We start from the raw sequence: 223,485 nt of genomic DNA, 5'->3' as shown, positions 1-223,485 counted from the left end.
CGGGGGGGGGGGCCCCGCCCCCCGGCCCCGCGCCCCCCCCCGCCCCCCCCCGCCCCCCGGCCGGCCGGCCGCCCGGCGCGCGGCCGGGCCCCCGGGCCCCCCCCCCTTCTCTGCGTGCGTCTGGATCAGTTCTCTTCGGGAACAAGATCCGCGTAGTAGGGGAGGCCGCCGTCGAGCACCGGAATGGCCGTCTTCACGCCGGTGGAGTCACCGGACTGGAAGTGGATCTCGACCGTGGAGCCCGGCTTCGAGTCGAGGCCGACGATGCGCAACGGCTCGGCGTCGGCGCCCAGGCTGATGCTGTCGCCCGCGGGAACCGTGATGGTGAACGCGTCGTTGTCGGCGAAGGCGATGGTGATGGTCGCGCGGTCGTCGGTCGGGTTCACGAAGGCGCCGATGAGGTTGCCCACCGTGCCGTCCTCGTTCGCGACGATGAACACGTTGCGCGCGTCGATCGGGCCCTCGGCGTCGGAGACGTTCACGCCGTCCGAGGCGGAGTACTCGATCTTCGTCGCCTGCGGCGAGATGAACGTGCATCCGGTCGCGCCGAGAAGAACGACGGCGCTGAGGGCAGCAGACGCAACAAGGCGCGATTTCACGGGTCCTCCTGGGGTACGACGGGATATCCGCAACCATTCTACGGGTACGCGGACCGCGCCTCGGGACGAGGGGGCGCAAACCTTAGCGCATAACCCCTGTGGTATCCTTGAGGTTGCCGAAAGGATACGTTTTTATGCTTTTTGAGGTTGGCGAGACCGTCGTCTATCCGCACCATGGCGCTGCGACCATCATCGAGGTCAAGGAGCGCATCATCAAGGGTGAGGCGAAGAAGTACCTGAAGCTCAATGTGACGCAGGGCGACCTGATCATCGAGGTTCCTGCCGAGAACGTCGACCTGGTCGGTGTCCGCGACGTGATCGGCAAGGAGGGCCTCGACCACGTGTTCGAGGTTCTGCGTGCTCCGTTCACCGAGGAGCCCACCAACTGGTCGCGCCGCTACAAGGCGAACCTCGAGAAGCTCGCCTCCGGCGATGTGATCAAGGTGAGCGAGGTCGTGCGCGACCTGTGGCGCCGTGACCAGGACCGCGGTCTGTCCGCCGGAGAGAAGCGGATGCTGGCGAAGGCTCGCCAGATCCTCATCTCCGAGCTGGCGCTCGCGGAGAAGACCGACGAGGACAAGGCGGGCGCGATGCTCGACGAGGTCCTCGCGTCCTGACCCGAGTTTCCCGAAGGGGGCGGATGCTTCGGCATCCGCCCCCTTCGTCGTTCCCGGCAGGCGGTAGCGTGAAGACGTGACTCTGCTTCCCGTGCCGCACGTCGCGGTCATCGTCGTCGCCGCCGGATCCGGTACCCGCCTGGCGGCGGGCGCGCCGAAAGCCCTCGTCGGCATCGACGGACGTTCGATCCTGCGCCACGCCCTCGACGGCGTGTTCGCCGCCGCCCCCGCGCAGGTGATCGTCGTCGCGCCCGCGGGCTTCGAAGGCGACGCCGAGACCGAGGTGCGCGAGGCCGCCGGGGATCGCGTCGACCTCGCACGGGTCGTCGTGGGAGGGGACACGCGCCAGGAGTCCGTCGCGGCGGGGCTCGCGGCGCTCTGGGGCGATGTGCGCACCGTGCTGGTGCACGACGCCGCCCGTGCGCTGACCCCGCCCGCACAGATCGACGCCGTCGCCGCCGCTGTCGCCGAGGGCACCGGCATCATCCCCGCGCTCCCGGTGATCGATACGCTCAAGCGGGTCGACGGCGACAGCATCGTCGCCCCGGTCGATCGTTCCGAGCTCGCCGCGGCGCAGACCCCCCAGGGCTTCCCGCGCGCCGCGCTCGAGGCGGCGTACGACGCCGCCGCCGCTGCGGGGATCGAGTACACCGACGACGCCGCGCTGTTCGCCGCCGCCGGATACACCGTCCGACACATCCCCGGCGATGCCCGCGCCTTCAAGATCACGACGCCGGACGACCTCGACCGAGCGCGCCGGCTGCTCGCCGAGGCGCCCGCGCTGCCCCTGCACGTGCCGGCATCCGCTCCGAACCTGCCGCGCGTCGGCCTCGGCACCGACGTCCACGCCTTCGGCGGAGAGGGCGACCTGTGGTTGGCCGGACTGCGGTGGCCCGGCGAGCCGGCGCTCTCGGGGCACTCCGACGGCGACGCGGTCGCGCACGCCATCGTCGACGCCCTGCTCGGTGCTGCCGGCCTGGGTGACATCGGTGAGCACTTCGGCACCGCGCATCCCGAGTACGCGGGCGCGCACGCCGCGGTCTTCCTGGCGCGCACCCGCGAACTGCTCGGCGAGGCGGGGTTCGTGATCGGCAACGTCTCGGCGCAGTTCCAGGGCAACCGTCCGCGGTTCAGCGCGCGCCGTGCCGAGGCCGAGCGGGCGCTCTCGGATGCTCTCGGCGGTGCCCCCGTCTCGGTGACCGCGACGACCACCGATGCGCTCGGCTTCCCGGGGCGCGGGGAGGGCATCGCCGTGACCGCGGTCGCGCTGGTCTTCCCGGCCTCGGCGCACTGAAGCACCGACCGCGGCCTGCGCGTCACTCTCGGGGCGCGCGGGGGCGGGCCGAGTAGGCTTGAGCGGTGACTCTCCGCCTCTACGACACCCGTGCGCAGGACCTGCGCGACTTCGTGCCGCTCGACCCCGGAAACGTCACGATGTACGTGTGCGGTCCGACCGTGCAGTCCGGTCCGCACATCGGGCACGTCCGCGCGGCCCTCAGCTTCGATCTGCTGCGCCGGTGGCTCGAGAAGCGGCACGGACGCGTCACCTTCGTGCGCAACGTGACCGACATCGACGACAAGGTGCTCGCGAACGCCACCGACGCGGAGCCCTGGTGGGCCCTCGCGTATCGGATCGAGCAGGAGTTCGCCGCAGCCTACGCCGGCATCGGCATCCTGCCCCCGACGTACGAACCGCGCGCGACGGCATCCGTCCCGCAGATGCAGGAGCTCATCGCGCTGCTCATCGATCGCGGCCACGCGTACCCCGCCGCCGACGGCTCGGGCGACGTGTACTTCGACGTGCGCTCGTGGGCCGAGTACGGTGCGCTGACGCACCAGTCGATCGACGCGATGGAGGCGGCGGAGGACGCCGACCCCCGCGGAAAGCGCAATCCCCAGGACTTCGCCCTCTGGAAGGGCTCGAAGAGCGATGAGCCCGCGGATGCCCGGTGGGTGTCCCCGTGGGGTGAAGGCCGGCCCGGCTGGCACATCGAATGCTCCGCGATGGCGAAGCGCTATCTCGGACCGGAGTTCGACATCCACGGCGGGGGTCTCGACCTCCGCTTCCCGCACCACGAGAACGAGTTGGCGCAGTCGACGGCCGCGGGCGATGCGTTCGCGCGGTACTGGGTGCACAACGGCCTGGTCACCGTGAACGGGCAGAAGATGTCGAAGTCGCTCGGAAACTTCACGCTGGCCGCCGATGTGCTCGCCGCCCGCGATCCGCTCGTCGTGCGCTACGCGCTCGCGGCGGCGCACTACCGCTCCAGCCTCGACCTGTCGGAGTCGTCGTGGACGGAGGCCGAGGCCGCGCTCGGACGCATCCGCGCCTTCCTCGAACGAGGCGAGCGGCTCGCGAAGCCGGGCTGGGGCCAGGCGAAGGAGGGACTCCCGCAGGAGTTCGTCGAGGCCATGGACGACGACCTCTCGGTACCCCGGGCGCTCGCCGCGATCCATACGAGCATCCGCTCCGGAAATGCGCTCCTCGACGCGGGCAAGTACGATGAGGCGAGGCAGGACGTGATGGACGTCATTCAGATGACGCTCGTCCTGGGGATCAATCCGCACTCTTCGCAGTGGAACGGCACCGGCGGGGGAGCCGAGGCCGCCGCACTGGACGCACTCGTCCAGACGATGATCACCCAGCGCGCACAGGCGCGTGCCGACAAGGACTGGGCGGCAGCCGATCGCATCCGTGACGCGATCGCAGCCGCAGGAATCACGCTGGAGGATACTCCGGCCGGAACTCATTGGAGTATCGATGGCTAAGCCACAGCGCCCCGGCGCGAACAAGGGCAACAAGAAGGGCCCCACCAAGGGCACCGGCGGTCTCGGGCGCAAGGCGCTCGAAGGACGCGGACCCACGCCGAAGGCCGAGGACCGCGCCTGGCACCCCGCCGGCAAGCGCAAGGCCGCGGCCGAGCGCTACGCCGCGTCCGGCGGCAAGGGCAAGCCGGGCCAGCGCCAGACCGCCGGCGGCAACCCGAACCGTTCGGCGCGCTCCAAGGACAACACGACGGAGACCGAGGTCGTCACCGGCCGCAACTCGGTGCTCGAGGCGCTGCGCGCGAAGATCCCGGCGACGGCGTTCTACATCGCGCAGCGGGTCGAGATGGACGACCGCGTGAAGGAGATGCTCTCGATCGCGACGCACCGCGGCATCCCGGTGCTCGAGGTCACGCGCCAGGAGCTCGACCGCATGGCCGGATTCGACGGCGTGCATCAGGGCGTCGCCATCAAGGTGCCGCCCTACGAGTACGCGCACCCGCAGGATCTGCTCGAGAAGGCGATCGACAAGGGCCAGGTCCCGCTGTTCGTCGCTCTCGACGGCATCACCGACTCCCGCAACCTCGGCGCGATCATCCGCTCGGCGGCCGCGTTCGGCAGCCACGGCGTGATCCTGCCGCAGCGCCGTTCGGCCGGGGTGAACTCCGCCGCCTGGAAGACGAGCGCCGGGGCCGCCGCGCGTCTGCCCGTCGCGCTCGCGACGAACCTGACCACCCAGCTCAAGGAGTTCAAGAAGCAGGGTGTGTTCATCCTCGGCCTCGCCGGTGACGGCGACGTCGATCTGCCCGCACTCCAGCTCGCCGATCGCGCGGTCGTCATCGTCGCCGGCGCCGAGGGCAAGGGCCTCTCGCGCCTCGTCCGCGAGACCTGCGATCAGATCGTCTCGATCCCGATCTCCACGGCCACCGAGTCGCTGAACGTCGGCATCGCCACCTCCGTCGCCCTGTACCAGGTCGCGACGATCCGCTCCACGAAGTAGTCGCCGCAGCATCCGAAGGGAAGAGCCCGCATGAGTCGCATCGTCGTCCTCGGAGGGACCGGCTACGCCGGTCGTCACATCGCCGCAGAGGCGGTGAGCCGCGGTCACGAGGTCGTCGCGGTGTCGCGCTCGGTGCCGACGGATGCCGTGGAGGGCGTCGCGTACATCCAGGGCTCCGTGCTGGACCTCGCCCCTCTCGCCGGCGCCTTCGCGGGGGCGGATGCGGTGGTCTCCGCGCTCTCCCCGCGCGGCGACATGGAGGACCGCGTGCTCGACGCGCTCGAGGGCGTGGCCCGACAGCTCAGCGGCACCGGCACGCGCCTGGGCGTGGTCGGAGGAGCGGGCGGCAGCCTGGTCGCCCCGGGCGGCCCGCGACTGTTCGACCAGGACTTCCCCGAGGAGTACAAGCACGAGGCGCAGGTGGGAATCGACTCGCTCGCGTTCCTCGAGAGCACGGATGCCTCGCTCGACTGGTTCTTCGTGCACCCCGCGGAGGTCTTCGGGCCCTGGGCCGAGGGCGAGCGCACCGGCCATTACCGTGACGGCGGGGACGTGCTCGTGCGCGACGCCGACGGCAAGTCCTACATCTCGGGCGCGGATTTCGCCGTCGCGGTCGTCGACGAGATCGAGCAGGGCAACCACCACCGCGAGCGGTTCACCGTCGGCTACTGACCGCGAACGGGCATCGCGCCCCGCGGATCAGACGAGATCGCGCCAGTCGATGTCGCCGTCCTCGTCTTCGTCGGTGGTGCGCGTGGCGCCGGTGATGACGGGAAGGCTCGTCGTCTCGGTGGGAGGCCCCATGATGGTGGCCTCGTCGCGACGGTGGCGGAGCACCTCGTTGATGTAACTCGTCAGCACCTCGGCGAGCGGTACCGGGCGTCCCTGCGCTTGCGACAGGTACCACCGGTGCTCGAGCACCTGGTGGAACACCTCCGCGGGCTCGAGCTTGGCGCGCAGGTCGTAGGGGATCGCGCGCACGACGGGCTCGAAGACGCGCGTCAGCCACTCGTGCGCGTACATCTCCTCATCGGACCACTGCTTGGTGGAACGCGCGCGGAACTCGTCGAGGTCGTTGAGCAGGCGACGTGCCTGATTCTCCTCGACGTCGAGGCCGGTGAGGCGGATGAGTCGCCGCTGATGGTGGCCGGCATCGACGACCTTCGGCTGGATCTCGACGACCGCGCCGTCGGCCGTGGTCGTCATCGACATCTCGTCGATGTCGAAACCGAGGGCGTTCAGCCGCTCGACGCGCTCGGTGATGCGCCAGGTCTCGGATGCCGAGAAGGAGTCCTGTGCGGTCAGCTCGGCCCAGAGCGACCGGTACGACGAGACGATGCCGTCGGCGATCGCGACCGCGTCCACACCGTTCTCGAGGCGCCCGCCGGCGGCCAGGTCCATGATCTCGCCGGCGATGTTCGTGCGGGCGAGATCGAGATCGTAGGCGCGCTGCCCGTCGGTCAGCCCCTCCTCGTGCAGTTCGCCGGTCTCGGCGTCGACGAGGTACGCCGCGAACGCGCCCGCATCGCGGCGGAACAGCGTGTTCGACAGCGAAACGTCGCCCCAGTAGAAGCCGACGTTGTGCAGGCGCACCAGCAGGAGGGCGAGGGCGTCGACGAGTCGAGTGGCGGTGTCGGGGCGCAGCACGCGGGTGAACAGCGCACGGTACGGCATCGAGAAGCGCAGGTGCGAGGTCACCAGGGCGGCCGGGAGCGCTTCGCCGTCGGCATCCGTTCGCCCGGCGATGACGGCGACCCGGTCGACGCAGGGTACGTCGAGGCGGGCGAGGTTGCCGAGCATCTCGTACTCGCGGCGCGCCATCTCCTCGGTGGTCTCCTTCACCGCGACGACCCGTCCCGACAGATCGGCGAAGCGCACGAGGTGCCGCGACAGACCCTTCGGGAGCGAGACGATGTGCTCGGAGGGCCAGCGGGCGAGCGTCGTCGACCAGGGGAGGCCGAGGAGGCCGGGGTCGACGGTGCTGGCGGTGATGCGCAGCGAATCCTGCATGGCGCTCCTGGGAAGTCGGGGTGGACGCAGACGCGGCGCGGGCGACCGAAGTCGACCCGCGCCGCGAGTGGTGTGTGCGATCAGGCCGAGACGACCGGAGCCGTGTTCAGGCGGCTTCCCGACTCGAGGTCGAACGCGTGGACGTGACCCGGGTTGGCGGCCAGGGTGACCGTCTCGCCGGCGTTCGGGTGGCTGCGACCGTCGACGCGCGCGACGAGGTCGGTGCGCTTGCCGTTGATGTCGGTGTGGCCGTAGAGGTAACCGTCGGCGCCGAGCTCCTCGACGAGGTCGACGACGACCGAGAGGCCCTTGCCGTCGGCCGGTCCGACCGTGATGTCCTCGGGACGCACGCCGACCGTGACCTGCGTGCCGTTCGCGCCGGCGACCGCGTCACGCTCGAGCGGGACGACCTCGGTGCCGAAGCGCACGCCGCCCTCGGCGAGGTCCGCCGTGAACAGGTTCATGGCGGGGGAGCCGATGAAGCCGGCGACGAACACGTTGTTCGGCTTCTCGTACAGGTCGCGCGGCGTGCCGACCTGCTGCAGGAGGCCGTCCTTGAGCACCGCGATGCGGTCACCCATGGTGAGGGCCTCGGTCTGGTCGTGGGTGACGTAGACCGTGGTGACGCCGAGGCGGCGCTGCAGCGACGCGATCTGCGTACGCGTCTGGACGCGCAGCTTGGCGTCGAGGTTCGACAGCGGCTCGTCCATGAGGAAGACCTGGGGCTGACGCACGATCGCGCGACCCATGGCGACACGCTGACGCTGACCACCCGAGAGGGCCTTCGGCTTGCGGGTCAGGTACTCCTCGAGGTCGAGCAGCTTGGCGGCCTCGAGCACGCGGGTGGCGCGCTCTTCCTTGCCGACGCCGGCGATCTTGAGCGCGAAGCCCATGTTCTCGGCGACCGTCATGTGCGGGTACAGCGCGTAGTTCTGGAAGACCATCGCGATGTCGCGGTCCTTCGGCGGGACGTCGGTGACGTCGCGGTCGCCGATGAGGATGCGGCCCGCGTTGACCTCTTCGAGGCCGGCGAGCATGCGGAGCGACGTGGACTTACCGCAACCCGAGGGTCCGACGAGGACGAGGAACTCGCCGTCGGCGACCTGGAGGTCGAGCTTGTCGACGGCCGGACGGGTGCCGCCCGGGTAGAGGCGGGTGGCCTCGTCGAAAGTCACAGATGCCATTGTGTTTCTCCTTCACCGGCAGGTACGTGCCGGACGATCCGTAGTGATGGATGCGGCGGTTCGACCCGCCGTGACCCCTCATTGGGTCGCCCTCAGTATGACATGGACCGCGGCATCTGGGTATTTCTCAGGTGCGATGGTTAACATCGAATCCGGCCGTGCAACGCGGCGATCGTCGCCTATCCGATATCCGATGATCGGGGCCACCCTGCCCCCGTGAGACTTTCAAGAGGAACGATGTCGAGCGACGAAACGCCGAACGTCCCCACCCCTCGCAACTCCCGCGAGGCTGTGCGGGAGAAGGCACAGCGAGTGCATGCAGCGCAGTCCCGTGCGCGCATCATGCGACGGATCATCATCGGGACGCTCGCGGTGGTCGCCGTCGGCGCGATCGGTACCGCCGTGACTCTCGCGGTGTCGGCTCAGGTCTCGAAGCCCCAGCTCTCGCCGACCGGCATGCACGGTGACGGCGTCGTCGTCTCCGAGCTCTCCGCATCTGCGGCATCCGATGCCGGTACGGCTACGCCCACCCCCGACTCCTCCGAGGCCGAGGCCCCCGCCGAGCCGACGGCCGAGCCCACGACGGCCCAGAAGGTCGACATCCACATCTACGTGGACTACCTGTCGGATGACGCCGGCGAGTTCGAGCGCGCCAACGCCCGCCAGCTCACCAACTGGATCAGCGAGGGTGCGGTCACCGTGACCTACCACCCGGTCGCCCTGCTCACCGCGAGCTCCAACGGCACCAAGTACTCGCTGCGCGCCGCCGCTGCGGCCGCCTGCGTCGCGACGCACTCGCCCGACCAGTTCTACGCCTTCAACCACGATCTGCTCGACGACCAGCCCGAGGTGAACACCGACGGGCTGTCCGACAGCGAACTCGCGGATCTCGCGGGGGCCGTCGGCGTCGACAACACCAAGACGGTGCGCAGCTGCATCCAGGACGGCGACTACCTGACCTGGGCCAAGGAGGCGACGACCCGTGCACTCGAGGGTCCGCTGCCCGGTTCCGACGACCTCGTGCTCGCGTCGACCCCGATGATCGTCGCCAACGGCGAGGCATACGTCGGCGCGCTCGACGACCCGGCCGAGTTCTCGCAGTTCGTGCTCACGGTCGCCAGCGACGCGTACTACCAGGCCACCGCGACGCCCACGCCGACACCGACCGAGACTCCGGGCGAGTAAGCCGGAAGCCCGAGAGGTCGGGAGACCTCCGCCACCATCGCTAAGCTGGTGGCACCCGCCGACTTGGCGCAATTGGTAGCGCACCGTACTTGTAATACGGGGGTTACGGGTTCGAGTCCCGTAGTCGGCTCCGAAAAGGCCAGGTCAGGCCTAATAAAATCGCCCCGAATCCATCACGGATTCGGGGCGATTCGTTGTTTAGTCGTGGTTTTCAGGTGAACAGCTTCGCCAGAACAAGTCCGGCCGCGGGGCCGCGGTGCACCTCGTCGGCGTAGTGCATCCGCGTCGTGCGCTCGTCCTCGTGGCCGAGCTGCTCCTTCGCCGCCTCGATGCCGAGCTCGTCGCGGACCACCGTCGCGACCGTCTTCCGGAAGCTCTTCGGCGTGGTGCCCTTCCACGGCGTCTCCCGCAGGGCGTCGCGCCAGGTCGTCCGATAGTTGTTCGGATGCCGGAACGTGCCGACGCTCGAGGCGAAGACGAACGCGGAGTAAGACGCCACGCGGCGACGGAGCAGCATGTCGACGACATGGTCGGGCAGCTCGAGCTCGCGATACCCGGCATCCGACTTCGTGAACTCCTGCACGAAGAACTTCCCGTCGCGGTCCTGCGCGATCGTCCGGCGGATCGTGGCGAGCTTCGCGTCGAGGTCGAGCTGATCCCACTGCAGGGCGAGCAGCTCGCCGGTGCGCATGCCGGTACCGATGATCATGTCGGTCGTGTCGAGCAGCTCGCTCGCGCGCGGACGACGCCGACGCCGGTCATCCGCCGGCCGCGGCTCCGTGCCCGCGTCCCACTCCTCGAACCGCGAACGCATCGCGCGCACGACCTCGACGTTCGGGGCGGCCCGCTTCACTGTCCGCTTCGCCTTCTCGGGCGCCGGGACATCGGTCATCGGGTTCGGGCGCACCGCACCGTGCCGGGCGGCGAGCGTGAACATGCCGCGCAGCACGACGTGCGCGGTCGTCGCAGTGCCCGCGCCCGACGAGCGGGTGAGTGACGTGACGAACCGATCGAGGCGCGGCACGCTCACCTCCGCAAGCCGGACCGAGCCAAGCCCCGGCGCGATGTGCTTCTCGATCGCGTTCATGTAGATCCGGATCGACCCCTCGGCGAGGCGAGTCTTCGTGTCCAGCCAAGCCGTCGCCAGGTCGCTGACGAGAGAGTCCGGAGTGAGCAGTTCGCTGGCCGGAGCGAGGCGCTTCTTCAGCGCTTTCACAAGGTTGCGCTCGGCGTCCGCGCCGGTGCGGCCGTTGCGCTGCATCAGCCGCGTCACGCCGTCGGAGTCACGGTAGTAGGCGACCGCAGTCGGCTTCCCCTTCACTGTGGTTCGGCGGATGCGACCCCACGTCTCGAGTTCGAGGGGCGGCCTAGGCATAGCGGCTGATCCGTCCCTGCCGGATCAGCCGCATGTAGACGCGCATGATCTTCTCGGTGACGTTGAGTTCGAGCGCGACGACGGCTGGGTCATCGGTGATGCCCGACAGCTCTTCGATGCGCCGGGGGCGGATAAGGCGGCGTGCCGCAATCCGGTCCGCGCGCTCCTCCTGCAGGTCGTCCGTGCCGACATCGTGATGCTCAAAGTGCACGATCTCGTGAGCAATGGCGCAGCGCTCCGTCGCGGCGTGCAGGTTCGTCCGCACGAAGACGGCTTCGTGCTCGGGGGAGTAGCAGGCGACCATCTCAGGGTCGGGCAGATCGTCGCGGAAAACGATGGGTAGGTCGAGGATCTCCGCGTGCACCCAGGGGTCGTAGTCGTATGCGCAGGGCCCGTCGCCCCAGCCATTGATGCCGAACATGAACGCGGTGCTGCTCATCGGCTCGGCGATGAAGTCGTCGTACTCGATCGCGTCCAGTGCACTACTCACGTGTCATCCCCCTCTTACGCCTCGCCCCGGTCCGGGTCGATCGGCGTGTTGTCCTTTGTTGCGGCGATCTTCGTGCTATCGAGATCGGCTTTCTCTAGATCATGGCGTCGGCCACCGACACGGGCGCGACGACCGCTGCCAATCGGGACGGGCGTGCTCACTGCGTCGAGGTTGGGGTGCGCGCGCACAGCGTCCGACAGGACCGGGATCACCTGCCCGACGGCGGAGAGTCGGTGGTCGGGATGGATCGCCTGCAGAAGTGGAGCGATCATCGCGACGTAAGAATCGACCTCGGCGCGCGCATCTCCGTCGAGGTCGATCCCGAGCGCGACGAACAGGCTGATCAGCTTGTCGGCCTGGCCAGCGACTGCGCCCGTCTCGATGTTCCGAATCGTGCGCGAAGTGACCCCGGAGCGATCTTCGAGCTCGCCCTGAGTGAGGCCCTTCTCGGCGCGCAGTTTCGCGACCATGCCCCCGTAGGACAAGCGTTCTTGCTGCGTGGCTCGTTCGATCGAAACTCGATTGAGCGGAAGGTCTTTCCGGTTGATGTCCGTACCCATAGGCATGATGCTAGTGAAGTTTCCTATTCATGTCGAGTATTCGGAAGTTTCTTCTTAACTCATTCCGATTTGAGCTTGCGTTGATGGGAAAGAGTTCGTAAGGTCTTTCCCATGAGCGGATCAACAACAGGCCCAGCACTCCGGGCACTTCGTGAGCAGTCCGGCCTCACTGCTCGCCAGGTGGCGGCCCGAGCCGGGGTCTCCGAGTCCTACCTTTCGCGCGTCGAGAATGGTCGCGTCATCGCGGAAGCCGCCTGGATCGGCAATGTTGCCGCCGCAATCGCCGCCGCAATCCTCGAGGCAGCTGCGGCGCCGCAGCGCGTGGCGGTGGCCTCATGAGCACTTGTGACCTCGCACCGGCGATCGTCCACACGGGGGACCGCCGCGGACCCGTCCTCACCACGCGCGATGCGGCGAAGTACAGCGGACTCGCCTACCAGACCTTCCGCAACCTGCTCGCGGCCAATGAGGGCCCCAAGAGGTTCAAGCAGGGCGCACTCAACGTCTTCTATCCGGTCGACCTCGACGCGTGGCTCGCGACGCGCATCACCGATCCCGAGGCGGCCGCATCATGAACTCCGAGACGTGGGAACTCGGTCGGTCCGCTGGGGAGTCGGACCAGGCGGGTCGGGGCACCGTGGGGACGGACGCCCCGGCCGCGCCGAAGATGCTCGGTTTCGATGTGAGTTCGTTCGACGGTTCGCGCGACGGTCGCTCGTGCGCAGTCGAGTATCACGCGGACATCGTGCCGCTCCACCGCTTCGACCTTCCGAACGCGCCGGTGACGGCATGGAAGGTGCGCATCCTCGGCGGCGGCGTCAATGCTCTCGGCGAGGGCGGCTGGGTCGAGTGGTACGGAGAACGCCACGAGAATCGCGCGGACGCGATGGCCGAGCTCGCCACCCTGACGGGAGCGGCAGCATGAGCGCGCTCGAGGTCTTCAACTTCGACGGCGCGGACGTGCGCACGATCGTCATCAACGGCGACCCGTGGTTCGTGGCGGCGGACGTCGCCCGCATCCTCGGCTACCGAGACGCCGCCAACTTCACCCGCCGCCTCGAGGACGACGAGAAGGGTACTCATCTGGTGAGTACCCCCGGCGGTGCACAGAATGTCACCATCGTGAGCGAGTCCGGTCTCTACGTCGCCGTGATCGGCAGCCAGCTCGACAGCGCCCGCGACTTCAAGCGCTGGGTCACGCGTGACGTGATCCCCGCGATCCGCCGCACCGGCACGTACGCGCCCGCTCCCGCACTCAGCGAAGACGAGATCGTGCATCGTGCGCTCGCGATCACCGCGCGCCGCGTGGAGGTCCTCGAGACCCGCGTCGCCGAGCTCGAGCCCGTCGCCGCACACGCCGAGACCTTCCGTCAGGCCGACGGCCTCCGCACGATCGGCGACCTCGCGAACGACTTCAAGGCGCACTGCGCCGAGCGCTTCCCCGGCGTGAAGGTCCGCCACCAGGACGTCTTCGACCACGCGGGCCGCCTCGGCATCATCATCCGCACCGCATCCGTCCGCCACAACCAGCCGACCGCGCAGGCGATCGAGGCCGGATGGGCGCGCGGGCACCGCACGACCTACGGCACGAACACCCGAGGCCAGCAGACCGCCGTCTCGACCCGCCTCACCCCGCGCGGAGAAGCCCGCCTCTGGGATGGCCTCGCCGCCTGGCTCGGCGCGCACGGCACCCTCGCCATCCCCAACTGACCCCAGACACGAAAGCGGGGCGCCCGTTGCACCGGACGCCCCACCGAAAACGAAAGGCAAGCACATGCCTCAGACACAGGATACCCACGACGCCCCCGAGGCGGTGGAGATTCCCGAGCCCCGTCCCGCGACCGCACACATCAGCGTCGTCACCGACTCCACGCGCGTCGTCCCCGAGCGCCGGAGCATCTGGCCTCTCGCCCCGTGGCGGTGGGTGCTGCTGCTCACCGGCCTCGCCCTCGCCATCACCTGCGGCATCCCCGCAGCCGACCCCGTCTGGAACGGCGCGGATCTCGCCGTCCTCATCAGCCTGGCGATCTTCGTCGCCGCATTCACCCCCGGGAGGGATTGACCATGACCGTGAAGCTGTCCGCAGCACTGCCGAAGGAGTTCGACGCGAACGGGATGGAGCGGTTGCACCGATCGCTCGTCCAGCATCCCGAGCGCCGCCATCTGATCGTGATGGTCGTCGACACCGCGAAGAAGCAGATCGACTACACCGCCGGGGGAGAGGTCACCCCGATCGCGGGAGTGCTGTTCATCGAGCCGATCCAGGACGCCGAGGACCGTGATGAAGTGCTCGAGATCATGGCGCGCACTCGCGCCGAGCGCACCGGCGACGGCACCCTCGATTTCGACTTCGGGGTCGGTGACCCGTTCGCCGACACCGTGCGGCGCATGCACGAAGAGGGCATCACGATCCAGGTGAACGGCGAGGACCAGGCATGAGCATCGCAGAACTCCCGATCACCGCGAAGCTGATCGTTCCTGAGGACGCACCCCGCACGGTGTGGATGCTCGAGCGCGGCGAAGGCGTCACCGCCTCCGAAGTGTGGGCGATCGCCACGGGCGGCATCAAGACGTGGCGCCGCATCCTCGAACAGAAGATGAACGGCACGTCCTTCGGCGGTACGAAGGCGACCCGGGCGGGATCCGCACGCGAGGAAGCGCTGGTCGCTGAGGCGATCGACGAGCTCGACTACGTCATCGCGAACGCGGGCCTGTGGGCGGCGGCCGAGAACGACCGCCACCGCGCTACCCCCGACGCCCTCGGACTTCTCGCCGGCGGCCTGTGCGTCGCCGAGGTGAAGTCCCACGAGCACGGCTACAAAGGTGACCCCTTCCCGAAGGACCACCGCGCGCAGCTCGTCTGGCAGCGTTACGTCCTCGGCGCGGAGTTCGGCCTCTACGGCGCGGAGGTCCGTGACGAGGACGACATGCCGCCCGTCGGCGGCGCGGACTGGCAGTTCGTCGACGACCCCGACGACGAGCTGCTGGCGTTCCTGATCTACCGTGCCGACAAGTTCCTCGCCTGGCGCGACGCTGGATGCCCCGACACCGACGACCTGCCGGAGGAAGTCGCGGCCGCGCAGGCGGCCTGGGCGCCGCTGAAGCGTGAGCTCGACGCCGCGGTCGCCGCAGAGAAGGCGGCGAACGACGCCGTGAAGAAGGCGATCGCGACGCTTCCGCACGCCGAGCGGTTCGGTGCGATCGGCATGACCGAGGACGGCGGATTCCAGAGCATCGTCACCGAGTCCACCTCGATTGACGAAGTCAGGTGGCGCGCAGCCGACCCCGTCGCCCACGCGCACGCCGAGATGCTCCGCGTCGAGCTCGCACTGCTCGAGGCATCCGCGAAGCAGCAGTACCCGAAGACCACACGCCGCACGTCGCTGCGCTTCCAGGAGGCCGAGAATGTCTGACCCCATCACGATCCCCGAAGTGAAGACGATCGCCGAGGTCGAACGCATCGTCAACGGCTCCGGTCTATGGGACGGCACCGGCGAGGTCGAGTTCTCCGACGACGGCATCACCTGGACCGCAGCCTGGACCCCGGATGCCGACGGCGCTCACCCGCAGTTCGCCCGCGTCTCCGTGTATCGCAAGGAGGTGCGGATCCCGACGACCGTCACGATCCGCTGGGACGAGCAGTTCCCGGAAGCATCCGGCGAGTGGGCGGGGAAATGGCTCCGCTCGCCGATGCGACACTTCGGTCGCACGGTGCGCATGGTCGGCTACCGGCAGACCTTCCGCGAGCTCCTCGGGAACGTCCGCATCGAAGACGAAGCCGACGACCGCGTCACCGAGAGCACGGCGATCGCCGATTCCACGAGCGTCGCCGAGCAGCCCGCCGAACCGATCGACTGGGCGGCAGCGATCGCCGGAGCAACCACGCTCGACGAGATCAATGACGTCGACGCGGCTGCCCGCGCTGCCCGCGTGTTCAAGCCGAACGCGGAGGGCACAGCGCTCCACAAGGCGCTCACCGACCGCCGCCGCGAAATCACCGCCGCAGCATGGTCTCCGGTCACTCCCGGGGAGTCGGCGGACCTGGACATCGCCGACGGCGCGCGGGTGACGGCGGAGCGCATCGGGAAGGCCGAGCCGCGCGACTACCTGCCCCCGGCCGGAAACCGCGCCGACCGCCGTGCGGCCGCACGCAAGAGGGGACGCCGCCGGTGAACATCAACCCGAACACGGGCGAGGTCGTCGAGGAAGACGAGGCGGCCGCCGAGATCGAACTCGTGCCGCTCAACCTCGCGGACCTCTCCGAAGACGAGATCCTGCGGATGCTGCCGACGCCGGTGCAGTGCGCTGGCGCCCTGCAGTACGCCCGCCAGGTCACCGCCCGCGCACCGAAGGCGCTCAACAAGCTCCGCAACGCGCTCACGAAGCGCGAGCAAGAGCTGACGATCGCCCTCGCGATGGGTGCCCGTGACCTCCTCACCGAGTACCCGCGGATGCCGATGACGGAGCGCCGCGACCTCGCCCGCGCGACCGACGACCGCGTGCGCGCAGCGCAGGAAGCCCGCGACGACGCCTGGTTGCTGCTCGAGTACGCCCGCGACTACGACCGCGCCATCGGCCGCGACATCGACATCCTGCGTTCCCTGAACGCCAACTTCCGAGGCGAGCACCGATGAGCGCCGCGCAGCCGGTCGTCATCAGCGGCGTCACCGATTCCGGGATGCGATACGCGCACCTCTGGCACCCCGAGTTCAAGGTCGTCGGCGCTCCCGGGCCTTACCACATGGCGGGAATGACCACCGAGCGAGCCCTGATGTTCTCGATCGACTCGGCCTGCCCGACCCCGTGGATCGACATCGCCCTGCGCATGTTCGACACGTTCCGCCGCGGCGAGCTGCCGACCCCGACGCACACCGTCGAGTGGAAGTTCGGCCGCCCCACCTTCTCGCCCGTCACCGCGCCCGAACAGGACGACGAGGCGGCTCTGTTCGATATGGAAGGAACCGACCGATGAACGTCGGATATAAGCACCCCGAGGTGCCGTGGAACGGCCTCACTGTCACCGACCTGTTCTGCGGCGCGGGCGGCTCGTCGAGCGGCCTCGTCGCCGCCGGATACAAGGTCGTCATCGCGGCGAACCACTGGGCGCTCGCGATCGAGTCGCACCAGGTCAACCACCCCGACACCGACCACTCGCAGGCAGACATCAGCCAGGTCGACCCGCGGTACTTCCCGAAGACGCACGTGCTCTGGGGATCGCCGGAGTGCACGAACCACTCGATCGCAAAGGGGATCAAGCGGCAGCGCCAGCAGGACCTCGCGCTGTTCGAGCTCGACGGCACCGCGCCGCTGCCCGACGAGGCCGCGAACCGGTCCCGCGCGACGATGTGGGATATCCCGCGCTTCGCCGAGCACCACCGGTACATGGCGATCATCCTCGAGAACGTCGTCGACGCGTACCGGTGGGATCAATTCCCGGCCTGGCAGCTCGCGATGGAGAAGCTCGGCTACCGGATGCAGTTCGCGTGGCTGAACAGCATGCACGCGCAGATCGGCGGGCTCCCGGCCCCGCAGTCCCGCGACCGCATGTACATCGTGATGTGGCGCGAGGACCTCGCGAAGAAGAAGAAGGGTCTCACCGGCCCGAACGTCGCGAAGTGGACCAGCCCGATGGCGCTGTGCCTCGAGCACGGCGAGATCCAGGCCGTGCAGGCGTTCAAGAAGACCGAGCAGTGGGGCCGATACCGCGCCCAGTACCTCTACCGGTGCCCGAAGTGCTGGCAGGTCGTCGAGCCCGGATGGCTCCCCGCCGCGTCGATCATCGACTGGTCGCTGCCCGCCCCGCGCATCGGCGACCGCGCGAAGCCACTCGCGGCGAAGACGGTCGAGCGGATCCGCCGCGGCATCGAACGGCATTGGGCGCCGATCGTCGCGAAGGCCGCCGGGAACACGTACGACGGCGTGACAACGGGATCGAACTACCTTCGCGTGTCCGAGCTCGACGCCCCGATGCCCGTGCAGACCGGCAGCGCCGAGCACGGCCTCGCAATCCCGCCCGCGTTCCTCGCGCAGTTCCGACAGCGCGACCGGACGCAGGACCTCGAGGCCGCGCTGCCGACCGTCGTCGCTGACGGCGCGAACCACGCGCTGATCGTCAACAACCTCAGCGGCGCCGACGACTCGCGCTCCCGCCCGATCTCCGACCCGCTGCCGTCCGTCGTCGCCGGCGGACTCCACGCCTCGCTGCTCATCCCCGTCGAGGGTCGTGAAGGGAAGAGCGCGGCATCCGCCGCCGACCCGCTGCGCACCCAGTCGACCCGCAACGAGACCGGGCTGCTCGTGCCGCTGCGGAACCACGGCGTCGCGAAGCCCGCGACGCATCCGATCGACACGGTCAGCGCCGAGGGCAACCACCACGCACTCGTCCTGACGAACACGCACGCGAACCGCGCGCGCTCCGTCACCGAGCCCCTGCCGACGGCCACCACCGCGACCACTCAGGCGCTCGTCATGCGGAACAACCTCGGCGGCGCGGAGATGTCCACGCCGGTCACCGAGCCGATCCGCACGCTCACGACCGGCGGGCACCAGTCGCTCATCGAGCCGAGCGCACCGATCAGCCTCGACGTCGAAGACGCTGGATTCCGGATGCTCGAACCGCACGAGATCCAGGCGGGCATGGGCTTCGCCGCCGACTACCTGCTGCTCGGATCGAAGCGCGACAAGGTCAAGCAGGCCGGTAACGCGGTCACGCCCCCGGCAGCGCGCGACCTCGGGCACGCCGTCGCCGAGTTCCTCCTGGCGGTGGCATGATGACGCTTCACTACGAGGACGGCGGCCTCCGCCTGTTCCACGGCGACAACCGCGACGTACTTCCCACGCTCGCCGACGCGTCGTTCGACTCGATCGTCACCGACCCGCCCTACGAGCTCGGCTTCAAGGGGAAGGGCTGGGACTCCACCGGCATCGCGTACGAGGTGGATCTGTGGCGCGAGGCATACCGCGTGCTAAAGCCCGGCGGCTACCTGCTCGCCTTCGGAGGCACCCGCACCTGGCACCGCATCGCGGTTGCGATCGAGGACGCCGGGTTCGAGGTCCGTGACTCGATCGCTTGGCTCTACGGATCCGGGTTTCCGAAGTCGCTCGACGTCGGCAAGGCGATCGACAAGCGCCCCGGCGTCGGACGGCACGAAGAGTTCAAGCTCGAACTGATCGCCGCCCGAGAGGCGGCAGGTTTGAGCCGTCGCGATGTCGCGGAGCACGTCGTCGGCACCGACTCGGGCGCGGTGTGGAACTGGGAGCATCACCAGTTCCCGTCAGCGAAGTGGTGGCCCGCCCTCCGCGATCTGCTCGGGATGGATGGCGACAAGTGGAACGACGTCATCGCTGAGGCCGAACGCGAGAAGGTCGGCGTTCGCACAACCGGCATCGGAACAGGCCGCGGTGCAGTTCGCGTGATGGGCGACGGGAATCGCGACATCACTACCGCATCTACGCCCGAAGCTCGTTCCTGGGACGGCTGGGGCACGGCACTGAAACCCGCATTCGAGCCGATCGTCGTCGCCCGCAAGCCGCTCGCCGGCACCGTCGCGGCGAACGTGCTCGCTTACGGCACCGGAGCGATCAACATCGACGCGTGCCGGGTCGGCATCGCCGGAGGCGCCGGGGAGTTCCTCGGCGCAGATGGAGACACAGGAGCGGTCACCGCCTTCGGCGATGGTCTGAACGGCGCCAAGCGGCGGGGGGAATCGACGCACGGGCGGTTCCCGTCGAACGTGCTGCTCGACGAGTCGCAGGCGGCGGTGCTCGATCGGCAGGCGCCGGACACTGGCGGCGCGGGCAAGGCATCCGGCCCGACGCTGCGTGAGCCGACTGACGCCGGGGTCGCCTACGGTGCGCGTCGCGGTCTCGTCGGCGAGCCTGCGTTCTACGGCGATCGGGGTGGGGCGTCGCGGTTCTTCCCGACGTTCCGGTACGAGGCGAAGGCGCCGGGCTCCGAGCGCCCCACGGTCGACGGCGTCGCGCACGCCACGGTGAAGCCGCTCGACCTGATGCGCTGGCTCGTCCGACTCGTGACGCGGCGCGGCGGTCACGTGCTCGACCTGTTCGCGGGCTCCGGCACGACCGGCGAGGCCGCGCTGCTCGAGGGTATGGACTGCACGCTCATCGAGTACGAGGCCGTGCACCTGCCGCTGATCCTCGCCCGGGTACGGAAGCCGCTGCAGCCGTCGATGTTCGGCGACTGGGAAGGCGGTGCGGCGTGAAGCACCTGCCCCCGGGGGCGAGCCCGGCCACCCAGCCCCGAGAGCAGCGCACGACGTGCCGCCGCGCCTGCTGCTGGACCCCGCTCGGCCACTCGACCGTCCGGGACCACCTGCCGACCACCCACCCGCATGCGTGCCACTGCCACCGAGAGGAGAAGCGATGATCGCCCCGAAGGCGCCGAAGCCGTCGGCCGCCGATGAGAAGGCCGCCTACGACCTGGCTACGCTCCGCGATCGCGAACAATGCGTGCGCTGCACCGCCTTCGGCATCCAGCGCGATCACCGTCAGAACCGCCAGGCGGGGAACACGGTCATCACGAACCTGCAGTGCCTGTGCCCGACCTGTCACACGTGGAAGACGGAGCATCCGGAGGCGGCGATCGCCGAGGGCTTCGCCGTCCCGCGCTGGGCCCGCCCGGAGTGGTGGCCGGCGTACCGGTTCGGCATCGGCTGGGTGCTGTACCTCACCGAGCCCGACACCTTCGGTCGCTGGTGGACCGAGATCACGGAGTCGACGGCGACTCTCCTCATGACGAGCGGACAGGTGGGAACGCGATGAACGTGCAGCGGGAAATCGACGAGGCGAACCGTCGCGTGCAGGCGCGCATCGACCGGGCGGCGGATGCCGCGATCCGGCGCATCGAACGCCGCACCCCGGGCGAGCGGCGCGAGATGCTCGAGGACTGGGAGCGGGAGCACCCGCGGGTCGCCGCCGCGATCACCGCGATGGCAGAGTCAGTGCGCTCGATGGTCAGCAACCTCGTCAGTGGGGGTGGGCGATGAAGCGCTGGATCGTCATCGAGTGGAACCAGGCATCCGGTCAGCCGCGCATCATCGCCGACGGAGAGATGTTCTGGACCGAGGGCGAGGCCGAGAGCATCGCGCGCGACGAGCGCGAACTCACCGCCGCGGTCGGCCGTCGGGAGCGCTTCACCGTCCACGAGATCGACCTGGAGGACGCATGAGTATGCCGACCTACGCCATGACCTATGTCGTCTGGCATCCGGAGTCGATGACGTTGAAGATCGGCCGCGCCTGGGCGTGGTCGCGGGTGCAGCGGTGGCTCGACCGGGGCTGGTACCCGATCGTGTGCCAGCGCGGCACGGATGCGTCGTGGGAGCGCGAGGCGCTGCGCGTGCTGCGCCGGATCTTCCCGGCCGCGTTCGACTCCTGGGCGGACGCCGAGCACGTGCTCGGCCCCGGCGGGAAGGGCTACACCGAGTGCTTCACCGTCGAGCCCGAAGACCTGAATTCTGCCCTGGCCGCGTGCATCCGGGGCTTCGCGAGAGGAACCGATGTCCACCAAGCAACGCATGATCAGCCCCGCCGACCTCGAGACGCTGGCCGACGTGCCGGACGTCGCGAAGCCGTCGGCGATGTGGCTGTGGCTGAACCTCGACCCGCACGGCCGGGGACGGTTCGACACGAGGTCGATCTCGTCGGCGATGTATCCGACGCTCGACCTGACACCGGACGAGGTGTTCGAGCACCTGGTGCTGCTGACCGAGGCCGGGTTCCTGACGACGTTCCTCGCACCGGATCCCGAGACGCGGGAGACGGTCGAGTGGCTGCTGCTGCTGCACCCGCTGAAGATCGACCTGCGCGGAACGACGATCCGCACACCGGAGCCGCCAAGTGCTCTCCATGGACGCTCCGTGGCTATGGGTGGGGGCGGGCGCGGGCGAGCGCGGGGGAGCGCGCGGGAGCGGGCGCGGGCCGGGGTGCGGGCGGAGGACGCAGCGCGAGCCGCCGCCTGGGATGCCGTGCAGGAGGACCGGGAGACGCCGCCAGAGCGCCCCGAACGTCCGGCCGTGCTGGATGCCCCGCCGATGTTCTGCGACGAGCACATGCCCCGGGGAGCGGGAACGAAGAAGTGCGGCCCCTGCAGGGACAGGCGTCTCCTCCGCGACGAGTGGATGCAGCGCCGGGTCTACGAGGACAAGCTCACGACCTACTACGAGCACGAGCAGCAAGACGAAACCGAGGAGGAGTGGGATGACACACCTTTCTGAGCCCGACTGGAAACTCAGCGACGAGTGGTTCGCCGATTTCATCGCGGACCTCGAGGCGTCGCCTGTACGTCGTCGCCGCCTCCGCCGGGAGCGCATCTTCGCCCTGCCGGTGAAGGACGCTCTCGCGCAGGCATTCCAAGAGAAGACCGAACAGCTCCGGCGGTACCTCGCCGGTGAACGCGAGAAGTGGCTCGCAGAACAGGGGAAGACAGCATGAACCCGTGGGACATCCTCGCGTGGGTGGGCGCCATCTCGGCATCCGTCATCGTCGCGGCACTGGCGATCGCGATCGTCGTCAGCGCGGTGCGTTCGGCGTTCCGCAGACCGAAGGCCGGCGCGAAGTCGACGACCGTGATGGGTGGTGACCGCTGATGGCCGGCGAGACCGTGATCACCGTCGTCGGCAACCTGACCGCGGATCCGGAGCTGCGCTTCACGCAGAACGGCCTCCCGGTGGTGAACTTCACCATCGCGAGCACGCCGCGGACGCTGAAGGACGGCGAGTGGAAGGACGGCGACGCGCTGTTCCTCCGGGCCTCGTGCTGGCGGGAGTTCGCCGAGCACGTCGCGGGAACGCTGACGAAGGGCATGCGCGTGATCGCGCAGGGTCGTCTCCGTCAGCGCTCGTACCAGGACCGCGAGGGGAACCAGCGCACGGCGATCGAGCTCGAGGTCGATGAGATCGGCCCGAGCCTCCGTTACGCGACGGCGCAGGTCACCCGCGCCGCCGCGCGCACCGATGGACAGCGACCGGCGGCATCCGCCCCGGCGCAGCAAGAACAGCAGTGGGCGACCTCGGAGCCGCCCGCGGATGGGGAATGGACCTATGGCGACGACACACCGTTCTGACCTGGTCGAGCAGCTCGAGAAGGCGTTCACCGACGAGGCATACGACGGCGGCAACGGCGCGCTGAGCGAGGAGCAGTTCTCGAAGCTCGTGCGCAGGCTGGCTGACACCGCGGTCGCTGTCTTCGGCGGCGTGCAGACGTCTGCGGACGTCACCGAGGAAGGACCGACCCGTGGCTGAGCGATTCAAGGCGATCGTCAGACGCCGTGACGCATCCGACGACGAAGGAATCGAACCCGACGAAGTCTGGCCCGCCGAACTCCGGTGGATCGCGGAGTGGGACCGCTTCGATGCCGAGACGGAGCAGTTCATCAGCGGGTGCACGTCGGCGTTCGAAACGCATGCGGAAGCCCTCGCCGAAGCTGTCGCGGAAGCGGACGTCGTCCGTGAGCGCAATGCGCAAGAAGCAACCGCGGCGGAGCGGACGAGCAACGAGGAGGAGAGCAGTGATTCTCGAACAGGCTGAGCTCAAGACGCGGGTGTGGGATGCGCTGACGGAGAGCCTCGTCCAGGCGGCGGTTCAGTCTCCGGAGGACGAGATAGTCACGCACGTCGTGCCGCACGATGCGGATGGCGACCTGTTCGTCGTCGACGGCGTGATCGACGTGAGCGTGCTCGTCGGCGCGATCGTCGACGAGATCTGGCCGGACATGAAGGGAGAACGAGATGTCTGACCGCTACTGCATCCGAGGGTGCGTCCGCCGAGGCGAGCACTACGCCGCCTGCCAGTTCAGCGGACCCGACTACGAGGGCGCGTTCCCGTGCACGGGCTGCGCACCGCGCGAGGCCCGCGACGGCGTCCTGATCTGCGCTGGCTGCTACGGCCGGGCCCGCCGTCTGATCCGCGACGTCGACGACATGATGGGGCGCCTGGACTCGCTCGCTGACCCGATGAAGGCGACGCCGACGGATAAGCAGCCCGGCGGTGGGGGATCGGTCGAGGCGCCAGCCCCGATCGACGCTGACCTGCTCGACGCGATCCGCGACGTGTCGCACACGCTCGTCGCGTGGGGACGCTTCACCGGCCGCCGGACGATCGACGAGGCGTTCGACGACATCGCCAACGACCTTGAGGACATGACCCGCTTCGGTGAAGGGTGGCTCGATCGCTCGCTCGTCATCGACGGCATCCGCGGATTCTGGACCGTCGCCGACGCGATGGCGAAGTGGGGACCCGAACGGCGGGTGAAGGGTGAGCCGGAGTGGCAGCACGACGTTACGGCGGAGGAGATCGAAGCGATCCCCGAGTGGGGTGATCAGCTGCTCAACCGGGATGAGGCCGAGCGCGAGGCCGGATCGGCGAACACCTTGCGCCGGTGGGTGCGTAGCGAGCTCATCGCCCCGGTGGGGACGATCTACGTTGCCGGCCGGCGCACGACCCTGTTCCGCCGGTCCGAGATCGTGCGGGTGAAGTACGACCAGTCGATGAAGCAGCGCGCGGGGCGCCCGCGTGCGACGACAGGGGAGGACGGCGAATGATGGGTGAGCATGACCGATACGATCGCGTCATGCGAACGAATCTGATTGCCGGTGACTGCTGCGGAGAGGTGAGCTGAGGCCGTGCTCGATTGGCTGTACGGTCCCCGGTTCCCCGTGGGGGCGTCCCCGTTCGGGACGATGCTCCGGAATCTCACCCTGGACATCGACGATCTGATCGACGCGGCGCAGGAGATCCCCCAGATCGTGCAGGACTCAGGTGTCCTGACGCAAATGATCTACGCCCACGGCACCGAAGTACCGATCCCGCTCGACATCGAGACGATCACCACGTACGAGCTGAGAGGCCGCCAGCTGAACGAAGACCAGGTGCGCGCCCTCGGCGTCCCCGATCGCAATCAGCTCACCTTGCAGGTACAGATGCGCCGCTGGGGCGAGGACCTGCCCGAGATGGGTAAGAGCGTCGTGAACGACATCTCGGTCGGGATCCAGTGCTCGAGCGCGACCATCTCGGCGGTGGGAGCCGTCTCAGGATCGACGATGCCGATCATGACCAGCCTCGCCGACTTCCTGTACAAGCACGGCAAGCAGCGCCCCGACTGGCCGTCGGTGAAGTGGCTTCGTCGGCTGATCCCGATACCCCTCGCGATCGCAGCATGGATCTGGCTCTCAACTGCGGTCCCGCTTCCACTGCCAGCGCACGCGCTCATCCTCGTGCTGCTGGTAGCAGCGACGTGGGGTGCGATCGTGGCGGCGTGGGACGGCATCAAGGAGGCACCGCAAAGGGTCACAGGCCGCTCGTTCATGTTCCGGGGCGAGTCCCGCAAAGAGACTTACCAGCGCCGTGCGGACGCGCGGAAGGACGTGAAGGTGTTCCTCTGGACCGCACCGATCTCTGTGGCCGTCGGTATCGTGGGCACAGTCGTGACGATCTGGGCAAACTCGCAATGAAAACCCCGGAAGTATGGGCGCAGTTTCTGTTAAGCTGTGCTTGCACCTGAACTGTGACCGAAGCCCTGCCGATACCGGCGGGGCTTCCGTCGTTCCCGGGTGCGTCCGGTTCGGTGGGCGGCGGGGTCTGGAAAGGCCCGGGCGTGCGGCATCCCCAGTGCCCGCAGAGACGCCCCTGGCACGAGTAAGCCGCCGCTCACCCGACCGCTACCTGCGCTTTCCACCGCCGGGTGCTCCGCCGCCGACTGTGCGTATCCCACCAGTCGCGTAGATGCGCCGGTCGAACCTCGCCGGTTCCCGATCGTCCTGGCGACGCCGGCGTGCATCCGAGACATCGAAGGCCGCCTGCAGCTCGGTGTCCACAGCGGACCGATCCGAGACGCCCCCCGCATCGTGCTGTCGCGTTCGACGCTCCCCCCGGCGGCTCTGCTCCCGGGGAGGGGCCTCCTCGCACCTGTCGCCCGCCGCGGTGGTGTGGATGGACATGAGGCCACCTGGGCGCAGCGCGTGAGACTCCCCGCATACGAGGCAGTCGCGGAACTTCAGCACCATGCCCGCACTCTACTCGCGGCGACCGGAGGACACGATGGCCTGGGAGAACAGCCGCCCGTCGCATGTCCCTGCTCGTGTCCGTGACGCGTGCCTCGCGCGTGACGGCCACCGATGCACCGCGATCCTGAGGGACACGCGCACACGCTGCACTGAGACGACACAGCTCGAAGCCGCTCACATCCGCCGCTGGTCACCGGGTGAGCGCACGACCGTCGATGATGTCCGTACCCTGTGCCATTGGCACCACAACCGGGAGACGCAGTCTGAGGCCGCCGAAGCGCGCGCCTCACGTCCCCGACCGCCGTCGGCTTTCCGAGCCCGTGAGCAGCATCCTGGACGCTCCTGAGGGGGGTGGGGGAGCCCCCGCCCCCCGTCCCCGCTCCGCGGGGAGGAGCTGTGATTTTCCCCGTGTACGAATCTGGGGATTTTCCACCTCCACGGGGCGCAGGCGCTCGCGAGGCGTCCGATCGGCGCTCGCATGGCGCGCGGTGAGGTCGCTGGGGGTCGAGGCCGGAGAGGGCCGCGTGCGGTGAGAAGCGTTACAGGGTCAGCGGTCGAGCGGGAGCAGCTCGCCGGGCTGGAAGACGTTCCCGGTGACGGTCATGTAGCGCCCCATCGAGTACGTCTCGACGGAGAGGTCGCCGACCATGCGCCGCGTGCCGGGAATGGCGTCGCGGAGTCCGAAGATGTGCAGGCCGTCGCCTGAGGGCGACACTTCGATGTAGCTGCCCGGGTAGCGCGCGACAAAGTCCGCCGCTTCGTCGGTCGGGGATCCGTCGATCATGCAGTGGTCGAGGTCGATGCAGCCGATGCCTTCTCCGAGAACGAAGCCCACGCCGACGCCGGCCGTTGATGCGGTCGCGCGTTCATGGGTCGTCCACGTCGCGGGGTTCGTGCTCGAGGCGGCGCGACCGTCGGCCTGCAGGGGGCGCTTGTCCGCCGCCCAGCGGACCCAGCGCTCGCGCTCGGTGAGTCCGACAGGGATGGTGCGGCGCTTCGCTGCCCGGTGACCGGCGACGCGGCATCGTGTCGAGCAGTAGCGCGCCTGAGCGTTCCTCGCAACGATCGACCGCCCACAGTTCTCGCACGTCCTCATCCACCCATTGTAACGGTTTTAGCCGCAGAATCACGCGGAATCGTGCCGGGGGTTGGGGTTGTGCTGATAGCGGGGAGAACCGAAACGGATCGCACCCGATTACCCGAAACGGGAGTGGTGATCCGCATGACCGAGATGAGTGTCGCCTAGTGCCCGGGAAGGGTCGGCCGCCGAAGAATCCCGCTCAGCGTGCCCGCCGGAACAAAGACGTCGTCGAGCTGCGGGTCGTGGAGATCCAGCCGACGCAGCAACCGAAGCTCCCCACCCTCTACTTCGATGTCCTCGGGAAGGACAAGGACGGCGAGGCGGCGGTCGTCAAGAAGCGCTTCACGTGGCCGAAGACGACACAGGACTGGTGGGCGATGCTCGCCCGTCACCCGCTCGCCGCGGAGTTCACCGAGCTCGACTGGGCGTACCTCGCCGAGACCGCGATGCTGCACGCGCAGTTCTGGAAAGGCGACACCAAGCTCGCCAGCGAGCTGCGGCTGCGGGAGGCGAAGTACGGCTTCACCCCCGAGGACCGTGCGCGCCTGCGCATGTCTTTCGCGCTCGCGACCGGCGCAGAGGCGGACACGGCAACGAAGGTCGACCGGGCAGTCTCGGCGCGAGAGCGGATGCGCGGCATCACCCGGAAGGACACCGCCTGATGCCCTGGGTTCCGCAGCACGAAGACGATTTCCCGACTCTCGGATGGACGGTCGCCGACCAGATGGCGACGTACCTCGGCCGACCGGACGCCGGCGACGACGACATCTTCGACCCGTTCATCCTCACCGTCGAGCAGCAGGAGTTCCTCAACGAGCTCTACCGCCTCGACCCGCGCACGGGGCGGCGCCTGATCCACCGCGGAAGCCTGATCCGGCCGCGAGGTTGGGGAAAGTCGCCATTCGTCGGCGGCATCATGATCTCCGAGGCGATCTTCGATGTCGTGCCCGACGGGTGGGATGCCGACGGTCAGCCGGTCGCGAAACCCTGGTCGAAGGTGCGCACCCCCTACGTCGCGATCGCCGCCGTCACCGAGGAGCAGACGAAGAACACCTGGGAGCCGCTGCTCGAGATGTTGCGGCAGGGGAGCGCGGTCGACGAGTTCAACCTCGACCCGATGGACTCCTTCGTCGCCCTCGAGCGCGGCCGCATCGTGCCGATCACCTCCTCGCCGAACTCGATCAAGGGCTTCAAGGCCGTCGCCGCATCCCTCGACCAAACCGAGACGTGGGTGAAGGGCAACGGCGGTGTGAAGCTCGCGCAGACCCTTCGCAACAACGCCACCAAGCTCGGCGGCGTGACGATCGAGACGCCGAACGCCTACACGCTCGGCGAACGGTCGGTCGCCGAGGCGTCGTTCGAGTTCTGGGCCGACATCCGGTCGGGGAAGTACACCAACCTCGAAGACGTCCGCTCGATCTACTTCGACCACCGCCCGGCGCCGCCCGACACCCGCATCGACGACATGGACTCGCTCGTCCACGGACTGCGGATCGCATACGGCGACTCCTCGGGCCACCCCGACGGGTGCCTGCTGCACGATCCGCCGTGCGAGCCCGGATGGTTCGACGTGCACCGCGGCGCCCTGGACTTCTTCGACACCGCGAACGACCCGGCCGTGATGCGCGCGGACTTCCTCAACCAGATCGACGCCGCGCGTGACGCGTACGTGTCCGACCCTGAGATCCGCGCCTGCATCGACACGACGAAGGTCGTCGGACCGCGCGAGCCCGTCACGCTCGGCTTCGATGGCTCCGAGGGGCGCAAGGACAAGCACATCGCCGACACGACGGTGCTCATCGGCTACTCGGTGACGCAGCGCCACTTCTTCCGCATCGGGGTCTGGGAACAGCCCGACGGCCCGCGCGGCGAAGGGTGGCGGCCGCCGAAAGTGGAGATCGAGCAGGCCGTCGCGAAGGCCTTCCGCGACTACAACGTCGTCGGCTACTACGCGGACCCGTCCGCCGGATGGGCCGGTGAAGTGAAGCAGTGGGAAGCCGCGCACCACAAGCGCCTGAAGGCGAAGATGAGCGTCCAAGAGCCCATCCGGTGGAGGCAGAAGGACGTCACGCGCACCTGCGAGACGTTCGACCAGCTGTACTCCGCGATCCGGCAGGTCGAAGTCACCTTCGACGGCGACCCGACGCTGATCCAGCACTTCCTCAACGCACGCCGTGACCCGCGCCGCGCGGGCTACGTGCTGAAGAAGGCCGACGACAACCAGGACTACGGCAAGATCGACGCCACCTACGGGTGCATGTTCGCCTTCGCTGCAGGAACCGACGCCCTCGGCAAGGGGGTGACGGCGAACACGACACGGCGAATGCCGCGACAGCTCAGGTGAGGGAGGTTCGTGCATGGCTTCCACGCCCGAAGAATGGCTGCCGATCCTCGCGCAGCGAATGGATGCCAGGATGTCCGCGATCGCGAAGCTGCGTAAGTACGCCAGCGGCGACGCGATCATGCCCGAGATGGGGGCGAACACGAAGGCGTCCTGGAAGGCATTCCAGAAGAAGGCCCGCACAAACTACGCGGGCCTCGGCTGCCAGTCACTCGCCGGCCGCATCGTGCCGACCGGCGTCAGCGTCGGCAACTCGCGCACGAGCGCCGCCGTCGACGCGCTGCGCCGCGTGTGGCGCGACAACCGCCTCAGCATCGTGTTCGCCGACGTCATCCGCCTCATGCTGTCGGTGCGCGTCGGATACCTGATCACCGGCATCCGCGACGGCGAACCCGTCATCACGTCCGAGCCGCCCGAGCGCGTCATCACCGCGCCCGACCCGGTCCAGCCGTGGCGGGCACGCGCGGCGCTGAAGGCATGGCGGGATGACGATGCGAAGAAGGACTACGCCTACGTGTGGGTGCCCGGCATCCGCCAGCGCTTCTCGCGCGACGTGAAGACCGAGACCGGCACCATCCGCGGCACGATCGCCGAGGGCTGGGAGCCCGACGGCGAGCCGGAGATCTACGACGGCCCCGTGCCCGTGTATGCCGTCGAGAACGAGGACGGCGTCGCGGAGTTCGAGCCGCACATCGACGTCATCGACCGCATCAACCTCGGCAAGCTGCAGCGCCTCGTCGTGACCGCCTACCAGGCGTTCAAAGCCCGTGCGCTGAAGAACCTGCCCGAGAAGGACGAAGAGGGTAACGACATCGACTGGGGCAAGCGCCTCGACTTCGCACCCGGCGCGCTCATCGACCTCCCCGAGGGCATCGACGTCTGGGAGTCCGAAGCCGTCGACATCCGTCCCCTGCTCGAGGGGGAGAAGCAGGACGCGCGCGACTTCGCCGCCGTCATGCGCACCCCGATCGACGTGTTCATCCCTGAGGGGCAGAACCAGTCCGCCGCGGGCGCCGCGAACGCGCACAAGGGCGAGATCCAGAAGGCGAAGGACCGCATTAACCGAGCCCGCGCTCCGATGGAGGCGGCGCTGCTGTCGGCCCTGCGCATCCTCGGCCTCGATGAAGGCGAGACGATCCAGGTGACCTTCGAGTCGCCGGAACACATCTCCCTCACCGAGAAGGCCGCCGCCGCGCAGGCCGCGAAGGGCGCGGGCAAGTCTCAGCGCTGGATCGATCAGCACATCTGGGGCATGTCCCCGGATGAGATCGACCGCGAAGAAGCCGACCGCGCCGCCGAGCAGCTGCAGATGATGGCGCTGACAGGAGCGATCAGTGGCGACGACGCTGACGCCTGACCGGCTCACGGACGCCTATATGGCGCAGGTGACGTCGGTGCGTGACCGCGTCCTCGCCTACGCCTCCGCGATGTGGATCGGCGCGCCGCAGTTGCGCGATGAGGACATCGACCGCCTCGTGTCCCGCATCGTCCCGGCGGTGCGCGGAGGGCAGGTCCAGGTCGCGACGATCACCAACGCCTACATCGAGCGCCTCGCCGCTCTCGACGGCGTCCCCGTGGCGCGCGTGGCGATCGACGCGAGCGCGGTGATCGACTACCGCGGCGTGCCGGCGGAGGAGGTCTACCGGCGCCCGGCCGTCGCGACCTATGCGGCGCTCGGCGGCGGAAAGCCCTTCGACGCGGCACGCAAGGAGGGCCTGAACCGGCTCCGCTCGATCGTCTCGACCGACATTCAGCAGACACGGAACAGGCAGGCACGCGCGGCGTACAGCGAGTCGGGCTTCGACTACACGCTCCGCGTGCTCTCCGGTGCGGAGAACTGCGCTCTGTGCGTGATCGCCTCTACGCAGCGATACCTCGCGAAGGACCTGCAGCCGATGCATCCCGGGTGCGACTGCGGGCAACGTGGCGTCCGCGCAGCGCAGGACCCCGGCCAGATCATCGACTCCGATCTGCTCGAGCTCACGCACGCGGCCGTCGAGGCGAAGGTCGGCGCGACCGACCGAAGCGCACGCCTGCTCACCGGCGAGAACCCGATCAGCGACTTCCTGGATCTGATCGTCACTCGCGATCACGGCGAGCTGGGCCCGACCCTCGCCTGGCGCACCGACCACTTCACAGGTCCCAGCGACCTGAACTGACTTCCCGCACTCCCGCGGGAGCGGGCACCCGAAACGGGCGCCCTTCTCATGACCCGAAACGGGGAAAGAAACCATGCCGAAGACACCCGAAGAGATCGCCGCCGAGGAAGCCGAAAAGGCCGCCAACGCGAAGACGATCGAGCAGCAGCTCGCCGACGCTCAGGCGGAGGCTGAGAAGTGGAAGGCCCTCTCGCGCAAGAACGAGGAGCGGGCGAACTCCAACGCGGACAAGGCGAAACGCTTTGACGAGTTGGAAGACGCGAACCGCACCGAGCTCGAGCGGGAGAAGGCCCGCGCGGATGCCGCGGAGAAGATCATCGCTGACCAGAAGGCCAAGGATGACGCCGCGAGCCTCCGTGACGAGATCGCGAAGGCGAAGGGCTTCGAGGAACGAAAAGTTCCCGCATCTGCCCTGCGCGGCTCCACTCGCGAGGAGCTCGAGGCTCACGCCGACGAGATCCTCGCTCTGCTGCCCGAGCCGAAGCCCGCACCGTCCGCCGACGGCCAGGGAAACAACGGGAACGACATCGGCGACGGCGAGATGTCTGCTGACGACATCGTCGCAGCGGCTACCGCCCGGTAGTCCCCGGACCATCGCAATCCGCGATGGTCCTCGCACACCAGCACTAAGGAGCCATCGTGGCAGAGAACATTTTCGTGAAGGGGCAGAAGCTCGCGGCCACCGCGCTCGCTCTGCTCCGCAAGCAGGTGAAGGCCCCGGGCCTGTTCACCTTCAAGTTCGGCATCGCCGACTTCAAGGGCGCCGAGGGCGACGTCGTCAACATCAAGCGCCCCGCCGTGCTCGTCGCCCGCGAGAAGCCGTGGCGCGGCGACGACGCGATCGTCGTCGACCGCATCGCGAACTCGAAGATCCAGGTGGCCCTCAACCGGCACATCTACAACGCCGTCGCCCTGTCGCCGGAGGAAGAGACCCTCGACGAGGTCGACTACGTCCGCGACGTGCAGGCACCGCAGGTGCAGGCCGTCCTCGACTTCTTCGAGAACATCGTCGTCGGGGCGCTGCGCGTCGCGTCGTTCGTCTTCGGTGTGACCTTCAACGTCGACTCGGCGAACCCCGTCGAGAAGGACGCCCGCAAGGTCGCCGTGCGCGCGCGGAAGCTCGCGCAGAAGGCCCACTGGCCGCTCACCGGTCGCTACTGGCTGGTCGGCGCCGACGTGTCGGAGGCGATCGCCACCCACGACAAGCTGCTCGAGGTCGACGCGGCGGGTCTGCCCGAAGCGCTCCGCGAGGGCGTCGTCGGCAAGCTCGGCGGATGGACAATCGTCGAGCTCGACGCGCTCGGAGACGACGAGTCGTACTTCGTGCACGAGACGGCGATCGCGATCGCGAACGTTGCTCCCGCGGTGCCGAACGGCGTCGCGAAGGGTGGCGGCGTCGCGGCCGGGAACGGCCTGGCCGTCACGCAGCTGTGGGACTACGACAGCGACCACCTCAAGGACCGTTCGATCGTGCACGCGTTCGCCGGTGCGACCGCTGTGCTCGACCCCGAGCAGGCTCAGGACGGATCCATCGTCCGCGACGAGAACGACGAGGTCGTGCTGAAGTTCCAGCGCGCGATCAAGGTCACCTTCGGCGCCGGCGGCTCGGAGAAGCCGACCTACACGCTGACGATCACCGGCGCACCGACCGGCGGCACGTTCACGATCACGATCGATGGCGAGACCACCGACCCGATCGCGTACAACGCCTCCAACGCCGACATCGCCAAGGAGCTCAACGAGCTCGACGGCGTCTCCGGCGCCACCGTCACCGGCGGCACCTTCCCCGGCAACGCGAAGACGATCACGCTCGCCGAGCGTGCAACCGTCGCCGCGACCGGATCGTTCACCGGCGGCACCTCGCCCGCCATCACCGCGGCGTGAGCCCAGGAGGAGGTCAGACTATGGCTGAGACATTCACCCCACTCGCATCCAGCGCGGATGTGGTGAAGGCCCTCGGCCGTGATCTGACCTCCTCCGAACAGATGAAGGTCAGCGCTGCCCTCGCAAAGGCATCCGAGCTGTTCCGCAACGAGGCCCGCCGCACTTTCACCCCGGGCCGGAAGACGACTCGACTGAAGGTGAACCGCGGCGAGGTGCACCTCCCCGAGTCGCCCGTCGTCACCGTCCACTCGGTGACAGACGACCACGGGCACCGCTTCCGCTTCACCCACTTCGGCGTCATGCTCACCATCAGCGCGTGCGCCGCTCCTTTCGTCCGCGTCGACTACGAGTTCGGCGACGATAAGGTCCCCGAACTCGTCGTCACCACCGTCGCCGAGATGGTCGCCGCGACCTTCGGACTCGACAAGCGCGCACGCGCCGGTATGACCCAGTTCCAGGACACGACGGGCCCGTTCAGCGACGGCGGCACGTTCGCCGCCTGGGCGGTCGGCGGCAAGATCGCGATGTCGCCCGCCGACGTCACCACCGCCCAGAGCTTCCGCCCGGTCAAGCTCGGCGGCACCGTCACCCAGGGCGGGTGAGCACGATGCGCGAGATCACCGAGTACGTGCAGTACGAGGCCCCCGACGACACCGCAACCGACGCTCACGGCAACCCCCGTACCGACTGGGCTGAGCCCGTCGACGTCGGCATCTTCGAGTTCGACCCCGGATCCACGTCGGAACCCCGCGAGGGGCAGAACCGCGTGATCGTCGAGCCCACCCTCTACCTGCCCCCGGACGTCGTTCTCGCACCCGCGGGACGCGTGACCGCGCGCGGCAGGCTCTACCAGGTCGAAGGCGAAACCCGCGAGTGGCGTCGCCGTGGCGAACCCGTCGGGAACGTCGCCACGCTGCGCCGCGTCGATGGCTAGGAGGACACCATGGCAACCGTCGTTCGTCTCAACCTGCGCGGCCTGAACCAGCTCATGACCTCGACTGCCGTGCAAGCAGAGCTCGACGCCCGCGGGCGCCGCATGGCCGAGGCCGCGGGCGAGGAGTTCGAGTACGTCTCCCGCCCGCACCACCGCACCGCCCGAGGATACGTCCAGCCGCGCAGCGCCAAGGGCGCCCGTCAGGAAGCGCGCGAGAAACGACTGCTGAGGTCGATCGATGCCGGACGTTGAGCTCCCCGACGCCGAGACGCTCGCGGTCAAGTTCCTGAAGCCCCGACAGCCCGAATCGCCGGTGGCGACGAAAGTGCCGAATCCGCGACCCTCACGATTCACGCGAGCGTGGCGCACCGGGGGAGCAGCGAGCAGCCGCGTGCTCGACCAGCCGATCATCACCGTCACCTGCACGGCTGCCGACAGCGTCACCGCGTCAGACGACGCGAAGCGGGCGCGTCACGCGTTCCTGAACGACTACACCGCCATGCCGCTCGTGCGCGGCGTCGAAGAGGTCACCGGGCTCTACTACGACCCCGACCCCGACACCAACGAGGACCGGTACACGTTCGCGGTGCGCCTTCGCATCCGCGCCGGGCGCCGCTGACCCACACAAGCGACCCGCGACCGACCGGTCGGGGTTCCGACGCCGGTCATGTCCGGCTCAATCCAAGGAGACACACTCATGACCGTGAACGCGAACAACGCGCGGATCTTCGGATCCGACAGCGACGCGATCTACCTCGCTCCCATCGGCACTCCGCTGCCGGAGAGCATCGACGACGAGCTCGACGCGGCGTTCGAGGACGTCGGCTGGCTCAACGGTGATGGCATCACCGAGTCTCTCACCGGCTCCGTCGAGAAATCGCGCGGCTACCAGGGCAACGGCGTCGTGCGCACCCGCATCAGCGAGCCCGGCACGACCGTCGCGTTCGTCGCGCTCGAGACGAAGGCGCAGACCAACGGCCTGCGCTACGTCGAGAAGTCGTCGGCCACGACCGCCGGCGTGCGCAAGACCACGCGCGGCTCCGGCCAGCGCGTGACCAAGCGCGCGTGCGTCATCGACAAGTTCGACAGCGACGACGTCACGGTCAAGGAGCGCGACGTCATCGAGGTCCTCGAGATCAGCCCGAACGGGGACCGTGTCGCGACCAACGCCGACATCGCGATGTACCCGTTCCTCGGCGAGATCATCGGCGACTACGACCACTACGAGACCGACACCGAAGCCGACGGCGACGCCGGCACGCAGGGCTTCGCCGCGATGTCCGCCCCCGACGAGTCGTGGACGGTCGCGCAGCTGAAGGACTACGCCAGCGAGAACGAGATCGACCTCGCGGGCGCGTCCCTGAAGGCCGAAATCCTCGCCGCCGTCTCCGACGCCGCTCCGGCGGATACCGCCGAGACCGCACCGGTGGCGGACGCCGCCAACGACTCGGCCGAGACCAGCGCCGCGGACAGCTCCGCAGCGTGACACACCGGTGGGCGGCGTTCGTGACCCCGACGCCGCCCACCCACCATCCACCCCGGGGTCAGATAGGGGTCAACCACCATGGCAACACCGAAGAAGCCGCAGGACCACCAGCAGAAGAAGCAGAAGCCCGTCGACGTCGAGATCGAGATCGCCGACCCGACGGCCGACGAGCCCGAGCGGATCCGCAAGGTCCCCGGCAAGCAGGTCACCGTCGATGGCATCGAGGTCCGCGTGCCCGACGAGGCACTCGACGACTTCGAGGTCCTCGACGACATCCGCGGCGTCCAGGACACCAACGACGTCTCCCGCATGCCGTCGCTGCTGCGTCGTCTCGTAGGCGACGACTACCGCCGCATCCTCGACGAGCTGCGCGACGAATCGACCGGCCGCGTCGGCGCGGCGAAGGCGTCCGAGTTCGTCTTCGCGGTCTTCGAGGCCCTCAACCCTTCCTCCTGAAGCTCGCGGGCACCCTCGCCCACCACGAGGGTGCCCTGCGGGCATCGCTCCAATCTGAGTACGGGCTCCGTCTCATCCCCGGCGCCAAGGGGCGCACCGAGCCCGCGCGCACCGTGACCGAGATCGCCGACTACGTCGAGCACCTCCCCAGCGGGTGCGCGCTCGGCCGCGAGCTCGGCGGCGAGGCTGCCCTCCCGGTCGCCGCGCAACTGCTGCGCGAAGTCGAATACACGATGCGCAACGTCGCCTGGCAGCAGGGCGGAAGCAGCGGGACGCCGCCGAAGCGCCTCGAGCTGCCGAAACCCGCCGACGAGGCGCGCGCTGAGGCCGCCGAGATGGACGCGAAGTACCTCGCTCACCAGAAGCGCGCCGCTCGCCGCTCCTGAACGCCCTCGACGAGGCGCAGCCCCACACACAGGCTGCGCCTCGTCACCGATCCGTCACGCCGTCGAGCGTCGCACCTGAGGGGGGTCACCGTGGCAACTGCCGTCGAGATCGCGAACGCCTACCTGGCGCTCACCGTAAAGGCACCCGGGGCGAAGCGCGACATCGAGAAGGCGCTCGGTGACACCTCAAGCGCGGGCGACAAGGTCGGCCGCTCTCTCGGCGATCGGCTCGTCAGTAGCGCCTCGAAGGTCGTCAAAGTGGGTGCCGCCACGCTCGGAGCGACCATCTCCGCGGCCGCCGGCACGGCGATCTTCAAGGGCTTCCAGCGTCTCAACGCGATCGACACCGCACGCGCGAAGCTCACCGGTCTCGGCAACGACGCGAACACCGTCGAGCAGATCATGCAGAACGCGCTCACCTCCGTGCGCGGCACCGCCTTCGGCCTCGGCGACGCGGCCACGGTCGCCGCCCAAGCCGTCGCTGCCGGTATCAAGCCCGGCCGCGATCTCGAGGGCGTCCTCAAGACCGTCGCGAACACCGCCGCGGCCGCCGGGACCGACCTCGGCGAGATGGGCTCTATCTTCTCGAAGGCCATGTCCCAGGCAAACGGCATCCAGAACGACGTGCTGAGCCAGCTTGCAGACAAGGGCATCCCGATCTACGCGGCCCTCGGCAAGCAGATGGGCGTCACCGCGGGCGAGGTCTTCAAGCTCGCCTCAGACGGCAAGATCAACTTCGACCAGTTCGCGGCCGCCGCCACGGCCGCCGCGGGCACCGTGGCCTCCGAAATGGGGGGCACGGTCGGCGGGTCCTTCTCCAACTTCATCGCCTCGCTCGGCCGCATCGGTGCAGGGCTGCTCGGGGGAGTGTTCCCCCAGATCGCCCCGATGCTGCAGACCATCACCACGGCACTCGGCCCGCTCGAGGACGCGGCCGGTGCCGTCGGCGCGAAGGTCGGCCAGGTGCTCGCACCCGCCTTCGAGTGGTTCATGCGCCTCATCCAGGGGAAGGTCGACTTCAGCCCGTTCGTCGAGCTGTGGACGACGCTCTCTCCGATCGCGGTCATGGTCCGCGCGCTCGAGCCGATCCTCCCGGTCGTCTCGCAGGCGTTCCGCGACATCGGCACCGCCATCGGTGGCGCGCTCGTCCCGGTCCTGCCGGCGCTCGTCTCGCTCATGGATGCCGTCGTACCGCTACTGACGACCGCCCTCGTCGCGGCGCTGCCGCTCGTCGTGTTCCTCATCCAGTCCCTCGCGGGCGCAGTGTCGTTCCTGGCCCCGATCCTGATCGGCCTGGTGACGGGCGTCGTGGACTTTGTCTCCGCGAACGCTGACTGGATCTCGGGCCTCGTGGTGGTCGGCGGAGTGATCGCGGGTGTGGTCGGCGCGGTGTCGCTCTTCCGAGCCGCGCAGGTCGGCCTCATCGCCGTGACGTACGGCGCGCAGGGCGCCATGCTCGTCGCGGGCGGATCCGCCAAGGTCTACGCCGTCGCGATGGGCGTCGTCACGGGAGCTCAGAAGGTCGCGACCGTCGCGACGAAGCTGTTCAACGCGGCTCTTCGCGCGAACCCGATCGGCATTATCATCACCGGGATCACCGCGCTCGTCGCAGGCCTGGTGTGGTTCTTCACGCAGACCGAGGTCGGCAAGGCGATCTGGACCGAGTTTTCGCGCTTCCTGGGCGAGGCATGGGCGAACATCTCCGGGTTCTTCACGACGGCGTGGGAGAACGTCATCCAGCCTGTCTTCCAGGCGATCGGTGACATCGCGACCTGGCTCTACGAGACGATCCTCAAGCCCGTCTTCGACGGAATCGCGGGGATCGTGGGCTTCGTCGCGGGTGCGTTCAAGCTCGGCTTCGACCTGATCGTGAACTACTTCCGCCTCGTGGGCGCGATCGGTATGTGGCTGTGGACGAACGCACTGCAGCCCGCCTTCTCCGCGATCGGTGCCGCGGCTACCTGGCTCTGGCAGAACGCGATCAAGCCCGCGATCGACGGGATCGGAGCCGTCTTCAACTGGCTCTGGCTCACCGTCATCAAGCCGGTCTTCGACGGCATCGCCGCGGTGTTCACCTGGATCTGGCAGAACATCATCAGCGTCTACATCGGCTGGATCGTCGGCGCTGTGCAGGGTCTCGGCGCGATATTCGAGTGGCTCTACAAGAACATCGTGAAGCCGGTGTGGGACGGGATCTCCGCCGCGATCCGGGCCGCGTGGGACTGGATCAACGCCTACGTGTTCACGCCCTTCAAGATCGGGATCGACCTGATCGGGAAGGCGTTCGAAAACACCGCGATCGCGATCGGCAAGGCCTGGGAGGGCATCAAGAAGGCCGCCGCGATCCCGATCAACTTCGTGCTGGACACGGTCTGGAACAACGGCTTGCGCTCCTTCTGGAACGACATGGTCGGGAACCTCGGCCTGGCCGACATGAAGCTCCCGAAGGCCGGGCTCGTGAAGTTCGCCTCCGGTGGCGTCATGCCCGGCTACACGCCGGGCCGCGACGTTCACCAGTTCTGGTCACCGACCGGCGGCGGGCTCGCGCTCTCCGGCGGCGAGGCGATCATGCGCCCGGAGTTCACCCGCCTCGTCGGGGGAGCGGCCGGCGTCGATGCACTCAACGCGGCCGCCCGGAACGGGAAGCTGCCATTCGGCGATGGAGAAGGCAACTTCTTCGGCGACGCGTGGGACATGATCACGAAGGCGGCATCGGTCGCGTGGGAGTTCCTGTCGAACCCCGCCCAGGCGATCAAGACGCACGTGATCGACGGCATCCTCCGGCCCCTCATGGGCGACCAGAACATCTTCGGAGCAACGGTCGGCCGCCTCGCCGAGAACACCCTCATGGGCTTCGTCGACCTGTTCAAGGCCGCGGCACCGAGCGGGGTCGGCACGAAGGGCATGGGCTGGGAGGCGATGTGGAACATCGTCCGCAGCTCGGTCCCGAACGCCGTGATGACGTCGAACTTCCGCAAGGGAGCGAAAACCGTCAACGGCGGCCAGTCCTATCACGCGCTCGGTAGGGCGATCGACATCGTGCCGGCGTCCATGAAGACGTTCGACGCGATCGCTCGCCTGTTCCCGAACGCATCCGAGCTGATCTACACCCCAGCGGGGAACCGCCAGCTGCAGAACGGCAAGCCCTTCGCGGGCTGGTCCGAAGCGGTGAAGCGGCAGCACTACAACCACGTGCACCTCGCAATGGCGAACGGCGGCGTCGTCCCGAAGCTCTACGACCAGGGCGGATGGATCCCGCACGGCGGCATGGGTATCAACCTCTCCGGGAAGCCGGAAGCGGTGCTCACCAACGACGAGTCCCTCGCCCTCCGGCGCGGGCTCGGCGGACTGCAAGACGGCGACCAGGTCGTGCTCGTCGTCGAGGGCACGCCGCTCACGGGAACCGTGAAGCGCGTGCTCGCAGGGTCGATGCCGTCGGCCATGTCGGTGCAGTCCGAATTCGCTCGCTGATCCCCGCTCGTCGGGCGTCCACCCCCCTCGGTGGGCGCCCGACGCACCACCCGTGAGGAGTCACCATGGCAAACGCCGGCGAAGCATTCGGAGCACTCAGCGGTCGCCCCCGGTTCCGGCTCCGCGCGGCCATCGCCGTCGCTCAGATCGACGAGGCGCTCAACCGCGCACGGTGGGACTGGAACCTTCGCGTCGAGAACCTCGACGGATCGAACATCACCTGGGATGGCGCGATCGGCAACGCGTCCATGCAGGTCAACGGCTCCTACGTCTTCGACGGCCGGACGCCCGCGGGAACGTTCGATTTTCGCGACGGTGCAGCCTTCCACGTCATCGCCTCGGGCACGACCGGATGGTTCGAGTACAACACCGACGGCAACAAGACGATCGGTTTCGCCGGTGGAGTCGCCAACGCCGGCCTGTTCGGCGCGGCGAACGCGTCAGGCGCTGTCGCGGCCGACCGCATCAACCACCCCGCGCACACCGGGCTCACCGCGACACGCAACTCCGACAACCAGATCTCTCTGATCTGGACGCGGAACGGTGTCTACTCCGGCGCCGTCGTGCATCGGCGGATGAACGATGGCGCATGGCAGCAGGTCGGTACCCCAGGCGGCAACGCGAACGCCTTCACTGACACCACCACCGTCGCGAACCGGAAGTACGAGTACCGCGTCATCGGCCGAGCCGGGAACGCGCTCTCGGTCGGATGGTCGAACATCGCCGCCGTCTACACGACTCCTGTCGCCCCGACCGGCGCTAGTGCATCGCGCCAGGGCTCTGGCATCGTCGTGAACGTCTCCGGGAAGCCGCCGTACGCGACGTCGTACGACGTCCGCGACGGCGCGACCCAGGTCGCAACGGCGGTCGCGCTCCCGTGGACGCACGCGAACCCGAACGCCTCGGTGCCGCACACCTACCAGGTGCGCGCTCGCGTCGGCGGTCTCATCGGCCCGTGGTCGGCGTCGTCGAACACGGTGCAGCTGCTCACTCCGCCGAACGCCCCCGCAGGCCTCGCGCCGAACGGGGCCGTCGTCCCGGACGACCAGGACGTCACCTTCCGGTGGACGCACAACCCGGTCGACTCGAGCGACCAGAGCGCGTACGAGCTCCGCTACCGCGTGAACGGCGGCGCGTGGACGACGCTCTCCGGCACGACCGCCTCCGAGCGGGCCGTGCCCCTCGGCGTCGGTGCGATCGAGTGGCAGGTGCGCACGAAGGGCACGCACCCGGACTTCGGGGCTTGGTCGTCCGTCGCGGCGTTCAGCGTCGTCTCCCGGCCCGGCGTCGCGATCGTCCAGCCGGATACCTCCTGGGATGCCTCGACACTGCCCGTGCAGTGGACGTACTTCCAGCCCCAGGATCGCCCGCAGTCAGCGTGGCAGGTGCAGCTCCTCAACGCCGACGACGCGATCGTGGAGACACGGTCGGGCTCGGGTGCTGTGACGAGCGTCACGCTCACGCGTCGGCTGACCGAGGGGCACTGGACGGTCAACGTCCAGGCCGCGACCGGCGACGTCTGGTCCGATTGGGCGTCGTCGAGCTTCGATGTCGTCTTCGACCCGCCTGCCACGCCCTCGATCGCCGCCGAGTGGGATGAGGAACAGGGCGGCGTGAGCCTCACGGTCGCGGTCGGTGACGACGAGAACGCGCCCGCAACGGTGGAGATCCTCGTCGAGCGCTCCGTCGACGGCGGCGACACCTGGGAGCAGGTCGCCGTCGTCACGGACGATGCGAACCTCGTGGACTGGGAGAGCCTGACCTTCGGGATCACGGCCTACCGCGCCACGGCGTTCACGTCCGAAGGTGCCGCCTCGATCGCAGAGGCCGAAGCGGAAGCCCGATCCGGCGCGCTGTGGCTCTCCGGTGGTGCAGGCTTCGGGATCACGGCTCGCCTCCCGTTCGACCCCGCGGTCACGATCACCGCTGAGCGCGAGCGGACGCTGAAGCAGTACGCGGGTCGCTCCCTGCCGGTGGCCTACACCGGCGAGGCACGATCGCGCGTCGTCGCCGTCTCCGGTCGCACCACCGACCGCGACCCGGACACCGCCGACGTCGACACGCTCACCCGTGTCGCACAGGCCGAGCACGACGACTTCCTGTTCCGCGACCCGGACGGGCGTCGCATCTACGGCTCGATCGGCGGCATCCCGATGCCCCGACAATCATCGACCCTCCACCCCGACGGGTGGGAGGCCTGGTGGGGGTACTCCTTCACCCTCACGGAGACGGAGCGACGATGATCCGCTGGGCGTTCGAGCTGCTCGACTCGCAAGACCGACCCCTCGGCGCCCTCGACGGGGTCACCGGGGGGTCGGCGGAGATCGTCGCACAGAACGTCCTCGGCGGATCCGGATCACTCGAGCTCGACGAACGCGGTGCCGCTATCGACTGGATGCAGCACCGCGTTCGCGCCACCTGCATCGACGGCGCGACCTCGTGGCCCGTCGGCGTGTACCTGTTCGCCAGCCCCGGAGAGCAGCACGGTGCCTTCACCCTGTCGTACAACGTGGGTCTGCTCACGAAGATGAACGTTCCCAGCGAGGACACCGTCGAAGCGCGCTACTCGCTCGCTGTCGGCACCCCGATCATCCCCACCGTGGTCGCGCTCCTCACCTCTACCGGCGAGACGCGCATCGCGGTGACGGAGTCCGCCAGCACCCTCACCGCCAGCCTCACCTGGGAGGCCGGCACGTCGAAGCTCACGATCATCAACGACCTGCTGCAGGCCGCCGGGTACTGGTCGCTGTGGTGCGACGGCTCGGGAATGTTCCGCGTCGAGCCGTACGCCGACCCCGCGTCGCGGCCTGTGAGCTTCGACTTCGAGCACGGCGAGCGGTCGCTGCACATGCCCGACTGGGATCGGGAGCAGGATCACAGCTCCGTACCGAACCGTGTGATCGCGGTCGGGCAGGGCGACGACAAGACCGCGCCGCTCGTCGGCATCGCGACGAACGAAGACCCGAACTCGCCCTACAGCTTCCAGGCTCGGGGCCGATGGATCACCCTCACCATCGAGGGCGTCGAAGCGGAGTCGCAGTCCATCATCGACCAGTTCGCGACCCGGAAGCTCCGGGACGCGATGTCGCCCGTCTCGCGTCTCACGGTCACCCACGCGCTCATGCCCCTCGACCCGAACGCGCTCGTCGCGTTCACGCCCGAGGACGGTCAGCGGCGTCTCGCGACCGTGCAGCGCATGTCGATGCAGTTCGCGTTCGACTCCGACATCTCGGCGGAGTGGAGGCAAGTCCTGTGAGCGAAATCCTGAGTGACCTGCTGCGCCCGGTGCTCGACCAGATCAGCAAGCTCTGGGGGAGCGTCGACAAGATGCCCGTCGTCCGATGGGGCACGGTCACCGCGGCCAACCCGCTGCGGGTGCTGCTCGACGGGAACACGGACCCGCTTCCATTCGCCCCGCAGAGCCTCGTGCGCACCCTGCAGGTCGGAAACCGTGTGCTGTGCATTGAGCAGCACCGCCGCGTCATCGTTGTCGATCTCGCCGGCAACCCGGTCGAGTGGATGACTCCGACGCTCACGGGCGGCTTCACTCTCGCATCGGCGCCGTTGCAGCTTCGCGTCACTCCCACCCGCGTTGAGTTCGCCGGGGGCATCCTGCGCACCACGACACCGAGCGCATACACCACGGCGTTCACTCTGCCCGCGAACGTCCCTCGACCTCGAGGACAGTACCGCGCCCCGGGCCGAGACGACTTCGGCATGTGGGTCGCGATGCTCAGCACCGGCGACGTCCAGATGAAAGCCACCGGAGCCGCAACCTCCGGCGCCGGATACACATTCGACGGCATGTCCTACGCCTACTGAGGAGGCACCCAATGACCTACCAGACGATCGCTCTCATCCAGCGCGACCCCAGCATCCGCGACCGCGTCTCCGCGTGTGTCTCGAAAGAGGGCGTGAGTCCCAGCCCCGAGCAGTGGGTCGCCGACCACGCGTGGCAGCTCGCTGCCCGGGACGGCTGGGCTGACGAGTGGGAGGCCGCGAGGGCGGCCAACACCTCGGCCGACAACTACGAGCCCGGCGGCGACGAGCGCGCCATCACCGACGCGATGATCCTCGCCGCCGTGCAGGAGATCGTCGCGGGCGATGCCGATCGCGCTGCGGACGCACCGACAGGGGGCTGACATGGGCGGCGCGATCACGAAAGTCGACATCGGTCATGGCCGCGGCTGGCTCGAGGAGCAGGCGGCGAAGAGCCAGGCGCGCATCGACCGCGCGCTCGGGCATCCGCAGCAGATCACCGAGGCCGGAAGGTCGTGGGAGCAGCAGAACGCGCATTGGCTCACCTTCCAGAAGTACGGGAAGCCGATCGCGCTGCACCCGGACACCCCGAGCGTGCACCAGAAGGGACGCGCGAAGGACACCGACGAGCGTGACGTCGCTCTGATGAACGATCACGGATGGTTCCAGACCGTCTATCGCGTCGTGAACGGGAAGCGCACGCTCGTCGAGCCGTGGCACTTCGAGTACGACCCTGCGCGCGACAACCACCGACACGAGGTGGTCGAGCTCGTCAACGACAACGGAACGTGGCGCATTGCGCCGGATAAGGAGTGGGACGAAATGGCTACTCAGAAGGAGATGGAGGCGGCGTTCCGGAAGGTCGTGGCCGAGGAGGTCGTGAAGGTCGTGGCGGCGGAAGTGGCAAAGGCGGTGAAGCAGAACGCACGATCTGGCGCGTACAAGATCGTCGGAGTGCAGGGCCCGCCATCCAATCCGGGACCGCACATGAAGCTCACCGGCCCGGAGGGGGAGACTCAGCTCGCGCCCAGCGAGATGCACCTGGTGCGCCGCCATGTCCAGGCCACCCCGTACGTCTCTGACACCCCCTGGGATCCGAAGAGCAAGTTCGTCACGGGTGAGGAGCTGTTCACCCCCGACGAGTGGGCGATCGTGTCCAAGGTGCTCGCGCGGATGAAGCCCGCGAAGGTGAGCTGATGGAGCGCCACCCCGTGCCGCAGGAGAAGCGGCGCGTACTCGAGGCCGTCATCCGGATCATCGACATCGTCGCCTACTTCATCATCTTCGTCGGCGGATGCTACGCCCTCTTCTGGACGCCTGACAGCGTCGCGCGCGAACTCTCCGGAGCGGAGTGGCTGGTGCCGATGTGGGCGGCGTTCCTCCTCATCGGCGGCGGCCTCGGCATGGTGGGCCGGATCTCGCGCATCTGGGTGCTCGAGCCGCCGGCCGATGTCGCGGCGATCGTCGGCGCAGCGATCTATTTCGTGGTGCTCGGAGGGACGCTGTTCCAATCGGTGACCGCGGGCGTCGCCACGGCGCTGGTCTTCTACGCGATGATCCAGATGTTCCGCCGTTACATCGAGCTGCAGATCTTCGGCACCGATCCGAACGTTCACGGCTTCACCGACCGCATCGCTGAGATGCTCCGGAGGCGAACGGGCAACGTCGCTCCACGAGAGGAGTAGGCGTGCAGGACGTGAATCTCGTGACCGTGCTGGTCGCCTGCATCGGCACCGGCGGGCTTGGCCTGTTCTTCCGCGAGATCGCCGACATCGTCTCGAAGGTGCGCCGCGGCGTATCCACTCGCGAGTCGAAGCGGAAGAACGACATCATCGCCCAACGCGACTCCGCGATCGCTCGCGCCGATGCGTTGCAACAGCGCGCCGACGATGAGCGGCGCCTTCGCATCGCCTGGCAGGAGTACGCGGGCATCCTCGTCTACCGGCTTCGCATCTCGGGTGTCGCGCCGGACGCGCTTCCCGATGACCTCGAAGACACCCTCAACACCAAGAAGACCTAGGAGGTCCTCATGAGCAAGATCTGGTTCCCGCTGCAGCGCGTCATCCGCACCGCGGCGGCCGTCCTCGTCGCTGGCTCCGCGATTCTCGCAACGATCGTCGTCATCGCTCCGCAGGTCGTCGAGGCCGTCGCCGACGTTCTGCCCGGCCCGGTCGTCGCATGGCTGCTCGGCGCGATCGCGACGCTCGCAGCCATCAGCGCGGCGATCTCCCGCGTGATGGCGATCCCGGCCGTGGACGCCTGGCTCCGCAAGATCGGCGCTGGCTCCACGCCCGCACAGTTCTACGTCGCGCAGATCAACGGCAACGCGACCCCGCTGACGCGCCGGCAGTACCGCGCCATGCTCGACGGGGCAGACACCGGCACCGACGACACGGCGAAGCTCCGCACGGCGATCTCTGATCACAACGATCGCATCGGACTCTGACGCAGAAGACCCCCACCTAGCCTCCGGGCCGGGTGGGGGTCTTTCGTCGTTCACAGCGCCCTACGATGGGGCCATGAGTGATTCCAGCGACACCTACATCGCCTACTACGTATCGAATCGCGGGCGCACCTTCCACGACGTCGGCCACGAAGAAATCGATCTATACGCCGGGGAGGCTCTGGATGAGCTCAACTGGAATGGTCAGCGCTGGATCAGGATCTCCACGCTCCGAGGGGGCGCCGCGACGTACCTCGCGGAGCAGGCTCTCGCCTGAGGTTCAGACCCGTCTGACCGATAGCATCTGCCACCCCTCGGGCACCTTCGCCGTGAGCGCATCCATGTCCTCTGCTTCGATCTCGCGGACCCCATCGCGACGCTCGAAACGAGCGGTCGTCTCGATGCCCTGCGCGCCCTTCAGCATGCGCGCCGGCGCCGAGACGAGGTCGAATCCAGTTGGGGCGTGCTCGGCGAGCTGCGCGTGCACGTCTTCGAGCGAGTCGCCCACGAGTTCGACGGTGTGCGATTCGACGGGGCGGATGAGAGCGACGAGCATCAGTCCAGCCTAGGCACTCTGGGTGCGTCCAAGAGCGTCGGGTCGGTGGTCACGTAGAGCGGCAGGTCGACGGCCTTCCCGTGGCCGAGGATCTCGGGCGTGCTCGGATCGGGGAGCGAGCGGCGGAACTGGCCGAGCGCGATCCACTGCTCGAGGCCGGGGAGCGTGCGCAGCGCCGCGCACAGCGTCGCCGTGTGTTCGTCCTCGAAGAATCCGAGCCACGTGCCGACCGCCTCAGCGAGCACGTCGCCACGGTCGCCCGCGGTGGCGCGCAGCTCGTCGAGCACAGGCCGGGGGTCGGAGGTGTATCGGTTGCGGGAGCAGATCGCGTCGAGCGTGACGCTGAGCTTCACGGTGGGGGAGAGTCCTGCAGAGGGCATGACCGGATGTCCTTTCTCCGGCCGAGGATGCGAGTCTACGACGCGGCGCCGACGTCGTGCAGACTGGGCGCATGAGTGAGGATCTGGATCGTGCGCTCGGGCGCCTGAGCGCCGCGGCTACCGAACGTGACGCCGCACAGGGGCGCGTGGCCGCGGCGGCGCGTGCGGTCGCGGAGGCGATCACTGGTCGGTCGGCGGAGGGGGCTGCTGATCGAGAGCTCGCACGAGCCCTGTACTGGGACTATCCCGATGTCCCGGTGCCCGTGATCGGCGCGCTGCTCGGCGTCGCGACGAACCGCGTCGCCGGGGTCGTTGGTGGACGGGTGGTGGAGCGGCCGTGCGTGAACGGGTGCGGGCGGATGGCGGCGTGGACGATGCGCTCCCGGAATGAGAGCAGGAGCGCGTCGACGGAGTGCGCGACCTGCGCGGAGGAGCGTGGCAATCGGGGGCTTCCGCGTGGATGGGCGATGCGCCCGGTGGGGACCTGAGGCCCGGTCGGCATGTAACATGATGTTGCACTCTGGTGTCACATCGTGTTACACTTCTTGTGTCGGGCAAGGTGCCCGGCAGGAGGGAGGAACCGGTGGAAATCATCGGCATCCTCACCGCTCTGATCAACATGATCACGGCGGTAATCCTCTGGCAGACAGCGAAACGGAACCGACGCCGCGACTGACAGAGGAAGGCCCCGAGATAACGCAAGTATCTCGGGGCCGACTCCCTCCACCATACCGAAGGGAACACGCGATGGAACTGCTCATCGGCACCATCAGCATCGCCGCGCTCGCGCTCAGCGTCGCCGCGCTCATCGTCGCAATCCGAGGCGCACGCCGTGGCCGCTGACCCCGCCGAGCGCATCCGCGAGGCCGTGACGCAGCTCGAGACGTGGCGCGCTGAGCGTGATGCCGCGATCCGTGCGGCGGCCGAAGCCGAGCCGCCGATGACGCCGACGGAGATCGCGCGCGCATCCGGGCTCTCACGGATGCAGGTCTACCGCTTACTCAACGAACAGCAGCCGCCGACCGATTGACGGCGCTCGCGAACTCGACGGCGTCGCGGTACTCCTTCGCCTTCGCCTCGATGATGATCACGCCGTCGGGCACCTCGATCGTCACGTAGCACTTCGACGTGTTCTTCCGGGCGACGGCACCGACGACGAACCCGATCGGTCCGGCGATGAGCGCGCCAGCACCCATGCGGGTGAGCGTCGAACGCTGAGACGGAGCGCCCTGCGTAGCCTCGGCCTCCGCACCCTGCACGCTCACGGACTTGCCGCCACCCTTCAGCACGCCATCGCGCAGCTTGTAGCCGCCGAAGTCAGCGCTGGGGAGGCGGGCCGGAGCCTCCGCGACCGGGGCGGATGGCACCTCGATGTGCTGCTGCTCAGCGCCCGTTGCTGAGCGAAGGGCTTCGAGGAACTCGCTCGACGATCCTGAAGGGTCCAAAGCGAATGCGAGGGCGGACCTGGAGGGGTCGGGGGTGGCCGACCAGCCAGATGCAGACACGCGCAGGTACTCGGTCTTGCCGGGGATGACGTCGAATGCGGTGATCTTGGACAGCGGGATCTCCGAGCGCTTCGACGAGCGAGCGATGCGCGCGCGGAAGCTGTAGTCGAAGACCAAGTGCGTATCCGTGAGGGTTGCCGTGCCGTCGGTGCTTCGATGCTCGATAGCGGTGCTCATGACGCCGACTATACCGACGGGTGTCGGTGGTCGACGGCAGGATCGGAACCGTGACGCCTGAACGACTCCTCGCATTCGAAGCCGCCCACCCGACCCACTCGACGGCGAAGGAAGAGCTGATCCGCTCCGAGCTCGGCATCACTCCCGTGCGTTACGTCGTGCTGCTCGCGCGCGCGGCGGCATCCGCCGAGGGGGTGAGGGCTCATCCGATGACCGCGCGCCGCGTCCGCGACGTCGCGATGTCGCGCGCACGTACGCGCGCGTTGCGCGGTCGCGGGAGCGCGTCGATTGGGGGCTCGAGATCCATCGTTTAGTCGTGGTTTTGCGGGCGTACATGGGTGTACCGATGCGTACCCTTGGCGCGGAATGACGCGGACGGTGCACTAAAGTACATCTACGTACCGACTACCTTTCAAACGGGGGTTACGGGTTCGAGTCCCGTAGTCGGCTCTCAGATCTGAACATTTCTCCGTCCCCTTCACGAGACCACGACTGATGACGCAGCCGCAGTACCGGACCCGTGCCTCGCGACGGCAGAGCATCCGCGCCGACATCCAGGGCCTGCGTGCCGTGGCTGTTCTCCTCGTGCTGCTTTTCCATCTCTGGCCGAACCGGGTCACCGGGGGATACGTCGGTGTCGATGTCTTCTTCGTGATCAGCGGGTTCCTCATCACGGGGCATCTGGTGCGGGACTTCCAGAAGAACGGTCGGATCAGTCTCAGCCGGTTCTGGTCTCGCCGCGCCATCCGTCTTCTCCCGGCGAGCCTGGTCGTCATCGCCGCCTCGCTCATCGCCGTGCTCGTTCTGGTGCCGGCGAGTCAGATCGTGCAGTTCGTCACCGAGGGAGCGGCGAGCGCGGCGTACGTCGTCAACTGGGTGCTCGCGGCCTTCAGCGTCGACTACCTCGCAGCCGACAACCTTCCGTCGCCCTTCCAGCACTTCTGGACGCTCTCGGTCGAGGAGCAGTTCTACATCCTCGTGCCGCTGCTGCTGGTCATCGCCGCGGCGATCACGCGCAGCCACTCACTGCGTACCTTCCGGATCGTGCTCGGGAGCGCAGCGCTCCTGTCGCTCGGCTACGGGATCTGGCTCACCGCGACCACCCCGGCCGTCGCGTACTTCTCGACCTTCACGCGGGCGTGGGAGTTCCTCGCGGGAGCTCTCCTCGCGCTCGTGCCGATCGCCCTTTCGCGAGGGGCATCGGCCGTGGTCGGCATCCTCGGGGTGGCGGGCATCATCGCCTCGGCATTCCTGCTCGACTCAGCGGATGCATTCCCCGGCTGGATCGCCCTGCTCCCCGTGCTCTCGACGGTCGCCGTGATCGCTGCCGGTCCGACCTCATGGGTCGACCGCGCATCCCGGTTCCGCCCGGTGCTGTGGCTGGGGAACATCTCGTACTCGCTGTACCTCTGGCATTGGCCGCTCATCGTGCTCGTCCCGTATGCGACCGGTCGGCCGCTCAGCACGGTCGACAAGATCCTCATCGGCACCGCATCGATCGCGCTCGCGTGGCTGTCGTACAGCTTCGTCGAGTCGCCGGTGCGGTTCAGCCCTCGGCTCGACCGCGCACGCCGGCCCGGATTCGTGTTCGTCGCGATGGCCGCGTCGATCGCCCTCATCGGGGGAGTGAGCTTCGGAGCCGGTGCATACACGAACGTGAAGATCGAGGCCGCGAACGAGGCCGCACAGAAGATGCTCGCCGACGGCGCGAACAGTGAGTGCTTCGGCGCCGGTGCCGTCGACCCGACCCGCGACTGCCCACCGGATCCGCTCGGGGACGCACTCATCCCCGACCCCGCGGCCCCGGGCACCGACACCAATCGCGTCGAGTGCTGGACGGGAGTCGACAGCGCCGCCGTGAACGTGTGCAGCCTGGGGCCGGAGTCCGGGTACACCCGCACGCTGTTCGCCGTCGGCGACTCGCACAACAGCACGCTGATCGACACGTACGAGACCATCGCCGAGGAGATGAACTGGCGGATCGATCTCACCGGTCACAACGGGTGCTATTGGACCGCACGGGAGCAGGACGATCCCAACCTCGGTCACCGTGAGAACTGCACGGCGTGGAAGGCGAACATCACCGACTGGCTCGATGAGCGTCCGGCGTACGACGGTATCTTCACCATGCACGCCTCGTCGCGGTGGCAGGCCATCCCGGTCGACGGTGAGACTCAGAACGAGGCGACGGCGAACGGCATGAGCGAGGTGTGGGCGACGCAGGCCGCCCGCGGAACCAAGATCCTCGCGATCCGCGACAATCCCGTGCAGCGCGACGACGTCAAGGCCTGCATCGACATGAACCGCGACGATCCGAACTCCTGCGCTTTGCCGCGTGATCAGGCGCTCGCCTGGTACGACGGGTCCGAGGATGCCGTCGCGGCCACGCCCGGTGCCACCCTCATCGACTTCACGTCCATTCTCTGCAACGAATCCGTCTGCCCGGTGGTCATCGGTAATGCCGTCGTGTACAGCGATCGGGACCACATGACCGGGGAGTTCGCGCAGACCCTGGCGCCGTACATCGCGGATGCCGCGAAGAAGGCGCTCGGGGACTGAGCCGGGCCCTGGTCACTCGTGCGGGTGTTCTCCGCGCAGCAGTTCCGCACGCTGATCGGCAACGCCGCTCGGGATCGTCTCGCCGTAGGTCGTGACGTCGGGGCCCGCGGAGGTCTTCTCGATGCCGCAGACGGCCGCGCCCTCGTTGCCGTCTCGATCCGTGGGCACGACCACGAACCAGGTCGTCTGCTCGGCCAGCCACTCGACGGTGCCCCGGTCGCTCGCGTACGTCGCGCCGCCCGCGTAGGCATCGACCTTCTCGACGCACATCGTCACGAGCTCGCCGTCGGTGGGATCGGACGCGACCGGCGGCGACGAGGGGGCGGGCGCCGTGGACGGGCTCGACGAGGGAGCGGGCGTGGCCGTGGACGTGGGCGCAGTGGTCGCCGTTCGCGTCGGAGCCGGCGTCGCCGAGGATGCGGGGATCGGAGTTCCCGTGCAGCCCGCGAGCAGCGCGACGAGAGCGATCAGGGGGACGACGGCAGAACGGCGCATTCCTGAATGCTATTTCACGGTGATCACGGACTGCGCGTTGGTCGCCGTGTCGCACATCGTGATCCGCCAGACGTCGGAACCAGCGTCATCGACCCGGGCCATCTCGATGATGAGGGGGCTGGGCCACTCCTCGCCCGAGCGGTCGGCTGCCGTGAAGGCACTCGTTCCCGCCGTCTGCTCCGCTTTCGTGAGGGCGACATCGCGGCTGGCGAAGACCTCGAGGGTCCGCACGTCCGCGAGCGTCTCCCGCCCCGCCGCGGGATCGTCGACTCGCTCGCCGAAAGCATCCGTCCGACCGCTCGCACTGCGGATGCGCCACGCCCACCGCTCGTCGAAGTACTCCAGCCGCAGGCCGACGATGGAGCCGCCCACGGCCTCGGACTCGCTCGGCAGCGCCTCGAGGAAGTCGGTCGGCCAGATGAACTCGGCGGGCATGCACGTGCCGGGGTAGTTCTCGCCCACCGCAGCGGGCGGGTCGGGGACGGATCCCGCGCACCCGCCGAGCATCCCGGTGAGGGCGACGGCGACGATGGCGACGGATGGTCGGCGGAGGATATGCATGCGGTGAGAGTATCCCGAATCGGAAATACCCCACGGGATCCATCGGTTGCGACGAGTATGACTCGTATCGGAAACAGCGACCTTGATGTCTTCCCGCTCTCTCTCGGCGGCAACGTGTTCGGCTGGACGGCCGATCGCGACACGTCCTTCGACGTGCTCGACGCGTTCGTGGCGGGCGGGGGCGACTTCATCGACACCGCCGACGGTTACAGCGCGTGGGTGCCCGGGAACTCCGGCGGCGAGAGCGAGACGATCATCGGCGAGTGGCTGGCGTCGCGCAAGCCGCAGGGCGTCACGGTCGCGACGAAGGTGAGCACGCACCCGGAGTTCCGGGGACTCGCGGCAGCGAACATCCGCAACGCTGCCGAGGCATCGCTCGCGCGTCTCGGCGTCGACGCGATCGACCTCTACTACGCCCACTTCGACGACGAGAGCGTGCCCCTCGAGGAGACGGTCGGCGCTTTCGGTCAGCTCGTGACCGACGGCCTCGTGCGCAACGTGGCCGTGTCGAACTACTCCGCCGATCGAATCCGCGAGTGGATCGAGATCGCGCAGCGCACGGGTGCCGGGCTGCCCGTCGCCGTTCAGCCGCACTACAACCTCGTGCATCGCAACGACGTCGAGAACGAGATCATCCCGGTGGCCGAGGAGTTCGGCCTCGGACTCGTGCCCTACTACTCGCTGGCGAGCGGCTTCCTCACGGGCAAGTACCGCTCCACCGAGACCGCGGGGCAGTCCTCGCCCCGCGCCGAGGGCGCCGCCAAGTACGCGACTCCCGCGGGCCTGAAGATCATCGACGCCCTCGAGGAGATCGGCTCCGCGCACGGAGCCTCGATCGCCGCGACGTCGCTGGCGTGGCTACGCGCGCAGCCGACGGTGGCAGCCCCCATCGCGAGCGCCCGCACGGTCGAGCAGGTTCCCGACCTCCTCGCCGGCGCTCGCCTGGAGCTGAGCGCCGACGAGGTGCAGACGCTCGACCGCGTCTCGGAGTGGACTCCCGCTCAGGCCTGAGCGGCCACCGGCGTCCTCACCAGAGGAAGGTGACGCCGACCGCGGCCGCCACACCGATGGCCGCGGTCGGCCACCAGAACCACCGTCGACGCGCGGGGAGGAACGGCAGCGAGCGACCGCGCAGCGCGAGCAGTCCGACCGCTGCCAAGGTCGGCGCGAGAGCGACGCCCCACACCCAACCGCCGACCGCGAACCACGGGCCGCTGTGCCAGAGCAGCAGGAGCCCGGCGAGCGCCCACACGAGGTCGCTGAGCGAGGGGAGCAGTGCCTTCGCGCGGAGGGCCCGGAGCAGCGCGACGACACCGAGCGCCAGTGCGATGCCGAAGACCGACCATCCCAGGATCAGATACGGCTCGGCGGGGCCGGGGATCGGCGCACCCGAGAGATACGACATCGCGACGTAGTCGACGGTCGCGACGGTGTTCGACAGGGCGATGAAGGCCGTGCCGGCGTCGCGATCCATCGTGAGGATCGTGCGGAAGCCCGCTGTGCCGCCGTTGTGCCAGGTCTGAGTGCCGGCGCCGTCGAAGGACGCAGAGGTGATCCAGCCCCAGCCGATCTCGCCCTCCGCTCCCAGGGGAGCGGTCGGCTCGAGTGCGGCTGCGCCCGGCGCCGAGCCGTCGAGGTTGGCCTGTGCCCAGATCGCCAGGTCGGATGCCGTGGTGAACGTCGACGACCCCGCGGGCAGATATCCCTCCCCCCACCAGCGTGGTGCGGGTGTGCCGTTGAGGAGGAAGCCCGGAACCGCATCGACCGGCACCTCTGCGGCCGTCGCCGCGACCGTGGTGTGCTCCATCCCGAGCGGGCCGGTGAGGCGCTCGTCGAGCAATGTCGCATAGTCGTCGGCGCCGGCCGCCTCGACGAGTGCGGTGCCGAGGAGCGAGACGGCGAAGTTCGAGTAGACGGCGCCCTGGTCGGGGTCGACGGGGGCGATGGCCGCGTCGGCGATGAGCTGCGCCGTGGTCGACGACGCGTAGGCGTTGTCGTTGAGGATCAGGCTCGTCACCGCGCCGTCGGCGGCCGTCGTGCCCAGGCCGGGGAGTCCGGAGGAGTGCTGCGACAGCGACGCGAGGGTGACGTCGCCGGCATCCGTTCCCTCGAGGGCCGTGAGGTGCTCCGCGAGGCGATCATCGGGGGCCACCTCTCCGCGTTCGATCGCGTCGGCGAACAGCGCTCCGGTGAAGGTCTTCGTGATCGAACCGAGCTCGAACACGGTGTCGGGCCCGGGCGCCTCCGGGTGTGCGGGATCGGCGTCACCGAGACCGGCGAAGACGACGCCGTCCGGATCGATCAACGCGACCGACAGCGAGCGGAATCCGTCGAGGCCTCCCGGCAGAGTGCGGATGTTCTCCGCCAGGGTCTCGTCACCGCTCCAGGCCGAGCTCACGGTCTGCTGCTGCGGCCCGACGGCCGCGCCGAGGGCGATCGCGGCGACCGCGCCGCCCGCCAGGAGGCCGAGCACGGGACCGGGGGAGCGTCGCGCGGGCGACGTCGCTGTCGGGGTGGGGCCTGTGAGTGCGGGGGTGGGGGAGGTCACGGTGCGGCTGCTCCTCAGCTCGAGGCGATCATGGTCAGGACGAGGAGCGGCACGATGCGCGCCCCCGGCACTTCGTAGAACCCGCGGCGCGGGGAGGACAGCCACCCCGCGCTCACGAGCTGGCGGAGGTGGTGGTAGAGCTGGCCGGACGACGCGAACTGCTCCAGTTCGAGCAGCTCGGCGGTGGTCTGGGTGCCGGTGAGGATGACGCGCACGAGCTCGAGACGCACCGGGTGCCCCAGTGCTTCGAGGGGTCGAGCGAGTTCGCCCCAGTCCTTGCCGAGGAGCTCTTCCGCGTAGAGGCCGTACTGCCAGCGGATGGGCCCGGCCGGTACCTCGACGGCACCCGCCATCATCACCGCGCCGGGAGCCCGGCGTCCGAGTTCATTGACGAACCAGAGCGGATCGGCGGCGGGGTCCGATGTCGCAGCCCCCGGTTCCGGTGTCACGGTCGAGGCGTCGGCCGACGGCTCCTCGACCTGCGCACGCACACGCTCGAGTTCGCGTTCGAGGGCGTCGACCCGGCTTTCGATCGCGTGCAGCGCGTCACGTTCCATGGCTACAACCGTAGCAATAGTTCGTAATTACGGAGAAATCGAACTTTTATGATCCGCTGAACAGCACGATCACGTACACCGCGAAGACCGCGAGGTGCGCGGCGCCGTGCATGGCCGTCACCCGCTTCGCCGCGAACGTGGTCACCGAGAGCAGCAGCGTCACACCCAGCATCAGGAGGTTCGCCGGAGACTCGGCCAGCACCACGATCTGGCCGGTGAGCATGCCGATGACCAGTACGGCGGGGATCGTGAGCCCGACCGTCGACACCAGCGCCCCGTGGCAGAGGTTCACCACCCGCTGCGCCTCGCCCCCGAGAGCTGCCCGCACTGCGGTGAGGGACTCCGGCAGGAACACGATCGCGGCGATCAGCACGCCGGCCAGGGCGGCCGGGGCTCCGAGGCGACCGAGGCCGTCGTCGAGGAGCGCCGCCATGTCGTGCGAGAGCAGCACGATCGGGGTGACCGTCACCACGAGCAGGGCGAGGCGCACCAGGACCTCGGTGCGGTGCGCGGCGAGAGTCTCGCGGATGCCCGTGCGCGGCGCAGCGTCCGCGGCATCCGTCCGTCGCCGCAGGCGTTCGTCGACCTCGGTGAAATCGCCCGCCTGCGCCCCCATCTGCCGGAAGAGGAAGAATGCGTAGATCCCGAGGGTCAGGATCACGATCGGGATCTCCTGGCCGAGGGTGTACGAGCCGTCGCGGCCGATGAGAGCCGGGAGGGCGAACGCGAGCGCGACGAGCACCACGAGCATCGCCAGGTAGGCCGAGGTTCCCGTGCGGTTGTGCGCCATGCCGCGGTGGCGGAGACCGCCGAGCAGCAGTGCGAGACCGATCACGAGGTTCAGGATGATCATCGCGACGGCCATCACCGAATCCCGGGCGATGGTGGCGTGGTCGCCCGGTCCGAGCATGACGGCCGAGATGAGGATCACCTCGATCAGCACGATGGACAGGGTGAGTACGAGCGATCCGTAGGGGTCGCCCAAACGGTGGGCGAGGGCTTCGGCCTGCTTCACCACGCCGAACGCGCACACCAGGATCACACCGATGATCACCCCGAGGGCGACGATCAGCAGGGGGACGGCCACAGGGGCCGCGAGCAGGGGGTGCGCCAGCAGCACCAAGACGTAGGCGCCCCAGCCCAGGGCGATTCGGGCGATATCGGGTCGTCCGACGAACTGCTTCACAGCGGTGGGGATCATCATCCGGTTCCTTCGCGGGGCCGTCCCCGGGTGATGACGCGATCCGGGTCGTCCCGGCCGCAGCGTGCACCGTGCACACCCAGTATTCTACCGGCTGTGTCCGACGTATTCCTGGGCAGTACTCGTCAAGGAGAAGGGGAGCGCATCGCGCTCCGGAGAGGAGAAGCGGATGCTGGCGGTCGTCGTGCACATCGCGGTCGCCGCGATCGCGGGGTGGCTGGCCGTCGAGGCCGCGCACTACGCCCGGAAGCATCCGAATCGTGATCGTCGCGATCCGCGCCGCCTCCGACTGATGAAGATCCTGCCGATCGGCGGGTGGACCCTCCTCCTGCTCAGCATCCCCATGATCCTGCTCTCGGATGCTTCGCACGACGATGATCGCACCGCCATGTCGATCGCCTCGTTCGCGATCCTGGGCGGCGGCATCCTGTTCCTCGTCATGTACCGCAACTGGTACGTCGCGTTCGGCGACGAGGAGGTGACCTTCCGCACGCTCGCGGGTGTCACGCGCAGCTTCCGCTACTCCGACATCACCGACTACTCGGTACGGCGCTCGGATCAGGGGCCGATGCTCACGGTGCGCACCGCGCGCGGAGTGCGGCTGAGCCTCAACATCCGGATGTACGACGCCTCGCCGTTGCTCGCACAGCTGCAGTTCCACCAGGCGACGGGGCGTTGGGCGATCCGCGGAGAGCTACGCCGCTGACTGGTCCTCGTCGTCCTCGTCGTCGCTGCGCAGATGCGCGATGTGGGCCGCGTGCCGCTGCAGATGGTTCGGCGAGCGGCGCACGAACAGCCAGGCGACGACGAGCAGCGCGAACCAGATCGGCGTCACGAGCAGAGCCGTGAGGGTATCGGGCTGGGTGGTCAGCGCCCACAGGATGAAGACGAAGAACGCCAGCACGACGTAGACCATGAACACTCCGCCCGGCATCCGGAAGGCCGAGGCCGCGGCCTTCTCCGGGCGCCGGCGGCGGTAGACCACATAGCTGAGCAGGAAGATCGTCCACACGAACATGAAGCACACGGCGGAGACCGTCGTCACCATGTCGAAGGCGGTGCCGATGTCCTCGCCCGCGTAGAGCAGCACGACGCCCGAGAGCAGGAGGATGCAGGAGAGGAACAGCGCGTTCTGGGGCACGCGGCGCTTCGACAGGCGACCGAACAGCTTCGGCGCGTCACCGTCGTGCGCGAGCCCGAAGACCATGCGCGAGGTGGAATAGATGCCCGAGTTGGCGCTCGACATCGCCGAGGTCAGCACCACCAGGTTCACGACGGTCGCGGCGATGCCGAGGCCGGCCAGGGCGAACATCGCGATGAAGGGGCTCTCCCCGGCGACGTACTCGGTCCAGGGGGTCACCGCCATAAGCACGATCAGCGCGCCGACGTAGAAGAGCAGGATGCGGATCGGGATGGCGTTGATCGCCTTCGGGAGGTTCCGCTTCGGGTCCTTCGTCTCGGCGGCGGCGGTGCCGACCAGCTCGATCCCGACGAACGCGAAGACCGCGATCTGGAAACCGGCCACGAACCCCATGAACCCGTGCGGGAACATGCCGCCGTGGCTCCAGAGGTTCGCGAACGACGCGGTACCGGCGTCGTGCTCGAAGCCGGTGAAGATCATCACGAGACCGGTGACGATGAGAGCGACGATCGCCACGATCTTGATCAGCGCGAACCAGAACTCCATCTCACCGAACGCGGCGACCGTGGGGAGGTTGAGCGCGAGCAGGATGACGACCACGGCGACACCCGGGATCCACAGCGGGATGCCGGGGATGAGGGTGTTCGTGTACCCGGCGATCGCGATGACATCGGCGACGCCCGTCACCACCCAGCAGAACCAGTACGTCCAGCCCGTGAAGAACCCGGCCCACGGCCCCAACAGGTCGCTGGCGAAGTCGCTGAACGACTTGTACTTGAGGTTCGACAGCAGCAGCTCGCCCATCGCGCGCATCACGAAGAAGAGCATGAACCCGATGATCATGTAGACGAAGATCACCGAGGGACCGGCCACCGAGATCGTCTTGCCGCTGCCCATGAAGAGCCCGGTCCCGATCGCACCGCCGATCGCCAGGAGCTGGATGTGGCGGTTGCTCAGCGCTCGCCGGAGGTGCTGTTCTTCGTCGGTACTCTGCACGGTCACCCGATGCAGAGTAGCCGACGAGAACGGGTCACTCCGAAGCGACACCCCTGCGGCGCAGCGCCAGCGCACCGAGCGCGAGGAGCGCGAGTGCGACGAGCGCGACCGGCCCCGCGGGGAAGTCCGACCCCGTCGTGGCGAGGGCGTCACCGGCATCCGATCCTGCGCCGGATCCCGCTCCGGCACCGCTGTCGCCGCCGCCGTCCGTGCCGTCGCCGCCGCCGGCGGCGACCGGGGCGAGCACCGTGACCGCGAGTTCGGCGGCGCCCGAGGCCGCCGTGGCGGTCAGGGTGTGCGCACCCGGAGCGACGGATGCCGGGGGAACGACGACCGCGCGTGCCGTGCCGTCGGCTCCCGCGGTGAGGGCCGCGAGGCGCACCGGGTCGGAGTTCAGCACGAGCTCGATCTGCTCGCCCTCCGCGAAGCCCGAGACGGTGATCTCGGAGGGCGAGCCGATTCGAAGGGTGCCGCCCGTGACCGCGATCCGCTTCTCGGTGAACGCCGCGCCGAACGACAGTTCGACGGTCTGCGAGGGGAAGAGCTTGAACTCGACGGGGGAGAGGTCCTGCGCCTCGGTGCCGTCGCCGTAGATGTCGACCGTTCCCGAATCGAGCAGCAGGCGCACGGAGGTTCCGTCGGCGAGGTCGCGCACGCCCGCGATGCCCTCGTAGGAGCCGGGCCAGTTCGCGAGTCCGAGGGTGCCGGATGCCGCGACCGGGGCGTCGTCCAGCGAGCCGGACCACCCGAAGAGGGCGAAGCGGCCGGTGTCGTCGGCGCTGCCGGCGACGATCAGGTAGTCACCGGACTCGGCGCGGGCCATGTCGCGGATCGCTCGCCCGCCGAGGTCGAGGAGGAGCGGGTCGCCGACGACGGCATCCGCCCCGGCGACGACGTCGGCGATGTCGGCGACGGGCACGATGAGAGCATCCGCGTCATCGCCGACCTCGGGCGAGCGGAAGCCGAGCCACAGCGTCGTGCCGTCCGGCGCGATCGCCGCTCCCTCGATGTTGAGCGAGTCGGGACCCTCGGCCGAGACCCCCGGCTGGGTGGCCGCGAGGAACCCGAAGCGGTCGGCGCCCAGGCCGTGCTGGTCCTCGTGGTCCCAGGCGACGAGCGCGTCGCGCAGCACGTTGCGGTAGCCGACGAAGGTGAGCGTCGCGTCCGCGCCGGATCCGGCGATCCGCGTCTGGAGCACGATGTCGCGGTCGAGGCGCACATTGCCGCTGCGGGTGTTGCCGGTCGATCCGATCCAGAAGACCTGGTCTCCGGCCCGGGCGACCGCCTCGAAGTCGTGGGCTTCACCTGCGCGTTCGAACTCGATGCGATCGCTGAAGTCGAACGCCGCGACGGCTTCTCCGCCCTCTTCCGAGAAGAGGCGGATCGCGTTCGAGTCGTCGTCGGCGGCGAAGAAGAATCCGTCGCCGGCGTCGATCGCGGCGGAGGCATCCGACATGCCGAAGTGCCCGCGAGCGCCGTCATCGGCGAAGGCCGGGGCGACGCGGTACGGGAGCTGCGAGATCGCGGTGCGTCCGTCGTCGGTGCGCAGATGCACGGTGAGCACGGCGGTGCCGGTGGCCGCGGGTGTCGCCGCGAGCCGGAAAGATCCGTCGTCGGCGACGTCGAGGCGGATCGCCTCGTCGGGTACGACCGCGGGGTTGCTGCTGGTCACGGTCGCCGTGACGGCCTCACCGGCGGCATCGGCGATCACGCCGGTGGCCGCGGGGTTGGTGTCCTGCCCGAGCACGGCGGCGAGGGCGCTGCCGGCGCCGCCGGGAACGCGCACGTCCCACGACAGGGTCGGCTTCGCGAGGATGGGGCCGACCGCATCCGTGCCCGGCTCGAACCCGGGCGCGAAGGCGACACCGCGGAACGCGGTCTGGGGCGCCGCCGTCGCGAGCACATCGGTCTGCGCGGTGAACGCGGAGTCGTCACCGGAATCGACGATCCGCACGATCTCGTTGCCCTGGTTGAGCCCGCGCACGGCGTACAGCACCGAATCGTCGCCGGCCGGGCGTGCCTCGAGGCCCCAGAAGTCACCCGGCAGGGTGTCGACCCAGGTCCAGGTGGCGCCGGTGCGGCGGTACTTCGCGATGCCCTCGTTCGCCCCCTCGGTGTAACCGACGTACAGGTGTTCGCCGGCGAAGGCGAAGTCGTGCGCGACGGATGCCCCGGCCGGGGCCGCGGCCACGAGCGTGAGCGGTGCTCCCGCGGCGGTGGGGATGCCGGTGCCGACCGTGTTCAGCCCCGAGAACCCGCTGCGGTCGCTCGTGAGGTAGAGCTGGCCGCCGTGGATGTCGACCACGCGGCCGTTGTTGAGGTTGCTGTTGCCGGAGACGACGGCGGTGGGGGTGGTCCCACCGGCTTCGACCGTGAGGACGCTGCCGGCGGGAGCCGTGGAGTCGCCGCCGTGCCCGCCCGCCCAGTAGCGTGTGCCGTCGACCGTGGCGGTGCCCCGGATGTGACGCAGCGAGAACCCTCCGGCGAGCGTCGTGGCGGTGTCGACGTCGCCCTCCGATCCGATCCGGGCGATCACGCGCAGCGTGTCGGGGGCGGCCGTGTCGTTGAGCGAGCCCGATCCCGGGGCCGCGTCGTATCCGCCGAGCGTCACGTAGCGGTGATCGGCGGACTGCTGCAGTGCCCCCTGCTGGTCGCGGTTCGCCCCGAGGGTGAACGCGTGCTGATCGCCGGCATCCGTCGTCGGCAGCGCGATCGTGTCGCCGAGCTCGCCCTGTCCGTCGAGGAGCTGGATCGCGACCGGAACCGCGTCGTTGCCGGTGGTCGCGCCGTCGCCGACCACCGAGACGGCGAGCTGGTCGGCGGGGGCATCGGCGGCGACGGCCGCCTGCGGGGCGACGATCGCCGCGCTCGCCGCGACGAGCGCGGCGAGGCCGAAGGAGAGGGAGCGGGGGATGGGCACGGCGAGTACCTCCGGTCGGGGGTCGGGTCGCTCCGACACAAACGGAAGCGGACGAACGGATGCCGACGCAGGGGTGAACGGCAGGCGAACAGCGCACCGGGAACATGACGGATGTCATCCGCACCGCGTGACATCGACGTCCGGCGCGGGCCGTGCTCGCGGCGCTTCACTGGGAGCATGAGCCAGTCCCTCGTCGCCCCCGCCGATCGCCCTCCCGCAGACTCCGCGCCCGCCGTCGATCTCACCGGCATCGTCCGCCGCTTCGGGCACGGCGCGAATCGGATCGTCGCGGTCGATCACGTCGACCTCCGCATCGAGCGCGGCGAGGTGGTCGCTCTGCTCGGCCCGAACGGCGCGGGCAAGACCACCACGATCGACGTGCTCCTCGGACTCTCCGAACCCGACGAGGGCACGGCGCGCGTGCTCGGCACGCATCCGCACCGCGCGGTCACGGCGGGGCGCCTCGCGGCGGTGCTGCAGACCGGCGGACTGCTCTCCGACCTGACCGTGCGCGAGACGATCTCGGTGGTCGCCGGGCTGCACGGCGCCTCCGGTCGCATCGCCGAGGTCATCGATCGCGCCGACCTCACCGCGATCGCGCGTCGCCGCGTCGGCAAATGCTCGGGTGGCGAGAAGCAGCGCGTGAAGTTCGCGCTCGCGCTGCTGCCGGACCCGGACGTGCTGGTGCTCGACGAGCCGACCGCGGGGATGGACGTCACCGCCCGTCGCCGCTTCTGGGAGGCGATGCGGGCGGATGCCGACGCCGGCCGCACGATCGTGTTCGCCACCCACTACCTCGAAGAGGCCGAGCAGTTCGCGCGGCGCACGATCGTCATGAATCACGGCCGTGTGGTCGCCGATGGCGCCACCGCCCGCCTGCGGGCGTCACTGGGCGGCCGCATCGTCTCGGCGACGATCCCCGGCGGGATCGCTGCGCTTGCCGCGGAACTCCGCGCCGACGCCTCCGTCGCCGAGGTGTCGACCGACGCCGATCGGCTCACGGTGCGCACCGAGGCATCCGATCTGCTCGCCGGACGGCTGCTGTCGCTCGGTGCCTGCGATCTCGAGATCACCGCTCCCACCCTCGAATCCGCCTTCACCTCGCTCACGGAGGACCCGTCATGACCACGCTCGTCGCCCCCGCGCTGTACCGCACCGAACTCGTGCGGCAGATCCGCAATCCGTACACGCTCGCCTTCACCCTGGCGATGCCGGTGGCCATGTATCTGCTCTTCGGTGCGAGCATGTCGTACGCCTCGCAGAGCGTGGGCCAGGCGAACGTCTCGTTCTACGTGATGGTGTCGATGGGGGCGTACGGCACGGCCACCGCGATGAGCTCGCTGTGCTCGCTCGCCGCCTCCGAGGTCGGACAGGGGTGGGGGCGTCAGCTCGCGCTCACCCCGCTCTCGACCGCGGGATACGCGGTGACCAAGGTGCTCGCCGCGGTGTCGTTCTCGGCGCTCGCCGTGCTCTTCGTGTATGCAGCCGGTCTCGCGACGGGTGCCGAGGCATCCGACACCTGGCGCTGGTTCGCCGCCGCCGGAATCACCCTGGGGCTCGGGCTGATCTACGGCCTGTTCGGACTCGGGGTCGGCCTCGCCTTCAACTCCGACTCGGCGGCCGCTCTCGCCTCGATCTCCATCACGTTCTTCGGCTTCTTCGGCAACGTCTTCATCCCGCTCGACGGCGTGATGCTCGACATCGCGAAGTGGACCCCGATGTACGGCTACGTCGCGCTCGTGCGCTGGCCGGCCACCGACGGCACCCTCGTGGCGGGCGGGGCCGACCCGCTCTGGGCCGTGCTGCTGAACGTCGTCGTCTGGGCCGTGCTGTTCGCCGCGCTCGTGCGTCTCGGCGTGATGCGCTCGCGCAGCCGTCGTTAGGCTGGGCCGATGACCACCGAGGCTGCCGCGACCCCGGCGCACACCGGTCCCTGGGAGCGCTGGGGATGGTTGATGGCCGTCGTCTGGATGGTCTTCCTCGTCTACCCGGTGCTGGCGCTGCTCGCCTCGGATGCCGCGACCGGATGGGTCGTGCTCGGATGGGCGGGACTCGTGGCATTCGCCACCGTGTACGTGATCGGATTCGTCATCGGGATGCGCTCGTCGTGGGGACGACCGCGCCCGATCGTTCGCACGCTGTTCTGGGTGCAGATCGCGTGCGCGCTCGCGACGATCCCGGCGATCGAGTCGCAGGCGCTGAGCTTCCTCCCGTACCTCATGTCGTACGCCAGCTACGGACTGCGGGGTGCCTGGCACTGGGTGACGACCCTGGCGGGCATCGCGATCGCGGCGGGGACGATCGTCGCGACGGGGAGGTTCGGCGACCACTTCCAGATCCTCGTCATCGTGCTGCTCATCGCGGTGGTGAACACCGTGAACACGTGGCTGATCGGGCGCTCGGTCGACGCCGACAAGGTGCGGATGGACCTCGCCACCAGCGAGGAGCGCACCTCGATCGCCCGCGACGTGCACGACCTGCTCGGGCACACTCTCACGGCCGTGAAGCTCAAGGCCGAGCTCGCCGAACGCCTCGTCGACCACGACCCCGCGCGCGCCAAGGCCGAACTCGCGCAGATCGTGCACCTCACGGGCGAGGCGATCGCCGGTGTGCGCAGCACCGTCACCGGCATCCGCAGCGTCGCCCTGGCGGAGCAGATCGATGCGAGCACGGTCGCGCTCGAATCGGCGGGGTTGCACGTCGACGTCGAGGGTGACGCGGCGGCGCTGTCGCCCGCGCAGGCCCTGCCCGCCGGGTGGATCGTGCGGGAGTCGACCACGAACATCCTGCGCCACGCGAAGGCACGGCGGGTGCGCATCACGATGGCCCCCGGCGTGGTGGCGATCGAGGATGACGGCCGCGGCGCACGGGGGCCCGCGGGCAACGGTCTGCGGGGGATGGCCGAACGCGCCGCGGCGGCGGGCGCGGTGCTCGCCGTGGAGGATGCCCCGCTGGGCGGGACGAGAGTGAGTGTGACCTGGTGAGCGATCCGATCCGGCTGCTGCTCGTCGACGATCAGGCTCTCGTGCGGGGAGCGATGGGTGCCCTGCTCGAACTCGAGGACGATCTGACGGTCGTCGCCGAAGCCGCCGACGGTGCCGAAGCGGCGGAGCGAGCGGCGCAGGCGCGGCCCGACGTGTGCCTGATGGACATCCAGATGCCCGGTGTCGACGGGGTGGCCGCGACGCGCGCCGTGCGCGAGGTCAGCCCGTCGACGCGTGTGTTGATCGTGACGACCTTCGCGCGTCCCGGGTATCTGCGCCGGGCTCTGGACGCGGGGGCGAGCGGCTTCATCGCCAAGGACACTCCGGCCGCGCAACTCGCGCACGCGGTCCGGCGGGTGCATCAGGGACTCCGCGTCGTGGATCCCGCGCTCGCCGAGGCCTCGCTGTTCGAGGGCGCCAACCCGCTGAGCGAGCGCGAGCAGCAAGTCTTGCGGCTGTCGGCGGACGGGCGCGCGATCGCACAGATCGCCGCCGAGGTGTTCCTGTCGGCCGGGACGGTGCGCAACCATCTGTCGTCGGCCATCGGCAAGACGGCGACCGAGAACCGAGCGCAGGCGGCCCGCATCGCCCGCGACAAGGGGTGGATCTAGGACCCGGCTGGATCTAGGACCCGGCTGGATCTAGGACCCGGCTGGATCTGGAACCGGCGGGATCTCGGGGGCGGGTCTCGCGAACAGCTCCGGATCCACGGGCCGCTGCGCTCGGGGCAGTTTCTCGACGACCAGCAGGTACGACTCGGTGACCAGCTCGGTCACGAGTCCCGGTTCGAGCGACGGGCCCGGGCGCAGCGAGATCCAGTGCTTCTTGTTCATGTGATACCCCGGCAGGATGTCGGCGAACGTCTCGCGCAGGGCGACCGCGTCGTCGGGATGCGACTTGACGGTCACCCGACCCGTGCCGTCGAGGGGCAGGAGCAGGAAGACGCGTCCGCGCACCTTGTAGACGTCCCACTCGGGGCCGAACGGGTTGGTCAGCTCGGCGCCGGGGAGTTCTTCGGCGCGTTCGGCCGCCGTGGTGGTGAGGGCATCGACATCCATCGTCAGAACAGCCGATCCGTTCCCTTGTCGTCGGATCGCGCGGCGACGGCGACGCGATCGTCGAGGGACGCCGCCGCCAGCAGCGCCTCGTCGATGAGTTCGCGATCGCCCTGCGCGGTGAGCCACTCGTGGGCGAACGCGGTCGGGATGAGGACCGGCATGCGGTCGTGCACGTCGGCGAGATGAGCGGGCGCGGGACGCATCACGATCGAGTAGCAGGTGAACCATTCGCCATCGGCGGTTCGGCCGCGCTGCGTGACGGCCGCCATGCCGAACAGGGTGCCCTCGCCCATGCCGAACTCGTGCCACACGCGCTCGGGCTTCTTCATCTCGAACCAGCCGGTCGCCGGCACCAGCGCGCGGGTCTTGAGCGAGCCGGGGCGCTCCTGCAGGCGCTCGGAGCGGGTGTTGATCGAGGGGAATTTCGCGGGTTCGCCGTTCACCAGGAACCCCCACCACGCGGGCTCGAGCGTGGCCTGGCCGTCGGCGTCGACGACCACGGGATTGAGGTTGCGGAGGTTCTTGCCGGTCGGGCGCAGGGTCTCACCCGCGTTCTGCTGCGCCCACTGGCGCAGGCCGTCGAGCACGTCGGCGTCGGCCTCGGCCAGCAGCTCGGCGTCGGTGAATCGGGGATCCAGTCCATAGCTCGCGCACATGCCCACAGGCTAGCCCGGGCCACCGACATCCGTCAGGGGGCGGGAGGGGGATCCGGTACCGTGAAACGAGTGACTCCGACCCGTTCGCTCCCCGCGCCGCTCGCGATCGGCGGCGCCGTGGCGATCGGCGTCATGACCGCGATCCAGGCGCGCATCAACGGCGTCCTCGGCATCCGTCTGGGCGATGGGATCGTCGCCGGTCTCGTCTCCTTCGCCGTCGGTACGGCCGTCCTCGCCGTCATCGTCGCCTCCCTCCCGTCCGGCCGCGCCGGTATGGTCCGGCTCGTTCGCGGAGTACGAGGCAGGACCATCCCGCCGTGGATGCTCCTCGGCGGCGCCTGCGGCGCGCTCACCGTCTCGACGCAGGGGCTCACCGCCGCCGTGCTCGGGGTCTCGCTGTTCACCGTGGGAGTGGTCGCGGGGCAGACCCTGCACGGACTCGTGCTCGACCGGATCGGTTTCGGACCGGCGGGCGTGGTGGCCGTGACGATGGGTCGTGTCGCCGGTGCCGCGCTCGCGCTGGTGGCCGTCGGCGTCTCGCTGGGTGGAGACGTGCTGCGCACCGCCCCGCTGTGGATGCTCGTGCTCCCGTTCGCCGCCGGCGTGGGCATCGCGTGGCAGCAGGCCGTGAACGGACGCCTGGCGCAGCGAGTGTCGTCGCCCATGGTGGCGACCATGACGAGTTTCATCGCCGGCACGGTCGTGCTCGCCGTCGCCGCCGCGATCAGCGTCGTCTCGCAGGGTGCCCCGCACGGACTGCCCGCCGAACCGTGGCTGTACACGGGCGGTTTCCTCGGCGTCGTCTACATCTTCCTCGGGGCGTTCCTCGTCGCGCACACCGGCGTGCTGCTGCTCGGACTGGGATCGGTGCTGGGGCAGCTCGTCGCCGCGGTCGCGATCGACCTGATCTGGCCCACCGAGGCGGGGCCCGCGACCTGGCAGATCGTCACGATGGTGGTGATCGCCGCGGCATCCGTGCTCGTGGCGGTCGTGCGCCGACGGCGCTGACTACTTCTTCTTCTTCTTCTCGGACTTCTCGTCCTTCGTCGCCCCGTCCGACGGCATCCGCGTGAGCAGCGCGTCGGCGTCGACGGGCGTGCGCCGCCCCGGGGACTTCGCCGGCTTGCCGCCGACGTAGAGCCACCCCAGCAGCACCTCGTTCTTCGCCAGTCCGTGCGCCCGCGCGACCGCCTTCGACCGGGTGTATCCGCCGGTGCGCCAGAACACGCCCCACCCGGCCTCGTCGAGCAGCAGGCTCAGCGTGTGCGCGACACCGGAGGCGACCGCCTCCTGCTCCCACACCGGCACCTTGTGGTTCGTGCGATAGCTGCCGACCACCGCGATCAGCAGCGACGCGCGCAGCGGCTTGGTCGACGGCTTCTTCTCGCCCTCGGCCTTCGCGATCGCGGCGCCCAGGGCGAGCCGGTCGTCACCGCGCAGCTCGATCAGTCGCCACGGCCGCAGCGACGAATGGTCGGCCACGCGCCCGGCGGCGGCGATCAGCGGAAGGAGCTCCTCGCGGGAGGGCGCCTCCTCGGTGACCTTCGACCAGGACTGCCGCGAGCGGACGGCGTCGAGCGCGCTCACGCCTCGGGGGCCTCGGGAGTGAAGTTCATCGCCAGCGAGTTCATGCAGTAGCGGTCGCCGGTCGGGGTGCCGAAGCCGTCGGGGAAGACATGGCCGAGGTGCGATCCGCACGTCGCGCACCGCACTTCCGTGCGGACCATGCCGAGCGAGGTGTCCTCGATGAGCTCGACGGCCTCGGGGCGGATCGACTCGTAGAAGCTCGGCCAGCCGCAGCCGGAGTCGAACTTCGTGCCGCTCTGGAAGAGCTCGGCGCCGCATGCGCCGCAGGTGTAGAGGCCGGCGCGTCCCTCGTCGAGCAGCTCGCCGGTCCAGGCGCGCTCGGTCGCCGCCTGGCGCAGCACGGCGTACTGGTCGTCGCCGAGCTCCTTGCGCCACTCGTCTTCGGTCTTTTCCACGCTGTACGACATGAGTCCTCCTGGGGTCCTCTCCATTCTCCCCTGTCGCGGGGCGCCGGGCTGCGTACATCCACAATGGAGGGATGACGGATGCTGTTCGCGAGCGCTACGCGCGCTTCGCCGAGAAGGAGGCGCCCGGTCGCAGCGCCCTGTACGCGGAGTGGGCGGCGGGCGTCGCCGGCGACGGCCCGGTGCAGGACGTGCTCGCGCGCATCCCCGAGAACCGGCGTCAGCCGCCGCTGGTCTTCGCGGTGACCCGGCTTCTCGGAGCAGCGCTCGAGGGATATCCGGTGTGGCGGGACTTCGTGCTCCGGAACGCGGATGCCGTCGTCGCCGAGTGCTCCGCGCGCTCGCTGCAGACCAACGAGCCGCTCCGGCTCGCGGCGCTCCTCCCGGTGCTGTCGGAGATCGACGGACCGATCGCGCTGCTGGAGATCGGGGCATCCGCGGGCCTCTGCCTCTACCCGGATCGTTACTCGTACCGCTTCACCGGCTCCGATGGCGAGGTGCGGGTGGCGCTCGATCCACTCGACGGGGTCTCCCCGGTCGTGCTCGCCAGTCGGGTCGACGGGGAGCTTCCGGAGCTGCGGCTGCCCGAGATCGTGTGGCGCGCCGGGATCGATCTCGCACCGCTCGATGCCCGCGATGCCGACGATCGTCGGTGGCTGCAGGGGCTCGTGTGGCCGGGGGAGACCGGCCGCGAGCAGCGGATCGCGGCGGCGCTCGACATCGCGGCATCCGATCCGCCGATGCTCGTCGCCGGCGACGCGCTCGAACGCCTCGATGCTCTCGTCGCCCGGGCGCCGGTCGGGGCGACGCTCGTGATCACCACCCCCGGCGTGCTCGTGCACATCCCGCGCGCCGCCCGGTCGGCCCTGGTCGCCCGCATCCGTGAGCTCCCGGCACGGTGGGTCACGATCGACCCGCCCGGGCTGCTGGACGTCTGGGAGCCGCCGATCGACGTGGAGGAGTGGCCCGGGTTCGCGGTCGCACTCGACGGGCGGGTGCGTGCGGCGGCCGACCCGCTCGGCGCGTGGTGGGAGTGGCGTGCGGCCGAGCGGCCGCACCCGTCCTAACCTGGGCACATGATCGGTGACCTCACGGAGCGCGACCGCGCGATCCTCGCGCTGGAGACGGTCTGGCCCCGGCACAGCGGGGCCAAGGAGGAGGCGATCCGGGCGCAGCTGGGCATGAGTGCCGCGCGCTACTACCAGCTCCTCGGCCGGCTGATCGAGTCGGATGCCGCCCTCGAGTTCGATCCGATGCTGATCCGTCGGCTGCGGCGTCTGCGCGACGCGCGCGTCGTGCGCCGTTCGGCCCGGACGCCCGGTTTCGTGGGCTGACCGCGCTCTCGGATAGCATCGTGGGGTGTCCAAGCCCACCCGTGATCGTTTCGACGACGTCCCCCGCTCATCCGGCCGCGTCGGGGCGCACCGCGCCGAAGCGCCGGGGATGAACGGATGGGTGGTGCTGCTGTGGTCGTTCGTCGCGGCGCTCGTGCTCATCATCGTGGGCATCTTCGGCTCGCTGGTCGTGATGGGGCGGATCGACCTCTTCCCCGAAGCGGTACCGACCGCCGAGCCGACCCCGGTCGAGACGGGTGTGGTCGACACGACGTTCGAGGTGACGATCCTCAACGCGACGCCCGATGAGGGTCTCGACGAGCAGATGCGCGACACCCTGCTCAACGCCGGGTTCGCCACCGTGTACGCGAGCGACAGCGGCAGCCAGGACTTCGAGACCACCACGGTGTACTACGTCGACGAGGCCGATCGTCCGGCCGCACTCGGCGTCGCCGACCTCATCGGGGGAGCGGCGGTCGAGCAGAGCGACTTCTACGCCGACCTCAACGACGGCGAGGCGAAGCAGCTCACGATCGTCGTCGGCCTCGATCGCTCCGCCACGGCGCCCGAGACTTCGGCCGAGACGCCCGCTCCCTGAGACGCGTCGGGCACCCTCCGTCCGCGGCTTGCACTCGCAGGGGTCGAGTGCCAGAATGGCGTTAGCACTCTCACACTCTGAGTGCTAAACCCAACGTCTACGTCCAGGAGGGACGAAAAAACTCATGGCAAAGATCATTGCTTTCGATGAGGAGGCCCGCCGCGGCCTCGAGCGCGGCCTCAACATCCTCGCCGACGCGGTCAAGGTGACCCTCGGCCCGCGCGGTCGCAACGTCGTGCTCGAGAAGAAGTGGGGCGCCCCCACGATCACGAACGACGGTGTGTCCATCGCCAAGGAGATCGAGCTGGACGACCCGTACGAGAAGATCGGCGCGGAGCTCGTCAAGGAGGTCGCCAAGAAGACCGACGACGTCGCCGGTGACGGAACCACCACCGCCACGGTCCTCGCACAGGCCCTGGTCCGCGAGGGACTGCGCAACGTCGCAGCCGGCGCCGACCCGATCTCGCTCAAGCGCGGCATCGAGAAGGCCGTCGCCGCGATCACCGAGGAGCTGCTTTCCAGCGCCAAGGAGATCGAGTCGAAGGAGCAGATCGCCGCCACGGCATCCATCTCCGCCGCAGACCCCGCGATCGGCGAGCTCATCGCCGAGGCGATCGACAAGGTCGGCAAGGAGGGTGTGGTCACCGTCGAGGAGTCGCAGACCTTCGGCACCGAGCTCGAGCTCACCGAGGGCATGCGCTTCGACAAGGGCTACCTGAACCCGTACTTCGTCACGGACCCCGACCGTCAGGAAGCCGTCTTCGAGGACCCCTACATCCTGATCGCGAACCAGAAGGTCTCCAACATCAAGGACCTCCTGCCGATCGTCGACAAGGTGATCCAGGACGGCAAGGAGCTCGTCATCATCGCCGAGGACGTCGAGGGCGAGGCTCTCGCGACTCTCGTGCTCAACAAGCTCAAGGGCATCTTCAAGTCGGTCGCCGTCAAGGCTCCCGGCTTCGGCGACCGTCGCAAGGCGCAGCTGCAGGACATCGCGATCCTCACCGGTGGTCAGGTCATCACCGAAGAGGTCGGCCTGAAGCTCGAGAACGCCACGCTCGACCTGCTGGGTCGTGCCCGCAAGGTCATCGTCACCAAGGACGAGACCACGATCGTCGAGGGCGCCGGCGAGGCCGAGCAGATCGAGGGTCGCGTGACCCAGATCCGTCGCGAGATCGAGAACACCGACAGCGACTACGACCGCGAGAAGCTGCAGGAGCGCCTGGCGAAGCTCGCCGGTGGCGTCGCCGTCATCAAGGCGGGCGCGGCCACCGAGGTCGAGCTCAAGGAGCGCAAGCACCGCATCGAGGACGCCGTCCGCAACGCGAAGGCAGCCGTCGAAGAGGGCATCGTCCCCGGTGGTGGCGTCGCGCTGATCCAGTCGGGCACGAAGGCGCTCAACGGTCTGTCGCTCACGGGTGACGAGGCGACCGGTGCGAACATCGTCCGCGTGGCGATCGAGGCTCCGCTCAAGCAGATCGCACTCAACGCCGGCCTCGAGCCGGGCGTCGTGGCGAACAAGGTCTCCGAGCTCCCCGCGGGCCAGGGCCTCAACGCCGCCACGGGCGAGTACGTCGACATGTTCGGCGCCGGCATCATCGACCCGGCGAAGGTGACGCGCTCCGCGCTGCAGAACGCCGCGTCGATCGCCGCGCTGTTCCTCACCACCGAGGCCGTCGTGGCCGACAAGCCCGAGAAGGCGTCCGCTCCGGTCGGCGACCCGTCGGGTGGCATGGACTTCTGATCCATCGCGCATGACAGAACGCCCCCGGCTTCGGCCGGGGGCGTTCTGCGTTCCTGCGGACGGCGGGGAGGAACCACCGTCCGCAGGAGGTCGGTGTCGGCCGGTGAGCATCGGCCGACGGGCATCAGCGGAACAGGCTCGCGGAGTACTGGTCGGCGTCGCTGTACTGCATCGCGGCCGAACCGAGTGAGGTGCCGATCGAGTCGAGCACCTGCTCGACCTGCAGGGCCGCCGTGCGCCACTGCTCCGCACATCCCTGGAACGCTGTCGAGGCGCTGCCGACCCATGACGACTGCAGCTGCGTGAGCTGCGCCATGAGGGTGGTCGATTCGGACTGCAGGCGCTCCATGGTGGCGCGGGCCGCGCTGTTCGCTGCCTGGACTGCTTCGGTGTCGACGGTGAAGACGGACATCTGGATTCTCCTTCGTGATGGGAGTTCCGAGATTAGGTGGAGCATCCGCCCGTCCGTCCCCGCGATGCGCGCGCTCGACGGCGTCCCGGAAGAGCCTGCGCGATCGCCCGTCCGTGCAGGACGAGTGCCGGGCGCGACGCGGCGTGTGCCGGGCGGGGCGTGTGCCGGGCGCGGCCGTGTCAGAGGTCGAGCGGCTCGAGCGGCTGCGTGTCCTCGAGCAGGTGCGCGGGCGTCGCGCGCGACGGTGCCAGGGGCAGGGTCACCGTGAAGGTGGCGCCGCCACCGGGGGTCTCCGAGACGGCGACGCTGCCGTGCAGCGCCTTCATGATCGACGCGACGATCGCGAGGCCGAGGCCCGACCCGCCGGTCTCCCGTGCGCGAGACGTGTCGGCGCGCCAGAAGCGCTCGAAGATCTGCTCGCGGATCTGCGGCGGGATGCCCTCTCCGTGGTCGACGATCGCGATGCTCGCCGTGCCCTGCACGCGGTTCGCGTCGACGACGATCTCGATCGGACCGTCCTCGGGAGAGAACCGGCGCGCGTTGCCGAGCAGGTTGGTGACGACCTGGCGCACCTTGTTCTCCTCGCCGAGCACGATCGGGGGAGTCCGGACCGGGGTGTCGGGGGTCTCCGAGAAGTCGATCGCGGGGATCTGCTCGGTCGGCGTGGGCGTCGAACGCGGACGCCGCCGCAGACGCGAGAGGGCCGCGCGCGAGAGCCCGCGGGGCGGCGGCGGGGGCGCGGGAACCGAGGCGATGCGCACGCTCGTGGTGTCGCTCGTCTCGGCGGTGCGGTCGATGACCGTCACGGTGCGTCCCGGAGCGGCCGCGCGCAGGTCGAGGGCGGCGTCGCGGGCCACGGGGCGCAGGTCGAGAGCGGCGATCTCCGGCTCGCGCTCCTCGTCGAGACGGGCGAGGGCGAGAAGGTCCTCGACGAGCACACCCATCCTGATCGCCTCCTTCTCGATGCGCTCCATGGCACGGGCGGTGTCCTCGTCGCCCTGGATCGCGCCCATCCGGTACAGCTCGGCGTAGCCGCGCACGCTCACCAGCGGCGTGCGCAGCTCGTGGCTCGCATCGCCGATGAACCGGCGCATGTGCCGCACCGTGCGCTCGCGCTGCGCGAGCGAGCGGTCGACGCGGTCGAGCATCGTGTTGATCGCGGTGTTGAGACGACCGACCTCGGTCGTCGGCTCCAGATCGGTGAGTCTCTGGCTGAAGTCACCCGCGGCGATCGACATGGCCGTCGCCTCGACCTGTCCCAGCCGGCGGAAGGTGAGGGTGACGAGCCCGCGGGTGGCGAGGGCGGCGATCAGGATCGTGATCAGGGCGATCGTGATGTAGATGCCGAAGTACTGCGAGATGATCCGGTCGGCCTCATCGAGCGGCATCGCGACGAGCTGGATGCGCAGGGCACCGCCGTCGGCGGGGATGATGGCGACGGCGCTGCGGTAGACGCTGCCGTCCTTGCCGAGGAGGTCGGTCACCTCGTCCTCGTTCGCCGCGGCCTTCTGCGGCGAGTACGACGAGGGGAAGAGCGGGGCGGACTCCAGCGGCATCGCTCCGGACGACGCGAGCAGATCCCCGTCCGCGTTGTAGATCGCGACGGCGAAGTCGCGCGGGGTGTCGCGGGGCGTCAGCGTCTCGCCGTCGTCGGCGAGCACGAAGTACCGATCGGCGAGGTTGCTCGACACCAGGGCGGGCAACTGCGCGTCGATGTTCAGCACGAGCGCGTTGCGCAGCACCGGGACGGTGCCGACGCCGGCGACGAGCAGCCCGAGCGCGAGGATCGCGACCGTGACGCCCGTGACCTTGGCGCGCAGACTGATCCGACGCCACCATGCGGTGACCGCATCGGGCTTGTGCGCCATGCGGTCCTCCCGGTGCGGCGTGGTTCTGATCGAGCGGGCTCGGGTCAGGCGGACTTGCCGACCTTGAGCATGTAGCCGAAGCCGCGCTTGGTCTGGATGAGGGATTCCTCGGTGTGCGGATCGATCTTGCGGCGCAGGTACGAGATGTAGCTCTCGACGATGCCGGCGTCGCCGTTGAAGTCGTACTCCCACACGTGGTCGAGGATCTGGGCCTTCGACAGCACGCGGTTCGGGTTGAGCATGAGGTAGCGCAGCAGCTTGAACTCGGTCGGGCTCAGCTCGATCGGCTCCTTGCCCACGTGCACGTCGTGCGTGTCCTGATCCATCGCGAGCTCACCGGCGCGGATGATCGACTCCTCGTCGGCCTGCATGGTCCGGCGCAGGATCGCCTGGGCGCGCGCGACGATCTCGTCGAGGCTGAACGGCTTCGTGACGTAGTCGTCGCCGCCGGCGTTCAGCCCCTCGATCTTGTCGTCGGTGCCGTCCTTCGCCGTGAGGAAGAGGATCGGCGCGGTGAATCCGGCGCCGCGCAGTCGCTTGGTGACGCTGAACCCGTTCATGTCGGGCAGCATCACGTCGAGGATGATGAGGTCCGGCTCCTCCTCGAGCACGGCCGAGATGGTGGCGGCGCCGTTGGCGACCGTCTTCACCTGGAACCCCGCGAAGCTGAGGCCCGTGGAGAGCAGGTCACGGATGTTCGGCTCGTCGTCGACGACAAGGATGCGCGCAGCAGTCATGACCCCATTATGGTGACTCCGCCGATGCTCTGGCTGATTATCTGCCGGTGCGCCTCGTCGATCAGCGGTCAGCGAACGATGAGGCGAGGTCGTGCGCGTCGAGGATCGTGTAGCTGTAGCCCTGCTCGGCGAGGAAGCGCTGGCGGTTCTGCGCGTAGTCCTGGTCGATCGTGTCGCGGGCGATCAGGGTGTAGAAGCTGGCGGTGTGACCCGACTGCTTCGGACGCAGCAGACGGCCGAGGCGCTGTGCCTCCTCCTGGCGCGATCCGAACGATCCCGACACCTGGATGGCGACGGATGCCTCGGGCAGATCGATCGAGAAGTTCGCGACCTTCGACACGACGAGCAGCTCGATCTCGCCCTCGCGGAACTGGCGGTACAGCTCCTCGCGCTCGTCGACCGGTGTCGCTCCGGTGATCTGCGGCGCATCGAGTGCCTGCGACAGCGTCTCGAGCTGGTCGAGGTACTGACCGATCACGAGGATCCGCTCGCCCGGATGCTTCGCGATCAGCTCGCGCACGGCGTCGATCTTCGCCGGCGCCGAGGCGGCGAGACGATAGCGCTCGTCGTCGGTGGCCGCCGCGTACTCGAGCCGGTCGTCCGGTGGCAGGTCGACGCGCACCTCGTAGCAGGCGGCGGGGGAGATGAAGCCCTGCGCCTCGATCTGCTTCCACGGTGCATCGAAGCGCTTGGGGCCGATCAGGCTGAAGACATCGCCCTCGCGACCGTCCTCGCGCACGAGCGTGGCGGTCAGGCCGATACGGCGGCGGGCCTGCAGGTCGGCCGTGAGCTTGAACACCGGCGCGGGGAGGAGGTGCACCTCGTCGTAGACGATCAGACCCCAGTCGAGCGCGTCGAGGAGCGCCAGGTGCGCGTACTCGCCCTTCCGCTTGGCCGTGAGGATCTGGTACGTCGCGATCGTGACCGGCTTGACCTCCTTGGACTGGCCGGAGTACTCGCCGATCTCCTCGGGGGTGAGGCTCGTGCGCTTGAGCAGTTCGTCGCGCCACTGCCGCGCCGACACCGTGTTCGTGACGAGGATGAGCGTGGTCGTCTTGGTGGCCGCCATGGCGCCGGCGCCGACGATCGTCTTCCCCGCCCCGCAGGGGAGCACCACGACCCCGGAGCCGTCCTTCGCGAAGGCGTCGACGGCATCCTGCTGGTACGGGCGGATCTTCCACGAGCTCTCGGCGAGGTCGATCTCGTGCGGTGTGCCCGGCGTGTACCCGGCCAGGTCTTCGGCGGGCCAGCCGATCTTGAGGAGCTCCTGCTTGATCTGGCCGCGGGCCCAGGCGTCGACGACGAAGGTCTCGGGGGTCGGGTGACCGATCAGCAGCGGCTGGATGCGCTTGTTGTGCGCGACCTGCGACAGCACCGCGGGGTCGGTGGAGCGCAGGATCAGCACGCCCTCCTCGTCGCGCTCGATCACCAGACGGCCGTAACGGTTCACCGTCTCCTTCAGATCGACGGCCACGGAGGGCGGCACGGGGAAGCGCGACCAGCGGTCGAGGGTCTCGAGCATGTCGTCGGCGGTGTGCCCGGCGGCGCGTGCGTTCCACAGTCCCAGGCGCGTGATGCGGTACGTGTGGATGTGCTCGGGGGCGCGCTCGAGCTCGGCGAAGATCGCCAGTTCGTGGCGCGCGCTCTCGGCATCCGCGTGGGCGACCTCGAGCAGCACGGTGCGATCGCTCTGGACGATCAGGGGGCCATCAGACATAGCAGACAATCCTACCCGCGCCCGGCTGTGCGGGCGCCTACGGGGCGACGATCGTCGCGCTGCGGATGCTCGACACGGGCAGGGTGCGCTCGACGTCGGCCGCTCGGTCGCGACCGCGCAGACGTCCGCCGCCGAGCCCGGTCGCTTCGAGGAGGAGGTCTCGGGTCGATCCGTCGGGCATGCCGACGGTGACGCGCACCACGGCACGCGCGCGGACGGCGGCCTCGAGTTCGCGGTCGAGCCAGGCGGCATCCGCGTCGGGGCCCTGTCGGGAGCGCAGGCGGGCGATCAACGGCGCGTAATCGACGGCGGCGGTCGCCGGCGCGGACGCCGTTCGCGGCGGATGCCGGTCGCCGATGAGAGGCGCGCCGTCGGCGCCGATGAGCGTGGCCGGGTACCGCGCATCGGTGAGCGCCCAGTACACCGTGTCGCGACCGACCTTGGTGGTGAGAGAGGCGACGTCAGCGGTCAGGCCGAGCGGGCGCAGGCTCTGGTCGACGGCCATCGCGTCGATGAGGTGCCGGTCGTCGCTCTCGATGCGCGTGCGTCCGGTCTCGTCGTCGGTCGAGACGCGCACCAGCCCGTGACGATGGGCGGTCTGGGCGATGAGGTAGGCGAGCGGCTGCGGGATGCCGGTCAGCGAGATACCGCCGAGGAAGTCGAGGATGCCCTGTTCGCTCTCACCGACGACGAAGGCGTGCGCGATCGACTCCGCGGTGAAGCGGTAGGAGGATGCCTGCGCCGCGGATTCGCGAGCGGCGATCGTGCGCAGCCGCACGTCGAGCGCGGGGGCGAGGGGGCCGGGGGCGATCGCCGTGAGGTCGTTCTGGAGGAAGATGCGATCGACCTCGGCGGGCAGCAGGACGCCGAGCGCCGAGGTGTCGGCGGGGGCTCCCTCGCGCAGCGGCGTCGCCCACGCGGGCTCGCTGCCGTCTCCGGCGACGAGTCCGAGCATCCGGGCCGTCTCCCGCAGCGCGCGGCTGCGGTCGGGCCAGGCGGGATCCCACGGATGCGCGTCGACCCAGGCGTCGGTGGCGATCCATCCGCCGCTCGGGGTGCGCACGCCGCGGGGGAGCGCGTCGCGGAACGACGACGCGAGTCTCGTCCAGCGATCGGATGCCGAGGAGCGCAACCAGCCGTCGCCGTCCGCGGTCACGCGCAGTCGACGCTCGACCGCGGTGGCGAGCCCCGCATCGACGGCGATCGACACGAGGGCGTCCACCAGGTCGACCGCGATCCCCGCCTCGGCGAGCTGGCGCTTCTCCGCGGCGCTCACGGTGCCACCCGCGAGGAGCGAGAACGGGGCATCCCGGGTGATCATCAGCAGGTCGGCGAGGACGGCGACCGTGGTGAAGGCGCGCTCGGCGGCGTGCGCCGACGCCGCAGGGTCGGAAGGGTGCGGCGCCGATGCGTCGAGCGGTGCGGGGGCGGGGCGACCCTCGAGCGCCGTCGCGAGCTCCGGCCAGGTCGAGCCGTCGGCGGTCAGGAGCGCGAGGGCGTCGAGGGCCTCGCGCTGATCGCCGGCGTCGCCCGTACCGTCCGCACGCAGCAGGGCCGCCGCCTCATCCGAGGTCAGCCGGGGCAGCGCCTTGGCCAGTGACGACGGATCGAGCAGGGCCTCGGCGGCGTCGAAGAAATCATGCCACCCGGGGTCGGCGCGCACACCGCGCGCGGCGAAGAGCCGCGTGAGGTCGTCGTCGCCCGCCGCAGCCAGGCGATCGGCCAGCGGTCGTGCGTGCGCGCTCATGACGAGGCCGCCCTCAGGGTCGCGATGCGCGACCCTTCCGGATGAAGCTCATGGTCAGCAGCGTGATGATCATCGCGAAGGCGAGGGGGAGCCCCCAATAGGGAATGAACGCGATGACGGGCCAGGCGCCGTGGCCGAACGCCTTCTGATCCATGCCGAGCGCGGTTCCGATGATGATCGCGAAGAAGCAGATGACGGATGCCGCGGCGATGCCGAGCGCCGTGAAGGCCAGGATGCGATCCACTCGGCGGATCGGAACATCCGGCTGGGAGTTCTGCGTGCTCATCAGTCTCACCCTACCCGCACCGGGGCCTTCGAGATCTCGCGGCCGGTGACCGGTAGGCTGGAGGGGGTCGCGCACGTGCGCGGCTGTCTTGTTCTGCACCGATTCAGCGAGGTTTCTCCCATGCCCACCGGCAAGGTCAGGTTCTACGACGAAGACAAGGGCTTCGGCTTCATCGCATCCGATGACGGCCAGGACGTCTTCCTGCATGCGTCGGCGATGCCCGCCGGCACCGCCGTCAAGGCGGGCGCCCGCGTCGAGTTCGGCGTCGCCGACGGCAAGCGCGGTCTGCAGGCGCTCTCGGTCCGCGTGCTCGAAGCGCCGGTGAGCCTCGCGAAGGCCAAGCGGAAGCCGGCCGACGACATGGCGATCATCGTCGAGGACCTCGTGAAGCTGCTCGACGGCATCGGCGGCGATCTGCGTCGCGGACGCTACCCGTCCTCCTCCCACGGCCGCAAGATCGCGGCCGTCCTGCGCAAGGTCGCTGATGACCTCGAAGCCTGACGCCGACGAGCGTCTCATCGGAGCCCACGATCTCGCGCTCGCCGCACTGCGCGAGATCACTCCCGCGAACACCATCGGTCCCGCTGCCGGTTTCCTCCCCGAGGAGGACGGCTCGGTCTCGCTGCGCTTCGAGAACCGCCTCGCCGGCTATCCCGGCTGGTACTGGATCGTGACGGTCGCACGGGTCGACGACGAGGACCCGACGGTGCTCGAGGTCGAGCTGCTGCCCGGTGACGGTGCGCTTCTCGCACCCGAGTGGGTGCCGTGGGCCGAGCGTCTCGCCGACTACCGTGCGCACCAGGTCGAACTGGCCGAGCAGGCCGCAGCCGCCGGTGACGATTCCGGCGCGGCGGTCGACGGTGCCGCCGACGACGAGAGCGACGACGCGGACGACGATCTCGACGACGACGACGATCTCGACGACGACGAGCCGGACATCCTCCACGCCGGGGATCTCGACGGTGTCGACATCGACGAGCTCGACGAGGAGTCTGAAGATGACGAGTCGGAGGACGTCGAGTCGGAAGATGACGACTCGGAAGAAGACGATTCCGACGAGGAGTCGGATGACGATTCCGACGACGACGATTCGGACGAGGACTCCGACGACGAGGAGTGATCCTCCCCGGCATCCGGGGAGGGGCGCGGGCTCAGGGCCCGCGCCCGCACCTCAGGAAGCGGTGTTCGCGAGCACGAAGTCGATCGCGCGGGTGAGCTGGCGCACGTCGTCGGGCTCGATGGACACGAAGGTCGCGACGCGCAGCTGATTGCGCCCGAGCTTGCGGTACGGCTCCGTGTCGACGATCCCGTTGGCGCGGAGCGTCTTCGCGATCGCCGCCGCGTCGATGCTGTCGTCGAAGTCGATCGTGACGACGACGGGGGAGCGGTGCGCCGCTTCCGCGACGAAGGGTGTCGCGACCGAGGAGGCCTCCGCCCAGTCGTAGAGCACGCCGGAGGACTCGGCGGTGCGGGCGGCGGCCCAGCTCAGGCCCCCGTTGTCGAGGATCCACCGCAGCTGGCTGTCGAGCAGGTGCAGGGTCGTCAGCGCCGGGGTGTTGAGCGTCTGGTTCAGACGCGAGTTGTCGAGCGCGTTCTTCAGGCTCAGGAACTCCGGGATGTACCGATCGGATGCCGCGATCCGCTCGATCCGCTCGATCGCCGCCGGCGAGGCGACGGCGAACCACAGCCCGCCGTCGGACCCGAGGTTCTTCTGCGGCGCGAAGTAGTAGAGGTCGGCCTGCGTGGCGTCGAAGTCGATGCCGCCCGCGGCGCTGGTCGCGTCGATGACGGTCAGTGCCCCCTCGGAGGCGACGCGCTCGACGGGAACGGCCACGCCGGTGGAGGTCTCGTTGTGCGGCCAGGCGTAGACGTCGACGCCGTCGACGATCTGCGCGGTCGTCGCCGATCCGGGCTCGGCCTTGCGCACGTCGGGGGCGTCGAGCCAGGGGGCTCCCGCAGCCGCGGCGAACTTGCCACCGAACTCGCCGAAGACGAGGTTCTGGCTGCGGCGCTCGATGAGGCCGAAGGCCGCCGCGTCCCAGAACGCCGTGGACCCGCCGTTGCCGACCAGGATCTCGTATCCCTCCGGCGCACGGAACAGGGCGGAGAGCTGCTCGCGCACGCTGCCCACGAGGTTCTTCACGGGTGCCTGGCGGTGCGAGGTGCCGAGGATCGACGCTCCCGCGGTCACCAGAGCCTCGAGCTGCGCGGGGCGCACCTTCGAGGGTCCGCAGCCGAAACGGCCGTCGACGGGCAGGAGGTCACGCGGAATCTCGATCGCCATGCGTAGATTCTACGGGGGCGCGCAGGGCGTGTTTCACCGTGCGCGAGCCCGATGTCCGTGCGGGAATGTAGGCTTGCCTAAGAACCTCGGAGGGCCAGAACATGACGGATCTGATCGACACCACGGAGATGTACCTCCGCACCATCCTCGAACTCGAGGAGGAGAACATCGTTCCGCTGCGTGCGCGCATCTCCGAGCGCCTCGGCCACTCGGGTCCCACGGTCTCGCAGACCGTCGGCCGGATGGAGCGCGACGGCCTGGTGATCGTCTCCGAGGATCGCACGCTCGAGCTCACCGATGCCGGCCGCCGCAAGGCCGTCGACGTGATGCGCAAGCATCGCCTCGCCGAGCGCCTCCTCTCCGACGTGATCGGACTCGACTGGGCGTTCGTGCACGAAGAGGCCTGCCGCTGGGAGCACGTCATGAGCGAGCAGGTCGAGCGTCGCCTCGTCGAGCTCCTCGGGCACCCGACCGAGTCGCCCTACGGCAACCCGATCCCCGGTCTCGACCAGCTCGGCGACCTTCCGGCGCGCACCTTCGACGAGGGCGTCATCGGCCTCGTGCAGAAGCTGAATGCGGCGGGTGAGCCGATCGACGGCACCGTCCGTCGCCTCGCCGAGCCCGCGCAGGTCGACCCCGAACTGCTCGAGCAGCTGCGCGATGCGGGCGTCATGCCCGGTGCGCGCGGCGACTTCCGCTTCAACGAGGGATACGTCCTGATCCAGATGGAGGGCAAGGATGACGGGCTCGAGCTTCCCGTCGAGCTGGCCTCGCACATCTTCCTCGTCGGGGAGCCTGCCTGAAGATGGCTCCCTGAACTGGCTCTCCGAGGATTGCCAGGTTCACAGGGTGACATGATCGTTATCTTCCGGTAACCTCGGTCGAGTCGTCCGCGAAGCCCGCAGACGATGAATCGCGTCGGTTGCCTCCCAGGCTCGTCGTCGACGCGGTGAGAAACGCACAACGTACCCGAGATACACACGTGCCACGAGAGCAGAGTGCCGACGAGTCAGCGCTACCCGAGCGCGCAGGCGCTGGAGGATGTTTTGGTCGCAGACAACGAATTGCCCGTGAAGAAATCTGAAGACCGCGCCGTCGCCCGCCGTACCGGTGGGAAGAACGGCACCCGCTCCATCGCGAAGCCGATCCGGTCGGTCGCCATCTTCGGGGCAGTCGGTGCTCTGGTCGCCGCCGTCGCTCTGCCCGCCTACGCCGCCACCAAGCCGGCAGAGGCCGCCACCACCGTCCAGCAGCTCGCCGCCGTCGACGCGCAGTCGCTCGTCGTGGCCTCCGAGGCCACTGCAGCTCCCCTCGATCGCGGAACCTTCACGGCGACCACGCCGGAGGAGATCGAGAAGAAGAAGGCCGAAGAAGCTGCCGCCGCACGGGCCGCTGAGGCGGCGAAGGCCGCCGCTGCCAGCACCAGCACCAGCTTCAACACCGCGGGCTACGCGCTCGTCGCACCCGGGTCGGGCGAGGTCCGTTACCCGCTTCCCCTCGGCTCCTGGAATGTCAGCCGCACGGTCGGCGGCGGTCACAACGGTGCCGACATGCTCGCCCCCGCGGGCACCCCGATCTACGCGGCCGCTGCCGGCGTCGTGCGCGCCTCGGCCGAGAGCATCGGCGGATACGGCGTCTGCGTCATGCTCGACAGCGTCATCGGTGGCCAGCGCGTGCAGACCACGTACGGCCACATGATCTACGGCTCGCGTCAGGTGCAGCAGGGGCAGACCGTCGAAGCCGGCCAGCTCATCGGTTACGTCGGCAGCACCGGTCGCTCGACCGCCAACCACCTCCACTTCGAGGTCTGGGTCAACGGCGGACTCGTCGAGCCCATCGGTTGGCTCGGCGCCAACGCCGGCTGACCTTTCTTGAGCCGCTCGGCTGGGCGAGCGCTGGGCGAACACGCCCGAACGTTCACCGGCTGTTTCGCCCTGCACCGTCCGGAATGGGTTAGCCTGAACCCGTCGTCGAACTGACGGGAGAAGCCGATGGACACGCAACCGAGTATCCGCACCATGGATGCCCTCGGTCGTCACGTCCTCCGGCATCGCCCGCAGGGACGCCGCGGTTCTTCCGCGCGCAGAAGGCGCTGTCTCTAGACAGCGCCTTTTTTCGTCTCTGCGATCATTCCTCCGCCGGCACGACGTCGTGTGAGTCGAGAGTGCCGGGAAGCCGTCCCGGCGGATCGAGAGGATGACGAATGCGCACACTTGTCCTGAACGCGGGCTACGAGCCCCTGGCGATCGTGTCGTTCAAGCGGGCCCTCGTGCTCGTGATGAACGACAAGGCCTCCGTGATCGAACGCATCGAGGGGGACCCCGTCTGGGGGAGCCGCGGTGCCTACGACCGCCCGGCGGTGATCATCCTCTCGCGTTACGTGCGCGTGCCGAACAGCAGACGCGTGCCGGTCACCCGTCGCGGCGTGCTGCGCCGCGACAATCACCGGTGCGGTTACTGCGGCAAGGCGGCGTCGACCATCGACCACGTGATGCCGCGTTCGCGAGGCGGAGCCGACTCGTGGGAGAACCTCGTCGCCTGCTGCCTGCGCTGCAACAACGTCAAGAGCAATCGCACACCGCAGGAGATGCGCTGGGAACTGCGGTTCGTTCCTCGGCCTCCGCACGGCACGGCGTGGACCGTGCGCGGCACCGAGCGCAGCGACCCGCGGTGGGAGCCGTACCTGGCGCTGGCGGCCTGACCGCGAGCGACAGGCGCGACTCGGAACGGATCAGAGGAAGTAGTCGAGCGCGAGTTTCGCGAGGATGCCGATCGAGCCGAGCACGATCCCGATGATCGCCATCGTCGTATGGGCACCGCTCGTGGGAAGCCCCTGGCGATGCGCGGTCGACTGCGTGCGGAGGGTGAACACGCCCATCCCGATGCCGATGAATCCGGCGATCCAGGGCAGGACGATGATCGAGACCGCTCCGGCGACGACCGAGATGATGCTGCTGGTCTGCGGTGACGTCTGCTTCCGCCCGGCGGACACGGGGGCCTGACCGGGGTAGCCGTAGGGCGCGACCTGCTGCGGGGGCTGGACGGGCTGCGGCGGCGTCGCGTACTGCGGCGCGGGCGGCGGCTGGTACCCGAGCGGGCTCGCGGTGGGTGCCGGGGGAACGGGCGGCACCGACGTGGCCGGCGGGACCGGCGGGATGCCCGCGCCCGGTGCGGGCGGCGGAACGTACGGGTTCTGCGTCGGATCGGTCATCGTCGTGTCCCCACTCGTCGTCGGATGCTCATCGGTGCCCTCGACAGGATTCGAACCTGCGACCTGCCCTTTAGGAGAGGGCTGCTCTATCCTGCTGAGCTACGGGGGCCTGGAATCCAGTCTAGCGACCGGATACGGCAGGCCCCCGAGGTGCAGTCGAGGCTCGGCAGAGACTCAGTCCGGGCCCCGGCGCCAGAGCTTCGACGGCCACCAGATCCTCTTGCCGATGTCGTAAGCGAGCGCAGGCACGAGCAGCGACCGCACGATGAACGTGTCGAGCAGCACCCCGAACGCCACGATGAACGCGAGCTGCACGAGGAAGAGGATCGGGATCACCGAGAGCGCGGCGAACGTCGCGGCCAGCACGAGGCCCGCCGAGGTGATGACGCCGCCCGTGATCGACAGTCCGCGCAGCACACCCTCGCGCGTGCCGTGCGCCAGGGATTCCTCGCGCACGCGCGTCATCAGGAAGATGTTGTAGTCGATGCCGAGGGCGACGAGGAAGACGAAACCGTAGAGCGGCACGGCGGGGTCCGCCCCGGGGAAGTCGAAGATGCCGTTGAAGACCAGCGCCGAGACGCCCATCGCGGTGCCGAACGACAGCACCGTGGTGAGGATCAGGAGCACCGGCGCGAGGATCGAGCGCAGCAGCAGCATCAGGATCAGCATGATGACGACGAGGATCACGGGGATGATCAGATTGCGATCGTGGATCGACGCGTCGTTCGTGTCGATGGCCGTCGCCGTCACGCCGCCGACCAGGGCGTCGACGCCCGCGAGCTCGGTGCGCAGGGAGCGGACGGTCTCGGCCGCGGCATCCGAATCGGCGGCGTCGGTGAGCGTCGCCTGCAGCAGCACCTCACCGTCGACGACCGTCGGATCGGGTGCGGCGGTTCCGGGAGGGCCGACCGCGACGATGCCATCGGTCGTCACGCTCGCGGTTCCGCTGGGGGAATCGGATGCCGTGACCGCGACGCTGTCGACGCCGTCGTTCGCGAGCAGCACATCTGCGGCATCCTGCAGGGAGTCCTCGGCGACGATCACGTAGGCCGGGCTGCCCGAACCGCCCGGGAAGTGCTCACCGAGCGCCGCCTGGCCGTCGCGCGCCTCGGACGCGCCGAGCACGAGATCGGACTGCGGCACGCCCACCGCGTTGAGCTGAGTGATGCCCGCGGCGCCGGCGAGCAGCACCAGCGTCGTGACGATCCAGATCACACGCGGTCGACGGGTGATGACTCCCGCGAGGCGCGCCCAGAGGCCCGTGGTGCGCATGCCGTGCTCTTCGGCGACGACCTCCGGCTCGAACCGTGGCCGCCGGGGCCAGAACACCGCGCGACCGAAGAGCAGCAGCAGTGCGGGCAGCAGGCTGAGCGCCGCGAGCATCGCGAAGACGATACCGATCGCCGCGACCGGACCGAGGGTGCTGTTCGACTTGAGATCGCTCAGCAACAGGCACAGCAGACCCGCGATCACCGTGCCGCCGGAGGCGACGATCGGCTCGAACGACCCCTTCCACGCGGCCATGACCGCCGTGCCCTTGTCTTCCGCGATGCGCAGTTCCTCGCGGAAGCGCGCGACGAACAGCAGCGCGTAGTCGGTCGCGGCGCCGATGACGAGGATGAAGAGGATGCCCTGGGTCTGCCCGCTCAGCAGCAGGACCTCGAACTTCGCGAGCCACCACACCACCAGCAGAGCGACGCAGAGCGCGAAGAGGCTGGTGGAGAGCACCACGAGCGGCAGCAGGAACGAGCGGTAGACGAGCACGAGGATCACCAGAACGGCGAGGAGCGCGACGCCCAGGAGAAGCCCGTCGATGCCCGCGAACCCGGCGGCGAGATCGGCGGTGAATCCGGCGGGGCCCGTGATGTACACGCTGACGCCGTCCGGGGCGGAGGCGCGCAGCTCGTCGCCGAGCTCGGCCGTGACGTCCTTCAGCTCGGCGTCTCCACTGATCGGGATGAACGCCTGCACCGCGTATCCGTCGTCGGAGACGAGCGCGGGCGAGACATCGTCGGCGATGCCCTCGAGCGAGGGGGTGTCGGCGACGGCGTCCGTGATCGCGGAGATCTCGGCATGCGTCAGCGTCGTCTCGGAGGTGAAGACGGCGATCGCGGGGATCTCATCGCTGTCACGGAAATCGCCCAGCAGCTCCTGCACCTGGGTGGCGTCCGCCGACTCGGGGAGGTAGGTGGTCTGGTCGTTGGAGGAGACCTCGTCGACCTTGCCGAAGAGCGGGCCGCCGAGCGACGCGCCCAGGAGCCAGACCAGGATGAGCGCGACCGGCAGGAACACGCGCACCCAGGAGTGGCGGCGTGAGCGTTCGCGGATGGTCGGCGTCGTGGCGCGGTCGGATAGGGGCATGGTGAGGGCCTTTCGGGTGGTGCGGGGTCAGGAGACCCAGGCGAGGATGAGGATCATCGTCGCGAGGAAGCCGGCGAAGTAGTTCAGGAAGATGAAGCGGCGCCAGGCTCGGTTGGTCGCGCCGGAGTCCTCATCGCTCACGCGCCACCATGGCGCGGCGTTGATCAGGTATGGGAGGGCGAGCAGCGCACCGAGCGGTCCCGGCCAGGCCGTCAGCAGCATCAGGATGCCGGCGAGCGCCCACAGGCCCAGCGAGAGGCGCACGGTCGCGGCTGCGCCGATCACGGTCGCCACCGAGCCGATGCCGGCTTCGCGGTCGGGACCGACGTCCTGCACCGCGCCGAACGCGTGCGCCGCCATGCCCCAGAGGAAGAAGGCCACGAGCACGAGCACGGTGTCGCGCGTGACGCCCGAGCCCGCCAGGGCCAGTCCGACGATCGCCGGGGTCACGAAGTGCAGGCTCGAGGTCACCGAATCGAGGAACGCGCGCTCCTTGAAGCGCAGACGAGGCGCGGAGTACGCGATCACCGCGAACACGCTGACCGCGAGCCACGCGGTCGACGCGGCGTTGCCCACCACGACGAGGTAGACCAGGAACGGGATGTTCGACACCGCCGCAGCCCACAGTGTCGGGCGGTGCATCCGCGGGGCGAGGAGCGCACCCTCGATGCCCCCCTTGCGCGGGTTCGCGAGATCCGAGGCGTAGTCGAACACGTCGTTGATCCCGTACATGGCGAGGTTGTAGGGGATCAGGAAGTACACGAAGCCGATCACGACGGTGAGGTCGAGTTCGCGCGTCGTGAGCAGATAACCGGCGGCGAACGGGAACGCGGTGTTGATCCAGCTGATGGGGCGCGACGAGAGCAAAATCTGCCCGAGGTCGCGGGCGAGGGACGGGCGGGCGGCGGGTGCAGTCATGCGCGGGTCCCCTCAGAGGAAGGAGCGTCTTCCGGGGCGGTACGCCGCGAGCGGAGCGCAGCCCACAGCGCCGGCAGCAGCAGAGCGCCGGCGAGCGGATACGCGAAGTCCTCGATCGGGGCGAGGCCGATGTGCACGCCGAGCAGTTGCGGCCCGGCGTAGTGGAAGAGTTCGCTCGCGATCATGATCGTGTCGAACACCGCCGTCAGCGTGAGCATCACCAGGACGGTCAGGGCGACGGCACCGGCATGCGGACCTCGACCGCGAGCGAGGAGCGTCAGGCCGATGGCGATCACCACGGCGGCGCCGAGGAACCACGCGGCGAGCTGCAGGTAGGTCATCGCGCCCCCTCGCTCGGCACCGGGCGAGCGCGGCCGCGGGTGAGCAGGCGCACCGCCCCCGTGTAGACGACCATCGTGCAGATCACCAGGAACGTGAGGAAGACCGGCTCCTCGAGCGGCATCTCGGGAGCGAGCACGATGCCCGTCGCGATCGCGCCCTCGCCCCGGTAGAAGATGCCGGTGACGATGCCGAAGACGTCCCAGATCAGGAAGAACGCCAGACCCGCGATCGTGACGACGGTCGCCGCGATCGCATCCCGCCAGAAGAACAGTCGGAAGCGCCGGTCGAGCAGCAGCATGCAGCCCGTCGAGACCAGCAGGGCGGCCAGGTACACGAAGCCCATCAGCGCCCCGTCGATCCGCGGGGAGTGCGCGCGGGCTCCGGAAGGGGGCCGGCGGAGTGATCGCCGCGGATGCGCTTGAGCACGATCTCCGCGCTGATCAGGCACATCGGCACACCGACGCCCGGCGCTGTCGTCGCCCCCGCGTAGTAGAGGCCGCGCACCCGCTTCGAGGCGTTCTGCGCGCGGAACATCGCGCTCTGCGACAGGATGTGCGCCGGCCCCAGCATCCCCCCGCTCCACGAGTGGTAGTCGTCGCGGAAGTCGGCCGGTCCCTTGGTCTCGCGCACCACGATCCGCTCTCGCAGGTCGGGGATGCCCGCCCAGGTCGAGACGAGGTCGATCGCGGCGTCGGCCGCGCGCTCGATCGTCGCCGATCCGGTGCCGTCGGAGCCGCCGTGGCCGAGGTCGGGGTCGGCGGGGACCGGCACGAGGATGAAGAGATTCTCGTGACCGGCCGGGGCCACGGCGTCGTCGGTCGCGCTGGGGCGGCAGACGTACGTCGAGGCGGGGGAGGGGATGCGCTGCTCGGAGCCGAAGATGGCGTCGAAGTTCGCGTCCCAGTCGTCGGTGAAGAACAGGGAGTGGTGCGGCAGTTCGGGGAGCGCACCGCGCACGCCGAGCATGACGAGCACCGCGCCGGGGCCGCTCGTGCGTCGGCTCCACCAGGATTCGGGATAGCTGCGCTGCTCGGCGGGCAGGAGCGCGGTCTCGGTGTGGTGCAGATCGGCGCCGGAGACCACGATATCGGCGTCTTCGATGTGGCGTTCGCCGGCGGCATCCGTCCATTCCACGCCGGTCGCGCGCGTCGCCCGACCGCGGCCGGTGGTGCGGATGCCGGTGACCTCCGCCTCGGTCACGATGCGCGCGCCCGCGTCGCGGGCCAGCGCCTCGATGCGCAGGGCGACGCCCCAGAAACCGCCCTGGGGGTAGCTGACGCCCTCGTCGAGGTCCAGCGCACTCATGAGGTGGTACATCGCGGGGGCGCTGCGCGGATCGGTGCCGAGGAAGACCGCCGGATAGCCGAGGATCTGCCGGAGCAGCGGATCGCGGAACCGTCGGCCCGCGAAGGACTGCAGGCGCGTGCCCAGGAGGGAGAACAGCCGCGGTGCAGCGCGCAGCACTTCTCCGGTCGTCAGCGTCGTCAGCCGGGTGAACGGGTTGTAGAGGAAGTACTTCTCGGCCATCGAGGTCGCGTGGTGGGCCGAGTCGAGGTAGTCGGACAGCGCGCTCGCCGCACCCGGCTCGCGCGACTCGAACAGCCGGGAGACGGCGTCGCGCCCCGCCGGCACCGTCACCTCCGAGGTCGCCGCATCGCCCTGCGGCTGACGGAACACGCGATAGCCGGGGTCGAGCGGCACGAGGTCGAGCTGTTCGGCTGCCGACGTGCCCATCATCGCGAACCAGTGGTCGAAGACCTCCGGCATCAGGTACCAGGAGGGGCCGGTGTCGAAGCGGAAGCCGTCGCGTTCGATGCTGCCCGCGCGCCCGCCGACCTGTGCGTTCTTCTCGAGGACGAGCACCTCGTGGCCGTCGCGTGCGAGCAGGCCCGCCGTCGCGAGGCCCGCGACGCCGGCACCGATCACCACCACCCGGCTCATCGGGGCTCCACCGCGGTGACGAGCACGGAGCGTGCGGCGAGCACTGCCTTGAGCGGGTCGGGCACGCGCACGCGCCGCCGGTAGAGGTCGTCGACGGGGGTCTTCGCGACGCGTCGGGTGAGCGCGGCGAAGAGGGCGAGCGCGCTGCGCACGGCGGCGCGCGCATCCTTCGGGAGGAGCGGGATCGAGGCGCGGGCGTCGTCGAGCTGGGTCTCGACGGTCGCGACCCAGGTGTCGCGGTCGGCGTCGGTGAGGCGCTCGGCCGTGCCGAGATAGCTACGGCGCAGCCGGTCGGTGTCGTCGGCGAGGTCGCGCAGGAAGTTCACGTTCTGGAACGCGGCGCCGAGCTGGCGTGCGCCGTGCTCGAGCGTCTCGAGCTGCGCGGGCGTGCGCTCGGCGTCTCGCAGGAACACGCGCAGGCACATCAGGCCCACCACCTCTGCGGATCCGAACACGTACCGAGCGTGGGCATCGGCGTCGTACGCCGCCGCCGCATCCGCCGTCGGGATGTCGGCGCGCATCGAGTCGAAGAACGGCTGCGTGAGGTCCTCCCCGATGCCGCACGCGCGCGCCGTCTGCGCGAAGGCGTGCAGGATGAGATCGCTGCTGTACCCCGTGCGCAGAGAGCGGTGGGTCTCGGCGATGTACGACGTCAGGGCGTCGGCCTGCGCTCCGGCGTCGAGCCCCGCCTCGGCGGCCACGCCGTCGACGATCTCGTCGGCGATCCGCACCATCGCGTAGATGTTACGGATGTGCTGGCGGTGGCGGGGGCCGAGCAGCTTGGTCGCCATGCCGAACGACGTGGAATAGGCGCGGATCACGCCGGCGGTGGCGATCTCTGCGGTCCTGCTGAACCGGCGCAGGGAATCGTCGCCGCCGGTCGCGGGCGACGCGGTCACGATGCGCGCCCCTCGATGCGCGCGATCAGGGTGCGGATGCTGTCGATGACGTCGCCCGAGACGATGTGCGCGGACTCGATGTCGACCGCGACCGCGGATGCCGCGGCGAGCTCATCGGCGACGAGGCCCTGCACGAATCGCTCGGCCCCGCAGTCGCGCAAGTGCTCGCGGATGTGCACGGCCTCGTGCTCGTCGAGCATCGTGGAGCCGAAGTGCTGCCGGATGTGGGGCCAGGCGGTCGTCATCCGCGCATAGGCGATGATGGCCGTCTCCTTGCCCTCGCGCAGGTCGGAGAACGCATCCTTGCCGTGCACCTCGTGATCGCCGAACACGCAGAGCAGGTCGTCCTGGAGCTGGAAGGCGAGTCCGAGATGACGGCCGATCGCCGCCAGGTCGTCTTCGAGCTCGGCCGAGGCGCCGGCGAGGATCGCCGCCGCCCGCAGAGGGAGCGAGAACGAGTAGGTCGCGGTCTTGTAGGTGCTCATCTCCAGGATCGTGCGGAGGTCCGGTTCGATGATCCCGTCGCCCAGCCCGACGTCGATGTGCTCCCCGGCGACGGTCTCGACGATGGTGTGCTCGATGAGGTCGAGCAGGCGCAGACGTGCCGCGGTCGAGACGCGGGCACGCGCGAAGCCGAGAACCGAGGTCGCCAGCAGCAGGTCGCCCATGAGGATGGCGCTCGAGCGCGCCCAGTGCAGCTCGGAATCCTCGCGTGCCCGGCCCGTGGACGCCGCGAGGGTGCCGATGAGGTTCGGCTGCCGCCGACGCACGAGGTCGCCGTCGATCACGTCGTCGTGCAGGAGGAAGGCGTAGTGGAGCAGCTCGACCTCTGCGGCGATCTCGATGGCTGCTGTCTGGTCGACCTCCGAACCGGATGCCGACAGCGCTCGGTGCGCGTCGAGGAGCAGACGAGGACGGATCATCTTGCCGCCCATCGCGTGCGCCGCGGCGGCGCGCCAGAGCGCGGCGAACGGTTCTCCGTAGTTCTCGGCGGCGGAGCTGCGCTCGGCGAAGCGTTGCCGGAGGGCCTCCTCGACGCGGGTGCCGAGTTCGTCCTGAGTCGCGACGGAAGCCATGATCAGAGTGCTCCGCTCTCTCGGAGCAGCGGAAGCTGCTCGACCAGCCAGGGGCTGAAGGCGAAGGGGGTGCCGGCGACGGCGGCGGCGACGTCGGCGGCATCCGCCCACGCCCATTCCGCGACCTCGTCCGGTCGGGGGGAGAGGTCGCCGTCGAGTCGGGCGACGTAGACGGGGCACACCTCGTTCTCGACGATGCCGCTCGCGTCGACGGCGCGGTAGCGGTAATCGGGGAGCGCGGGCCGCAGATCGACGACGCGCGCACCGAGTTCTTCGTGTGCTCGGCGGTGCACGGCATCCGCGATGGCCTCACCGGGGCGGGGGTGCCCGCAGAAGCTGTTCGTCCACACGCCGGGCCAGGTCTTCTTGGCGAGCGAACGGCGGGTGAGCAGAACCTGTCCGCGCTCGTTCAGCAGGTGGCAGGAGAAGGCCAGGTGAAGAGGGGTGTCGGTGGTGTGGACGTCGCTCTTCGGCAGGGAACCGATCGCGGTTCCGTTCTCGTCGAGAAGGGTCACGTCGTCCATGGCGTCCTCTGCAGGTCATTTCACTAGCTTGGCGAGTAATTAACTTAGCATGAAATAGATCGTTGTGTAACATGATCGCATGGACACTGCACCCGGCACTACCCCGAAGACGGGGGCGCCGGTCGACGGTTCGCGAGCGGATGCCGCGGCCGACGGGCTCAGCCACGCCGCGATCTACGACGTCGAGGCGAGCGACCCGCGCAGTGCACTCGTCGATCGCTCGGGGGTCGCGCCGGAGGACCTGCAGCAGATCGCGCTCGTGATGGGAGCGCTCGGCGAGTTGCGCGAGGCCGAGCAGAAGCTGTCCCGCGCCTCGCGTCGCTACATGCAGCTCAACGAGACCGACATGCGTGCCCTGCATTACCTCATCGTGTGCGCCAACCGGCACGCGATCGCGACCCCGGGCGGCATTGCGCAACACCTGGCGATCTCGACCGCGTCGACCACCAAGCTGCTCGACCGCCTCGAGAAGGGCGGTCACATCGTGCGCTCGCCGCACCCGACCGACCGCCGGGCGCTCGCGATCACGATCACCGAGGAGACCCGCCACGCGGCGATGCAGACCGTGGGGCGTCAGCAGGCGAAGCGGTTCTACGCCGCGGCCAGGCTCACGCGCGAGGAGCGCGCGGTCGTCATTCGCTTCCTCGAGGACATGACGCAGGAGATCGCCCTGCCCGATGAGGCCTGGGTCACCGAGCACGACGAATGAAGGCTCCCCCGGAGGAGAGCCTTCATTCGTGGTATTCGTGCGCGATCAGTGCGCTTTGTTGTATGCCTCGATGACGGGCGCGGGAATTCGTCCGCGCTCCGAGAGCGAGTATCCGTTGTCATTTGCCCAGGCGCGGATGGCCGCGACCTCGGGGTTGCGCGCAGGCCGCTTGCGGGCGGAACCCGAAGAGCTGCGCGGGGAGCTCGCGGAACCCGCACGACGCCCGGCGGAGATGTAGGGCTCGAGGGCTGCGCGGAGTTCCGCGGCGTGCTCCGAGTTCAGATCGATCTCCCACGCGGTGCCGTTGAGGGAGAAATGAACGGTCTCTCCCTCGCCGATCTCCAGAACGCTGCCGTCGATATCGTCGACCAGTTGATGCACAATTCGTCTCGCCATGGAGTGAACATTACTCGCCGAATCTAATTGCGGCAATCAATTGGACGGCGATTCCTTTTGCATACAGGGGTGAATGCAAATGGAATTCCGGTGTGATTTAGGCGATCACGGCAGGAGCCCCGCCCGCCGGGCTCGAGCGACAGCGGAATGCCGGGTCGATGCGTCGAGCTTCGACATGGCGGTGCCGAGGTATGCCTTGACCGTTCCCTCGCGGAGGCCGAGCTGTGATGCGATCTCGGCATTCGTCGCCCCGAGCGCGGCGCACGAGAGGACATCGGTCTCGCGCGGCGAGAGGCGGACCACGGGCGACGGGCCGGTCGCGGTCGTCGTCTGCTCACCCGAGAGGGCGAGCAGACGCCCCTCGACGCGAGCGAGCCGGGCGCGCAGCTCGTCGTCGTCGATCGATGCGGCGATGCTGCGCAGATCGGCGAATGTCTCACGCAACTGCTCCTGCTGACCGGCCGGCAGGGGGGTGGATGCCGGGGCGCCGGCGCGAAGTCGGCGTTCGACCTCCTCGCGGATGCGCAACTCGTCGGCGACCGACTGCGCGACCTGCATGGCCGGGGCGGTGGTGATCCCGCCGATCTGCTCGTCGTCCCAGGCGCCTGCGTAGAGCACGCCGCGGGATCGTCCCGCGACGACGATCGGAACCGCCAGGAGTGTGCGCAGCCCTTCGCCGAGCACGAAGACGTCGTAGTCGTGAGTGATCTGCTGCGAGGACCCGTAGTCGCTGGTCATGCGCGGACGGAGCTCCATCATCGCTCGCCCTCCGAGTCCTCGCTCGGGTCGAACACGCAGGCCGTCGAGACTGCGGGTGCGGTTGCCGACGATCGTCGTCACGTGCACGACACCGTCATCGAGGAGGCCGCCGAAGGCGACCGGGAACCGGGTGCGGCGGGCGAGTTCCCGCACGGCGCGTGCGATGAGCTCGGTGTCGGATTCGGCTCCGGTCGGAGTGCTCACGGCCACCTGCCTTCCGCGCGACGGCGCCGTTCCCGTCACGCGGTGAGATTACCACCGGCGCCCCTCCGGCGCGGATCCCGACGGCCTACTCGGCAGGACCCGCGCCGATCCTGTGGCGCTGGACGCTCCGCCCGCCCGATTCGAGGTCGAGGAGGAACCGCTTGCGCTCGGGGTGCGCCCCGTAGTGACCGGGAGAGCCGTCGGAGCGGATGACGCGGTGCACGGGCACGATGATCGAGAACGGGGTGATGCGGCAGGCCGATCCCACGGCGCGGGCCGCGCCCGGGTGGCCGGCGAGGACGGCGACCTCCCCGTAACTCAGGGTCTCGCCCCACTCGATCGTTCCGATCGCCTCGAGGGCGCGTCGAGGGAAGCCGTCGACGAGGCGCCAGTCGAGAGAGAGGTGCTCGTCGAACCGGATCGGCGCGCCGTCGAAATAGCGGTCGAGGAGGTCGGCCAGCTCATCGGCCGCACCCGGGTCGGGCTCGGGCACCGCCCGCAGCTCCCGGGCGACGTTCTCGAGGAGCCACGGGACCGAAGGGTCTTCCGACTCGGACAGATCGAAGCGCACGATGCCCTCGTCGGAGAACACCGCGAGCGCATCGCCGAAGGGCGTGGGGGCGAAGTCGTAGCGGAAGGTCATGCGTCCATCCTGACGCCCGGCGACCGCCTGCCCTGAGGGGAGGTCCACGGACGGGGGAGAGTCGCTCTCGACGGGTGGCGGTGCAGAAGGAGTTCGCCGCGGCATCCGCGACCGGAATTCCGCGAAACCCACCCGGGATACCGGGCCTCGCGCCCGGCGCGCTTAGTGTGTGAGTTGTGTGGCGACGGGAAGGCAAGACGGTAGAAGACACGGGAGCAGCGCTCGCCGTGACCCTCAGCGACCTCCGGTCCTCGTCGACCGGCGTCATCGTGACCCACGCCGCCGAGGGCGAGCGCTCGCGACTGCGTAGTGAAGCCGCCGATCTGGGCGGCCCCTCGCCGCTGACCAGCTTCCGCGACGGGGCCGAGTCCGGTATCGACATCTCCAAGGCGCACCCCGGCAGCCTCCCGCAGTTCATCACCGGAAAATCGACGCTGCTGTCGAACCTCTTCCGCGACGAGGTCGGTCTGCGCACCGCACGGCTCGCCGCCGAGCGGATCACCGCGAAGAACACCGAGCTGCGCACCGTGCGCGGCATCGAGGCCGTGCACCTCGCCGTCGGCGTCGCACGCTGGCGGATCGGGGGAGCGTTCTTCGCCGCCCCCGTGCTGCTGCGCCCGCTCGCGATCCGCCGCCACCACTCCGACTACGAGCTGAAGCTGCAGGGGGCGTTCGAGGTCAATCCCGAACTCGTCCGCATCGCCCGCGAGCACTTCGGCATCTCGATCGACGCGTCGACCCTGGCATCCCTCGCCTACGACGGCGGCATCTTCAAGCCTCAGCCGGTCATCGACAGCCTGCGTGCGATCACCCGGACGATCGACACCTTCTCGGTCGAACCGCGCCTGGTCGTGTCGACCTTCGCCGACGTCGCGGGCTCCATGTCGCGCGACACCCGCACGCTCGATCACCAGGTGCTCAACGCCCTCGCCGGTCACGTCGGCGACCGCGAGCGGGTCAGGGCCCCGCGGGCCACGCCGCACTTCACCGGGCCGGACGACCGCGCGCCGGCATCCGACACCCTGTTGCTCGATGCGGATGCCGAGCAGGAGGCCGTGCTCTCGCGGATCGCCGCCGGCCACTCGCTGACCGTCGCGACACTGCCCGGCACCGGCGGCACGCAGACCGTGATCAACGCGCTGGGCGAGCTCGTCCGGGCGGGGAAGCGCGTGCTCGTCGTCTCGGCCCGCCGCTCGACGCTCGACGGAGTCCGCCACCGCCTGGCCGGGATCGGTCTCGACAGCCTCGCGATCTCGCCGGTGAGCGTGCGTCGTGACCTCGTGCGCGCCATCGGTCGCAACGAGAAGGCGAGCGCTCCCAAGGTCGGAGAGGTCGACGATGCGCTCGTGCGCCTGCGCACCGTGCTCCGCGACTACCGTCACGCGCTCACGTCTCCCGTGCCCGGGATGGATGCCTCCGTGCTCGAGGCGACCCGTCACCTCACCCGACTCGCCTCGCTGCCGACCCCGCCGTCGACCACGGCGCGACTCAGCAACGAGTCCCTGCGGCGTCTCGCCGGCGATCGCGGGCCGGCCGCCGCCGCCCTCGCGCAGGCCGCGCGTCTCGGCGAGTTCCGCTTCGGCCCCGACGATTCGCCCTGGTACGGCGTCACCTTCGCCACGACCGAGGCCGCACGCGCCGCGCACGAGCTGGCGGGCCGCCTGCACTCCGACAGCGTTCCGGCGCTGCTCGAGCGGGGCTACGAACTCATCGCCCAGACCCACATGCGCCCGTTCTCGACCATCGACGAGCTCGGCGACTACCTGCGACTGCTCGAGGGCATCCGCGACTCGCTCGACCGTTTCAGCCCGACCGTGTTCGAGCGGCCACTGGGCGAGCTGATCCAGGCGCACGGGTCCCGCCGCGATGCACCGGGGATGTCGTCGGCGAACCGTCGGCGGTTGCGCCGCCTGGCGAAGGAGTACGTGCGTCCCGGTGTGCACGTCACCGAGATGCACGAGGCGCTGCTGCGCATCCAGACCCAGCGCACGCAGTGGCAGCGCTGCGTCGATGCGGGCGTCGCCCCCGAGATCCCGCTGGGTCTCGGCGAGGTCGCGGCCGCGTGGCAGCGCGTCGAGGCCGAACTCGCCGAACTCGACGCGGCCCTCGGCCGACGCGAACCGCTGGCGACGCTGCCCGTGGCGCGCCTGGTGCGCACGCTCGCGGGTCTCGCGGCGAAGTCCGATGTCTTCGAGAACCTCGTCGAGCGCGCGGAGCTGCGCGACGAACTCGCCCTCCTCGGCCTCGAGCCCCTGCTCACCGACCTCTCGGTGCGTCACGTCTCCGAGTCGCGGGTGGGCGACGAGCTCGAGTTCGCGTGGTGGCAGTCTCTCCTCGAGCGCGCCCTCCAGGACAACCGCGCCCTCCTCGGCGCGAACACCGCGGTCGTCGATCGGCTCGAGCGCGACTTCCGTCTCGTCGACGAAGCGCACGCCGCGATGGCCGGCCCGTTGCTGGCCTGGCAGCTCGCCAACCAGTGGAAGATCGCGATCGTCGACGAGCCGCAGGAGTCCGCGAACCTGCGTCGTGCCCTGACGCAGAGCACGACGACGTCCGCCGAGGTGATCAGCGCCGCTCCGACGCTCGTCTCCACGCTCGCTCCGGTCTGGATCTCCTCGCCGTACCTCGTTCCCGAGATCCCGGACTCCGTCGAGTTCGACGCCGTTCTCCTGGTGGATGCCGCGGCGATCAACCTCGCCGAGGCCGCGCCCGCGATCCGTCGTGCGCGGCAGGTCGTCGCGTTCGGCGACCCGGTGACCCAGCGCCCGTCGCCGTTCCAGATCGCCGTCGACCCCGATGACCTCTGGGAGCCCGAGGTCGAGTTCGACGAGACCTCGGTGTTCGAACGTCTCTCGGAGCTGCTTCCGGTGATGACGCTCACGCGCAGCTACCGCGCCGGGGGAGAAGACCTCGCCGAGCTCATCAACGACGCCTTCTACGGCGGCGAGATCGTGTCGCTGCCCTGGGCCGGGTCGTATCTCGGTCGGGGAAGCCTCACGGTCGACTACGTCGAGGGAGGCACGGGCACGCCCGACCCGATCTCGGGTGCGGTCGAGAGCCCCGACGCCGAGGTCGCCCGCGTGGTGACGCTCGTGGTCGAGCATGCCGTGCACCGCCCGTCCGAGTCGCTCATGGTCGTGACCGCCAGCGCCCGTCATGCCGAGCGCGTGCGCGCCGCGGTCACGGCAGCCTTCGCCGGACGCTCCGACGTCGCCGACTTCGTGGGGCGCGATACCGCGGAACCCTTCGCCGTTCTCACCCTCGAGCAGTCCGTCGCCGAGAGCCGCGACCGGGTGATCTTCTCGCTCGGCTTCGGTCTGACCAAGCACGGCCGTGTGCTCAGCGACTTCGGCGATCTCTCGACGCCCGACGGCGAGCGGCTGCTCACGGTCGGCATGACCCGCGCGCGCCGTTCCATGGTGATCGTGTCGTCGATCCGTCCGTCGTCCTTCGACGATGGACGCCTCGAGCACGGCGCCGCGACGCTCATGTCGATCCTCGGCGGCCTGGCCGCCCGTGCCCGCGACGCGCGTCTCGAAGACCTCGCCGACCCGTTGACCCTCGCGCTCGCCCGCGAGCTGCGCCGGCTCGGAGCATCCGTCGACGTGGACTACCGCGGTCTGCTGCCGCTGGTCGCGCAGCACGGCGGCAAGGCCGTCGTGATCGAGTGCGATCCGGAATCGCGCGGCGACTCGCTGCGCGAGACCCTGCGTCTGCGCCCGCACGTGCTGCGCCGACTCGGCTGGCACTACGTGCGCGTGCACGCGTTCGACCTCTACAGCGACCCGGCCACGGCGGCGACGCGGATCGCCTCGGTGCTCGGCATCTCGCCATCGACCGCGCGTGCCGAGAACGACACGCAGCCGCTCGACCTCGATGACGGCGCGAACGGCTGACCGAGCGGATGCCTGAGGATGCCTCTCCGGGGGAGCCCGCATCGGATGCTCCGCGGCAGCGGGTCGAGCGCGTGCCGGGTTCCCGCCGCGCACGCCTGACGCCGGTGGAGGGAAGCGATCCCGACCCCGAGAGCGGTCCCGACTCGGTCGCGAAAGACCGGAAGCGGCGCCCGGACGGCCCCGCGGGTCCCAACGACGACCGCATGATGCAGGACGTCCCGCCCCACTACTGAGCGTCGTGGTGAGGCTGCGGAGCGGAACGGGACGTCCGGTGCGGCTGCCTGTGCAGCGACGGTGTGCCTGTCAGTCGCGGGCGTTGCTCTTCGCGAGCAGGTCGCGGATCTCGACGAGCAGCTCGGCCTCGGTCGCGGCGGCCGGCTCCTCTTCGGGCTGCTCGGCGGACGTGCCCTTGCGGGCCTCGACGTGGGCCTTGAAGGTGTTCATCGGCAGGACGAACACGAAGTACACGACGAGGGCGACCGCGAGGAAGCTGATGACGGCCGAGATCAGGTCGCCGAGCGGGAACGTGACCGTGTCGCCGTAGATGTTGGTGACCTGCGGGCCGAAACCGCCCATCGCGTCGGCCTTGAAGAAGAGGGCGACGAGCGGGTTGATGACACTGGCGACCACGGCGTTGACGATCGCGGTGAACGCCGTGCCGATGACGACGGCGACCGCGAGGTCGATGACGTTGCCGCGGAGGATGAAGTCCTTGAATCCTTTGAGCATGCGAACCTCCGAGTGGTGGGGAATCAGGATGAGGTCGGGCTCGACGTCGGCGCGGGGGCGCTGGTGGTCGTCGACTCCTTCTTCGATGATGTCGAAGCATCCGATGATCCGCCACTCTTCGCCCGCGAGTCCGTGCGATAGAAGCCGGAGCCGTTGAAGGTCACGCCGATCGACCCGTACTGCTTGCGCAGGGTGCCGCCGCACTCGGGGCAGACGGTGAGCGACGCGTCGGCGAAGCTCTGCACGGCGTCGAAGCGGTGGCCGCACGACGTGCAGGCATAGGCGTAGGTGGGCATGGTGTCCTCGGAGGGTCAGCGTCGCGTCTGCGACAGGGAGAGGGTCTGCGTCGGCGTCACGATGCCGTCGACCGGCTGGTCGTGCACCTCGCGAGGCAGGGAGTCGAGTATCTCGGAATCATAGATGACCGCGTACACGGGAGGGCACTTCTCCATCGACCCGATGGTCTTGTCGAAATAGCCGCGGCCCCAGCCCATGCGCATGCCCGAACGGTCGACCGCGGCGGCGGGCACGATCATCAGGTCGACGTCGTTCACCGCGATGGGGCCGAGCACCTCGCCGGTCGGTTCGGGCAGGCCGAAGAGTCCCTCGGCGACGTCGTCGTCATCGTTCGCGACGGCCCAGTCGAGCAGTCCGTCGGCGCGGGTGACGGGGAGCAATACGCGGATGCCGCGGCGCACCGCCCGCGTGACGAACTCACGGGTGCCCGGCTCGGCGGTCGCCGAGAGGTAGCAGGAGATCGACTGGGCACCGAGGCTCTCGACGAGTTCGTCGAGGCGTTCGCCGATCGAGGAGGCGGCGGCATCGCGTTGCGCATCGGAGAGGAGCGCCCGGCGTTCGCGGAGCTCGGCGCGCAGTGCGCGCTTGGCGTGCTCGACCTCGTTCGACATGGCTCAGAGTCTACGCGGCGCCCACCGGTAGGCTGTCGGGATGGGTACACAGAAGTTCAAGGCGGTCATTCCTGCGGCAGGTCTGGGGACGCGCTTCCTGCCGGCGACGAAGGCGATGCCGAAGGAGATGCTGCCGGTCGTCGACAAGCCGGCCATCCAGTACGTGGTCGAAGAGGCGGCGGATGCCGGGATCGACGACATCCTCGTCATCATCGGACGCAACAAGAACGCGATCTCCAACCACTTCGACTCGGTGCCCGAGCTCGAGGTCAAGCTCATGGAGAAGGGCGACCACGGTCGCCTGGAGCGCGTCGTGCGCTCGAGCGACCTCGCCGACATCCACTTCGTGCGCCAGGGCGAGCCGAAGGGACTCGGCCATGCCGTGCTGCGTGCCCGCGCACACGTCGGCGACAGCTCCTTCGCCGTGCTCCTGGGCGATGATCTCATCGACGAGCGCGATCCGCTGCTCACCGAGATGCTGGCCGAGCACGAGCGCTCCGGCGCCGCCGTGATCGCCCTCATGGAGGTCGATCCCGCGAACATCCACATGTACGGCACGGCGGCCGTCGAGGACATCGAGGGTTCGGATGCCGTGCGCGTCACCGGACTCGTCGAGAAGCCCGCGCGCGAGGACGCCCCGTCGAACCTCGCGGTCATCGGGCGCTACGTGCTTCCCGCCTCGATCTTCGACATCCTCGAGCACACCGAACCCGGCAAGGGCGGGGAGATCCAGCTGACCGATGCGCTGCAGGAGATGGCGGCCGACCCGTCGGGCCCCGGAGTGGTCGGCGTGATCTTCGGCGGTCGGCGTTACGACACCGGTGACCGGGTCGAGTACATCAAGGCGATCGTGCAGTTGGCCTCCGACCGCGACGACCTCGGCGGCGAGCTGCGCCCGTGGTTGAAGGAGTTCGCCGAGCGCCTCTAGGCCTCCGGCGGGTCGAGCGCGAGATGATGGATCTCATGGCGGGCATGCGACACGGATCGATCGAGCTGCGCCTCGTGCGCACGAAGGATGCCCGCGTGCTCCAGCAGGAGCTGCTCGCGAACCGGTCCTGGTTGCAGCCGTGGGAGGCCACGGTTCCCTACGGCTCGGTGTCGTTCGACATGCGCCTGAGTATCCGTCGTCTGCTCCAGCAGTACCGCGACGGCGCCGGGTACCCGTTCGTCATGGAGTACGACGGCGAGGTCGCCGGTCAGTTGAACGTGTGGGGAGTCTCACGCGGGTCGCTCTGCTCGGCGACGATCGGCTACTGGGTCAGCGAGAAGTTCGCGGGCAAGGGCATCACCCCCACCGCGGTCGCACTCGCGACGGACGCGTGCTTCGTCGAGTACGGCCTGCACCGCATGGAGATCTGCATCCGCCCCGAGAACGCGGCGAGCCTGCGGGTGGTGCAGAAGCTCGGTTTCCGTTACGAGGGACTGCGTCGTCGGTACATCCACATCGACGGCGATTGGCGCGACCACTACGCGTTCGCGCTGACGAAGGAGGACGTGCCGCAGGGGGTGCTGGCGCGCTGGTTGAGCGGTCAGGTTCCTCCGGATGCCGCGACGATCCCTCCGTCGGACCGGCTCTCCGTCTGACGACACGCCGTCGGAAGCATCCGTCTGGTCGCGACACGCGCCCGGCTGGGGGCCGAGCGACCTTCGTACCCTTACCGTTATCGATATGGACGGGCCGGTGCTGAGCGGGGGAGTGATCGTGCTCGTCGCCGTGCTCCTGTGGATGCTCTATCTGCTGCCCTCGTGGCGCGGCCGTTTCCAGTACAACGCCGCCGAGCGCAACGCCGTGCGCCTGAACCAGGCACTGCGGATCCTCGCCGAGACGAGCGAGACCCCCGAAGAGGTGCGCGTCGAGCTGAGTGCTCGCACCGCCCTGGCGCAGCAGAAGCTCGCCAAGCGCGTGCAGTCCGAGCGCGAGTCCGCGGAGCTCGAGGCGCTGCGCGCCGAACTCGCGGCGACGCGGGCCGATCCGGTGATCCGTCAGGCGCGTGCGCGTCGTCGGGTGCGGATGCTGTCGACCGTCGCCGCGCTCGTCGGAGTGGTGCTCGCGGGACTCGGCGTGTGGCAACTGCTCGCGACCGGAGCGTCGACCCTGCTGTGGGTCGGCGGGGCTCTGGCCCTGCTCGGCGCGATCGCGCTGCAGCGGATGGCCGCTGTCGCTGGTCGAGTCGCCCGTGCGAGTCATGTGGTCGCCGAGGCGCCGCGAGAGCGCGTCGCGCCCGAGATCCACGACCAGGGTCGTGCGACGTGGACCCCGCGTCCGCTGCCCGAGCCGCTCGTCGCGGTCGCCGGGTCGCGCGCGCAGACCGCCCGCGCCGAGATCGACGCGCAGGAGCAGCTCCGCAAGGCCGCACGGCTTGCGGAACTCCGCGCCCGCGCCGAGCAGATCGCCGCCGAGCAGGCTCCGGCGCCCGTGCAGATTCCCGCCCCGCGTACCGCTCCTGCTGCCGAGGCTTCGCCCTACGCGAAGATGGGCTTCGTCGACGACGCCGAGATCGAGGCGCACGTGCGCGACATGCTCGCCCGTCGCGCGGCAGGGTGATCGCGGCGTCCGAGGTGGGGTCGACGTCGTGATAATGTTGATCTCCGTAAGGGCCTATGGCGCAGTTGGTAGCGCGCCTCGTTCGCATCGAGGAGGTCAGGGGTTCGAATCCCCTTAGGTCCACCACCACGAAACCCCCGGGCAGCCGCCCGGGGGTTTCTGCTTTCCCGAGACCCTCAGCGCAAGGCGAGCCCGGCGAGCAGCTCCAGCACGCAGAGGGCTGCGAGGCGCACGGTGCGGGCGTCGTCGGCATCCGCTGTGGCGTCGACCTCGGCGAGGTCGGCGCTGACGACGCGCGGGTCGGCGGCGACGGCGCGGGTGAGGGCGCGCAGCTCCCACGCCTGCAGGCCACCGGGCACGCTCGCGGGGCAACCGGGGGCGACCGAGCGGTCGCAGACGTCGACGTCGATGTCGAGGTGGACGCGGGCATCTGATCCGGCACCGGCGATCTCGAGGGCTTCGTTCACGACGTCGTCGACACCGCGGCGGCGCACCTCATCGAGCGTGATCACCCGGATGCCCCAGTCCGCCGCCCGGCGGGCGTAGGCGACCGAGTTCGCGAAGTCGGCGATGCCGATCTGCACGATGCGCGTCGGGTCGATGCGGGCGGTGTCGAGCGTCGAGAGCACGGGGACGTCTTCGACGAGCCGGCGCACCGGGGTTCCGTTCGAGACGCCGTCGCGCAGGTCGAAGTGCGCGTCGAAGGTGATCAAACCGGTCGCCTGGGCGCCCAGCGCCACGGGGTAGGTGAGGGAGTTGTCGCCGCCGAGCGCGATGACGAACGACTCCGAGAGCTCCCGCACCCGCGCGATGACGGATGCCTCGCCCTCGTCGCCGTCGGGCTCGTGCACGTCACCGGCATCCGCGATGCGCAGCACCTCGTTGAGATCGACCGCCGGCGGGCCCATCAGCGCGGTGCCGTAGCGGGGGAGTGCGTCGCGGATCGCGGCCGGAGTCGCCCCGGCACCCGTGGGTGAGAGCGACGTGCGCCAGACCGGGACACCCAGCAGCACGGCATCCGCGTCGTCGACGGCGTCGGGAGAGGGCCAGGATCCGGCGCGCGGCCAGAGGGGATCGTGCGAGAGGGCCATGTCAGACTCCGGGGATCAGGGCGTGGGCGATCGAGAAGATGGCGAGACCTGCGAGAGCACCGACGAACGTGCCGTTCAGGCGGATGTACTGCAGGTCGCGGCCGACCATGAGCTCGATCTTCTCGGTCGTCTCGGCCGGGTCCCAGCGTTCGACGGTGTCGGTGATGATCGAGGCGATGTCGTGGCGGTAGCGGTCGACGAGGAAGACCGCTGCATCCGATACCCAGGTGTCGACGCGGCGCTGCAGCGCGGCATCCGTCGTCAGACGCTCGCCCACCTCCTGGAGCGCCTGCACGGCCCGGCGGCGCAGCCCGCTCTCGGGGTCGGCCAGGGCCGTGAGCAGGCCGTTCTTCGCGGTGTTCCACGCCTCGGCGGCGAGGGCACCGACGCGGGGGCTGTCGAACAGCGACGCCTTCGCGTTCTCGAGCTTCGCCCGGGTGGTCGGGTCGTTCTGCAGACTGTCGGCGAGACGGCCGAGGTAGCCGTCGATCGCCAGACGGGCCGGATGCCGGGGGTCGGCCTGCACGGCCTGCACGAACTTCACGGCCTCGTTGTAGACGGTGTCGTCGACGAAGCGGTGCGCGAGCCGCGGTACCCACGAGGGCAGGCGCCGAGAGACGAGGCCGGAGAACGATTCGGCGTTCGCCTCGAGCCAGCGCCCGATGCTGTCGGCGGCGAGGTCGACCGCGCCGTGATGGGCGTCGGCCTCGACGATCTTCTCGAGCCAGGCGCCCGCGGGCGGGCCCCACTCGGGGGAGACGAGGTGCTCGCGCGCGAGGTCGGAGATGAGATCGCGCACGTCGTCGTCGCTGAGCCCGTTGAGGATCGCGGTGGCGATCGTCGCGCCCTCGGCGCCGACCCGCTCGGCGTGCGGCGTCTCGCGCAGCCACTCGCCGGCACGCTGCGCGATGGCGGTGGACGACAGCTTCGTGCGCACGACGCTCGCCTCGAGGAAGTTCGTCTCGACGAACTCGCCCAGGCTGCGGCCGATCTCGTCCTTGCGGCTCGGGATGATCGCGGTGTGCGGGATGGGTAGGCCCAGCGGGCGGCGGAAGAGCGCCGTCACCGCGAACCAGTCGGCGAGAGCACCCACCATTCCGCCCTCGGCCGCGGCGCGCACGTACCCGAGCCAGCTCATCCGCTCCTGGAACGCGAAGGCGAACACGAACACGACGGCCATGAAGATCAGCGCCCCCAGGGCGACCGCCTTCATACGGCGCAGCGCGCGGAGACGGACCTGATCGGCGGGCGAGAGCATCGCCATCGGTGTGCGCGGCATGAAGGCATCCTTTCACGCCCTGTCTGTGTAGTACTCTCACTACATCAGAAAACGAGGTGCATCGTGTTCCGTATGACCGCTCGAGATTTCAATCAGTCCGTCGCGCGTGCGCAGCGCATCGCCGACGAGGAGCCGGTGCTCGTGACCCGCCGAGGCGAGCCGGCCTACGTGCTGCTGAACTTCGACGAATACGAGCGGCTGCGGTCGGAGTCGCCCGCAGGCGACGATCGGTCGCTGCTCGATGTGATCGCGCCGGTGCCGACGAGCGCGGATCCCGACGACGTCTTCGGGCGCATCATGGACGACCTCGCGTCGGAGCGAGCGCGCGACCTCGGGCGGGAGGTCGACCTGTGACGGGGTTCCTGCTCGACACGAACGTGGTCTCGGAGACCCGTCGACCGCGGCCCGATGTCGGTGTCGTGCGCTGGTTCGAGGCGACGCCGCGGCGATCCCTGCGGATCAGCGTGGTCACCGAGCTCGAACTCCGACGCGGCATCCTTCTCGTGCAGCGTCGCGATGCCGTCGCCGCAGCATCACTCGACCGATGGTTCCGATCCGTGCTGCAGGGCCTCGCCATTCCCGCGCTCGAGGTGACCGGTGCGGTCGCGCAGCTGGCGGCGGCGATCCAGGTGCCCGATCGTCGTCCCCTCGGTGATGCGTTGATCGCCGCGACCGCTCTTCACCACGGGCTCACGCTGGTGACCCGCAACGTGAAGGACTTCGACGTTCCCGGGCTCCCGGTAGTCGATCCCTTCGGCGGGCTCAGCGACTCATGAGCGGGGTAACCTCGATGCGTGATCGAAGACATCAAGAAGCGCGCCCTGCACCGCACCGCCATCCTCGAGGGGCAGCTCCGCGGGGTCGCTCGGATGATCGAGAGCGAGGACTACTGCATGGACATCATCACGCAGTCCCGCGCGATCCAGAAGTCGCTCGAGTCCCTCAACCGGCTGCTGCTCGAGAACCATCTGCGCACCCACGTGACGCACATGTTCGAGGCGGGTGGGGAGGAGCGCGACCAGGCCGTCGCCGAGCTGCTCAAGGCGTTCGACTTCGATTCGAAGTAGCGCTCCTCGCCTCTCACGCCTTGCCGTCGAAGACCTCGCCCTCCATCGCGTCGTAGCCCTCGGCCTGCGGGTCTCCGTGCGAGCCGCCCGAGAGCGCGTACTCCTCTTCGGGGGAGAGCACGAGGCGGTGGCGGAAGAAGAGCCCGAATCCCAGCAGGATGATCGCGTACACGATCGCGATCGCGATGATGGCCGGGCCGAACGTCGGGTTGAGCAGGAAGCCGACGAAGATGAGCGCCGCGATGACGAGCGCGATGACGGCGCCGGGGATGCCCCAGGGGCTGACGTACGGGCGATCGACGTTCGGGAACTTCTTGCGCAGGATGATGAACGACACGAGCTGCAGCCCGTAGGCGACGACCGCGCCCCAGACCGCGATGTTCAGCACGATCGCTCCGGCCACGGTGCCCGCGCCCTCGGAGTCGACCGCGGTGAGCACGTCGAGCACGATCAGGGCGACGAACCCGATCGCGGCGCCGACCGTGAGAGCGACCCACGGTGTCTGGCGCTTGCCCGTCAGCGAAAGGAAGCGCGGGTAGTACCCGGCGCGCGACAGCGAGTACATGTTGCGGCCGTAGGCGAACATGATGCCCTGCAGCGAGGCGAGCAGGCCGATCAGGGCGAACAGCGCGAGCACGGCGGCGAGCTGGTCTCCCACGATCGCGCGGAAGCCGTCGAGCAGGGGCTCTCCCGCGGTTCCGGTCGCCTCGGCACCGATCACGCCGGTGTTGAGGAACAGCACCAGGAGTCCGGTGACGATGAGGGTGCCGCGCGCCCAGAACCCGGCCTTCGGGATGTCGCGGGTGGGGTTGTGCGATTCCTCGGCCGCGAGCGGCAGCTCTTCGATGCCGAGGAAGAACCACATCGCGAACGGGAGGGCGAACAGGATCGGCAGGACGCCGTGGGGGAGGAAGGTCGACTGGCCCTCGTCGGGGACGATGTCCCACAGGGCATCCCACGAGAACGCACCGGAGAACAGCGCCATGAGCGAGAAGACGAGGATGATGCCGATCGAGATCACGGAGACGACGATCGCGAAGCGGAACGAGATGGCCGCTCCCGCGGAGTTCAGCGCGATGAAGACGACGTAGAGGATGAGGTACCAGACCCATCCGGGGAGTTCGAGACCGAGCAGTTCGCTCGTGATCCCATTGGCATACGACGCCGAGAAGTAGACGATCACCGCCGTGGTCGCGACGTACTCGATCGTCTCGGCGGCTCCGGTGACCAGGCCGCCCCACGGCCCCATGGCCGAGCGGGCGAAGGAGTAGGCGCCACCGGTGTGCGGCATCGCAGCCGCCATCTCGCCGATGGCGAAGATCATGCCGTAGTACATCGCCACGAGGATGACGAAGGCGATGAGCATCCCGCCGAACCCCGCGAAGTCGATACCGAAGTTCCATCCCGAGAAGTCTCCCGAGATGACGGCGGCGACCGCGAGTCCCCACAGGCCCCAGACGCCGGCCGACCTCTTCAGTGTGCGTTTCTCGAAGTATTCGCTCCCGGCACGTGTATAGGTCGCTCCGGCGACCTTGCGGGATTCATTGCTCTGCCCAGACATACGTTCTCCGCTCACTCGCATGCAGGCGCCGGGTGCACCTTGCGGATGATTGTGACAGTCAATGGTGGTTTCGTCTACCTTTAAACGTCGAGGTGATCTACTCTGAGGGCGAAGCCGGTCGGCCGATCGCTTCACCGCAGGAGAACGGAGCGTCAGATGTCGGGAAACCTGAGCATCGAGCAGCTGGACGCCGGCATCGCCGCCGGCGAGATCGACACCGTGATCGTGGCCTTCGCCGATGCGCAGGGGCGTCTGGTCGGCAAACGAGTCTCGGCCCGCCTGTTCCAGGAGGACATCCTGTCGCACGGCGCCGAGGCCTGCGACTACCTCCTGTCGGTCGACGTCGACATGAACACGGTCGACGGCTACGCGATGTCGGGATGGGACCGCGGCTACGGTGACATGGTGCTGCGGCCCGACGCCGAGACGCTCCGCAACATCCCGTGGCTCGAGGGGACGGCGCTCGTGATGGCCGACCTCGTCTGGCAGAACGGCGAGCCGGTCGGACCGTCACCCCGGGCCATCCTCGACCGTCAGCGCGACCGGCTCGCCGAACGCGGCTGGACCGCGTACTCGGGCACGGAGCTCGAGTTCATCGTGTTCGAAGACACCTATCGCGAGGCCTGGGCGCGCAAGTACGAGGGGCTCACCCCCGCCACCGACTACAACGTCGACTACAACCTGCTCGCATCGACCCGCATGGAACCGCTGCTGCGCGACATCCGCAACGGCATGGACGGCGCAGGTCTGTACTGCGAGGGCGTCAAGGGCGAGTGCAACTTCGGTCAGCAGGAGATCGCCTTCCGCTACGCCGAGGTGCGCGAGACCGCCGACCAGCACGCGATCTACAAGAACGGCGCGAAGGAGATCGCCGAACAGCACGGTCAGTCGCTCACGTTCATGGCCAAGTTCAACGAGCGCGAGGGCAACAGCTGCCATATCCATCTGTCCCTGCGAGATCGCTCGGGCGCTCCGGTGATGGCCGGTGACGGCGAGCACGGATTCAGCCCCGTCATGGAGCACTGGATCGCCGGCATCCTCGCGACGCTGCGCGAGTTCACCCTGCTGTTCGCCCCGAACATCAACTCCTACAAGCGATTCGCCAAGGGCAGCTTCGCCCCGACGGGGGTCGCGTGGGGCATCGACAACCGCACCTGCGCCCTGCGCGTCGTCGGATCCGGCTCGGGTCTGCGCGTCGAGAACCGGGTGCCGGGCGGAGACGTGAATCCCTACCTCGGCATCGCGGCGATCATCGCCGGCGGTCTGCACGGCATCGAGAACGAGCTGCCGCTGCCCGAGCGCTTCACCGGCAACGCGTACGAGGCGGGCGTCGATCACCTGCCCACGACGCTGCGCGAGGCCGCGCAGCTCTTCCGCGAGTCGACGATCGCTCGGGCGGCGTTCGGCGACGACGTGGTCGAGCACTACCTGAACCAGGCGCGCATCGAGGTCGAGGCCTACGACGCGGCCGTCACCGACTGGGAGCGCATCCGTGGTTTCGAGCGCCTCTGACCCCGCGCCGCTGATCGGCATCACGACGTACCTGGAGCGCGCGCAGCAGGGGGTGTGGGACGTGCGGGCGGCCTTCCTGCCCGAGCAGTACCTCACGAGTGTGACGTCGTCCGGCGGTATCGCGCTGCTGCTGCCGCCGCAGGATCCGGATGCCGCCGACGCGGCCATCGCGGGAATGGACGGGCTCGTGCTCTCCGGCGGCGCGGACGTCGCCCCCGAACTCTACGGCGAGCAACGGCATCCGCTCACCGACCCCGCGCGGGTCGATCGCGACGCGTGGGAGCTCGCGCTGTTCCATGCGGCCGAGCGCCGCGGCATCCCGGTGCTCGCGATCTGCCGGGGGCTGCAGCTCGTGAACGTCGCCCGCGGCGGCACGCTGCAGCAGCACCTGCCCGAATCGCTCGGGACCGAGAGGTACCGGATCGGGGGCGGCGTGTTCGCCGAGAACGACGTCGAGGTCGAGGTCGATACGGCGCTCGCCGGGATCCTCGGAGAGACCGACATGCGCGTGCACAGCTACCACCACCAGGGCGTCAGCCGGTTGGGCGACGGGCTCGTCGCCGCCGCGCACTCCGATGACGGCCTCGTGCAGGCCTTCGTCGACACGGCAGGCGCCCACATCGTCGGCGTGCAATGGCACCCCGAGGAGAACGCCGAGGACCGGCGACTCTTCGCCGATCTCGTCACACAGGCACGCGCGTTCGCCGCGCGGCGGAAGGAGGACGCCCGATGAGCGCGTTCACGGTCATCAACCCGTCGACGGGCGCGGCGATCCGCGAGATCGCCCGCGCAGATGTTGGAGAGACGGATGCCGCGATCGCGCGCGCCGTGTCCGCTCAGCGCCGGTGGGCGGCGCTCGCCCCCGTCGCGCGCGCCGATGCGCTGCGGTCGTTCGCGCGCGCCGTCGAGGGCGCCGCCGAGGAGCTGGCGCAACTGGAGGTGCTCAACTCCGGGCATCCGATCGGCTCCGCCCGTTGGGAGGCGGGTCACGTCGCCCAGGTGCTCAACTACTATTCCGCCGACCCCGAACGCCTCTCGGGCCGGCAGATCCCGGTGGCGGGTGGGCTCGACGTCACCTTCCACGATCCCTACGGCGTGGTCGGGGTGATCGTGCCGTGGAACTTCCCGATGACGATCGCCGCGTGGGCGTTCGCTCCGGCGCTCGCCGCGGGCAACGCCGTGGTGCTGAAACCCGCCGAGCTGACCCCGCTGACCGCGATCCGTCTGGGCGAGCTCGCGCTCGAAGCGGGGCTGCCCGCGGGACTCTTCGAGGTCGTGACCGGGTCGGGCTCCGTGGTGGGGCAGCGTCTCGTCGAGCATCCGGACGTGCGCAAGGTGGTCTTCACGGGGTCGACCGAGGTCGGCATCGAGGTCGCAGCCGGCTGCGCGCGGGCGCTCAAGCCCGTCACCCTCGAACTCGGTGGCAAGAGCGCCAACATCGTCTTCGCGGACGCCGATCTCGAGAAGGCCGCCGCGGCCGTCCCGGGATCGGTGTTCGACAACGCGGGGCAGGACTGCTGCGCGCGCAGCAGGCTCCTCGTGCAGCGTTCGGTGTACGACCGGTTCCTCGAGCTGTTGGAGCCGGCGGTCGCGGCGTGGCGGGTCGGTGACCCGTCGAGTGCCGACACCGACATGGGTCCGCTCATTTCCGCCGGTCACCGCGACACGGTGGCCGGGTTCCTCGACGACGCGACGATCGCATTCCGGGGGAGTGCACCGGAGGGCGATGGGTTCTGGTTCGCGCCCGCGGTGGTGCTGGCCGACCCCGCCGATCGGATCGCGCAGCAGGAGGTGTTCGGTCCGGTCGTCGCGGTCATGCCCTTCGACGACGAAGCCGACGCGATCCGGCTCGCGAACGACACCGCCTACGGCCTCGCCGGCTCCCTCTGGACCGAGAACCTCGGCCGCGCCGTCCGCGTCTCGCGCGGCGTGCAGAGCGGCGTGCTGTCGGTGAACTCGCACTCCTCGGTGCGCTACGCGACGCCCTTCGGCGGCATGAAGGCCTCCGGACTCGGACGCGAGTTGGGGCCGGACGCCGCCGAGCACTTCACCGAGACCAAGAACGTCTTCTTCGCGACCGACTGAGCGCGACCCCGATCCCCTCGACCACCTGCAACGGAGAAACACACATGAGCATCGATCTGACCCAGCGCCTGAAGGACCGCGTCGCCATCATCACCGGTGGAGCGAGCGGCATCGGCTTCGCCACCGCCCAGCGCTTCGCCGCCGAGGGGGCGTTCGTCGTCATCGCCGACGTCGACCCCGCCTCGGGCGAGAAGGCGGCGGCCGAGGTCGGCGGGGCTTTCCGCCCGGTCGACGTCGCCGACCAGACCAAGGTCGACGCGCTGTTCGACGGCGTGGCAGCGGAGTTCGGGCGCATCGACATCGCCTTCAACAACGCCGGAATCTCGCCCGCCGACGACGACTCGATCGAGACGACCGAGCTGCCCGCCTGGGACCGCGTGCAGGACGTGAACCTCAAGAGCGTGTACCTGTGCAGCCGTGCGGCTCTGCGTCACATGGTGCCGGCGGGCCGCGGATCGATCATCAACACCGCCTCGTTCGTCGCGCTGCTGGGATCGGCGACCTCGCAGATCAGCTACACCGCGTCGAAGGGCGGCGTGCTCGCGATGTCGCGCGAGCTGGGCGTGCAGTTCGCCCGGCAGGGCGTACGGGTCAACGCGCTCTGCCCGGGGCCGGTGAACACCCCGCTGCTGCAGGAGCTGTTCGCGAAGGACCCCGAGCGCGCGCAGCGGCGCCTCGTGCACGTGCCGATGGGGCGCTTCGCCGAGCCGTCCGAACTCGCCGCCGCTGTCGCCTTCCTCGCCTCCGACGACTCGTCGTTCATCACCGCCAGCGCCTTCGTCGTCGACGGCGGCATCACCAACGCCTACGTCACTCCACTGTGAAGCGGGATGCGGTGATGTCGGATGCTGTGAAGCGGGATCATGTCGCTGTGACAGGCTGAGAAGCATGAGCGAGCACCCTTCCGACGGCGATCTCGTCGAGGTGCGTCGGGCGGTCTACCGCCCGCTGCGCCGCGGGAACGCCCTCGAGGATGCGGTCGCTCGCCTCGTGCAGACCATCCGACTCGGCGTCGTCGCTCCGGGGGAGTCGCTGCCGCCGGAGCGCGAGCTCGCGGCGTCCTTCGGGGTGAGCCGCGACACCGTGCGCGACGCGATCCGTGAGCTCGCCGACACCGGCTATCTGGTGCCGAAGCGCGGGCGGTACGGCGGCACGTTCGTCGCGGATCCGCTGCCGGAACCCTCGGATGCCGGGGCGGTGACCGCGGCCGAGATCGACGACGTGCTCGGCCTCCGGCGCGTGCTCGAGACCGGTGCCGTGCGCGCGGCGGCGAGCCGCACGTTGGATGCCGCGACGCGGGCGGATCTGTGGGCGCGGCACGAATCGGCGCTTCCGGCCGGCCCCGAGGAGTACCGCCGACTCGACACGCTGCTGCACCTGGCGATCGCCGAGGCCGCGGGCATCCCGTCACTCGTGGCGCTCGTCGCCGAGAACCGGGCCGACGTCAACGCCTGGCTCGACACCTTCCCCCTCCTGCCGCGCAACATCCAGCACTCGGGAGAGCAGCACGAGCGCATCGTCACGGCGATCCTCGCGGGTCGGCCCGACGTCGCCGAGGCCGCGATGCGCGACCACCTCGCCGGTTCCGAGGCGCTGCTGCGCGGCTTCCTGATCTGAGTGTGCGGCCCCTTGTCAGCGCGCAGCGGCCGCGTCGGCGACGTTCAGCGCCTCATCGATCACGGCGAGTCCGCGCACCAGGTCGTCCTCCGAGATGATCAGCGGCGGCGCGACGTGCACGCGGTTGAAGTGCACGAACGGCCAGACGCCGCCCTTCTTCGCCGCGGCGGCGAAGGCGCCCATCGGCGCGGCATCCGCTCCGGACGCATTGAACGGTACGAGCGGTTCGCGGGTCGCGCGGTCGCGCACCAGCTCGATCGCCCAGAAGAGACCCCGTCCGCGCACCTCGCCGACGCTCGGATGTGTCTCGGTCCAGCGGTGCAGGGTCGGTTCGACGATGCGCTCGCCCAGATCGCGCACGCGCTCGAGGATGCCGTCGCGACGGAACACCTCGAAGGTCGCGACGCCCGCCGCGCACGCGAGCGGATGCCCGGAGTAGGTGAGCCCGCCCGGGAACGGCATCTCGTCGAACGCCGCGGAGATGCGATCCGAGATCACCACGCCGCCCAGCGGCACGTAGCCGGAGTTGACGCCCTTCGCGAAGCTGATCAGGTCGGGTGCCGCATCGAACGCGTCGATGCCGAACCACTCGCCGAGGCGGCCGAACCCGACCATCACCTCGTCGGCGATGTAGACGATGCCGTAGCGGTCGCACAGCTCGCGCACGCCGGGAAGGTACCCGGGCGGCGGCACGAGCACGCCGTTGGTGCCGACGACGGTCTCGATGATGATCGCCGCGATCGTGGCCGGACCCTCGAGCTGGATCGTCTGCTCGAGGTGTGCGAGCGCCCGCTCGGACTCCTGCTCGGGCGTCTCGGCGTGGAAGGGCGACCGGTACAGGTAGGGGCCGAAGAAGCGCACCGTGCCGTTGTCGACGCCGTCGTTCGCCCAGCGCCGCGGGTCGCCGGTGAGCGAGATCGCCGTGGAGGTCGACCCGTGGTAGCTGCGGTACATCGAGAGCACCTTGCGGCGCCCGGTGAACTGGCGAGCCATGCGCACGGCGTACTCGTTGGCCTCGGCGCCGCCGTTGGTGAAGAACACCTTCTGCATGCCCGCGGGCGCGACTTCGGAGATCAGGCGGGCGAGTTCGCCCCGCACATCGTTCGCCATCGAGGGTTGGATGGTGGCGAGACGGCCGGCCTGCTGCTGGATCGCGGCGACCAGATCGGGATGCTGGTGGCCGAGGTTGAGGTTCACGAGCTGACTCGAGAAGTCGAGGTAGGCGCTGCCCGCGTAGTCCCAGAACGTCGACCCCTCGCCGGCGGCGACGGGCAGAGGATCGATCAGAGCCTGTGCGCTCCACGAGTGGAAGACGTGCCCTCGGTCGTCGGCGCGCACCTGCGCCTCGGCATCCGGAGCGGGCAGCGCGTGGGCCGCACCGTGGCGGTTGGTGAAGTTCGTCATCGGTCGTGCTCCTCGATCAGTGGTTGCTCGGGAAGCCGAGGTCGATCTGCGACGGCGTGTGGTCGGGCCAGCGTGTGGTGACCACTTTGGAACGCGTGTAGAAGTGCACGGACTCGGGGCCGTAGATGTGGGAGTCGCCGAACAGCGAGTCCTTCCAGCCGCCGAACGAGTACGCACCGATCGGCACGGGGATCGGCACGTTGACCCCGACCATCCCGACCTCGATGTCGAACTCGTACTGACGCGCCGTGCCGCCGTCGCGGGTGAAGATCGCGGTGCCGTTGCCGTAGGCGTTGGCGTTCACGAGCGCCACGGCATCCGCATAGGTGTCGACGCGCACGACCGACAGCACCGGGCCGAAGATCTCGTCGTCGTACACCTTCGTGCCCGGGATGACGTGGTCGATCAGACTGACGCCCAGGAAGAAGCCGTTCGAGTCGAACTTCTTCGCGGTGCCGTCGACGACGACCGTGGCACCCTCGGCCGCCGCTCCCGTGACGTACGAGGCCACCCGGTCGCGGTGCTCGCGGGTGATGAGCGGGCCCATCTCGCTGGTGGGGTCGGTGCCGTCGCCGATCGTGAGCCCGTCGATGCGGGAGGCGATCGCCGAGACCAGATCGTCGGCGACGTCACCGACGGCGACGAGCACCGACACGGCCATGCAGCGCTCACCGGCCGAGCCGTAGGCGGCAGAAACGGCGGCATCGGCCGCCGCGTCGATGTCGGCATCCGGCATCACGACCATGTGGTTCTTCGCGCCCCCGAGAGCCTGCACGCGCTTGCCCGCGGCCGAGGCCCGCTGGTAGATCGAGCGGGCGATCGGGGTGGAGCCCACGAAGCTGACGGCCGACACGGTGGGCGACTCGAGCAGGGCGTCGACGGCCTCCTTGTCGCCGTGCACGACGTTGAGCACGCCGTCGGGGAGGCCCGCTTCCCGGAAGAGTTTCGCCAGCCACACGGCGGCCGACGGGTCCTTCTCGCTGGGCTTGAGCACGACCGTGTTGCCGCAGGCGATCGCCGAGGCGACCATCCACAGCGGCACCATCACGGGGAAGTTGAACGGCGTGATCGCGGCGACCACCCCCACCGGCTGCTTGACCGAGTGCACGTCGACGCCGCGTGAGACCTGTTCGCTGCGCTCGCCCTTGAGCAGGTGCACGAGACCGGCGGCGAACTCGACGTTCTCGATGCCGCGCGACACCTCGCCCGCGGCATCCGAGAGCACCTTGCCATGCTCGGAGGTGACGATCGCCGCGAGCTCGGGCGTGCGCTCCTTGAGCAGCTGGCGCAGCCGGAAGAACACGTCGGCGCGCTTGATCAGGCTCGTCTCGCGCCAGGCGGGTGCGGCGGCCGCGGCGGCGGCGATCGCGCCGTCGACCTCGGCGGTCGAGGCGAACGCGACCTCGCGGGTCACCTCACCGGTCGCGGGGTTGAAGATCTGACCGGTGCGGGCCGCCTCGGCGGTCTCCGAACCGTTGATGACATGACGGACGACGTCCACAGTGCTCCTGAGGGTGTGAAGGGGAAGGGGAGAGGGGCTGCTCAGAGAACGGCCTGCGCGCGGGTGAGCACGTCGCGCAGGATCTGCTCGATCTCGCGGAACTCGGCCGGACCCACGGTCAGCGGCGGCGCGAGCTGGATCACGGGGTCGCCCCGGTCGTCGGCGCGGCAGTACAGGCCGGCCTCGAACAGCGCGGGAGAGAGGAATCCGCGCAGGAGTCGCTCGGACTCGGCGTCGTCGAAGGTCTCGCGCGTCGCCTTGTCCTTCACCAGCTCGATGCCGAAGAAGTAGCCGTCGCCGCGCACATCGCCCACGATCGGCAGATCGCTCAGCTTCTCGAGCTCGGCGCGGAACAGCGGCGAGTTCTCGCGGACGCGGGCGTTGAGTCCCTCCTCGTCGAAGATCGCGAGGTTCTCGAGCGCCACCGCCGCCGAGACCGGGTGACCGCCGAACGTGTAGCCGTGAGGGAACGACAGGTCGCCCTTCGAGAACGGCTCGTAGATGCGGTCGCTGACGATCGTCGCGCCGATCGGCGAGTACCCGCTCGTCATGCCCTTCGCGCAGGTGATCATGTCGGGCTCGTAGCCGAGACCCGTGCACGCGAAGGTGTGGCCGAGGCGCCCGAAGGCGCAGATGACCTCGTCCGAGACGAGCAGCACGTCGTGCCGGTCGCAGATCTCGCGCACCCGCTGGAAGTAGCCGGGAGGGGGCGGGAAGCATCCGCCGGAGTTCTGCACCGGCTCGAGGAAGACCGCGGCGACGGTGTCGGCGCCCTCGAAGAGGATCATCTCCTCGATACGGTCGGCGGCCCAGCGGCCGAAGGCCTCGAGGTCGTCGGCGGGGGCACCCATCTCGGCCGCCCGGTAGAAGTTGGTGTTCGGCACCCGGAATCCGCCCGGGGCGACCGGCTCGAACATCGCCTTCATCGCGGGGATGCCGGTGATCGCCAGGGCGCCGTGCGGGGTGCCGTGATAGGCGACCGAGCGCGAGATCACCTTGTGCTTGGTGGGCTTGCCCTGCAGCTTCCAGTAGTGCTTCGCGAGTTTGAGCGCGGTCTCGACGGCTTCACCGCCGCCGGTCGAGAAGAAGACGCGGTTGAGGTCGCCGGGTGCCTCGTCGGCGAGGCGGTCGGCGAGTTCGATCGCCGCCGGGTGCGCGTACGACCACAGCGGGAAGAACGCGAGCTCGGATGCCTGCTTCGCCGCGGCCTCGGCGAGACGCTGCCGCCCGTGGCCGGCGTTGACGACGAAGAGGCCGGCGAGCCCGTCGAAGTACTCCTTGCCCTTCGCGTCCCAGATGCGGTGGCCCTCGCCCTTGACGATGATCGGCACACCGGAGGTGGCCATGGTCGACTGGCGCGTGAAGTGCATCCAGAGGTGGTCCTGAGCCTTCGCCTGCAGTGCGGCCTCGGCCTCGGGTGAGAATGCGGTGCTCATCGGGTCCCCCAGTTGTAGAGCTGCTTCTGCAGCTTGGCGTAGATGAAGGTCTCGGTCGACAGCACGCCGTCGATCGGTCGGATGACGTCGTTGATCAGGGACAGCAGGTCTTCGTCGTCCTCGCAGACGACCTCGGCGAGCACGTCGAAGGCGCCGACCGTGATGACGACGTAGTCGATCGCCTCGATCTCGGCGACGGCCTCGGCGACGCGGCGCGCATCGCCGGACACGCGGATGCCGATCATCGCCTGCCGGTGGAAGCCGAGCTGCATGGGGTCGGTGACCGCCACGATCTGCATCACCCCGGATTCGGTGAGCCGCTGCACGCGCTGACGGACCGCCGCTTCGCTCAGGCCGACGACGCGGCCGATGTCGGAGTACGAGCGACGCCCGTCGTCCTGGAGCAGCTCGATGATCGTCTTGGAGACGGCATCGAGGGGGGACTGCTTCTTCGAGGAGACCATGGTGCGATCCTCGCACCCGTGGCTGGTCATTTCAACCGATTTCGCAGGATAGATTCATTCAATCTGCGAATTCGGCAGGAAGTGTCAGGTTTCGCGGGGGCCGAGCCAAGCGCTCGCCGCCGTCGCGTGGGCGGATTCGGGGTCGGAGGGGTGGAAGGCTCCGGCGAGCACGTCGCGGTAGAGGCGGGACAGCTCGTTGCTCGAGAAGTACGAGCCGCCTCCGGCGACGAGCATCGCCTCGTCGACGACCTGCTTCGCCGTCGTGATCGCGCGGTGCTTGAGCCCCGACAGCAGCGTGAACCAGCGGGCGCCGTGATCGACGCGCTCGTCGACGTCGCGCGCGAGGGCCCGGATCTGCGGCGGGAGCGCGTCGTAGGCGAGGCCCATGTCGGCGATCCGCCAGCGGATGTCGGGGTCCTGGCTGTACGCGGCGCCGGTGCTCTTCGAGCGGCGCCGGTGAGCGGTCTCGACCGCGAGATCGAGCGCGCGGCGGGCGAGCCCGGTGTAGACCGAGGCCAGCAGCACCTCGAAGACGCTGAAGATGCCGAACACGATCGGGTCGGGGTTCGGTCCCGGATCGATGCGCCGCACGACGTGCTCGGCGGCGGCCGCCGCGCCCGACAGGCGAGTGGTGCGGCTCTGGGTGGCGCGCATGCCGAGGGTGTCCCAGTCGTCGCCGGTGACGACGGCATCCGTGCGCTCCACGAACGCGAACACGAGCTTCGGAGCGTCGGCGCTCGTCGTGTCGAGGCCGTGCAGTCCGAGCTTCGTCCACACCGGGGCGAGCGAGGTGAAGATCTTCGTGCCGGTGAACGTGTAGCCGCCGTCGGCGGTGGGCACGGCATCCGTGTCGCTGCCGAACAGCACGAGGTCGTTGCCGCCCTCGCTGATGCCGAATGCGAAGACCTCGCCCGCGACTGCGCCGTCCTGCACGAACTCGAGGCCGGGGACCCCGCGGTCGGAGAACACCTTCGCGACACCCGTCCAGACGAGGTGCATGTTGATCGCCAGCGCGGTCGCCGGTGCGGCCGAGGCGAGGCGCTGCTGCAGGATCGCCGCCTCGGCGAGCCCGAGTCCCGCACCTCCGCGGTCGGCCGGGACGAGGATGGCGAGGTAACCGGCGGCGCGGAGCTCGTCGAGATCCTGCTGGGGGAACGTGTTCTCGCGGTCGTGGATCGGTGCGCGTTCGCGGATCCGCTCGAGCAGCTCGTCGGGCAGGAAGGCGGCCGGGTCGAAGGCACTCATGCCAGGGCCTCCCGGAGCTGACGGATCGACTCCTCCGGCTTGTCGCGGTGCAGCGAGTGCCCGGCGCCGTCGACGATCGACATCGTCACGAGCGGGTTCGCGCTCAGCACGTCGGTCGCGGTGTCGCCGGTGAAGATGCTGTAGACCTCGGGATCCGACGCGATCACGTGCGTGGGAACGGCGAGGCGTGCGGCATCCGCTCGCACGTCCCAGGGGGTGTTCTGCACGCTGGTCTGCTCGACCGCCCAGGCGCTCGCCCGGCGGACCGCGTCGACCTTGAGCTCCCAGTCCTGCGGATGCCAGTGCGGATGCTCCTGCTGCACGACCTCGATCCGCTGGTCCGCGAACGCGCGCTCCTGACTCTTGCGCACGATCTTCGCGTCGCGGCCCTCGACGAAGATCGCGGGGTCGAGCAGGATCAGGCGGCGCGTCCAGTCCGGGTCGGAGGCCGCGGCCACCGTGCTCGATGCGCCGCCGAGCGAGTGGCCGACGACGGCATCCCACGCGCCTCCGCGCTGCGGTCGCGCGATCCCGAGATCCGCGGCGTACGCGGCGACGGTGTAGTCGAGCGCCCGCGGTGCGTCGCCGTGACCGCGCAGGTCGACGGCGACCGCGTGCCACCCGGACTCGGCGAGGGCCTCGCCGAGTCGCCACATCAGCGCGCCGGACGACCCCAGCCCGTGCACGAGGAGCGCATGGCGGTCGGCGGTCGGATCGCCCCAGGAGAGGCGGGGGAGCATGAGCGGTGCGGCCATGCCCTCAGCCTAGAACCGCGACGGGAGGGAGTCTCCGTCGGGTGTCGATCGCCGTCATCCGAGCGGCGGCAGGTCTCCGTGGGTGCGGAGCACGCGCGCGGCGGCGGCGTGCCCGGCGGAGAGCCGGTCGGCAAGGGCCGTGCCATCGAGGGTCGCGGCGAGGAAACCCGCGGCGAAGGCGTCGCCGGCTCCGACGGGCTCGACGACGTCGACGAGTGGAGCGGGGACGAACACGGGCTCCTCGCCCGCGGCGAAGGCGGTCGCGCCGACGTCGCCGTCCTTGACGATCAGGAGAGCGCAGTTCGGCAGATGGGCGCGCACATCGGCGGCGGTCGCGGTGCCCCAGAGCCGCTCGGCCTCGTCACGGCCCACGAAGGCGATGTCGGCGGCGTCGGCGAGGCGGGTCAGAGTGGCCTGCGCGTCGTCCATCGACCACAGCGCTCGGCGGTCGTTCACATCGAACGAGACGAGGGCCCCCGCCTCGCGGGCGTCGACGTACAGGTCGTCGACCATGGCGCGGCACGAGGCGGAGAGCGCGGGCGTGATGCCCGTCGTGTGCACGATGCGCACGCCCCGCAGCCGGTCGACGGAGAGGAAGCCGGAATCCATCAGGGAGGCGGCCGATCCGCGGCGGTAGTAGTAGACCGACGAGGACTCGACGCCCGGATCCTTGAACATGACGCCGGTGGGAGCATCCGCGTCCTTCTCGGCCCAGAGCTCGACCCCGCGCCGAGCCAGCTCGCCGGTGATGCGCTCAGCGATGGGATCGTCGCCGAGGCGCGACGCCCACACGGCCCGGTGCCCCGCGGCGACCAGGCCGACCGCGACGTTGCCCTCGGCGCCCGCGATGTCGAGGGCGGCGGTCTCGGTTTCGGCCAGGGGAGCGCCCAGCGCGGTGACGAGGCCCATGGACTCGCCGATGCAGACGACCTCGGGCGCGGACGGAGAAGAGGGGAGCGTGCTCATGAGGGGGTGACCGCCAGGGGTTCGGTGTCGGGGTAGGGGCTCGCGTCGCGATGACGCAGGTCGGGGAGGGCGCGGACGAAGACGATCGAGACGACCAGACCGAGCGCGGCGAAGAGGACGGCGGCGAAGTAGGCTCCGCGGGCGTCGGTGGCATCGACGAGGAAGCCGGCCACCGCGGATCCGGCAGCGGCGCCGATGAGCTGACCGGTGCCCGCCCAGCCGAAGGCCTCGGCGGTCTCGCTGAACTTGACGCTCGCCGTCGTGATCGCGAACAGCACCGCGAGGGCCGGCGCGATGCCGATACCGGCGAGGATGAGCGTGCCGCCGAGCCAGAACACGTTGAGCGAGACCATGGTGAGCGCGAGGCCGACCGTCACGATCGTCAGGCGGCGCGCCATCGCCCACGGTCCGATCGGGATGTGCCCGAACGACAGTCCCCCCGCGAGGCTCCCCACCGCGAAGACCGCGAGCACGAGCCCTGCTTCGAGGCTGCCGTGCTCGAAGGTCGCGACCACACCCACCTCGACCGCGGAGCACGCGCCGATGAGGAGGAAGCCAATCATGGTGGCCATCAGCACCGGGGGCTTGAGCACCACCTTGCCGAGCGCGCTGCGGCTGCGCGGGATGCGCACGCGCCCGACCTCGGGGGAGAGGATGAACCACGAGCCGCCGCCGACGAGGAACACCGCCACGAGGAGCAGGCCCTGCGTGGTGCCGACCTGGGTCGAGACCAGCGTGATGACCACCGGGGCGAGGATCCAGATGATCTCCTGCAGCGAGGCGTCGAGGGAGAAGAGGGGAGTGAGCTGCTTGGCGTTGACGAGCTTGGGGTAGATCGTGCGCACCGCCGACTGCACGGGCGGGGTCGAGAGCCCGGCGATCAGACCGAGCGCCATGTAGCCCGGCAGGCTCAGGGGGAGCAGGGCCAGGCAGAGCACGGCGACGACGCAGACCGAGAGGGTGAGGGTGAGCACGCGACGCATGCCCCACGCGCCCATCCAGCGGCTGGTCACGGGGCCGGCGACGGCCTGCCCGACGCTCGTCGCGGCGAGGACGAGGCCCGCGGCGCCGTACGACCCGGTCTGCTGCTCGACGTGCAGCAGGATCGCGAGCGAGGACATGCCGTTGGGGAATCGCGCCGTCAGCTGAGCCGCGATCATGCGCGCCACTCCGGGCGTGCGAAGAAGGTCCTGATATCCCGCCACCAGACAACGGTACCGGCAGCCGCGGACGCGACGGGAACGGTCGGATGCCCCGGCATCGGCGACACGCCGACGACACGCCGAGGAGCAGTTTCCACAGGAATCCGAATGTCGGATGCCCGGCGTAGCGTGCGACCTGTGGATGGATCTCTCACAGGTGCCTCCCAGCCGCGATTTCTCGCGGTTCGGGAGCCCTGCGCCCGCCCCTCCGCCTGTGGAAGAAACGGTGGAGAACCTGTGTTGTATCTGGGGAGAGCGGTGGAAAAACTACACGAATGTAACTACTACCCCTTGTGGTCACTCCGAGTGTCCGTCCCTATATGTAGTATTGAACTCCCGGCGGAGGACTGCCGGCCACACAACGATTCTGAGGGGAAACAGATGTCGATCACGGTCTACACCAAGCCTTCCTGCGTCCAGTGCAACGCGACCTACCGCGCCCTGGATGCCAAGGGCATCGAGTACGAGATCCACGACCTGTCGGAGGACCCGACGGCCCTGGAGCAGGTCAAGGCGCTGGGCTACATGCAGGCGCCGGTCGTCGTCACCGACGAGGACCACTGGTCGGGCTTCCGTCCCGACAAGATCGACGAGCTCGCGACCCGTCTGGCCTGATCGGGCAGCCGCGCAGCGGGGTGAGAGAGCGAATCGACGCATGAACGCCATCGCGACCGCAGCACCGCTCCTCGTCTACTTCTCGAGCGTGTCCGGAAACACGGCGCGCTTCATCGAGAAACTGGGCCTTCCCGCCCGACGTATCCCGCTCCACCGGAACGACGGAGAGCTCGTCATCGACGAGCCCTACGTTCTGGTCACCCCGACCTATGGCGGGGGCGAGGGGCGAGGCGTCGAGCGGGGCGCCGTGCCCAAGCAGGTGATCCGGTTCCTCAACGACGAGCGCAACCGTCGTCACATCCGCGGAGTGATCTCCGCAGGCAACACCAACTTCGGCGAGGCATTCTGCCTCGCCGGCGACATCATCAGCCGCAAGTGCCACGTGCCTCACTTGTATCGGCTAGAAATCTTCGGCACACAGGACGACGTGGATCGCGTCAGCGACGGATTGGAACGAGTGTGGGCAGCGCAGTTGACGAGCAGACCGTGACACAGCAGGCGGCGTTCAAGATGAACCAGGCGTACGAGGGGCTGGACTACCACGCCCTGAACGCGATGCTGAACCTCTACGACGCGAACGGCAAGATCCAGTTCGACGCCGACAAGCGTGCGGCGCGGGAGTACTTCCTGCAGCACGTCAACCAGAACACGGTCTTCTTCCACTCCCTCAAGGAGCGCCTCGACTACCTGGTCGAGAAGGAGTACTACGAGCCGGCCGTGATCGAGCAGTACTCGCTCGAGTTCATCCAGAAGCTCAACGACCTCGCTTACGGCAAGAAGTTCCGCTTCGAGACGTTCCTCGGCGCCTTCAAGTACTACACGAGCTACACGCTCAAGACGTTCGACGGCAAGCGCTACCTCGAGCGCTTCGAGGACCGCGTCGTCATGACCGCCCTCGGACTCGCCGACGGCGACGAGAAGCTCGCCGTCGCCCTGGTGGAGGAGATCATCTCCGGCCGTTTCCAGCCGGCGACGCCGACGTTCCTCAACGCGGGCAAGGCGCAGCGCGGCGAGCTCGTCAGCTGCTTCCTGCTGCGCATCGAAGACAACATGGAGTCGATCGCCCGCGGCATCAACTCGGCGCTGCAGCTCTCCAAGCGCGGCGGTGGCGTGGCGCTGCTGCTCTCGAACATCCGTGAGGCCGGCGCCCCGATCAAGCAGATCGAGAACCAGTCCTCGGGCATCATCCCCGTGATGAAGCTGCTCGAAGACAGCTTCAGCTACGCCAACCAGCTCGGTGCCCGTCAGGGCGCGGGTGCGGTGTACCTCAACGCGCACCACCCCGACATCATGCGGTTCCTCGACACCAAGCGCGAGAACGCCGACGAGAAGATCCGCATCAAGACCCTCTCGCTGGGTGTCGTCGTTCCCGACATCACCTTCGAGCTCGCCAAGAACGGCGAGGACATGTACCTCTTCTCGCCGTACGACGTCGAGAAGGTCTACGGCGTGCCCTTCGGCGACATCTCGGTCACCGAGAAGTACCGCGAGATGGTCGACGACTCGCGCATCAAGAAGACCAAGATCAACGCGCGCGAGTTCTTCCAGACCGTCGCTGAGATCCAGTTCGAGTCGGGCTACCCGTACATCATGTTCGAGGACACGGTGAACAAGGCCAACCCGATCAAGGGCCGCATCAACATGTCGAACCTCTGCAGCGAGATCCTGCAGGTGAACACGCCGACCACGTACAACGACGACCTGTCGTACGACCAGATCGGCAAGGACATCTCCTGCAACCTCGGCTCGATGAACATCGCGCTGTCGATGGATGCCGACGACCTCGGTCAGACCGTCGAGACGGCGATCCGTGCGCTCAGCGCGGTGAGCGACCAGAGCCACATCCGCTCGGTCCGTTCGATCGAAGACGGCAACGACCGCTCGCACGCCATCGGCCTCGGCCAGATGAACCTGCACGGCTACCTCGCACGCGAGCACGTCTACTACGGCTCCGAAGAGGGCATCGACTTCACGAACATCTACTTCTACACGGTGCTGTTCCACGCGCTGCGCGCCTCGAACAACCTCGCGATCGAGCGCAAGCAGGCGTTCGACGGCTTCGAGGACTCGACGTACGCCTCGGGCGCGTTCTTCGACAAGTACATCGACCAGGAGTGGGTGCCGGCGACCGAGAAGGTCAAGGAGCTCTTCGCGGGCAAGCACATCCCGACGCAGGCCGACTGGGTGGCGCTGAAGGCGTCGATCCAGGAGCACGGCATCTACAACCAGAACCTGCAGGCGGTGCCGCCGACCGGATCGATCTCGTACATCAACAACTCGACGTCGTCGATCCACCCGATCGCGTCGAAGATCGAGATCCGCAAGGAAGGCAAGCTCGGTCGCGTCTACTACCCGGCGGCGTTCATGACGAACGACAACCTGGAGTACTACCAGGACGCCTACGAGATCGGCTACGAGAAGGTCATCGACACGTACGCCGCGGCGACGCAGCACGTCGACCAGGGTCTGTCGCTGACGCTGTTCTTCAAGGACACCGCCACGACGCGCGACATCAACAAGGCGCAGATCTACGCATGGCGCAAGGGCATCAAGACGATCTACTACATCCGTCTGCGTCAGATGGCGCTCGAGGGCACCGACATGACCGAGTGCGTCTCCTGCATGCTCTGACCCGTCACTGATTATCGAGAAACGACGAACATGACTCCTCACCCTCCGCTCAAGCTGGTCGACAGCGTGCAGGCGATCAACTGGAACCGCATCGAAGACGACAAGGACCTCGAGGTCTGGAACCGTCTGGTGAACAACTTCTGGCTGCCCGAGAAGGTGCCGCTGTCGAACGACATCCAGTCGTGGAACACGCTCACCCCCGAGGAGCAGCTGCTGACGATGCGCGTCTTCACGGGTCTCACGCTGCTCGACACGATCCAGGGCACCGTGGGCGCGGTGTCGCTCATCCCCGACTCGATCACCCCGCACGAAGAGGCGGTGTACACCAACATCGCGTTCATGGAGTCGGTGCACGCGAAGAGCTACTCCTCGATCTTCTCGACGCTCGCGTCGACGAAGGAGATCGACGAGGCGTTCCGGTGGTCGACCGAGAATCCGAACCTTCAGAAGAAGGCTCAGATCATCATGGACTACTACCAGGGCGACGACCCGCTCAAGCGCAAGATCGCCTCGACCCTTCTCGAGTCGTTCCTGTTCTACTCGGGCTTCTACCTGCCGATCTACTGGTCGTCGAAGGCGAAGCTGACGAACACGGCCGACCTCATCCGCCTCATCATCCGTGACGAGGCCGTGCACGGCTACTACATCGGCTACAAGTTCCAGAAGGGTCTCGAGAACGAGACCCAGGAGCGCCGCGACGAGCTGAAGGACTACACCTTCTCGCTCCTCTACGAGCTCTACGACAACGAGGTGCAGTACACGCAGGACCTCTACGACGGTGTCGGGCTGACCGAGGACGTCAAGAAGTTCCTGCACTACAACGCCAACAAGGCGCTCATGAACCTCGGCTACGAGGCGATGTTCCCGTCGACGGTCACGAACGTGAACCCGGCGATCCTGTCGGCCCTGTCGCCGAACGCCGACGAGAACCACGACTTCTTCTCGGGTTCGGGTTCCTCCTACGTCATCGGCAAGGCCGAGGCGACGGAAGACGACGACTGGGATTTCTGAGGTCCTGTCCGCGGGGCGGTCCGCTCGGCGATCATCTCGCGTGATCGGTTCCGGTGCGCTCGTGATCGGTTCAGGCGCGCTCGCCGGCAAGGCGAGCGCGCCGCTCCTCCTCGCGTTTCGAGTAGGTGGCGGCGCGGATCGAATCGTCCGACTCCAAGCCGGTGCCCAGTGCCCCGCCGAGCGTCGCGGCCGACGCGACGAACCAGGTGAGCACGAACAGGTCGGGAAGCGCGACGGCGCGACCGAGGGCGTCGCTCATCACCGCCGTATCGAGGACGAAGAGGGCCCAGGCGAGGTTCACGGCGTACAGGGCCAGATAGCAGATGACGATCCCCACGGTCAGAGTCAGAATCGTCGAGGTGTTGTAGAGCCGGGATCTCTCCCGCGACGCGGGCGAGTCGTCCTCGGGGCGGTCCCAGAGCTCGCCATCGATCACGATCCAGGCGATGAGGATAGCGATGGAGGCGACCATCGCCGCCGCCAGGCGCCAGCCCGACAGGGAGATCGCGAGCGACCACACCGTCGGTTCGATCGTCGCCACGGCGCCAGTCGCCAGGGCCGCGACCAATGCCGACTTGAGTCCCGCGGCGAGCATCCACGGGCGGTTCGCCAGCACCATGCCCATGAGCAGGCGCCCGCGGGCGCTGATCCGGGGGAGCGGCAGGCGCTGATCCTCGCGCGTGGCAGGTTCGGCCATCTCATCCATGAGCCCTCGCACGGCGTGGCGTGCTCGCGCCTGCACCCGCACGCCGCCCAGAGCGGGCAGTGACAGCACCGCGGACCGGCGCCGCGCGTCGATCGCCGCCAGCAGATAGCGGCCGTCGTCGGCGCGCAGCGGGAGTTCGGTGACACCGACGACGAGATCCCACCCGTTCTGCTCGGCGTGCTCTCCGAGTCGAGCCACGGCGACGTCGACATCTTCGGATCCGAGGGTGAACGGTTCGCTGACGAGTTCGACCGTCCAGCCGACGGCCTCGGCGGTGATCGGCGGCGCGAGGTCGGTCATCCGACGAGCCACGGCCGTGGGCGAAGCCGGATCTGCGACGAGCCCTACGCGCAACGGCTCCATTTCCGAAACATACACCCGCATCGCGCCCGGGCGGCAAGACTGAATCAACGTTCAAAGTAAATTGCGGATGAAGTGTGGCGCACTTCTCTCATTCGACACTTCCTGTCCAATAAGGTGAGCTGACCGAAATATCGCGGGGGATTCGAAAGAACGCGATGTGCCGGTGGTGCGCGCATCGGTATCCGCCAGATGCGCGTAATGATCGGGCCGTTCCGGCGTCTCTTGAAGGGGAGGCGTTGATGGGACGCTGCCCACCTTTACCCAGGGGAGAGCGCTTGTGAGCGTCAAAAAACTGTCGGCGTTCGCCGGCGCAGCAGCACTGTTGGCCATGTTGTTCACGGGAGTCGCGGCGGCTCCGGCATCCGCCGCTCCGATCCAGACGAATTGCGGGTACGCCAACCCGGGCGGGGGCGGGAAGTTCCCGGACTCGATCTGTTGGCTCGACTTCGCCGGATACGACTCCACGATCGGCCAGAGCGCTGACGGCCAGGACTTCGAGATGTCGCTCGGCGCCTACGACGTCGCCTCCACGGTGAGTGAGCGCCCCATCTCCGGTTGGACGGCGCGCCCGGTCGTCGCGGTTCCCGCGACGAACCCCCCGTTCATCATGGGAATCCCCGGCTACTACAACGGCATCCCGGGAAGCCCGTATCTGTATGCGACCGCCGGTCAGCCGTACGGCGGCGTGGACATCATCATCTCCGACTTCCAGGTTTCGCTGAACGGCACCCCGGTCAGCGGCTACGACCTGATCGCGGCAGCCCCCGAGACACAGGATGCCGCGGTCGGCAGCGCCGGAGAGTGGATCCACTGGACTTCGGACGCCCCGATGTCGCTCATCGACTACAACTGGCTGGGCACCGCCGGCGGATGCATGATTCCGCCGGTAGGGAACGGAACGACCGACGTGTGGTGCTACCCGGGTTCGACAGCGAACCCCGGTGTGTACGGTGCGATCTTCGCAGCGCCGTCGGCGACGCGCATCTCGGGCGGCCTCTACATGAACAACCGTGGTGAGCGCGAGGGCCTCGCCTTCGGTATCCGCACCGCCGCGGTCTCGGTCGACAAGCAGGTCGCCAGCCGCGTCGACCCCACCGACTCGTTCGACCTGAGTGTCGCATCGAGCGAGGGTCCGCTCCTGGCATCCGCCTCGACGGGCGACTCCGACTCGGCGTCGACCGACGTCGTGCCGGTGATCCCGAGCGGTCCGCTCACGCTCTCCGAAGCGTCGACCGCGGGCTCTGGGAGCCCGGTGGACTACTACGACGCCGACTGGGCGTGCACCAACGCGAATGCGACCAGCACCACCGAGCTGCCGGAGGGCGCGGGCGCGAGCCAGCAGCTCGCTCTGGTCGCCGGTGACGCGGTCAGCTGCACGGTCACGAACACCGCGAAGGCGGCGTCGCTCGGCCTCGTGAAGACCGTGAGCCCGACCACCGCGGCCGCGGGCGACACGGTCGTCTACGACTTCGCTGTCACGAACGACGGCGACCTGCCGGTCGACGGTCTCGCGATCGACGAGACGGCCTTCTCGGGTACGGGCGAGCTCGGCGAGATCGTGTGCCCCGTCACCGAGCTCGCCGTCGGCGAGAGCACCACGTGCCAGGCGCCCTACGAGATCACGCAGGCCGATGTCGACGCCGGTGGTGTGAGCAACGAGGCCGTCGCGACGGCGCTGATCGCCGACACCACGGTGTCGTCGGCATCCGCTGCGTCCACCGCGCTCGTCGCGGTCGAGGGTGAATCCGCCCTCGCCGTGACCAAGACGGCATCGGTATCGACCGCCGCGGTCGGCGACGACGTTCTCTACACGCTCACCGCGACGAACGCCGGCGCCGTGACCCTCTCCGATGTCACGCTGACGGACACCGACTTCTCGGGATCGGCTCCGCTGGGTGACCTCGAGTGCGACACGACCGCACCCGTGACGCTCGCCCCCGGCGATGTGCTCACCTGCTCCGTGTCGTACGAGGTGCGCGCCGCCGACGTCGGCACGCTGACCAACGGTGCCGCGGGTTCCGCGGTGGACCCCGATGAGAACCTCCTCACCGGATCGGCATCCGCGGCCGTGACCGTCACCGTGCCGGCTGCTGCCGCCGTCGGAGGGAACGCGGCCGGGCAGGCAGGCGCCGGCCTGGCCATCACCGGAGGCGACCTGCCCTGGTACGCCGCCGGCTTCGGTCTGATGCTGCTGCTCGCCGGAGCAGCGACGATGGCCGTGCGCCGCGCGCGCCGCAGCTGATCCGCAACCGACACCTGGCGCAGCACGGGGCGGGCTTGATCCTAAGCTTGTCCCGTGCTGCGCCGTCCGCTCTTCTGGGGAGTCGTCCTCCTCGCCGCCGCCCTCGCGGCGACCCTGGCCGGCGACGACCTGAGCTTCTTCCCGTTCCTCCTGATGCTGGTGGGCGGCTGGTGCTTCGGCTTCGCCTTCGTGGGCCTCACGCTGCGGATGCCGAATCGCACGGGCGTTCCCCTTCACGTCGGGGTCGCCGTGGTCCTGGCCGCGCTGATGATCGTCGTGGTCGAGTTCGCCGGGCCCTGGCTCGCGACGCTCTCCGAGCCGGTGCGCGCGGTCGTGGTGGTACTGCAGATGGCCGCGATCCCGGCGGCGGGATGGATCTGGCTCGGGCTGCTCTCGCGCGTGACCTCGGTGATGAGCCGTCGAGATGCCGCGAAGCGTCCGGCTCCGGTTCTCCGCACCTGGGAGCGTGCGCCGAGCGGCGACGGCTCGGGGCTGCGCGTCGACGCGGTCGAGATGCGCATGCGCGCCCTCACGCTGGCGCTCGTCGGGATGATCGTTCCGGCCGGACTCGTGGCGTTCGTGCTGATGGTCGTGTTCGACGACCTCGCGATGAGGCTCGGCCCGCGCATCGTGATCATCGCGCTGGGCCTGCTCGTCGGGTTGCCCGTGTATTTCGTGTTCACCGCCAGTGCGCGGCGTCGGTCCGTTCCCACCGTCATCGAGTTCGGGAACGACGAGCTGCGCCTCACGGTCGGCCTGGTGCACCATCGCGTCCCGTATCGCGACCTCGACCGCCTGCTGTGGAGGCCACGCAGCGACTACGCGCGCATCGAGGTGCGCGCCGAAGGCGTCGACCTGTCACTCCTCCTGGGCCTCGTCACACCTCCGCGCGGTGTGGAGCGCGGGCTGCCGGACCTGCCGAAGCGCGTGTTCCGTCGGCTGGAGCTCGCGGGTCTCTCGGTGGATCGATCGCGTCGCGACGAGGTCGTCACGTTCAGTCGGCCGGATACGCGCTCGTCTTCAGCGCCCGGGCGAGATGCGCGGCGTTCCGCGACGCGGTCGTGATCGTCTCCACGACCTTCTCCGGCGTCTCGTCGAGGTCCTTGTAGTCGACGCCCTGCATCGCTTCACCGTTCCAGTAGACCGACGCCTGCGCGGGGACCGTGTACCCGATGTCGTTGAGCGACTGGAAGAGGATCGCGGCGATGTGGTGCGCGCCGTCCTCGTTGCCCACGATCCCGGCGATCGCGACCTTGTCGAACAGGATCGGGCGCCCCTCGGCATCCGTCTCGGCGAGTTCGGCGTCGAGGCGCTCGAGCACCCGCTGGGCGACGCTCGAGTGCTGCCCCATCCACGTCGGGGTCACGAGCACGAGGATGTCGGCGCCGAGCACCTTCTCGCGGATGGCGGGCCACTCGTCGCCGTCGCCCATGTCGGTCTCGACGCCCGGCTTCACGGCGAGGTCGACGGCGCGCACCAGATCACCGGTGACGCCGTGGTCGGCGAGAGCATCGAGGATCTGCGTGGCGAGCAGGTCGGAGCTCGAGTCGGCGGGCGAGGGCTTGAGCGTGCAGGTGATGGCGAGTGCGGTGAGCGCGGTATCCATGATGACGAGTAGAGCAGCGGATGCCGCGCGCGCGAAGGGGCTTCCGCGGATCGGTGCCCTGCGCTACGCGCGGTAGGCTGGAGGGGCGGCCGCTACGACAGGAGATCCCGTGATCCTCAGCTTCATCTTCTTCCTGATCCTCTTCCTCGGAGGGATCTACCTCATGGCCTTCGCGCAGACCGCCGAGGACTACCAGGCGATCATCTTCGTCGCGGGTCTCCTGATCACGATGCTGTCGCTCGCCTTCATGATGCGCGAGCGCGGCTCGGCCACGCGGCGCTCGAAGAACTGGTCGGGCCCCTCCACCGACTGATCACGGTCGACGCCGGCGCCCCCACTTCCTGCGCGACAACCGCATCTCGAGGTTCGCGCGCACGGCGGGCCACTCCGGCTCGATGATCGAATACTCGACGCTGTCGCGGAGTGCGCCGTTGCGGTAGCGCGACATCGCGCGCATCACGCCGTCCTGCTTGGCGCCGAGGCGTTCGATCGCCGCACGGGACTGGAAGTTGACCCACTGGGTCGTGAGTCCGACGCGGAAGACGCCGAGCGTCTCGAAGGCGTGGCGCAGGAGCAGCAGCTTCGACTCCGCGTTCGTGCCGGTGCCGTGGGCGGAGGGGCGGTTCCACGTGTACCCGATGTGCAGGCGGGGCACGTCCTCGGCGATGTCGTAGTACGAGGTCAGGCCGAGCACGCGACCGGTCGCATCGATGGCGACGAAGGGGATCATCTCGCCCTTCGCGCAGAGATCGAGCCGCCGATCGATCTCTGCGGCGACCCCGTCGGGTGCGGGCACCGAGGTGTACCAGGCCGTCTGCCAGAGGTCGCCCTCTTCGACGGCTTCGATGAGGGAGTCGCGGTACGACGCATCGAGCGGGCGCAGCTCGACGAGGCGGCCGGTGAGCGTGACGGGCGCGGGGGGAACGAGAAAAGCCATGCGGCCATTCAACCAGCGCGGCGCTGTCGTTCACTCGCGCGGGCGAGGAGCGCCTGGTAGGCGATCACCAGTTCGACCGTGACGTCGAGCTCGAACGCGAGGCTCGCCGGGTGCGGCCCACGGAGGTTCTCGGCGGCGGCGTAGGCCTGCGGGGAGATCAGGAGGCGTGCGGCCCAGGCATCGGCCTGGCGCTCCTGGCGAGCACGCAGGCGCGCGTGCGTCGTCGGCGCGTGACGGAGCGTGGCGTGCCCGAGTTCGTGGGCCAGGACGCTGCGGGTGGTGCGGGCGCTCATGCCGGGGGTGACGCGGATGATGCTGTGCGCGGGGTCGAAGCCGCCACGCGTGGGGCCGGCGCGTTCGACGATGTGCAGCCCGCGCTCCTCGGCGAGGCGGAGGAGCTGCGGGTCCATGTCGTTCCTACGAATAGAGGTCGTCGGTATCGCGATCGTGCGGCAGGGGAGAGCCGAAGGCGACTTCAGGGACATCCTGGCCGAGGGGTGCGACATCGGGGCGGCGGTGCAGGGGAGTGATCGTCGCCGGAGCGCTCGCGATGTCGGCGCTCAGGCGCTCTTCGGCGCGCGCGAGCACGAGGTGCGGAGCCACGTTGATGATCGCGCAGACCGTGTAGACGACCGGCACGGGGATGGCGCGTTTGCCGGTGACGTAGTTGTCGAGCGCGCTCCGCGCGACTCCCGCATCGCGCGCCATGGCGGCGATGCTGCTTCCTGCGGCGGCGATCTCGGCCCGCAGCTGACGGCCGACGGCCGCGTTGAACAGCTCCGCTGATGTCTTCACACGAGTCACGATAGCACCGTGATGGATGCAGTATGCCGTCATATTGGACACATGCCGTGTTGCGTGTCGCCAATCGGGAGGATACTGTCTACGTGTGACGGCAGATGATCGACAATTGGTGGCATCCGCGATCGTCTCCGCCCTGCGTGAGAGTCAGCGTTCGAAGAGGTGGCTCGCGGAGCACTCCGGAATCGCCTACTCCACCCTACGTCGCAAGCTCGACGCGCAGGCCGACCTCAGCGTCGTCGACCTCGCGCGCATCGCCGAGGCGCTGGATCGTTCGCCGGCATCCCTCCTCCCCGACCTACGATCGGGCCGCTGACCACTGACGCGGGTGCCCGCCGTCGCGATATCGTGGCGCTATGAAGACCGTGCCTTTCGGAACCACCACCGCACCCGCCGTCGTTGCCGGAATGATGCGCATCGACGACAAGGACGACGCCCACATCCGGGCCCTGTACGACACGGCGCGCGCCGCCGGGATCGACTTCTTCGACCACGCCGACATCTACGGCGGACGCATGCACCACTGCGAGTCCCGGTTCGCCGCTGCCCTGCGTCTCACCGCCGCCGAGCGCGACGAGATCGTGCTGCAGACCAAGTGCGGCATCGTGCCCGACAAGGGGATGTTCGACTTCTCGTACGAGCACATCGTCGCGCAGGTCGAGGGATCTCTGCGTTCGCTGCGAACCGACCGCCTCGACGTGCTGCTGCTGCACCGCCCGGACGCGCTGGTCGAACCCGAGGAGGTCGCGCGCGCGTTCGACGAGCTCGAAGCCTCGGGCAAGGTGCGCGCATTCGGGGTGTCGAACCACACGCCGCGCCAGATCGACCTGCTGCGCACCGCGGTGCGCCAGCCCCTCGTCGCGAACCAGCTGCAGCTCTCGATCACGCACGCCCCGATCATCGCCCAGCCGATCGCGATGAACATGGCGGCCGAGGACCAGAGCATCGTGCGCGACGGCGGCGGGATCGTCGAGTACTGCCGCATCAACGGCATCACGATCCAGGCGTGGTCGCCGTTCCAGGGCGGCTTCTTCACCGGCGTCTTCCTCGGCAACCCGCAGTACGCCGAGCTGAACGCGGTCATCGACCGGCTCGCCGCCGCGCACGGCGTGACGCCGATCGCGATCGCGACGGCGTGGATCGTCCGTCACCCGGCGCGCATGCAGGTCGTCCTCGGCACCACGACGCCCGAGCGGGTGACGGATGCCGCGGCCGGGGCGGATGTCGAACTCACCCGTGAGGAGTGGTACGAGCTGTTCCGGGCTGCCGGGCACCTGCTTCCCTGATCTACTCTGAGTTCATGCCGTTCCTGTTCACGATCATCACTCTCGCGCTGACGATCGGCGCGGTGGTCGACATCGTGCGGCGCGAGGACTCGCAGGTGCGGTTCCTGCCCCGCCTCGTCTGGCTGATCGTGGTGATCCTGCTGCCGCTCCTCGGAGCGCTCCTCTGGTTCGGCCTCGGTCGGGATTACGGCGACGCGGGGATCGCGATCCCGCGTCTGCGGAGGGCTCCTCGCACGGCCCCGTCGACGGGCACCGCGGCACCCCCGGCACCGCCCCGCGACATCCGCACGACCGAGCAGCAGATCGCCGACCTCGACCGCGAGATCGAGGAATGGCGCCTGCGCGAGGAGATCGAGAAGCGCAAGCGAGATGCCGGCGAATCCGGCGGGGAAGGCCTCTGACATGGCGAAGCGGGCAGTCATCGGCGGCGGCAGCGGGTTCGTCGGCACGGCCCTGACCCAGGCGCTCGAGGCCGATGGATATGAGGTGAGCGTGATCGGCCGCCACGGCCCGGATGCCCGCTGGGACGACCCTGCGTCGATCCGGCGCGTCGTCGACGGCGCGGACCTGGTCATCGGCCTCGCGGGCAAGAGCATCAACGCGCGGTTCACCGATCGCAATCGCGAGGAGATCCTCCAGTCGCGCATCGACACGACCCGCGCGCTCCACGACGCCATCGCGGGAGCCGAGCATCCGCCCGCCGTCTGGATGAACGCATCCAGCGCGGCGGTCTACCGCTACGCGCTCGACCGCGCACAGACCGAGGCCGACACCGAGCGCGACACCGGCTTCCTGCCGGACGTGACCCGGGCCTGGGAAGCCGAACTGTTCCGGGGCGATCTGCCGTCGACGAGGCGCGTGGCGCTGCGGATCACCTTCGTGGTCGGCGACGGTCCCGCGCCGGCACTGCTCTTCCGCCTCGCTCGCTTCGGCGTCGGCGGGCCGCAGTTCGACGGCTGGTGGTTCCCGCACCGGCGCTATCGCGGCATCGGCCCGCACCCGACCGAGCCGCGGAAGCCGCTGGGACGGCGGTCCCGCGGGCATCAGCGGTTCAGCTGGATCCATATCGACGACCTCGTGGGAGCCGTGCGGTTCATCCGCGACGACGCGCGCATCTCGGGTCCGGTGAACATGTCGGCGCCGGGCGTCGTGGACAACCGCGGACTGATGCGGGCGCTGCGTCGTGTCGTCGGGATGCCGATCGGGCTGCCCTCGTGGCGGTTCATGCTCGAGCCGGCGATGTGGGTGCTGCGCGCCGAGCCGGATCTGGTGCTCAACAGTCGGTGGATCGCTCCCGGTGTGCTCGAGAACGCAGGCTACGCCTTCGCCTTCCCCGAGCTGGAGCCGGCGTTGCGAGACGTGCGCGAGAAGGATTCACGGACCGCGCCCTCGAGCTCCGGATAGTCGAAAGCGAACCCGGCGGTCGTGAGCTTCTCGGGGATGACCCAGCGGCTCTTCAGGACCAGTTCGGTCTCGGTGCGGATGCCGATGGCGCCGAGTTCGAGCATCCATCGGGGGAGCGGGGGTCCGAAGCCGACGCCGAGCACTCGGCGCACGGTGGCCATGAACCCGGCATTGTAGGAGGGGTTCGGGGAAGCCGCGTTCACCGGGCCCTCGATCGAGGGGGTGACCTCGAGGAAGTCGATGATCCGGGCCACGTCGTCGACGTGCACCCAGCTGAACCTCTGCGTGCCGTGGAGTGCTCCCGGGAAGTGCCCGGTTCCGGCGGCGCGGCGCGCCCGGCTGACGGGCCAGCGTCCGTCGTGCTGTGCGCCGCCCAGCCCGAGTCTCGCCAGGCGTTCGAGCGGACCGAGCACACCGCCGTGGCCGAGCACGATGGCGCTGCGCAGCGCGACCCGTCGGGTGTGCGGCAGATCGTCGGCGAACAGAGCGCGTTCCCAGGCCTTCGCCACGTCCACGGAGAAACCGGCGCCGAGATCCCCGGACGACTCGGTCATCGGTCGATCCTCGGCATGGCGGTAGATCGTCGCCGTCGAGGAGTTGATCCACAGGGGCGGCGGTTCCGTCGCGTCGGCGATGGCCGAGCTCAGCGACGCGGTGGTGTCGAGCCGCGACCGGAAGATCTCGGCGCGGTTCTCGGGGGTGTATCGGCAGTTCACGCTCTTGCCGGCCAAACCGATCACGAGCGACGCGCCGTCGACGGCGCGATCGATCGCGCGCTGGTCGCCCCAGGAGATGTCGGCCCCGGATCGCGAGATCGTGATGACCTCGCGTCCGGCGGACCGCAGGCGCGGGACGAGGTGCCTGCCCATGAATCCCGAGGAGCCACCGATGACGACGGGGCCCGCGGGGAGCGGCGTGGCATCGGTCACGGGGTCTCGCTCTCGATCACGTAGTCGAAGTAGCCCGTGTACTCGTAGACGCGACCGAGGAGTGGCGCGTCGATGGTCATGTTCACGTGGTGCTGCTGCCGGCCGTCGTCCCAGCGCTCGACGAGGCCGATGCGCGGGCGCAGAAAGCGCGGAGCGGCGATGCGCAGCCGCCCGAACCGCATCCCGACCCGTCGGATGGTGAGCACGACCGCGCCGTCGTGAACGTCGAGGTCGAAGGTGGTCACGACGGTGCGGTGCGGGCCGATCTCGTTGCGGAGGATGCGATTCTCGCCGAGGGCGACCGTGTCGGGCATGACCCAGGTGCGGCCGGGAAGGTCGAAGTACCGCACCGCGACGGCCGTGCCGCCGATCGTGCGGTTCTCGATGCGGAAGGGCACGTCGCTCTCCCACCCGGCGAACGCGACGCCCAGGGATTCGGCGATGCGGAACACCGGCCACAGCCAGCGATGCGGGGACCCGGCTCGGGTGAAGACCCCGGTACCGATGCCGACCTGACCATCGGGGATCGTGCGGAAGTACCAGGCGGTCTTCGGGTGGAGCTCGGAGATGCGATCTCCGAGCGCGCGCTCATAGGGCGAACTCATCGGGTTCTCACCGACACGTATCGTTCGACGTTGGCGGGGGAGAGCACCTCGCGGGCGACCATGATCGCCGCGCCCAGCACCGCGGCGCGCTCCCCGGTCGGGGACTGCACGATGGCGAGATGCTGGGTGGCGAGGGGGATCGAGCGGCGGTAGACGACCTCGCGGACACCGGCCAGCAGGTGCTCGCCCGCTCGTGCGATGCTGCCGCCGAGCACGACGATCGAGGGGTTGAGCAGGTTCACGACCGTGGCGAGCACCTCGCCGACGTCGCGCCCTGCCTGGCGCAGCGCTTCGATCGCCGCGGTGTTCCCCGCCCGCACCAGCTCGGTCACGTCTCGGCTGGTCTCGGCGTCGATCCCCTGCGCGCGCAGGGACGCGGCGATCGCGCTGCCGCTGGCGAGGTCCTCGAGGTCGCGCTCCTCATCGGCGGCGTGCGTGGACTCGGCGGAGTGCGGCACGCGGACGTGCCCCATGTCGCCGGCCGAGCCCTGCGCGCCGCGCTGCAGCTGGCCGCCCGCGATGATGCCGGCGCCGATGCCGGTGGCGACCTTGACGAAGATGAGATCGGTGGTGTCGGGGAAGCTGGTGGTCTGCTCGCCGAGGGCGAGCACGTTCACGTCGTTGTCGACGAGCACCGGCACGTCGAACGTGCGCTGCACGTAGCCGGGGATGTCGAAGCGGTCCCATCCCGGCATGATCGGCGGGTTGTAGGGGCGGCCGGTCGAGTGCTCGACCGGGCCGGGCACGCCGATCCCGACGCCGACGAGCGCGCTCCTGGGCGTCTCGAGGTCGGAGAGAAGGGCCTCGGCCTCGACGAGCATCCGATCCAGCACCGGCTCGGGCCCGCCGGCGATGTCGAGCGGATGCGTGGTGGAGCCGAGGATCCTGCCGCCGAGGTCGGCGATGGCGATCGTGGCGTGTGAGGCGCCGAGGTCGACGGCCAGCACGAGGCCCGCGCGCGGGTTGAAGGCGACGCGCGACGGGGGTCGCCCGCCGGTCGACGCGGCCTCGCCCGCGGCGACGAGCAGTCCGGCGGAGAGGAGGGCATCGACGCGGGCCGACACGGTGGAACGGGCGAGGCCGGTGAGGTGCACGAGGTCGGCCTTGGTGCGCGCCTGACCGTCCAGCAGGAGCTGGAAGATGTCGCCCGCGCCCGTGGAGGCGTTCGGGAGGTGGCGTTCCGCATCACTCATAGGGGTCAGTAAATCACAGGACTTCCATTGCTCAGCGGAGAAGATCTGACGATGGAGAAAAATCTTTTGACGAAGATCTAGCAAAAGTAGGAGGACTCGTGTCAGAATCATCGACATGACAACGGACGTCACAGCTACCGGCGTCGGGACGATCCGATCCGGATTCCTCGGCGGAGGATTCATGGCCCAGGTGCACAGCCGCGCAGCACGCGCCGCCGGTGCCACCACCGCAGTGCTCGCGAGCTCCTCGCGGGAGCGGGCCCTCACCGCCGCTCAGGACCTCGGGATCGAACGCGCCGCCGAGGATCTCGCCGAACTGCTCACCCAGGACGTGGACGTGGTGCACGTGTGCACCCCCAACGCCACCCACGCCGCCTTCGCCCTCGCGGTGATCGAGGCCGGCGTGCACGTGATCTGCGAGAAGCCGCTCGCCACGCACGTCGACGACGCCCGCGCGCTCGCCGCCGCAGCCGCCGAGCGCGGTGTGGTCGCCGCGGTGCCCTTCGTCTACCGGTACCACCCGATGGTGCGCGAGGCCCGCGCCCGCGTCGCCGCCGGTGAGATCGGAGATCTCCTCACGGTGGACTGCGGATACCTGCAGGACTGGATGCTCCTTCCCGGGGACGACGACTGGCGCGTCACCTCCGCCGACGGCGGACCCTCCCGCGCCTTCGCCGACATCGGCTCGCACCTGTGCGACCTGCTTGAGTTCGTCGCGGGGGAACGGATCGTGCGCCTCACCGCGCGCACGCGCCGCGTCTATGCCGAGCGCGCCGGGCGCGCCGTCACCAACGAGGACGCCGTGTCGATCCTCGTCGAGATGGAGTCGGGCGCGATCGGCACGCTGCTGATCTCGCAGATGGCCGCCGGCCGCAAGAACTCTCTCACCCTCGAACTCCACGGTGCGCAGGCCAGCATCCGCTTCGACCAGGAACGCCCGGAGGAGCTGTGGATCGGCGAGCGCGAGGGCAGCAGGCACCTCTTCCGCGACCCGCAGACCGCTCACCCCGGAGTCGCCCGGTTCTCGACCGTTCCCGCCGGTCACGCGCAGGGCTATCAGGACGCCTTCAACGGCTTCGTCGCCGACGCCTACGCGGCGATCCGCGGTGAGTCACCCGACGGCCTGCCCACCTTCGACGACGGGGTGCGTGCCGCTCGACTCACCGAGGCCGTGCTGATCGCCGCCGACGAGCAGCGCTGGGTCGACACCCCCGCACTCTGACCCCGGTGCATGCACCTCTCCTGATTCAACGCAGAACAGAAGGAACACAGATGACTGACAACTTCGACCTCGTGATCGTCGGCACCGGTCCGAACGGCGCGATCATCGCGCAGCAGGTGCACCAGCAGGTGCCCGAGGCGACGATCCTGGTGCTCGAGGCCGGTCGCGAGATCACCTCGGTGCCGGGCGAGCACCTCGTCGAGGCTGATGAGAGCGCGATGAACGCCTCGTACGACGACCTCATGCGCCGCGCGCGCCAGATCGAGTACGTCAAGGATGCGGTCTCGATGAGCGCGATCGAGGGCGACGGATGGGACCCCGAGTCCTCGGGTGTGTTCCCCGCCGCGTTCTTCGGGCACAACTTCGCCGCCTTCCCGGGGGCGTCCGTCGCCTGGAACATCGGCGGGATGGGCGTGCACTGGACCGCCGCGACACCCTGGCCCTACGCCGAGGAGATCCCCGCCTTCCTGCCGCGCACGGAATGGGACGCCGACCTCGAGACGGCGCGCGGTCTGCTGCGCACCTACGTCGGGCCCCTCGTCGCGGGCGTGCCGAACCCGTTCGAGCAGCCGCTGTTCGCCGCTCTCCGCGAGGCCGTGCCGAGCCCCGATCCCGCCCGCGAGTTCGGGTACATGCCCATGGGCGGCGTGCCGCGCGTCGGCGAGCCCTTCGCCCGCACCGGTCCCCGTGACATCGCGCCGTTCGTCTTCGACGGCAGCGAGCCGAACGTCACGCTCCGCAGCGGCGTGCTGGTGCACCGGATCGAGCACGACGGAGCGCGCGTCACCGGACTCTCCTACCGCGACCTCGTCACCGGCGAGGAAGCGACCGCCCACGGCGCGCAGGTGCTGATCGCGGGCGACGCGCTGCGCACCCCGCAGCTGCTCTGGGCCTCCGGCATCCGCCCCACCGCCCTCGGCGCCTACCTCAACGAGCACGCGACGATCGACGGCGAGGTCGACATCGACGCCTCCCGCTTCGGCCTGACGGATGCCGACATCATCCAGCCGCCCGCGGGGGAGCCGTTCATCGGCTCGTTCTGGAGCCCGTCGATCGGCGCCGCCCGCCCCGCGCACGGCCAGCTCATGGAGCGCGAGTTCGAGGGGCGCCACAAGCTCAGCGTCGGTTGGTACTGCGCCACCGAGATCCGCGCCGAGAACCGCATCGAGTTCTCCGACGAGCTGACGGATGCCCTCGGCATGCCGCACATGACCGTGCACTTCTCGTACTCCGACGCCGACCTCGAGGAGATCCGCCGCACCCAGGAAGTGCAGCGGACGGCAGCGGCCGTGATCGGGGACTTCCCGACCGAGGACCGCGAGGTGCAGCCCCCCGGGGCATCCCTGCACTACACCGGCACCGTCCGGATGGGGCCCGATGACGACGGCACGAGCGTCGTGGACACGGACGGCCGTGTCTGGGGCTTCGACAACCTGTATCTCGCCGGCAACGGCGTGATCCCGACCGCGTTGACGTGCAACTCGACGCTCACCGGAGCCACGCTCTCGGTGCGCATCGCCCGCGCGGTCGCCGCTTCCCTCTGACCCTGCAGTACCCCTACCCACCAAGGAGATGATCGCGATGCACTTCCACACCACTTCGCGACGCCGGGCGACGATGCTCGGAATCGCGCTGGTCACGTCCGGCGCACTGCTGCTCACCGGCTGCGGCCGCAGCGGCGACAGCGGCGGCGGCGACGCCGGCGCATCCACGAAGGTCGACGACGAGCCGGCCACCGGAACCCTCGAGATCTGGACGCAGGGCGCCGACGGCGCCGAGCTGCCCCAGATGTTCGAGGAGTTCACGAAGGACAACCCCGACGTCGAGATCAACATGACGCAGATCCCGGAAGCGGAGTTCGCGTCGAAGATGACCGCGGCGATCACCGCGGGCACCGTGCCCGACCTGATCTACGCGTTCACCGAGACGCAGTCGTCGCTGATCTCGACCGGAGGATTCGACGCCGTGCCCGACGGCCTCGTCGACCCGGACGACTTCTTCGAGGTCATCTGGGACAACTCGGTCTACGACGACGTGGCCTACGGCGTGCCGTGGTACGCCTACGCCGACATGGTCATCTACCGCACCGACCTGGCCGAGGCCGCGGGTGCCGAGGCCCCCACCGACTGGGACAGCCTGCGCACCTTCGGTGAGGACCTCAAGGCCTCCGGTGTCGAGTGGCCGCTCGCGCTCTACGCGGCCTACGACTCGTACACCGCCCGTCAGCTGCTGACCTTCGCGAAGCAGAACGGCGGCGGGTTCATCTCCGACGACCTCTCGACGTGGACGATCAACTCGCCCGAGAACGTCGAGGCGCTCGAGTACTGGGCGGGCCTGATGGCCGACGGCCTGGCCTCGCCCGACGGCCCCGCCTTCCTCGACACGGTCTCGTGGTCGACCACCGGTAAGAACGCCGCGATCATCGACGGCGGCCCCTGGTTCGTCGGCTGGTTCGACGACGCCAACGGCGAGGGCTGGGCGGACGAGCACCTCTCGCTCGCCACGATGCCCGTCGGCCCCGACGGCGACGCCGCGACCACGGTCGGCGGCGGCAGCTGGTTCGTGCCCTCGGACTCCGAGAACAAGGACGCGGCGTGGAAGTTCGCCCGCTTCATGTCGGAGCCCGAAAGCCAGGTCAAGTGGTTCGAGATCTTCAAGAACATGCCGGCCGTGAAGTCGGCGTGGGAGGACCCGGCGCTCGCCGGGGACCGTCTGCTGCAGACGGTCGAGGCCGGTCTCGAGACCGGCGTCACCCTGCCGAAGGTCTCGACCTGGAGCCAGGTCGGCACCGTGATCGGTGAGCAGATGGAGAAGGTCGTCCGCGGCGGAGTGTCGGCGCAGGACGCTCTCGACGAGGCTCAGGCGCAGGCCGAGTCCATCGGGACGGGTAACTGACCCCGATCATGTCCACCACTGCGACCCGCACCATGGTCACCTCGGGGGCGTCCTCGCGACGCCCCCGGGGCACCGGTCCTCGACGGATCAGGAAGGTGCACGAGGGATCGCGGGCCGAAGCCACCACCGCGTGGCTGTTCCTCGCCCCGTTCCTCGCGATCTTCCTGCTCTTCACCGGCATCCCCGCCGTGCTCGCGATCGGGGCGAGCCTGACCGACATCAGCGCCCGCGACATCCGCGATCCGTTCAACGTGAACTTCACCGGCTTCCAGGGCTTCATCGACATCATCAACAACCCCGGATTCCAGAGCGCGTTCCTGAACACCGTGATGTTCGTGGTGATCTGCGTGCCGATCAGCATGGCCCTGGGCCTCGCCCTGGCGCTCATGCTCAACAACGGCATCCGTCGCCTGCGCAACTTCTTCCGGGCCGCGGCCTACGTGCCGGTGATCACCAACATCGTCGCCGCCGCCGTGATCTGGCAGTACGCGTTCTCGATCACCGGGCCGGTGAACACGACCCTCACGGATCTGGGACTCGGAGCGCCGAACTGGCTCGGCGAGCCGGGCTGGGCCATCACCACCGTCGTGATGATGGGCGTGTGGCGCACGACCGGAACCTGCATGATCCTCTTCCTCGCCGGCCTCCAGGCCGTGCCGGAGGAGATCTACGAGGCCGCGGCCACCGACGGGGCGGGCGCCTGGCGCCGGCTCTGGTCGATCACGCTGCCGCTGCTGCGCCCGACGACCCTGCTCGTCACGGTGCTGCAGACGGTCTCGTTCCTCAACATCTTCGAAGAGCCGTACCTGCTCACCAAGGGCGGCCCGCTCGGATCCACCAAGTCGATCGCCGTCTGGGTGTACGAGCAGTTCGGGTTCGGCAACGTCTCCGCCTCGATGGCGGGATCGGTGCTGCTGCTCGTGCTCGTCGGAATCGTCGCGATCGTCCAGTTCAGAATCCTGAGGCCGAAACATTGAAAACTCTGTCTCCGACGCGTCAAGCGCTGAACTACACGGCGCTCACCGTCATCACCGTCTTCATGCTCCTGCCCTTCGTCTGGGTGTTCTTCGGATCGTTCAAGACGCAGGCCGAGTTCCTCGGCAACCCGGGGGCGTGGTTCCCGGAGTCCTTCCAGATCCAGAACTACATCCAGCTGTTCGCCGACCGCGGCTTCGGCACCTACATGCTCAACAGCATCGTGGTCTCGAGCGTCGCGATCGTGGGCAACGTGCTCTTCAGCGCGATGGCCGGGTATGCGCTCGCGAAGCTGCGCTTCCGCGGACGAGGCCTCGTGTTTCCGCTCGTGATCGCATCGATGATCGTGCCTTACGTGGCGCTCTTCGTGCCGCAGTTCGTGATCGTCGTGCAGATGGGCCTGGTGAACTCGCTCATCGCGATCATCCTGCCCGTGCTCGTGCTGCCGCTGTGCGTGTTCATCATGCGCCAGTTCGCGCACGGCGTGCCGTTCGAGCTCATGGAGGCCGCGCGTCTGGACGGCGCGGGGGAGGGCCGGATCTTCTTCCGGGTCTTCCTGCCGCTCACCGGTCCCGGCCTCGCGACCGTCGCGATCCTGTCGTTCCTCACCTCGTGGAACAACTTCCTCTGGCCGCTCGTCGTCGCCCAGTCGCAGGACACCTACACCGCGCCGGTCGGACTCTCGGTCGCGTCGCAGGCATCCAACACCATCTCCTTCGGTCTGCTGCTGGCCGGTGCGATGGTCGTGCTGCTGCCGATCCTCATCCTGTTCCTCTTCCTGCAGAAGTACTTCATCCAGGGCGTCGCCGCCACCGGTCTGAAGTGACCGCCGCGTCGTGACCCCTGCAGCGACCCCCTCGAAAGGACCCCTCCCATGGCCGTGAAGGACCTGAAGTTCGCCCTCAACGCGATCCAGTGGATCAACGTGAAGGAGGACCCGGAAGACCTCGAGAGCGCGAGTCTGTGGCGCTTCGCCGACCCCGCGTTCGTCGCCGAGTACCCCGATGTGCTCCGCGAGATTCGGGAGGCCGGGTTCGGGGCCACGATGATGGAGGTGCTCGACACGCAGACCCTGCAGAACTACGCGGCGATGGTGCGGGAGTCGGGTCTGACCCTCGCCCCGGGGTACGTGCAGGTTCCGCTGGCGAGCGATCACGGCGGACGGCTCGAGCGAGGCACCTTCGAGCGCATCCACTGGTTCGACGCGGTGCGTCGCAAGGCCGAGGAATCGAACTACTTCGGGATCGGCACGATCTTCCTCGCCGCCGAGGTCGACCAGACGGCGATCCGCTGGCAGAAGCCGGCCATCGGCGCGGACTTCTCGCAGGATCGCCTCGACGAGCTCACCGACCTGATCGACGAGGCCGTCGACGTGCTGAACGCCGAGGGCGTGAAGCCCGGGCTGCACAACCACGTCGGCACCTGGATCGAGACGCAGCACGAGTACGAGCACGTGCTGAACGCGATCGATGCTCAGCGCCTCGGCGCGGCCTTCGACATCGGTCACCTGGAGTGGGCGGGCATCAGCGCCAAGGACACCATCGCGCGCTGGGTGGACCGCGTGCAGGATCTGCACCTGAAGGATCTCGACCTCGAACTCGCGCGGCGCAGCCGCGAGGAGGGACTGAGCTACGAGCGGGCGACCGACCTCGGACTCTACCTCGAGCCCGGGCTCGGGCAGGTCGACCTGCGGGGCACGCTCGAGCAGCTGCCCGAGGGCTGGGACGGCTGGGTGATCATCGAGGTCGATCGCGCCAGCATGGACCCGGTCGCCAGCGCCCACCACACGGCCCGCTGGGTCGCAGAGATCACGGCCTGACGGTCGAGGAAGGGAACGACGATGACACTCACCAGGGACCACTTCTCGCTCAACACCCTCCAGTGGATCACCGTCTCGCTCGGCGACTCGACGGGCGACCCGGGCAGCGTCGGATGGGAGTTCGACCGCCCGAGCTTCCTCGCCCGCCAGCCGATCGTGCTCGGTCAGGTGCGCGACGCCGGGTTCTCGTCGGTCATGCTCGAGGTGCTCCCGACCCAGACCCTGCAGGCGTACGCCCGCGTCGTCGCGGACTCGGGGCTGAAGGTCACACCGGGCTACGTGCACATCGGACTCCCCGAAGAGTTCGGGCGCGATCACACGGGTGACGACGAGGCGCACTTCCGCTGGTTCGACGGCATCCGTCGGCGTGCCGAGGAGTCGCTGTACCTCGGTGTCGACCGCGTGTTCCTCGCGGCCGACATGGCCCCCGGGCGGCCGCGCATCGACGAGGCGGCGGCCTCCGGCCATGCCTTCGACCCCGCGCGGCTCGATCGGGTCGTGAACGTGATCGGCGAGGCGGCGGAGGTGCTGACGGCCGAGGGCGTGACGCCCGCGCTGCACAACCACGTCGGCACGTGGATCGAGACCGAGGTCGAGTACGACCACGTGCTCGACGCGATCTCGCCGTCGCTGCTCGCCGCCGGGCCCGACATCGGGCACCTCGCGTGGACGGGCACGGATGTCGTGGCCTGGGTCGCCGCGCACGCCGATCGCATCTCGGACCTGCACGTGAAGGACATGGATCTCGCGCTCGCGAAGACCGCGCGCGAGAAGAAGACGCCCTACTTCGACGTCATGGCCGAGCGCTTCTTCCTCGAGCCCGGGCTCGGCGACGTGCCGATCCGCGAGGCGCTCGCCGAGCTGCCGGACGCTTTCGGCGGTACGGTTCTGATCGAGGTCGACAAGCCCAGCATGGAGCCGTTCGAGAGCGCGAAGACGAGCTGGGCGTGGATCGCCGAGAACTACCCCGCAGCGCCAACGGAGGCACATCGATGAGCACGCATCCCGTCACCCTGTTCACCGGCCAGTGGGCCGATCTGCCGTTCGAGGAGGTGGCCCGGCTCGCCGCCTCGTGGGGCTACGACGGGTTGGAGATCGCGGCATCCGGAGACCACCTCGACCTGCAGCGTGCGGACGAGGACGACGCCTACGCGGCCTCCCGCCTCGAGATCCTCGACCGCCACGGCCTGCAGGTCTTCGCGATCTCGAACCACCTCGCCGGTCAAGCGGTGTGTGATGCGCCGATCGACTTCCGCCATCAGGCGATCCTCCGCGAGTACGTGTGGGGCGACGGCGAGGCCGAAGGCGTGCGTCAGCGTGCCGCCGACGACATGAAGCGCGCCGCGCGCGTGGCCCGCAAGCTCGGCGTCGACACCGTGGTCGGGTTCACCGGGTCGTCGATCTGGCCCTACGTGGCGATGTTCCCGCCGGTGCCGGAGTCGGTGATCGACGGAGGGTTCGACGACTTCGCGGCACGTTGGAACCCGATCCTCGATGTCTTCGACGCCGAGGGCGTGCGGTTCGCGCACGAGGTGCACCCGAGCGAGATCGCCTACGACTACTGGTCGTCGGTGCGGGCCCTGGAAGCGATCGACCACCGGGAGGCCCTCGGCTTCAACTGGGACCCCTCGCACATGATGTGGCAGAACATCGATCCGGTGGGTTTCATCGTCGACTTCGCCGACCGCATCTACCACGTCGACTGCAAGGACACCCGGCTGCGCCCGCACAACGGACGCGCGGGCGTGCTCGGTTCGCACCTGCCCTGGGGCGACCCGCGCCGTGGCTGGGACTTCGTCTCGACCGGGCACGGTGACGTGCCCTGGGAGGATTCGTTCCGCGCGCTCGACGCCATCGGATACGCGGGCCCCATCTCGATCGAGTGGGAGGACGCCGGCATGGATCGCCTGCACGGCGCAGCGCAGGCCGTCGAGTACGTGCGGTCGCTGCTGTGGCCGAAGCCGACGGCCTCGTTCGACGCCGCATTCAGCAACCAGTGAGCTCCTGGCGCGATCGCTTCACGCGCGAAGCCCTGACCCGATCGTTCGCCGCGCTGCGCATCCGCGACTACCGCCGGTGGAGCATCGCGCAGCTGCTGTCGGCGGCGGGCGGGGCCGCCTCGCAGATCGCGATCGCGTGGCTCGTGGTCGAACTCGGGGGCGATGGACTCGCGCTCGGTGCCGTGACGGCCTGCATGATGGTGCCGACGCTCGCCCTCGGCCCGTTCATCGGCGTGCTCGTGGATCGCTACTCGCGGCGCTCGGTGCTGCTGGTGACGGCCGTCGCACAGATGGCGGTGGCCGCCGTGCTGGCCGCGCTCGCCTTCGGCGGTGCGCTCGAGATCTGGATGCTGATGGCGCTCTCGCTCGCGCACGGCTTCGCGTTCGCCGCCGACAACCCGGCGCGGCAGCTGCTGGTGCTCGACCTCGTCGGGCGCGAGCGCGTGACGAGCGCGGTGAGCATGAACGAGGTCATCATCAACGGCGCGCGGGTGCTGGGCCCCGCGGTGGCGGGAGTGCTGCTCGTCTTCGCGGATGCCGCGTGGTGCTTCGTCGTGAACGCCCTGGTGTTCGTGCCGTCGATCATCGTGCTGCTGACGCTGCGGCCGCGGTCGCGGCCGACGTCGGATCCGGTGGTCGAGGAATCGGCCGCGCCCGACCCGCCGACGACGGGCGCCTGGCGGTTCGTGGCCCGCGCGCCTGCGGTGCGGCAGACGCTCCTGCTCGCCGTGTGCGCGGCGGCCGGGTACAACATCGCGGTCGTGATCCCCTTGATCGTCGCGAACGTCTTCCGCGCCGACGGCGGAACCTACGGGCTGCTGGCCGTCGCCTTCGGTCTGGGCGCGCTGCCCGGCGCATTCTTCTCGGCCACCGGACCGACGACGCCGCGCGGCGGCGAGGTGCGGATGCTGGCGGCGCTGATGGGCCTGGCGGTGCTGCTGTCGGCGGCGGCACCCAGTCTGCCGCTTCTGTTCATCGGCCTCGCGGTGGTCGGGGCGATCGTGATGTGGTTCATCGCGCGCGCCAACGCGCTCGTCATGCTCTCGACCCCGACGCCGATCCGCGGCCGAGTCATGGGCATCTGGGCCATGGCGCTGCCGGGATCGACCGTCGTGACCGGCGTGCTCGTGGGTGCGCTCGCGCAGCTCACCGACCCGCGCCTCGCCTACGCCGTCGTCGGCGCGGTCACGGTCGTCGTGGCCACCCTCTCGTGGCGCGCCCTCGGGCGTCACGACACGGGCGGCGACGAGGTCAGCGGTCGCGCAGCCTGACCAGGCGCTCGTGCCCGGTCTCTTCGAGCTCGGCGATGTCGTCGCGGGACTTCAGGAAGTCCGAGAACGACCGGTAGCCGAGTCCCTTCTCGCTGAACGACGGATCCATGCGGCGCATGTGCGTCTTGACCGCCGAGCTGTGCAGCCACTCGTCGGCATCCGCCTTGTCGTGCCCCAGGCGCAGCGCCCGCTCGAGCAGCTGCGTCGCCTCGTTCTGCGGGTCGATCACGGGCTCGGGCGGCGGCGCGGCCGGTGCCGACTTGGCGCGGCGCGAGCGGGTGCTCTTCTTGACCGTGTCGGTCGGAGCCTCGGCCGCCGGCTCGGCCTCCGCTTCGGCCGTCTCGGCGGGCGCGGCGACGACCTCGGCCACCGGGGCGGCCTTGACGGGACGGTGCACGCCGGGGAGCGAGTCGTAGGCCTCGAACTCGTCGCAGGCCGCGGCCAGCGACTTCGCGGTGGACCCGGCGACGCCGACGCCGATCACGTACCGGCCGAGACGCTTGCAGCGCTGGGCGAGCGGCACGTAGTCGCTGTCGCCGGCGACGATCACCACGTGCGTGAGGTCGGGCAGGCGGAACATGTCTTCGACCGCATCGACCGCGAGGCGGATGTCTGCCCCGTTCTTCGCGTATGCGGCGGCGGGGAACAGCTGCACCAGGTCGACCGCGCGGGCGACGAGCTGCGAGCGGTAGACCGCGTTCACGGGCGATGACCAGTCCGCGTAGGCGCGGGTGAGCACGAGCGTGCCGAAGGAGGCGGCGTAGTCGATGATCGCGCCGACCTCGATCATCGCGAGGCTCAGGCGCTCGGCGACCTCGGGATCGTTCGGGTTCTCGCTGATGCGCTGACGGTCCTTGCCGTAGGCGTTGCGACCGTGGACCCGGTCGTACCAGGAGATGACGATGTTGTCGAAGTCGAGGTAGACCGCGACGCGGACGTCGGTGGGCTCGGCCATGCTCAGGCCTGCTCGCCGGTCGGCTCGCCGGTCGGCTCGCCGGGATAGCGGACGCCGATCTGACGCCGGATCTCGTCGAGCGTGCCCATGATCGCGACGGACTCGGCGAGCGGCAGGATGTCGCCGGCGAGGTTCCCCTCGCGCACGAGGCGTTCGGCGGCGAGAGCCTCGAACTGCATGCCTCGGCCGCCGGCCTCGGGGTCGAGACGCCCGTCGAACTCCTCGAGCACCGTGCCCTCGGGGTCGATCACGCGCAGCACCGACGGCGACCAGAAGAAGCGATCGATCTCGATGCGGGCCTTCGTGCCGAGGATCGTCGCGCGGTTCGGGCCGGCCGTGCGCGACGAGGAGAGCGTGGTCGAGACCGCGCCGCCCTCGTGGGTCATGACGGTCGCGACCTCGGCGTCGGCACCGGTCTCGATCAGACGCGCGACGCTGTGGATGCTGGTGGGCGCACCGAGGATGTCCCAGACGAACGAGATCGGGTAGATCGCCAGGTCGAGGAGCGCGCCCCCGCCGAGCTCGAGCGCGTTCAAACGGTGCTCGGGGTCGGAGGGCAGCAGCTGCGTGTGGTCGGCGCTCACCGAGCGCACCTCGCCGAGGATGCCGGAGGCGACGATCTCACGCGCGCGGATCATGTGCGGCAGATAGCGGGTCCACATCGCCTCGGTCGCGAGCAGACCGCGCTCGGTGGCGAGGGCCTGCAGGTCGGCGGCCTCGGCCTGGTTCAGCGTGAAGGCCTTCTCGACGAGCACGTGCTTGCCGGCCTCGAGCGCCAGGCGCGCGTTGGCGTGGTGCATCGGGTGCGGGGTGGAGACGTAAATGATGTCGACGTCGGGATCGGCGACGAGAGCCTCGTAGGACGGGTGGGCGTGCGGGATGTCGAAGCGGGCGGCGAAGGCATCCGCCGATTCCTGCGAACGCGACCCCACGGCCACCAGGTCGAGACCCGCGGCGCGCAGGTCGGAAGCGAACGAGCCGGCGATGCCGCCCGTCGCGAGGATTCCCCATCGAAGACCAGTCATGTCCCCAGCGTAGAGGGTGTGACCGACATGGGAACGCGACCTACGGCACCAGCACGATCTTGCCCGCGACGTGCGCCTCGACGAGTTCGTGGGCCCGGGCGGCCTCGGCGAGGGGCAGCTCGGGTCCGAGCTCGATCACGAAGTCGCCGCTCGCGAGGAGTTCGATGGTCTTCGGGAGCGCCTCGGCGCGCCAGGCCTGCTCCTCGTCGGTGAGTGGGACCGGCGAGCCGCCCGAGAAGGCACGGATACCGAACGATGCGGCGTCCGGTCCGCGCACGATCGTGCCGATGCGGTCGCGGTCGGCGACGAGCGCGAGCGACACCTCGATGGCCTCGTCGGTACCGGCCCCGTCGAACACGACGGTGACGTCGGACGGTGCGGCGTCGCGGACGCGTTCGAGCAGGCCGTCGCCGTAGGCCACGGGGATCGCGCCGAGCTCGCGCAGCTGCGCGTGCCGCGAGGGGCTGGCGGTCGCGATCACGGTCGCGCCCCACGCCACGGCGAACTGCACGGCCGCCTGGCCGACGGCGCCGGAACCGGCGTGCACGAGCAGCACATCGTCGGGGCCCACGGCGAGCGAGCGCAGCACCTGGTAGGCGGTGCCGGCGGGGATGCCGATGCCGGCGCCCTCTGCGGCGGTCACCGCGTCGGGCAGGAGGGCGAGGTTCTCGGGGCGCACGAGCAGGGCAGACGCGTAGGTGCCGTGAGCGTCGCGGATCGCGACCCGGTCGCCGACCGCGAAGCCTTCCACACCGTCGCCGACCTGATCGACGACACCCGCACCGTCGAAGCCGACCGGGCGGGGTTCGGTGATGGGCGGCGAGGGGCGGCGTCCACCGCGGATCTTCGCGTCGATCGGGTTGACGCCCGCGGCCTCGATGCGCACCACGATCTCGCCGGGACCGGCGAGGTGATCGGGCACCTCCGTGAGGTGGAGAACGTCGGGGGAGCCGATTTCGGTGTAGACGATCGCGCGAGCCATGCCCTCAGGCTACCCGCGCTACTTCCCGGCGAGGGCCTTCATGATGCGCTGCGGCGACACCGGCTGCGCGGTGCCGAGGCGCTGGGCGAACACGCTCACCCGGTACTCCTCCAGCAGCCACCGGGTTTCGACGAGCGACGGAGCGGCACCGCGGGGGAGCGGGATCGTGCCCCCGGCATCCTCGAAGGCCTTCGCCATCCGTTCGTACTCGCTCATGCGCGTGCGGTCCTTGCCGGGTTCCGACGAGAGGGTCTTCAACCGGTCGACCATGCCGCTCAGGTAGCGGGGGAAGTGGGCGATCCGGTCGACGCCGGCGGCCGACACGAAGCCCGGATGCAGCAGCCCTGAGAGCTGCGTGCGGATGTCGTTCAACGGCCCGAGGAGGGCGAGGGAGTTCTGCGACTTGATGCCGCGCTCGACCTCGCGCGACTGCGTGAGGATGCGGGCGACGAGCGACACGCATGCGAAGAGCTCGTCGACGAGCGCGGCCGACACGGCATCCCGCACCCGCCCGAAGTCTGCCTCGGTGCGCACGACGCCGACACCCCCGGTCGCTGAGCCTGTCGAAGCGTCGATCAGCTTCCTGGCCACGGCCGCACGGCAGTCCTCGATGAGCGCGGCCGCCGACGGGTACGGCGAAGCCGCGAGAGCGAGCTTCTCCTGGCTGGTGAGGTGCTGCTGCACGTACGACGAGGGCGACGGCACGGCCAGCAGAACGAGACGCAGCACGCCGTCACGGGTGGCGTCGGCCGCGGCATCCGCCGATGACTCCACGCGCAGCGCGACGCTCTTGCCCTCGTCGACGATCGCCGGGTAGCCGCGCACGACGCCACCGGCGACGCGCGTATCGAGCACCTCGGGAAGGTCGCCGAACGTCCAGGCGGTGAGACCCGCCTGCTCGATCGGACCCCGAGCGGATGCCGCGGCCACCGCCTCGGAACCACCCCGTGCGCGCGGTCCGCGTTCGGGCTTCGCGATCGATCGCGCGACGCTGCTGCGCGCGCGATCGGAGAGTTCCGCCTGCAGGGTCGTGAGGTCGCGGTGGGAACCGGCCACGCGCCCGCGCTCGTCGACCGCACGGAAGTTCATGCGCAGATGAGCGGGCACCCGCTCGTCCTCGAAGTCGGCGGCCGAGACGAGCTGGTTCGCCAGCGGCTGGATCAGGCGCGCGAGCGCCTCCTTCAACGACCTGCTCGGGCGACCGTCGTGGTCTTCGGGGCCCTGGCCCGCGAGCTCGGCGCCGAACTTGTCGGCCCAATCGGCGGCGGGCACGACGTGACGCCGGATCGCCTTCGGCAGCGCCCGCAGCAGGCCCGTGATGAGTTCGGCGCGCAGCCCCGGCACCTGCCAGTCGAACCCGGTGTCCTCGATCTGGGCGAGCAGGGCCAGTGGCACCACGACGCTCACGCCGTCATCGGCGGCGCCCGGCTCGAACCGGTAGGCGAGGCCGAGCACCTGGTCGCCCTGTATCCAACGGGTGGGGAACTCGCTCTGCGAGGCCCGCCCGTCGTCGTCGATCAGGTCGGCTTCGCGCATGACGAGGAGCTTCGGCGTCGTCGTGAGCGCCTCCCGCCACCACGTCTCGAACGACCGCACGTCGAAGACCTCGGCCGGGATGCGCTCGTCGTAGAAACGGAACACCGCCTCGTCCCCGGCGAGGATGTCGCGGCGGCGCTCGCGCTCCTCGAGCTTCTCGAGACGCTTGCGCAGCTCGGCGTTGCTGCGCCAGAAGGCGCTCACGCGCTTGTCGATGCGGCTCGGATCCCACTCGCCCTCGACGAGCGCGTGCCGCACGAACAGCTCGCGCGAGGCCGCGCGGTCGATGCGCGCGAACTGCACGCGCCTGCGCGGAATGATCTCGAGGCCGAACAGCGTCACCTTCTCGTAGGCGACGGCGGCGCCGGCATCCTTCGACCAGTGCGGCTCGGTGACCTGGCGCTTGGCGAGGTCGCCGGCGAGCGGCTCGGCCCACGCCGGATCGATCGCGGCGACGGTACGGGCGAAGGTGCGCGAGGTCTCGACGATCTCGGCGGCGATGACCGCGCGCGGGCTCCTCTTGCGCAGACCCGACCCCGGGAAGATCGAGAAGCGGATGCCGCGCGCTCCCCGGTACTCGGCGATCCGGCGCCCCTTGTCCTTCGCGGGTGCGTGCGTCTTGCCGGCGGGGGCGGTGCGCTCGTCGAGGAGTCCGATCTGCGAGAGGAGTCCCGCGAGGATCGCCCGATGGATCGCATCGGGATCGCTGCTGCCGTCGCCCTTCGGTTCGGCGCTCTTCACCAGCGTCTTGAGCTGACGGTGCACGTCGAACCACTCCCGCACGCGCACGTAGTTCAGGTGTTCGGCGCGGCAGAGGCGGCGGAACGCGCTGGATCCGAGCTCGCGCTGCTGTTCGCGCAGGTGGTTCCAGAGGTTGAGCAGGGTGATGAAGTCGCTGGTCGGGTCGACGAAGCGCGCGTGCAGCCGGTCGGCCTCCTCGCGGCGCTCCTCCGGTCGCTCGCGGACGTCTTGGATCGTCATGCCCGACACGATCGGCAGCAGATCGTGGGTGACGCCGTGGCGCCCGGCCTCGATCAGCATGCGGGCGAAGCGCGGGTCGATCGGCATGCGCGAGATGTCGCGGCCGATGCGCGTGAGGTGCGGGGACCCGTCGCGCCGCGACGGTTCGACCGCACCGAGTTCGGTGAGCAGGTCGAACGCCGCCTTGACACCCCGCGAGTCGGGCGGGGTGAGAAAGGGGAAGTCCGAGATGTCGCCGAATCCGAGCGACAGCATCTGCAGGATGACGGAGGCGAGCGAGGTGCGCAGGATCTCGGGCTCGGTGAACTCCGGCCGCTTGGCGAAGTCGTCCTCCGAGTACAGGCGGATCGCGATGCCGTCGCTCGTGCGACCGGCGCGACCGGAGCGTTGATTCGCGGATGCCTGCGAGATCGCCTCGATCGGCAGACGCTGCACCTTCGATCGGTTGCTGTAGCGCGAGATGCGGGCGGTGCCGGTGTCGATCACATAGCGGATGCCGGGAACCGTGAGGCTCGTCTCGGCGACGTTCGTCGCGAGGATCACGCGGCGGCGGACACCCGCCACTCGGCTGCGCTCGAACACGCGGTGCTGCTCCGCGGCGGAGAGGCGCCCGTACAGGGGGAGCACCTCGGTGGGGGAGCGGTCCTTCGAATACGCGCCCCGCACGGCGTCGGCGGCGTCGCGGATCTCGGCTTCGCCGGGGAGGAAGACCAGCACGTCGCCGGGCTCCTCGCGGTCGAGTTCGCGGAGCGCCGCGACGATCGCCGAGACCTCGTCCTCGGGCCCTTCGACAGGCTCAGGGACCCATGAAGCGGCATCCGTCTCGTCGTCGTCGCCGTCGGCGACCAGCGGGCGGTAGCGGATCTCGACCGGATAGGTGCGGCCGGAGACCTCGATGATCGGCGCCGGCACTCGGTCGTCCCCCGGGCCGGGAGCGGAGAAGTGCTTCGCGAAACTCTCGGGGTCGATCGTCGCCGAGGTGATGATCACCTTGAGGTCGGGGCGCTCGGGCAGGATGCGCGCGAGGTAGCCGAGCAGGAAGTCGACGTTGAGGGAGCGCTCGTGCGCCTCGTCGATGATGATCGTGTCGTAGCGGGTGAGCAGCCGGTCGCGGTGGATCTCGTTGAGCAGGATGCCGTCGGTCATCAGCGCGATGCGGGTGTCGTCGGACACCTTGTCGGTGAAGCGCACCTTGTAGCCGACGAGGGTGCCCAGCTCGACCTGGAGTTCTTCGGCGACGCGCTCCGCGATCGTGCGGGCGGCGAGACGTCGCGGCTGCGTGTGCGCGATGCGCTCGCGCCCCAGGTCGAGGGCGATCTTGGGAAGCTGCGTGGTCTTACCCGAACCCGTGGCACCGGCCACGATCACGACCTGGTTGTCGCGGATGGCGTCGGCGATCTCCGCCCGGGCCGCGCTGACGGGCAGCTCCGGGGGGAAGGAGATCACGGGAGAGGACATAGCCCTTCATCGTATGCCGACCTCGACCCCCTACGATGCATCGGGTGACCACCGTTCCGCCTTCCCTCAGCGCTCCCGTGCGCTGGTTCCGCGAGTTCGGCCGCCCGCCGCGCATCCTCGGCCTCGACGTGGCCCGCGGCCTCGCGATCCTCGGCATGGCCGGAGCGCACATCGGCGAGACGTCGACGTTCGACTGGCTCGACCCGGCGACCTGGACCGACCTCGTGCACGGGCGCTCCTCGATCCTCTTCGCCGTACTCGCGGGGGTGTCGATCGCCCTGATGACCGGTCGCAGCGCGCTGCCCGACCCCGCCCGGTTGCCCGGCATCCGTCTCGGGCTCATCGGCCGCGGCGCCGTGATCTTCCTCATCGGCCTCGCCCTCGAGTTCCTCAACACCCCGATCGCGGTGATCCTCACCCTCTACGGGCTGCTCTACGTCGCCGTCATCCCGTTCCTGCGGTGGAAGCCGTGGCAGCTGCTGCTCGGAGCCGGCGTGCTCGCGCTCGCGGGGCCCGCGCTGCTGGCCCTGCTCGGCGCCGTCACGCTGAACCCGTTCGGGGCGGGCATCGGATTCGTGCTCTACGGCAGCTACCCGATCACGGTGTGGATGGCGTTCGTGCTCGGCGGCATGGCGCTTGGGCGCTTGCACGTCGCGACCGTGCGCACCGCGGTGATCGCCCTGGTCACCGGAATCGTGCTGGCGATCGTCGGCTACGGTCTCGGCGCCGCCGGGAGCGACGTCGTGCGCGGCTTCGAGTCGGGTTCGTCGTTCGAGGAGCCGCCCGCGTCGGGGTGGCCCGGATACGCCGACGCGCTCGCACAGGCCGATCCGCTCGGGGCGCTGCTGCACGCGATCTTCGCCGTCGAGCCGCACAGCGGTGGCACCGCCGAGATCCTGGGCTCGGGTGGTTTCGCCCTCGCCGTGATCGCGCTGTGCCTGCTGCTCAGCCGTCCGTTGCGCTGGCCGCTGCTGCCGATCGGCGCGCTCGGGTCCATGCCGCTGTCGGCATACAGCGGACACGTGCTGGCGATCGCGCTGATCACCGGGCCCGGTGGGTACTACACGAGCAACGTGTTCTGGGCCGTGCTCGCGATCGGGATGCTGCTCGTCACCACCGCGTGGTCGATCTTCGTCGGCCGAGGTCCGCTCGAGCGTCTGGTCGGGTTCGCCGCGCGCAGAATGGCGGAGGTTCCGGCCCGGCCCGAGATCACGCGTCCTAGGCTGGATGCATGACGATTCCCTCCCTCGAACTGAACGACGGCTCCTCCATCCCCCAGCTCGGCTACGGCGTCTTCAAGGTGCCGGCCGACGAGACCGAGCGCGCGGTGAGCGAAGCGCTCGAGATCGGCTACCGCCACATCGACACCGCCGCGATCTACGGCAACGAAGAGGGCGTGGGTGCGGCGATCGCGGCCTCGGGCATCGCTCGCGACGAGCTCTACATCACCACGAAGCTGTGGAACGACCGCCACCACGACGACGAGCCCCGCGCCGCGATCGGCGAGAGCCTCGACAAGCTCGGACTCGAGAAGGTCGACCTGTACCTCGTGCACTGGCCGACCCCCGCCAAGGACGACTACGTGCACGCGTTCGCGAAGCTCATCGAGCTGCGCGAGGCGGGCCTGACCCGCAGCATCGGCGTCTCCAATTTCCTCGTGCCGCACCTCGAGCGCGTGGTGTCCGAGACCGGCGTCACCCCCGCCGTGAACCAGATCGAGCTGCACCCGGCCTACCAGCAGCGCGAGGTCGTGGCCTGGGCCGACGCGCACGGCATCAAGATCGAGGCTTGGGGTCCGCTCGGCCAGGGCAAGTACGACCTGTTCGGCACTCCCGCGATCGCGGAGGCCGCGGCGGCCCACGGCGTCACCCCCGCGCAGGCGGTGCTGCGCTGGCACCTGCAGAAGGGCGTCATCGTGTTCCCGAAGTCGGTGCGCGCCGAGCGCCTGCGCGAGAACCTCGACGTCTTCGGGTTCGAGCTGACGGATGCCGAGATCGCCGCGATCGACGCCCTCGACCCGCTCGACGGCTCGGGCCGCGTCGGTGCGCACCCCGACGACGTGAACTGATCCCGTCGCGGATTCGACAGGAATCCACAGATGACGCCCCGTGTCGCCAGCCCGCGACACGGGGCGTCTTCGTGGGTACCGTCGAGGACATGACAGCTCCCTACCGCGTCGTCGCCGTGTCCGGGTCGCTCCACGAGCCCAGCAAGACGACCGCCCTCATCCGTGCGATCGCCGCCGCCGTGGCCGAGCGCACGGCGGTCGAGGTCGAGGTCATCGAGCTCACCGACATCGGCCCGGACCTCGCGGGTGCTCTGAGCCGCGATCAGTTGCCGGCCCGGGTCGAGGAGAAGCTCGTCGCGATCGAGCAGGCCGATCTGCTGATCGTCGGCAGCCCCGTCTACCGTGCGTCGTTCACGGGACTCTTCAAGCACCTCTTCGACTTCGTCGGGCAGTACGAGCTCGTCGGCAAGCCGGTGCTGCTGGCGGCCACGGGCGGCGGAGAGCGCCACGCCCTCATCATCGAGCACCAGCTGCGCCCGCTGTTCGCGTTCTTCCAGGCGCTCACCCTGCCGATCGGCGTGTACGCGAGCAACACCGACTTCGACGGCTACGAGATCAACTCCGACGTGCTGCGCTCGCGCATCGACCTCGCCGCCGAGCGCGCGTTGCCGCTGGTGAACTACGCGGCCTCGCAGCCCCTCGCGGCTCTTGCGATCTGAGTGACGTTCCGGCCGCGATGTCGGTCGGGGCGCGTAGCGTGAGGGCATGACCAACCGGCTCGCCGACACGCTCAGCCCGTACCTCCGCGCGCACGCCGAGAACCCCGTCGACTGGTACCCGTGGGGCGAGGAGGCGTTCGCCGAGGCGCAGCGCCGCGACGTGCCGCTGATGATCTCGATCGGGTACTCGACGTGCCACTGGTGCCATGTGATGGCGCGCGAGTCCTTCTCCGACCCCGAGACCGCGGAGATCGTGAACCGCGACTTCGTGGCGGTGAAGGTCGACCGCGAGGAGCATCCCGAGGTCGACGGGGCGTACATGGCCGCGGCATCCGCCTTCACCCAGAACCTCGGCTGGCCGCTCACCGTCTTCGCGACCCCGCGCGGGCGCACGTTCTTCGCGGGCACCTACTGGCCGCCGGAGTCCCGCCCGCCGATGCCGTCGTTCCGCGAGGTGCTCGCGGCGGTGCAGGAGGGGTGGACGCAGCGCCGGGCGCAGGCCGAGGAGTCGGCGGATGCCGTGATCGAAGCGCTCGCGCGTGCCGCCGAGACGACGCCCTCGGACCTGCCCGATGCCGCGGCGCTCGCGGGCGCGGCATCGGCGATCGCCGACCGCGAGGACCCGCAGCACGGCGGTTTCGGGGGTGCTCCGAAGTTCCCCGTCGCGACGGTGCTGCGGTTCCTGCAGGCGCCGCTCGTGCGCCGGGAGAACGCGCCGGCGGCGGAGGCGGGGCGGCGCGCTCTCTCCGCGATGGCCGCGAGTGATCTGCGCGACGACGTCGAGGGAGGGTTCTTCCGCTACGCGACGCAGCGCGACTGGACGGTGCCCCACTACGAGCGGATGCTCACCGACAACGCGCAACTGCTGGATGTCGCGCTGGACGACGGCGATGAAGTCACGGTGCGAGGGATCGCCGGGTTCCTCATCGATGTCCTCGAGCGCGAAGGCGGCGGGTTCGGAGCCGCCCAGGATTCCGAGTCGTGGATCGACGGCGAGCGCAGCGAGGGCGGCTACTACCTCCGTGATGCCGCCGGGCGTCAGGGTCTCGAACCGCCGGCCGTCGACGGCAAGGTGATCACGGGGTGGAACGGCCTCGCGATCGGCGCCCTCGCGCGCGCGGGCGCTGCTCTGGGCGAAGCATCCTGGGTCGACACCGCCCGGCGGGCTGCGGACGCCGTGCTCACCACCAACCGCGACGCGAGCGGTGCCCTCGTGCGCGCGTCGCTCGACGGTGTGTCATCGACGGCCGTCGCGGCCCCCTCCGATCTCGGCCTCCTCGCCGACGGCCTCTTCGCGTTGGCTCTCGCGACGGGGGAGGTGACGTGGGCGATCGCCGCACAGGGCATCGTCGATCTCGCCCTCGACGGCATCGCCGGCGATCCGCTGCTGAGCGCGCAGGGGATCGCCTCGTCTCCCGATCAGACCGACGGCGATCTACCGTCCGGCTCCGCAGCACTCGCTCAGGCAGCGCTGACCGCGTGGCGCCTCGGGGCGGGGGAGCGGTATCGCGAGGCGGCCGCCTCCGTGGTGCACGCCTACGCGGCATCCGCCCTGTCCCAACCGTTCGCGCACGGCAGTCTGCTGCGCGTCGCGGCCGGGCTCGTCGATCCGCCGCGGCAGATCGTGGTGGTCACCGACGATCCGGCGGGCGCACTCGCCGTCGCCGCCCGACGTGCGGATGCCGACGTGGTCGGGGTCGTGTCGCCCGTACAGGCCGAGGAGTTCGCCGCGGCCGGGTTCGAGCTGTTCGCCGGGCGCTCGGGCACGGAGGGTCTGGCCTACGACTGCCGCGGCTTCGTGTGCCTGCTCCCGGTGAGCGAGCCTCACGAATTGTCGCGCGAGAGGGTCGCCGTCTAGGGTGGCGCGGTGACCGACTCCGCCCCCACCGCACCCGCCACCGCGTCGAGCACCGCATCGACCTCGTTGAAGCCGGGGCTGACGCGCCGTCAGATCTCGATGATGGGGCTCGGCAGCGCGATCGGTGCCGGTCTCTTCGTCGGCTCGGGGCAGGCGATCGGTCTGGCCGGTCCCGCGGTGCTGATCTCGTACCTCGTGGCGGGTTCCATCGTCGTGCTGGTGATGGCGATGCTCGCCGAGATGGTGGCCGCGCGCCCCAGCTCCGGCGCCTTCAGTTCGTACGCGCAGGATGCGATGGGGCGCAGCGCCGGCAGCGCGGTCGGATGGATGTACTGGATCCAGCTCGTGGTCGTGATCGCCGCCGAGGCGACGGGTGCCGCGGGGATCGTCGCGGGGTGGGTGCCGGCCGTGCCCGCGTGGGTGTGGGTACTGCTGTTCGTCGCCGCGTTCACCGCCATCAACCTCTTCGCGGTGAGCGGCTACGGACGTTTCGAGTTCTGGTTCGCGGCGATCAAGGTGACCGCGATCATCGTGTTCCTCGTGATCGGCGTCTGTGCGATCCTCGGGCTGTTCCCCGGGGTGCCGGCGACCGGCATCGCGCATCTCTTCGACGAGGGCGGCTTCGCCCCGAACGGCGCCGCCGGCATCGCCGCCGCCCTGCTCATCGTCGTCTTCGCGTTCGGCGGCACCGAACTCGTCGCGATCGCGGCGGCGGAATCGGCGGACCCCGGCCGCAGCATCCGCCGGATCGTGCGCCAGGTGCTCGTGCGCATCCTCGTGTTCTACCTGGGCTCGATCTTCGTGATCGTCGCCGTGCTGCCATGGAACACCCCGGCGGTGCTCGACGGGCCGTTCTCGGCGGTGCTCGCCACCCTGCGCCTTCCCGGCGTCGATCTGGTGATGTCGATCATCGTCGTCGTGGCGCTGTTGTCGGCCATGAACGCCAACATCTACGGCGCCTCGCGCATGGTGTTCTCGCTGGGGGAGCGCGGCCTCGCGCCCCGCGCGCTCACGCGCACCACCGTGAAGGGGGTCCCGCGGATCGCCGTCGTGGCCTCGGTCGTCTTCGGCTTCGTGGCCGTGGGGCTGAACTGGGCGTTCCCCGACGTCGTGCTCCCGGTGCTGCTGAACGTCGTCGGCTCGACGCTGCTCGTGACGTGGGCGGCCGTCGCGGTGTCGCAGATCATCCTGCGCCGCCGCGCCGAGCGCACGGGCACGGAGCTGCCGATCCGCATGTGGGGCTTCCCCTGGCTGTCGTGGCTGTGCGTCGCTCTGATCGCCGGCGTCGTCGTGCTGGCGGCGTTCGATACCGCGGCCCGCACACAACTGCTGCTCACGGCCGGGCTGACGCTCGCGCTCTGGGTCGTCGCACGCCTCACACGCCGGCGCTGATCACACCCAGCCGGGCAGCCAGTTGTGCACGAGCCAGAACGGGTACGGCACGCTCATGCCGACCCACGAGGGCAGGAAGAAGATCGACACCAGCACGGCGACGACCAGGAAGACGATCACGGTGCGCTCGCCGGACTGCCGTCGGTAAAGGGGGTCGTCGCGCCGACCGGCGATCGTGCGCAGCGTCAGGGCGAGCGCGATCACGAGGAACGGCATCATGATGACCGTGTAGAACTGGAAGATCGTGCGCTCGGGGAACATCAGCCAGGGCACGTACGTCACCGCGAGGCCGACGAGCGGGATGCCGATCTCGGCGCCGACCGGCTGCCGCAGCACCCAGCCGCGCACGAGCCGGTAGAGCAGGTAGACGGATGCCGCGACTCCGGCGTACCAGATCAGCGGGTTCGGGATCGAGGAGATCACCGCGATGCAGTGGTCGGTACCGCAGGGGCCGGGGTCGCTGTCGACCCACACCGCGGTGGGGCGCAGGAGGAACGGCCACTCCCACGCGGGACTCGCGTAGGGGTGCCCGCGGGTGAGTCCGACGTGGAACCCGAGCATGGACTGGTGGTAGTTCCACAGCGCGATCAGCGGATTCGGGTCGCTCTGCCGGTCGTACCCTCCCGCGGTGACCAGCCATCCTGTCCAGCTGACGAGGTAGGTCGCGAGCGCGGGGAAGACCAGCAGCACGAACGAGACCGGCCCCTGCCGGAAGACCGCGTCGGACGGCCAGACCACGACGCCCGCGCGGCGCCGTGCGAGGGCATCCGTCACCACGACGTACAGGCCGAAGCCCGCGAGCGCGTACAGGCCCGACCACTTCACGGCGGAGGCGGCGCCGAGGGCGACGCCCGCCGCGATCAGCCAGGGGCGCCGCCACAGGATCGGACCCCACAGCGGCTCGGGTCTGTCGGGGTCGCCCCGTTCGAGGAGCGGGATCGTGCGGCGCCTGTCGAGGAGCACGAAGAGCACCCCGAGCAGCACGAAGAAGGTGAGCGGGCCGTCGAGCAGGGCGATGCGACTGAGCACGATGCTCAGTCCGTCGATCGCGAGCAGGAAGCCGGCGACGGTCGCGACGACGGTCGATCCCGTCAGCACGCGCGCGATCAGGTAGACCAGCAGCACGGAGGCGGTGCCGAGGATGCCGGTGGCGAGGCGCCAACCCAGGCTGTCGGCCGGTCCGCCGGCGGCCATGCCCAGCGCGATCAGCCACTTGCCCAGCGGCGGGTGGACGATGAACGACCCCTTCTCCGACAGCGGGAGATCCTGGTTCGCGACGACGGCCTCGTTCGCGCCGTCGCCCCAGGTGCCCTCGTAGCCGAGCGTCCACAGCGACCAGGCGTCCTTGACGTAGTACGTCTCGTCGAAGGCGAGCTCGTGCGGGTGCCCGACGTTCACCAGTCGCAGGAAGGCCGCGAGCAGGGTCACCGCGAACGGCGCGAGCCAGTTCAGGATGCTGTTCCACTCCGGATCGAGCAGCAGACGGTCGCGGGTGCGCCCCCACCAGGTCGTGCGCTCCACGTGTGCAGGCAGGTGCACAGGCAGCGCAGGAGCGGGATCGGGCGACGTCACGGGTACAGCCTAGGCTGGGCGGGTGATCATCCTCGCTGCGACCCCGATCGGAAATCTCGGCGATGCCTCGCGCCGCCTCATCGAGGTGCTCGAGAACGCGGAGGTCGTCGTGGCGGAGGACACCCGCACCACGCAGAAGCTGTTGAAGGCGCTCGAGATCGCCAACCGTCCGCGTCTGATCGCTCTGCACGATCACAACGAGAAGCAGAAGGCCGCCGAGCTCGCGACCCTCGCGATCGAGACCGACGTCGTCGTGATGAGCGATGCGGGCATGCCGACGGTGAGCGACCCCGGCTACGGGCTCGTCGCCGAGGCGGTAGCCCAGGGAGTGACGGTCACCGCCATCCCTGGGCCGAGCGCGCCGCTGATGGCCCTGGCGATCTCGGGTCTTCCCACCGACCGCTTCACTTTCGAGGGGTTCCTGCCCCGCAAGCCCGCCGAGCGCCGCACGACGCTGCGGGCGCTCGCCTCCGAGCCGCGCACGATGGTGTTCTTCGAGTCGCCGGCCCGCCTCGCCTCGGCGCTCGCCGACATGGGGGCGGCGTTCGGCGACGACCGGCGCATCGCCGTCTGCCGCGAGCTCACCAAGTTCTACGAGGAGGTGCGCCGGGGAACGGCCGCCGAACTCGTCGCCTGGGCCGAGGGCGGCGTGAAAGGTGAGATCGTCGTGGTCGTCGAGGGGGCGCCGCGTCGCGATGCCTCGCCCGAGGACGCGCTCGCGCAGGTGCAGCGGCTCGTCGCCGACGGCATCCGCCTGAAGGATGCCGCCTCGGAGGTCGCCGGACTCACGGGGCTGTCGTCGCGGGATCTCTACCAGGCCGCGCTCGCCGCGAAGAAGGGCTAGCCACGCGCATGTCGGACGCGGTCGCGTCGGAGGCAGTCACATCGGACAGCGTGATCGCCGCGGCGTACTCCGCGCGCGCCGAGGATTACGTGAGTGTGCTCGGCGAGATCGAGCAGATGGATGCCGCGGACCGCGCGACCATCGCGGCCTGGCGCGACTCCACGACGGGAACGCTGCTGGATGCCGGCAGCGGGCCGGGGATGTGGACACGGTTCCTCGGCGGCGGCGGCGGCGGCGGCGGTGGCGGCGGCACGCGCGACGAAGGCGGGCGCGACGTCTGGGGCCTCGACGTCACCGAGGCGTTCGTCGCCTCGGCCAGGGCGCGCTTCCCGGAGACGACATTCGCGGTCGGGTCGTTCCGGGAGATCCCCGCAGCGGATGCCTCGCTCGGCGGCATCCTCGCCTGGTACTCGCTGATCCACACCCCGCCCGCCGAGGTGCCCGCCGTGCTGGCGGAGTTCGCGCGGGTGCTCCGGCCCGGCGGGAGCCTGCTGATCGGCTACTTCGACGGCACCGCGCGCGAGGCGTTCGGGCACCGGGTGACGACCGCGTACTTCTGGTCGGCCGAGGCTCTCGGGGCGCTGCTCGTCGACGCGGGCTTCACGGTGGTGTCCGCCGAGCGCCGTGATCGCCGGCCGGGCGAGGCGAGCTCGCGCCCGCACGGTGCGCTGACCGCGGTGCGGCGTGATCCGCCGGGTACCCTGGCCTGACGTCCCGGCGCCGGGGCGCGACCACCAGGACGGAGCAATCATCGTGAGCAGGTCCGTGACCGTCTACGACGTCGCCGCGCGCGCCGGAGTCTCGATCGCCACGGTCTCGCGGGTGCTGCGCTCGCCGGATGCCGTCCGCGCGACCACGCGCGAGCGGGTGCGCGAGGCGGTCGCCGAACTCGGCTACGTGCCCAGCGGCAGCGCGCGCGGGCTCGCCGAGCGGCGCACGGGAGTGCTGGGGCTGTACTTCCCGGGGTTCGACGCGGCCGAGGAGGCCCCGGATCTCGACGTGTTCGTGGACGACCCGGCATCCGTCCCGCCGTTCACCCTGGCGCACGACGACGGGGAGGTGCATCCGACGTCGCTCTTCCTCGACGAGGTGCTGCGCGGGGCCGAGCTCGAGGCGTGGAAGCGCGGTTTCGTGCTCATGATCGGCGTCGGCCGCGACGACCCCGACCGCTCGACGGTGCGCGACATGGCGGGGCGTGTCGACGGCCTGGTCGTGCTCGCCCGGAGCGTGCCCGACGACGTGCTCGCCCGACTGTCGCGTCGCATCCCCGTGGTCGTGCTCTCCGGGCCACCCCGCGGAGACGACTACGACCACGTGACGGTGAGCAACAGCGAGGCGATGGCCGAGCTCACCCGGCACGTGCTCGCGCAGGTGCCGGCGGGGGCACGCGTGGCCTTCCTCGCCGGCCCCGAGGACTCGCCGGACGGCGGGCAGCGGTGGGAGGGCTTCTCGCAGGCCGTGCGCGCCGCGGGAATCGGAACGGATGCCGTGACCGTGGTGCGGGGCGACTTCACCCGCGAGTCCGGGCGCCGAGCAACGGAGGGCCTGTTGGTCGGGGGAGCCCCCGACGCCCTCGTCGCGGCCAACGACCAGATGGCGCTCGGTGCGATCGACGTGCTCCGCGACGCCGGGTTGGGGGTGCCGGAGGACGTGCTCGTGACCGGGTTCGACGGCATCGAGGCGGCGGCGCTCTCGCGGCCCGCGGTGACCACGATCCGGCAGCCGATGATCGACCTCGGACGCGCGGCGGTGCAGGTGCTCGCGCGTCGGTTGGAGCATCCGGATGCCCCGCCCGCAGTCGTGCGCCTGCCCCTGCAGATCCTGCTCCGGGAGAGCTCTCAGCGCCCGTCCTGAATTCGTCACCCCCTTGCGCGACCGAAATGTATGCGCTTACAGTGGCTTCTCGAGGGGCCACCGGGTCCCTCCATGACGACGACGACATGAGGTGGACGCGTGGCGAAGACGCACATGCTCCGACGCTGGCGCAGGACGGCGGTGGTCGCGCTCGCGGCGGCGGCCGTGGCGCTGAGCGGATGCAGCATCCAGATCACATCCCAGCCCGATCCCACGATCGGCGACGACACGATGCTCATCAACGCCGACCACGGAAACCCGTTCTTCACCCGGAACTTCAACCCGTACCTGACGAACACGCGCACGGCGTCTCGTTGGATCTACGAACCGCTCATCCTGGTGAACCCGCTCGACGGCGAACTGAACCCGTGGCTGGCGACCGAGTGGTCGCAGCCCGACGCGAAGACGATCGTCATGACGATCCGCGACGGCGTCGAGTGGAGCGACGGCGAGCCGCTCACCCCGGATGACGTCGCGTTCACGTTCCAGCTGCTGAAGGACGAGCCCACGCTCGACATCAAGGGCGCCTGGCAGCACATCGAGAGCGTCGAGACGCAGGGGAACGACGTCGTCTTCCACCTGCTGAGCGAGGACGCCCCGTCGCTGTCGATCATCGGCCTCACGATGATCGTGCCCGAGCACCTCTGGGCCGACGTCGAGGACCCGGGCACCTATCGCAACGAGGAGCCGGTCGGCACCGGGCCCTTCGTGCTCGGCAACTACAACGACCAGCAGTACTCGATGGATCGCAACCCCGACTACTGGCAGGCCGACTCGATCGAGATCGAGCACATCGTCCTGCCCGCCACGAACAACCAGCTCGACACCGTCAGCCGCGGATACGACTGGGCGTACGCCTTCATCTCCGACGTGGAGGGCACGTGGGGCGCGGCGAGCGAGCACAACTCCTGGTGGTTCCCGCCGGGCGGGGTGATCGGGCTCATGCCGAACCTCGAGGTCGCGCCGTTCGACGACGTGAACGTGCGGCGCGGCATCGCCCTCTCGCTCGACCGCGAGGAGATCGCCGAGACGGCATCCGAGGGGTACATGGAGCCCGCCGGCCAGACCGGCCTCATCCTGCCCAACCAGGAGAAGTACCTCGACCCGTCGATCCCCGACTCCGGCATGATCACGCAGGACACGGATGCCGCGCTCGCGGCGTTCGAGCAGGCCGGATACACCCTCGACGGCGATCGTCTCGTCGGCCCCGACGGCGCGCAGCTCGAGTTCGCCCTCACGACCGCGAACGGCTTCACGGACTGGACGCGCGCGGCCCAGAGCGTGCAGAGCCAGCTCGCCGCGGTGGGCGTGAAGGTCACACTGAAGCTGCCGCAGCCGGCCGGGTACCAGAGCGCCATCAGCAACGGCGACTTCGAGATGGCGATCGGCGGCATGGGCAACGGTGACGCCTACCAGGCCTACAACAACCTGCTCTCGAGCGAGTTCTACGTGCCCTCCGGAGAGCCGACCGCGAACAACTTCGAGCGCTACCGCTCGGACGAGGCGGATGCCCTGCTGCTCGAGTACCGCGAGACGGTCGATCCCGACCGGCAGGCCGAGATCGTGCGCGAGCTGCAGAACATCGTCTACGACGAGATGCCCGTGATCGGGCTCTACTACGGCGGCATCTGGGGTCTGTTCAGCGATGCGAAGTTCACCGGCTGGCCGAGCGCGGACGACCCGTACATGATCCCGCAGAACTACGACTCGGCGCCCCTGATGATCTTCACGAAGCTGAAGCCCGTGAAGGAGGGCGACCGATGAAGTACCTCCTGCAGAAGCTCGGCCTGTTCGTGCTCACGCTGTGGGCCGCGATCACCCTGAACTTCTTCCTGCCGCGGCTCATGCCCGGCTCTCCCGCCGACGCGGCGATCGCGAAGCTCTCGCAGAACGGACCGGTGTCCGACGCGACCCGGGCCGCCATCGAAGCCCAGCTCGGTGTTCCGGGCGGGTCGCTGTGGGACCAGTACGTGGCCTACCTCGGTCAGGTCGCGACGCTCGACTTCGGCGTCTCGTACACCTTCTATCCGCAGTCGGTGGCGAGCATGGTCTCGACCGCACTGCCGTACACGATCGGACTCGTCGGGATCGTCACGATCCTCGCGTTCGTGATCGGCACGCTCATCGGCGTCGCGGCGGCTTGGCGCCGCGGCACCTGGCTCGACTCCCTGCCGACGCTGACGGGCTCCTTCCTCAGCACGTTCCCGTACTTCTGGACGGCGCTGCTGCTGCTGTTCTTCCTCGGCTACGTGCTGCACTGGTTCCCGACGACCGGCGCCTACTCGGCGACGACGACCCCGGGGTTCACCCTCGAGTTCATCGGCGATCTCGCCCGGCACGCGGTGCTGCCCGCGCTGACGATCCTGCTCACGTCGCTGGGCGGATGGATCATCGGCATGCGCAACGCCATGATCAACACGCTCGGCGAGGACTACATCACCTTCGCCGAGGCGAACGGGCTCCACGGGCGCACGATCGCCGTGCGCTACGCGGCGCGGAACGCGATCCTCCCCAACCTCACCGGTTTCGGGCTCACGCTCGGCGGCGTGGTGGGCGGGTCGATCCTCGTCGAGCAGGTGTTCGGCTATCCCGGCATCGGGTACCTGCTCTTCAACGCCGTGATCGGGCAGGACTACCCGCTCATGCAGGCGCTCTTCCTGATGATCACCGTGAGCGTGCTCATCGCCAACTTCCTCGTCGACATCCTGTACGGCGTGCTGGATCCAAGGACCCGCCGATGACTTCCACCATGAACGTCAAGATCCCCTCCGATCGCATCGCCCAGCCGAGCCGTTGGCGCTCGGTCGGCCGCATGGTCGGCACGCTGTGGTCGAACGGCAAGGCCCGCATCGGGCTGTGCCTGCTCGCCTTCTTCGTGCTGGTGGCCGTGTTCGCCCCGCTCCTGGCTCCCTACGGCGCGAAGGAGAACGGCTTCGAACGCAACGCGGATGCCTCGGCCGCGCACTGGCTGGGCACCACCGCGGCGGGAGAGGACGTGCTGAGTCAGCTCATCTACGGCGCGCAGGTCAGCCTGCTGGTCGGCTTCGCCGCCGGCATCCTCTCGACCATCGTCGCCGTGCTGATCGGTCTCAGCTGGGGGTACATGCGCGGGTTCTCGGGCGAGGTCGTCGGCTTCGTCGTCAACCTGTTCCTGGTGATCCCCGGCCTGCCCCTCATGATCGTGATCGCCGCCTACCTGCAGAACGGCGGCATCCTGATGATCATCGCGGTGATCGTCATCACCGGCTGGGCGTGGGGAGCGCGCGTGCTGCGCAGCCAGACGCAGTCGCTGCGCGGCAACGACTTCGTGGCCTCGGCGCAGTTCTCGGGCGACAGCCCGGCACGCATCGTGTTCCGCGAGATCCTGCCGAACATGACGTCGATCATCGCCGGCACGCTCTTCGGGGCGGCCACGGCGGCGATCCTCGCGGAGGCGGGCCTGGAGTTCCTCGGACTCGGCGACTCGAGCATCGTCAGCTGGGGCACGATGCTCTACTGGGCGCAGAACTCCAACTCCCTGCTCACGGGCCAGTGGCTGCTGCTGTTCGCCCCCGGTCTGTGCATCGCGCTGCTGGCGCTGAGCCTCACACTCATCAACTTCGGCGTGGACGGCATCTCCAATCCGCGCCTGCGGGAAGGGAAGGGGCGATGACCGCCATGACCGTGTCAGAGACGACCGAGACCCCGATCCTTCTCGAGGTCGAGCAATTGTCGGTGGAGTACGCCTCTCCCGGCGCCGAACCGGTGCAGGCCGTGCACGACGTGTCGTTCACGCTGCGGCAGGGCGAGTTCGTGGGACTGGTCGGCGAGTCGGGGTCGGGCAAGTCGACGCTCGGCTTCGCGCTGACCCGGCTGCAGAAGCCCCCGGCGCGCATCAGCGGCGGACAGATCCTGTTCGACGGCAAGGACATCCGCGACCTCGACGCCGAGGGGCTGCGCCGCCAGCGTCAGGGCGGGTTCGCGATGGTGCTGCAGTCGGGCATGAATGCGCTGAACCCGGTGCGCACGGTCGGCCACCATTTCGCCGACATCTTCGCCGCTCACGGTCACGTGCCGCGCGACGACCGCGACGCTCGCGCCCGCGAGCTCGTCGCGAAGGTGGGGCTCGACCCGGCCGTGCTCGCGCGCTACCCGGGCGAGCTGTCCGGCGGCATGCGCCAGCGCGCCTCGATCGCCCTCGCCCTGTCGCTCGAGCCGCAGCTCATGGTGTTCGACGAGCCGACGACCGCGCTCGACGTGCTCGTGCAGCACGCCGTGATGGACACGATCCGCGACCTGCAGCGCGCCGAGGGGTTTACCGCGATCCTCATCAGCCACGACCTCGGCATCGTGCTCGAGGCCACCGACCGCGTGATGGTGATGCACGAGGGCCGCATCGTCGAAGATGCGGCGAGCGCCGACATCCTGCACTCCCCGCAGGACGAGTACACGCGCATGCTGCTCAGCCACTACGCCGATCCGCGCGCCGAGACCCTCTCGATCCCCGGGTTCGTGGATGCCGGCACCCGCCGGCGCGAGGGGCGCTCGCGCACCGACGTGACCGAGACGCTGCCGACGGTGTCGCAGCGCGAGACGCGGAGGGCGGATGCCGCGATCGTCGTCGACGGCGTGAGCAAGCGCTATCCCGCTCCGCGTCGCGGACAGGATGCCGTCACCGCGGTCGACGACGTGTCGTTCCGGCTGGAGCCGGGGGAGGCCCTGGCACTCGTCGGCGCCTCGGGGTCGGGCAAATCCACGATCGCGAAGCTGCTCACCGGCATCGAGAAGCCGACCGCGGGCACGGTGCGCTTCGGCGAGACCGACGTCGCGTCGCTGAAGCGTCGGGGTCTGCGCGATCTGCGCAAGGACGTGCAGATGGTCTTCCAGGATCCCTACGCCGCACTCAACCCGCTGCACACCGTCGAGTACGCGCTCAGCCGGCCGATCCGCAACTACACGCCGCTGCGCGGGGCGGAGGCGCGCGCCCGGGTGCTCGAACTGCTCGAGACCGTCGGACTCACCCCCGTCGAGCAGTTCGCGGCGAAGCTGCCGCACCAGCTGTCGGGCGGTCAGCGTCAGCGCGTCGTGATCGCGCGGGCTCTGGCGAGCGACCCGCAGGTGCTGATCGCCGACGAGCCGGTGTCGATGCTCGATGTCTCGCTGCGGGCCGGTGTGCTCGCCCTGCTCGAGGATCTGCGCGAGCGCTGGGGCATCAGCATGCTCTACATCACGCACGATCTGCTCAGCGCTCGTCTCGTGACCGAGAACATCCTCGTGCTCAACCGCGGTCGCGTCGTGGAGCGCGGCGAGACCTCGCAGGTGCTGCAGCATCCCGAGGATCCCTACACGGTCGAGCTGCTCGATGCCGTCCCCAACCCCGCGCGTTCGCGCTGAGACCCCACAAGACCCCTCATGAAAGGAGCATCCGTGCTCGCATTCCCCGACGGCTTCCTCTGGGGCGCCGCGACCGCCGCCCACCAGGTCGAGGGCAACAACACGACCAGCAACTGGTGGCGCATGGAGCATGCGCCGGACTCGACGATGGTGGAGCCATCCGGAGACGCCGCCGACCACCTGCACCGCTATCCCGAGGACATGCGGCTGCTCGCCGATGCGGGGCTCAACTCGTACCGCTTCTCGCTGGAATGGGCGCGGATCGAGCCGGAGCGCGGGTTCGTCTCGCGGGCGATGCTCGACCACTACCGGCGCATGATCGACACCGCTCGCGAGAACGGTCTCGATCCGACGGTCACGCTGATGCACTTCACGGTGCCCGAGTGGTTCCAGCGCGACGGCTTCTGGCGCGCGGATGACGCGGTCGACCTCTTCTCGCGCTACGTCGAGACCGTCCTGCCGATCCTCGACGGGGTGCGGTACGTGTGCACGATCAACGAGCCGAACATCGCGGCCATGCTCGCGGGCGGCGAGGACGCATCGAACCTCGTGGCCTACGGTCTGCCGAACCCCGATCTCGCGGTCGCCGACACCCTGCTCGACGCCCACCACCGCGCCTCCGAGATCGTGCACTCGGTGTCGGGCGCGCAGGCGGGGTGGACCATCGCCACCCAGGCGTTCCACTCGACCGGCGAGCCCGGCGCCGACGAGATGCTCGCGCAGTACGGCGATCCGCGCGACCACTGGTACCTCGAGCAGTCCGCGGGCGACGACTTCGTGGGCGTGCAGGCGTACACCCGCACCTTCATCGGTCCGGAGGGGCCGCTGCCGGTCTCGCCCGATGTCGAGACGACGCTCACCGGATGGGAGTTCTTCCCCGAGGCGTTGGAGTTGGGCGTGCGCAGCGCCTGGGAGCGCAGCGGAGGGGTGCCGGTGATCGTGACCGAGAACGGCATCGCGACGGCCGACGACACCCGCCGCATCGCCTACACGCAGGGGGCGCTGGAAGGGTTGCACCGGGCGATCTCCGACGGCATCGAGGTGCGCGGCTACCAGCACTGGAGCGCGCTCGACAACTACGAGTGGGCGAGCGGTTTCGCCCCGACGTTCGGGCTGATCGCCTTCGATCGCGAGACGTTCGCGCGCACACCGAAGCCCTCGCTCGCGTGGCTCGGAGAGGTCGCGCGGCGGAACGCTCTCTGAGAGCCGGCGCACGAGAGCACGTCCGGTCGCCGGGCGTGCGCGGCGGCGTACGATCAGGAGATGATGCAGACGCCGCCGCAGACGCCACCGCAGGCGATCGGGGCTCCGAGCGATCGGGGCTCGGCGGAGCGCGTCCGGGCGGCGGCCGCGGGGCTCGCCGCCGCCACTCTCGGCGTGGGCGTCGCAGAACTCGTTGCCGCCCTCATCGCCCCGGAGGCGAGTCCGTTCGCGGTCATCGGCGGCGGGCTCATCGATCTCGCACCGGCCTGGGCGAAGGACACGGCGATCGCGCTCTTCGGAACTGCCGACAAGGTCGCCCTGCTGGTGGGCATCGGGGTGGTCCTCGCCGCGGTCGCAGCTCTGGCCGGCGTGGTCGAACGGCGCATCACCGGCCTCGGGGCGACGATGTTCGGTGTCCTGGGCGCGGTGGCGGTGCTGGTGGCGCTGACGCGGGCGAACCCGGGCCCGTACGCGTGGGTGCCCGGCATCGTCGCGGGCGGGATCTCGGCGTTCGTCCTGCGGCTGCTGATCCGCCGACTCCGCCCGATCGTGGGCGTCGCCCCCGACCCCGACGATCGCCGCCGCTTCCTGCTGTGGACGGGCGGCGTCGCGGCCGCGGGCGTGGTCTCCCTGCTCATCGGGAATGCGGCCCGCGGCGCCTCACGATCTCTCGAGGCGGTGCGCAAGGCGCTGACGCTGCCGAAGCCGACGACCGCGGCGGCGGCGGTGCCGAGCGGCGCCGAGCTCGATCTGCCGGGCCTCGCTCCCGTCGTCACGCCGACCGACCAGTTCTACCGGATCGACACGGCCCTCGTGGTCCCGCGCGTGGACCCCGCCGACTGGTCGCTCCGCATCCACGGCATGGTCGATCGTGAGGTGGTGGTCACCTGGGACGAACTGTTGTCGCTGCCGATGACCGAGTCCTACGTCACCCTTTCGTGCGTGTCGAACGAGGTGGGCGGCTCGTTGATCGGCAACGCCCGCTGGCTCGGCTATCCGTTGCGCGAACTGCTCGCCCGCGCCGGGGTGCAGTCCGACGCCGACATGGTGCTCTCGACCTCGGCGGACGGGTTCACCGCCTCGTCGCCGATCGAGGCGCTCACCGACGATCGCGATGCGCTCCTGGCGATCGGGATGAACGGTGCCCCCTTGACCCTGGAGCACGGCTTCCCCGCGCGGATGGTGGTGCCGGGGCTCTACGGATACGTCTCGGCGACGAAGTGGGTCACCGAGCTCGAGGTCACGCGCTTCGACCGGGCGATGGGGTACTGGACCCCGCGCGGATGGTCCGACCACGGACCGATCAAGCTGCAGTCGCGCATCGACGTGCCGCGCGATGGAAGGACGGTCGTTGCGGGGGAGACGATGATCGCGGGCATGGCCTGGTTTCCGCACACGGGCGTCGCGGGCGTCGAGGTGCGCGTCGACGGCGGGTCGTGGCAGGCTGCCGACCTCGCGACCGGGATCTCCGACGACACCTGGGTGCAGTGGAGCATGCCGTGGTCGGCGCAGGTCGGTGAGCACAGCATCGAGTGCCGGGCGATCGGTGCCGACGGCGACACGCAGACCGAGCAGCGCGCGGCCCCCGCACCCGACGGCGCCCAGGGCTGGCACCGCATCGACGTGACGGTGGGACCGGCGTAACGTCGCCCTGCGGGCACCTAGAATTGCTCCATGCCCGCAGGCGAATCGTTCTACATCACCACGCCCATCTACTACCCCTCCGACGTGCCCCACATCGGCCACGGGTACACCTCGGTGGCGGTCGACACGCTCGCGCGCTGGCACCGCCAGGCGGGCGACGACACCTGGATGCTGACGGGCACCGATGAGCACGGCCAGAAGATGCTGCGCGCGGCGGCGGCGAACAACGTCACCCCGCAGGAGTGGGTCGACAAGCTCGTCACCGAGGCGTGGTTCCCGTTGCTGAAGACCCTCGATGTCGCCAACGACGACTTCATCCGCACGACGCAGGAGCGTCATGAGGAGCGCGTGAAGAAATTCGTGCAGGCGATCTACGACCGCGGCTACATCTACGCCGGCGAGTACGAGGCGCTCTACTGCGTGGGCTGCGAGGAGTTCAAGCCCGAGTCCGAGATCCTCGACGGCACCGGTCCCTTCGAGGGACTGAAGGTCTGTGCGATCCACTCCAAGCCCCTCGAGCTGCTGCAGGAGAAGAACTACTTCTTCAAGCTCAGCGAGTTCCAGGACCGTCTGCTCGAGCTCTACAAGGAGCAGCCCGACTTCATCCGCCCGGAGTCGGCGCGCAACGAGGTCGTCTCGTTCGTGCGCCAGGGTCTCAAGGACCTCTCGATCTCGCGGTCGGCGTTCGACTGGGGCATCGAGGTGCCGTGGGACGACGCGCACGTCATCTACGTGTGGGTCGACGCACTGCTCAACTACGCGACCGCGGTCGGCTACGGCGACGACGACGCGAACTTCGATCGGCGCTGGCCGGCCTACCATGTGGTCGGCAAGGACATCCTGCGCTTCCACGCGGTCATCTGGCCGGCGATGCTGATGGCCGCGGGCGTCGATGTGCCCAAGGGCGTCTTCGCGCACGGCTGGCTGCTGGTCGGCGGCGAGAAGATGTCGAAGTCGAAGCTCACCGGCATCGCGCCGACCGAGATCACCGATGTCTTCGGCTCCGACGCGTACCGCTTCTACTTCCTGTCGGCGATCGCCTTCGGTCAGGACGGCTCGTTCTCGTGGGAGGACCTCGCGGCGCGCTACCAGGCCGAGCTCGCGAACGGCTTCGGCAACCTCGCCTCGCGCACGACCGCGATGATCGAGAAGTACTTCGAGGGGATCGTGCCGCCCGCGGGCGAGTACACCGAGAAGGACCTCGCGATCCAGCAGATCGTGGCGGATGCCGCGACGAAGGCGGATGCCGCGATCGAGCAGTTCCGCATCGACGAGGCGATCTCGTCGATCTGGAAGATCGTCGACGCGCTCAACGGCTACATCACCGAGAACGAGCCGTGGGCGCTGGCCCGTGACGAGGCGCAGCGCGAGCGGCTCGGCACCGTGCTGTACACGTGCGCCGAGGGATTGCGCGCGCTCGCCGTGCTGCTGTCGCCGGTGATGCCGCAGTCCACCGAGAAGCTCTGGGAGGCGCTCGGTGCCGGAGACGACCTGGGCCGCCTGCAGGATCAGCCGATCCGCGAGGCGGGCGCCTGGGGTGCGCTGAAGCCGGGCACAAGCGTCAACGGTCTCGCGCCGCTGTTCCCGCGCGTGGAGACGACCGCCTGAGAATCGACGACCGCCTGAACAGGAGGGGCGCGCGAGCATGACGTACGTGCAGCAGCGAAGCAACGACGGGCGCAAGGATCTGCGATATCCGGCGGCTCCCGAGCCGCTCGCGGTGCCGGTGTACGACAACCACGCGCACCTCGACATCGTCGACGGCGATGAGCCGCTGACGCTCGGCGAGCAGCTCGATCGCGCGCAGGCGGTCGGGATCGCCGGCGTCGTGCAGTCCTCGGGAGATATCGAGTCGTCGCGCTGGGCGGTCGATGCCGCGGCATCCGATCCCCGTGTGCTCGCCGCGGTCGCGATCCACCCGAACGACGCGCCCACCTACGCCGACGAGGGGCGCCTCGACGAGGCCATCGCGGTGATCGACGACCTCGCCGCGCACCCGCGCACGCGGGCCGTCGGCGAGACCGGCCTCGACTTCTTCCGCACCGAGCCCGAACGCCGAGGCCCGCAGCACGCCTCGTTCGAGGCGCACATCGCGATCGCGAAGAAGCACGGCATCGCGATGCAGATCCACGATCGCGATGCGCACGATGCGGTGCTCGAGACGCTGACGCGGGTCGGCGCGCCCGAGACGACGGTGTTCCACTGCTTCTCGGGCGATGATGCGATGGCCCGCGTCTGCGCCGACGCCGGGTACTACCTGTCGTTCGCCGGCAACGTGACGTTCAAGAACGCGCAGAACCTGCGCGATGCGTTGAAGGTCACGCCGCTCGACCGCATCCTGGTCGAGACGGATGCCCCCTTCCTCACTCCCGTGCCGCTGCGCGGACGGCCGAACGCGCCGTACCTCGTGCCGATCACGGTGCGATTCATGGCCGCCGAACTCGATCTCGAGGTCGACGAGCTCTGCGCGCGGATCGCCGCGAACACGCAGCGGGTCTACGGCTCGTTCGAGGGCTGAGCCGGGTCGTCCTGTGAGACCGGCCTTGCGCTGACGATCGCGCTGATCGGCTTCCAGACGAACAGCAGGGTCAGCGCCGCTCCGGCGAAGGCGAACCACCACGGGGCCGTGAGGCCCCAGATCTCGGCGATCACGCCGCCGAGGGCCTGGCCGATCACCATGCCCCCGAACACGCCGACCATGTTCACCGAGGCGACGCGGCCCTGCAGTTCGGCGGGCACGAGGCGCTGGCGCACGGTGGTCGAGATCGTGCCCCAGACGAAGGCGTAGGCGCCGAAGATGAACATGATCACGAGCGCCACCCACCCCACGGTGGTGAGTGCGAAGGCCAGGTGCATGAGCACCTCGAGGGTCAGCACGATGCGCATGAGGCTCGCGAACGAGATGTGCCTCTCCAGCCACCCGAAGCTCAGCGTCGCGAGAATGCCGCCGACGGCCGAGGCCGTGGTGAGCGCCCCGTACCCCACCGCTCCCATGTGCAGGTGCTCGGTCGCGTAGAGCACGAGCACACCCCAGGGCGCTGCCCAGGTGACGTTGAAGAGCAGGATGATGAGCACCAGCATCCGCACCGGAGGGTTGCGCCAGAGCCACCGCAGACCCTCGGCGATGTCGGTGTGCACGGGAGGGTGCGCGGAGCCGCCGCCGTCGGCGCTCGCGCGCGGGGGCACTGGGGTGCGGGCCAGGCGCGAGATCAGCACGACGGCCGCGAGCACGCAGACGATCTCGACGAGGAACGGCCAGGCGCTGCCCGCCGCGAAGAGGAAGGCGCCGAGCGGCGGGCCGGCGAACTGGTTGGCCACGAGATAGCCCGCCTGGAGCCGTGCGTTGCCGATGCCGAGATCGGCGGGCTGCACCAGCATTGGCAGCAGCGTGCTGCCGGCGGTGTCGACGAAGACCTCGGCCGTGCCGTAGAGGAAGGCCACCGCCAGCACGATCCAGATGTTCGCGGTACCGGTCACGAGGAAGACGCACAGCGCGGTGAGGACGACGGCGCGGGCGGCGTTGGCGAGCATCACCAGTCGCCGCCGGTCGAAGCGGTCGGCGATCGCTCCCGCGTGCAGACCGAAGAGCAGCCAGGGGAGGAACTGCAGGATGGCACCGGCCGCGACGAGGATCGGCGACGAGGTCATCGAGGCGATCAGCAGGGGAGCGGCCGCGAGAGCGACGCCGTCGCCGACGTTGCTGGTCCACGACGATGCCAGCAGCCACCGGAAATCGCGCCCCATGCGGCGCGGGGCGACGAGTTCTCCGAGGGTGGGCACCACCCGAGAGTACTGGGAGCCGGGGACATCGTCCGCCGTAGGGGAGAATGGAGCAATGACCGTCACCCTGCTCGGCGCCACCGAGATCCGCCGCCTCGCCGCCGAGCTCGACGTCACCCCCACCAAGAAGCTCGGCCAGAACTTCGTGGTCGACGCCAACACGGTGCGCAAGATCGTGCACGCCGCGCGCGTGCAGCCGGGGGAGCGGGTCGTCGAGGTCGGACCCGGCCTCGGATCATTGACGCTCGCGATCCTCGAAGCGGGGGCGAAGGTCACCGCCGTCGAGATCGATCACCGGCTCGCCGCCCGCCTGCCGCAGACCGCCGCGGAGCGCGGCGTTCCCGAGGGCATGCTGACCGTCGTGGATGCCGATGCCCTGCGCATCACCGAGCTGCCGGGTGAGCCGACGGTGCTCGTCGCCAACCTCCCGTACAACGTCTCGGTGCCGGTGCTGCTGCACTTCCTCGAGAACTTCTCGTACCTGCAGCGCGGGGTCGTGATGGTGCAGGCCGAGGTCGCCGAGCGTCTCGCCGCGAAGCCGGGATCGAAGATCTACGGTTCCCCGAGCGTGAAGGCCGCCTGGTACGGCGAGTGGAAGCTCAGCGGAAACGTCTCGCGCCAGGTCTTCTGGCCGGTGCCCAACGTCGACAGCCTGCTGGTCGGCTTCGACCGGTCCGAGGGCGAGCGGGGGAGCGAGGACGAGCGCCGCCGCACGTTCCAGATCGTGGATGCCGCGTTCAACCAGCGCCGCAAGATGCTGCGCCAGGCGCTGTCGGGGATCTTCGGCAGCTCGGCCGCGGCATCCGAGGTCCTGACCGCCGCCGGTGTCGCGCCGACCGCCCGGGGCGAGGATCTTACGGTCGATGACTACCAGAGGATCGCCGCGCAGGCCGCAACGACTAATCTGGCACCGTGACCGACTCGCCCCGCTTCAGCCCGAACGTCCCCGAACTGCACCGCCCGTATGCCGCCGCCGAAGGCCGCTACAGCGAGTTCGCCTATCGCCAGGTCGGCTCGTCCGGCCTGTACCTCCCGCCGATCTCGCTCGGCCTGTGGTGGAACTTCGGCGACAACATCCCGCTCGACAACCAGCGCGCACTGTTGCGCCACGCGTTCGACCGCGGCATCACGCACTTCGACCTCGCCAACAACTACGGCCCGCCCTACGGCTCGGCCGAGAAGAACTTCGGTCGCATCTTCGCCGAGGACTTCCGCCCTTACCGCGACGAGCTCATCATCTCGTCGAAGGCCGGGTGGGACATGTGGCCCGGGCCCTACGGAGACTTCGCGAGCCGCAAGTACATCCTCGCGAGCGCCGAGCAGTCGCTCACGCGCATGGGCCTCGACTACGTCGACATCTTCTACTCCCACCGGGTCGACCCGGTCACCCCGATCACCGAGACCGTCGCAGCGCTCGACACCCTGGTCCGCCAGGGCAAGGCGCTCTACGTGGGCATCTCCTCGTACAGCGCCGAGCGCACGGCCGAGGCCGTCGCCGTCGCGAAGGAGCTGGGCACCCCGCTCGTCATCCACCAGCCCGCGTACTCGATCCTCAACCGCTGGGTCGAGGACGGCCTCGACGACACCCTCACGCAGAACGGCCTCGGCGCGATCGCGTTCACCCCACTCGCCCAGGGCCTGCTCACCGACAAGTACCTCGGCGACGGCACGGCCGATCGCGCGCAGAAGCGCGGCTCGCTGCCCGAGGGGCGTCTGAGCGACGAGGCGGTGCAGACCCTGCGCGATCTGAACGAGGTGGCGAAGGAGCGCGGACAGTCGCTCGCCCAGCTCGCCCTGCAGTGGACGCTGCGCAACCCGGTCGTCGCCTCGGCGCTGATCGGCGCCTCGCGCGTCTCGCAGCTCGACGAGAACATCGCCGCGGTGAACGGTCCGGAGTTCACCTCCGAGCAGCTCGATCGCATCGACGCACTCTCGGGCACGGTCGACGTCAACCTGTGGGCCAAGTCCTCGGAGTTGTGAGCCGATGAGCTCTGCCGCGTCCGTCGATCGCGTGCACGTCCGCGCCCCGGGGAAGATCAACGTCTTCCTCGGGGTCGGCGGGCGCCACGACGACGGGTATCACGCCCTCGCGACCGTCTTCCAGGCGGTGTCGCTCTACGAGGACGTGATCGCACGCGCGGCGGACGACTTCTCGGTGACGGTCAGGGGAGCGGTGGACGCGGATGCCGTTCCGCTCGACGACCGCAACCTCGCGATGCGTGCGGCGAAGCTGCTCGCCGCCGCCGCCGACTACCACGGGGGAGTGGCGCTCGAGATCCGCAAGAGCGTGCCCGTCGCCGGCGGCATGGGCGGGGGATCGGCGGATGCCGCAGCCGCCCTCGTGGCGTGCGATGCGCTGTGGGGCACCGGGTTCTCGCCCGCGCGGCTGCACGAGTTGGCTGCGCGGCTCGGGGCCGACGTGCCCTTCGCCCTGCACGGGGGCACCGCCGTCGGCACGGGGCGCGGCGATCAACTCAACCCCGCGCTCGCCCGCGGCCGGTTCGACTGGGTGCTGGTCACCAGCGACGAAGGCCTCTCGACCCCCGTCGTGTACGAGCAGCTCGACCTGCTCCGCGAGGAGCAGGGGGCGCTCGCCGACGATCCGCCGTTGAGCCTCGACGTGCCGATCCCCGTGCTGCAGGCGCTCCGGTCGGGCGATGCGGTGCAGCTCGCGGCGAGCCTGCACAACGATCTGCAGGCGGCCGCGGTGCACCGGCGTCCCGACCTCGAGGAGACGATCCGGCGCGGCATCCGTGCGGGCGCGCTCCACGGCATTGTGTCGGGCTCCGGACCCACAGTCGCCCTCCTGTGCGGTGATCCGGAGTCCGCGCAGGCGGTGCAGACGGCGCTGCAGCAGGCGGGTCGCGAAGCGCTCCACGTGCACGGCCCCGTGCCGGGCGCGCGCATCCTGGTCTGACCCGATCCCGACCCGCGCTCCGTTCCCGCGCTAGGCGCTTTCGTGCGCTCAGGGTCATAATGTACGTACGATGTGACCGTGCACATAAGGGTGCACATGCAAGGAGGCCGTGATGTCCACTGCCTCCGAGCGCGCCCGGATGCCCAGCATCCGCGATGTCGCCCGTCTCGCCGGGGTCTCGCATCAGACCGTCTCCCGCGTGCTCAACGATCATCCGAGCATCCGCCCCGAGACGAAGGCGAAGGTGCTCGACGCGATCTCGGTGCTCGACTACCGCCCGAATCTCGCCGCCCGTGCGCTCGTCACGAGCAGATCGAACATGCTCGGCGTGCTCTCGGCCACGATCGGGGAGTTCGGGCCGACCTCGTCGATCGCGAGCATCGAGGACGCCGCCCGCGAGGAGGGGTACTCGGTCTCGACGCTCAACCTCGCGGCGACCACGCCGGAGGCGATCGGCAGCGCCGTGCGCCAGCTCGCGCGCGAACAGGTCGACGGGATCGTGGTGCTCGCCCCTCAGGTGCGCGTGTTCCACGTGCTGCGGGGCATGGCGGTCGACTTCCCGTTCGTCACGCTGCAGACCGCGTCGGGCTCGGACGGGGTGAGTCTGTCGGCTGATCAGGTCGCCGGGGCGCGGGCCGCGACCGAGCATCTCATCCGCCTCGGGCACAGCGACATCCTGCATCTGGCCGGCCCGCAGGACTGGATCGAGGCGGAGTCGCGCATGCGCGGATACCTCGACGGCCTGCGCGAGGCCGATCTGCCGACCTTCCCGCCGATCCGCGGCGACTGGACCGCGGACTTCGGCTACTTCGCCGGGCAGGAACTGTCGCGCCGGCGCGACTTCACGGCGGTGTTCGCGGCGAACGACCTCATGGCGATCGGACTCATGCACGGGTTCCGCGATGCCGGGGTGCGCGTACCCGACGACATCAGCGTCGTCGGATTCGACGACGTGCCGGTGGCCGCGCACGTCGCACCGACCCTCACCACGGTGCACCAGGACTTCCCCGAACTGGGCCGTCGCGCGGTGAAGATCCTGCTCGCGCAGATCCGCGGAGAGCAGGCTCCGGAGTTCGGTCCGATCCAGACCACGGTGCGCGATCGCGAGTCCGCGGGGCCCCACGCGCCGCGCAGGTCACGGTAGCGACACGAAAATCCGCGCCGGACTTGACAGGCCCGGTATGCCGGAGTTGTATGTACCAATGTGAACGGTCACATCGAAGGTGACCGCACGTCGCGAGGAAGATCCGTGAGCACCACAGCAACGTTGCCTACCGTGTCTGGCCCGATCCTGGAGATGAAGAACATCACCAAGGAGTTCCCGGGGGTCAAGGCTCTCGCCGACGTCTCGATCACTGTCCGCGCCGGCGAGATCCATGCGATCTGCGGCGAGAACGGTGCCGGGAAGTCGACGCTCATGAAGGTGCTGTCGGGGGTGTACCCGTACGGCACCTACGACGGAGAGATCCTGCTCTACGGCGAAGAGCAGCGCTACAAGGACATCGCGGCGAGCGAAGCCGCCGGCATCGCGATCATCCACCAGGAGCTCGCGCTCATCCCCGAGCTCTCGGTCACCGAGAACATCTTCCTCGGCAACGAGATCCGCCGCTTCGGCACGATCGACTGGCAGGCGCAGACGAAGCGCGCCACCGAGCTGCTCGCCCGCGTGGGTCTCAACGAAGACCCCGACGTGCAGATCAAGACCCTCGGCGTCGGCAAGCAGCAGCTCATCGAGATCGCCAAGGCGCTCAACAAGGACGTCAAGCTGCTCATCCTCGACGAGCCGACCGCCGCGCTCAATGAGAACGACTCGCAGCACCTGCTCGACCTGATCCTCGGCCTCAAGGCCAAGGGCATCGCGTCGATCATGATCAGCCACAAGCTCAACGAGATCGAGCAGATCGCCGACGAGATCACGATCATCCGCGACGGCCGCACGGTCGAGACCCTCGACATCTCGCGCGGCGAGATCAACGAGGATCGCATCATCCGCGGCATGGTCGGACGCTCGCTCGAGAGCCGATACCCCGACCGCACCCCCGAGATCGGCGAGGTCTTTTTCGAGGTCAAGGACTGGTGGGTGCAGCATCCGACCGTCTCCGAGCGCATGGTCGTCAAGGGCTCCAGCCTCAACGTGCGCCGTGGTGAGGTCGTCGGCATCGCCGGACTCATGGGCGCCGGACGCACCGAGTTCGCGATGAGCATGTTCGGACGCTCCTACGGCACGTTCCTCGGCGGCACCATGGTCAAGGACGGCCAGGAGATCTCCCTGCCCGACGTCGCCTCGGCGATCAAGCACGGCCTCGCCTACGTGAGCGAGGACCGCAAGGTGCTGGGCCTCAACCTGCTCGACACGATCAAGCGATCGGTCGTCGCCGCCAAGCTCTCGAAGATCACCAAGCGCGGCGTCGTCGACGATCGTGCGGAGTTCGCGGTCGCCGACCAGTACCGCAAGGCGCTGCGCATCAAGACCCCCTCGGTCGAGGAGGGCGTCGGCAAGCTGTCGGGCGGCAACCAGCAGAAGGTCGTCCTCGCGAAGTGGATGTTCACCGACCCCGACCTCCTGATCCTCGACGAGCCCACCCGCGGCATCGACGTCGGAGCGAAGTACGAGATCTACGCGATCATCAACGAGCTCGCGGCGCAGGGCAAGGGCGTGATCGTGATCTCCAGCGAGCTGCCCGAGCTGCTCGGCATCTGCGACCGCATCTACACCGTCTTCGAAGGTCGGGTCACCGACTGCATCCCGGCCGACCAGGCGACACCCGAGGCCCTCATGCGCAGCATGACCTCCGCTACCCAGAAAGCATCCGCATGACCACCGACACCACGACCGCGAAGCGCGGGTTCCACTTCAAGGACATCACCAAGATGTTCGGCGGCGGTGGCACCTCGACCCTGCGCCAGTTCGGAATCCTCGGCAGCCTGATCGTCATCATCGTGCTGTTCGAGATCCTGACGCTCATCCGCAACGGGCCCAACGGCGCGACGCTGACCTCGGGCAACCTGATCAACGTCATCAACCAGTACTCGTTCATCCTGATCCTGGCGATCGGCATGGTGATGGTCATCATCATGGGGCACATCGACCTGTCGGTCGGCTCGGTGGCGGCGTTCACCGGCATCATCGTGGCGAAGTCCATGCAGGACTGGAGCCTCCCCTGGCCGCTCGCGATCCTGCTCGGCCTGGCCGTGGGTGCCGCCGTCGGCGCCTGGCAGGGCTTCTGGGTCGCGTACGTCGGAGTGCCGGCGTTCATCGTGACGCTCGCGGGCATGCTGCTCTTCCGCGGTGCTCAGCAGTGGATCGGCGATGCGCAGACCATCCCGGTCCCCAAGGGCTTCCAGATCATCGGCACCGGCTACCTGCCCGAGATCGGCCTGCCGTTGCCGTTCAACGTGCCGACCATGCTCCTCGCGCTCGTCGCGGTCGCCTGGCTCGTGTTCTTCGAGATCCGCACCCGCCGCGTCCAGCACAAGATGGGCTCCGAGAGCGCGCCCCTCTGGGTGAGCATCACCAAGGTCGTGCTCCTGTCGGTCGTCGTGCTCGTCGCCGCGTGGATGTTCGCGACCGGCCGTCCGGGCACGAGCTTCCCGGTCCCGGGTCTGATCCTCCTCGCCCTCGTCATTCTCTACACCTTCGTCACGAGCAAGACCGTTTTCGGCCGTCACATCTACGCCGTCGGTGGCAACCGCCAGGCCGCACGGCTGTCGGGTGTGAAGGACCGCTGGGTCGACTTCTTCGTCATGATGAACATGTCGGTGCTCGCCGCCCTCGCCGGAATGATCTTCGTGGCCCGTTCGCAGGCCTCCGGCCCGAACGACGGCACCGGGTGGGAGCTCGACGCGATCGCCTCGGTCTTCATCGGTGGCGCGGCCGTCGCCGGTGGTATCGGCACCGTGATCGGATCGATCATCGGTGGTCTCGTGATGGCGTTCCTCAACAACGGCCTCGCACTGCTCGGCCAGGGCGCCGACGTCGTCTCCATGATCAAGGGCATCGTGCTCCTCTTCGCCGTCGGTATCGACGTGTGGAACAAGCAGCAGGGCCGCCCCTCGCTCATCGGCTTCATGACGCGCCGATTCGGCCGTCAGGTGGATCCCGCCACCGAGACCTTCGAGCCCAACAAGACCTACCAAGCCCCACCCGTCGACAAGACGAGCGGAAAGTAGGGGTCGGATCGCGTGGCCCACGCGCGTTCAGGCCTTCACACACCAGAGAAAGAGATCACATGAAGAAGATCCTTGTTACGGCGACAGCGCTTGTCGTCGCGGGCGCCTTCGCCCTCACCGGCTGCTCATCGGAGCGCGGCGGTGACACCGGATCCGGCGGCGAAGAGGCCACCAGCGGCTTCGAGGCGGGTTCGACGATCGGTGTCGCACTCCCCGACAAGACGTCGGAGAACTGGGTGCTCGCCGGAAAGCTGTTCACGGACGGACTCGAGTCGGCCGGCTTCAAGGCCGACGTGCAGTACGCCCCGGCCAGCAACACGGTCGCCGAGCAGCAGAACCAGATCCAGGCCATGGTCACCAACGGCGCCAAGGTCATCATCATCGGTGCGAAGGACGGCAAGCAGCTGGCCACGCAGGTGCAGGCGGCTCAGGATGCCGGCGCCAAGGTGATCGCGTACGACCGTCTCATCGAGAACACCGAGGCCGTCGACTACTACGTCGCGTTCGACAACTTCAAGGTCGGCCAGCTCCAGGGCCAGGCTCTGCTCGACGGCCTCGCCGAGCGCGCCGGTCACGAGGCCCCGTACAACATCGAGCTGTTCTCGGGTTCGCCGGATGACGCCAACTCGGCCGTGTTCTTCAACGGTGCGATGGACGTCCTCCAGCCGAAGATCGACGACGGCACGCTGAACGTGGTCTCGGGTCAGACCGCGATCGCCCAGACCGCGACCGAGGGCTGGCTCGCGGAGAACGCCCAGAACCGCATGGACACGCTCCTGACCGGTTCGTACAGCGGTGACACCGTCCTCGACGGCGTCCTGTCCCCGAACGACACCCTCGCCCGCGCCATCATCACCTCGGTGCAGCAGGCCGGCAAGCCGGTTCCGGTCGTCACGGGTCAGGACTCCGAGGTCGAGTCCGTCAAGTCGATCATGGAGGGCATCCAGTACTCCACAATCAACAAGGACACCTCGCTCCTCGTTGCGCAGACCATCAAGATGGTCGAGCAGCTCCAGAAGGGCGAAGAGGTCGATGTCAACGACACCGAGCAGTACGACAACGGCGCGAAGGTCGTTCCGGCGTACCTCCTCGAGCCGCTGATCGTCACCAAGGAGAACGCTGCCGACGCGTACGCGAACGTCCCGAGCCTGCTCGAGATCGTGAAGTCGTACGAGTAAGCACCTTCTGCTCTGAACGAACCGCCCGGGTCATCCGACCCGGGCGGTTCGTGCGTTCGCGGGTATGCGAGTGCGTGGGGTGCTCAGTCCTCGGCGACCTGCAGGGCGAGCTCGCAGAACATCGACTCCGCCCACGAGAACCACGGGCGGCTGAACACGGCGGGATCGTCGACGTCTATGCTCTCGTGCACGTGCCCGGTGCCGGCATCCGTCTCGGCGATCGTGCGCAGCAGGCGGATGCGGTCGTCCGGAGTGCCGACGAGCCCCTCGACGGCGAGGGCGATCGGCCAGACGCGCCGCTCGCGGGTGTGGGGGCTGCCGATGCCGCGGAGGGCGGTGCCCGCGAACCAGTACGGGTTCGCGGGGCTCAGTACGACGCGACGCGTCGCCTCCCAGATCTCGCGGTCGATCACCTCGGGGGCGATCAGCGGGAGCGACAGCAGCGACGGGGTGTTCGCGTCGTCCATGACGAGCACGCCGCCCAGGCCGTCGACCTCGTACGCGTAGATCGGTTCGCCCCGGGGTCCGTCGACGATCCCGTGCGCACTCACACCGGCTCGCAACTCGTCGGAGAGGGCGAGCGCGTCGGCGGCGAGCACCTCGTCGTGGAGCACCTCGCGAGCGATCTCGGCGAGGGCGCGCAGCGCCTGGGCGGCGAAGAGGTTCGCGGGAACGTTGTACCCGAAGGTGCACGCGTCGTCCGAGGGGCGGAATCCGCTCCACGTCATCCCCGTGTGCGCGACGGCGGAGCCGCGACCGCCGCGGGGGAGCGTCTCGGTGGGGATCGCGGTGTCGCGCTCGAACCGGTACGCGGACTCCTCGTGGTGCTGCTCGGCGCGGAGCTGATCGACGATCGTGCGGAGGACCGCGTGCACGCGCTCGTCGAAGACGGCGGTGCGTCCCGTGCTGCGCCAGAGCGTGTGGGCGAGCGAGAGCGGGTAGCAGAGGCTGTCGACCTCGTACTTCTGCTCCCAGACCTCGGGGTCGTCGCAGACGTCGTCCGGGTCGTAGTGGGCGCCGGTGGGGCCGTCGTTGAACGCGTTGGCGTAGGAGTCGTGCGCGAGGAATCCGAACTGCCGACGCACCACACCCTCGACCAGGTCGGCGAGCTGCGGACTCCGGTCGAGGAAGCGCAGGTACGGGGTGAGCTGCGTCGTGGAATCGCGCAGCCACATCGCCGGGATGTCGCCGGTGATGATGAACACCCGCCCCTCCTGGTCGATACCCACCGTCTCGGTGAGGGTGCGCAGCAGGGCGGCCTCCACGAGGTCGCCGATGCGCTCACCGCTGGCGCGCCGCACGCTGTCGGCGGCGTCCTCGATCAGATTCCGCGTGCGGACATCGGGCGTGAACGCCGTCAGCTCGTCCATCCGGTGCGGCCCTCCTCGTCGGTGATGCGGATCGTGATCGCGTCGTGGGTGGGATCGTGCACGGATGCCGTCCACGCGAGGATCTCGGCGGGCAGGGCCTCGGGCCGCCCGCTCGCCCAGGAGCCCAGCGCGTCGAGTCCGAGGTCGACCGGGGCCGTGGTGCGGCCGCCCGCTGCGACGGTCACCCGGGTCACCGCCAGCAGCGTCCGACGTCGGGGACGGATGCCGCGCTCGTGCCGCCGCCCGTAGAGCGGAACGGCGAGGGAGATCTCGGATGCCGAGGCGTTCGCGACGTCGATCAGGACCGTGACACGCTCGCCCCTGCCCAGGCCGGCGGCAGGGATGGTGGGGGACTCGCCGGGAGCAGCGGGGCGCAGACGGACCTCGACCGTCGACGGTATGCCGGTGCCGAAGAGCACTCCGGCGGGGTGGCGTGCATCGAGGTAGCCGCGCGCCGTCTCGCGGCGCTCGTCGTGCGCGACCGGTAGCACTCCGTCGGCGGAGGGGAGCGTCGCCGGCAGCAGGCCTCCGCCGACACCGGTGGTCAGGGCGGTGACGATCGCCTCTCCACCGCCGGGACCGGGGAAGGGCGCGAGGATCACGGCATCCGAGAGTGCGATGACGTCGTCGAGCGGGCGCGGGCGCCCGTCGATCACGACCGCGATCACCCGAGGTGCCCCCGAGGCGCGTGCGGCGCGGAGCAGGGCGAGCTGTGCGTCCGGCAACCCGAGGTGCGCGAGATCCACGCCCTCGCCGTTGGTGGTGTCGGGTGCCGGCGCATCGATCGCGCCGTTGTCGGCGAACTCGTCGTCGTAGCTGCGGCGGCTCGTACCGCCGAGCACCACGAGGGCGACGTCGGCGCCGTCGAGGGCTGCGCTCACAGCATCCCGGGCGCCGGCGGGATCGGAGAGTTCGCCGCGATGCGTGGAGCCCTGCGCGACGCGCACCCGCTCCGCGCCGTATCGGGTGACGAGTGCGGAGTGCACGGTGGAGGAGGTCGGGTCGGGGACCGGACGCGGGGGCGTGTAGTCGCCGAGCTGGGCGTCGAGGTCCGAGGCGTTCGGTCCGAGGAGGGCGATCACGGGGCCGGCGTCCGCGTGATCTCCGGCAGCCGGAAGCGGGAGCGCCCCCGCGTCGTGCACGACGACGACGGACTGGGCGGCGGCACGCGCGGCGAGGGAGAGGAACGCGCGCTCGCGCTCGGGGTCGGCAGGAATCGCGGCCGGCACGTCGGGTTCCCCGAGAAGGCCGAGGCGGCGCTTGAGCGCGAGCACGCGGTCGGCGGCCCGCGTGACGACCCCTTCGTCGAGGATGCCGCGATCGACGGCCTCCTCGACGTGCGTGAAGGCCTCGTCCCACAGGCTGAGGTCGACGCCGGCGTCGAGAGCGATCGCCGCGGCCATCGCCGGATCGGGGGCGCTGTCGCGCAGACGATCGATCGCGGTGCCGTCGGCCATCACGAGGCCGTCCCAGCCCCACCCCTCGCGCAGCGTGCCGGTCAAGAGCTCACGATTCGCACTGCAGGGGATGCCGTCGATGTCGTTGTACGCGGCCATGAAGCCGGCGACCCCGGCCCGGGCGGCGGCGTAAGCCGGACGCAGATGGATCTCGCCCAGCTCCCGGCGCCCGATCGGTGCGCCGGAGCCGTTGCGGCCTCCGATGCCCGCGCCCTGCGCCGCCAGGTGCTTGGCGACGACGGCGACGCGGTCGGGGGCGATCACGGATGCTGCAGCCGCGGCATCCGCGCCCTGCATCCCGCGCACCGTCGCCTCGACGAGCAGGGCGGCGAGCGCCGGATCCTCGCCGAAGCACTCTTCGGCGCGGCCCCAGTGCGGGTCGCGCAGCATGTCGAGTCCCGACACCAGCGCGACGTGCGTGCCGCGCAGGCGCGTCTCGGCGGCGACGTGCGCCGCGAGCTCTTCGGTGAGGGCGGGATCCATACCCGCGCCGAGGGCCAGGTTGACGGGGAGGGTCGTGCCGCCGAGGGCCATGAGCCCGTGCGGCACCTCCTCGACGAACAGCGTCGGCAGGCCCGCGCCGTGCGTGACGATGTACTCCTGCACGGCCCGATAGGCCTCGGCGCTGCGCTCGGGCGGGATGCCGTTGCTCCACCGCACCTGCGACCACGGGTCGGCGCGCAGCACGCCGTAGATCGCGCCGATCCCACCCCAGCGGTCGACCTCGCGGCGCAGGACGTCGGTGATGCGGGGTGCGCCGTCGGCCCAGCGCACCGCTTCCCAGCCCTTGAGGCGCTGATTGATCTGGCCGACGCGCTCGCGCAGGGGCAGATGTGCAGAGCCCGTCATCCCTTGATCGCCCCGGAGACCAGCGCCTTCTGCATCTGCTTCTGCAGCACGGTGTAGACGAGATAGACGGGCAGCAGGGTCAGGAGGGTTCCGGCCATCAGCACACCGTAGTCGGTTCCCGCGTCGACCTTGAGGGTCGGCAGCGCCACCTGGATCGTGCGCTGGGCGGTGTCGGGTCCGATGAGGATGAGCGGGTACAGGTACGCGTTCCAGAACGAGAGGAAGTTCAGCAGCAGCACGGTCGCGATACCGGGGATGCAGATCGGCAGGTAGACCTGGCGGAGCACCTGCAGCGTCGTCGCGCCGTCCATCGACGCCGCCTCTTCGAGCTCGCGCGGGATGGTGCGCATGAAGGCGGTGAGGATGACGATCGACAGCGGCAGGGCGGTCGCCGGGAGCAGCAGCACCACGAAGGTGCGCGTGTGGAACAGGCCGAGCGATGCCGCCAGCAGGAAGGTCGGGAACAGCGCGGCGAACGAGGGGATCAGGAAGCCCAGGCTGAAGACTGTCTCGATGATGCGGCCGATCCTGCCGGTGGCACGGGCCAGCGCGAACGCGGCGGGGAGCGCGAGGAGCAGCGTCAAGATCAACGCGGCCACGGTCGTGAGGGCGGAGTTGGCGACGGCGAGGCCCAGATCGGCCTGGCGCAGCGCCGTGGTGAAGTTCGAGAAGTCCCAGCTCGTGGGGAGCGCGAGGGGCGACTCGAAGATCTCCTCGTTCGTCTTGAACGACGACGCGATGAAGTAGTAGAAGGGGATGATCAGGATGGCCGCGTACAGCCAAGCCAGCGTGCCGCTCGTGATCGATCCGACCCGGTCGCGGAGGGGGAGGACGGTGCGTGATGCCATGGGATGCTCCTTCGTCCGGTCAGTGGGTCGCGCGCAGCGTGCGGCGGATCAGCCACATGCCGAGCAGTCCGAGGATGAACAGGATGACGCCGACCGCCTGGCTGTAGCCGAGGTTCGTCTCGACGAATGCCTTGCTGTAGATGAGGTACGACAGCGTCATGGTCGAGGTACCGGGGCCGCCCTGGGTGAGCAGCAGCACGGTCTGGGCCGAGTTGAACAGCAGCGACAGGAACTGCAGCATCGTCACGACGCCGATGAAGTCCTGGGCGATCGGCCAGTACATGCGCCACGCCACCCGCCAGTCTCCGGCGCCGTCGACGCGGGCGGCCTGCACGATCTCGGTGTCGACGCCGTCGAGGCGCGCGGCGATCAGCACCGCCGAGTAGCCGATGCCGCTCCAGAGCTCGACGGCGATGATCGCGCCGAGCGCCGTGCTCGGGTCGGCCAGCCAGGCGTTCCCTCCCAGGCCCAGGGGAGCGAGGATGCCGTTGATCAGGCCGTCGGGGTTGAGCATGGCGTAGAACACCATCGCCGTCGCCGGGGCGGAGATGAGGGCCGGGATGAAGAGCAGGTAGCGGAGCACGCGGTGACCGCGCGGCTTCTGCACGACGTAGAACGCGAGCAGGAACGCGAGGATGATCATGATCGGCAGGCCGACGACGATCTGGATGGCGGAGTTGCCGAGTGCGGCCCAGAAGGTCGCATCGGCGAACACTGCGCGGAAGTTGTCCCAGCCCGCGAAGGTCGGCGTCTCGAGCATGCCGGGCCAGCGCAGGAACGAGATCACGAAGATCGCGACCACGGGGCCGATCATGAACACGGCGTACCAGATGAGCGCGGGCAGGGCGAGGCCGGGGAACCGCTCGCGCAACGACGAGCGACGGGGGCGTCGGTTCGGGGGCAGGGCGGTGACGAGCTGTTCGGTGGTGGGGGCGGGGGCGAGCGCGGTCATGGTGTCCTCTCGGGCCCTCAGGCCGCGGCGTAGGCCTTCTCGAACGTGTCGATGATCTGGTCGGCGGAGGCACGGCCGTAGGCCATCGCGGTCGCGCGGATCATCGGCTCGAAGACGGCGTCGGGGATGAGCAGGTCGGGCAGCATCACCGGGGTCACCTGATCGGTCGTGAGCTGGGAGGCCTGTGCGACGAGGGGGAAGTCGCGGCTGACCACATCGGTGATCCGGCTCATGTCGCGGCCGGAGCCGAGGATGAACTCGCTCGTGACCTCGGGCGTGTAGAGGTTCTGGATGAAGGGCTTCAGCAGGTCGAGCTTCTCGGCGCCGTTCGCGCTGATCCAGATGCCGTGGCCGTTGAAGCTCTGGATGACGGTGGGATGGGCGACGACGCCGCCGCGCGACGGGGCGGGCCAGCCGCCGACCGTGACCTCGGCAGCGCGTTCGGCGGGCACGAGGGCGAGCGCCGACGACATCGCCGGGACGATCGCGGCCTTGCGGGTGTTGAACTGGGTGAGTTCGGAGTCGGACGTGTATCCCTGCACGTTGTCGACGAACACGCCCGCGTCGCGCAGCTCGACGAAGTGCTCGACGCCGGCCACGGCGCCCGGGAAGTCCGAGAGCTTGCCGGAGGAGAACGCCTTCTTCGCCTCGTCGCGGGTGAGGAAGCCCTGCAGGATCTGCAGGAACATCTTCTGGCCGCTCCAGTCGGAGCCACCGACGGTTACCGGGCCGATGCCCTTCGAACGCAGTGCGTCGGCCGCGGCGATCAACTCGTCCGAGGTCGTCGGGATGCCGACGCCGGCCTCGTCGAGGAGCCCCGTGTTGAAGGAGACCGGCCAGTTGGTGCGAGTGAACGGGAAGGCGCGCAGGTTGCCCTCGGCATCCGTCCATTCCTCGAGCGCCTCGGGGATGATCTTGTCGCGCAGGCCCCACTCGTCGAGCAGATGCTGCACCGGAATGGTGGCACCGAGGCGGGTCCAGGAGAGCGTGCGGCCCTGCAGGTTGACCATCGCGATGTCGGCCTCCTTGCCGGCCAGCGAGCTGGTCTCGAAAACGATCGGCAGGTCGGAGCCGTTCTTGAGGAGGGCGACGGGCCGATCGTTCGCCCGCGAGTAGGCGGCGACGACGTCCGAGAACACCTGGGCGCCCGAGACGGCGCCGCTGAGCTGGGTGTGCACGGAGATCGAGCCCGCCGCGCTGGATGTCGGCATGAGGGGGCCGCATCCGGTGAGCAGGGGGATCATCACGCCCCCTCCGATCACCGCCCCGAGAAAGGTGCGCCTGCTGATGCCTTCGGTCATGAGCCCTCCTGAGAGCTGCAGTGCTACGGATGGATGTGTCGCGGCGCGCTTTGTAAAGCGGTACACGTCAACGTGCGATTAATGTATACCGCTTTACAACGGAGGGTCAACACCCTAATCTCGGTGGTGTGAGCGAGAAGGTGACGAACGAGAAGAAGCCCGCCCGCGCGACGATCGCAGCGGTCGCCGCGCGTGCCGGGGTGTCGCCCTCCGCCGTGTCGCACGTGTTCAACGGCCGGCCCAACGTGTCTGCGGCGACGGCCGCGCGCATCCGTCAGGCGGCCGACGAGTTGCACTGGCGTCCGAACTACGCGAGCCGCAAGGTCAGCGGTCAGGGTGGACGCAGCCTCGGCCTCGTGATCGCCCGCTCGGGCGACACGTTCGAGCGCGATCCCTTCTTCATGCGGCTGATCGCGGGCCTGACCGAACCGCTCGCCGAGATCGGATGGTCGCTCTCGCTCACCCTCGTGCGCGCCGACGACGAGGAGCGCGTGTACCGCGAGTGGTGGAGCGAGCAGCGAGTGGATGCGTTCCTGCTCGTCGACCTCCGCGACGACGACCCCCGCATCGGCTTCGTTCGCGAGCTCGGCGCACCCGCCGTGCTGCTCGGAGCGCCGGTCGACGACGCCGTGCCGGCCGTGACCGTGCACGATGATGCCGCGTACGAGGAGGTGCTCGAGCACCTTCACGGTCTCGGCCACCGCGCCGTCGCGCGCGTGAGCGATTCGCCCGGTCTCGTGCACGCCCGCGATCGTGATCGTCGGTTCGTGGATGCCGCAGAGAAGCGCGGCATGACCTCGCTCGTGCTGCGCTGGGAGCGCGCGGCATCCGATCCGGTGGCCGATCTGCTGGCGCGCGCCGGAACGACGACGGCCCTGCTCGTCGACAGTGAGGCCCTCGCGGCCGAGATCGTCGCGCATGCGCCCGAGATCGGTGTGCGCGTGCCCGAGCAGCTGTCGGTGATCGCCTGGGAGGACTCCTGGGTCTCGAGCCTGGTGCGCCCGCGGCTCACCGCGCTCGACGCCCCGGTCGAGGAGAGCGCTCGCACCGCCGTGGCGCTGCTCGCACAGCTCGTGAGCGGCGAGGACGTCGTGTCGCAGAGCGTGTCGGCGCGGCGCCTGATCGTGCGCGAATCGAGCGGCCCCGCGCCGACGGATGCATGATCCCCGATCCCCGAGACTTCCTGCCCACGATCGAGAAGGACCACAGATCAGTGACTGACAACACTCCGCGCTCCGATGCACCGCGCTTCGAAACACCGCGTTTCGGGGCGAACTACACCCCCTCTCAGGACTGGATGTTCCAGTGGATGGGGATCGACGCCGATGTCGTGCGCGCGGACTTCGAGGCGCTCGCCGGGCTGGGGCTCGATCATGTGCGGGTGTTCCCGCTGTGGCCCGTGCTGCAGCCGAACCGGACGCTCATCCGCCGCAAGGCGCTCGACGACATCGCTCTCGTGGCCGACATCGCGGCCGAGTTCGAGCTCGACATCGCTGTCGACGTCATCCAGGGCCACATGTCGGGCTTCGACTTCGTGCCGGCGTGGCTGGTCAACTGGCACGACGGCAACATGTTCACCGACGAGAAGGCGATCCAGGCGCAGGCGGCGCTCGTCGCCGCGGTCTACGATGCAGTGCGCGACAAGCCGAACCTCATCGGTCTGACGCTCGGCAACGAGCTCAATCAGTTCCAGCTGCCCAACCCCGCCGCGATGCCCGCCGAGAGCGCGCAGATCACGCACTGGCTCGAGAGCCTGCTGGGGGCGCCGCGCGATCGTGATCCGCGCCACCTCATCGCGCACAGCGAGAACGACCACCTCTGGTACCGCGACGGGCATCCGTTCCTGCCCGAGCACGCGTCCCGTCTCGGTGATGTCACGACGGTGCATTCGTGGATCTTCAACGGCACCGCGGCGCGCTACGGCGGCCTCTCGTCGCCGTCGGTTCGCCACGCCGAGTGGATGATCGAGCTCTCGAAGGCGTTCGCGACCGATCCGCAGCGGAAGGTGTGGCTGCAGGAGGTGGGTGCGCCGTCGATGAATCTCGCCGACGACGAGATGCCCGAGTTCGCCACGCGCACGGTCGAGGCGGCGCTGACCACCGAGGGCCTCTACGGCATCACGTGGTGGTGCTCGCATGACGTATCGCGCTCGCTCGGGGACTACAAGGATCTCGAGTACTCGCTCGGACTGCTCGACACCGAGAACGTCGTCAAGCCGCTGGGTCGGCGGTTCGCGGAGCTGGTCGCTCAGGCGCGGGCGGATGCTGCGGGTGCCGGTGACTCTCCGGTCATGCCGCGCACCGTGGGTGTGGTGATCGACGTGGACACCGACGACCTTCCGCTCTCGCGCACCGACCTCGCCCCCGGCGGGCGGGTGTTCGAGCGCTGGCACGAGCTGCGGGAGCAGGGCGAGCCCGTGACCGTCGTCACCTCGCGCACCGCTCAGGATGCCGCCTCTCTCGCCACTCGCGGAATCGAGACCGTCGTCGAGGTCGCGCAGCGCGCCTGACGGCGTCGTGCCTGACGGCGTCGTGCCTGACGACGTCGCGCCTGAGTGCCGGAAGACATCGCGCCCGTTGGCATCATGCCGGAGGGCGATTCACCGGCTGTCGGAGAACCTGACCGTGTTCTGCTCGGGCGGGCGGTCGATGTAGGTCGTTCCGGTCGGGCTGGTCCAGACGAGATCGCCGGTGGTTCTGATGGTCTGATCTGCTCCTCCGCCTTCGAGATGGAGCCCGACGTCGTCCTCCCTGGGGCGCCGGTGTTGGACGCGCCAGAGCGAGTGGTGTTTGAGCGTGTGGTGTCGTCGGCAGAGGTGCGCGAGGTTGGTGGCGCAGGTCTCACCGCCGTCGGACGCGGCGTGGGTGTGGTCGATGTCGCATCGTCGTGCGGCGATGTTGCAGCCGGGGAAGCGGCAGCGTTGGTCGCGAGCCCGGAGGTGTCGGGCGAGCTGATCCGACGGGCGGTAGCGGTCGACGGCGAGGAGTGCGCCGGTGATCGGGTGTGTGAGCACCCGTTCCCATCCGGTCGCGTCGCCTGCGAGGAGGCGTGCGGTGCGGGTGTCGATGGGGGAGCGGCCGTCGAGCTCTGCCGGGGGTGCGCCGGAGGCGCTGCCGCCGTTGTGGCCGCCGGTGTCGTCGTCCATGAGGGTGAAGACGGGGACGGTGACCTCGACTCGTGCGCGGATCTCGCCGAGCAGTCCCGCCTCGGTGTCGTGCCCGGTCGGCGCGCCGGTGAGTGCGATGTCGGCGAGCAGGTCGGCGCGCAGCTGATCGGTCGTGCGGGTGTCGGAGTCGCGGTCCGTGTCGGTGGGGGAGTCGATATCCGGGTCGGTCCCCTTCGCCGCCTTCCGGGCCCGCCCGTTCTCCACGGTGATCGTCCGCGCCATGCGCGTCAGCCGGTCGTGGATTCCGTGGACGAGGACGGCGGGCCCGAGCATCCCGAGTTCGGCCATCCCGTCGTCGAGGTCCTTCACCCACACCCGCCGCAACTCCCGCGCGTCGCGGTGACGCTCGGTGACGGTGCGGGCCTGGTACTGCTCCGCGATCCGCCGCGCCACCCGTCGCAGTCTGTTCGGCGACTCGACCACCGCCGCCTCCACCGCTCGCGCCGCATACCGCGCTCGATCGGCCGGGTCGTCCAGATGTGCGCCCGCGTCGACGATGACCCGGGCGTGGGTGGCGCTGATCCGCCCCCCGCCCTGCGCTGCCCACACCTCGGCGAATCGCTCGACCGCCCACGATGCCTCGTCCATCCGCCGCTCGATCGTACGGTCGCTCGCCCGCACTGCCGCCCCGATCTCCGCCGCCACCGCCCGCAGGGCCATGTCGCCGTGATCGGGATGCGCCGCCTGCCGTGCGATGTCGACCGCGACGCGAGCGGCGACGGCGAGCATCCCGTCGCGCACGGCTGACAGCCGAGCGATCGTCTCCTCGACCGCCCGCACCGAGCCCACCAGATCGGCGATCATCGCCGTCTGGGAGTCCGTTGCGTCGAGCAGTTCCGTCATGCGAACAGCCCACCACGGACCACCGACATTCGAACATATAGACGAAGAATCGTCGCCAATCGGACCGGAGGTTCCCCACAGCGCCGCACCGCAGCTCTGGGCCGACCTCACATGTCCGACGAGCGCAGCCACCTCTACCGTGGCTTCCCACCGGCGGTATCCAGCGGCATCCAGCGGCATCCGATGAAGGGGAAAACGACATGAGATTCGACCTCCGCCGACTGCTCGGCATCCCGACCGCGATCGCACTCACGGCGGGCGCGACCCTGGCGCTCGCCGCCGCGACCGACACGCCCGCGTCGTCCTCCCCACCCGTCACCCACACCGTCGCCGCCTCGGCCGAAAGCCCCGACGAGTTCATCCGCGACGTCCAGACGTGGACGACCACCTCCGCCGCCGGTCGCGACTACAAGATCTCGGTCGCCCTCCCGGCGAACTACGACGAGAACGGCGATCCGTATCGGGTCCTCTACGTCACCGACGCGAACGCCGAGTTCGGAACAGCCGTCGAAGCCGCACGGCTGAACGCTCCCGGCACGATGGTCGTCGGCATCGGGTACGACGACCCCGGCCAGGGCTTCGCGGCCTCCGGAGTGCGCCGCACGCTCGATCTCACCCCGACCGAGATCACGGCCGACGTGCCCACCGGCGGTGCTCCCGAGTTCCTCGACTTCCTGAGATCCGAACTCGTCCCGCAGATCGAGAGCGAGTTCCGCGCCGACCCCGGCGACCGCGCACTCATGGGCCATTCCTTCGGCGGTCTCTTCGCCACCTATGCACTGCTCCACAACGACGGACTCTTCCACCGGTTCGTCATCGCGAGCCCCTCGATCTGGTGGGACGACCGCACGATCCTCGACATGGAGGCCGACTACGCCGAGACGCACGATGCGCTCGACGCGCGCGTCTTCCTCTCGGTCGGAGAGCTCGAGGAGACGACCTCCGGGTTCCCGATGACCAGCGACATGACGAGCTTCGCGCACACGCTCGCCGCCCGCGCTTACGACGGACTCGAACTGGGCGCCACGGTCTTCGACGACGAGACCCACCTCTCGGTGATCGGAGCGGCGTTCAGCCGCGGGCTGAGATTCATCTACGCAGCGCCGGGCACCGACGTTCCGGGAACGTCCCTGCCGGAGCAGCAGGACGTCGCCCCGCAGATCGTCACGCAGCCGTCGGATGCCGAGATCCCCGCGGGAGCGACCGCGACCTTCACCGCCACGGCGACAGGAACCCCCGAACCCACCGTGATCTGGCAGACGCAGCTGCCGGATGCCGGTGACTGGGTGACGATCCCGGATGCCGCCGCCCCCACCCTCACGATCGACGCCGTCCCGGCATCCGCCTCCGGCACCCGCTATCGCGCGGTCTTCACCAACGCCGTGGGCGAGTCCGCGACCGAGCCCGCCACGCTCACCGTGACGGTCGCCCCGGAGGCGCCCGCCTCCCCGTCCGCCGACGACCTCACCGACGACAACCGCGGCCCCGTCACCGCACCGGTCACCGTCGCGCAGGGGGCGCCCTTCGATCTCTCGCTCGGACCCGACCTCGCCGGCGCGAAGGTCGACGTCTACCTCTTCTCCGACCCCACCCACCTCGGCACGCTCGCGGTTTCGTCTGCCGGCATCGTGCAGGCGATCGTTCCGACGGATGCCGCGCTCGGGGCGCACCGCGTCGCCGTCTACGCCACCGACGGCGCGCTCATCGGCTGGGCGCCGGTCGAGGTCGTCGCGGCGGCGTCCGGCGGGGCGACCGCTCCGGGCGATCGCCTGGCCAACACGGGAGCGGACGCCGGGGCCATCGCCCCGATCGCCCTCGCCGCGAGCGCCGCAGTGCTCCTCGGGGGAGGGGCCGCGCTGCTCGCCCGCCGGCGACGCAGCAGCGTGCGCTGACCCCCGCGCACCCGGTTACCCTGGACAGTGACATGGCACATCTTCTGGGGGCCGAGGCCCTGCACCTCGAATATCCGACGAGGGTCGTCTTCGACTCCGTGACGCTCGGCATCGAGGAGGGGGATCGCATCGGCATCGTCGGCCGCAACGGCGACGGCAAGTCGAGCCTGCTCGGCATGCTCGCGGGCATCAAGGAACCGAACTCGGGTCGCGTCACGGTGCGCGGCGGAACGACGATCGGTGTGCTCGATCAGGCGGACACGCTCCCCGACGAGCTCACGATCAGTCAGGCCGTCGTGGGCGACACCCCCGAGTACGAGTGGGCGGGTGACGCTCGCACCCGCGACGTGATCGAGGGGCTGCTGACCGACCTCCCGTGGGATGCCGAGATCGGCTCCCTCAGCGGTGGTCAGCGCCGCCGCGTCTCGCTCGCCCGCCTCCTCGCCGGCGACTGGGACGTCATCGCCCTTGACGAGCCGACCAACCACCTCGACGTCGAGGCGATCACGTGGCTCGCCGGGCACCTCAAGAAACGCTGGGCCACGAACTCGGGCGCCCTGATGGTCGTGACTCACGACCGGTGGTTCCTCGATGAGATCTGCACCGAGACCTGGGAGGTGCACGACCGCATCGTCGAGCCTTTCGAGGGCGGGTACGCGGCATACATCCTGCAGCGCGTCGAGCGCGACCGCATGGCCGCCGCCACCGAGGCGAAGCGTCAGAACCTCGCCCGCAAGGAGCTCGCGTGGCTCCGCCGCGGAGCCCCCGCGCGCACGAGCAAGCCCAAGTTCCGCATCGACGCGGCCAACGAGCTCATCGCCGACGTGCCGGAGATCCGCGACAAGGTGTCGCTGCAGTCGCTCGCCGTGTCACGGCTCGGCAAGGACGTCGTCGACCTCCTCGACGTGGGCGTGACGTACCCGACCGTCGACGGCGGCGAGAAGACGGTGCTGCGCGATGTCGAATGGCGCATCGCTCCGGGCGAGCGCACCGGCATCCTGGGCGTGAACGGCGCGGGCAAGTCCACGCTGCTGGGCCTCATCTCGGGAACCGTCGAGCCGACGGTCGGCCGCGTCAAGCGCGGCACGACCGTGAAGGTGCAGACGCTGACGCAGCGCCTCGACGAACTCGACCAGTACTGGAACGACCCGGTGCGCGTGATCATCTCGGGCCTGCGCACCTCGTACACGCTGGGTGCCGGCTCGAAGGCGCAGGACCTCACGCCGGGGCAGCTCCTCGAGCGCCTCGGCTTCTCGTCCGCCCAGCTCTCGACGCCGGTCAAGGACCTCTCGGGTGGCCAGCAGCGCCGCCTGCAGCTCCTGCTCGTGCTCCTCGACCAGCCCAACGTGCTGATCCTCGACGAGCCCACCAACGACCTCGACACCGACATGCTCGCCGCGATCGAAGACCTCCTCGATTCCTGGTCGGGCACCCTCCTCGTGGTCAGCCACGACCGCTACTTCCTCGAGCGCGTCACCGACCAGCAGTTCGCGATCCTCGACGGGCACCTGCGCCATTTGCCCGGCGGCGTCGACGAGTACCTGCGTCTGCGCCACCTCCAGACCTCGAATGCCGAGAAGGGCCAGGCGGTGAAGGCCGCGACGAGCACGGCCGCGTCGACGGCATCCGCTCTCGACGGTGCCGCCCTGCGCACCGCGCAGAAGGAGGTCTCCTCCCTCGAGCGCCGCATCCAGAAGCTGACGCAGCAGGTGGATGCCGCCAAGCACGCACTCGCGGAGCACGACCAGGCCGACTACGCGGGTCTGGGCGAGAAGATGTCGAAGATCAGCGCGCAGGAGGCCGAGATCGAAGAGCTCGAGCTTCGCTGGTTCGAGCTCACCGAGCAGATCGGCTGACGCCCGCCCTACCCGCATCGGGATCGGGCGCGCGAACCAGGGACCAGCAGTACCTGGTGATCTCGGTGCTGCGGGAATACCTTTGCCTTGCGACGCGCTGTGCTCTGGGCGGGGTCTGACGCCGGCCGGTGTCGCACAGCACGATTCTGCGGCACCGGGAGGTACACATGGAAGGACTCGAGGTCACGGTCCTGCTCGGACTCACGATTCTCGTCGGCACTCTGATCGCACCGCGGGTGCGGCTGGCGCTCCCACTGGTGCTCGTCGTCTTCGGGCTTCTGCTCGGCTTCGTGCCGGCGCTGCGCGAGGTGCAGCTGCCGCCCGAGACCGTGCTGCTGCTGTTCCTGCCGGTGATGCTGTTCTGGGAGAGCCTGACGACGTCGCTGCGGTCGATCCGCCGCGACTTCCGGTACATCCTCCCGATGAGCACGCTCCTGGTCGTCGCCTCCGCCTTCGCTGTCGCCGGCGTCGGTGTGCTGTTCGGGATGCCGTGGGAGATCGCCCTCATCCTCGGTGCCGCGGTCGCCCCGCCGGACGCCACCGCGGTCGCGGCCCTCGGCCGCCTGCTGCCGCGGCGCATGTTCATGAAGCTGAAGGCCGAGAGCCTCACCAACGACGGCACCGCGCTGGTGCTCTACGCCATCGCCGTCTCGCTCGCCGTCGGCGGCCAGGTCACCCCGTGGTCGGTCACCTGGACGGTGCTCGTGTCGTACGTGGGCGGCATCGCCGCAGGTGTCGTGATCGCCCTGCTGGGCGTGTTGCTCCTGCAGCGCTCGAATCGTACGGCGGTCATCAACGTCACGATGCTGCTCATCCCGTTCTCCGCGTTCCTCGTCGCCGAGCTGATCCACGCGTCGGGCGTGCTCGCCGTGGTCGTCGCGGGACTCATCGCCTCGTACGTCTCGCCGCGCGTCACGACGGCATCCTCCCGCCGCCAGTCCGACGCGGTCTGGCCGTTCGGGGTGTTCCTGCTCAACGGCGCGCTGTTCATCCTCATCGGTCTCGAGGTGCAGTACGTCGTGCACGAGATCTCGGCGGCGATGATCGGCTGGCTCGTGCTCACCTCGATCGCCGTCTGGGCGACGCTCGTGGTCGTGCGCTACCTCTTCCAGTTCTTCACCGGGTTCTTCCAACGGCCCGCCACCCGGCCGCCGCGCGGTCTGCGCGCCCGGTCGCGCGTGGTCTCGACCGTCGCCGGTATGCGCGGCGCGGTCTCGCTGGCGATCGCGCTGTCGGTGCCGACGAGTCTCGCCGAGGGGTCGTCGGGTCGTGACGAGGTCGTGTTCGTGACCGCCGGCGTCATCCTGCTCAGCCTGCTCGTGCAGGGTCCGCTGCTGCCGGCGGTCGTGCGCTGGGCGCGGATGCCGGTCGACCACGCCGAGCAGGAGGAGTACGAGCTCGCCGAACGGGCGATCTCGGGGGCCGCGCTCTCGGCGCTCGATGACCTCGCCGCCGAGCACGGCATCGGTCAGGAGGTGCGCGATCGCGTGCGCTCCGAGGGATACCAGATGCTCGAGCTCGCCAACGCGAAGGCGCTGGCCCGCGAGCAGGCGCTCGTCGACGCCGAGGCGCGCGAACTCGACGCCCTGCTGGACGCCCCCGACACGACGGCGCCCGGCGCCCCGGCATCCGATGCCCTCGACGATGCGCTGGGCGTCGGGGGAGTGACGGATGCCGTCGACGGCACCACCCTGCAGATGATCGCGACCTCCACCGACGTCGACGTGCTGCAGCGCTCGCCTCTCGTGCGCCACGAGGAGCACACCCGGCTCAAACTCGCCCTCCTCGACCGCAAGCGCGAGGTGCTGATCGGCCTGCGCCGCTCCGGCACCGTCGATGACATCGTGGTGCGGCGCATCGCCGCCCGCCTCGACCTCGAGCAGGTGCGCCTGCAGGGGATCGAGGAGTTCGACTGACCGACGTCGAAGGAGGGGACGCGCTCCGTACGGACCCGACACGCGCGGCCGTCGGGCCCGGTGACGCTGTGTGACAGTCGATTCCGTGCCCGGGGCCGTACCTGCCTAACGTATGGGAGTCTCTGAGAGAGGAACTCGCACACATCATGTCCCGTCGTACCACGTCCATCATCGCCGCGCTCGCCGCGGTCCCGCTCTTCGTCGCGCTCGCCGGGTGCGCCACGTCCACCGATGCCGGCTCCGACTCGGGTTCGTCCGAGAACGAGGTCGTCAAGGTCGGCGTCGTCGGCAAGGGCGACCCGCAGTGGCCCGCCTTCGTCGAGGCCGCTGCGGAAGAGGGCATCACGGTCGAGCTCGTCGACTTCGGTTCCTACGAGCAGCCGAACCCCGCGCTGACCGAGGGCGAGATCGACCTCAACCAGTTCCAGCACATCGTCTACCTCGCCGGCTACAACGAGGACTCGGGCTCGGATCTCACCCCGATCGGTTCCACCGCGATCTACCCGCTGGGCCTGTATTCGAAGAAGTACGACGACGTCGACAGCATCCCCGAGGGCGAGACCGTCGCCGTTCCGGACGACGCCTCGAACCAGGCGCGCGCCCTGCTCGTGCTCCAGTCGGCCGGCCTCGTCGAGCTCAAGAGCGGCGGAACCATCTTCTCCGACCTCGCCGACGTCGACACCGACAAGAGCAAGGTCAAGGTCACCGCGCTCGAGGCCGCCCTCATCCCGACCTCGCTGCCCGATGTCGCAGCCGCGATCATCAACAACGACTTCGTCGAGGACGCCGGTCTCACCTTCAGCGACGCGATCGCCCAGGACGACCCGGAAGACCCCAACGCGCTGCCGTACGTGAACATCTTCGCCGCCCGCGCCGAAGACGCCGACAACGAGACCTACCTCAAGCTCGTCGAGATCTTCCAGACCGACGAGGCCGTCCAGGCCGGACTCCTCGAGTCGTCGGGTGACACCGCGGCGCCGCTGCAGACGCCGGTCGCCGACCTCGTCGCCTCGCTCGAGAAGGTCCAGAAGGACACCGCAGCGAACAAGTGATCACGGCGGGGACACCCCGCCTGATGCGAGAGAATCGGGTGGCGCCTCGTGCGTCACCCGATTCGTCGTTTCCCGACATCCCACCCACCGGAGCTTCCATGCCGATCGTGAGCCTGACCAACGTGTCGAAGGCCTATCCCTCCCGCGTACCGGGAGACACCGAGATCATCGCCGTCGACGACGTGACCCTGTCGATCGAGAAGGGCGACGTGTTCGGCATCATCGGATACTCGGGGGCCGGCAAGTCGACACTGGTGCGCCTGATCAACGCCCTCGAGCCCGCCACCGGCGGCACGATCCTGGTGGACGGCGTCGACATCACCTCGCTCTCCGAGAGTGCGCTGCGCAAGGTGCGCGGCGGCATCGGCATGATCTTCCAGCAGTTCAACCTGTTCTCCTCGCGCACGGTGCGCGCGAACGTCGCCTATCCGCTCAAGCTCGCGGGCTGGTCGAAGGCCGACATCGAGGCCCGCGTGACCGAGCTGCTCTCGTTCGTCGGTCTGTCCGACAAGGCCAAGGCCTACCCCGAGCAGCTCTCCGGAGGTCAGAAGCAGCGCGTGGGCATCGCCCGCGCCCTCGCCACGGGCCCCGCGATCCTGCTCGCCGACGAGGCGACCAGCGCGCTCGACCCTCAGACGACCCATGAGGTGCTCGATCTGCTCAAGCGGGTCAACCAGGAGCAGGGCGTCACCATCGTCGTCATCACCCACGAGATGGACGTGATCCAGACGATCGCCACGAAGGTCGCGGTCATGGAGAACGGCCGCGTGATCGAGCAGGGCGACGTCTTCGACGTCTTCTCCGCCCCGCAGAACCCTGCGTCGCAGCGCTTCGTCGGCACGGTGGTCAAGGGCGTTCCGTCGCCGGCCGAGCTGTCGGTGCTGCGTGAGCGCCACCGCGGACGCCTGGTCACCTTCTCGTTCCGCGACGGCGATTCCTCGCAGGCGCAGGTCTTCCTCGATCTCGCTGCGGCCGGCCTCGACTTCGAACTCGTCTACGGCGGCATCAACGACATCCGCGGGCGCGCCTTCGGTCACCTGACCCTGGCGATCCGCGGCGAGAGCGCCGCCATCGACCGCACCCTCGCGGCCATCGCCGAACGCGTCGAAGTCACCGAGATCGCACGAGAGGAGGCCCGCTGATGGATCGTCTGCAGGAACTGATGCCCGAGTTCTGGGCCGCCGCGCTCGAGACGCTGTACATGACGTCGTTCGCGCTCGTCCTCGGCGGCGTGCTCGGACTCCTCATCGGCGTCATCCTCTACGTGACCCGCCCCGGTGGTCTGCTGCCGAACCGCGCCGTGTCGATGCTCGCGAACCTCGCGGTGAACATCTTCCGTCCGATCCCGTTCGTCATCTTCATGGCCGTCGCGCAACCGTTCGCCCGCGTCGTGGTGGGCGTCGGTATCGGCACCACGGCCGGAGCCTTCATCATCGCCCTCGCCGCCTCCTTCGCGATCGGACGCATCGTCGAGCAGCATCTCGTCTCGGTGTCGCCCGGTGTCATCGAGGCGGCGCGCGCGATGGGCGCAGGCCCTCTCCGCATTCTCTTCACCGTCGCGATCCCCGAGTCGTTGGGCCCGCTCATCCTCGGCTACACGTTCATCGTGGTCGCGCTCATCGACATGACCGCGATGGCCGGTCTGATCGGTGGCGGCGGCCTCGGAGCGTTCGCGCAGATCTACGGTTTCCGTCAGTTCGAACCGGTCGTGATGTGGGCGGCGATCGCCCTCATCGTCGTGTTCGTGCATCTCGTGCAGATGCTGGGCACGCGCCTGGCGCGCAAGATCATGCGCCGCTGAGCGCGCCCGTCAGTCGCCTGCGGGGGCTTCTGCCGCGTCGCCGGCGGGAGCGTCCTGCAGGCGACGACGCGTCGTGAACACGCGATCCTCGCCCGACAGCGGGTCGGTGAAGCTCAGCTCGCGCGCGAGCAGCTGCATGGGACGGGCGAAGTCGTCGGGCGCCTCCGGACGCAGCTCGGGATAGAACGGATCGTTCAGGATGCCGGCGCCCAGAGCCGAGAGGTGCACGCGCAACTGGTGCATCTTGCCGCTGTGCGGGCGCAGCAGCGTGTGCACGACCCGCTCATCGGCACGGATGAGCTCGATCAGCGTCTCCGAGTTCGGCTCTCGCTCGTCGTCGACCCGCACGCGCAGCTCGCCGCGATGCTTGTCGATGTGGGTGCGGTAGACGAGGGGGAGCGGATGCCCCGCCAGGGCCGGATGCTCGGGATCCCAGCCCTCGGGTCGGGCCGACACCGCCTCGTAGGTCTTCTGCACCCGGCGGGTCTCGAAGAGAAGCTGGTAGGCGCCGCGCGTCGCGGGGCGCGCGGAGAACATCAGCAGGCCGGCCGTCGCTCGATCGAGGCGGTGGATCGGGGCGAGGTCGGGGTTGTCGAGGAGGTTGCGCAGCCGCACCAGGGCGGAGTTCTGCAGGAACTTGCCTCCCGGCGTCGTCGGGAGGAAGTGCGGCTTGTCGACCACGACGAGGTCGTCGTCGCGGTGGAGGACCTCGATCTCGAAGGGGATGACGCTCTCGACCGGGGGCTCGCGGTAGTACCAGACGAACTCCACGCTCCCCAGGGGCGCATCGCGCGGCACCGCGCGGGCGTCGATGTCGACGATCTCACCGCGGTCGAAGCGCACTCGCAGCAGTTCCGGCTCGAGGTGGAAGAAACGCTCCACCATGTAGTCGGCGATCGTCGGCCATGGCCCGGTGAGCGGCACGTGCAGGCGCGTCGCGCCGACACCGTCGCGCACGGGAAGGGGCGAGGGCATGCCCATCAGCGCACCCCGCTCACGCGTCGAAGCTCAGGCTGAGCTTGCGCAACAACCCGGCCAGCCGATCGCGGTCGCCTCGCGACAGCGCCTGCAGCAGGTCGGCCTCGACGTCGACGAGGCGGGTGATCGCGGCATCCACCCGCGTGCGACCGTCGTCGGTCAGCGTGACCAGGATGCTCCTGCCGTCGCCGGGATCGGCCTCGCGTCGCACCAGACGACGCCCGACGAGGCGGTCGATGCGATTGGTCATCGTGCCGCTCGAGACGAGCGTCTGCTGCAGCAGCTGCTTGGGGGAGAGCTGGAACGGCGCCCCCGCGCGGCGCAGCGCCGAGAGCACGTCCCACTCCCAGGGTTCGAGGTCGCTGCGGCGGAAGACGTCGCGTCGCGCGCGGTCGAGGTGGCGCGAGAGCCGGTCCATGCGGGAGAGCACCTCGAGGGGCGAGAAGTCGAGGTCGGGGCGCTGGGTGTTCCAGGCGCCGACGATCCGATCGACCTCGTCCGTTGCGCTCATCCCTCCATTATCGCGCCCGAGGGCCCCGACTGCGCTTCGTCGCCGAGCTCGACGGTCATGAACGTGCTGTGCGGGTCGGGCAGGTAGGAGCCGAACGGGGCGCACTCCACGAACCCGGCTCGCGCATACAGCGCGTGCGCCGGGCGGAAGAACTCCGCGCTGCCGGTCTCGAGCGAGATTCGGCGGATGCCGCGGCTGCGGGCGTCGGCGAGCAGGGCGTCGAGCATCGCCCGCCCCAGACCCTGTCCCCGGCGGGCGGGCTCGGTGCGCATCGACTTGAGCTCCTCGTGACCCTCGGCGAGCGGGGCGAGTGCTCCCGTGGCGACGAGATCGTCGCCGTCGCGCGCCACGAACAGCCGCACGCCCGGGGCGAGGAGCCGATCGAGCGACAGCGCGTGCTGGCTCTCGGGCGGCGCGGTGCCGGCCATGTCGTCGTGGTGCGCGAGGAGGAACGCGGCGAGGCCGGGGGTCGGGCCCGCGACGCGGTCGATCAGGATGCTCATGGTCGAAGCATCCCAGAGCCGTGTTTCGCGCCGATGTCGGCGTGGCAGAATGAGCGGGCGGCTTTCCTCGCGGAGGCCGCGGTCCGCCGTGGTGTAATGGCAGCACGACAGCCTTTGGAGCTGTGAGGTCTAGGTTCGAGTCCTGGCGGCGGAGCATGACGGAGAACAACCTCGCGATCGTCGTCCTCGCCGCAGGGCAGGGCACGCGCATGAAGTCCCGGCTGCCGAAGGTGCTGCACCCGATCGGCGGTCGCCCGCTCGTCGGCCACGTGCTCACGACCGCCGCCCGGCTCGGCGCCGCGCACGTCGAGGTCGTCGTGCGGCACGAGCGCGACCAGGTCGTCGCGGCCCTCGCCGAGGACTACCCGGACGCCGTGTTCATCGATCAGGACGACGTGCCGGGCACCGGTCGCGCCGTGCAGGTCGCGATCGATGCCCTCCCCGCCGACTTCACGGGTGACGTGCTCGTGCTGTCGGGTGATTGCCCGCTCGCGGATGCCGACACCCTGAACGGCTTCCTCGCTGCCCACCGTGCCGCGGGTACGCCGGCGACGCTCATGACCGCCGTCGTCGACGATCCGACCGGGTACGGCCGCGTCATCCGCGATGCGGACGGGAGCGTCGACCGCATCGTCGAGCAGAAGGACGCGAGCGCCGACGAGGCCGCCGTCCGCGAGATCAACGCGGGCATGTACGTGTTCCGCGCCGCGACGCTGCGCCGGTACCTGCCGGAGATCGGCGTCGACAACGCTCAGGGCGAGATGTACCTCACCGACGTTCCTGGGCTGCTCCGTCGCGACGGCGACCGTGTCGCGGCATCCGTCGTCTCCGACGTCACCGTGACCTACGGGGTCAACGACCGCGCGCAGCTCGCGCTCGTCGGCCGCCTTCTCAACGAGCGCATCGTCCGCCGCTGGCAGCTGGAGGGCGTCACGGTCGTCGACCCGGCCACGACGTGGATCGACGACGACGCCGTGCTCGCCCCCGACGTCACGATCCTCCCGAACACGCACATCCTGCGCGCCACGACGATCGCGGAGGGCGCGATCATCGGTCCCGACACGTCGCTCGTCGGCTGCGAGATCGGCGAGGGCGCGACCGTGCGCCGTACCGACGCGACGTTCGCGGTGATCGGAGCCGAGGCGACGGTCGGGCCGTTCTCCTTCCTGCGCCCCGGCACGATCCTGGGCGCGAAGGGAAAGATCGGCGCGTACGTCGAGACCAAGAACGCCGAGATCGGTGAGGGCAGCAAGGTGCCGCATCTGTCGTACGTGGGAGACGCCACGATCGGCCGCGGCGTGAACCTCGGCGCGAGCACGATCACGGCGAACTACGACGACGTGAACAAGCACCGAACGGAGATCGGCGACGAGGTGCACACCGGGTCGCACACGGTGCTCGTCGCGCCCGTTAGGCTGGGAGCAGGCGCGAAGACCGGCGCCGGCGCGGTCGTCCGCAAGGATGTTCCGGCCGGTGCACTGGCCATGACCGTCGCACCCCAGCGCAACATCGAGGGCTGGGTCGAGAAGAACAGAGCAGGGACGGGCGCGGCGGATGCCGTGGCCCGAGAGCGAGCGGCGGAATAGGCAGGCCATGGCCCGGAAGAAGAAGACGGTCGATCTGGATCGCGACAACGGGGTAGCCCCCGGCATCATCGCGAAGACCAAGAAGCGGCTCGTCGTCGCGGGTGGGCGCTCGCACCCCGAGCTCACGGCGGCCGTCGCCGAGGCCCTCGGCACGGAGATCGCTCCGGTCGAGCACCGCACCTTCGCCTCCGGCGAGATCTACGCGCGCTTCGAGGTGTCGATCCGCGGCGTCGATCTCTTCCTCGTGCAGACCTTCGGCGAGCCGGTCAACGAGTGGCTCATGGAGACGCTCATCATGATCGACGCCGCCAAGCGCGCCTCGGCCAAGCGCATCACGGTCGTCGCCCCGTACTATCCGTACTCGCGTCAGGACAAGAAGGGCCGCGGTCGCGAGCCGATCAGCGCCCGTCTCGTCGCCGACCTGCTCAAGACCGCCGGCGCCGACCGCGTGATGAGCGTCGACCTGCACGCCGCCCAGATCCAGGGCTTCTTCGACGGTCCCGTCGATCACCTCTTCGCCAAGCCCGTGCTGCTCGACTACTTCGAGCGCACGCTCTCGGCCGCGGACCGCGAGATCCTCACGGTCGTCTCGCCCGACATGGGGCGCGTGCGCGTCGCCGACACGTGGTCCGACAGCCTCGGCGCCCCGCTCGCGATCATCCACAAGCGCCGCGATCCGAAGGTCGCGAACCAGGTCTCCGTGCACGAGATCGTCGGGACGGTCGAGGGCCGCACCTGCCTCCTCGTCGACGACATGATCGACACCGGCGGCACGATCGTCAAGGCCGCGCAGGCGCTGAAGACGGCCGGCGCGCACCGCGTCATCGTCGCGGCGACGCACGCGATCTTCAGCGACCCGGCATCCGATCGTCTGCAGGACTCCTCGATCGACGAGGTCGTCATCACCGACACGATCCCGCTCACCGAGTCGCGTCGCTGGGACAAGCTCACGATCCTCCCGATCGCTCCGCTGCTCGCCCGCGCGATCCACGAGGTCTTCGAGGATGGTTCGGTCACGAGCATGTTCGGCGGCGACGCGTAGGCCCATAGCCTTCGCCTCGACACGGCACAGCGGGCACATAGCCACCCTTTCTACGCTCGGATCATCGACACCGCGTCGACGACACCGAGCCGGGAGGACCACCATGATCCGCACGACCGTACCGACTTCCGTCCGCAAGGGATCCGCCCTCGTGGGCATCGCCGGACTCCTCGTCCTTGCCGGGTGCGCGACCACGCCGACCGACACCGGCGGGACGACCGACAGCACCTCCGGCACCGACAGCGCGACCGGCTCGGAGTCCTCCTCGGGCGCCGACGCGTCGTCGTCGTACGCCGACGGCACCTACACGGCGGAGGGCTCGTACCAGACCCCCGAATCGGTCGAGACGATCTCGGTGACCCTCACCCTCGCCGACGGCGTCGTCACCGACGTCGAGGTGACCGGTGACCCGCAGGCGCGCGAGACCGAGCAGTACCAGGGCGCGTTCATCGACGGCATCTCCGAAGAGGTCGAGGGCAAGGCGCTCGACGACCTGAACGTCAGCCGCGTGGCCGGATCCTCGCTGACGAGCGGTGGGTTCAACGCCGCCGTCGACGACATCAAGGAGCAGGCCGCAGCCTGATCCCCGACGGTGATCTGGCGATGGTGACGTGGTCGTGGTGATCCGGCGATGGTGATCTGGCGATTCGAGGCGATCGGCACGCGCTGGGAGATCGAGTCGGCCGACGAGCTGTCGGCGGACTCCCGCGGCGCCGTCGATGCCGTGATTGAGCGCTTCGACCGGGAGTGGTCGCGGTTCCGCCCCGACTCCGATGTCACGCGCCTCGCGCGCGAGGGCGGCATGCTCGCCTCTCCCGACGCGGGGGCGATGCTCGATGCGTACCGCGAGCTGTCGGATGCGACCGCCGGGGCGGTCAATCCGCTCGTGGGGGAGAGCCTCGAAGCCCTCGGTTACGACGCCGACTACTCGCTCACCGCCGCAGATCCGGTGATCGCGCCGGCCGATTGGACCGAGCGGGTGCGGTGGACGACGGGCACGGCGGCGGTCGCGCATCCCGCACTGATCGACGTCGGTGCGCTCGGCAAGGGGCGTCTCGTCGACCTCGTGCGCGATGCGCTGAGCTCTGTCGCGGGTGACCTGATCGTCGATGCCGGCGGAGACCTCGCCGTGCGCGGCGCTGGTGCCGACGGCGCCGGTGTGCGCATCGGCCTGGAGCATCCGTTCGATCCGTCGCGGGCGATCGGCGTCGCTACGATCCGTGACCAGGCCCTGTGCGCCTCGGCCATCAACCGCCGGGCCTGGGGTGACGGACTGCACCACGTGCTCGACGCCCGTACTGGACTGCCGGTGCGCACCTGGGCGGCGACCTGGGCGATCGCACCCGACGCCATGACCGCGGATGCCGTCGCCACCGCGCTCTTCTTCGACGGCGGCCCCGAACTCGCCGCCCGCTGGGGCGTCGAGTGGGTGCGCATGAGCACTGACGGCCGAGCGCAGCGCTCACCCGGGTGCCCCGTCGAGATCTTCACCCCCACCCGTTCGCCCCGATAGGGAAGAGTCGAGCTCATGAACCGTTCCTTCACCGCCGCGCGGCAGCGCGTGCTCGCCCTCCTCGGGGCCCTGTCGATGTACCGGCTGGTGCTGTTCGCGCTCATCGCCCTCGCCGTCATCGCCCTCGGCCTGTCGGCGCTCGGGGTCATCGTCTCGCCCACACCGGTCGAGATCGTGGTGTCGTTCCTGGTGCTCGCCGTCGTGATCTCGGGCGTGGATGCGCTGGTGCAGCGTCTGCTCCGCCTGCCGTGGCGTATCGAGTCGTCGCTCGTGACCGCGCTGATCCTGCTCTTCGTCCTGCGCCCGGGCGTCGATGTGCAGGCGATCCTCGGTCTCGCGATCGCGGGCGCCGTGGCGAGCCTGTCGAAGTACCTGATCGCCTGGCGCGGACGCCACATCCTCAACCCCGCCGCGTTCGGCGCCGCCGTCGTCTCGATCGTCGGGTCGTTCGGGGCGTTCTCGTGGCTCGGCACCTCGGCATCGTGGTGGGTCGGCACCCCGTCGCTCACGATCCCGGTCGTGCTGCTCGGTCTCGCCGTGCTGTGGCGCACCGAGAAGGTGCGGATCGTGCTGCTGTTCCTCGTGATCGCTCTCGCCACGTCGGTGCTGCGCCAGTTCGTGCAGGCCCAGCAGGCCGGCCTCGACGCCGATCTCGGCACCGCGTTCTCGTTCGCGCTGCTGCAGTCGCCGTTCCTCTTCCTCGGGGCATTCATGCTCTCCGAGCCGCTGACGCTGCCGCCGCGGCGTTGGCAGCAGTTCTCGGTCGCCGCGGTCGTGGGCGTGCTGGCCGGCTGGCCGATCTCGATCGCCGGGCTGTTCACGCTCGGCCAGGAACGGGCGCTCCTCATCGGCAACCTCGTGGCCTTCGCGTTCGCGGTGCGCGGCTCGGTTCGCCTGGTGCTCGAGAAGCGCCGGTTCGTCACACCCACCGCGCAGGAGCTGACTTTCCGCGCGAAGGGGAAGGTGTCGTTCCTCCCCGGGCAGTACCTCGAACTCGACGTGCCGCATCACCGCCCGGACGCACGGGGAACCCGCCGCGAGTTCAGCATCGTCTCCGCTCCGGCCGACCTTCCGACGCTGCGCATCGCGTACAAGAACGGCGATCAGCAGCATCCGTCGTCGTACAAGCGCGCCCTCGCCGCCGCCGAATCGGGCACGACGCTCGCGGTCACCGGCACCTGGGGCGACTTCCTGCTCCCGCGCGGCGAGAGCCCCGTGCTGATGGTGGCCGCCGGCATCGGCGTCACGCCGTTCGTCTCGCAGCTCCGGCAGCTGCAGGCCCAGGGCGTCGAGCGCGACGTCGTGCTCGTGTACGTCGCGGCGGAGGCCGCCGAGCTCGCGTTCCGCGACGAGCTTGCCGCGACCGGAGCGCGCGTGGTCGTGTTCACCCGAGACCAGCCGCACGACCTCCCGCCGCACTGGACCTGGGCGCACGGCATCCGCCTCGACGCCGACGGTCTCGACCGCTTCGTGCCCGACATCGCCGATCGTCATGCGTTCATCTCGGGTCCGCCGCGCCTGATCGCCGACCTCGCGCCCGCTCTCCAGCGCGCCCGTGCCCTGACGACCGACGCCTTCGCCGGGTACTGACCCGCGCGCGGTGCGCGCCGTCTCAGCCGACTGCAGCCCGCCGCACGTGCGCACCTGCCCGGAGGAAACACGTCCGCACGGGCGGATGCCGGTTTTCACCGTGCAGACGTGCGCACTCCGTGCAGGTGTGATGCGTGCACTCTTTCTGCACTACGGAGCAGCTACGAGAGTTCTTCGCGCACGCGGCGGGAGAGCACTTCGCTGCTCGTCGAGATCGGTGACGATGGTCGGATGCTCTCGCCTGCACATGTGATCAACCACAGCGGCGGCATCGCCCGCGGCACCTTCCTGCAGCGTTTCGGTCTGACACGGTTCCACGTTGCGCGAGCCGTGCGCGACGGGACTGTCGTGCGCGTGCGGCGAGGGGAGTTCGCGACTGATCGCACCGCCCCGGAACTCGTCGCCGCTGCTGCTCACGGAGGAGCGCTCACCTGCACGGCGGCGCTGCGGATGCACGGGATCTGGGTGCTCGATGATGATCCGGACCTGCATGCGTGGCTCGGAGAGAACGGACGCGTCCATCACACCGGATGCGACTGTGTCAGCCATTGGTTCGAGGGGGCGACGGTTCTTGGACTGGCGCCGGTCGAAGACGCGCTGGTGCATGTTTACGCCTGTCGCGGGGCGGAGGCATTCTTCGTCGCTCTCGAATCGGCGATGCGTCAGCGCAAGATCGGGTCGGCCAGACTGTTGCGAGCGCGGCTGCCGGCGTCCGCGCGATGGCTCATCGACCTCGCTCGGTACGACGCAGGCAGCGGCCTCGAGTCGCTCCTCCGGTTGCGGCTGCACCACCTCGGCATGCGCCTGGATTGCCAGGTGAAGATCGAGGGTGTGGGGCGGGTCGACTTCGTCGTCGGCGGGCGACTCATCCTCGAAACCGACGGGGCTGAGCATCATGGTGACCCCGCGCAGCGGCATCGGGATCTGCAGCGCGATGCCGCCGCATCCGCGCGAGGATTCGAGACGCTGCGTTTCGACTACGCCCAGGTCGTGCACGACTGGCCCGTGGTCGAGGCGGCGATCATCGCCGCACTCACCCGGGCGTCCTGACGTTGCGTGGCCTCGCTCATCTGCACGGCCGACGCACGTCTGCACGAAGCACACGGCGGATGTTCCGTGCAGACGTGACTTCTCCGTGCAGACCTGCGACCCCGACGCCGTGCGGCCCCGACGCCGTGCGGCCCCGACGCCGTGCGGCCCCGACGACGAGCGGCCCCGACGACGAGCGACCCCGACGCCGAGCGACCTCACCGCCCGCCCCTACGCCTCGCTCGCCTCCGACGTCTCACCCTCGGCCGCCGCAACCGCGGGGTTCCGGGGCAGACGCACCGTGAAGGTCGTGTCTCCGGGCTCGCTGGCGACGGAGATGAAGCCGCCGTGCCCCTCGACGATGGCCTTCGCGATCGCGAGCCCCAGACCCGTGCCTCCCGTCTGGCGGGCCCGCGAGCTGTCGCCCCGCGCGAAGCGGGCGAAGAGCTCGTCTCGCACGACCGGATCGATGCCGGGACCGTCGTCGTGCACGCGCAGCACGGCCTCATCGTCCTCCTGCGCGACCGACAGGGTGATCGTCGTGCCGGCGGGGGTGTGCGTCCGCGCGTTGGCGAGCAGATTCGCGACGACCTGGTGCATGCGCCCGCTGTCGCCGACGACGACGACGGGCTCATCGGGCACCTCGATGTTCCAGTGGTGATCGACGGCCGTCGGCCGGGCATCGGCCAGACTCTCGAGTGCGAGCTGCGTGAGGTCCACGGTGCCGTAGACCAACTCGCGCCCCTCGTCGAGACGTGCCAGCAGCAGCAGGTCCTCGACCAGGCGCGTCATCCGCAGCGACTGGGCCTGGATGCGCTCCAGAGACGTGGTCGTGCCCTCGATCGCCTCCGGTCCGTGCGCCTGCCCGAGAGCGCGCAGCGACAGCTCGGAGTAGCCCCGGATCGAGGCGAGGGGAGTCCGCAACTCGTGGCTGGCGTCGGCGACGAAGCGCCGCATCCGCTCCTCGTTCTTCTGGCGAGCGGCCAGCGAGGTGTCGACATGATCGAGCAGCTTGTTCAGCGATGCGCCGACGAGTCCCGCCTCGGTGCGCGGATCGGCCTGAGACGCGGGGATCCGTTCGGTGATCGACACCTCCCCGCGATCGAGGGGCTGGTTGGCCACGCGGGTGGCGGTCGCGGCGACCGCCCGGAGCGGTCGCAGCCCCACCCGGATCGTGATCGCCGTCGTGAGGGCGAGCAGGATGAGCCCGCCGATGGTCGCGAGCGCGATCACCGTGAGCAGCGCGGTGAGCTGATTCTGGATCGCCTCGCGGGGGAGGCCGGTCACGACCACGACGCCGGAGGGTGCCGTCGACGCGGTCACCCGGTACGAGCCGAGACCCTCGATCGTGACGTTGGCGACGTGCTGGCCGTTGAGAGCATCGGCGATCTGCACGAGCTGCGCCGAGGTGAGGGCATCCGTCCCGCCCTCGAAATCGTCCGTCGAACTCGGCACCACGACACCGTCGATTCCGGTCGCCGGGTTCTGGATCGCCACCAGGAGCCCGGGTTCGCCGCCACCGCGTCCGATGATGTTCTGGGCGGTGACGAGGTCGGGAGAGACCTGCTTGATGATCCGCGACACCGAATCCGCATAGCCGTAGATCCGCTCGCTCAGCTGGTCTTCGAGCGTCTTCCCCAGCGTCGCGCTGGTGATCACGGCCACGATCACGAGGATGAGCGAGACGAACCCGATGACGGCGGTCATCAGCCGCGTCTGCAGGCTCATCGGCCGACGCGTCATCCTCGTCTGGGTCACTGCGGGGCCTTGATCATGTAGCCGACGCCGCGCACGGTGTGCAGCAGGGGAGTGCGTCCGGCGTCGATCTTCTTGCGCAGGTACGAGATGTAGAGCTCGACCACTGACGACTTGCCGCCGAAGTCGTAACTCCACACGCGGTCGAGGATCTGGGCCTTCGAGAGCACGCGACGCTCGTTCCGCATGAGGTACCGCAGCAGCTCGAACTCGGTCGCGGTGAGCTCGATCTCGGTGCCGTCGCGCACGACCTCGTGGCTGTCCTCGTTGAGGGTGAGATCGGCGACCCGCAGGATCGACTGTCCGTCGTCGGCCATCGCGTGGCCGGTGCGGCGGATGATCGCACGCAGGCGGGCGATCACCTCTTCGAGGCTGAAGGGCTTCGTCACGTAGTCGTCACCGCCGGCGGTGAGGCCCGCGACCCGGTCGCCGACGGCATCCTTCGCGGTGAGGAAGAGCACGGGTACCAGGCTCCCGGATTCGCGCAGGCGCCGCAGCACGGCCATCCCGTCGAGGTCGGGCATCATGATGTCGAGCACGAGGGCGTCCGGCTCGAACTCGCGGGCGACCTGGAGCGCCTCCATGCCGGATGACGCGGTGCGCACCTCCCAGCCCTCCATGCGCAGGGCCATCGCGAGCAGGTCGGTGAGCATCTGCTCGTCGTCCACCGCGAGGATGCGCAGCGGGGTGCCGTCGGGGCGGCGCAGGTCGGGGAGATCACTGGTCATGCACTCATTCTGCGGAACCTCCTATGGGGTTTCTATGGAGCGCGCTATGCATAGCCTGTGAAGATCGGATGCCGTCGTCCCCCCATCCTGTCATCCATAGCGTCTTCATCACCGTGCCTTCGAATCCGCATAGACCGCGTTCCTAACGTCGTCTCTGGCACCGCGACCTCCGCGGCAGAAGGAGAGAGATGTACGGAACATATCTGCGGCGCGAACTCGCGGGCCGCAAGAAGCAGACGACGATCGTCGCGATCGGCCTCGCCATCGCGATCGGACTCGTGATCATCGTCAACGCCCTCACGGCGGGCGTGCGCGACGCGCAGGCGCAGGCCCTCGAGTCCGTGTACGGCGTCGGCACCGATCTGACCGTCACCGGAGCTGCGGTGGAACCCGGGGAGGGCGGTGGCCCGCGCTTCGAGTTCGACGCCGACTCCGGCGAGACCGAGGGCGATACGACCACCCTCAACCAGTCCACGCTGAGCACCGATTTCATGCGCGGCACGCTGGAGGCCTCGGTGCTCGACACCGTCGCCTCGACCGAGGGCGTCTCGGCCGCGACGGGCGCACTGAGCCTCACCAACTCCACCTTCTCGGGCGAACTCCCCAGCGGTGGTTTCGGACAACAGGACGGCGCGACGCAGGGCGAGCAGGGACAGATGCCCGCAGAGGGCCAGGCTCCTCCGCAGGGTGGATCCGATGGGGCGGGCGGTGGCGCGTTCGGCGTCGATTCCTTCACCGTCCTCGGTATCGACCCGGCGGCGACGGCGATCGGACCGCTCGCCTCGGTCGAGGTCGGCGACGGACGCGCGCTCGACGCCGACGACAGCGGCGCGCTCGTCGCCCTCGTCGACAGCACGTACGCGACCACGAACGACATAGCCGTCGGCGACACGATCGACGTCGCGGGGTCCGACGTCGAGGTGGTCGGCATCCTCACCTCCACCTCGGATGCGGCCGACACCGCGGCGAACGTCTACCTGCCCCTCGACACCGCGCAGGAGCTCTCGGGCGCCGGCGACGTGATCTCCACCGTCTACGTGCAGGCCGACTCGGCATCGTCGATCGACGCGGTGCAGGCGGCGCTCACCGACGAGCTGCCCGATGCGACCGTCACCTCGCAGGCCGAGCTCGCATCGAGCGTCTCGGGCTCGTTGTCGAGCGCGACGTCGCTCATCACCAACCTCGGCACGTGGCTCTCGATCATCGTGCTGGCGGTCGCCGTGCTGCTGTCGGTCCTGCTGACCCTCTCGGGCGTCGGGCGCCGCACCCGGGAGTTCGGCACCCTGAAGGCGATCGGATGGTCGAACGGGCGCGTCGTGCGCCAGGTGGCCGGGGAATCCATGGTGCAGGGCCTCATCGGGGGAGCGGTCGGCCTCGTGATCGGCATCGCCGGGATCATCGTGATCAACGTCATCCGGCCGACGGTCGCGGCGGGCGCCGCGGCCACCGAGGGTACGCAGGGCGGCCCCGGCGGTATGGGCGGGCCGACGGGCGGGGGAGGGATGTTCCAGACCACGCAGGCGGCCGACATCGTGCTGCAGGCCCCCTTCACCCCGTGGGTGCTCGTCGCCGCGGTCGGTCTCGCGGTGCTCGGCGGCCTCGTCGCCGGTGCCTTCGGCGGCTGGCGCGCCGCCCGCCTCAGCCCGGCCGAGGCTCTGCGGTCGGTCGCGTGATCGCGCCGCCCACGACAATCACGACAGACCAGGAGAAGAAGATGACCATCACCGACACCACCGCCACCGCTTCGGAGACGGATGCCGCGGCGCCGCTGTACCGCGCCACCGGCGTCACGCGCACCTACGCCCAGAAGGGGCGCACGGTGAAGGCGCTGACCGGCGTCGATCTCGAGATCGGCACCGGCGAGTTCGTCACGATCCAGGGGCCGACCGGCGGAGGGAAGTCCACGCTGCTCCAGCTGCTCGGCGCGCTCGACCGCCCGTCCTCCGGCTCCCTGACCCTCGGAGGCACCGAGCTCGCCTCGGCATCGCCGAAGGAGCTCAGCCGCATCCGGGCCGAGGAGATCGGGTTCGTGTTCCAGGGGTTCAACCTGATCCCCACGCTCACGGCCGCCGAGAACGTCGACATGGCGCTCGAACCGACCTCTCTCGACCGGGCCGAGCGACGCCGTCGCGTGACCGAGGCGCTCGCGCACGTGGGCCTCGCCGACCGCGGTGATCACCTGCCCACCGAGCTCTCGGGGGGTCAGCAGCAGAGGGTCGCGATCGCGCGGGCGATCGTCAAGCGCCCGCGCGTGCTGCTGGCCGATGAGCCGACGGGAAACCTCGACGAGAGCATGCGCGATGAGATCCTCGCGCTTCTCGAAGGGCTCTGCGCCGAGGGCATCACGATGATCGTCGTGACGCACGACTCGGCCGTCGCCCGCCGCGCCACCCGCCGGTTGCGGCTCTCGAAGGGGACCGTGCAGGACATCACGAAGTAGGCGGACGCACGAAGGGCCCCGGCGTGATGCCGGGGCCCTTCGTGTGCGTCAGCGCGAGGTCAGTGGGTGTCCTCGGCCTCGATCTCGGTGCGGTCGCCCGACCACTGCGTGTGGAAGGTGCCTTCCTTGTCGATGCGCTTGTAGGTGTGGGCGCCGAAGAAGTCGCGCTGACCCTGCACGAGGGCGGCGGGCAGGCGGTCGGCGCGGATGCCGTCGTAGTACGACAGCGACGACGAGAACGCCGGAGCCGGGATGCCGGCCTGCGCGGCGGTCACGACGACGCGGCGCCAGGCGGACTGGCCGCGCGTGAGCGCCTCGGCGAAGTACGGTGCGGTCATGAGCACCGGCAGCTCGGGGGTCTCGGCGTAGGCGTCGGCGATGCGGTTCAGGAACTGTGCGCGGATGATGCAGCCGCCGCGCCAGATCTTCGAGATCGCCCCGAGGTCGATGTTCCAGTCGTACTCGGCGGCGCCGGCACGGATCTCGTCGAAGCCCTGCGAGTAGGCGACGATCTTCGACGCGTACAGCGCGAGGCGCACGTCCTCGATGAACTGCTCGGTGTTCTCGGCCGAGACGGTGAACTCCTCGTCGGGGCCCGGGAGGGCGCCGGCGACCGCGCGCTGCTCGGGGTGCGACGAGAGCGAACGGGCGAAGGTCGCCTCGGCGATGCCCGAGACGGGAACGCCGAGCGAGAGGGCCGTCTGCACGGTCCATGCTCCGGTGCCCTTGGCGCCTGCCTGGTCGAGGATGACGTCGACGAGCGGCTTACCGGTCTCGGCGTCGACCTGGCGGAGCACCTCGGCGGTGATCTCGATCAGGTACGACTCGAGCTCGCCCTTGTTCCACTCGGCGAAGATGTCGGCGATCTCGGAGGGGCTCTTGCCCGTGCCGCGACGGATGAGGTCGTAGGCCTCGGCGATGAGCTGCATGTCGGCGTACTCGATGCCGTTGTGCACCATCTTCACGAAGTGACCGGCGCCGTCGTGGCCGACGTGCGTCACGCAGGGCTCGCCCTCGGCGATCGCCGCGATGGACTTCAGGATCGGGCCGAGGGTGACCCACGACTCGTCCGAGCCGCCGGGCATGATCGAGGGGCCCGTGAGGGCGCCCTCCTCACCACCGGAGATGCCGGCGCCGACGAAGTTGATACCGGTCTCGCGCACGGCCTTCTCGCGACGGATCGTGTCGGGGAAGTACGCGTTGCCGCCGTCGACGATGATGTCGCCGGGCTCGAAGACCTCGACGAGCGAGTCGATCACGGCATCCGTCGGGCCGCCGGCCTTGACCATGATGATCGCCGTGCGCGGCTTCTGCAGCGAGTCGGCGAACTCCCGGTAGGACTGCGCCGGGATGAAACCGGCCTCGGGGTGCGCATCGAGAAGGCTCTGGGTCTTCTCGTAGCTGCGGTTGAAGATCGCCACCGTGTTGCCCTCGCGGCTGGCGAGGTTGCGGGCGAGGTTCGACCCCATGACGGCGAGTCCGACGACTCCGATGTTGGCTGATGCTTCGGGCACAGAAGGCTCCTCGATCGTGAAGAAGGGTTGTTCTCAGCGTATCGCTGTCACCGGGGACCCGTGCGCGTGTGTCTCGGTTTGCGTCAGCGACCGGCAGGGCGCCGCTCCGGGGGCCTCTACGCTGGATGCAGACGGCGTCTTCGAGGAGGAATCAGCGTGGTGCACAGCGGACCCAGACTGCGAGCGGTGGTAACGGTGCCGTTGCCCGAGGAGCAGTGCCGACTGATCGAAGAACTCGAGCCCCGGCTGGAGGTCGTGCGCGACCACTCGCTCGTGCATCCCGCGCGCTGGCCCGCCGACTGGTCGGGGGATCCCGACCACGTCCGCACCGCCGAGCAGCAGACGGCCTTCGACGCGATGGTCGACTCCGCCGATGTTCTCTTCGGCATCCCCGATGTGGACGCGGCGGCGCTCGCCCGCACCGTGCGTGCGAACCCCGCCCTGCGCTGGGTGATGACGACGGCGGCGGGCGGAGGGGCGTCGGTCAAGGCCGCGGGTCTCGACCGCGCCGAACTCGATCGCGTCGTCTTCACCACGAGCGCGGGCGTGCACGGCGGCACGCTCGCCGAGTTCTCGGTCTTCGCGGTGCTCGCCGGGGCGAAGGGACTTCCCCGGCTCCTCGCCGACCAGCGCAGCCGCACCTGGCCGGATCGCTGGCAGATGCGTCAGCTCGACGAGATGACCGTGCTGGTCGTCGGCCTCGGCGGCATCGGAGCGGAGTGCGCGCGCCGCTTCCACGCGCTCGGCGCGACCGTGTGGGGCACGACCCGTTCGGGCGAGCCGGTGGATGGCGTCGACCGTCTGATCCCGCTCTCCGAGCTGACGGATGCCGTGGCCCAGGTCGACGCGATCGTCGTGACCCTGCCGGGCACCGAGCAGACCCACCACCTGATCGGCGCCGACGTGCTCGCCGCCGTGAAGCCGGGACTGATCCTCACCAACGTCGGTCGCGGCACGGTCGTCGACGAGGCCGCGCTCCTGACGGCTCTCGACGACGGGCGCGTGGCGTTCGCTGGCCTCGACGTGTTCGAGCAGGAGCCGCTCGCCGATCAGTCACCGCTGTGGAGTCATCCCCGGGTCCTCGTGAGCCCGCACACGGCGGCGATCAACGCGAACGAGGAGGAGCGCATCGCGCGCCGCTTCGCCGACAACGCCTCCCGACTGCTCGACGGTCGACCGCTGCGTGCGGTCGTCGACACCGTCGAGTTCTACTGAGCGGAACTCTCTTGCGCGCGTTCGACGGAGGAGGAGTTCGATGACCGTGCGAATCATCGTGATGGGGCCGAGTGGCTGCGGCAAGTCGACGGTGGGCCTCGCGCTCGCCGAGAGCATCGGGGCGCGGTTCATCGATGCCGACGACCTGCACCCGATCACGAACGTCGACAAGATGGCCGCCGGCATCCCGCTCGACGACGACGATCGGATGCCGTGGCTCGGCGTCGTGGGACGGGCGCTCCAGGCCGACGATCGGATCGTCATCGCGTGCTCGGCGCTGCGTCGCATCTACCGCGATGCGATCAGGGCGGAGTCGTCCGATGCGTTCTTCGCCGAGCTGACCGTCGACAGGGCGGCGCTGGAGGAGCGGATGCGTGCCCGGACCGATCACTTCATGCCGGCGGCTCTGCTGGACTCGCAGTTGGCGACCCTCGAGTCGCTCGAGAGCGACGAGAACGGCATCCGCGTCGAGCCGGCGGACGTCGAACGCAGCGTCTCGCTGATCCGGGCGGCGATCGGGGACCCGGCCGCCTGAGGCGTCAGTCCTTGCGGTAGCCGGAGCGGCCGAGCGAGAACAGTGCGGCGAAGCTGGCGATCGTGGCGCCGACGGTCATCGCGCCGATGACCCAGAGGATGACGTGCGAGAAGAAGGCTCCGTCGAGCATGAGGGGTCTCCGTGATCTGCGAGAAGGCGAACGGTGTCCCCAGCCTATCGGGTGATCCGGTACCATTGATCGAGTACCTCGGCGAGGGATGATTGCGCGCGTGCGCGAGCGTCCGTTATCGACGCGGCGATGCGAGTCCCCGGTGGCTTTCCTCACGTGTCCATGTCGAGAACACGACAACACAGACCACCGCGCGGCGCAATCGCTGCGTGCCCCGAAGGAGAACCTCATGTCTGAAGACACCAAGGTCCAGGCCGAGCTGCGCAACAGCTTCGGCAAGGGCTTCGCCCGCCGTCTGCGCGCCGCCGGCAAGATCCCGGCCGTCATCTACGGCCACGGCACCGAGCCCGTGCACGTCGCACTGCCCGGCCACCAGGTCTCGCTCATCATCCGTCGCGCCAACGCGCTGCTCGAGCTCGACATCGAGGGCACGCCGCAGCTCGCCCTGGTCAAGGACGTCCAGAAGGACCCCGTGCACCAGATCATCGAGCACATCGACCTCCTGGTCGTGAAGAAGGGCGAGAAGGTCGCCATCGACGTGCCGATCGTCGTCACCGGCGAATCGGCTCCCGGCACGATCGCCAACCTCGACGCGACCACGCTGTCGATCGAGGCCGAGGCCACGCACATCCCGCAGAACGTCGAGGTCTCGGTCGAGGGCCTCGAGGACGGCACGCACATCACGGCTG

General features: G+C 69.4%; 229 protein-coding genes and 4 tRNA genes (1 of these 233 cut by a window edge). 151 read left to right on the top strand and 82 right to left on the bottom strand.

Annotated elements, in window-relative coordinates:
• Positions 1-125 precede the first annotated feature (125 nt).
• The gene (locus WFJ97_RS15005) at positions 126-599 is read right to left on the bottom strand and encodes a DNA modification methylase (protein ID WP_247634196.1); all 474 of its coding nucleotides are present in this window, start codon (positions 597-599) and stop codon (positions 126-128) included.
• Between the two features lie 134 nt (positions 600-733).
• Between WFJ97_RS15005 and WFJ97_RS15000 the strand changes: the two genes are divergently transcribed.
• The 5 genes from WFJ97_RS15000 (at position 734) to WFJ97_RS14980 (ending at position 5,654) form a co-directional block, all read left to right on the top strand.
• Positions 734-1,216: a CarD family transcriptional regulator gene (locus WFJ97_RS15000; RefSeq protein ID WP_247625017.1), complete on the top strand. Its 483-nt coding sequence runs from the start codon at positions 734-736 to the stop codon at positions 1,214-1,216.
• A 76-nt stretch (positions 1,217-1,292) separates the two neighbouring features.
• Positions 1,293-2,510 carry a 2-C-methyl-D-erythritol 4-phosphate cytidylyltransferase gene (ispD, locus tag WFJ97_RS14995; RefSeq protein WP_336642094.1) on the top strand — a complete coding sequence of 406 codons (1,218 nt, stop codon included), beginning with the start codon at positions 1,293-1,295 and terminating at the stop codon, positions 2,508-2,510.
• Positions 2,511-2,575: 65 nt separating this feature from the next.
• Positions 2,576-3,985: a cysteine--tRNA ligase gene (gene cysS / locus WFJ97_RS14990; RefSeq protein ID WP_336642093.1), complete on the top strand. Its 1,410-nt coding sequence runs from the start codon at positions 2,576-2,578 to the stop codon at positions 3,983-3,985.
• Positions 3,978-4,982, top strand: a complete 1,005-nt coding sequence (gene rlmB, locus WFJ97_RS14985) for a 23S rRNA (guanosine(2251)-2'-O)-methyltransferase RlmB (RefSeq protein WP_247625014.1) — start codon at positions 3,978-3,980, stop codon at positions 4,980-4,982. Before cysS ends, rlmB begins: the two co-directional genes overlap by 8 nt.
• A 30-nt stretch (positions 4,983-5,012) precedes the next feature.
• The gene (locus WFJ97_RS14980; RefSeq protein ID WP_247625013.1) at positions 5,013-5,654 is read left to right on the top strand and encodes an NAD(P)-dependent oxidoreductase; all 642 of its coding nucleotides are present in this window, start codon (positions 5,013-5,015) and stop codon (positions 5,652-5,654) included.
• Between the two features lie 27 nt (positions 5,655-5,681).
• On the opposite strand, the gene WFJ97_RS14975 is transcribed toward WFJ97_RS14980, so the two are convergent.
• Positions 5,682-6,992, bottom strand: coding sequence for a DUF4032 domain-containing protein (locus tag WFJ97_RS14975; protein ID WP_336642092.1), 1,311 nt, complete (start codon positions 6,990-6,992; stop codon positions 5,682-5,684).
• 80 nt (positions 6,993-7,072) lie between these two features.
• Complete coding sequence (locus WFJ97_RS14970; protein WP_247625011.1) at positions 7,073-8,176, bottom strand: ABC transporter ATP-binding protein; 1,104 nt, start codon at positions 8,174-8,176, stop codon at positions 7,073-7,075.
• A gap of 237 nt (positions 8,177-8,413) precedes the next feature.
• Here WFJ97_RS14970 and WFJ97_RS14965 point away from each other — a divergent pair, with 237 nt between their 5' ends.
• Both WFJ97_RS14965 and WFJ97_RS14960 read left to right on the top strand, forming a co-directional pair.
• The gene (locus WFJ97_RS14965; protein WP_336642091.1) at positions 8,414-9,361 is read left to right on the top strand and encodes a DsbA family protein; all 948 of its coding nucleotides are present in this window, start codon (positions 8,414-8,416) and stop codon (positions 9,359-9,361) included.
• A 57-nt stretch (positions 9,362-9,418) separates the two neighbouring features.
• Positions 9,419-9,491 (top strand) — tRNA-Thr (locus WFJ97_RS14960).
• Positions 9,492-9,572: 81 nt separating this feature from the next.
• On the opposite strand, the gene WFJ97_RS14955 is transcribed toward WFJ97_RS14960, so the two are convergent.
• The 3 genes from WFJ97_RS14955 to WFJ97_RS14945 all read right to left on the bottom strand — a co-directional run bounded on the left by WFJ97_RS14955 (position 9,573) and on the right by WFJ97_RS14945 (position 11,786).
• Positions 9,573-10,736: a tyrosine-type recombinase/integrase gene (locus WFJ97_RS14955; RefSeq protein WP_336642090.1), complete on the bottom strand. Its 1,164-nt coding sequence runs from the start codon at positions 10,734-10,736 to the stop codon at positions 9,573-9,575.
• A complete protein-coding gene (locus WFJ97_RS14950; RefSeq protein WP_336642089.1) occupies positions 10,729-11,175 on the bottom strand; it encodes an ImmA/IrrE family metallo-endopeptidase in 447 nt (148 codons plus the stop codon). Before WFJ97_RS14950 ends, WFJ97_RS14955 begins: the two co-directional genes overlap by 8 nt.
• A 65-nt stretch (positions 11,176-11,240) precedes the next feature.
• On the bottom strand, positions 11,241-11,786 hold the full coding sequence (locus tag WFJ97_RS14945; RefSeq protein WP_336642088.1) for a helix-turn-helix domain-containing protein: 546 nt from the start codon (positions 11,784-11,786) through the stop codon (positions 11,241-11,243).
• 111 nt (positions 11,787-11,897) lie between these two features.
• Here WFJ97_RS14945 and WFJ97_RS16460 point away from each other — a divergent pair, with 111 nt between their 5' ends.
• The 24 genes from WFJ97_RS16460 to WFJ97_RS14830 all read left to right on the top strand — a co-directional run bounded on the left by WFJ97_RS16460 (position 11,898) and on the right by WFJ97_RS14830 (position 25,254).
• Positions 11,898-12,125 (top strand): helix-turn-helix domain-containing protein, encoded by a 228-nt coding sequence (locus WFJ97_RS16460; RefSeq protein WP_442928443.1) that lies wholly within the window; start codon positions 11,898-11,900, stop codon positions 12,123-12,125.
• Positions 12,122-12,361, top strand: a complete 240-nt coding sequence (locus WFJ97_RS14940) for a helix-turn-helix domain-containing protein (protein WP_336642087.1) — start codon at positions 12,122-12,124, stop codon at positions 12,359-12,361. The genes WFJ97_RS16460 and WFJ97_RS14940 overlap by 4 nt, the downstream gene beginning before the upstream one ends.
• Positions 12,358-12,711, top strand: a complete 354-nt coding sequence (locus WFJ97_RS14935; protein ID WP_336642086.1) for a hypothetical protein — start codon at positions 12,358-12,360, stop codon at positions 12,709-12,711. Before WFJ97_RS14940 ends, WFJ97_RS14935 begins: the two co-directional genes overlap by 4 nt.
• Positions 12,708-13,496 (top strand): phage antirepressor, encoded by a 789-nt coding sequence (locus tag WFJ97_RS14930; RefSeq protein WP_336642085.1) that lies wholly within the window; start codon positions 12,708-12,710, stop codon positions 13,494-13,496. The genes WFJ97_RS14935 and WFJ97_RS14930 overlap by 4 nt, the downstream gene beginning before the upstream one ends.
• A gap of 64 nt (positions 13,497-13,560) precedes the next feature.
• A complete protein-coding gene (locus WFJ97_RS14925; protein WP_336642084.1) occupies positions 13,561-13,848 on the top strand; it encodes a hypothetical protein in 288 nt (95 codons plus the stop codon).
• Between the two features lie 2 nt (positions 13,849-13,850).
• Entirely contained in the window at positions 13,851-14,225 is a 375-nt protein-coding gene (locus WFJ97_RS14920) for a hypothetical protein (protein WP_336642083.1), read from the top strand.
• A complete protein-coding gene (locus WFJ97_RS14915; protein WP_336642082.1) occupies positions 14,222-15,199 on the top strand; it encodes a hypothetical protein in 978 nt (325 codons plus the stop codon). Before WFJ97_RS14920 ends, WFJ97_RS14915 begins: the two co-directional genes overlap by 4 nt.
• On the top strand, positions 15,192-15,959 hold the full coding sequence (locus WFJ97_RS14910) for a hypothetical protein (RefSeq protein WP_336642081.1): 768 nt from the start codon (positions 15,192-15,194) through the stop codon (positions 15,957-15,959). Before WFJ97_RS14915 ends, WFJ97_RS14910 begins: the two co-directional genes overlap by 8 nt.
• Complete coding sequence (locus WFJ97_RS14905) at positions 15,956-16,420, top strand: hypothetical protein (protein ID WP_336642080.1); 465 nt, start codon at positions 15,956-15,958, stop codon at positions 16,418-16,420. Before WFJ97_RS14910 ends, WFJ97_RS14905 begins: the two co-directional genes overlap by 4 nt.
• Entirely contained in the window at positions 16,417-16,758 is a 342-nt protein-coding gene (locus WFJ97_RS14900; RefSeq protein ID WP_336642079.1) for a hypothetical protein, read from the top strand. The genes WFJ97_RS14905 and WFJ97_RS14900 overlap by 4 nt, the downstream gene beginning before the upstream one ends.
• The gene (locus tag WFJ97_RS14895; protein WP_336642078.1) at positions 16,755-18,557 is read left to right on the top strand and encodes a DNA cytosine methyltransferase; all 1,803 of its coding nucleotides are present in this window, start codon (positions 16,755-16,757) and stop codon (positions 18,555-18,557) included. Before WFJ97_RS14900 ends, WFJ97_RS14895 begins: the two co-directional genes overlap by 4 nt.
• Positions 18,554-20,008, top strand: a complete 1,455-nt coding sequence (locus tag WFJ97_RS14890; protein WP_336642077.1) for a DNA methyltransferase — start codon at positions 18,554-18,556, stop codon at positions 20,006-20,008. Before WFJ97_RS14895 ends, WFJ97_RS14890 begins: the two co-directional genes overlap by 4 nt.
• A gap of 160 nt (positions 20,009-20,168) precedes the next feature.
• Positions 20,169-20,567: an HNH endonuclease signature motif containing protein gene (locus tag WFJ97_RS14885; protein ID WP_336642076.1), complete on the top strand. Its 399-nt coding sequence runs from the start codon at positions 20,169-20,171 to the stop codon at positions 20,565-20,567.
• A gap of 2 nt (positions 20,568-20,569) precedes the next feature.
• Positions 20,570-20,791 (top strand): hypothetical protein, encoded by a 222-nt coding sequence (locus WFJ97_RS14880; protein WP_336642075.1) that lies wholly within the window; start codon positions 20,570-20,572, stop codon positions 20,789-20,791.
• Positions 20,788-20,973 carry a hypothetical protein gene (locus WFJ97_RS14875; RefSeq protein WP_336642074.1) on the top strand — a complete coding sequence of 62 codons (186 nt, stop codon included), beginning with the start codon at positions 20,788-20,790 and terminating at the stop codon, positions 20,971-20,973. The genes WFJ97_RS14880 and WFJ97_RS14875 overlap by 4 nt, the downstream gene beginning before the upstream one ends.
• 330 nt (positions 20,974-21,303) lie before the next feature.
• The gene (locus tag WFJ97_RS14870; RefSeq protein WP_336642073.1) at positions 21,304-22,020 is read left to right on the top strand and encodes a hypothetical protein; all 717 of its coding nucleotides are present in this window, start codon (positions 21,304-21,306) and stop codon (positions 22,018-22,020) included.
• Entirely contained in the window at positions 22,004-22,237 is a 234-nt protein-coding gene (locus tag WFJ97_RS14865) for a hypothetical protein (protein ID WP_336642072.1), read from the top strand. Before WFJ97_RS14870 ends, WFJ97_RS14865 begins: the two co-directional genes overlap by 17 nt.
• Positions 22,234-22,392, top strand: a complete 159-nt coding sequence (locus WFJ97_RS14860; protein ID WP_336642071.1) for a hypothetical protein — start codon at positions 22,234-22,236, stop codon at positions 22,390-22,392. The genes WFJ97_RS14865 and WFJ97_RS14860 overlap by 4 nt, the downstream gene beginning before the upstream one ends.
• Positions 22,392-22,868 (top strand): single-stranded DNA-binding protein, encoded by a 477-nt coding sequence (locus WFJ97_RS14855; RefSeq protein ID WP_336642070.1) that lies wholly within the window; start codon positions 22,392-22,394, stop codon positions 22,866-22,868. The genes WFJ97_RS14860 and WFJ97_RS14855 overlap by 1 nt, the downstream gene beginning before the upstream one ends.
• Positions 22,846-23,046 (top strand): hypothetical protein, encoded by a 201-nt coding sequence (locus WFJ97_RS14850; protein WP_336642069.1) that lies wholly within the window; start codon positions 22,846-22,848, stop codon positions 23,044-23,046. The genes WFJ97_RS14855 and WFJ97_RS14850 overlap by 23 nt, the downstream gene beginning before the upstream one ends.
• Complete coding sequence (locus WFJ97_RS14845) at positions 23,039-23,332, top strand: hypothetical protein (protein WP_336642068.1); 294 nt, start codon at positions 23,039-23,041, stop codon at positions 23,330-23,332. The genes WFJ97_RS14850 and WFJ97_RS14845 overlap by 8 nt, the downstream gene beginning before the upstream one ends.
• On the top strand, positions 23,313-23,540 hold the full coding sequence (locus WFJ97_RS14840; RefSeq protein WP_336642067.1) for a hypothetical protein: 228 nt from the start codon (positions 23,313-23,315) through the stop codon (positions 23,538-23,540). The genes WFJ97_RS14845 and WFJ97_RS14840 overlap by 20 nt, the downstream gene beginning before the upstream one ends.
• Positions 23,533-24,345, top strand: a complete 813-nt coding sequence (locus WFJ97_RS14835; RefSeq protein ID WP_336642066.1) for a hypothetical protein — start codon at positions 23,533-23,535, stop codon at positions 24,343-24,345. The genes WFJ97_RS14840 and WFJ97_RS14835 overlap by 8 nt, the downstream gene beginning before the upstream one ends.
• Positions 24,346-24,483: 138 nt before the next feature.
• Entirely contained in the window at positions 24,484-25,254 is a 771-nt protein-coding gene (locus WFJ97_RS14830; protein ID WP_336642065.1) for a hypothetical protein, read from the top strand.
• A 1,099-nt stretch (positions 25,255-26,353) separates the two neighbouring features.
• On the opposite strand, the gene WFJ97_RS14825 is transcribed toward WFJ97_RS14830, so the two are convergent.
• Complete coding sequence (locus WFJ97_RS14825; protein WP_336642064.1) at positions 26,354-26,902, bottom strand: hypothetical protein; 549 nt, start codon at positions 26,900-26,902, stop codon at positions 26,354-26,356.
• Between the two features lie 149 nt (positions 26,903-27,051).
• On the opposite strand from WFJ97_RS14825, the gene WFJ97_RS14820 reads away from it, so the two are divergent.
• The 23 genes from WFJ97_RS14820 to WFJ97_RS14710 all read left to right on the top strand — a co-directional run bounded on the left by WFJ97_RS14820 (position 27,052) and on the right by WFJ97_RS14710 (position 46,483).
• Positions 27,052-27,549 (top strand): phage terminase small subunit, encoded by a 498-nt coding sequence (locus tag WFJ97_RS14820; RefSeq protein ID WP_336642063.1) that lies wholly within the window; start codon positions 27,052-27,054, stop codon positions 27,547-27,549.
• Entirely contained in the window at positions 27,549-29,231 is a 1,683-nt protein-coding gene (locus tag WFJ97_RS14815; protein ID WP_336642062.1) for a hypothetical protein, read from the top strand. The genes WFJ97_RS14820 and WFJ97_RS14815 overlap by 1 nt, the downstream gene beginning before the upstream one ends.
• A gap of 13 nt (positions 29,232-29,244) precedes the next feature.
• Complete coding sequence (locus WFJ97_RS14810; protein WP_336642061.1) at positions 29,245-30,585, top strand: phage portal protein; 1,341 nt, start codon at positions 29,245-29,247, stop codon at positions 30,583-30,585.
• Positions 30,563-31,387, top strand: coding sequence for a hypothetical protein (locus WFJ97_RS14805; RefSeq protein ID WP_336642060.1), 825 nt, complete (start codon positions 30,563-30,565; stop codon positions 31,385-31,387). The genes WFJ97_RS14810 and WFJ97_RS14805 overlap by 23 nt, the downstream gene beginning before the upstream one ends.
• 73 nt (positions 31,388-31,460) lie before the next feature.
• Positions 31,461-31,970 (top strand): hypothetical protein, encoded by a 510-nt coding sequence (locus WFJ97_RS14800; RefSeq protein ID WP_336642059.1) that lies wholly within the window; start codon positions 31,461-31,463, stop codon positions 31,968-31,970.
• 56 nt (positions 31,971-32,026) lie between these two features.
• Entirely contained in the window at positions 32,027-33,271 is a 1,245-nt protein-coding gene (locus WFJ97_RS14795) for a hypothetical protein (RefSeq protein WP_336642058.1), read from the top strand.
• 20 nt (positions 33,272-33,291) lie between these two features.
• On the top strand, positions 33,292-33,873 hold the full coding sequence (locus WFJ97_RS14790; protein ID WP_336642057.1) for a hypothetical protein: 582 nt from the start codon (positions 33,292-33,294) through the stop codon (positions 33,871-33,873).
• A complete protein-coding gene (locus WFJ97_RS14785; protein WP_336642056.1) occupies positions 33,870-34,205 on the top strand; it encodes a hypothetical protein in 336 nt (111 codons plus the stop codon). Before WFJ97_RS14790 ends, WFJ97_RS14785 begins: the two co-directional genes overlap by 4 nt.
• A 9-nt stretch (positions 34,206-34,214) precedes the next feature.
• Positions 34,215-34,457 (top strand): hypothetical protein, encoded by a 243-nt coding sequence (locus WFJ97_RS14780; RefSeq protein ID WP_336642055.1) that lies wholly within the window; start codon positions 34,215-34,217, stop codon positions 34,455-34,457.
• Positions 34,444-34,824, top strand: a complete 381-nt coding sequence (locus WFJ97_RS14775; RefSeq protein WP_336642054.1) for a hypothetical protein — start codon at positions 34,444-34,446, stop codon at positions 34,822-34,824. Before WFJ97_RS14780 ends, WFJ97_RS14775 begins: the two co-directional genes overlap by 14 nt.
• Before the next feature lie 78 nt (positions 34,825-34,902).
• Positions 34,903-35,691 (top strand): phage tail tube protein, encoded by a 789-nt coding sequence (locus tag WFJ97_RS14770; protein ID WP_336642053.1) that lies wholly within the window; start codon positions 34,903-34,905, stop codon positions 35,689-35,691.
• A gap of 78 nt (positions 35,692-35,769) precedes the next feature.
• A complete protein-coding gene (locus WFJ97_RS14765; RefSeq protein ID WP_336642052.1) occupies positions 35,770-36,147 on the top strand; it encodes a hypothetical protein in 378 nt (125 codons plus the stop codon).
• 113 nt (positions 36,148-36,260) lie between these two features.
• Positions 36,261-36,533 (top strand): hypothetical protein, encoded by a 273-nt coding sequence (locus WFJ97_RS14760; RefSeq protein ID WP_336642051.1) that lies wholly within the window; start codon positions 36,261-36,263, stop codon positions 36,531-36,533.
• Between the two features lie 90 nt (positions 36,534-36,623).
• Positions 36,624-40,004 (top strand): tape measure protein, encoded by a 3,381-nt coding sequence (locus WFJ97_RS14755; RefSeq protein ID WP_336642050.1) that lies wholly within the window; start codon positions 36,624-36,626, stop codon positions 40,002-40,004.
• Positions 40,005-40,069: 65 nt separating this feature from the next.
• Positions 40,070-42,247 carry a fibronectin type III domain-containing protein gene (locus tag WFJ97_RS14750; RefSeq protein ID WP_336642049.1) on the top strand — a complete coding sequence of 726 codons (2,178 nt, stop codon included), beginning with the start codon at positions 40,070-40,072 and terminating at the stop codon, positions 42,245-42,247.
• A complete protein-coding gene (locus WFJ97_RS14745) occupies positions 42,244-43,260 on the top strand; it encodes a hypothetical protein (protein ID WP_336642048.1) in 1,017 nt (338 codons plus the stop codon). Before WFJ97_RS14750 ends, WFJ97_RS14745 begins: the two co-directional genes overlap by 4 nt.
• Positions 43,257-43,826, top strand: coding sequence for a hypothetical protein (locus WFJ97_RS14740; protein ID WP_336642047.1), 570 nt, complete (start codon positions 43,257-43,259; stop codon positions 43,824-43,826). The genes WFJ97_RS14745 and WFJ97_RS14740 overlap by 4 nt, the downstream gene beginning before the upstream one ends.
• 11 nt (positions 43,827-43,837) lie before the next feature.
• A complete protein-coding gene (locus WFJ97_RS14735) occupies positions 43,838-44,146 on the top strand; it encodes a hypothetical protein (RefSeq protein ID WP_336642046.1) in 309 nt (102 codons plus the stop codon).
• 1 nt (position 44,147) lies between these two features.
• On the top strand, positions 44,148-44,960 hold the full coding sequence (locus tag WFJ97_RS14730; protein ID WP_336642045.1) for a hypothetical protein: 813 nt from the start codon (positions 44,148-44,150) through the stop codon (positions 44,958-44,960).
• Positions 44,960-45,448 carry a hypothetical protein gene (locus WFJ97_RS14725; RefSeq protein WP_336642044.1) on the top strand — a complete coding sequence of 163 codons (489 nt, stop codon included), beginning with the start codon at positions 44,960-44,962 and terminating at the stop codon, positions 45,446-45,448. Before WFJ97_RS14730 ends, WFJ97_RS14725 begins: the two co-directional genes overlap by 1 nt.
• Positions 45,449-45,450: 2 nt before the next feature.
• Positions 45,451-45,783, top strand: coding sequence for a hypothetical protein (locus tag WFJ97_RS14720; RefSeq protein WP_336642043.1), 333 nt, complete (start codon positions 45,451-45,453; stop codon positions 45,781-45,783).
• A 9-nt stretch (positions 45,784-45,792) separates the two neighbouring features.
• Positions 45,793-46,209: a hypothetical protein gene (locus WFJ97_RS14715; protein WP_336642042.1), complete on the top strand. Its 417-nt coding sequence runs from the start codon at positions 45,793-45,795 to the stop codon at positions 46,207-46,209.
• 73 nt (positions 46,210-46,282) lie between these two features.
• Positions 46,283-46,483, top strand: a complete 201-nt coding sequence (locus WFJ97_RS14710; protein ID WP_336642041.1) for a hypothetical protein — start codon at positions 46,283-46,285, stop codon at positions 46,481-46,483.
• Between the two features lie 3 nt (positions 46,484-46,486).
• Here the strand turns inward: WFJ97_RS14710 and WFJ97_RS14705 are convergent, their stop codons facing one another.
• A complete protein-coding gene (locus WFJ97_RS14705) occupies positions 46,487-46,762 on the bottom strand; it encodes a hypothetical protein (RefSeq protein ID WP_336642040.1) in 276 nt (91 codons plus the stop codon).
• Positions 46,762-47,142, bottom strand: a complete 381-nt coding sequence (locus WFJ97_RS14700) for a hypothetical protein (RefSeq protein ID WP_336642039.1) — start codon at positions 47,140-47,142, stop codon at positions 46,762-46,764. Before WFJ97_RS14700 ends, WFJ97_RS14705 begins: the two co-directional genes overlap by 1 nt.
• Before the next feature lie 71 nt (positions 47,143-47,213).
• On the opposite strand from WFJ97_RS14700, the gene WFJ97_RS14695 reads away from it, so the two are divergent.
• The gene (locus WFJ97_RS14695) at positions 47,214-47,630 is read left to right on the top strand and encodes a hypothetical protein (protein ID WP_336642038.1); all 417 of its coding nucleotides are present in this window, start codon (positions 47,214-47,216) and stop codon (positions 47,628-47,630) included.
• 344 nt (positions 47,631-47,974) lie between these two features.
• Positions 47,975-48,172: a helix-turn-helix domain-containing protein gene (locus WFJ97_RS14690; protein WP_336642037.1), complete on the top strand. Its 198-nt coding sequence runs from the start codon at positions 47,975-47,977 to the stop codon at positions 48,170-48,172.
• Here the strand turns inward: WFJ97_RS14690 and WFJ97_RS14685 are convergent.
• Complete coding sequence (locus WFJ97_RS14685) at positions 48,144-48,824, bottom strand: hypothetical protein (protein WP_336642036.1); 681 nt, start codon at positions 48,822-48,824, stop codon at positions 48,144-48,146. The genes WFJ97_RS14690 and WFJ97_RS14685 overlap by 29 nt on opposite strands.
• 50 nt (positions 48,825-48,874) lie before the next feature.
• Between WFJ97_RS14685 and WFJ97_RS14680 the strand changes: the two genes are divergently transcribed.
• Complete coding sequence (locus WFJ97_RS14680) at positions 48,875-49,138, top strand: DUF3263 domain-containing protein (RefSeq protein ID WP_336642035.1); 264 nt, start codon at positions 48,875-48,877, stop codon at positions 49,136-49,138.
• A 181-nt stretch (positions 49,139-49,319) separates the two neighbouring features.
• On the top strand, positions 49,320-51,383 hold the full coding sequence (locus tag WFJ97_RS14675) for an acyltransferase family protein (protein WP_336642034.1): 2,064 nt from the start codon (positions 49,320-49,322) through the stop codon (positions 51,381-51,383).
• 12 nt (positions 51,384-51,395) lie between these two features.
• Here the strand turns inward: WFJ97_RS14675 and WFJ97_RS14670 are convergent, their stop codons facing one another.
• Together WFJ97_RS14670 and WFJ97_RS14665 are read right to left on the bottom strand one after the other, a co-directional pair.
• Positions 51,396-51,878 (bottom strand): hypothetical protein, encoded by a 483-nt coding sequence (locus tag WFJ97_RS14670; protein ID WP_247625008.1) that lies wholly within the window; start codon positions 51,876-51,878, stop codon positions 51,396-51,398.
• A 9-nt stretch (positions 51,879-51,887) separates the two neighbouring features.
• Positions 51,888-52,439 (bottom strand): hypothetical protein, encoded by a 552-nt coding sequence (locus WFJ97_RS14665; RefSeq protein WP_336642033.1) that lies wholly within the window; start codon positions 52,437-52,439, stop codon positions 51,888-51,890.
• 57 nt (positions 52,440-52,496) lie between these two features.
• Here WFJ97_RS14665 and WFJ97_RS14660 point away from each other — a divergent pair, with 57 nt between their 5' ends.
• Positions 52,497-53,450 carry an aldo/keto reductase gene (locus WFJ97_RS14660; RefSeq protein WP_336642032.1) on the top strand — a complete coding sequence of 318 codons (954 nt, stop codon included), beginning with the start codon at positions 52,497-52,499 and terminating at the stop codon, positions 53,448-53,450.
• Positions 53,451-53,466: 16 nt separating this feature from the next.
• Here the strand turns inward: WFJ97_RS14660 and WFJ97_RS14655 are convergent, their stop codons facing one another.
• The 3 genes from WFJ97_RS14655 to WFJ97_RS14645 are packed head-to-tail and all read right to left on the bottom strand — an operon-like array spanning position 53,467 to position 56,745.
• Positions 53,467-54,987, bottom strand: coding sequence for a serine hydrolase domain-containing protein (locus WFJ97_RS14655; protein WP_336642031.1), 1,521 nt, complete (start codon positions 54,985-54,987; stop codon positions 53,467-53,469).
• A gap of 14 nt (positions 54,988-55,001) precedes the next feature.
• Positions 55,002-55,544: an ArsR/SmtB family transcription factor gene (locus tag WFJ97_RS14650; protein ID WP_336642030.1), complete on the bottom strand. Its 543-nt coding sequence runs from the start codon at positions 55,542-55,544 to the stop codon at positions 55,002-55,004.
• 46 nt (positions 55,545-55,590) lie between these two features.
• Positions 55,591-56,745 (bottom strand): calcium:proton antiporter, encoded by a 1,155-nt coding sequence (locus WFJ97_RS14645; RefSeq protein ID WP_336642029.1) that lies wholly within the window; start codon positions 56,743-56,745, stop codon positions 55,591-55,593.
• 169 nt (positions 56,746-56,914) lie between these two features.
• Here WFJ97_RS14645 and WFJ97_RS14640 point away from each other — a divergent pair, with 169 nt between their 5' ends.
• Positions 56,915-57,451, top strand: coding sequence for a hypothetical protein (locus WFJ97_RS14640; RefSeq protein WP_336642028.1), 537 nt, complete (start codon positions 56,915-56,917; stop codon positions 57,449-57,451).
• On the opposite strand, the gene cycA is transcribed toward WFJ97_RS14640, so the two are convergent.
• Positions 57,440-58,888, bottom strand: a complete 1,449-nt coding sequence (cycA, locus tag WFJ97_RS14635; RefSeq protein WP_442928441.1) for a D-serine/D-alanine/glycine transporter — start codon at positions 58,886-58,888, stop codon at positions 57,440-57,442. The genes WFJ97_RS14640 and cycA overlap by 12 nt on opposite strands.
• A 28-nt stretch (positions 58,889-58,916) precedes the next feature.
• On the bottom strand, positions 58,917-61,802 hold the full coding sequence (locus tag WFJ97_RS14630) for a hypothetical protein (RefSeq protein ID WP_336642027.1): 2,886 nt from the start codon (positions 61,800-61,802) through the stop codon (positions 58,917-58,919).
• 177 nt (positions 61,803-61,979) lie between these two features.
• Between WFJ97_RS14630 and WFJ97_RS14625 the strand changes: the two genes are divergently transcribed.
• Genes WFJ97_RS14625 through WFJ97_RS14610 form a run of 4 tightly spaced genes read left to right on the top strand, consistent with a single transcriptional unit; the run spans position 61,980 to position 65,397 of the window.
• Positions 61,980-62,927, top strand: a complete 948-nt coding sequence (locus WFJ97_RS14625) for an ABC transporter ATP-binding protein (RefSeq protein WP_336642026.1) — start codon at positions 61,980-61,982, stop codon at positions 62,925-62,927.
• Entirely contained in the window at positions 62,924-63,685 is a 762-nt protein-coding gene (locus WFJ97_RS14620; protein ID WP_247624999.1) for an ABC transporter permease, read from the top strand. Before WFJ97_RS14625 ends, WFJ97_RS14620 begins: the two co-directional genes overlap by 4 nt.
• A 9-nt stretch (positions 63,686-63,694) precedes the next feature.
• A complete protein-coding gene (locus WFJ97_RS14615; RefSeq protein WP_336642025.1) occupies positions 63,695-64,786 on the top strand; it encodes a sensor histidine kinase in 1,092 nt (363 codons plus the stop codon).
• The gene (locus tag WFJ97_RS14610; protein ID WP_336642024.1) at positions 64,783-65,397 is read left to right on the top strand and encodes a response regulator transcription factor; all 615 of its coding nucleotides are present in this window, start codon (positions 64,783-64,785) and stop codon (positions 65,395-65,397) included. Before WFJ97_RS14615 ends, WFJ97_RS14610 begins: the two co-directional genes overlap by 4 nt.
• Positions 65,398-65,427: 30 nt before the next feature.
• Here the strand turns inward: WFJ97_RS14610 and WFJ97_RS14605 are convergent, their stop codons facing one another.
• Together WFJ97_RS14605 and WFJ97_RS14600 are read right to left on the bottom strand one after the other, a co-directional pair.
• A complete protein-coding gene (locus tag WFJ97_RS14605) occupies positions 65,428-65,844 on the bottom strand; it encodes an MmcQ/YjbR family DNA-binding protein (protein WP_336642023.1) in 417 nt (138 codons plus the stop codon).
• 2 nt (positions 65,845-65,846) lie between these two features.
• On the bottom strand, positions 65,847-66,500 hold the full coding sequence (locus WFJ97_RS14600; protein WP_247624996.1) for an SOS response-associated peptidase family protein: 654 nt from the start codon (positions 66,498-66,500) through the stop codon (positions 65,847-65,849).
• Between the two features lie 69 nt (positions 66,501-66,569).
• On the opposite strand from WFJ97_RS14600, the gene WFJ97_RS14595 reads away from it, so the two are divergent.
• The gene (locus tag WFJ97_RS14595) at positions 66,570-67,508 is read left to right on the top strand and encodes a DMT family transporter (protein ID WP_247634213.1); all 939 of its coding nucleotides are present in this window, start codon (positions 66,570-66,572) and stop codon (positions 67,506-67,508) included.
• Here the strand turns inward: WFJ97_RS14595 and WFJ97_RS14590 are convergent, their stop codons facing one another.
• Positions 67,509-68,087, bottom strand: coding sequence for a nitroreductase family protein (locus tag WFJ97_RS14590; RefSeq protein ID WP_336642022.1), 579 nt, complete (start codon positions 68,085-68,087; stop codon positions 67,509-67,511).
• Positions 68,084-68,494, bottom strand: coding sequence for a peptide-methionine (R)-S-oxide reductase MsrB (msrB, locus tag WFJ97_RS14585; protein ID WP_247624993.1), 411 nt, complete (start codon positions 68,492-68,494; stop codon positions 68,084-68,086). The genes WFJ97_RS14590 and msrB overlap by 4 nt, the downstream gene beginning before the upstream one ends.
• Before the next feature lie 71 nt (positions 68,495-68,565).
• On the opposite strand from msrB, the gene WFJ97_RS14580 reads away from it, so the two are divergent.
• From WFJ97_RS14580 to groL, 4 genes are all read left to right on the top strand, one after another.
• Positions 68,566-69,558 (top strand): DUF2332 domain-containing protein, encoded by a 993-nt coding sequence (locus tag WFJ97_RS14580; RefSeq protein WP_336642021.1) that lies wholly within the window; start codon positions 68,566-68,568, stop codon positions 69,556-69,558.
• A gap of 9 nt (positions 69,559-69,567) precedes the next feature.
• Positions 69,568-69,825: a DUF3263 domain-containing protein gene (locus WFJ97_RS14575; protein WP_247634216.1), complete on the top strand. Its 258-nt coding sequence runs from the start codon at positions 69,568-69,570 to the stop codon at positions 69,823-69,825.
• Positions 69,826-69,850: 25 nt separating this feature from the next.
• Entirely contained in the window at positions 69,851-70,423 is a 573-nt protein-coding gene (locus WFJ97_RS14570) for a LytR C-terminal domain-containing protein (RefSeq protein WP_247624990.1), read from the top strand.
• A gap of 124 nt (positions 70,424-70,547) precedes the next feature.
• Positions 70,548-72,167: a chaperonin GroEL gene (gene groL, locus WFJ97_RS14565; RefSeq protein ID WP_247956659.1), complete on the top strand. Its 1,620-nt coding sequence runs from the start codon at positions 70,548-70,550 to the stop codon at positions 72,165-72,167.
• 124 nt (positions 72,168-72,291) lie between these two features.
• On the opposite strand, the gene WFJ97_RS14560 is transcribed toward groL, so the two are convergent.
• From WFJ97_RS14560 to WFJ97_RS14535, 6 genes are all read right to left on the bottom strand, one after another.
• Complete coding sequence (locus tag WFJ97_RS14560; RefSeq protein WP_247624988.1) at positions 72,292-72,579, bottom strand: WXG100 family type VII secretion target; 288 nt, start codon at positions 72,577-72,579, stop codon at positions 72,292-72,294.
• Positions 72,580-72,758: 179 nt separating this feature from the next.
• Positions 72,759-74,447 (bottom strand): sensor histidine kinase, encoded by a 1,689-nt coding sequence (locus tag WFJ97_RS14555; RefSeq protein WP_247956658.1) that lies wholly within the window; start codon positions 74,445-74,447, stop codon positions 72,759-72,761.
• A gap of 44 nt (positions 74,448-74,491) precedes the next feature.
• Entirely contained in the window at positions 74,492-75,184 is a 693-nt protein-coding gene (locus tag WFJ97_RS14550; RefSeq protein ID WP_247624986.1) for a response regulator transcription factor, read from the bottom strand.
• Between the two features lie 61 nt (positions 75,185-75,245).
• Positions 75,246-76,901, bottom strand: coding sequence for a DNA repair helicase XPB (locus tag WFJ97_RS14545; protein ID WP_247624985.1), 1,656 nt, complete (start codon positions 76,899-76,901; stop codon positions 75,246-75,248).
• Positions 76,902-76,938: 37 nt separating this feature from the next.
• The gene (locus WFJ97_RS14540) at positions 76,939-78,648 is read right to left on the bottom strand and encodes a helicase-associated domain-containing protein (protein WP_336642020.1); all 1,710 of its coding nucleotides are present in this window, start codon (positions 78,646-78,648) and stop codon (positions 76,939-76,941) included.
• Positions 78,649-78,661: 13 nt separating this feature from the next.
• The gene (locus WFJ97_RS14535; protein ID WP_247624983.1) at positions 78,662-78,934 is read right to left on the bottom strand and encodes a multidrug ABC transporter ATPase; all 273 of its coding nucleotides are present in this window, start codon (positions 78,932-78,934) and stop codon (positions 78,662-78,664) included.
• A 120-nt stretch (positions 78,935-79,054) separates the two neighbouring features.
• Between WFJ97_RS14535 and WFJ97_RS14530 the strand changes: the two genes are divergently transcribed.
• Together WFJ97_RS14530 and WFJ97_RS14525 are read left to right on the top strand one after the other, a co-directional pair.
• On the top strand, positions 79,055-79,435 hold the full coding sequence (locus WFJ97_RS14530) for a cold-shock protein (RefSeq protein WP_247624982.1): 381 nt from the start codon (positions 79,055-79,057) through the stop codon (positions 79,433-79,435).
• Positions 79,419-80,054, top strand: coding sequence for a DUF3027 domain-containing protein (locus tag WFJ97_RS14525; RefSeq protein ID WP_336642019.1), 636 nt, complete (start codon positions 79,419-79,421; stop codon positions 80,052-80,054). The genes WFJ97_RS14530 and WFJ97_RS14525 overlap by 17 nt, the downstream gene beginning before the upstream one ends.
• A 51-nt stretch (positions 80,055-80,105) precedes the next feature.
• Here the strand turns inward: WFJ97_RS14525 and serC are convergent, their stop codons facing one another.
• On the bottom strand, positions 80,106-81,218 hold the full coding sequence (gene serC, locus WFJ97_RS14520; RefSeq protein ID WP_247624980.1) for a phosphoserine transaminase: 1,113 nt from the start codon (positions 81,216-81,218) through the stop codon (positions 80,106-80,108).
• Between the two features lie 101 nt (positions 81,219-81,319).
• Here serC and WFJ97_RS14515 point away from each other — a divergent pair, with 101 nt between their 5' ends.
• The 3 genes from WFJ97_RS14515 (at position 81,320) to WFJ97_RS14505 (ending at position 83,919) form a co-directional block, all read left to right on the top strand.
• Positions 81,320-82,021 (top strand): metal-dependent transcriptional regulator, encoded by a 702-nt coding sequence (locus WFJ97_RS14515; RefSeq protein WP_247624979.1) that lies wholly within the window; start codon positions 81,320-81,322, stop codon positions 82,019-82,021.
• Positions 82,022-82,288: 267 nt separating this feature from the next.
• Positions 82,289-83,083 (top strand): M23 family metallopeptidase, encoded by a 795-nt coding sequence (locus WFJ97_RS14510; RefSeq protein ID WP_247624978.1) that lies wholly within the window; start codon positions 82,289-82,291, stop codon positions 83,081-83,083.
• A gap of 338 nt (positions 83,084-83,421) precedes the next feature.
• Complete coding sequence (locus tag WFJ97_RS14505; protein WP_247624977.1) at positions 83,422-83,919, top strand: HNH endonuclease; 498 nt, start codon at positions 83,422-83,424, stop codon at positions 83,917-83,919.
• A 30-nt stretch (positions 83,920-83,949) separates the two neighbouring features.
• On the opposite strand, the gene WFJ97_RS14500 is transcribed toward WFJ97_RS14505, so the two are convergent.
• The 10 genes from WFJ97_RS14500 to idi all read right to left on the bottom strand — a co-directional run bounded on the left by WFJ97_RS14500 (position 83,950) and on the right by idi (position 92,490).
• Positions 83,950-84,429, bottom strand: a complete 480-nt coding sequence (locus WFJ97_RS14500; protein ID WP_336642018.1) for a hypothetical protein — start codon at positions 84,427-84,429, stop codon at positions 83,950-83,952.
• A gap of 35 nt (positions 84,430-84,464) precedes the next feature.
• Positions 84,465-84,538, bottom strand: a tRNA-Arg gene (locus tag WFJ97_RS14495).
• Positions 84,539-84,603: 65 nt separating this feature from the next.
• Positions 84,604-86,790 (bottom strand): MMPL family transporter, encoded by a 2,187-nt coding sequence (locus WFJ97_RS14490; RefSeq protein WP_336642017.1) that lies wholly within the window; start codon positions 86,788-86,790, stop codon positions 84,604-84,606.
• A 27-nt stretch (positions 86,791-86,817) separates the two neighbouring features.
• Positions 86,818-87,708 (bottom strand): prenyltransferase, encoded by an 891-nt coding sequence (locus WFJ97_RS14485; protein ID WP_247624974.1) that lies wholly within the window; start codon positions 87,706-87,708, stop codon positions 86,818-86,820.
• Positions 87,705-88,049: a lycopene cyclase domain-containing protein gene (locus WFJ97_RS14480; RefSeq protein ID WP_336642016.1), complete on the bottom strand. Its 345-nt coding sequence runs from the start codon at positions 88,047-88,049 to the stop codon at positions 87,705-87,707. Before WFJ97_RS14480 ends, WFJ97_RS14485 begins: the two co-directional genes overlap by 4 nt.
• Entirely contained in the window at positions 88,046-88,393 is a 348-nt protein-coding gene (locus WFJ97_RS14475) for a lycopene cyclase domain-containing protein (RefSeq protein ID WP_336642015.1), read from the bottom strand. The genes WFJ97_RS14480 and WFJ97_RS14475 overlap by 4 nt, the downstream gene beginning before the upstream one ends.
• Positions 88,393-89,991: a phytoene desaturase family protein gene (gene crtI / locus WFJ97_RS14470; RefSeq protein WP_336642014.1), complete on the bottom strand. Its 1,599-nt coding sequence runs from the start codon at positions 89,989-89,991 to the stop codon at positions 88,393-88,395. Before crtI ends, WFJ97_RS14475 begins: the two co-directional genes overlap by 1 nt.
• Entirely contained in the window at positions 89,988-90,890 is a 903-nt protein-coding gene (locus WFJ97_RS14465; RefSeq protein ID WP_336642013.1) for a phytoene/squalene synthase family protein, read from the bottom strand. Before WFJ97_RS14465 ends, crtI begins: the two co-directional genes overlap by 4 nt.
• Positions 90,887-91,966, bottom strand: coding sequence for a polyprenyl synthetase family protein (locus WFJ97_RS14460; RefSeq protein ID WP_336642012.1), 1,080 nt, complete (start codon positions 91,964-91,966; stop codon positions 90,887-90,889). Before WFJ97_RS14460 ends, WFJ97_RS14465 begins: the two co-directional genes overlap by 4 nt.
• Before the next feature lie 2 nt (positions 91,967-91,968).
• The gene (idi, locus tag WFJ97_RS14455; RefSeq protein WP_336642011.1) at positions 91,969-92,490 is read right to left on the bottom strand and encodes an isopentenyl-diphosphate Delta-isomerase; all 522 of its coding nucleotides are present in this window, start codon (positions 92,488-92,490) and stop codon (positions 91,969-91,971) included.
• Positions 92,491-92,569: 79 nt separating this feature from the next.
• On the opposite strand from idi, the gene WFJ97_RS14450 reads away from it, so the two are divergent.
• The gene (locus WFJ97_RS14450) at positions 92,570-93,199 is read left to right on the top strand and encodes a MarR family winged helix-turn-helix transcriptional regulator (RefSeq protein WP_336642010.1); all 630 of its coding nucleotides are present in this window, start codon (positions 92,570-92,572) and stop codon (positions 93,197-93,199) included.
• 45 nt (positions 93,200-93,244) lie between these two features.
• On the opposite strand, the gene WFJ97_RS14445 is transcribed toward WFJ97_RS14450, so the two are convergent.
• From WFJ97_RS14445 to WFJ97_RS14435, 3 genes are all read right to left on the bottom strand, one after another.
• Positions 93,245-93,595, bottom strand: coding sequence for a histone-like nucleoid-structuring protein Lsr2 (locus WFJ97_RS14445; protein WP_247624966.1), 351 nt, complete (start codon positions 93,593-93,595; stop codon positions 93,245-93,247).
• A 105-nt stretch (positions 93,596-93,700) separates the two neighbouring features.
• Positions 93,701-94,558: a LuxR C-terminal-related transcriptional regulator gene (locus WFJ97_RS14440; protein WP_336642009.1), complete on the bottom strand. Its 858-nt coding sequence runs from the start codon at positions 94,556-94,558 to the stop codon at positions 93,701-93,703.
• Between the two features lie 85 nt (positions 94,559-94,643).
• Positions 94,644-95,201 (bottom strand): methylated-DNA--[protein]-cysteine S-methyltransferase, encoded by a 558-nt coding sequence (locus WFJ97_RS14435; RefSeq protein WP_336642008.1) that lies wholly within the window; start codon positions 95,199-95,201, stop codon positions 94,644-94,646.
• Positions 95,202-95,428: 227 nt separating this feature from the next.
• On the opposite strand from WFJ97_RS14435, the gene WFJ97_RS14430 reads away from it, so the two are divergent.
• Entirely contained in the window at positions 95,429-99,097 is a 3,669-nt protein-coding gene (locus WFJ97_RS14430; protein ID WP_247634233.1) for an AAA family ATPase, read from the top strand.
• A 303-nt stretch (positions 99,098-99,400) separates the two neighbouring features.
• Here the strand turns inward: WFJ97_RS14430 and mscL are convergent, their stop codons facing one another.
• The 3 genes from mscL to WFJ97_RS14415 are packed head-to-tail and all read right to left on the bottom strand — an operon-like array spanning position 99,401 to position 100,734.
• Positions 99,401-99,826 carry a large conductance mechanosensitive channel protein MscL gene (gene mscL / locus WFJ97_RS14425; protein ID WP_247624962.1) on the bottom strand — a complete coding sequence of 142 codons (426 nt, stop codon included), beginning with the start codon at positions 99,824-99,826 and terminating at the stop codon, positions 99,401-99,403.
• Positions 99,827-99,849: 23 nt separating this feature from the next.
• Positions 99,850-100,122, bottom strand: coding sequence for an FmdB family zinc ribbon protein (locus tag WFJ97_RS14420; protein ID WP_247624961.1), 273 nt, complete (start codon positions 100,120-100,122; stop codon positions 99,850-99,852).
• A 15-nt stretch (positions 100,123-100,137) separates the two neighbouring features.
• Positions 100,138-100,734: a 5-formyltetrahydrofolate cyclo-ligase gene (locus WFJ97_RS14415; RefSeq protein ID WP_247956644.1), complete on the bottom strand. Its 597-nt coding sequence runs from the start codon at positions 100,732-100,734 to the stop codon at positions 100,138-100,140.
• A 40-nt stretch (positions 100,735-100,774) separates the two neighbouring features.
• Here WFJ97_RS14415 and galU point away from each other — a divergent pair, with 40 nt between their 5' ends.
• The 4 genes from galU (at position 100,775) to WFJ97_RS14395 (ending at position 103,405) form a co-directional block, all read left to right on the top strand.
• Complete coding sequence (gene galU, locus WFJ97_RS14410; protein WP_247624959.1) at positions 100,775-101,662, top strand: UTP--glucose-1-phosphate uridylyltransferase GalU; 888 nt, start codon at positions 100,775-100,777, stop codon at positions 101,660-101,662.
• A gap of 44 nt (positions 101,663-101,706) precedes the next feature.
• Entirely contained in the window at positions 101,707-102,318 is a 612-nt protein-coding gene (locus WFJ97_RS14405; protein WP_247625270.1) for a GNAT family N-acetyltransferase, read from the top strand.
• A gap of 85 nt (positions 102,319-102,403) precedes the next feature.
• Positions 102,404-103,279, top strand: coding sequence for a hypothetical protein (locus tag WFJ97_RS14400; protein WP_336642007.1), 876 nt, complete (start codon positions 102,404-102,406; stop codon positions 103,277-103,279).
• Positions 103,280-103,329: 50 nt separating this feature from the next.
• Positions 103,330-103,405, top strand: a tRNA-Ala gene (locus WFJ97_RS14395).
• A 50-nt stretch (positions 103,406-103,455) separates the two neighbouring features.
• Here the strand turns inward: WFJ97_RS14395 and WFJ97_RS14390 are convergent.
• The gene (locus tag WFJ97_RS14390) at positions 103,456-104,370 is read right to left on the bottom strand and encodes an arginase family protein (protein WP_336642006.1); all 915 of its coding nucleotides are present in this window, start codon (positions 104,368-104,370) and stop codon (positions 103,456-103,458) included.
• Position 104,371: 1 nt separating this feature from the next.
• Complete coding sequence (locus WFJ97_RS14385) at positions 104,372-105,649, bottom strand: DUF445 domain-containing protein (RefSeq protein ID WP_247956641.1); 1,278 nt, start codon at positions 105,647-105,649, stop codon at positions 104,372-104,374.
• A 72-nt stretch (positions 105,650-105,721) separates the two neighbouring features.
• Between WFJ97_RS14385 and WFJ97_RS14380 the strand changes: the two genes are divergently transcribed.
• From WFJ97_RS14380 to WFJ97_RS14370, 3 genes are read left to right on the top strand one after another with little or no spacing between them, the layout of a single operon-like run.
• On the top strand, positions 105,722-106,003 hold the full coding sequence (locus tag WFJ97_RS14380) for a type II toxin-antitoxin system prevent-host-death family antitoxin (protein ID WP_336642005.1): 282 nt from the start codon (positions 105,722-105,724) through the stop codon (positions 106,001-106,003).
• Complete coding sequence (locus WFJ97_RS14375; RefSeq protein ID WP_336642004.1) at positions 106,000-106,425, top strand: type II toxin-antitoxin system VapC family toxin; 426 nt, start codon at positions 106,000-106,002, stop codon at positions 106,423-106,425. Before WFJ97_RS14380 ends, WFJ97_RS14375 begins: the two co-directional genes overlap by 4 nt.
• Positions 106,426-106,443: 18 nt before the next feature.
• The gene (locus WFJ97_RS14370; protein ID WP_247624953.1) at positions 106,444-106,716 is read left to right on the top strand and encodes a metal-sensitive transcriptional regulator; all 273 of its coding nucleotides are present in this window, start codon (positions 106,444-106,446) and stop codon (positions 106,714-106,716) included.
• A 13-nt stretch (positions 106,717-106,729) separates the two neighbouring features.
• On the opposite strand, the gene WFJ97_RS14365 is transcribed toward WFJ97_RS14370, so the two are convergent.
• Complete coding sequence (locus WFJ97_RS14365; RefSeq protein ID WP_247956638.1) at positions 106,730-108,277, bottom strand: amino acid permease; 1,548 nt, start codon at positions 108,275-108,277, stop codon at positions 106,730-106,732.
• Between the two features lie 156 nt (positions 108,278-108,433).
• On the opposite strand from WFJ97_RS14365, the gene WFJ97_RS14360 reads away from it, so the two are divergent.
• The 5 genes from WFJ97_RS14360 to WFJ97_RS14340 all read left to right on the top strand — a co-directional run bounded on the left by WFJ97_RS14360 (position 108,434) and on the right by WFJ97_RS14340 (position 113,491).
• Positions 108,434-109,789 (top strand): glutamine synthetase family protein, encoded by a 1,356-nt coding sequence (locus tag WFJ97_RS14360; protein WP_247624951.1) that lies wholly within the window; start codon positions 108,434-108,436, stop codon positions 109,787-109,789.
• Positions 109,770-110,522: a gamma-glutamyl-gamma-aminobutyrate hydrolase family protein gene (locus tag WFJ97_RS14355; protein ID WP_336642003.1), complete on the top strand. Its 753-nt coding sequence runs from the start codon at positions 109,770-109,772 to the stop codon at positions 110,520-110,522. The genes WFJ97_RS14360 and WFJ97_RS14355 overlap by 20 nt, the downstream gene beginning before the upstream one ends.
• Positions 110,519-111,874: an aldehyde dehydrogenase family protein gene (locus tag WFJ97_RS14350; protein ID WP_336642002.1), complete on the top strand. Its 1,356-nt coding sequence runs from the start codon at positions 110,519-110,521 to the stop codon at positions 111,872-111,874. Before WFJ97_RS14355 ends, WFJ97_RS14350 begins: the two co-directional genes overlap by 4 nt.
• A gap of 44 nt (positions 111,875-111,918) precedes the next feature.
• A complete protein-coding gene (locus WFJ97_RS14345) occupies positions 111,919-112,698 on the top strand; it encodes a 3-oxoacyl-ACP reductase (protein ID WP_336642001.1) in 780 nt (259 codons plus the stop codon).
• Positions 112,699-112,762: 64 nt separating this feature from the next.
• Complete coding sequence (locus tag WFJ97_RS14340; RefSeq protein ID WP_247634240.1) at positions 112,763-113,491, top strand: FadR/GntR family transcriptional regulator; 729 nt, start codon at positions 112,763-112,765, stop codon at positions 113,489-113,491.
• Positions 113,492-113,506: 15 nt separating this feature from the next.
• On the opposite strand, the gene WFJ97_RS14335 is transcribed toward WFJ97_RS14340, so the two are convergent.
• From WFJ97_RS14335 to WFJ97_RS14300, 8 genes are all read right to left on the bottom strand, one after another.
• Positions 113,507-114,895, bottom strand: coding sequence for an aspartate aminotransferase family protein (locus WFJ97_RS14335; RefSeq protein WP_336642000.1), 1,389 nt, complete (start codon positions 114,893-114,895; stop codon positions 113,507-113,509).
• A gap of 16 nt (positions 114,896-114,911) precedes the next feature.
• Positions 114,912-116,396: a CoA-acylating methylmalonate-semialdehyde dehydrogenase gene (locus WFJ97_RS14330; protein WP_336641999.1), complete on the bottom strand. Its 1,485-nt coding sequence runs from the start codon at positions 116,394-116,396 to the stop codon at positions 114,912-114,914.
• A gap of 41 nt (positions 116,397-116,437) precedes the next feature.
• Positions 116,438-117,832 carry an aspartate aminotransferase family protein gene (locus WFJ97_RS14325; RefSeq protein ID WP_336641998.1) on the bottom strand — a complete coding sequence of 465 codons (1,395 nt, stop codon included), beginning with the start codon at positions 117,830-117,832 and terminating at the stop codon, positions 116,438-116,440.
• A complete protein-coding gene (locus WFJ97_RS14320) occupies positions 117,829-118,296 on the bottom strand; it encodes an Lrp/AsnC family transcriptional regulator (RefSeq protein ID WP_247624943.1) in 468 nt (155 codons plus the stop codon). The genes WFJ97_RS14325 and WFJ97_RS14320 overlap by 4 nt, the downstream gene beginning before the upstream one ends.
• A gap of 84 nt (positions 118,297-118,380) precedes the next feature.
• A complete protein-coding gene (locus WFJ97_RS14315) occupies positions 118,381-119,541 on the bottom strand; it encodes an acyl-CoA dehydrogenase family protein (protein ID WP_336641997.1) in 1,161 nt (386 codons plus the stop codon).
• On the bottom strand, positions 119,538-120,296 hold the full coding sequence (locus tag WFJ97_RS14310; protein ID WP_336641996.1) for an alpha/beta fold hydrolase: 759 nt from the start codon (positions 120,294-120,296) through the stop codon (positions 119,538-119,540). Before WFJ97_RS14310 ends, WFJ97_RS14315 begins: the two co-directional genes overlap by 4 nt.
• A gap of 54 nt (positions 120,297-120,350) precedes the next feature.
• Positions 120,351-121,262 (bottom strand): sugar kinase, encoded by a 912-nt coding sequence (locus WFJ97_RS14305; RefSeq protein WP_336641995.1) that lies wholly within the window; start codon positions 121,260-121,262, stop codon positions 120,351-120,353.
• On the bottom strand, positions 121,259-122,467 hold the full coding sequence (locus WFJ97_RS14300) for an MFS transporter (protein WP_247624939.1): 1,209 nt from the start codon (positions 122,465-122,467) through the stop codon (positions 121,259-121,261). Before WFJ97_RS14300 ends, WFJ97_RS14305 begins: the two co-directional genes overlap by 4 nt.
• A 378-nt stretch (positions 122,468-122,845) precedes the next feature.
• Between WFJ97_RS14300 and nrdH the strand changes: the two genes are divergently transcribed.
• The 4 genes from nrdH to nrdF are packed head-to-tail and all read left to right on the top strand — an operon-like array spanning position 122,846 to position 126,721.
• On the top strand, positions 122,846-123,079 hold the full coding sequence (gene nrdH, locus WFJ97_RS14295) for a glutaredoxin-like protein NrdH (protein WP_247624938.1): 234 nt from the start codon (positions 122,846-122,848) through the stop codon (positions 123,077-123,079).
• Between the two features lie 40 nt (positions 123,080-123,119).
• On the top strand, positions 123,120-123,569 hold the full coding sequence (gene nrdI / locus WFJ97_RS14290; RefSeq protein ID WP_247624937.1) for a class Ib ribonucleoside-diphosphate reductase assembly flavoprotein NrdI: 450 nt from the start codon (positions 123,120-123,122) through the stop codon (positions 123,567-123,569).
• Between the two features lie 20 nt (positions 123,570-123,589).
• Positions 123,590-125,710, top strand: coding sequence for a class 1b ribonucleoside-diphosphate reductase subunit alpha (gene nrdE, locus WFJ97_RS14285; RefSeq protein ID WP_247625269.1), 2,121 nt, complete (start codon positions 123,590-123,592; stop codon positions 125,708-125,710).
• A 30-nt stretch (positions 125,711-125,740) separates the two neighbouring features.
• A complete protein-coding gene (nrdF, locus tag WFJ97_RS14280) occupies positions 125,741-126,721 on the top strand; it encodes a class 1b ribonucleoside-diphosphate reductase subunit beta (RefSeq protein WP_247624936.1) in 981 nt (326 codons plus the stop codon).
• A gap of 70 nt (positions 126,722-126,791) precedes the next feature.
• On the opposite strand, the gene WFJ97_RS14275 is transcribed toward nrdF, so the two are convergent.
• A complete protein-coding gene (locus tag WFJ97_RS14275; RefSeq protein ID WP_336641994.1) occupies positions 126,792-127,727 on the bottom strand; it encodes a hypothetical protein in 936 nt (311 codons plus the stop codon).
• 340 nt (positions 127,728-128,067) lie between these two features.
• On the opposite strand from WFJ97_RS14275, the gene WFJ97_RS14270 reads away from it, so the two are divergent.
• Together WFJ97_RS14270 and WFJ97_RS14265 are read left to right on the top strand one after the other, a co-directional pair.
• A complete protein-coding gene (locus WFJ97_RS14270) occupies positions 128,068-130,032 on the top strand; it encodes a DUF11 domain-containing protein (RefSeq protein ID WP_336641993.1) in 1,965 nt (654 codons plus the stop codon).
• A gap of 54 nt (positions 130,033-130,086) precedes the next feature.
• Positions 130,087-131,097 (top strand): hypothetical protein, encoded by a 1,011-nt coding sequence (locus tag WFJ97_RS14265; RefSeq protein WP_336641992.1) that lies wholly within the window; start codon positions 130,087-130,089, stop codon positions 131,095-131,097.
• Here the strand turns inward: WFJ97_RS14265 and WFJ97_RS14260 are convergent.
• Complete coding sequence (locus WFJ97_RS14260) at positions 131,027-131,638, bottom strand: flavodoxin family protein (protein ID WP_336641991.1); 612 nt, start codon at positions 131,636-131,638, stop codon at positions 131,027-131,029. The genes WFJ97_RS14265 and WFJ97_RS14260 overlap by 71 nt on opposite strands.
• Positions 131,639-131,747: 109 nt before the next feature.
• On the opposite strand from WFJ97_RS14260, the gene WFJ97_RS14255 reads away from it, so the two are divergent.
• The gene (locus WFJ97_RS14255; protein ID WP_247624931.1) at positions 131,748-131,951 is read left to right on the top strand and encodes a hypothetical protein; all 204 of its coding nucleotides are present in this window, start codon (positions 131,748-131,750) and stop codon (positions 131,949-131,951) included.
• On the opposite strand, the gene WFJ97_RS14250 is transcribed toward WFJ97_RS14255, so the two are convergent.
• Genes WFJ97_RS14250 through WFJ97_RS14240 form a run of 3 tightly spaced genes read right to left on the bottom strand, consistent with a single transcriptional unit; the run spans position 131,952 to position 133,370 of the window.
• Positions 131,952-132,575 carry a GNAT family N-acetyltransferase gene (locus WFJ97_RS14250; RefSeq protein WP_336641990.1) on the bottom strand — a complete coding sequence of 208 codons (624 nt, stop codon included), beginning with the start codon at positions 132,573-132,575 and terminating at the stop codon, positions 131,952-131,954. It lies immediately after the preceding gene.
• A gap of 8 nt (positions 132,576-132,583) precedes the next feature.
• A complete protein-coding gene (locus WFJ97_RS14245; RefSeq protein ID WP_247634251.1) occupies positions 132,584-132,985 on the bottom strand; it encodes an ImmA/IrrE family metallo-endopeptidase in 402 nt (133 codons plus the stop codon).
• A 7-nt stretch (positions 132,986-132,992) separates the two neighbouring features.
• Complete coding sequence (locus WFJ97_RS14240; RefSeq protein WP_247624928.1) at positions 132,993-133,370, bottom strand: XRE family transcriptional regulator; 378 nt, start codon at positions 133,368-133,370, stop codon at positions 132,993-132,995.
• A gap of 94 nt (positions 133,371-133,464) precedes the next feature.
• Between WFJ97_RS14240 and WFJ97_RS14235 the strand changes: the two genes are divergently transcribed.
• From WFJ97_RS14235 to WFJ97_RS14220, 4 genes are read left to right on the top strand one after another with little or no spacing between them, the layout of a single operon-like run.
• A complete protein-coding gene (locus WFJ97_RS14235; RefSeq protein WP_336641989.1) occupies positions 133,465-133,692 on the top strand; it encodes an XRE family transcriptional regulator in 228 nt (75 codons plus the stop codon).
• A gap of 40 nt (positions 133,693-133,732) precedes the next feature.
• Positions 133,733-134,662 carry an aldo/keto reductase gene (locus WFJ97_RS14230; protein ID WP_247624926.1) on the top strand — a complete coding sequence of 310 codons (930 nt, stop codon included), beginning with the start codon at positions 133,733-133,735 and terminating at the stop codon, positions 134,660-134,662.
• Positions 134,663-134,676: 14 nt separating this feature from the next.
• A complete protein-coding gene (locus tag WFJ97_RS14225; RefSeq protein ID WP_247634253.1) occupies positions 134,677-135,063 on the top strand; it encodes a PLDc N-terminal domain-containing protein in 387 nt (128 codons plus the stop codon).
• Position 135,064: 1 nt separating this feature from the next.
• Positions 135,065-136,066: an epimerase gene (locus tag WFJ97_RS14220; RefSeq protein WP_336641988.1), complete on the top strand. Its 1,002-nt coding sequence runs from the start codon at positions 135,065-135,067 to the stop codon at positions 136,064-136,066.
• On the opposite strand, the gene WFJ97_RS14215 is transcribed toward WFJ97_RS14220, so the two are convergent.
• Genes WFJ97_RS14215 through WFJ97_RS14205 form a run of 3 tightly spaced genes read right to left on the bottom strand, consistent with a single transcriptional unit; the run spans position 135,979 to position 138,793 of the window.
• Entirely contained in the window at positions 135,979-136,995 is a 1,017-nt protein-coding gene (locus WFJ97_RS14215) for an epimerase (RefSeq protein WP_336641987.1), read from the bottom strand. The two genes, WFJ97_RS14220 and WFJ97_RS14215, sit on opposite strands and share 88 nt — an antisense overlap.
• Complete coding sequence (locus WFJ97_RS14210; RefSeq protein WP_336641986.1) at positions 136,992-137,600, bottom strand: DUF4166 domain-containing protein; 609 nt, start codon at positions 137,598-137,600, stop codon at positions 136,992-136,994. The genes WFJ97_RS14215 and WFJ97_RS14210 overlap by 4 nt, the downstream gene beginning before the upstream one ends.
• Positions 137,597-138,793 carry an ROK family transcriptional regulator gene (locus WFJ97_RS14205; protein ID WP_336641985.1) on the bottom strand — a complete coding sequence of 399 codons (1,197 nt, stop codon included), beginning with the start codon at positions 138,791-138,793 and terminating at the stop codon, positions 137,597-137,599. Before WFJ97_RS14205 ends, WFJ97_RS14210 begins: the two co-directional genes overlap by 4 nt.
• A 115-nt stretch (positions 138,794-138,908) precedes the next feature.
• Here WFJ97_RS14205 and WFJ97_RS14200 point away from each other — a divergent pair, with 115 nt between their 5' ends.
• The 9 genes from WFJ97_RS14200 to WFJ97_RS14160 are packed head-to-tail and all read left to right on the top strand — an operon-like array spanning position 138,909 to position 148,975.
• The gene (locus WFJ97_RS14200; RefSeq protein ID WP_336641984.1) at positions 138,909-140,015 is read left to right on the top strand and encodes a Gfo/Idh/MocA family protein; all 1,107 of its coding nucleotides are present in this window, start codon (positions 138,909-138,911) and stop codon (positions 140,013-140,015) included.
• Positions 140,016-140,065: 50 nt separating this feature from the next.
• Complete coding sequence (locus WFJ97_RS14195) at positions 140,066-141,559, top strand: GMC oxidoreductase (RefSeq protein ID WP_336641983.1); 1,494 nt, start codon at positions 140,066-140,068, stop codon at positions 141,557-141,559.
• Positions 141,560-141,596: 37 nt separating this feature from the next.
• Positions 141,597-142,910 (top strand): sugar ABC transporter substrate-binding protein, encoded by a 1,314-nt coding sequence (locus WFJ97_RS14190; RefSeq protein ID WP_247624919.1) that lies wholly within the window; start codon positions 141,597-141,599, stop codon positions 142,908-142,910.
• Positions 142,911-142,918: 8 nt separating this feature from the next.
• Positions 142,919-143,887, top strand: coding sequence for a carbohydrate ABC transporter permease (locus tag WFJ97_RS14185; RefSeq protein WP_247634260.1), 969 nt, complete (start codon positions 142,919-142,921; stop codon positions 143,885-143,887).
• A complete protein-coding gene (locus WFJ97_RS14180; RefSeq protein ID WP_247624917.1) occupies positions 143,884-144,711 on the top strand; it encodes a carbohydrate ABC transporter permease in 828 nt (275 codons plus the stop codon). Before WFJ97_RS14185 ends, WFJ97_RS14180 begins: the two co-directional genes overlap by 4 nt.
• A gap of 48 nt (positions 144,712-144,759) precedes the next feature.
• The gene (locus WFJ97_RS14175) at positions 144,760-145,704 is read left to right on the top strand and encodes a sugar phosphate isomerase/epimerase family protein (RefSeq protein ID WP_336641982.1); all 945 of its coding nucleotides are present in this window, start codon (positions 144,760-144,762) and stop codon (positions 145,702-145,704) included.
• Between the two features lie 21 nt (positions 145,705-145,725).
• The gene (locus WFJ97_RS14170; RefSeq protein ID WP_336641981.1) at positions 145,726-146,700 is read left to right on the top strand and encodes a sugar phosphate isomerase/epimerase family protein; all 975 of its coding nucleotides are present in this window, start codon (positions 145,726-145,728) and stop codon (positions 146,698-146,700) included.
• Complete coding sequence (locus WFJ97_RS14165) at positions 146,697-147,704, top strand: sugar phosphate isomerase/epimerase family protein (RefSeq protein ID WP_336641980.1); 1,008 nt, start codon at positions 146,697-146,699, stop codon at positions 147,702-147,704. The genes WFJ97_RS14170 and WFJ97_RS14165 overlap by 4 nt, the downstream gene beginning before the upstream one ends.
• On the top strand, positions 147,701-148,975 hold the full coding sequence (locus WFJ97_RS14160) for an MFS transporter (protein WP_336641979.1): 1,275 nt from the start codon (positions 147,701-147,703) through the stop codon (positions 148,973-148,975). Before WFJ97_RS14165 ends, WFJ97_RS14160 begins: the two co-directional genes overlap by 4 nt.
• Here WFJ97_RS14160 and WFJ97_RS14155 read toward each other — a convergent pair.
• Genes WFJ97_RS14155 through hrpA form a run of 4 tightly spaced genes read right to left on the bottom strand, consistent with a single transcriptional unit; the run spans position 148,956 to position 155,912 of the window.
• Positions 148,956-149,930 carry an NYN domain-containing protein gene (locus WFJ97_RS14155; protein WP_247956613.1) on the bottom strand — a complete coding sequence of 325 codons (975 nt, stop codon included), beginning with the start codon at positions 149,928-149,930 and terminating at the stop codon, positions 148,956-148,958. The two genes, WFJ97_RS14160 and WFJ97_RS14155, sit on opposite strands and share 20 nt — an antisense overlap.
• Before the next feature lie 2 nt (positions 149,931-149,932).
• On the bottom strand, positions 149,933-150,955 hold the full coding sequence (locus WFJ97_RS14150; protein WP_336641978.1) for a Gfo/Idh/MocA family protein: 1,023 nt from the start codon (positions 150,953-150,955) through the stop codon (positions 149,933-149,935).
• Between the two features lie 40 nt (positions 150,956-150,995).
• Entirely contained in the window at positions 150,996-151,937 is a 942-nt protein-coding gene (locus WFJ97_RS14145) for a quinone oxidoreductase family protein (protein ID WP_336641977.1), read from the bottom strand.
• Positions 151,938-151,955: 18 nt separating this feature from the next.
• Positions 151,956-155,912, bottom strand: coding sequence for an ATP-dependent RNA helicase HrpA (gene hrpA, locus WFJ97_RS14140; RefSeq protein ID WP_336641976.1), 3,957 nt, complete (start codon positions 155,910-155,912; stop codon positions 151,956-151,958).
• Between the two features lie 44 nt (positions 155,913-155,956).
• Between hrpA and WFJ97_RS14135 the strand changes: the two genes are divergently transcribed.
• The 5 genes from WFJ97_RS14135 to WFJ97_RS14115 all read left to right on the top strand — a co-directional run bounded on the left by WFJ97_RS14135 (position 155,957) and on the right by WFJ97_RS14115 (position 161,889).
• Entirely contained in the window at positions 155,957-157,147 is a 1,191-nt protein-coding gene (locus tag WFJ97_RS14135; RefSeq protein WP_336641975.1) for a heparan-alpha-glucosaminide N-acetyltransferase domain-containing protein, read from the top strand.
• Positions 157,144-157,980 (top strand): aldo/keto reductase, encoded by an 837-nt coding sequence (locus WFJ97_RS14130; protein WP_247624899.1) that lies wholly within the window; start codon positions 157,144-157,146, stop codon positions 157,978-157,980. Before WFJ97_RS14135 ends, WFJ97_RS14130 begins: the two co-directional genes overlap by 4 nt.
• 89 nt (positions 157,981-158,069) lie before the next feature.
• Positions 158,070-158,639, top strand: a complete 570-nt coding sequence (msuE, locus tag WFJ97_RS14125) for an FMN reductase (RefSeq protein ID WP_336641974.1) — start codon at positions 158,070-158,072, stop codon at positions 158,637-158,639.
• Positions 158,640-158,685: 46 nt separating this feature from the next.
• Positions 158,686-160,497 (top strand): thioredoxin domain-containing protein, encoded by a 1,812-nt coding sequence (locus WFJ97_RS14120; RefSeq protein ID WP_336641973.1) that lies wholly within the window; start codon positions 158,686-158,688, stop codon positions 160,495-160,497.
• A 9-nt stretch (positions 160,498-160,506) separates the two neighbouring features.
• A complete protein-coding gene (locus WFJ97_RS14115) occupies positions 160,507-161,889 on the top strand; it encodes an amino acid permease (protein WP_336641972.1) in 1,383 nt (460 codons plus the stop codon).
• Here WFJ97_RS14115 and WFJ97_RS14110 read toward each other — a convergent pair whose 3' ends face one another.
• The gene (locus WFJ97_RS14110; protein ID WP_336641971.1) at positions 161,890-163,461 is read right to left on the bottom strand and encodes a dolichyl-phosphate-mannose--protein mannosyltransferase; all 1,572 of its coding nucleotides are present in this window, start codon (positions 163,459-163,461) and stop codon (positions 161,890-161,892) included.
• A 22-nt stretch (positions 163,462-163,483) separates the two neighbouring features.
• Here WFJ97_RS14110 and rsmI point away from each other — a divergent pair, with 22 nt between their 5' ends.
• The 11 genes from rsmI to WFJ97_RS14055 all read left to right on the top strand — a co-directional run bounded on the left by rsmI (position 163,484) and on the right by WFJ97_RS14055 (position 176,897).
• The gene (gene rsmI / locus WFJ97_RS14105; RefSeq protein WP_247634274.1) at positions 163,484-164,305 is read left to right on the top strand and encodes a 16S rRNA (cytidine(1402)-2'-O)-methyltransferase; all 822 of its coding nucleotides are present in this window, start codon (positions 163,484-163,486) and stop codon (positions 164,303-164,305) included.
• An 8-nt stretch (positions 164,306-164,313) separates the two neighbouring features.
• Positions 164,314-165,015 carry a class I SAM-dependent methyltransferase gene (locus WFJ97_RS14100; protein WP_336641970.1) on the top strand — a complete coding sequence of 234 codons (702 nt, stop codon included), beginning with the start codon at positions 164,314-164,316 and terminating at the stop codon, positions 165,013-165,015.
• Between the two features lie 43 nt (positions 165,016-165,058).
• Positions 165,059-166,159, top strand: a complete 1,101-nt coding sequence (locus WFJ97_RS14095) for a LacI family DNA-binding transcriptional regulator (protein ID WP_336641969.1) — start codon at positions 165,059-165,061, stop codon at positions 166,157-166,159.
• Between the two features lie 99 nt (positions 166,160-166,258).
• A complete protein-coding gene (locus WFJ97_RS14090; protein WP_336641968.1) occupies positions 166,259-167,923 on the top strand; it encodes an ABC transporter substrate-binding protein in 1,665 nt (554 codons plus the stop codon).
• Positions 167,920-168,900 carry an ABC transporter permease gene (locus tag WFJ97_RS14085; protein WP_247634278.1) on the top strand — a complete coding sequence of 327 codons (981 nt, stop codon included), beginning with the start codon at positions 167,920-167,922 and terminating at the stop codon, positions 168,898-168,900. Before WFJ97_RS14090 ends, WFJ97_RS14085 begins: the two co-directional genes overlap by 4 nt.
• Entirely contained in the window at positions 168,897-169,811 is a 915-nt protein-coding gene (locus tag WFJ97_RS14080; protein ID WP_247624889.1) for an ABC transporter permease, read from the top strand. Before WFJ97_RS14085 ends, WFJ97_RS14080 begins: the two co-directional genes overlap by 4 nt.
• Complete coding sequence (locus WFJ97_RS14075) at positions 169,808-171,532, top strand: ABC transporter ATP-binding protein (RefSeq protein WP_336641967.1); 1,725 nt, start codon at positions 169,808-169,810, stop codon at positions 171,530-171,532. The genes WFJ97_RS14080 and WFJ97_RS14075 overlap by 4 nt, the downstream gene beginning before the upstream one ends.
• Positions 171,533-171,565: 33 nt before the next feature.
• Positions 171,566-172,735 (top strand): glycoside hydrolase family 1 protein, encoded by a 1,170-nt coding sequence (locus tag WFJ97_RS14070; protein WP_336641966.1) that lies wholly within the window; start codon positions 171,566-171,568, stop codon positions 172,733-172,735.
• A gap of 60 nt (positions 172,736-172,795) precedes the next feature.
• Positions 172,796-174,379, top strand: a complete 1,584-nt coding sequence (locus WFJ97_RS14065; protein ID WP_442928437.1) for a molybdopterin-dependent oxidoreductase — start codon at positions 172,796-172,798, stop codon at positions 174,377-174,379.
• 30 nt (positions 174,380-174,409) lie between these two features.
• Positions 174,410-175,987: a methionine--tRNA ligase gene (gene metG, locus WFJ97_RS14060; protein WP_336641965.1), complete on the top strand. Its 1,578-nt coding sequence runs from the start codon at positions 174,410-174,412 to the stop codon at positions 175,985-175,987.
• A gap of 37 nt (positions 175,988-176,024) precedes the next feature.
• A complete protein-coding gene (locus WFJ97_RS14055; RefSeq protein WP_336641964.1) occupies positions 176,025-176,897 on the top strand; it encodes a TatD family hydrolase in 873 nt (290 codons plus the stop codon).
• Here WFJ97_RS14055 and WFJ97_RS14050 read toward each other — a convergent pair.
• Positions 176,876-178,159, bottom strand: a complete 1,284-nt coding sequence (locus WFJ97_RS14050; protein ID WP_336641963.1) for an MFS transporter — start codon at positions 178,157-178,159, stop codon at positions 176,876-176,878. The two genes, WFJ97_RS14055 and WFJ97_RS14050, sit on opposite strands and share 22 nt — an antisense overlap.
• Before the next feature lie 55 nt (positions 178,160-178,214).
• Here WFJ97_RS14050 and rsmA point away from each other — a divergent pair, with 55 nt between their 5' ends.
• From rsmA to WFJ97_RS14015, 7 genes are all read left to right on the top strand, one after another.
• The gene (rsmA, locus tag WFJ97_RS14045; protein WP_247634284.1) at positions 178,215-179,075 is read left to right on the top strand and encodes a 16S rRNA (adenine(1518)-N(6)/adenine(1519)-N(6))-dimethyltransferase RsmA; all 861 of its coding nucleotides are present in this window, start codon (positions 178,215-178,217) and stop codon (positions 179,073-179,075) included.
• Positions 179,072-180,139 carry an L-glyceraldehyde 3-phosphate reductase gene (gene mgrA, locus WFJ97_RS14040; RefSeq protein WP_336641962.1) on the top strand — a complete coding sequence of 356 codons (1,068 nt, stop codon included), beginning with the start codon at positions 179,072-179,074 and terminating at the stop codon, positions 180,137-180,139. The genes rsmA and mgrA overlap by 4 nt, the downstream gene beginning before the upstream one ends.
• A gap of 4 nt (positions 180,140-180,143) precedes the next feature.
• The gene (locus WFJ97_RS14035; RefSeq protein ID WP_336641961.1) at positions 180,144-181,076 is read left to right on the top strand and encodes a 4-(cytidine 5'-diphospho)-2-C-methyl-D-erythritol kinase; all 933 of its coding nucleotides are present in this window, start codon (positions 180,144-180,146) and stop codon (positions 181,074-181,076) included.
• Between the two features lie 112 nt (positions 181,077-181,188).
• The gene (locus WFJ97_RS14030) at positions 181,189-182,220 is read left to right on the top strand and encodes a LacI family DNA-binding transcriptional regulator (RefSeq protein WP_247624880.1); all 1,032 of its coding nucleotides are present in this window, start codon (positions 181,189-181,191) and stop codon (positions 182,218-182,220) included.
• Positions 182,221-182,280: 60 nt separating this feature from the next.
• Positions 182,281-183,894 (top strand): multiple monosaccharide ABC transporter ATP-binding protein, encoded by a 1,614-nt coding sequence (gene mmsA, locus WFJ97_RS14025; protein WP_440747291.1) that lies wholly within the window; start codon positions 182,281-182,283, stop codon positions 183,892-183,894.
• On the top strand, positions 183,891-185,246 hold the full coding sequence (gene mmsB, locus WFJ97_RS14020; protein ID WP_247634286.1) for a multiple monosaccharide ABC transporter permease: 1,356 nt from the start codon (positions 183,891-183,893) through the stop codon (positions 185,244-185,246). Before mmsA ends, mmsB begins: the two co-directional genes overlap by 4 nt.
• 59 nt (positions 185,247-185,305) lie before the next feature.
• A complete protein-coding gene (locus tag WFJ97_RS14015) occupies positions 185,306-186,424 on the top strand; it encodes a substrate-binding domain-containing protein (RefSeq protein WP_247634287.1) in 1,119 nt (372 codons plus the stop codon).
• Between the two features lie 83 nt (positions 186,425-186,507).
• Here the strand turns inward: WFJ97_RS14015 and WFJ97_RS14010 are convergent, their stop codons facing one another.
• From WFJ97_RS14010 to WFJ97_RS13990, 5 genes are read right to left on the bottom strand one after another with little or no spacing between them, the layout of a single operon-like run.
• Complete coding sequence (locus WFJ97_RS14010) at positions 186,508-187,794, bottom strand: glycoside hydrolase family 125 protein (protein ID WP_336641960.1); 1,287 nt, start codon at positions 187,792-187,794, stop codon at positions 186,508-186,510.
• Positions 187,782-190,100 (bottom strand): glycoside hydrolase family 3 protein, encoded by a 2,319-nt coding sequence (locus WFJ97_RS14005; RefSeq protein ID WP_336641959.1) that lies wholly within the window; start codon positions 190,098-190,100, stop codon positions 187,782-187,784. Before WFJ97_RS14005 ends, WFJ97_RS14010 begins: the two co-directional genes overlap by 13 nt.
• Positions 190,097-190,948, bottom strand: a complete 852-nt coding sequence (locus WFJ97_RS14000; protein ID WP_247624874.1) for a carbohydrate ABC transporter permease — start codon at positions 190,946-190,948, stop codon at positions 190,097-190,099. The genes WFJ97_RS14005 and WFJ97_RS14000 overlap by 4 nt, the downstream gene beginning before the upstream one ends.
• Before the next feature lie 19 nt (positions 190,949-190,967).
• The gene (locus tag WFJ97_RS13995; RefSeq protein WP_247624873.1) at positions 190,968-191,900 is read right to left on the bottom strand and encodes a carbohydrate ABC transporter permease; all 933 of its coding nucleotides are present in this window, start codon (positions 191,898-191,900) and stop codon (positions 190,968-190,970) included.
• 17 nt (positions 191,901-191,917) lie between these two features.
• A complete protein-coding gene (locus WFJ97_RS13990; protein WP_336641958.1) occupies positions 191,918-193,201 on the bottom strand; it encodes an ABC transporter substrate-binding protein in 1,284 nt (427 codons plus the stop codon).
• Positions 193,202-193,329: 128 nt separating this feature from the next.
• On the opposite strand from WFJ97_RS13990, the gene WFJ97_RS13985 reads away from it, so the two are divergent.
• Positions 193,330-194,364 (top strand): LacI family DNA-binding transcriptional regulator, encoded by a 1,035-nt coding sequence (locus tag WFJ97_RS13985; protein ID WP_336641957.1) that lies wholly within the window; start codon positions 193,330-193,332, stop codon positions 194,362-194,364.
• Between the two features lie 50 nt (positions 194,365-194,414).
• Positions 194,415-195,710 (top strand): glycoside hydrolase 5 family protein, encoded by a 1,296-nt coding sequence (locus WFJ97_RS13980; protein WP_336641956.1) that lies wholly within the window; start codon positions 194,415-194,417, stop codon positions 195,708-195,710.
• A gap of 90 nt (positions 195,711-195,800) precedes the next feature.
• Here the strand turns inward: WFJ97_RS13980 and WFJ97_RS13975 are convergent, their stop codons facing one another.
• Positions 195,801-197,210: an HNH endonuclease signature motif containing protein gene (locus WFJ97_RS13975; protein WP_336641955.1), complete on the bottom strand. Its 1,410-nt coding sequence runs from the start codon at positions 197,208-197,210 to the stop codon at positions 195,801-195,803.
• A gap of 200 nt (positions 197,211-197,410) precedes the next feature.
• Between WFJ97_RS13975 and WFJ97_RS13970 the strand changes: the two genes are divergently transcribed.
• From WFJ97_RS13970 to WFJ97_RS13945, 6 genes are all read left to right on the top strand, one after another.
• A complete protein-coding gene (locus WFJ97_RS13970) occupies positions 197,411-199,102 on the top strand; it encodes an alpha/beta hydrolase-fold protein (protein ID WP_336641954.1) in 1,692 nt (563 codons plus the stop codon).
• A gap of 32 nt (positions 199,103-199,134) precedes the next feature.
• On the top strand, positions 199,135-200,958 hold the full coding sequence (locus WFJ97_RS13965) for an ABC-F family ATP-binding cassette domain-containing protein (RefSeq protein ID WP_336641953.1): 1,824 nt from the start codon (positions 199,135-199,137) through the stop codon (positions 200,956-200,958).
• Positions 200,959-201,125: 167 nt separating this feature from the next.
• Positions 201,126-202,874 carry a Na+/H+ antiporter gene (locus WFJ97_RS13960; RefSeq protein WP_336641952.1) on the top strand — a complete coding sequence of 583 codons (1,749 nt, stop codon included), beginning with the start codon at positions 201,126-201,128 and terminating at the stop codon, positions 202,872-202,874.
• 146 nt (positions 202,875-203,020) lie between these two features.
• The gene (locus tag WFJ97_RS13955; protein WP_336641951.1) at positions 203,021-203,926 is read left to right on the top strand and encodes a MetQ/NlpA family ABC transporter substrate-binding protein; all 906 of its coding nucleotides are present in this window, start codon (positions 203,021-203,023) and stop codon (positions 203,924-203,926) included.
• A 98-nt stretch (positions 203,927-204,024) separates the two neighbouring features.
• Positions 204,025-205,068: a methionine ABC transporter ATP-binding protein gene (locus tag WFJ97_RS13950; RefSeq protein ID WP_247624863.1), complete on the top strand. Its 1,044-nt coding sequence runs from the start codon at positions 204,025-204,027 to the stop codon at positions 205,066-205,068.
• A complete protein-coding gene (locus tag WFJ97_RS13945) occupies positions 205,068-205,727 on the top strand; it encodes a methionine ABC transporter permease (RefSeq protein WP_247624862.1) in 660 nt (219 codons plus the stop codon). Before WFJ97_RS13950 ends, WFJ97_RS13945 begins: the two co-directional genes overlap by 1 nt.
• A gap of 9 nt (positions 205,728-205,736) precedes the next feature.
• Here WFJ97_RS13945 and WFJ97_RS13940 read toward each other — a convergent pair whose 3' ends face one another.
• Genes WFJ97_RS13940 through WFJ97_RS13930 form a run of 3 tightly spaced genes read right to left on the bottom strand, consistent with a single transcriptional unit; the run spans position 205,737 to position 207,719 of the window.
• Complete coding sequence (locus WFJ97_RS13940) at positions 205,737-206,708, bottom strand: pseudouridine synthase (RefSeq protein ID WP_336641950.1); 972 nt, start codon at positions 206,706-206,708, stop codon at positions 205,737-205,739.
• Positions 206,709-206,721: 13 nt separating this feature from the next.
• Complete coding sequence (locus WFJ97_RS13935) at positions 206,722-207,216, bottom strand: MarR family winged helix-turn-helix transcriptional regulator (protein ID WP_247624860.1); 495 nt, start codon at positions 207,214-207,216, stop codon at positions 206,722-206,724.
• A complete protein-coding gene (locus WFJ97_RS13930; protein ID WP_247624859.1) occupies positions 207,213-207,719 on the bottom strand; it encodes a GNAT family N-acetyltransferase in 507 nt (168 codons plus the stop codon). The genes WFJ97_RS13935 and WFJ97_RS13930 overlap by 4 nt, the downstream gene beginning before the upstream one ends.
• Positions 207,720-207,801: 82 nt before the next feature.
• Here WFJ97_RS13930 and WFJ97_RS13925 point away from each other — a divergent pair.
• From WFJ97_RS13925 to WFJ97_RS13895, 7 genes are all read left to right on the top strand, one after another.
• Positions 207,802-207,873: transfer RNA gene (locus tag WFJ97_RS13925), tRNA-Gln, on the top strand.
• Between the two features lies 1 nt (position 207,874).
• The gene (glmU, locus tag WFJ97_RS13920; RefSeq protein WP_336641949.1) at positions 207,875-209,305 is read left to right on the top strand and encodes a bifunctional UDP-N-acetylglucosamine diphosphorylase/glucosamine-1-phosphate N-acetyltransferase GlmU; all 1,431 of its coding nucleotides are present in this window, start codon (positions 207,875-207,877) and stop codon (positions 209,303-209,305) included.
• A 7-nt stretch (positions 209,306-209,312) separates the two neighbouring features.
• Positions 209,313-210,347, top strand: coding sequence for a ribose-phosphate diphosphokinase (locus tag WFJ97_RS13915; protein ID WP_336641948.1), 1,035 nt, complete (start codon positions 209,313-209,315; stop codon positions 210,345-210,347).
• 103 nt (positions 210,348-210,450) lie between these two features.
• Positions 210,451-210,930: an FMN-binding protein gene (locus tag WFJ97_RS13910; protein ID WP_247634304.1), complete on the top strand. Its 480-nt coding sequence runs from the start codon at positions 210,451-210,453 to the stop codon at positions 210,928-210,930.
• Between the two features lie 48 nt (positions 210,931-210,978).
• On the top strand, positions 210,979-211,860 hold the full coding sequence (locus WFJ97_RS13905; RefSeq protein ID WP_336641947.1) for an FAD:protein FMN transferase: 882 nt from the start codon (positions 210,979-210,981) through the stop codon (positions 211,858-211,860).
• Between the two features lie 15 nt (positions 211,861-211,875).
• The gene (locus tag WFJ97_RS13900; RefSeq protein WP_336641946.1) at positions 211,876-213,450 is read left to right on the top strand and encodes a flavodoxin reductase; all 1,575 of its coding nucleotides are present in this window, start codon (positions 211,876-211,878) and stop codon (positions 213,448-213,450) included.
• A 231-nt stretch (positions 213,451-213,681) separates the two neighbouring features.
• Entirely contained in the window at positions 213,682-214,500 is an 819-nt protein-coding gene (locus WFJ97_RS13895) for an endonuclease domain-containing protein (RefSeq protein WP_336641945.1), read from the top strand.
• 210 nt (positions 214,501-214,710) lie between these two features.
• Here WFJ97_RS13895 and WFJ97_RS13890 read toward each other — a convergent pair whose 3' ends face one another.
• Together WFJ97_RS13890 and WFJ97_RS13885 are read right to left on the bottom strand one after the other, a co-directional pair.
• The gene (locus WFJ97_RS13890) at positions 214,711-216,207 is read right to left on the bottom strand and encodes a sensor histidine kinase (protein WP_247634428.1); all 1,497 of its coding nucleotides are present in this window, start codon (positions 216,205-216,207) and stop codon (positions 214,711-214,713) included.
• A gap of 26 nt (positions 216,208-216,233) precedes the next feature.
• On the bottom strand, positions 216,234-216,962 hold the full coding sequence (locus tag WFJ97_RS13885; RefSeq protein WP_247624850.1) for a response regulator transcription factor: 729 nt from the start codon (positions 216,960-216,962) through the stop codon (positions 216,234-216,236).
• 188 nt (positions 216,963-217,150) lie between these two features.
• On the opposite strand from WFJ97_RS13885, the gene WFJ97_RS13880 reads away from it, so the two are divergent.
• Together WFJ97_RS13880 and WFJ97_RS13875 are read left to right on the top strand one after the other, a co-directional pair.
• Positions 217,151-218,635: an ABC transporter permease gene (locus WFJ97_RS13880; protein WP_336641944.1), complete on the top strand. Its 1,485-nt coding sequence runs from the start codon at positions 217,151-217,153 to the stop codon at positions 218,633-218,635.
• A gap of 41 nt (positions 218,636-218,676) precedes the next feature.
• Positions 218,677-219,402: an ABC transporter ATP-binding protein gene (locus WFJ97_RS13875; RefSeq protein ID WP_247624848.1), complete on the top strand. Its 726-nt coding sequence runs from the start codon at positions 218,677-218,679 to the stop codon at positions 219,400-219,402.
• 59 nt (positions 219,403-219,461) lie between these two features.
• Here WFJ97_RS13875 and gndA read toward each other — a convergent pair whose 3' ends face one another.
• A complete protein-coding gene (gndA, locus tag WFJ97_RS13870) occupies positions 219,462-220,916 on the bottom strand; it encodes an NADP-dependent phosphogluconate dehydrogenase (protein ID WP_308194263.1) in 1,455 nt (484 codons plus the stop codon).
• A gap of 186 nt (positions 220,917-221,102) precedes the next feature.
• Between gndA and WFJ97_RS13865 the strand changes: the two genes are divergently transcribed.
• Positions 221,103-222,131: a D-2-hydroxyacid dehydrogenase gene (locus WFJ97_RS13865; RefSeq protein ID WP_440747269.1), complete on the top strand. Its 1,029-nt coding sequence runs from the start codon at positions 221,103-221,105 to the stop codon at positions 222,129-222,131.
• Between the two features lie 40 nt (positions 222,132-222,171).
• Positions 222,172-222,666 (top strand): gluconokinase, encoded by a 495-nt coding sequence (locus WFJ97_RS13860; RefSeq protein WP_247956578.1) that lies wholly within the window; start codon positions 222,172-222,174, stop codon positions 222,664-222,666.
• 4 nt (positions 222,667-222,670) lie between these two features.
• Here the strand turns inward: WFJ97_RS13860 and WFJ97_RS13855 are convergent, their stop codons facing one another.
• The gene (locus tag WFJ97_RS13855) at positions 222,671-222,796 is read right to left on the bottom strand and encodes a hypothetical protein (protein ID WP_281731609.1); all 126 of its coding nucleotides are present in this window, start codon (positions 222,794-222,796) and stop codon (positions 222,671-222,673) included.
• Between the two features lie 229 nt (positions 222,797-223,025).
• Here WFJ97_RS13855 and WFJ97_RS13850 point away from each other — a divergent pair, with 229 nt between their 5' ends.
• Positions 223,026-223,485: the 5' portion of a 50S ribosomal protein L25/general stress protein Ctc gene (locus WFJ97_RS13850; RefSeq protein ID WP_247624845.1), read on the top strand. It continues 149 nt past the right edge of the window; only the first 460 of its 609 coding nucleotides appear in the window; its start codon is at positions 223,026-223,028; its stop codon lies off the right edge, out of view.

Origin of the sequence: Microbacterium sp. USHLN272, from assembly GCF_037149655.1 — a bacterium.
GTDB classification, from domain to species: domain Bacteria; phylum Actinomycetota; class Actinomycetes; order Actinomycetales; family Microbacteriaceae; genus Microbacterium; species Microbacterium galbinum.
This window is presented reverse-complemented; position numbering and strand designations above follow the sequence as displayed.

Excerpts from the sequence above, each read along its gene's own strand:
- WFJ97_RS14970 (WP_247625011.1), bottom strand. The coding sequence starts at position 8,176 with ATGGCATCTGTGACTTTCGACGAGGCCACCCGCCTCTACCCGGGCGGC.
- WFJ97_RS13875 (WP_247624848.1), top strand. The coding sequence starts at position 218,677 with ATGACCATCACCGACACCACCGCCACCGCTTCGGAGACGGATGCCGCG.
- WFJ97_RS14665 (WP_336642033.1), bottom strand. The coding sequence starts at position 52,439 with ATGCATATCCTCCGCCGACCATCCGTCGCCATCGTCGCCGTCGCCCTC.
- WFJ97_RS14155 (WP_247956613.1), bottom strand. The coding sequence starts at position 149,930 with ATGGCCGAGCCCACCGACGTCCGCGTCGCGGTCTACCTCGACTTCGAC.
- mmsB (WP_247634286.1), top strand. The coding sequence starts at position 183,891 with ATGACCACCGACACCACGACCGCGAAGCGCGGGTTCCACTTCAAGGAC.
- WFJ97_RS14660 (WP_336642032.1), top strand. The coding sequence starts at position 52,497 with ATGACTCGTATCGGAAACAGCGACCTTGATGTCTTCCCGCTCTCTCTC.
- WFJ97_RS14305 (WP_336641995.1), bottom strand. The coding sequence starts at position 121,262 with ATGAGCACGCTCCCCTCTTCTCCGTCCGCGCCCGAGGTCGTCTGCATC.
- WFJ97_RS14555 (WP_247956658.1), bottom strand. The coding sequence starts at position 74,447 with ATGGCGCACAAGCCCGATGCGGTCACCGCATGGTGGCGTCGGATCAGT.
- WFJ97_RS14405 (WP_247625270.1), top strand. The coding sequence starts at position 101,707 with ATGCGACACGGATCGATCGAGCTGCGCCTCGTGCGCACGAAGGATGCC.
- WFJ97_RS14380 (WP_336642005.1), top strand. The coding sequence starts at position 105,722 with ATGACCGCTCGAGATTTCAATCAGTCCGTCGCGCGTGCGCAGCGCATC.
- WFJ97_RS14930 (WP_336642085.1), top strand. The coding sequence starts at position 12,708 with ATGAGCGCGCTCGAGGTCTTCAACTTCGACGGCGCGGACGTGCGCACG.
- WFJ97_RS13880 (WP_336641944.1), top strand. The coding sequence starts at position 217,151 with ATGTACGGAACATATCTGCGGCGCGAACTCGCGGGCCGCAAGAAGCAG.
- WFJ97_RS13970 (WP_336641954.1), top strand. The coding sequence starts at position 197,411 with ATGAGATTCGACCTCCGCCGACTGCTCGGCATCCCGACCGCGATCGCA.
- WFJ97_RS14415 (WP_247956644.1), bottom strand. The coding sequence starts at position 100,734 with ATGTCGAACGAGGTCGAGCACGCCAAGCGCGCACTGCGCGCCGAGCTC.
- glmU (WP_336641949.1), top strand. The coding sequence starts at position 207,875 with ATGACGGAGAACAACCTCGCGATCGTCGTCCTCGCCGCAGGGCAGGGC.
- msuE (WP_336641974.1), top strand. The coding sequence starts at position 158,070 with ATGACAGCTCCCTACCGCGTCGTCGCCGTGTCCGGGTCGCTCCACGAG.
- WFJ97_RS14085 (WP_247634278.1), top strand. The coding sequence starts at position 167,920 with ATGAAGTACCTCCTGCAGAAGCTCGGCCTGTTCGTGCTCACGCTGTGG.
- WFJ97_RS14015 (WP_247634287.1), top strand. The coding sequence starts at position 185,306 with ATGAAGAAGATCCTTGTTACGGCGACAGCGCTTGTCGTCGCGGGCGCC.
- WFJ97_RS14525 (WP_336642019.1), top strand. The coding sequence starts at position 79,419 with ATGACCTCGAAGCCTGACGCCGACGAGCGTCTCATCGGAGCCCACGAT.
- WFJ97_RS14445 (WP_247624966.1), bottom strand. The coding sequence starts at position 93,595 with ATGGCGAGACGAATTGTGCATCAACTGGTCGACGATATCGACGGCAGC.
- WFJ97_RS14910 (WP_336642081.1), top strand. The coding sequence starts at position 15,192 with ATGTCTGACCCCATCACGATCCCCGAAGTGAAGACGATCGCCGAGGTC.
- WFJ97_RS14385 (WP_247956641.1), bottom strand. The coding sequence starts at position 105,649 with ATGCCGCGCACACCGATGGCGATGCTCTCGCCCGCCGATCAGGTCCGT.
- WFJ97_RS13975 (WP_336641955.1), bottom strand. The coding sequence starts at position 197,210 with ATGACGGAACTGCTCGACGCAACGGACTCCCAGACGGCGATGATCGCC.
- WFJ97_RS13900 (WP_336641946.1), top strand. The coding sequence starts at position 211,876 with ATGAACCGTTCCTTCACCGCCGCGCGGCAGCGCGTGCTCGCCCTCCTC.
- WFJ97_RS14320 (WP_247624943.1), bottom strand. The coding sequence starts at position 118,296 with ATGGTCTCCTCGAAGAAGCAGTCCCCCCTCGATGCCGTCTCCAAGACG.
- WFJ97_RS14540 (WP_336642020.1), bottom strand. The coding sequence starts at position 78,648 with ATGAGCGCGCACGCACGACCGCTGGCCGATCGCCTGGCTGCGGCGGGC.
- WFJ97_RS14315 (WP_336641997.1), bottom strand. The coding sequence starts at position 119,541 with ATGAGTGCCTTCGACCCGGCCGCCTTCCTGCCCGACGAGCTGCTCGAG.
- WFJ97_RS13940 (WP_336641950.1), bottom strand. The coding sequence starts at position 206,708 with ATGGGCATGCCCTCGCCCCTTCCCGTGCGCGACGGTGTCGGCGCGACG.
- WFJ97_RS14830 (WP_336642065.1), top strand. The coding sequence starts at position 24,484 with ATGCTCCGGAATCTCACCCTGGACATCGACGATCTGATCGACGCGGCG.
- WFJ97_RS14975 (WP_336642092.1), bottom strand. The coding sequence starts at position 6,992 with ATGCAGGATTCGCTGCGCATCACCGCCAGCACCGTCGACCCCGGCCTC.
- WFJ97_RS14870 (WP_336642073.1), top strand. The coding sequence starts at position 21,304 with ATGTCCACCAAGCAACGCATGATCAGCCCCGCCGACCTCGAGACGCTG.
- WFJ97_RS14175 (WP_336641982.1), top strand. The coding sequence starts at position 144,760 with ATGGCCGTGAAGGACCTGAAGTTCGCCCTCAACGCGATCCAGTGGATC.
- WFJ97_RS14980 (WP_247625013.1), top strand. The coding sequence starts at position 5,013 with ATGAGTCGCATCGTCGTCCTCGGAGGGACCGGCTACGCCGGTCGTCAC.
- WFJ97_RS13965 (WP_336641953.1), top strand. The coding sequence starts at position 199,135 with ATGGCACATCTTCTGGGGGCCGAGGCCCTGCACCTCGAATATCCGACG.
- WFJ97_RS14925 (WP_336642084.1), top strand. The coding sequence starts at position 13,561 with ATGCCTCAGACACAGGATACCCACGACGCCCCCGAGGCGGTGGAGATT.
- WFJ97_RS14205 (WP_336641985.1), bottom strand. The coding sequence starts at position 138,793 with ATGAGTGATGCGGAACGCCACCTCCCGAACGCCTCCACGGGCGCGGGC.
- WFJ97_RS14890 (WP_336642077.1), top strand. The coding sequence starts at position 18,554 with ATGATGACGCTTCACTACGAGGACGGCGGCCTCCGCCTGTTCCACGGC.
- WFJ97_RS14485 (WP_247624974.1), bottom strand. The coding sequence starts at position 87,708 with ATGACTGCACCCGCCGCCCGCCCGTCCCTCGCCCGCGACCTCGGGCAG.
- WFJ97_RS14770 (WP_336642053.1), top strand. The coding sequence starts at position 34,903 with ATGACCGTGAACGCGAACAACGCGCGGATCTTCGGATCCGACAGCGAC.
- WFJ97_RS14615 (WP_336642025.1), top strand. The coding sequence starts at position 63,695 with ATGACCACCGAGGCTGCCGCGACCCCGGCGCACACCGGTCCCTGGGAG.
- WFJ97_RS14605 (WP_336642023.1), bottom strand. The coding sequence starts at position 65,844 with ATGGATGTCGATGCCCTCACCACCACGGCGGCCGAACGCGCCGAAGAA.
- WFJ97_RS14705 (WP_336642040.1), bottom strand. The coding sequence starts at position 46,762 with ATGCTCGTCGCTCTCATCCGCCCCGTCGAATCGCACACCGTCGAACTC.
- WFJ97_RS14855 (WP_336642070.1), top strand. The coding sequence starts at position 22,392 with ATGGCCGGCGAGACCGTGATCACCGTCGTCGGCAACCTGACCGCGGAT.
- WFJ97_RS13990 (WP_336641958.1), bottom strand. The coding sequence starts at position 193,201 with ATGACCGAAGGCATCAGCAGGCGCACCTTTCTCGGGGCGGTGATCGGA.
- WFJ97_RS14500 (WP_336642018.1), bottom strand. The coding sequence starts at position 84,429 with ATGACCGATCCGACGCAGAACCCGTACGTTCCGCCGCCCGCACCGGGC.
- WFJ97_RS13895 (WP_336641945.1), top strand. The coding sequence starts at position 213,682 with ATGCTCTCGCCTGCACATGTGATCAACCACAGCGGCGGCATCGCCCGC.
- WFJ97_RS14815 (WP_336642062.1), top strand. The coding sequence starts at position 27,549 with ATGCCCTGGGTTCCGCAGCACGAAGACGATTTCCCGACTCTCGGATGG.
- WFJ97_RS14475 (WP_336642015.1), bottom strand. The coding sequence starts at position 88,393 with ATGGGCTTCGTGTACCTGGCCGCCCTGCTGGTCTCGACGGGCTGCATG.
- WFJ97_RS14350 (WP_336642002.1), top strand. The coding sequence starts at position 110,519 with ATGAGCGCGTTCACGGTCATCAACCCGTCGACGGGCGCGGCGATCCGC.
- WFJ97_RS14325 (WP_336641998.1), bottom strand. The coding sequence starts at position 117,832 with ATGAGCACCGCATTCTCACCCGAGGCCGAGGCCGCACTGCAGGCGAAG.
- WFJ97_RS14775 (WP_336642054.1), top strand. The coding sequence starts at position 34,444 with ATGCCGGACGTTGAGCTCCCCGACGCCGAGACGCTCGCGGTCAAGTTC.
- WFJ97_RS14710 (WP_336642041.1), top strand. The coding sequence starts at position 46,283 with ATGAGTGATTCCAGCGACACCTACATCGCCTACTACGTATCGAATCGC.
- WFJ97_RS14675 (WP_336642034.1), top strand. The coding sequence starts at position 49,320 with ATGACGCAGCCGCAGTACCGGACCCGTGCCTCGCGACGGCAGAGCATC.
- WFJ97_RS14750 (WP_336642049.1), top strand. The coding sequence starts at position 40,070 with ATGGCAAACGCCGGCGAAGCATTCGGAGCACTCAGCGGTCGCCCCCGG.
- WFJ97_RS14900 (WP_336642079.1), top strand. The coding sequence starts at position 16,417 with ATGAGCGCCGCGCAGCCGGTCGTCATCAGCGGCGTCACCGATTCCGGG.
- WFJ97_RS14080 (WP_247624889.1), top strand. The coding sequence starts at position 168,897 with ATGACTTCCACCATGAACGTCAAGATCCCCTCCGATCGCATCGCCCAG.
- WFJ97_RS14790 (WP_336642057.1), top strand. The coding sequence starts at position 33,292 with ATGGCTGAGACATTCACCCCACTCGCATCCAGCGCGGATGTGGTGAAG.
- WFJ97_RS14165 (WP_336641980.1), top strand. The coding sequence starts at position 146,697 with ATGAGCACGCATCCCGTCACCCTGTTCACCGGCCAGTGGGCCGATCTG.
- WFJ97_RS14065 (WP_442928437.1), top strand. The coding sequence starts at position 172,796 with ATGATGCAGACGCCGCCGCAGACGCCACCGCAGGCGATCGGGGCTCCG.
- WFJ97_RS14365 (WP_247956638.1), bottom strand. The coding sequence starts at position 108,277 with ATGTCTGGGCAGAGCAATGAATCCCGCAAGGTCGCCGGAGCGACCTAT.
- WFJ97_RS13885 (WP_247624850.1), bottom strand. The coding sequence starts at position 216,962 with ATGACCAGTGATCTCCCCGACCTGCGCCGCCCCGACGGCACCCCGCTG.
- WFJ97_RS14390 (WP_336642006.1), bottom strand. The coding sequence starts at position 104,370 with ATGGCCCTCTCGCACGATCCCCTCTGGCCGCGCGCCGGATCCTGGCCC.
- WFJ97_RS14310 (WP_336641996.1), bottom strand. The coding sequence starts at position 120,296 with ATGGCCGCACCGCTCATGCTCCCCCGCCTCTCCTGGGGCGATCCGACC.
- WFJ97_RS14260 (WP_336641991.1), bottom strand. The coding sequence starts at position 131,638 with ATGGATACCGCGCTCACCGCACTCGCCATCACCTGCACGCTCAAGCCC.
- WFJ97_RS14600 (WP_247624996.1), bottom strand. The coding sequence starts at position 66,500 with ATGTGCGCGAGCTATGGACTGGATCCCCGATTCACCGACGCCGAGCTG.
- WFJ97_RS14825 (WP_336642064.1), bottom strand. The coding sequence starts at position 26,902 with ATGAGGACGTGCGAGAACTGTGGGCGGTCGATCGTTGCGAGGAACGCT.
- WFJ97_RS14860 (WP_336642071.1), top strand. The coding sequence starts at position 22,234 with ATGAACCCGTGGGACATCCTCGCGTGGGTGGGCGCCATCTCGGCATCC.
- WFJ97_RS13905 (WP_336641947.1), top strand. The coding sequence starts at position 210,979 with ATGGTGATCTGGCGATTCGAGGCGATCGGCACGCGCTGGGAGATCGAG.
- WFJ97_RS14835 (WP_336642066.1), top strand. The coding sequence starts at position 23,533 with ATGTCTGACCGCTACTGCATCCGAGGGTGCGTCCGCCGAGGCGAGCAC.
- WFJ97_RS14950 (WP_336642089.1), bottom strand. The coding sequence starts at position 11,175 with ATGAGCAGCACCGCGTTCATGTTCGGCATCAATGGCTGGGGCGACGGG.
- WFJ97_RS14640 (WP_336642028.1), top strand. The coding sequence starts at position 56,915 with ATGCTGGCGGTCGTCGTGCACATCGCGGTCGCCGCGATCGCGGGGTGG.
- WFJ97_RS14735 (WP_336642046.1), top strand. The coding sequence starts at position 43,838 with ATGACCTACCAGACGATCGCTCTCATCCAGCGCGACCCCAGCATCCGC.
- metG (WP_336641965.1), top strand. The coding sequence starts at position 174,410 with ATGCCCGCAGGCGAATCGTTCTACATCACCACGCCCATCTACTACCCC.
- WFJ97_RS14010 (WP_336641960.1), bottom strand. The coding sequence starts at position 187,794 with ATGGACGAGCTGACGGCGTTCACGCCCGATGTCCGCACGCGGAATCTG.
- WFJ97_RS14210 (WP_336641986.1), bottom strand. The coding sequence starts at position 137,600 with ATGAGTTCGCCCTATGAGCGCGCGCTCGGAGATCGCATCTCCGAGCTC.
- WFJ97_RS14685 (WP_336642036.1), bottom strand. The coding sequence starts at position 48,824 with ATGAGCACCGCTATCGAGCATCGAAGCACCGACGGCACGGCAACCCTC.
- WFJ97_RS14360 (WP_247624951.1), top strand. The coding sequence starts at position 108,434 with ATGTCGGGAAACCTGAGCATCGAGCAGCTGGACGCCGGCATCGCCGCC.
- WFJ97_RS14695 (WP_336642038.1), top strand. The coding sequence starts at position 47,214 with ATGAGTGAGGATCTGGATCGTGCGCTCGGGCGCCTGAGCGCCGCGGCT.
- nrdE (WP_247625269.1), top strand. The coding sequence starts at position 123,590 with ATGAACCAGGCGTACGAGGGGCTGGACTACCACGCCCTGAACGCGATG.
- WFJ97_RS14195 (WP_336641983.1), top strand. The coding sequence starts at position 140,066 with ATGACTGACAACTTCGACCTCGTGATCGTCGGCACCGGTCCGAACGGC.
- WFJ97_RS13935 (WP_247624860.1), bottom strand. The coding sequence starts at position 207,216 with ATGAGCGCAACGGACGAGGTCGATCGGATCGTCGGCGCCTGGAACACC.
- WFJ97_RS14250 (WP_336641990.1), bottom strand. The coding sequence starts at position 132,575 with ATGGCTTTTCTCGTTCCCCCCGCGCCCGTCACGCTCACCGGCCGCCTC.
- WFJ97_RS14955 (WP_336642090.1), bottom strand. The coding sequence starts at position 10,736 with ATGCCTAGGCCGCCCCTCGAACTCGAGACGTGGGGTCGCATCCGCCGA.
- WFJ97_RS14275 (WP_336641994.1), bottom strand. The coding sequence starts at position 127,727 with ATGACCGACCTCGCGCCGCCGATCACCGCCGAGGCCGTCGGCTGGACG.
- nrdF (WP_247624936.1), top strand. The coding sequence starts at position 125,741 with ATGACTCCTCACCCTCCGCTCAAGCTGGTCGACAGCGTGCAGGCGATC.
- WFJ97_RS14765 (WP_336642052.1), top strand. The coding sequence starts at position 35,770 with ATGGCAACACCGAAGAAGCCGCAGGACCACCAGCAGAAGAAGCAGAAG.
- WFJ97_RS14035 (WP_336641961.1), top strand. The coding sequence starts at position 180,144 with ATGAGCTCTGCCGCGTCCGTCGATCGCGTGCACGTCCGCGCCCCGGGG.
- galU (WP_247624959.1), top strand. The coding sequence starts at position 100,775 with ATGGGTACACAGAAGTTCAAGGCGGTCATTCCTGCGGCAGGTCTGGGG.
- WFJ97_RS14130 (WP_247624899.1), top strand. The coding sequence starts at position 157,144 with ATGACGATTCCCTCCCTCGAACTGAACGACGGCTCCTCCATCCCCCAG.
- WFJ97_RS15000 (WP_247625017.1), top strand. The coding sequence starts at position 734 with ATGCTTTTTGAGGTTGGCGAGACCGTCGTCTATCCGCACCATGGCGCT.
- WFJ97_RS13915 (WP_336641948.1), top strand. The coding sequence starts at position 209,313 with ATGGCCCGGAAGAAGAAGACGGTCGATCTGGATCGCGACAACGGGGTA.
- WFJ97_RS14850 (WP_336642069.1), top strand. The coding sequence starts at position 22,846 with ATGGCGACGACACACCGTTCTGACCTGGTCGAGCAGCTCGAGAAGGCG.
- WFJ97_RS14875 (WP_336642074.1), top strand. The coding sequence starts at position 20,788 with ATGAAGCGCTGGATCGTCATCGAGTGGAACCAGGCATCCGGTCAGCCG.
- WFJ97_RS14730 (WP_336642045.1), top strand. The coding sequence starts at position 44,148 with ATGGGCGGCGCGATCACGAAAGTCGACATCGGTCATGGCCGCGGCTGG.
- WFJ97_RS14335 (WP_336642000.1), bottom strand. The coding sequence starts at position 114,895 with ATGACGAACTTCACCAACCGCCACGGTGCGGCCCACGCGCTGCCCGCT.
- WFJ97_RS13910 (WP_247634304.1), top strand. The coding sequence starts at position 210,451 with ATGATCCGCACGACCGTACCGACTTCCGTCCGCAAGGGATCCGCCCTC.
- WFJ97_RS16460 (WP_442928443.1), top strand. The coding sequence starts at position 11,898 with ATGAGCGGATCAACAACAGGCCCAGCACTCCGGGCACTTCGTGAGCAG.
- WFJ97_RS14620 (WP_247624999.1), top strand. The coding sequence starts at position 62,924 with ATGACCACGCTCGTCGCCCCCGCGCTGTACCGCACCGAACTCGTGCGG.
- WFJ97_RS14580 (WP_336642021.1), top strand. The coding sequence starts at position 68,566 with ATGACGGATGCTGTTCGCGAGCGCTACGCGCGCTTCGCCGAGAAGGAG.
- WFJ97_RS14810 (WP_336642061.1), top strand. The coding sequence starts at position 29,245 with ATGGCTTCCACGCCCGAAGAATGGCTGCCGATCCTCGCGCAGCGAATG.
- WFJ97_RS14200 (WP_336641984.1), top strand. The coding sequence starts at position 138,909 with ATGACAACGGACGTCACAGCTACCGGCGTCGGGACGATCCGATCCGGA.
- WFJ97_RS14505 (WP_247624977.1), top strand. The coding sequence starts at position 83,422 with ATGCGCACACTTGTCCTGAACGCGGGCTACGAGCCCCTGGCGATCGTG.
- crtI (WP_336642014.1), bottom strand. The coding sequence starts at position 89,991 with ATGAGCCGGGTGGTGGTGATCGGTGCCGGCGTCGCGGGCCTCGCGACG.
- WFJ97_RS14145 (WP_336641977.1), bottom strand. The coding sequence starts at position 151,937 with ATGGCTCGCGCGATCGTCTACACCGAAATCGGCTCCCCCGACGTTCTC.
- WFJ97_RS14340 (WP_247634240.1), top strand. The coding sequence starts at position 112,763 with ATGAGCGAGCACCCTTCCGACGGCGATCTCGTCGAGGTGCGTCGGGCG.
- WFJ97_RS14885 (WP_336642076.1), top strand. The coding sequence starts at position 20,169 with ATGATCGCCCCGAAGGCGCCGAAGCCGTCGGCCGCCGATGAGAAGGCC.
- WFJ97_RS14245 (WP_247634251.1), bottom strand. The coding sequence starts at position 132,985 with ATGGACCCGCAGCTCCTCCGCCTCGCCGAGGAGCGCGGGCTGCACATC.
- WFJ97_RS14185 (WP_247634260.1), top strand. The coding sequence starts at position 142,919 with ATGTCCACCACTGCGACCCGCACCATGGTCACCTCGGGGGCGTCCTCG.
- WFJ97_RS14100 (WP_336641970.1), top strand. The coding sequence starts at position 164,314 with ATGTCGGACGCGGTCGCGTCGGAGGCAGTCACATCGGACAGCGTGATC.
- WFJ97_RS14345 (WP_336642001.1), top strand. The coding sequence starts at position 111,919 with ATGAGCATCGATCTGACCCAGCGCCTGAAGGACCGCGTCGCCATCATC.
- rlmB (WP_247625014.1), top strand. The coding sequence starts at position 3,978 with ATGGCTAAGCCACAGCGCCCCGGCGCGAACAAGGGCAACAAGAAGGGC.
- WFJ97_RS14225 (WP_247634253.1), top strand. The coding sequence starts at position 134,677 with ATGCCGTTCCTGTTCACGATCATCACTCTCGCGCTGACGATCGGCGCG.
- WFJ97_RS13960 (WP_336641952.1), top strand. The coding sequence starts at position 201,126 with ATGGAAGGACTCGAGGTCACGGTCCTGCTCGGACTCACGATTCTCGTC.
- nrdI (WP_247624937.1), top strand. The coding sequence starts at position 123,120 with ATGAACGCCATCGCGACCGCAGCACCGCTCCTCGTCTACTTCTCGAGC.
- WFJ97_RS14745 (WP_336642048.1), top strand. The coding sequence starts at position 42,244 with ATGATCCGCTGGGCGTTCGAGCTGCTCGACTCGCAAGACCGACCCCTC.
- WFJ97_RS14865 (WP_336642072.1), top strand. The coding sequence starts at position 22,004 with ATGACACACCTTTCTGAGCCCGACTGGAAACTCAGCGACGAGTGGTTC.
- WFJ97_RS14420 (WP_247624961.1), bottom strand. The coding sequence starts at position 100,122 with ATGCCCACCTACGCCTATGCCTGCACGTCGTGCGGCCACCGCTTCGAC.
- WFJ97_RS14075 (WP_336641967.1), top strand. The coding sequence starts at position 169,808 with ATGACCGCCATGACCGTGTCAGAGACGACCGAGACCCCGATCCTTCTC.
- groL (WP_247956659.1), top strand. The coding sequence starts at position 70,548 with ATGGCAAAGATCATTGCTTTCGATGAGGAGGCCCGCCGCGGCCTCGAG.
- WFJ97_RS13945 (WP_247624862.1), top strand. The coding sequence starts at position 205,068 with ATGGATCGTCTGCAGGAACTGATGCCCGAGTTCTGGGCCGCCGCGCTC.
- WFJ97_RS14670 (WP_247625008.1), bottom strand. The coding sequence starts at position 51,878 with ATGCGCCGTTCTGCCGTCGTCCCCCTGATCGCTCTCGTCGCGCTGCTC.
- WFJ97_RS14915 (WP_336642082.1), top strand. The coding sequence starts at position 14,222 with ATGAGCATCGCAGAACTCCCGATCACCGCGAAGCTGATCGTTCCTGAG.
- nrdH (WP_247624938.1), top strand. The coding sequence starts at position 122,846 with ATGTCGATCACGGTCTACACCAAGCCTTCCTGCGTCCAGTGCAACGCG.
- mscL (WP_247624962.1), bottom strand. The coding sequence starts at position 99,826 with ATGCTCAAAGGATTCAAGGACTTCATCCTCCGCGGCAACGTCATCGAC.
- WFJ97_RS14700 (WP_336642039.1), bottom strand. The coding sequence starts at position 47,142 with ATGCCCTCTGCAGGACTCTCCCCCACCGTGAAGCTCAGCGTCACGCTC.
- WFJ97_RS14480 (WP_336642016.1), bottom strand. The coding sequence starts at position 88,049 with ATGACCTACCTGCAGCTCGCCGCGTGGTTCCTCGGCGCCGCCGTGGTG.
- WFJ97_RS14965 (WP_336642091.1), top strand. The coding sequence starts at position 8,414 with ATGTCGAGCGACGAAACGCCGAACGTCCCCACCCCTCGCAACTCCCGC.
- WFJ97_RS14400 (WP_336642007.1), top strand. The coding sequence starts at position 102,404 with ATGGACGGGCCGGTGCTGAGCGGGGGAGTGATCGTGCTCGTCGCCGTG.
- WFJ97_RS13955 (WP_336641951.1), top strand. The coding sequence starts at position 203,021 with ATGTCCCGTCGTACCACGTCCATCATCGCCGCGCTCGCCGCGGTCCCG.
- WFJ97_RS13860 (WP_247956578.1), top strand. The coding sequence starts at position 222,172 with ATGACCGTGCGAATCATCGTGATGGGGCCGAGTGGCTGCGGCAAGTCG.
- WFJ97_RS14190 (WP_247624919.1), top strand. The coding sequence starts at position 141,597 with ATGCACTTCCACACCACTTCGCGACGCCGGGCGACGATGCTCGGAATC.
- WFJ97_RS14515 (WP_247624979.1), top strand. The coding sequence starts at position 81,320 with ATGACGGATCTGATCGACACCACGGAGATGTACCTCCGCACCATCCTC.
- WFJ97_RS14120 (WP_336641973.1), top strand. The coding sequence starts at position 158,686 with ATGACCAACCGGCTCGCCGACACGCTCAGCCCGTACCTCCGCGCGCAC.
- WFJ97_RS14000 (WP_247624874.1), bottom strand. The coding sequence starts at position 190,948 with ATGGCATCACGCACCGTCCTCCCCCTCCGCGACCGGGTCGGATCGATC.
- serC (WP_247624980.1), bottom strand. The coding sequence starts at position 81,218 with ATGGCGATCGAGATTCCGCGTGACCTCCTGCCCGTCGACGGCCGTTTC.
- WFJ97_RS14645 (WP_336642029.1), bottom strand. The coding sequence starts at position 56,745 with ATGATCCCCACCGCTGTGAAGCAGTTCGTCGGACGACCCGATATCGCC.
- WFJ97_RS14800 (WP_336642059.1), top strand. The coding sequence starts at position 31,461 with ATGCCGAAGACACCCGAAGAGATCGCCGCCGAGGAAGCCGAAAAGGCC.
- WFJ97_RS14220 (WP_336641988.1), top strand. The coding sequence starts at position 135,065 with ATGGCGAAGCGGGCAGTCATCGGCGGCGGCAGCGGGTTCGTCGGCACG.
- idi (WP_336642011.1), bottom strand. The coding sequence starts at position 92,490 with ATGGACGACGTGACCCTTCTCGACGAGAACGGAACCGCGATCGGTTCC.
- WFJ97_RS13950 (WP_247624863.1), top strand. The coding sequence starts at position 204,025 with ATGCCGATCGTGAGCCTGACCAACGTGTCGAAGGCCTATCCCTCCCGC.
- WFJ97_RS14945 (WP_336642088.1), bottom strand. The coding sequence starts at position 11,786 with ATGGGTACGGACATCAACCGGAAAGACCTTCCGCTCAATCGAGTTTCG.
- WFJ97_RS14550 (WP_247624986.1), bottom strand. The coding sequence starts at position 75,184 with ATGACTGCTGCGCGCATCCTTGTCGTCGACGACGAGCCGAACATCCGT.
- WFJ97_RS13855 (WP_281731609.1), bottom strand. The coding sequence starts at position 222,796 with ATGCTCGACGGAGCCTTCTTCTCGCACGTCATCCTCTGGGTCATCGGC.
- hrpA (WP_336641976.1), bottom strand. The coding sequence starts at position 155,912 with ATGTCCTCTCCCGTGATCTCCTTCCCCCCGGAGCTGCCCGTCAGCGCG.
- WFJ97_RS14055 (WP_336641964.1), top strand. The coding sequence starts at position 176,025 with ATGACGTACGTGCAGCAGCGAAGCAACGACGGGCGCAAGGATCTGCGA.
- WFJ97_RS14920 (WP_336642083.1), top strand. The coding sequence starts at position 13,851 with ATGACCGTGAAGCTGTCCGCAGCACTGCCGAAGGAGTTCGACGCGAAC.
- WFJ97_RS14940 (WP_336642087.1), top strand. The coding sequence starts at position 12,122 with ATGAGCACTTGTGACCTCGCACCGGCGATCGTCCACACGGGGGACCGC.
- WFJ97_RS14780 (WP_336642055.1), top strand. The coding sequence starts at position 34,215 with ATGGCAACCGTCGTTCGTCTCAACCTGCGCGGCCTGAACCAGCTCATG.
- WFJ97_RS14625 (WP_336642026.1), top strand. The coding sequence starts at position 61,980 with ATGAGCCAGTCCCTCGTCGCCCCCGCCGATCGCCCTCCCGCAGACTCC.
- WFJ97_RS14650 (WP_336642030.1), bottom strand. The coding sequence starts at position 55,544 with ATGGAACGTGACGCGCTGCACGCGATCGAAAGCCGGGTCGACGCCCTC.
- WFJ97_RS14030 (WP_247624880.1), top strand. The coding sequence starts at position 181,189 with ATGTCCACTGCCTCCGAGCGCGCCCGGATGCCCAGCATCCGCGATGTC.
- WFJ97_RS14935 (WP_336642086.1), top strand. The coding sequence starts at position 12,358 with ATGAACTCCGAGACGTGGGAACTCGGTCGGTCCGCTGGGGAGTCGGAC.
- WFJ97_RS14535 (WP_247624983.1), bottom strand. The coding sequence starts at position 78,934 with ATGAGCACGCAGAACTCCCAGCCGGATGTTCCGATCCGCCGAGTGGAT.
- WFJ97_RS14150 (WP_336641978.1), bottom strand. The coding sequence starts at position 150,955 with ATGACTGGTCTTCGATGGGGAATCCTCGCGACGGGCGGCATCGCCGGC.
- WFJ97_RS14005 (WP_336641959.1), bottom strand. The coding sequence starts at position 190,100 with ATGACGGGCTCTGCACATCTGCCCCTGCGCGAGCGCGTCGGCCAGATC.
- WFJ97_RS14895 (WP_336642078.1), top strand. The coding sequence starts at position 16,755 with ATGAACGTCGGATATAAGCACCCCGAGGTGCCGTGGAACGGCCTCACT.
- rsmA (WP_247634284.1), top strand. The coding sequence starts at position 178,215 with ATGACCGTCACCCTGCTCGGCGCCACCGAGATCCGCCGCCTCGCCGCC.
- WFJ97_RS13890 (WP_247634428.1), bottom strand. The coding sequence starts at position 216,207 with ATGAGCCTGCAGACGCGGCTGATGACCGCCGTCATCGGGTTCGTCTCG.
- WFJ97_RS14435 (WP_336642008.1), bottom strand. The coding sequence starts at position 95,201 with ATGACCTTCCGCTACGACTTCGCCCCCACGCCCTTCGGCGATGCGCTC.
- WFJ97_RS14575 (WP_247634216.1), top strand. The coding sequence starts at position 69,568 with ATGATCGGTGACCTCACGGAGCGCGACCGCGCGATCCTCGCGCTGGAG.
- WFJ97_RS14715 (WP_336642042.1), top strand. The coding sequence starts at position 45,793 with ATGAGCAAGATCTGGTTCCCGCTGCAGCGCGTCATCCGCACCGCGGCG.
- WFJ97_RS14725 (WP_336642044.1), top strand. The coding sequence starts at position 44,960 with ATGGAGCGCCACCCCGTGCCGCAGGAGAAGCGGCGCGTACTCGAGGCC.
- WFJ97_RS14170 (WP_336641981.1), top strand. The coding sequence starts at position 145,726 with ATGACACTCACCAGGGACCACTTCTCGCTCAACACCCTCCAGTGGATC.
- WFJ97_RS14230 (WP_247624926.1), top strand. The coding sequence starts at position 133,733 with ATGAAGACCGTGCCTTTCGGAACCACCACCGCACCCGCCGTCGTTGCC.
- WFJ97_RS14460 (WP_336642012.1), bottom strand. The coding sequence starts at position 91,966 with ATGGCTTCCGTCGCGACTCAGGACGAACTCGGCACCCGCGTCGAGGAG.
- WFJ97_RS14545 (WP_247624985.1), bottom strand. The coding sequence starts at position 76,901 with ATGTCTGATGGCCCCCTGATCGTCCAGAGCGATCGCACCGTGCTGCTC.
- WFJ97_RS13930 (WP_247624859.1), bottom strand. The coding sequence starts at position 207,719 with ATGAGCATCCTGATCGACCGCGTCGCGGGCCCGACCCCCGGCCTCGCC.
- msrB (WP_247624993.1), bottom strand. The coding sequence starts at position 68,494 with ATGTCGTACAGCGTGGAAAAGACCGAAGACGAGTGGCGCAAGGAGCTC.
- WFJ97_RS14530 (WP_247624982.1), top strand. The coding sequence starts at position 79,055 with ATGCCCACCGGCAAGGTCAGGTTCTACGACGAAGACAAGGGCTTCGGC.
- WFJ97_RS13995 (WP_247624873.1), bottom strand. The coding sequence starts at position 191,900 with ATGACCGCGCTCGCCCCCGCCCCCACCACCGAACAGCTCGTCACCGCC.
- WFJ97_RS14490 (WP_336642017.1), bottom strand. The coding sequence starts at position 86,790 with ATGCCCCTATCCGACCGCGCCACGACGCCGACCATCCGCGAACGCTCA.
- WFJ97_RS14560 (WP_247624988.1), bottom strand. The coding sequence starts at position 72,579 with ATGTCCGTCTTCACCGTCGACACCGAAGCAGTCCAGGCAGCGAACAGC.
- WFJ97_RS14450 (WP_336642010.1), top strand. The coding sequence starts at position 92,570 with ATGGACACTGCACCCGGCACTACCCCGAAGACGGGGGCGCCGGTCGAC.